Here is a 227695-nt window from a genome sequence, read left to right as displayed (position 1 = left end):
GCCATATTGATGTGCAGGTTGTCAGTCCAACCCGCGCCAAGATCACTCTCGAGCCTCTCGAGCGTGGTTTCGGCCACACCCTGGGCAACGCGCTGCGCCGCATCCTGTTGTCCTCAATGCCCGGCTGTGCAGTAGTCGAGGCCGAGATTGACGGTGTGCTCCATGAGTACAGCGCCATCGAAGGCGTACAGGAAGACGTAATTGAAATCCTGTTGAACCTTAAAGGTCTGGCTATCAAGCTGCACGGTCGTGACGAAGTTACGCTGACCTTGTCGAAGAAGGGTTCGGGGGTGGTTACCGCTGCCGATATTCAGCTGGATCATGATGTCGAGATCGTTAACCCCGATCACGTAATCGCTAACCTGGCGTCTAACGGCGCCCTGAACATGAAGCTCACCGTAGCTCGTGGTCGTGGTTATGAACCGGCAGACTCGCGTCAGAGCGATGAAGACGAAAGCCGCAGCATCGGTCGCTTGCAGCTTGACTCTTCGTTCAGCCCGGTTCGCCGTATCGCATACGTGGTGGAAAACGCCCGTGTCGAGCAGCGTACTAACCTGGACAAGCTGGTTATTGATCTGGAAACCAACGGTACTCTGGATCCTGAAGAGGCTATCCGCCGCGCTGCAACCATTCTGCAACAGCAGTTGGCTGCGTTCGTCGACCTCAAAGGTGACAGTGAGCCAGTGGTTATCGAGCAGGAAGACGAGATCGATCCGATCCTGCTTCGCCCGGTTGACGATCTGGAACTGACTGTACGTTCGGCTAACTGCCTTAAGGCGGAAAACATCTACTACATCGGTGACCTGATTCAGCGTACCGAAGTAGAGCTGTTGAAGACTCCGAACCTTGGCAAGAAATCCTTGACTGAAATCAAGGACGTTCTGGCCTCCCGCGGTCTGTCCCTCGGCATGCGCCTCGACAACTGGCCGCCTGCAAGTCTTAAGAAGGACGACAAGGCGACTGCCTGATCGTCGTAATCACCGAACGTTGTGTTTGGTAAGGAATGAACCATGCGTCATCGTAAAAGTGGTCGTCACCTGAGCCGCACTAGCTCGCACCGCAAGGCCATGTTTCAAAACATGGCAGTGTCGCTGTTCGAGCACGAGCTGATCAAAACTACACTGCCGAAAGCTAAAGAACTGCGTCGCGTTGCTGAGCCGCTGATCACTTTGGCCAAGACAGACAGCCTTGCAAACCGCCGTCTGGTTTTCGACCGTACTCGTTCGAAAGCTATCGTTGGTAAGCTCTTCAACGACCTGGGCAAGCGTTACGCTACCCGTGAGGGTGGCTACCTGCGCATCCTCAAGTGCGGTTTCCGCACTGGCGACAACGCGCCAATGGCGTACGTCGAGTTGGTTGATCGTCCTGCCGGTGGTGAAGCTGTATCCGCTGAGTAAGACGTCAGTCTGAAACGAAAAACCGGGCCTAGTGCCCGGTTTTTTGTGCGCGCTCGAAAGTATCCCTTCGATGCATAATCAGAAACGTAATTAGTAATTTTCTATCGATAACCGCAAGTTAATGAATTTGTAGCTGTAACGTTCGTGATCAATACTCCCTCTCAGCCGATTAGCCGGCAGTTAAAGACTGACAGAGGAAGAGATCGCATGAGCCAAAATAAAACGCTTACCACCGCCAGTGGCGCTCCTGTCGCCGACAACCAGAATTCCCGTTCCGCCGGCCCTCGTGGCCCGCTGCTGCTCGACGACTTCCACCTGATCGAGAAGCTTGCCCACTTCAACCGTGAGAACATCCCTGAGCGTCGTGTACATGCCAAAGGCTCGGGTGCTTACGGCACGTTTACCGTTACTCGCGACATCACCGAATACACCAGTGCCAAACTGTTTGAATCGGTCGGCAAGCAAACCCCGACGTTCCTGCGGTTTTCCACTGTCGGCGGCGAGCGCGGTTCGGCCGACACCGAGCGCGATCCACGCGGCTTTGCCCTGAAGTTCTACACCGAAGAAGGTAACTGGGACATCGTCGGCAACAACACGCCGGTATTTTTCATCCGTGATCCGCTAAAATTCCCGGACTTTATCCATACCCAGAAGCGTCTGCCGCAAAGCAATCTGAAAAGCGCGCAGATGATGTGGGACTTCTGGTCGCACTCGCCTGAGTCCCTGCACCAAGTCACTATTCTGTTCTCTGATCGCGGCATTCCTGACGGCTATCGTCATATGCACGGCTTCGGCAGCCATACCTACAGCCTGATAAACGCCAATGGCGAGCGGCACTGGGTGAAGTGGCACTACAAGACCAAACAAGGGATCAAGAACCTGGCGCCTGCAGATGCCGCGCGATTGGCCGGTACCGATCCGGATTACGCGCAGCGTGACCTGTTCGGGGCGATTGAGCGCGGTGACTTCCCGAAATGGCGTGTGTGCATCCAGATCATGACCGAGGCCCAAGCCGCCGCATATTACGAAAACCCGTTCGACGTGACCAAAACCTGGTCGCAGAAAGAGTTTCCGCTGATCGAGGTGGGTGAACTGGAACTCAACCGCAATCCGCAGAACTACTTCGCTGAAGTCGAGCAAGCGGCGTTCGGTCCGAGCAACATGGTCCCGGGTGTTGGCCTCTCGCCGGATCGCATGCTCCAGGGCCGCGTGTTCGCTTACGCGGACGCTCACCGCTACCGCATTGGCACCAACCATCAACAACTGCCAGTGAACGCACCGCGCAGTCCGGTCAATAGCTATCAGCGCGATGGTTCGATGGCGTTCGGCAGCAATGGCGGTGCGGCACCTAACTATGAGCCGAACAGTTACGTCGAGTCGCCAAAACAAGCGCCTCGCTTTGCTGAGCCACCTTTGGCATTGAGCGGCGCCGCTGATCGTTACGATCATCGCGAAGACACCGACTACTACAGCCACGCCGGGGCGCTGTTTCGACTGATGAGCGACGAGCAGAAAGCACTGTTGGTCAACAACATTGCCGGGGCGATGGGCGGTGTTTCCAGTGATGTGGTCGATCGTCAGTTGCAGCATTTCTTCAAGGCTGACCCAGCGTACGGAGAAGCAATCGCAAAGGCACTCAACGTACAGCTTAACGAAGTCTAAACGAGAAGCAGAACCGCCCTCATTTGGGCGGTTTTTGCGTTATTTAAACCACTTTTCTCAGAATATCTTCGCTTTTATCCCGCAAACGAAGTGACCAAACAGTCGCCTTGGTTCAAACTACAGACTTTCAAGCAGGGAGATGTAGGGCGATGCAAGGCCACCCAGACGTAATCGATTACCTCAACACGTTGCTGACCGGCGAATTGGCCGCGCGTGATCAATATTTCGTTCATTCGCGGATGTATGAGGACTGGGGATTCACCAAGCTCTACGAACGAATCAACCACGAGATGGAAGAAGAAGCAGGGCACGCCGATGCCCTGATGCGTCGTATCCTGATGCTGGAAGGCACGCCGCGCATGCGTCCGGACGATCTCGATGTCGGCACCACGGTGCCTGACATGCTCGCCGCTGACCTGCGCCTGGAATACAAAGTCCGCGCCGCACTCTGCAAGGGTATCCAGCTCTGCGAGCAGCACAAGGACTATGTCAGCCGCGAGATGCTGCGGGTTCAATTGCATGACACCGAAGAAGACCACACCTACTGGCTTGAAAAGCAGATGGGTCTGATCAAGTTGATCGGTCTTGAGAACTACCTGCAATCCCACGCCTGATTGCTCCAGATACAAAAAAGCCCCTGTCACCGATAAAGTGACAGGGGCTTTTTCATGGGGTCGAATCAGTCCCTGTCGCGAGCCAGTAGCGGCTTGAGGTAGAAGCCGGTGTGAGACTGCTTCATCTCGGACACTTCTTCTGGCGTACCGACAGCAATAATCTGCCCGCCCTTGGAACCGCCTTCCGGCCCCAGGTCCACCAGCCAGTCAGCCGTCTTGATCACATCCAGGTTGTGCTCGATCACCACCACGGTGTTGCCGTGATCGCGCAGTCGATGCAGGACGTCGAGCAGTTGCTGAATATCCGCGAAGTGCAGGCCAGTGGTCGGCTCGTCGAGGATGTACAGCGTCTTGCCGGTATCGCGCTTGGACAGTTCGCGGGACAGCTTGACCCGCTGCGCTTCACCGCCGGACAGCGTGGTCGCCGATTGCCCCAGCTTGATGTAGGACAGCCCCACATCCATCAACGTCTGAAGCTTGCGCGCCAGGGCCGGAACCGCATCGAAGAACACCCGCGCTTCCTCGATGGTCATCTCGAGGGTTTCGTGGATGTTCTTGCCCTTGTACTTGATCTCCAGAGTCTCGCGGTTGTAACGCTTGCTCTTGCAGACGTCGCACGGGACATAGATGTCCGGCAGGAAGTGCATTTCCACCTTGATCAGGCCATCGCCCTGGCACGCTTCGCAGCGTCCACCCTTCACGTTGAAGGAGAAGCGTCCCGGGCCATAACCGCGTGAGCGGGACTCCGGTACACCGGCGAACAATTCACGAATCGGCGTGAACAGCCCGGTGTAGGTCGCCGGGTTGGAGCGCGGCGTACGGCCGATCGGGCTCTGGTCGATGTCGACGACCTTATCCAGATGCTCAAGGCCCTTGATGCTGTCGTGAGCGGCCGCCTCAAGCGTCGTGGCACCGTTGAGTGCCGTAGCGCTCAAAGGAAACAGCGTGTTGTTGATCAGCGTCGACTTGCCCGAGCCTGATACACCGGTCACACACGTCAACAGACCAATCGGAATGTCCAGGTCGACATTGCGCAAGTTGTTGCCGCGAGCACCCTTGAGGGACAGCGACAACTTCTTGTTACGCGGTGTGCGCTTGGCTGGAACGGCAATCTTCACCCGGCCCGACAAGTACTTGCCTGTCAACGAATCAGGGTGAGCCATGACCTCGGCCGGCGTACCTTCGGCAACAATATGCCCACCGTGGACACCCGCGCCCGGTCCGATATCCACCACATAATCTGCCAGGCGAATCGCATCTTCGTCGTGCTCGACCACAATTACCGTGTTGCCGATGTCGCGCAGGTGCTTGAGGGTGCCGAGCAACCGATCGTTATCACGTTGATGCAGACCAATCGACGGTTCATCGAGGATGTACAGAACCCCCACCAGGCCGGCGCCAATCTGACTGGCCAAGCGAATCCGCTGAGCTTCACCACCGGACAATGTGTCGGCACTGCGATCCAGCGAAAGATAGTCGAGCCCCACGTTGACCAGGAACTGCAGGCGCTCGCGAATTTCCTTGAGAATCTTGTCGGCAATTTCGCCGCGGCGCCCAGTGAGCTTCAGCACACCGAAATACTCACAAGCATCGCCAATCGGCAGATTGGTTACCGCCGGCAGCGTCTTCTCACCCACCCAAACGTGCCGCGCCTCACGACGCAAGCGCGTGCCACGGCAATCCGGGCAAGGCTGGGTGCTAAGGAACTTGGCCAGCTCTTCACGCACCGAAGCCGACTCGGTTTCGCGGTAGCGGCGTTCCAGGTTCGGTACGATGCCTTCGAACGGGTGCGAGCGTTTGACGATATCGCCACGGTCGTTCAGGTATTTGAAGTCGACGTTCTGCGAGCCGCTACCGTGCAGGATGTATTTCTGCTGTTCGGCCGGCAGGTCGTTGAACGGCACTTCGAGGCTGAACTTGTAGTGCGAAGCCAGCGAGCCAAGCATCTGGAAGTAATAGACGTTGCGCCTGTCCCACCCGCGAATCGCGCCCTCGGCCAACGTCAGCTCGCCGTTCACCAAGCGCTTGATGTCGAAGAACTGCTTCACGCCCAGACCATCGCAGGTCGGGCAGGCACCGGCCGGGTTGTTGAAGGAGAACAGCTTGGGTTCCAGTTCGCTGATGGCGTGGCCGCAAATCGGGCAGGCGAAGCGCGCGGAGAAGATGATTTCTTCGCCCGGTTCGTCGTCCATCGGCGCAACCAGGGCAATGCCGTCGGCCAGTTTCAGCGCGGTCTCGAACGACTCGGCCAGGCGCTGCTGCAGATCGGCACGGACCTTGAAGCGGTCGACTATTACATCAATCGAATGCTTCTTTTGCTTATCCAGCTTCGGCAGCTCATCCAGTTCGCAGATCCTGCCGTTGACCCGGGCCCGTACAAAGCCTTGGGCGCGCAACTCTTCGAAGACCGAAAGGTGTTCGCCTTTGCGCTCGCGGATTACGGGTGCCAGCAGCATAAGCTTGCTGCCCTCCGGTTGCGCGAGGACCAGATCAACCATCTGGCTGACGGTTTGCGCTTCCAGCGGAATGTCGTGATCCGGGCAGCGAGGAATACCCACGCGTGCGTAAAGCAGACGCAGGTAGTCGTAGATTTCGGTGATGGTGCCGACCGTCGAGCGCGGGTTGTGCGAGGTCGACTTCTGTTCGATGGAAATGGCGGGTGACAAACCTTCGATGGTGTCGACGTCAGGTTTTTCCATCATCGACAAAAACTGCCGGGCATAAGCCGACAGTGATTCGACGTAGCGGCGCTGGCCTTCGGCATACAGCGTGTCGAATGCCAGGGACGATTTGCCGGATCCGGACAGGCCGGTGATGACGATCAGTTTGTCCCGTGGCAGGGTCAGGTCGATGTTCTTCAGGTTGTGGGTTCGGGCCCCACGAATCAGGATCTTGTCCAAAGTGGCCTCGCTTGGCGGGCGTCGAAAACGTAGGAGTATACGGCCAAATACTGGATGGATGCACACTATCAAACGAGCGGGATGATGTCTTACATGAAGAGTCTGTCAGCGGAGCGCGTCAAAGCGTCGCGATATACCCCGTCAATCGATGGGACTGGTAGAATCGCCGCCGGTTCACATGAGGTTTTTCCATGCACGATCCCCACAGCGAACGCATGAGTGGCAGTGAGACCCGCGCAGCAAGCGGTCTGGCCCTTGTGTTCGCCTTCCGTATGCTTGGCATGTTCATGGTGTTGCCGGTTCTGGCGACCTATGGGATGGATCTGGCAGGAGCGACCCCGGCCCTCATCGGGCTGGCGATCGGCGCTTACGGCCTGACCCAGGCGATCTTTCAGATTCCATTCGGCTTCATCTCCGACCGCATCGGCCGTCGTCCGGTGATTTACCTGGGGCTGATCATCTTCGCCCTCGGTAGCGTGCTGGCAGCCAATGCCGATTCAATCTGGGGCGTCATCGCTGGACGCATCCTGCAAGGCGCCGGGGCGATTTCAGCAGCGGTCATGGCGTTGCTGTCGGACCTGACCCGCGAGCAGCATCGGACTAAAGCCATGGCCATGATCGGCATGACGATCGGTCTGTCGTTCGCCGTCGCTATGGTTGTGGGACCGTTGTTGACCCGTGCTTTCGGTCTGTCCGGGCTGTTCCTCGCCACGGGCGGCATGGCGCTGTTCGGCATTGTGATCGTGATGTTCATGGTGCCGCGTTCCACCGGCCCGTTGCAGCACCGTGAATCCGGCGTCGCGCGTGCGGTGCTGATCCCGACGCTCAAGCATCCGGACCTGTTGCGCCTGGACCTGGGCATTTTTGTGTTGCACGCGATGTTGATGTCGAGCTTCGTTGCATTGCCCCTGGCCCTGGTCGAAAAAGCTGGGCTGCCTAAAGAGCAGCACTGGTGGGTGTACCTGACCGCGCTGCTGATTTCCTTCTTCGCCATGATCCCGTTCATTATCTACGGCGAGAAGAAACGCAAAATGAAACGAGTTTTATTGGGCGCGGTGCTGACGCTGATGCTCACTGAGCTATTCTTCTGGCAGTTCGGCGATAGCCTGCGGGCTCTGGTGATCGGAACGGTGGTGTTCTTTACCGCGTTCAATCTGCTGGAAGCTTCGTTGCCATCGCTGATCAGCAAGGTTTCACCGGCAGGCGGCAAGGGCACGGCGATGGGGGTTTATTCCACCAGCCAGTTCCTCGGTTCGGCGCTGGGCGGGATCCTCGGCGGCTGGATGTTCCAGCACGGCGGTTTGTCGGTTGTATTCCTCGGATGCGCCGGCCTGGCTGCCCTCTGGCTGGCCTTTGCTGTTACCATGCGCGAACCACCTTACGTGACGAGCCTGCGCTTGCCGTTGTCGCCCGAGGCGATCCGCGAAGCGGGTCTGGTCGAGCGCCTGAAGGCCGTTGTAGGGGTAACAGATGCAGTGATCGTCGAAGATGAAGCGGCGATTTACATAAAATTGGACACCGAACTATTGGATCGCACCACCCTCGAGCGTCTGGTGAACAACCCGCCCGAGGCAGCGTGCGTAGCCTAGGAGAACGTTATGGCCCGTGGGGTTAACAAAGTCATATTGGTCGGCACTTGCGGCCAGGATCCCGAAGTTCGCTACTTGCCTAACGGTAACGCCGTGACCAACCTGAGTCTGGCGACCAGCGAACAGTGGACCGACAAGCAAACCGGTCAGAAAGTCGAAAAGACTGAATGGCACCGTGTGTCGATGTTCGGCAAGGTTGCCGAGATCGCCGGCGAATACCTGCGTAAAGGTTCGCAGGTCTACATCGAAGGCAAGCTGCAGACCCGCGAGTGGGAAAAAGACGGTATCAAGCGTTACACCACCGAAATCGTGGTCGACATGCAAGGCACCATGCAACTGCTCGGCGGCCGTCCACAGCAGGGCGACCAACAAGGCGGGGGCAACAACTATCAGCAGTCCGCTCCGGCCCCACGCCAGCAGGCTCCGCGTCCACAGCAGTCGGCAGCCCAGCAATCGGCTCCGCAACAGTCGCGTCCAGCACCACAGCAGGCTCCGCAACCGGCTCCGGATTTCGACAGCTTCGATGACGATATCCCGTTCTGATCCGCAGCTTTTTCAGACACCGTAAACAAAAAAGCGAAGCCATGTGGCTTCGCTTTTTTGTTGGCGCTGTTTAACGGGATAAAGCGGTCACGTTGGCCCGCGCCGTATGCAGTTTTTTGTAGCTATCGATCAGCCGCAGGTGCCTATCGAGCCCCTCCAGTTTCATGCTCGTAGGCGTCAAGCCAAAGAAGCGCACGCTGCCGTCCACCGATCCAATCGCTGCATCCGTCCGCTCGCTGCCAAACATCCGGCGGAAGTTGGCCTCGTAGTCTTCCAGTTCCAGGTCTTCGTCCAGCTTCATCTCCAGCACCACATTGACGGCCTGGTAGAACAAGCCGCGCTCAACCGTGTTGTCGTTGTACTGCAGGAACATTTCCACTGCCTCTTTCGCCTCTTCATATTGCTGCAAGGCGAGATAAATCAGCAGCTTCAACTCCAGGATTGTCAGCTGACCCCAGGCGGTATTGTCGTCAAATTCGATGCCGATCAAGGACGTGATGTCGGTGTAGTCGTCCAGCTCGCTTTCCACCAGACGTTCAACCAGCGCTTGCAGTTCTTCTTCGTCCAGGCGATGCAGGTTCAGGATATCGGCGCGGAAGAACAGCGCTTTGTTGGTGTTATCCCAAATCAGATCGTCCGCGGGATAGATCTCCGAATAGTCCGGCACCAGGATGCGGCACGCCGTCGCGCCGATATGCTCGTAGACCGCCATGTACACTTGCTTGCCCATGCCTTCGAGAATGCCGAACAAGGTCGCGGCTTCGTCGGTATTCGAGTTTTCACCCTGGCCCGAGAAGTCCCACTCCACGAATTCGTAATCCGACTTGGAGCTGAAGAAGCGCCACGACACCACGCCGCTGGAGTCGATAAAGTGCTCGACGAAGTTATTCGGCTCGGTCACCGCATGACCTTCAAACGTCGGCTGAGGCAAGTCGTTGAGGCCTTCGAAGCTGCGACCCTGGAGCAATTCGGTCAGGCTGCGTTCCAGCGCCACTTCCAGGCTCGGGTGCGCGCCGAACGAGGCGAACACACCGCCGGTACGCGGGTTCATCAACGTGACGCACATCACCGGGAATTCACCGCCCAGGGAGGCATCTTTCACCAGCACGGGGAACCCTTGCTCTTCCAGCGCCTGAATACCGGCCAGTATCCCCGGGTACTTCGCCAGCACGTTGGCCGGCACATCCGGCAGGGCAAATTCACCTTCGATGATTTCGCGTTTTACCGCGCGCTCGAAGATTTCCGACAGGCACTGCACCTGGGCTTCGGCCAGCGTGTTACCGGCACTCATGCCGTTGCTCAGGAACAGGTTTTCAATCAGGTTGGACGGGAAATACACCACCTCGCCGTCCGACTGGCGCACGTACGGCAACGAGCAGATGCCGCGCTCTTCATTGCCCGAGTTGGTATCGATCAGATGGGAGCCGCGCAGCTCGCCGTCGCGGTTGTAAATCTTCAGGCAGTATTCGTCGAGAATTTCGGTCGGCAGTGCATCTTTGCGGCCAGGCTTGAACCAGCGTTCGTCCGGGTAGTGCACAAACGCCGCGTTGGCGATGTCTTCGCCCCAGAACTGGTCGTTGTAGAAGAAGTTGCAGTTGAGTCGCTCGATAAACTCGCCCAACGCCGACGCCAACGCGCCTTCCTTGGTGGCGCCCTTGCCGTTGGTGAAGCACATCGGCGAGTGCGCATCGCGGATATGCAGCGACCAGACATTGGGCACGATGTTGCGCCACGAGGCGATTTCAATCTTCATGCCCAGGTCCGCCAGAATGGCCGACATATTGGCGATGGTTTGCTCCAGCGGTAGATCCTTGCCCGCAATATAAGTGCTTGCCTCTGAACTGGAAGCCGGCATCAGCAATGCCTGGGCGTCGGCGTCGAGGTTTTCCACTTCTTCGATCACAAACTCAGGCCCGGCTTGCACCACTTTTTTCACGGTGCAACGGTCGATGGAACGCAGGATGCCCTGGCGGTCCTTGTCGGAGATGTCCGCCGGCAACTCGACCTGGATCTTGAAAATCTGGTTGTAGCGGTTTTCCGGGTCAACAATATTGTTCTGCGACAGACGGATGTTATCCGTGGGGATGTTGCGCGTGCTGCAGTACAACTTCACAAAATACGCAGCGCACAACGCCGACGAAGCCAGGAAGTAGTCGAACGGGCCCGGTGCCGAGCCATCGCCCTTGTAGCGGATAGGTTGATCGGCCACCACCGTGAAGTCATCGAACTTGGCTTCAAGTCGAAGGTTGTCGAGAAAGTTGACCTTGATTTCCATGGGGGATTACCAGAATAACGGCTAGACGATTTGGCCGCCATTATCCGGCTTTTCAGCGGTAAGTCTTGTGGTTGTCTGGTTCTCGATCAGGTTTACACCTGTTTCGCCCCAATGCCCGATGCACGGCACCGGGCTTTTTTAGTGGGGTGACGGAGGATCAGTCGAGTATCAGATGCGGCAAGAATCGACTCGAATCCTTGGTGATCAAGCTGTTGTCCTCACGCACGCCGATACCGGCCGCCTGATCGCCGATCACCCAGGAACCAATCAGCGTATAGCTGTCGCCAAACTTCGGCAGTGGCGCGAATTCCTGAAGGATAAACGGCGCATCGGTATAGGGGCCGTCCTCTTTCACGATCAGACCTTCGGCGGTTTGCAGCTCGATGTTGGCGCCTTCCCGCGAGAAGAATGGCTTGCGCACCCAGCCCTTGGGCACCGCTTTGTTCGGATCGGTATCCAGGTGGGCCGCGAGCAGGTTTGGATGACCTTTGTTGAACTCCCACAACAGCGGCAGGATGCCTTTGTTGGAGATGATGGATTTCCAGGCTGGCTCGAAAAACTGCGTATCACTCTGGGCAATCGCTGCACCAAAGGGCTCGTGGAAGATGAATTCCCAGGCGTGCAGCTTGAACAGGTGAGGAATCCAGCGATCCTCAAGGTCCACGAAACGCCCGTCACTGGTCAGGCCGATGTCTTCGATATCGATGTGGCGTGATTCGATGCCGACCTTTTCCGCCACCAGCCGCAGGTAATCAGTGGTGCCTTTGTCTTCGACAGAGTCTTTCATCGAGGCGAAGTAGAAGGGCTGCTTGAGCTGCAATTGAGCGAAGGCCTGATGCAGTTTGGTGTCGATGCTGTTGAACTGGTCGGCATGCTTGGGCAGCAAGCCGCGTTCGATGCATTGCTCCAACCAGCCCCACTGAAATGCCGCGGCCTCATACAGGCTGGTCGGCGTGTCGTAGTTGAGTTCCAGCAACTTGGCGGGGCCGGTGCCGTTGTAGGAGAAGTCCATGCGCCCGTACAGGTGCGGGTGACCTTCGAGCCATGAGGTGCGAACCATGTCGAAGAATGGCGCGGGGATGCTCAGGCGCTCCAGCAGCTCCTCGCTCTGAACCACACGGGCCACCAGGTCCATGCACATCTCATGGATCTCGGTGGTCGGATCTTCGAGATCGTTCTCGATTTGCTTGAGCGTGAATTGGTAATACGCGCTCTCGTCCCAGTAGGGTTCGTTGTCGATGGTATGGAACAGAAAGCCGAGACCCTCGGCCGTCTGTTTCCAGTCAGGACGCTCTGCGCATTGGATTTTCTTCATGCCCCGGTCCCCTTAACTGCTCGATCCGCCGCCGCCCCAGCCGCTGCGTGCGCTGGCCTTGCTGCCAAAGCCGCCACGGGAGGTGGACGAGGCAACGGAAACCGGCTTGCTGGTAGAAGAACGGACCGAGTCGGCGTAGTTGCTGCTGCCGTACCTCGCCTGATTGGACTTGTTAAACGTCGAGCCCTTGGAAATCCGCTGGCTGAGTGTCGAGTTCGAATAGCTGCCGCGATCATCGCGATAGCGGTACACCGGCTCGGAGTTGTAGCTGTTGCGGTTGCTGCTCAGCATGTTGCCGATCAGCAGGCCGGTCAAAAGGCTGCTGGTGGAGAAGCCCGAGCCACCACTGTTCGCCGCTTCCGAGGCCGGCAATTGCGCCTTGGCCGCGTCCACTTGGGATTGCGTCACCTGGCCATCGGCGGTCAATTCGAAACCACCGAGCTTGGGGATGAACCTGCCGGCGGAATCCTGCTGGCACCAGTCGGCGACAAAGTCGGCATCGCAATCGGCCTGGCTGTCGTACACCGGCGCAATGCGGCGATGCTCGGCCATGGCGGTCATGTAGGCGTCCGAGCAGACGTCCACCGGGAGTTTTTCATCGGAGCATTGCTGAACGGACTGGAAGTTGTATTTCTTCTGCACCGGGTAAGTTTTTTCTGTCGGCCCGCAGCCTGATATCGCCATGGCGACCGAGGCTGCCAGCGACAGTTGAACGTACTTGCTTCGTTTCATCGGGAGCTCCGTGCGCAATCAGTTCGGGGTAGGGGTCATGCAGGCGGCGTTCAACATGCCAACGCTGATGGCCACGGCCGCGACATAGACACCCGCCGCGATTTCGCCTTTCTTGATCCGTTCAGAAGTGCCTTTCAACACCAGGCTGGTCACCAGGAACGCCAGCAGTTGCACGACTGCCGCGATCAGCGACCAGACGACGAAGTCGAGCAGGCTGATCGAGTAGGCAATCACATTGCTGGCCGGAATCGCGAAACCGATGAGGGCGCCGCCCAGAGCGATTGCGGCGGCGACGTTGCCCGAGCGGATCAGTTCGAATTCCTTGTGCGGGGTGATACGGGTGTAGATGAACTGGAACAGCGCGAACAGCACAGCGGCGCCGAGGATGTACGCGACAAACCCGAACACGGCGGCTTTGTTCAGGGAGATGGAGAGTGCTTCTAGCATGAACTTCTTCCTTTTTCAGAACGTATTCAGGTCGGTTGTGTACAGCGAGATGCCCAGCGATGTGCTCAAGCTGATGGTGCCTTCGGCGTCTTCTTCGACGGAAAACAGCAGGAATTCCCGGCGATCGGTCAGGCCGGTTTCGCGGGCGTACAGCATCGAACGGTGCTCGATGCCGTAGGACTCCTCCGGGTTTTTCAGCTGTTCGCTCAGTGTCACCAATTCTGTCTGGCCATCCTCTGTGCCCCATTCGCGGGTGTATTCGACGCCGTTATGGGTGTAGGTCGGCAGCCCGATCAGGCTTTGCGGACCGGCCAGTCGACGCAGCTCCGCTTCACTGCTGATGGTGATGTAACTGAGGTAGTTGAACAGGATCACCGACTCGACCTGCCCGGCGATGTCGCCGGTGGTGTGCACTTGCAGCCAGTAATCTTCGTCGTTCATGTAATAGCGCGACAGCCAGGTCGATTGCCCGAGATCGACGGTGCCGTTGCTCCAGATCTGCTGGGAGCCCGGGATGGTCACCGTGGTTTTTTCGTCGAGCAACAATTTCAAGGTCGTGTCGAACATCACACCTTTGCCCAATCCCAGGCCCAACGGGCCGGTGGCCTGTGGCGGAGTTTCGTTGGCGGTCCATTTCGACTCTGTCGTCGCGTTCGGGGCCTCAAGCCCCATCAACTGTTTAAACCATCCCATTGGAGATTTCCTTGAGGCGAGTGGAGGCGATGTAGAAGAGTTCGCCGCCCTCAACGCGCGTAGCGCTGGGCGGGTTGATCGACGGTTGTTGGGCACCTTTGGCGCGATAGCCGATGAGCGTGGCGTTGTGGTGTTCTTTCATCCGAGTGTACAGATCGCCGAACGTGGCTTCGAAGGCCTCGGGCAGTTTCATCAGGTATTGGGTGGCGCCTTGGCCCACGCACAGCAGTTCATTGATGACCACTGACGAGCCCGGATCCTGAGAGGCGCGCACCAGCATCTCGATGGCCATGCTTGAGGTGCATTCCAGGCTGGGCGCGTAGGCGCTGGCGAGCGCAGCGACTTCACTGTCATTAAAATGGGCGACCACATGCCCGACAGGTTTCAGTTGATTGACCGCCAGCACGGTGGCCAGGGTCAGGTCGTCTGAATGGGTTCGCACCAGGACGCGTTCGGCACCAGGAACGCCGGCGCGCAGCAACAACGCCACGGAGGACAGGCTTTCACCTTTGATAAAGGTCGCTTTGCCCGGCATCGGGTTTTCTTCAAGGGTGCAATCGCAAATGACGATCAGGTTGTCGTTCGAGGTTTCGTCCTGAAGCAACAATTCAATGACCCGCTCGCTGGACGCGCCTTCCCAGCCGATGAGAACCGTATGGCCGACCTTGCCGGTGAAATCGCCTTTGCCCTTCATGCCTTTTCTCCATGCATCGATGACACTGCTGGTGGTTTTGCCGATGGCTGCCGTCAGCAGCGCAATGCCCCCGAGCATGATCCAGGTGGCCACGAAAATTCGCCCCGCCGGTGTCTGCGGCGCGAGATCGCCATAGCCGACGGTGAGTGTGGTGGTGAGATAGAAGTAAGTAAACGTGGCGGGGGCGGTGAGGTGTTGTTCGCCCAGAAACACCAGGCCCAGATAAGCCGTGATCAGGTGTACGCCCAAGGCAATGACCAGGCCTGCCCAGCCGAAGCGGTGGAAGAGGGACGAGGCGTACATGCGCAATAAAAGGAAAATCGACATTTCGTCCCTGACTCCGTGGGTACTCGTTCCGACGAAGTAATCGCCCCGACTTCTGAACGCTTAAGTGCGGTTACCGGGCGGCATTAAACCTGCTGCGCGACGCGGAGAAAAGTACCTTGGCTGCAATAAATCCGGCGAGCGCACCAAACAGATGACCTTCGAAGGAAACGCCCTGACGAGGAAGAAAGCCAAATATCAGGCCGCCATAGAGCAGGGCCACGACGCCGGCCGTTATCAGGTTGCCCCAGCTCCTTTGAAACCAGGCACGGGACAAGAGGTACGCCCAGAGCCCGAATACCCAGCCGCTGGCGCCGATGTGTACGCCTGCAAAGCCGAACAGCCAGACCAGCGCGCCGCCCAGCAGAATAATGATCGCGCTGACGGCAAGGAAGCGGTTGAGCCCTTCGATAATGACCAGGGTGCCCAGTATCAAAAAGGCCACCAGGTTCGCGCTCAGGTGCGCAAAGGAAGCGTGCAGAAAAGGCGAGGTGATGATGCCGAGCAGACCGTGCACGGTTCTCGGGATCAGGCCGAATGCCATAAGGCTGTAGCCGGTCGCAACGTTGAGCAGTTGCAGCGCGACCATGAAGAGGGCCAGGCCTGCGATTGTCTTGAAACCCTTCAGGGCATCCATCCTTGACCTCGACAGTTGAATGTCCGTCAGTTGAGCACATTCCATGTGGGAGCGGGCTTGCTCGCGAAGGCGGTGTGTCAGGCAACATCGATGTCGACTGATACTCCCTCTTCGCGAGCAAGCCCGCTCCCACAGGTTACGCGTCCGGCGGCTGAGTCGATTACTCAGCCGATTTTTTCTTCAGGCGTTCCAGAATCGCATTGGCGCTGCCTTCGTTCGGCGTGATGCCGGCTTCGCGCAGTTTGCGTTCCAGGTCAGTGCCGGTCGACGCATCGGCCAGTTGGTCCTGCGCTTCCAGTTCAGCCGCGCGTTGCTGCTGCTTGGCCTGCAAGCGGTTCAGCGTGCCGACGGCGGTTTCCAGCTTGCCGTTGGCGCCGCCACTGGCAATCGAAGCGCTGACCTGGGCTTTCTGAACGCTTTCGCGGGCCTTGGCCATGTCCACTTGCTGGCGCAGGCTTTTGATGCGGTTTTCGGCCTTGGTGATGTCCTTGCGCATGTTTTCAGCGTAACCGCCGAATTCGTTGGCCTGCTTTTGCTCGACGTCCAGTTCGTTGGTCAGGGTCGATATGGCTTCGGCCACTTCCAGGGCCAGGTCTTCACGGTTGGCCTGGATCGCAGCCAGGGCCTTGGATTCCAGGTCCTTGATCTTGGCGTTGTACTCGCTGACGCGGTCGGCCGACAGTTTGTGCTTGGCCATGATGGTGACCAGCTCACGCTTGGCGTTGGCCAGGGCGCTGTCAGCATCGCGAATTTCCTGGTCGAGGATACGCAGGGCCTGTTGGTCGACGATCGATTCGCCGACTTCATTGGCACCGCCGCGCAGCGCGGTGAACAATTTGCTCCAGATGGACTGAGTCATTGGATATTCCCTATTCCCGAATAATTAATTGAAGAAACGTTCGAAGGCTTCGCTGGCGCGCTGGACGTTGTCGACGAGGGTTTTGGCCTCGGTCACGATGTTCGTCAGGCTGGAGTCGGAGCTCAGGGCGCCGAACATGTTGTAAACAATCTGCCCGTTCGGCATGGACTCGATACCGATCGAGGACAGCGGGAACATTTCCCGGCTGCGCAGCACGGCGTCATTGAATGCCGGTACGTCGTTGATGGACTCGACGTCGACCAGAACGGTATCGACGATGATCTGTTCACCCACCACCGCGATGTAAATCGGCAAGCCACCGAAATCGTTCATTTCCAGCTTGATGCTGGACTCGGAGCCTTGAACGAGAGAAAGCGTGATGTCGTTCGAAACCACTTCGTCCAGTGCCTGAAGGGCGGTGAAGAGTCGATCGATGTTCCAGTTAGTACCTGCGCTCATGTAATTCTCCGACATGAATGAGCCAGCCAGAATCGGTTGGCGAAGCTGTTTCTCCATCTGCTTGAGCAGGCTTCGGTTTTCGGGAAGCACCCAAGTCTCGTGTTTCACATAACCGGCGGCACCCAGGCCCGCGCGCATCTGCTTCATGTAAAAGCTCGATGGCTTTTTCGCGGACGGTTTCGCGCGCTCTCCCTTGCGGCTTGCTGAATCGGTATCGGGCCCGGTTGGAGGGCTCGATGGAGAGCTGCTTTTCATGGGGCTGACCTCGTTGTGAAAAACTCACGCGTGGGAAACACTACAGGCTATTTTTGCCACTCTCAATAGCTCACGCGTGAGATTTTTTGTATTACTTTTCCCGACCCACGAAAAAGGCCCGCAGCGCGTCAACGCGGCGGGCCTTTTTCGGAATTTGATCAATACGTTAAGACGTTAGTGGCTGGACGCCAGGAATTCGTCAGTGGAGATCACGCTCGCATAGGCAAAACTCAGGGCTGACATGAAGGCAGCGTGAACATGGGCGGCGGGTACCGTGACGCCGTTGAATTCCAGGTCGCGTGAGGCACAGGCATCGTGGACCACGGTGACGGTGTAGCCGAAATCGGCAGCGGCGCGAGTGATGCCATCGACGCACATGTGGCTCATGCTGCCGACAACCACCAGTTCCTTGATGCCTTGCTCGTCGAGGATCGATTTGAGTTCGGTTTCACGGAACGAGTTGACGAAGTGCTTGAGCACCACCGGCTCATCGGCGCGATTCAGGACTTTGGGGTGCAACTTCGCGCCTTCCGAACCCGGGGTGAAGAATGGGGCTTCTTCGGAGGTGAATTCGTGACGGATGTGCACCACAGAATCACCGGCATCACGAAAGGCTTTGAGCAGACGGACGGCGTTGTCGGCTGCAGCGTCGGCGCCGACCAGCGGCCACTTGCCTTGGGGGAAGTAGTCGTTTTGGATATCGACTACGATGAGTGCTTGCTTGGCCATGACTGTTTCCTCGAAATGTGTGCGTTGGGTGTGGAATGAAGTATTGGTTCTGGCCGACCAACCGGGGATTGGCCGCACCGACAATAGAAAGGGGAAAACTGACAATGGACGCAGAAAGGGCAATCGCTGAACTCGGCGTGCTGATTTATCCCGGCGCGCAGATGGCGGCGGTGCACGGATTGACCGACCTGTTCGGCGTGGCCAACCGGATTGCCGCCGAGCATCAGTCGGCGCAGTTGCCGTTGCTGCGGATCAGCCATTGGCAGGTGGATGGCGAGCAGGCGCCCGAACGGGTTTACGACAGTCATCCGGGTCCCGACCGCCCATTGGTGGCGGTGTTGATTCCGCCGTCGATTGCCGGCTTTTCCGAAGGCCAGGCACCGCAGGCGCTGATCCGCTGGATGCGTCAGCAACACGCGCAGGGCGCGACCCTCGGTGGCGTTTGCGTGGGCTCGATTCTGCTGGCGGAAAGTGGCTTGCTCGACGGCCGCAGCGCCACCACCCACTGGACCTCGGCCAAAACCTTCGCCGAGCGTTACCCGGCCATCAAGCTCAAGGCGGATACGCCCATCGTCGACGACGGCGACCTGATCACCACCGCCGGGTTGATGGCCTGGTCCGAGCTGGGTTTGCGCCTGGTAGACCGTCTACTCGGCCCGAGTATCGCCACCGGCACCGCGCGTTTCCTGGTGGTGGAGCACAGCGACAGCGCAAGTGAATGCGGCAGCAATTTTTCACCGATTCTCAGCCACGGCGATGCGTCGATTCTCAAGGTTCAGCATTGGCTGCAAAGCACCGGGGCTACTGATGTGTCGTTGACGGCAATGGCCGAGCGGGCGGGGCTGGAAGAGCGCACGTTCCTGCGCCGATTCCGCGCGGCAACCGGGTTGAAACCGACCGAATACTGCCAGCACCTGCGGGTCGGCAAGGCGCGGGAAATGCTCGAATTCACCAACGGCACCATCGATCACATCGCCTGGACCGTGGGCTATCAAGACCCGGGGGCGTTTCGGGCGACGTTCAAGAAAATTACCGGGCTGGCGCCGAGTGATTATCGCACCCGATTTGGGGTGACGCCGACAGCAGCCCTAACGCGGTAGTCCATATCACCGCACTGTTAAATGTGGGAGCGGGCTTGCTCGCGAAAGCGGTGTGTCAGTCGACATTGATGCAGACTGACTCACCGCTTTCGCGAGCAAGCCCGCTCCCACATTGGCTCTGTGCAAGGCTTGGATCGTGCAAAATGCAGGAGCTGGGCGTGGCTTCGTGCAGAATAAAGCAGGCTTGGTGCCATCACTTTTTTCGCAACTGGCTGATTCGGAAACCGTTTCACTGCGGCGCTCCTTGGCTTGATGTCTGCACCCCTTCAACTACATTCATCAAACGCAGATTGAAGGGGGACGCATGACCCCAACAAATCGCAAGAAGCTGGTGGTCGCCCATTCTGTCCGCTCCGAGGCGCCCCTGCACGAAGTCGAAACCAATCGCGCGCTGGCCCGTTGGCTGGCGCAAATCCTCGGGCTCAAGTTCGGCGGCAGTTACGACCCCGAACTTCACAACGGCCGGGACCTTTATCTGTTGCCGACTCAAACCCTGGTCGGTGTCGCTGCCGCCCGCGCTTTAGGCGTCAAGGGGCCTGACGATTTGTGGGGCGGTTACGTCGATCACGACTTCATCTGCACCAAAGCCATCAGCCACGGGTTGCGTAGCAAAAATGCGCATGCCCCGGAAGGCTGGTCTGCGCTGTTTTCCGAACGGGTATGCAACGTCGTGCTCGATGGTCTCAGCGTGTTCTCGTTCGACGATGCACGGCCGGCGGCGGAGCATTTGCTCTACGCAGGCCCTATTCGCATCAAACCGATTCATGCCTGCGCCGGACGTGGACAGGAAGTTATCAAAAACCTCGACCAGTTCGACGCCGTTCTGGCTCGACCGGATGCCAAGGCACTGTTCACCGAAGGCGTGGTGCTCGAACAAGATCTCGACAAAGTGATCACCCACAGCGTCGGCCAGAGCTTTATCGGCGGTAGGGTGCTGAGTTATTGCGGTGATCAATACTTGACCGAAGACGGTCAGGGCGAGCAGGTTTATGGAGGTTCCAATCTGCTGGTGGTGCAGGGTGATTACGAAGACCTGCTGGAACTGGACCTTCCTGACGATGTGCGACTGGCGATCCGGCAGGCGCAAGTGTTCGACAGCGCAGCGGACGAGGCCTATCCCGGTTTCTACGCCTCGCGTCGCAACTACGACATCGCCCAAGGCCAGGACAGCAATGGCAAACAGCGCAGCGGCGTGCTCGAACAGTCCTGGCGCATGGGCGGGGCCAGCAGTGCTGAAGTGGCCGCGTTGCAGAGTTTCGTCAACGACCCGGGGATGCGCGCGATTCGCGTGTCGTCTGTAGAAACCTACATCGATCAACCGCTGCCGGCGGACGCCATCGAGGTGTACCGCGGGCCGGCGGAAAACAGTGACTTTCTTCTCAAGTACGTAACGGTCAAATCCTATGACGGCTAGAAGCGAAACCATTCAGATCGACATCGACGATGAACAGATGAGCGGCACTTTTCTGAGCCCCAAATCGAAAGTCCCCGGCGTGTTGTTTGTGCACGGTTGGGGCGGCAGCCAAGAGCGGGACCTGGAACGGGCCAAAGGCATCGCCGGCCTGGGCTGCGTGTGCCTGACGTTCGACCTGCGCGGGCACACCGGTGGCACCGGCATCCCGCTCACTCGCGTAACGCGTGAAGACAACCTGCGCGACCTGCTGGCGGCGTACGACCGCTTGCTCGCCCATCCGGCGCTCGATACTTCCGCCATTGCGGTGGTGGGCACCAGTTACGGCGGTTACCTGGCCTCGATCCTGACCTCGTTGCGCCCGGTGCGTTGGCTGGCGCTACGGGTGCCGGCGCTGTATCGCGACGATGAATGGCACACGCCCAAACGTGAACTGGACAAGGCTGATTTGCGCGATTACCGCAACACGCTGGTGCGCGCCGACAGCAATCGCGCGCTGCATGCCTGCTCGCAATTCACCGGGGATGTGCTGCTGGTCGAGTCCGAGACCGACGACTATGTGCCTCACTCGACGATCATGAGCTACCGCGCTGCATGCCAGCAGACGCATTCGCTGACGCACCGGGTCATTGACGGCGCCGATCACGCATTGAGCGAGCCGGTTTCGCAACAGGCATACACCTCGATTCTGGTGGACTGGATTACCGAGATGGTCGTGGGTGAGCGGTTGAGCATTATCCAGTCGAAATGAGTCGTGGTCTTACGGACGCCTTATCGGGCAAGTCGGGTCGCCGCATCGCTCGCTCCTACGGATTTATGGGGGGCGCAATATCGTGGTCGACGCCCAACCTGTAGATACTCTGTTCACGGTCAAGCTTTCGCGAGATGTTTTTCGCTAAAAAGCTTGGCCGTATTAAATTCTTCTCCAGAACGCATGCATGCCCATAACCCGGTCAGGTATTTACGCATCACTGCTCCGATGGCCTGCATTTTCTTCTTGCCGCGGGCTACCAGCGCCTCGTAAAAGGCTTTCACATTCTCATCACAGCGAATTGCCGTCATTGCCGGCATGAACATCGCTGCCCGTAAATACGCGTTGCCGCATTTGGACATTCGCCCTGGCCGGTTCACGCTGGTGCCTGACTGGGTCAGCCTTACATCGAGTCCTGCATAACGGCTTACCTGCGCCGATTTAAGCGTCACAGGAAGTGTCGTCAACTCAGCCAGTGCTGCGATGGCCGAGGCCTCTCCCACGCCGGGTGCAGCCATCATGCAGCGAAACTGCAAACTCAGATCCGGGCATTTGGCGATGGCCTCGCGTGCAGCCTTCTTCAAACGATCAATCCGTGTGTCTAGCGCTGCAATCGCATCTTTTTCATCCTCGATCAGCAGCTCAACGCTCGTTTGCGTCGCTTGTAGTGCGTGCAACTCGTTCTTGGCTCGGGTCCGATGGCCAATCAGCCGGTTGATATGGCGCCCAATCGCACGCAGCATCAGTTGATCTGCGGTAGGTGGCACCCACAGTCTTGGCGCCATGCGTTCGCCATACTCGGCCAGCAACTGAGCATCAATCTGGTCAGTTTTGCTGTTTTGCAGCATCAGCTTGGCAAAGTTATGGAAGCTTTTGGGGTTGATCACCGAGACCGGTAAGCCGGCGGCATGCAACTCTATCGCCAGGTCCAGGTAGTAAATGCCGGTGGCCTCCATGACCACGCTCAGCGGTTTGAGGCCCAACATCTTGGTCACGGCAGCCTTACGCCCCTTGGGGGTGTGCTGAATGTCCCACTGGCCTGATGTTTTACCGTTCTGCCGCCATCCCATAGCAGACGTGCGGGCACCAATGTCTATGCCGACATGAGTATTCATGGTTTTCACTTCCCTGATTTTCGGTAAGATTGCTCCTGGTTCCCCCGACCTCGAACTTCATGCCACTGCAACCTTGTAATGCGAAGTCCGACTTGTCGGCTTCTCGATACTCTTCGTGGTGGGCAATGAGGCGGGGGGGCCTCTCTACAGACAAGGTCAGGAGCAAATCCTGCCTTCAGGAGCGATCGGCCTCCCCCAGAAACGCACTTGCTGTTGTATGAATCCTTAAGCGTAACCTCTCTCGTTGGAATCAGGGTCAACATACAAGGGTCAACATACAAGCGGTTTGAGGCCCAACATCTTGGTCACGGCAGCCTTACGCCCCTTGGGGGTGTGCTGAATGTCCCACTGGCCTGATGTTTTACCGTTCTGCCGCCATCCCATAGCAGACGTGCGGGCACCAATGTCTATGCCGACATGAGTATTCATGGTTTTCACTTCCCTGATTTTCGGTAAGATTGCTCCTGGTTCCCCCGACCTCGAACTTCATGCCACTGCAACCTTGTAATGCGAAGTCCGACTTGTCGGCTTCTCGATACTCTTCGTGGTGGGCAATGAGGCGGGGGGGCCTCTCTACAGACAAGGTCAGGAGCAAATCCTGCCTTCAGGAGCGATCGGCCTCCCCCAGAAACGCACTTGCTGTTGTATGAATCCTTAAGCGTAACCTCTCTCGTTGGAATCAGGGTCAACATACAAGGGTCAACATACAAGGAGCGAGGCTTGCCCGCGAAGGCGTCCTCAAAATCAACCTGCCTCCTTGTGTTTCTTGGAAATCCGCAGCGACTTCGCTTTGGCCTCAACGATCAAATACATCACCAACGTAATCAACAACGGCAAAATAAAATAAATCGCCCGATACGCCAGCAACCCCGCCACCAGACTCCCCCGCGAAGCCTCATGCTGCAACAACGCCACGAACACCGCCTCCAAGACCCCAAGCCCGGCAGGAATATGGGTAATCACCCCGGCAATCGCACTGATCAGCAACACGCCCAACACCAACGGATAATCCAGCTTGTTTGGCAGCAGCGTGAAAATCACCGCCGCCATCAGCGACCAGTTAAGTGCCCCGAGGGCCAGTTGCAGCACCGCCATGCGCAAGGTAGGCAGGTTGATTTCCACCCCGCGTATCGACCACTCCCGACGCTTGGAGAATTGGCACGCCGCCAGATATCCCGCGCTCACCAGCAACAGCAACACGCCCACACCTTGCAATGCACCGCTGCTCAACTTCCAGCCCGGGGGCATTCTGACCAGGCCGCTGCTGAACACCGCGCCCGCAATCACCATGTAGCCGAACCAGTTCGTCGCCAGGCTCAGCCCGAGGATTTTCGCGATGTTGCTTTTGCTCACCCCGAGTCGTGAATAGAGGCGATAACGCATGGCTATGCCGCCGACCCAGGCACTCAGATTCAGGTTGAACGCGTAGCTGATGATCCCCACCGGCAAGATCTGCTTCCAGGTCAGGTCCTGGCGAATGTAGGTGCGACCGATCAGGTCGAAACAGGCGTAAACCAGAAAACTCACCAGCGTCAGGCCCGACGCGATGATCAGCGTACGCACCTTGAAATCGGCCAGGGTGTCGAAGACTTCGTTCCATTCGATGCGCTGGGCGAGCAGGGTGAACAGCACGATCAGCGCCAGGAAAAACAGCATCGTCAGCGGCTTTTTCCAGCGGCTCCAACGGGATTTGCTCGGGCTGTCGGCGTGAGGCGCCGAGTGCGCCTCAACGCGGCTCATGGTGGTCGCTCCCGGCGGAATGAGTGAAGGGTTTCAGGCGCGGTTTATGCGCCGGCAGCCAACCGGCCCATGCCGGGAAGTGACGCAGAAAGTGAAACACCACAAAGCCAACAGTCATGTGCCAGATCCGTCCGCGCGGTGACTTGTCCGCTGACATGGCTTTGCAGTGGTTATTGCTCAGCACCTCAAGCCGTTCGAACAGATCGTGGTTGAAGGCTCGGTCGCGGATCAACACATTGGCTTCCAGGTTCATGGACAGGCTCAACGGGTCGAGATTGCTCGAACCGACGGTGCTCCAGTCCTCATCCACCAGCGCGACTTTGCCGTGCAAAGGGCGTTCGCAATACTCGTAGATCTGCACACCCGACTTGAGCAAATAGTCGTAGGTCATGCGCGCGGCCAGTTTGGCCACCAGCATGTCCGGTTGCCCCTGCAGGATCAGACGCACGTCCACACCACGGCGAGCAGCGTTGCGGATTTCGCGCAGCAAGCGGTAGCCCGGAAAGAAATAGGCATTGGCGATCACGACGCGACGCTGGGCACTGAGCAGCACCTGCTGGTAAACCTCTTCAATATCCGTCCGGTGATCACCGTTGTCGCGGTACACCAGCCTAACCTGGCCGTCGTGGTCGCTGAGCGCCAGCTCCGAACGCCGCTGCCGGCGGCGCTGCCACCAATATTTGGCGCGAGCCGGGCGGCCACTTTGCAGCAGCGCGAAGTGATGGATGTCGGCCACCGCCGGGCCTTGCACTTCAACCGAGTAATCCTGCTTGGCCTCGGGACCGAAGTCGGCCAGATGGTCGGCGGAAAAGTTGATCCCGCCGATGAACGCAATCGTGCCGTCCACCACCACGATCTTGCGGTGCAGGCGGCGGAACCAGTTGGTGCGGATGCCCAGGTGCTTGGGCGCCGGATCGAATATTTGCAGGCGCACGCCGGCCTGGCTGAGCGCCGCAAGATACCCGGTAGTCAACTCGCCACAGCCAAACCCGTCGAGGCTGGCGGTGACCCGTACGCCGCGTTGAGCGGCTTCGATCAGTACTTGCTGCAGCTCATTGCCAACCTTGTCCTCGAACACAATGAAGGTTTCCAGGAGGATTTCAGTCTTGGCCTGGCGCATGGCCTCGAATACCCGCGGGAAATAGGCTTCGCCGTTTTCCAGCATTTCCACCAGGTTGTTGCCCTGCCAGCCGTATTCAACGTCGACCACGCCGGGTTCACGCACCGGCGGGGTGGTGGGTATGTGATCAACGGTTTTTTCCATCGGTGCGCTGCTCATAGTTCGATCTCCACCGACAGCGGTGCGTGGTCGGAAAGGTGTGACCAGGGGCGCGCCGCCAGCACTTTCGGACGGCTGGCCTTGAGGTTGCGCACGTAGATGCGGTCCAGGCGTAACGCCGGTAACCGCGCCGGAAAACTGCGCGCCGGTTTGCCGTGGTGCTCGGCGAACACCTCCCGCAGACCGCAGGGTTTGAGCAACGCATCGGCACGCTGGCGCCAATCGTTGAAGTCGCCGGCGACGATCACCGGCGCATCGGCCGGAAGGTCTTCAAGGCGTCGCGCCAGCAACTTGAGTTGTTCCGTCCGGTGGGTTTCACGCAGCCCCAGATGCACGCAAATCGCATGCACTTCCCGGCCATCGCCAGGCAGGCGCAGCACGCAATGCAGGATGCCGCGGTTCTCATGGCCGCTGATCGAGACGTCGAGGTTGTCATGGCGAATGATCTGGAATTTCGACAGCAGCGCATTCCCGTGATCACCCGCCGGGTACACGGCATTGCGGCCGTAGGCAAATTGCGGCCACAGGGTGTCGGCGAGGAATTCGTACTGCGGCATTGCCGGCCAATTGGTGTAGCGCTGCGGATGATGTTCGTGGGTGCCGTGGACTTCCTGTAAAAACACCACGTCGGCGGATACGCTGCGCACCGCGTCGCGCAATTCCGGAAGGATGAAGCGCCGGTTGAGGGCGGTGAAACCCTTGTGGGTATTGACCGTCAGCACGGTGAAACTGCGCACGGAGGTGATGACGGTTTGCTGTTCATCGGTGATGCCGACCGGCTCGGAAATACTCATGACAGCACTCCTTCGGCAACCGGTTCACCGGGACGGGTGGCGAGGTCTTTGTCGAGATGGAAGTGCTCAAGCAAGCGCCGCGCATCGAAGGGCGCGCGCACTTTGATGTCGTTGTCGAAATAGCAGAACACTTCGCGGGACTTGCGCGTTTTCGGCTTCTGCCGAGGTGCGATCAGTTGCGGATCCGCCGGTTGCTGGCCGTGGTTCCAGGCTTCGATCCGCTCGCCCCAGCGCTCCAGCGCCTCAGGCGTGTAACCGCTGGCATAGAGTTCTTCGGCACCATGCAGGCGCAGGTAAACGAAATCACTGGTGACGTCTTCGCGATACGGCCATTTGCCGGCGGTGTCGGCGATGACCAAGGCAATGTTGTAGCGTTTGAGCAGGCGCACGAACGACGGATCAATAAAGGTCTCGTTTCTGATTTCAACGGCATGTCGCAGCGGCTTTTTCTTGTAAGCCTTCAGGCTGGCGGGGCCGTGCAGGTGCGAATCATGCTGGCGGGCGAGGGCGGCCGCCTGCTGGGTGTCGTGGGGCAGTTGCTCGAGGAAGCTTTCGAACAGCTCGACGTCGAATTTGAAATTGGGCGGAAACTGCCAGAGGATCGGGCCGAGTTTCTCTTTGAGCTCCAGGATCCCGGAGGCAAAGAAATTCGCCAGCGGCTTATGAATGTCCCGCAGACGTCTGATGTGGGTGATGAAGCGTGGGGCTTTGACGCTGAAAACGAAGTCCGCCGGGGTTTCGGCGTACCACTGGGCATAACGTTCAGGCCGTTGCAGGGCGTAAAACGATCCATTGATTTCGATGCTGTTGACCGCCCGTGACGCGAATTGCAATTCGCGCTTCTGGGTCAACCCCTTCGGGTAGAAACCTCCCCGCCAAGGCGTGTAGCGCCAGCCTGAAATACCGATGTGAATCGCCGCCATGTCGCCTCCCGTCTAATGGTCCCCGGTTGCCCTGTCTTTTGATGACCGTGGGGCAAGCGAGAAAGTTTCGACGGGGGTACGGATGGTGTGCGTTCCGGAAACCACACCGACCTACTGTAGGAGCGAGCCTGCTCGCGATAGCGGTCTGTCAGCCACATTGATGCAAGATGTACCGCCGCCATCGCGAGGCGTAGACCAGCAACACCAGGCTGACGGTGCCGGCGCTGAAGCCGGAAATGTCCTGAAGAATCGGCGCCAGGAAGGTGAAGGCGATGAACGAGCCGCCGTAACCGACCGCGGCCATGGCGTACACCAGCAGCAGGCCTGGTTGCGTAGAGGCTGACCAATAGACCGGCGGACGGCAGGCTGACGCCGAGGTCGGCGCCGATGGTGGGTAACAGGCCAACGATGACGAACTCGGTCGTCCCGATGGCGAAGGCGCTGAGGGTCAGCGCGAGCAAGGCAATGGGCATGACTGCAACTGCGGTGGATTTGATTGATGGAGCGCAGTGTCGGGGTTTGGGTTGCGCGGAAAAATAGAGGAGTGGGCATTTGATATTTGCGTGCTGGTCAAAAATCGACAGAGCTCCACAAAACCCTGTGGGAGCGAGCTTGCTCGCGAAAGCGACGGTACATTCAACATTGAAGTGTCTGAACCACCGCTATCGTGAGCAAGCTCGCTCCCACAGGGGGAATGGTCGCGTCTGTTATCTCGCGGGCAAAACCGAACTTGCCCGTCATTTGCCGATCAGTTCCTTACAGACCCTTCCCAAGGAGCTTCCCGTTTTGCTCAAGTTCAGGACCGCGATACTGCTGGGGGCGTTGCTGTTTCTGGGCAGCAACGAGTTGGAAGCCGTCACGCTGCCGGGTGTTCCCGCTGCTGCCGAGGAACCGGCAAAGCCTGAACCGCTGGTCCAGGGCGGTCTGCTCGGGGCCATCAGTTCCAGCATCGACGACGTTCAGGACAAGCTCGACCTCAACGAAGACTTGGTCGACGCCTGGCGCCTGCGGGCCGATCGGGCGGCAGATGAAGTGGATAAGCTGGTCAATCGACCCTCGAGCCGTTCAGGTTGGAGCGTGATCGGCGACTTCCTGATGTTGTCCGGCGTCTGGCTCGGCACCTTCGCCTTGCTCACCGTGCTCGGCGGGATCCTCGCCAAACGCTTGAACCAGGGCCGCTGGCTGCGCACCCGCCAGCGCAGTCAGGATCTGCTCAATTATGTGTTGCCTTACACGCTGCCGGCCTTGATCTGTCTGCCGTTGACCCTCTACGTCAGCCATTTCCTGCCCGCCTCGGTGGGCCGCGCGCTGGCGTTGTGTTTCGCCTACGCCACCAGCAGCGGTATTTTCTCGACCTCGATGCTGCTCTGCGTGATCGTCATGTTCAACACCGGCCACAAGCGCACGGCGGTGCAGATCATTCGCGATTACTGCCCTCGGCCGCTGTTCCTGATCGGCTTTCTCGCCGCGCTCAGCGATGCGTTGACCAGCCCGCAAATCGCCCGGCAACTGGGCGGCAACATCACCAGCAGCGCCGCAGTGCTCACCGGTTTTTTCGTCTCGATCATCTTCGGATTATTGGTGATTCGTTTACGCCGCCCGGTGGCGCATCTGATCCGTAACCGGCCACTGGCCCAACGCCTCAAGCAGCGATCGCTGCAAGAGTCCTTGCGGATTTTTTCCGGGCTCTGGTACTGGCCGATCCTGCTGATGGTGATGGTCTCGGCGATCAACCTGCTTGGCGTAGGCGATGACAATCAGAAGGCCCTGCGCTGCGCGTTGTTCACCACCATCCTGCTGATCGCCACGGTGTTTCTCAGCACGATTTTCCAACACATGTTCAAGTCGCGTCAGGTCACAGCGATCCAGCACAGCAGCGCCTACAAAGAGCGTTTTCTCAGTCTGTTGCATGCGTTGCTGCGGATCGTCATGGCCGTTGCCTTCATCGAAATCCTCGGGCGGATCTGGGGCGTGTCGCTGTTCGAATTCGCCGAGCGCAACTCGGTGGGCCGGGCGATCAGTGAGTCGTTGAGCAGCATGGGCCTGATCTTTCTGGTGACCTGGTTGCTGTGGGTGGTGCTTGATACGGCGATCCAGGAAGCGCTGAAACCGCCGCTCAACAAACGCACGACGCAGCCCAGCACGCGGGTCAAAACTATCCTGCCGCTGCTGCGCAACGCGATCAAAATCATCCTGGTGGTGATCTGCGCGATTACCACCATGGCCAACCTTGGAATCAACGTCGCGCCGTTGCTGGCCGGTGCCGGGGTGGTCGGCCTGGCCATCGGTTTCGGCTCGCAACAACTGGTGCAGGACGTGATCACCGGGTTGTTCATCATCATCGAAGACACCCTTTCAATCGGCGACTGGGTGGTGCTCGACTCCGGCCACGCCGGCACGGTCGAGGGCTTGACCATCCGCACCTTGCGCCTGCGTGACGGCAAGGGCTTTGTGCACTCGGTGCCGTTCGGTCAGATCAAGGCAGTGACCAATCAATCGCGGCAGTTCGCGTATGCGTTTTTCTCGGTGCAGTTCACCTACGACACCGATGTCGACAAGGCGATTGAGTTGATCCGTGAAGCGGGGGATTCGATCCGCGAGGACGCGTTTCTCAAGTACAACCTGCAAGGGCCGCTGGACGTGTTTGGCGTCGACAAAATGGACCTCAACGGCGTGGTGCTGACGGCGCAGTTTCGCACGGTGTCGGGTGGGCAATATGCGGTGAGCAGGGCGTTTAACCAGCGGTTGAAGAAGCTTGTGGATAACAGCCCGTGGGTGCATTTCGCGCAGACTTATCCACAGCAGGTTTTGATGCCGAGGCAGGCGATGGCAGATGATGGGCCGGTGGCCGAAAATTCGCCGGTGATGCTGCCGGATCAGCCTCGCCCCCAATAACACCGTAACCCCTGTAGGAGCGAGGCTTGCCCGCGAAGGGCGCATCGCGGTGTATCAGTAGGATCGTGTCTTCGTTCTTCGCGGGCAAGCCTCGCTCCTACAGGGACTGGTGTCGGTTAGACAATTTTGCTCAGACACCGATTACCTGTGGGAGCGAGCTTGCTCGCGATGAGGCCGCCCCAGACACCATCAATGGCGGATCAGTTTGCGGTGCAGTTCGGCAGTCGATTGCTGATCCAGCTCCACCCAGAGAACCTGCTTGCCGGCAATCTCGGCAGCCGCTGGCAACCCATCCCGATACACCAGGCGATTGCTCACCAAGGCCGGCACCTTCGCACCGGGCAATAACGTCCCGGCAAGGTTCAGCGGATCAACCCCGCACACCGCAATCAGACTCCCGTCATGCGGCCGGCGCCGGACTTCGCGCAACAACGGTATCGCCTCAGGCAATGCAAACTGCTCCCCGGCCAAACCACTGACAAACCGGCCACCGCGAATCTCCCCCCGAGCTTCCAGACGATGGAACGTGCGCAGCAATTCCCGCCAGCTCGGCAACCAATCCGCTTCCCGCTCCAGCAAGCGCCAGAACACCACGCCATAGCGCCTCAACAAGGTCATGGCGATGTGTTCCAGAGTGTCGCTTGGCGTCGGGGCCGGTCGTTTGTTATCCACAACCGGCGCGGCAGGACCCCGTCGCAGCAAGGCCCAGCGCCCGGCATCGTCCATCCCGCCGACAAACGCCCCACGGCCACGTCGGCTGCTGCGATTCTGCCGTTTACTGGCCGGCGTAATCAGCGCTCGCAGGCCCGCGAAACTGTCGGCGTTTACCAGCCCGGCGCCGACCAGTTCCTGCAGGGCAATTTCCAGCTCGGCGCGCAGCAGATGTGCCTCGTGAGTCAGCTCATCGAAAAACAGCGCGCCGTGTTCGCTGAGTGCTTCGTAAACCTTCTGCGTTTTGGGTGACAGCTCGCTGACCGGGGTCTGTTCGGTCAAGCTGCTCCACAACCCGACCTGACTGCGCGGCAGCAACAGAATCGGCGTGCTGCGCAGCGCCGTGCCGGCACTCTTATTGCGCGCCGTCAGACGCGTCCAGACCAGTTTCCCGCTGCGACACGCATCATCCAGCCAACTCGCCGAATAGCCTTTGATGCGCATCGGCAGAATGTCGCTGTCCCAGGCTGAAGCAGCGGCGGGGTAGCCTTCGAACTGGGCGACGATGGCGGGCAGCACCGCATTGCCCTGGCCTTGAGTCGCGGCGGACAGATGCTGCCAGTCGAACAGAAACCGCATGAAATCCTGCAACGCCACCGGCTCGATTTCCCGCCGCAGACGCTTGACCGTGTAGCGGTGAATCCGCGCCAGCAGGTGCCGCTCGCACCATTCATCCTCACTGGCGCCCGGGGTGAATTGGCCGCGCAGTACATAACCTTCGCGCTCCAATTGTGCCAGCGCTTGGGTGACTTCAATGGCCGGCAATCCCAACGGTTCAGCAATTGCTTGCAACGGCAGTGGACCAAACGCGCTGAGCCGCGCGCGAATCACTTCCAGCAGCGCGTCATCCGGCTCCCAGACTTCATCGAACCCCGGCAGCGCCTCCATCGGTGGCTGCAAAGTCGCCTGTGGATAAAACGCGCGCAGGCAGGTCAACCGCTCCAGCGCCAGCCACAGCGATTGCTCGGCATTGATCTGCAAACGGCTGGCGCGGCCACTTTCAGCAAGGGCGTTCAGCCAGTCCAGCCAATGCGCATTGGCCTGCGCCTCGGCATCGGTGATGCACGTCAGGCTCATCAACGCCTCGTGCATTTCATCGACGCCCGTGGGCGTTGGCCAGGCTTCGTCGCGCACTGCTTGAATCGCCTCGGCATCCAGCGCGCCGAGGTCGTCGGTGGATTGCGGATCGCTCCAGCGCCGGTTGAGCACCGCTTGCGTACGACGCTCTTCCAGCGGCGCATCGTCGAGAAAGGTATAGGGGCGGGCGCTGAGGATTTCTGCTGCCAGTGGCGAGGGCGCTGGCAAATCGCGGCTGATCAGTCGGACATCGCCGCTTTCCATGCGCCGCAACAACGCCAGCCAGCCTTCGCAGTCCATGGCCTCGTGCAGGCAATCGTCGAGGGTTTGTTCCACCAGCGGATGCTCGGGCACTTCACGTTCGCCGGCGAGGTTTTCCACGCAGGCGATCTGGTCGGGGAATACGCTGGCGATCAGGTCTTCGCTTTTCATGCGCTGGATCTGCGGCGCGACTTTGCGTCCACCGGTATAACGCGGCAACGCCAGCGCGACTCCGGCATTCCAGCGCCAGCGCACGCCAAACAGCGGAGCATCGAGTATCGCCTGGATCAGCAAGTGTTCGGCGGTGTTGCTGTGCACGTAGCGCCAAACGTCTTCGAGTTCGAAGCTGTGGCTGGTGGACAGCGACAGCACGATTGCGTCTTCGCTGGCGGCGGCCTGCAGTTCGAAGTTGAAGGTGCGGCAGAAACGCTTGCGCAAGGCCAGGCCCCAGGCCCGGTTGATGCGACTGCCGAACGGCGTGTGGATAATCAGTTGCGTGCCGCCGGACTCGTCGAAAAAGCGCTCCATCAGCAGCGTGTCTTGGGACGGCAGGGCGCCAAGCGTCAGGCGCGCCCGGGCCAGGTAATCCACCAGTTGCTCGGCGCTGGCCAGGTTCAGACCGAGGGTGTCGGTCAGCCAGTCGGTGGCCGGCTGCAAGTTGCCCGGTGTGAGGCCGAGCAATTCGTCCAGCTGCGCTTGCAGGCGCGCTACGGCGAATGACAATTCTGCGCTGCGCCCAGGCGCTTCACCGAGCCAGAATGGAATGGTCGGCGGCTGGCCCTGAGCGTCTTCGACCCGGACCTTGCCGGTTTCGACGCGCAGGATTCGATACGACGTATTGCCCAACTGGAAGATATCCCCGGCGATGCTTTCCACCGCAAAGTCTTCGTTGACGCTGCCGATGTTCAGCCCTTGAGGTTCGAGCAGTACGCTGTAATCGGCGTTGTCCGGAATCGTTCCGCCGCTGGTCACAGCCGTCAGTTTGCTGCCCCGGCGACCGCGCAATGTGCGGGTCACGGCATCGCGGTGCAGGTAAGCGCTGCGGAAACCCTGCCGACCGTTGTAGCCCTCGGCGAGCATGTGCAGCAGCGCCTGGTAATGTTTTTCGTCGAGTTCGGCGTAGGGCGAGGCTTTGCGGAACATCTCCAGCAGCGCCTGCTCCTGCCATTCCTGGCAGCTGACTTCGGCGATGATCTGCTGAGCCAGGACATCCAGCGGCGCCTTGGGAATCTGCAAGGTGTCGACTTCGCCACGGCGCACGCAGTCGAGCAGGGCGGTGCATTCGATCAGGTCATCGCGGGTAGTGGCGAATAAACGGCCCTTGGGCGTGCCGCCAACCTGGTGCCCGGAGCGGCCGACTCGCTGCAAAAAGCCGGCAATCGAGCGCGGCGAGGCGATCTGGCACACCAGGTCGACATCGCCAATGTCGATCCCCAGCTCCAGCGAGGCCGTGGCGATCAGCACTTGCAGGTCGCCACGCTTGAGCCGCTGTTCGGCGTCGAGGCGAAACTCCTTGGCCAGGCTGCCGTGGTGCGCGGCGACGGCTTCTTTGCCGAGGCGTTCGCTTAAATGCCGGCTCAAGCGTTCGGCCAGGCGTCGGGTGTTGACGAAAATCAGGGTGGTGCGGTGTTCGCGGGCGAGGGCGGCGAGGCGGTCGTAGACCCGTTCCCAGACATCGTTGGGCATCACTGCCGATAAAGGCACTGGCGGCACTTCGATGTCCAGATCCCGGGGGCGTGCGTGGCCGATGTCGATGATTTCGCAGGGGCGATCGCGACCGACCAGAAAGCGCGAGACCGCTTCGATGGGTTTTTGCGTGGCGGACAGGCCGATGCGCATCAGCGGGACGGCGCACAACGCCTGCAATCGTTCGAGGCTCAGGGCCAGGTGGCTGCCGCGCTTGCTGGCGGCGATGGCGTGGATTTCGTCGACGATCACCGTGCGCGAGGTGCCGAGCATCTGCCGGCCGGAGTCGGAGCCGAGCAGCACGTAAAGGGATTCCGGGGTGGTCACCAGAATGTGCGGCGCATTTCGGCGCATGGCCGAGCGGTCTTTCTGCAGCGTATCGCCGGTGCGCACGGCGGTGTTGATCTGCAATTCGGGCAGGCCCATGACGCGCAATTGCTCGGTAATGCCGGCCAGCGGGGTTTGCAGGTTGATCTGGATGTCGTTGGACAGGGCTTTGAGCGGTGAGACGTAGACCACCAGGGTTTCGTCGGGCAGATGGCCGCCGTTGTCCAGACCCCGGTGGACCAGGTCGTCGATGACCGCGAGGAATGCCGTGAGGGTTTTGCCGGACCCGGTGGGCGCGGCAATCAGGGTCGAGCGATGCTGGCGGATCAACGGCCACGCCCGGGCCTGGGCGGCGGTGACCGTCGGGAACGTATTGCTGAACCAGGCGCTGACGGCGGGGTGGAAGCCTGCCAAGGCCGCGTCCGTGGGGATGGGCAGATTCATGGGGTAATTTATGCGGGCGGGGGGATGAAGATGCAAGTACCGCTCAAGACCTTCGCCGATTTTGAGGGCCTCTTCGCGGGCAAGCCTCGCTCCTACAAGGGAATGCGATCACCTGTAGGAGCGAGGCTTGCCCGCGAAGAGGCCATTAGCCGCACCGCAAAATCCGGCGATCTACACTTTACGGATGACGGTTGCGCACTAAACCCGCAAAATGCAACGATTCCGGCAACTCACAACGACATCGCCCGTGGGCGCTGTCGATAAAGCCATCGTTCCAATCAGACTGGGCCTGCTGACTCTATGCGAATGCGCCTTATGTTACTGGGCGGCGGAAATGCCCTTGGGCAGGCGCTGATTCGCCTCGGTGCGGAGGAAGACATCGGTTTCCTCGCCCCCCGCCCACCGCAAGACGGCTGGGATGCCGCGAGCCTGACGCAACTGCTCGACGACACCCGCCCGGACGCGCTGATTAACCTCGCCTACTACTTCGACTGGTTTCAGGCGGAGACGGTCAGCGAGCAGCGTCTGGCCGGGCAGGAGCGGGCAGTCGAGCGTCTGGCCGAACTGTGCCAGCATCACAACATCGTTCTGCTGCAACCGTCGAGCTATCGGGTGTTCGACGGCTCCCGGGCGACCGCTTACAGCGAAAAAGACGAACCGGTGCCGCTGGGCCTGCGCGGTCAGGCCTTGTGGCGGATCGAACAAAGCGTGCGCGCCACTTGCCCGCAACACGTGCTGCTGCGATTCGGCTGGCTGCTCGATGACAGCCCCGACGGCACCCTCGGGCGTTTCCTCGGTCGTGCCGAACAACCTGAAGAGCTGCTGATGGCCGACGACCGCCGGGGCAACCCGACACCGGTTGACGACGCGGCGCGGGTGATCATTTCGGTGCTCAAGCAACTTGATTGTGCCGCGCCGCTGTGGGGCACCTATCATTACGCCGGGCATGAGGCGACGACGCCGCTGGCGCTGGGTCAGGCAATTCTGACCGAAGCACGCGCCTTGCATCCGCTGGCCATCGAGGCGCCAACCGCCCAGGCTCACGCCGCGCGACCGGACGCCGCCGAAGAGCCGCAACACGCGGTGCTGGCCTGCAAGAAAATTCTGCACACTTTCGGGATCAAGCCCCGCGCATGGCGCGCGGCACTCCCGGGCTTACTGGATAGGTTCTATCGCCATGGCTGACGGCCCTGTTTTAATCACCGGCGGCGCCGGTTTCATCGGCTCGCACCTGACTGATGCCTTGCTCGCCAAGGGGCATTCGGTACGCATTCTCGATGACCTGTCCACCGGCAAACGCAGCAACCTGCCGCTGGACGACCCCAAGGTCGAACTGATTGTGGGCGACGTCGCCGATGCTGCGCTGGTGGCTCGGGCGATGCTCGGTTGCAGCGCCGTGGCGCATCTGGCAGCGGTGGCGTCGGTGCAAGCCTCGGTGGACGATCCGGTGAAGACTCACCGGAGCAATTTCATCGGTTCGCTGAATGTCTGCGAAGCCATGCGCCAAGCCGGCGTCAAACGAGTGCTGTACGCCTCCAGTGCTGCCGTTTATGGCAACAATGGCGAAGGCGAGTCGATCGACGAAGACACACCGAAGGCGCCGTTGACGCCGTATGCGTCGGACAAGTTAGCCAGCGAATATTACTTCGATTTCTACCGTCGCCAGCATGCTTTGGAACCGGTAATTTTCCGCTTCTTCAACATTTTCGGCCCGCGTCAGGATCCGTCCTCGCCGTACTCCGGCGTGATCAGTATTTTCAGCGAGCGCGCGCAGAAAGGCCTGCCGATCACCGTGTTTGGCGATGGCGAGCAAACGCGCGATTTCGTGTACGTCGAGGATCTGGTGGACTTGCTGGTGCAAGCCATCGAGCAACCGCAGGTTGAAGTCGGCGCGGTCAACGTCGGCTGGAACCAGGCAACGTCCCTCAAGCAAATGCTTGAAGCGTTGCAGGCGGTGGTCGGTCAATTGCCACCCGTGAGTTATGGCCCGGCGCGTTCTGGTGACATCCGCCACTCGCGAGCGAACAACCAGCGATTGCTGGAGCGTTTTACTTACCCTGAGCAGACACCGATGAGTGTCGGGCTGGCGCGGTTGTTGGGACGCTGAGGTTTATGCAGTCATGAAAAAGGCGCCTTTTGAGGCGCCTTTTTTGTGGCCGTAATGTTTCTTTGGTCGCCACAAAAGCCATTCAAGTTCTTCTCAGAATTTGTAACCAAGCCCAACCATGTAGATAAACGGATCCACATCCACATTCACTTTAGCCCGAGTACCCGGCGCAACCGCGTTGTTCTCAACAGTCGCGCGGGTATCGATGTCGATGTAGCGCACCTGGGCGTTGATCATCACGTTGTCGTTCAGCATGTAGTCGGCGCCGACCTGGAACGCCATGCCCCAGGAGTTTTTGGCCTTGAAGTTGCTGAAACCGTTGGCCTGCGCTTCGCTGCCGACGTGCTCGTCGTAGATCCAGGTGTAGTTGATGCCGGCGCCGACATACGGCTGGAACGCGGACTTCCCGTCCAGTGGGTAGTACACAACGCTCAAGGTCGGCGGCAGGTGTTTGAGGGTGCCGAGTTTGCCGTTGGCTGCGCCCAGTGCGGTGCCTTTGATTTTCACGTCATGTTCGAAGGGCGAGGCGGCGAGCAGCTCGATCCCCCAGTGGCTGTCGATCATGTAGGCGAAGTTCAGGCCCAGTTGCGTGTCGCTGCTCATGGTGGCCTTGCCACCCAGATCGGCGCCGGCCAACGGGCCTTGATCGACCTTGACGCTGGAGCTGTCGGCTTTCGGGTTGACGGTGATTGCACCGGCACGAACGATGATGTCGCCGGCATCGTGGGCGTAGGCGAGCGGGGCTGCAAACGCGAGGGCGAGCAGCGAAGCGCAGAGCGCGGACTTGTGCATGGGGGCTCCAAAGGACGTTAAAAATGTTCGATGTCCAATGGTACGGAGGCGTCTGATACGGTCTTTTGATGCAGCTCAATGAAACAGTAATGGGCCTGATTTTGTTGGTGACTCTAATGGCCCCTTCGCGGGCAAGCCTCGCTCCTACAGGTATTGCGTATCTCCTGTAGGAGCGAGGCTTGCCCGCGAAGGCGTCCTCACAATCAACACAGAACAGCCGGATTCACTCCGGCAGTTCATACACATAAATCTTGTCCGCCTCCATCTGATACCCCGCATCCGCCAACTCGCTGCTCGACGCTTTCACCTGCAACGCCCCCTCGATCCAGTACGGCTGATACAGCTCATCGAGCTTCACGCCCACTTCGCTTTTCACATGCACGATCTGGTTCGACGGCGGTGGCGGCACATGGATGCAGGCGCCGAAATACGGCACCAGCAAAAACTCCGTGGCGCGGCCTTCCTCACTCACTTCCAGCGGCACGATGTAACCCGGCAAGCGGATGTTCTGCCCGTCGAGGCTTTTCACCACCGGTGCATTGGGCATGTCTTGCTTGGCCGCCGGCGCCGACTCGGCGGCCAACGCGTCGCTCATCTGCGACAGGTCGTGCAGCGGTGTCATGTTTGGCACTTCCGGTGCGGCGTCCGGCGGAATCATTTCCGACCAGGTCAGTTCTTTCGGCTCGGCCGCCCACAGCGGCAGGGCAACCAGCATCAAAAGCGCAAGCAGAGCGCGGGGCATCATTAACGTCCTCATAGTCGGATCGACAGGCCATCGGCCAGGGATTGGCGATACGCGCGCCACGCCGGCACGCTGCCCATCAGCAACGCGGCGATCAGGATGCCACCGAGCAGCGTCCATTCATATTCACTGGGCCAGGCGAGTGGCAAATACAAGCCGTAATTGGCTTGCACATAACCCTGGGCCAAGGCGATACCCACATACAAAAGGCCCAACCCGGCAATCACGCCGGACAGCGCCAAGGCGAACGCCTCCAGCACCAGCAACGTTGCGATGTGCCACGGTCGGGCACCGACCGAGCGCAGAATCGCCATCTCGCGACGTCGCTCGTTGAGGCTGGTGAGGATCGCCGTGAGCATGCCGATCAAACCGGTCAGCACCACAAACAGCGAGACCACGAACAAGGCCTTTTCCGCCGTGTTCATCAAACTCCACAACTCTTGCAGCGCCACGCCGGGCAGGATCGCCAGCATCGGCTCGCCACGGAATTCGTTGATTTCACGCTGCACGGCGAAGGTCGAAATCTTGCTGTTGAGACCGAGCATGAACGCGGTGATCGCTGGCGGCGTCAGGTCCATGTTGCGCGCCTGATCGGCACTGATCCGGCCTTTGCCCTGGGCCGGCACACCGTTGTGCCAGTCGATGTGAATCGCTTCCATACCGCCGAGGCTGATGTGCAACGTGCGGTCCACCGGGGTGCCGGTGCGCTTGAGAATGCCGACCACGGTGAACGGCTTGTCATCATGCTTGACCAGGCTGATCACCGCCACGCCGTGAGCCAGCACCAGTTTGTCTCCGAGTTTGTAGTGCAGCGCCTCCGCTACTTCGGCACCGAGCACCACTTCGAACGGATCGCTGGCGAAGGCGCGGCCGTCGGCGATTTTCAGGTGTTGTTGATGGCCGTACTGGTAATGCTCGAAGTACGCCTCGGTGGTGCCCATCACGCGGTAACCACGATGGGAGTCGCCAAGGGACATCGGGATCGCCCACTTCACTTTCGGGTTGTTGGCGAAATGCTCGAAGCTGTCCCAACGAATGTTGTTGGTGGCGTTGCCGATGCGGAACACCGAGTACAGCAGCAGGTTCACCGAACCGGAACGGGCGCCGACGATCAGGTCGGTGCCGCTGATGGTGCTGGCGAAGCTGGCCTTGGCTTCGGTGCGCACCCGTTCCACGGCCAACAGCAGGCAGACCGACAGGGCAATGGCGAATGCGGTGAGGATCGCGGTGAAGCGGCGATTAGCCAGGCTGGCCATGGCTAGACGAAACAAATACATCTCAGACCTCGAACGGGGTGGCGGCGCGATTAAGTTCGGCCAGCGACAGGTGGCGATCGAACAGCGGCGCGAGGCTTTGGTCGTGGCTGACGAATAACAGGCTCGATCCGGCTTCACGGCATTCGGCAAACAGGAGGCGGATGAAGTTTTCGCGAGCGTCGTAATCCAGCGCCGAGGTCGGTTCGTCTGCGATCACCAGTTCCGGTTGACCGATCAACGCCCGCGCGGCGGCGACCCGTTGCTGTTGGCCGATGGACAGCGAATCGGCGCGGCGGCCGAGGATGCTTTCATCCTTCAGGCCCAGGTGGGCGAGCAGGGTGGCGGCGGCCTGCTCGACACTGCCGTGACGCTGTTTCGCACGCTGGGCGCGAAGTTTGGAGAAGTGGCAGGGCAATTCGACGTTTTCGCGGACCGAGAGAAACGGCAGCAAGTTGAATTGCTGGAAAATGTAGCCGGTGTGATCGACGCGAAAGCGGTCGCGCGCACCGGCGCCGAGTTCGGTGAGTTCCTGGCCCAGCAGGTGAATGCTGCCGCGATCGGGCTTCTGCACCCCGCCGAGCAGGCCGAGCAGGGTGGTCTTGCCACTGCCGCTGGGGCCTTTGAGGAACAGGGTTTCGCCGGGTTCCAGGCGAAACGCCGGGATGTCCAGCAGCGGCGGGTGACCGGGCCAGCTGAAGCCCAGGTCGGACAGTTCGATGAGTGCTTGGGTCATGTGAAACCGGTCAGGTTGATAGGTGAACCCTGTAGGAGCGAGGCTTGCCCGCGAAGGCGATTTACCAGCCGACATCAATGTTGAATGTGATGGCCTCTTCGCGGGCAAGCCTCGCTCCTACAGGGGCGGTGGTGGATTTAGAATTTCAGGGCGGCAGCCTTGGCCGTCACTTCAACCCCTTGCTGCCCGCTCGGGCTGATCAGTTGTACCTGAATCTTCTGGGTGGCCGGGAAGGTGTTGAAGATGTTCGCCAGGTCCAGCGTCTTCAGCGCGCCGGGTGCCGAGCAGCTGAATTGATAATGGGCATGGATTTCGCTGTGGTCGTGATGATGTTCGTCTTTGTCATCATCGGCATCCGGCTTGTCGCCGAACAACGGGCTTTCCAGTTCCTGTGTCGCGACCACGCAACCGGCGGCTTTCAGCAGGTTGAACAGCACCAATGGTTTTTCAAGCTGTGCGCGGACGGCGGCAACCTTGGCTTTGTCGGCGTCGGTGGTGGCGGCGTGTTCGAAGCCCACCAGGTTCATCGCCGGGCTTTCCAGTTCCAGCTCCAGGGTCTGACCGTCCAGCGCTGCGTTCAGGCGACCGACGCCATGTTCGTGGGCGCCGAGGCTGCCGTGCTCATGATCATGTTCATGTTCATGTTCATCAGCGGCGTGGGCGACGGCCAGCGGCAACAGGGCAAACGGCAGAACGAGAAGCAGACGGCGCATGGCGGGTCTCCGGAAATAAAATGAATAATTTGTTATGTGATCTTATAACGAAAGTGTCGAGAGTTTGACCGTCTGCTTGGCGTTGCACAAGTCCCATGGGAGCATGCACGTCAGAAATGTGCAGGAGCAGACTCATGTTGCGAATTCGCGGAAGCATCGGCGACTGGCCGGTGGATTTGACGCTGGAGATGGATGACGGTGATTGGGCGCGGCTTGGTTCGCAGTTACAGGTGGTCAAGCCCGAAGCCAGTGCAGCGCCGGCGAAACCTGTCAATCAGGATGATGCGCTGTGGCAGATCGCCAAGGATTTGCTGCGCAAGGCCGGACAATTGAGCGGCCCGGATTTGCTGGATCAGTTGGAAGGATTGACCGGCAGCGCGGCGTCAGGCAAACGCTTGCTGGTGCGTTTGCGCCATTGCTCTGATGTGAAAGTGACGAGCGGCGGGGATACGCCGCTTTATAGCTGGCAAGAGCCAGGTAGGAGCTGAGCTTGCTCGCGATGGCGATCTCCAGGACGCCATCGCCGGCAAGCCGTGCTCCTACGGGGCGGGTTAATACAACGCAGCAAACAACTTGCGGCGGTACGTGGTCACCAGCGGGTGATCGTTGCCCAGCAGTTCGAACACCTGCAGCAAGGTCTTGTGCGGCAAACCTTCGCTGTAGCTGCGATTGCGCACGAACAGCTTGAGCAACGCATCCAGCGCCGCATCGTACTGCTGACGCGCCAATTGCTGGATCGCCAATTGATAAACCGCCTCATCGTCCTGCGGATTTTTCGCCAGGCGCGCTTTCAGGTCTGCCGCATCCGGCAAATCCTTGGCCTGGCCGAGAAACTGGATCTGCGCCTTGGCGCCGGCCAGGGCGGCCTTGTGTTCATCGCTCTTGACCGCGTCGAGCACGGTTTGCGCTTCGCCCAGCTCGCCACGCTCGGTGAGGCAGCGGGCGTAGAGAATCAATGCGCCGGCGTTGGTGTTGTCTTCGCCCAGCAGCACTTTGAGCGCGGCTTCGGCGTCGGCAAAGCGATTGTCATCAAACAGCGCCTGAGCTTGCTCAAACGGGTCGGCAACGGCCGGCGGCGGCATTTGAACGTGAGGCTCAAGCATCGCGCGCACGGCAGATTCCGGTTGCGCACCGGCAAAACCGTCCACCGGCTGACCGTCCTTGAACAGCACCACGGTCGGCAGGCTGCGAATGCCGAAGCGCGAAACGATGTCGGGCTCGGCGTCGCAGTTGACCTTGGCCAGCAGCAACTCGCCCTGATAGCTCTCGGCGATGGTTTGCAGCATCGGCATCAACGCCTTGCACGGCGCACACCATTCGGCCCAGAAATCCACCAGCACGGGTTTGTGGAATGAGTTCTCGATCACCGACTGCTCGAAATCGGCAGTCGTGGCGTCGAAGATGTACGGCGTTTCCTGACTCATGGGGGATCTCTTGGAAGCGTGAATGGGGCAACTATACGGCTTGGTGGGGGGCGGCCGGAAGCGGGATGGCCTTTGAGATGTGTGTTGCCTGACCGGACGCCTTCGCGGGCAAGCCTCGCTCCTACAGATTTAGTGCCCCTCTCAATAACGACGCGGACTTGTAGGAGCGAGGCTTGCCCGCGAAGCTTTTAGCTACGCCGAGCGTGGTACAGGCTTACATGCCGAAACTCTTCAGGCTCAGCCAGATCCGGCAACGTCATCGCTTCCAGCATCTCGATACGTTGATACAACGGGTGACGAAAATCCCTCACCCGCGAATCCGCCACCAACGCTTCCCGGCCACGACTCAAAAACTCATCAAGCAACGGCAGATTCGCCCGGTCGTAAAGCACGTCGGCCACCAGAATCAGATCAAACCGATCCGCCTCGGCGAAAAAGTCCGTCGAGTAATCAAGCTGTACGTCATTGAGTTCAGCATTCGCCCGACATGCGGCAATCGCCAGCGGGTCCAGGTCACAGGCCACCACTTCCAGCGCCCCGGCCTTAACCGCTGCGATCCCCGCCACCCCCGAACCGGCGCCAAAATCCAGCACGCGTTTGCCTTTGACCCACTCAGGAAATTCAGCGAGGTAGCGGGCGACTGCCAGACCGCTGGCCCAGCAGAAACTCCAGTACGGCGGTTCATGCAGAATCCGGCGGGTTTCCTCCGGGCTGAACGCGCGGTCCATGTTGTCGCCGTCGATCAGCCAGAGTTTCAGCTCGGTATCGGGCAACGCGACAGGCACAAGCTGCGCGTCACCGAGCAGTTCACCCAACGCCTGTTGCAGGTCGAGCGGTGCAATCATGGCGCTTTGACGAATTGCAGCTGACCCAGGGCCTGGGTCGTCGGCTGGGTAATGACCTGCGACGGCAAATGCAAAATCAACTGGCCAGACTGGCTGGCACGGCCCCGCAATTCAACGCGAACACCGGCCGGGAACGACTCCGGGTTAAAGCGCAGGTGAAACGGCAACACTTGATTGGTGCCGATCAGGCTCGAACTGGCGAGCAATTGTTGCGGGCGGTCCTTGTCGTCGATCACCAGCAGCGCCAGTTCGACTTCGGCACCGGCCGGCACGCCTTGCAGGGTGCCGCTCAGTTCACGCTGATAGGCGGGCAGCGGGCCGAGGTTGGCCGATTCCTTGGCTTTTTTCTGCGCCTGTTGTGGCGCGGGGCCCGGCGTCGGCGGTTGGGGCTTGGGCGCATCGCTGCTGCAGGCCACCAGCAGGCTGAAAAGACTGAGCAAGACGAGCGGTCTTAGGGACATTTGCGGCTCCAGCAAGGTGAAATCCATGAATCAGGCATATAGCCCGTCTGTATACCGTAAACCCTATGGCTTGTCTTGCCACGGGGATGCGCTACCATGGCCCTCCCTTTTTTTGTTGCCTGCCACCATGCACTGTCCCTTCTGCGGTGCCAACGACACCAAGGTCATCGACTCGCGTCTGGTCGCCGAGGGCGAACAGGTACGCCGCCGGCGTGAATGCCTGGCCTGCGGCGAGCGTTTCACGACGTTCGAGACTGCCGAACTGGTGTTGCCGCGCCTGATCAAAACCGACGGTAGCCGTCAGCCCTTCGACGAAGAAAAACTGCGCGCGGGCATGCAGCGTGCGCTGGAGAAGCGCCCGGTGAGTGTCGAGCGCCTCGAATCGTCGCTGGTGCACATCAAACACAAACTGCGCGCCACCGGTGAGCGCGAGGTCAAATCCCTCGTGGTTGGTGAACTGGTGATGGCCGAGCTGCAAAAGCTCGACGAAGTCGCCTACATTCGTTTCGCCTCCGTGTATCGGCGCTTCCAGGACCTCAACGAGTTCCGCGAAGAGATCGATCGCCTGGCCCGTGAGCCGGTGAAAGAATGACCACCTCCGCAGAACAAGCTGTCCTCGACGCCCATTACATGGCCCGCGCCCTGGAACTGGCGCGTAAAGGTCATTACACGACGCACCCCAACCCCCGGGTTGGTTGCGTGATCGTGCGTGACGGGCAGATTGTCGGCGAAGGCTGGCACGAGCGCACCGGCGAACCCCACGCTGAAGTCCACGCCCTGCGCGCCGCTGGCGACAAGGCCCGTGGCGCCACGGCTTACGTGACCCTCGAACCTTGCAGCCACCACGGTCGCACGCCGCCCTGCGCCGATGCGCTGGTGAACGCCGGCCTCGCTCGCGTCGTCGCGGCGATGCAGGACCCGAACCCATCGGTGGCCGGTCGCGGCATGCAGCGTTTGGCTCAGGCCGGTATTGCCATCGAAAGCGGCGTGCTGGAAGGCGAGGCGCGCAAGCTCAATCAAGGCTTCCTCAAACGCATGGAACATGGCTTGCCATTCGTGCGGGTCAAGTTGGCCATGAGCCTGGACGGTCGCACGGCGATGGAAAGCGGCGAAAGCCAATGGATCACCGGCCCGGCCGCGCGTTCGGCGGTACAACGCCTGCGCGCGCAGGCCAGCGTAGTGCTGACCGGCGCCGACACGGTGCTGACGGACAACGCCCGACTGACCGTGCGTGCCGATGAACTGGGCCTGGACGCCGAGCAAACGGCCCTGGCCATGAGCCGTCCGCCGCTGCGCGTGCTGATCGACGGCCGTTTGCGAGTACCGCTCGATGCGCCGTTTTTCAAGGCCGGGCCTGCGTTGGTCGCCACGTGCATGGCGGTCGAAGAGCAATACGCCAACGGTCCGGAATGCCTGATCGTGGCCGGTGACGATGGCTTGGTTGACCTGCGCAAACTGCTGGTCGAACTGGCCAATCGTGGGGTCAACGAAGTGTTGGTCGAAGCGGGTCCGCGTCTGGCTGGGGCTTTTGCCCAGCAAGGTCTGGTGGACGAATTCCAGATTTTCATCGCCGGCAAGTTTCTTGGCTCCTCGGCACGCCCGCTGCTGGACTGGCCGCTGGCGCAAATGAAGGACGCGCCCGAGCTCAAAATCACCGAAATTCGCGCGGTTGGCGATGACTGGCGAGTCATCGCCATTCCTGCGTCGGCGGCGAGCGTATAATTCCTGGCCGCAGCCTAGCGACGGCTTTGTTCTCGAGGAGGACTCCATGTTTACCGGCATCATCGAATCCATCGGCAGTATTCGTGCATTGACCCCAAAAGGCGGAGATGTGCGGGTACACGTAGAAACCGGCAAGCTCGATTTGAGCGACGTCAAACTGGGCGACAGCATCGCGGTCAACGGCGTGTGCCTGACTGCGGTTGAATTGCCAGGCAATGGCTTCGCGGCGGACGTCAGTCGCGAAACCCTCGACTGCACCGCGATGAATGACCTGAAAAGCGGCAGCCCGGTGAACCTGGAAAAAGCCCTGACCCCGACCACTCGCCTCGGCGGGCACCTGGTCAGCGGGCACGTTGATGGCGTGGGCGAAGTGGTTGCCCGTACCGAGAATGCTCGCGCTGTGGAATTCCGCATCCGCGCGCCGAAAGAGCTGGCCAAATACATCGCCCATAAAGGCTCGATCACCGTCGACGGCACCAGCCTGACCGTGAACGCGGTCGATGGCGCCGAGTTCCTGCTGACGATCATTCCGCACACCCTGAGCGAAACCATCATGGCGTCGTACCAGCCAGGTCGCCGGGTGAACCTCGAAGTTGACTTGCTGGCCCGTTATCTGGAGCGCCTGTTGCTGGGCGACAAGGCCGCAGAGCCAACGGCCGGCAGCACCATTACCGAAAGCTTTCTGGCCGCCAACGGCTACCTCAAATCCTGACCCAAGGGGGTGCCTTGTGGCGCTCAATAGCATCGAAGAACTGGTTGAAGACATCCGCCAAGGCAAGATGGTCATCCTCATGGATGACGAAGACCGCGAGAACGAAGGCGACCTGATCATGGCCGCCGAGTGCTGCAAGGCTGAACACATCAACTTCATGGCCAAGCACGCCCGTGGCCTGATCTGCATGCCGATGAGTCGCGAGCGCTGCGAACTACTCAAGTTGCCCTTGATGGCGCCGCGCAACGGTTCCGGCTTCGGCACCAAGTTCACCGTGTCCATCGAAGCGGCCGAAGGCGTGACCACCGGCATCTCCGCTGCCGACCGCGCGCGCACCGTGCAAGCGGCGGCCGCGAAAGACGCCAAGGCTGAAGACATCGTCAGCCCCGGCCACATTTTCCCGCTGATGGCTCAGGCCGGCGGCACCCTGGCGCGCGCTGGTCACACCGAAGCGGCGTGCGACCTGGCGCGCATGGCCGGTTTCGAGCCGAGCGGGGTGATCTGCGAAGTGATGAACGACGACGGCACCATGTCCCGTCGCACCGAACTCGAAGCCTTCGCGGCCGAACACAACATCAAGATCGGCACCATCGCCGACCTGATTCACTACCGGATGATCCACGAACGTACCGTTCAGCGGATTGCCGAGCAGCCGCTGGACAGCGAACTGGGCCAGTTCAACCTGGTGACCTATCGTGATTCCGTGGAAGGCGACGTGCACATGGCCCTGACCCTGGGCACCGTGTGCGCCGAAGAACCGACCCTGGTTCGCGTACACAACATGGACCCGCTGCGCGACCTGTTGATGGTCAAACAACCGGGGCGCTGGAGCCTGCGCGCCGCCATGGCCGCGGTGGCCGAGGCCGGCAGCGGCGTGGTGCTGTTGCTCGGTCACCCGCTCGATGGCGACGTGTTGCTGGCGCACATCCGTGAAACCGCGGACCAGACTGTCGTGAAAAAACCGACCACCTACAGCATCGTTGGTGCCGGTTCGCAGATCCTTCGGGACCTGGGCGTACGCAAAATGCGCTTGATGTCTGCGCCAATGAAATTTAATGCGATATCCGGTTTCGATCTGGAAGTTGTAGAATACGTGCCCTCCGAATAATGACCGGTTGTTTCCAGTCCTTGATTCGCGGCGAACACATCACCGAGGGACGCGTAGAAAACGTGTCCCGGCTCTTTAAGAGATCTAACGAATGACCCTGAAGACCATCGAAGGTACCTTCATCGCCCCTAAAGGCCGCTACGCTTTGGTAGTGGGCCGTTTCAACAGCTTCGTCGTTGAAAGTCTGGTCAGCGGTGCAGTTGATGCCCTGGTTCGCCACGGCGTAAGCGAAAGCGACATCACCATCATCCGCGCGCCTGGCGCCTTCGAAATCCCGCTGGTTGCGCAGAAAGTCGCTCAGAAGGGCGAATACGCGGCAATCATCGCCTTGGGCGCGGTCATTCGTGGCGGTACTCCGCACTTCGAATACGTGGCGGGCGAATGCACCAAGGGCCTGGCCCAGGTGTCCATGGAGTTCGGCGTTCCGGTCGCTTTCGGCGTCCTGACCGTTGATTCCATCGAGCAAGCCATCGAACGTTCCGGCACCAAGGCCGGCAACAAAGGTGCTGAAGCTGCCCTGTCCGCTCTGGAAATGGTCAGCCTGCTGGCGCAGTTGGAGGCCAAGTGATTAGCGACGAAAGTGATCGTTTCAACCCGCGCGATCCAAAGCCTGCGGATGCCGGCAAGCCATCGAAAAGCGTCAAGCGTCGCGAAGCCCGTCAGCTCGCGACTCAGGCGCTGTACCAATGGCACATGGCCAAAACTTCGCTGAACGAAATCGAAGCGCAGTTTCGGGTCGATAACGATTTCAGCGATGTCGATGCCGCCTACTTCCACGACATCCTGCACGGCGTGCCGGCGCACAAGACCGAGATCGATTCTGCCCTCGGCCCGTGCCTGGACATCACCATCGACGAGCTCGATCCGGTTGAGCTGGCGGTTTTGCGCCTGTCCACCTGGGAACTGATCAAGCGCGTCGACGTTCCATACCGCGTGGTGATCAACGAAGGTATTGAACTGGCCAAGGTCTACGGTTCCACCGACGGCCACAAGTTCGTCAACGGTGTGCTCGACAAGCTGGCCCCGCGTCTGCGTGAAGCTGAAGTGAAGGCGTTCAAGCGCTGATCGGCGCTTGCAACCGCTATGGGTGAGTTTGAGCTGATCCGCAATTTCTTCGCCGCCGCGCCTTGTGCGCAGGGCGGCGAAGGCGTTGCCCTCGGAATCGGCGATGACTGCGCCTTGCTGGCTGTTCCTCCCGGGGAACAGTTGGCGATTTCCACCGACACGCTGGTTGCCGGCGTGCACTTCGCAGATCCTTGCGACCCGTTTCTGCTCGGTCAGCGTTCGCTGGCTGTAGCCGTCAGCGATCTGGCTGCCATGGGCGCCACCCCCGTTGCCTTTACCCTTGCCCTGACCTTGCCGACGGTGACCGCCGATTGGCTGGACGCCTACGCCCGTGGTTTGAACCTCATGGCACAGGGCTGCGGTGTGGCGCTGGTGGGCGGTGATACCAGCCGTGGGCCGTTGAGCCTGACGATGACCGTGTTCGGTCGTGTGCCGGCAGGTTTGGCGTTGACCCGCAGCGGTGCGCAGCCAGGCGACTTGCTGTGCGTTGGCGGTGAGCTTGGCAACGCGGCGGGGGCATTGCCGTTGGTGCTCGGTCAGCGAACGGCTGAAGCTGCCATCGCCGATCCGCTGCTGGCGCATTACTGGTCGCCGCAGCCGCAGCTTGGGCTGGGAACGGCACTGCGCGGTAAAGCCACCGCGGCGCTGGACATCTCCGACGGCCTACTCGCGGACTGCGGGCATATTGCCCTCGCGTCGAAGGTCGGCATTCAGATTGAACGGGACACGCTGCCATTGTCGAAAGCTTTAGTCGCCTTCCTCGGTCAATCGAGTGCAGAAATAGCGGCCCTGAGCGGCGGTGATGATTACGTACTGGCCTTTACCTTGCCGTCCGTGGAGTTAGCGCAATTGTTGAGCGACGGCTGGCCGATCCATGTGGTCGGGCGCGTTGTGACGGGGCAGGGCGTGGTGCTGCTGGACGCCGTTGGGCAAGACATCACCCCGCAAGCCCGGGGCTATCAACATTTTCGGGAGACACCGTGACAGATCATCCCAAACAGGTCCCGGCGGAATTCGTACCGCCGTCGGTCTGGCGCAATCCGTGGCATTTCCTGGCGTTCGGCTTCGGCTCGGGCACCCTGCCAAAAGCACCGGGCACCTGGGGTTCGTTAGTTGCGCTACCCTTTATCCCGTTGTGGCAGATGTTGCCCGACTGGGGCTACTGGCTGATGCTGGGTATCACCATGCTGTTCGGCTTCTGGCTGTGCGGCAAAGTGGCCGACGATTTGCGAGTGCACGACCACGAAGGCATCGTCTGGGACGAAATGGTCGGGATGTGGATCACCCTGTGGCTGGTGCCGGAAGGTTGGTATTGGTTGCTGGCTGGGTTTTTGATGTTCCGCTTTTTCGACATACTCAAGCCGTGGCCGATCCACTGGATCGACCGGCATGTGCATGGCGGCGTCGGGATCATGCTCGATGACGTTTTGGCCGGGGTGTTTGCGTGGCTGGCGATGCAGGGGCTGGTATGGACTTTCGCCTGAAGGGCGAAACAGGGGGACTAAGGATGGCTCGACGCTGGTTGGCTGTGATGGTTTTCGCCCTGTTTTGTCCGTTCGCCCAGGCGGGTGACGGGACGACGACGCCATCGGTGATTCACCTGGCCAGCGAAGACTGGGAAGACTACACCGCCGCTGACGGCCATGGCCTGGGCTGGGACGTGCTGCGGGAAGTGTTCGAGCCGGCTGGCGTCAAGCTGGACATTCGCACCGAGCCTTACACGCGCTCCGTCGGGCTGGCCCAGCGCCGCGAAGTGGATGCCTGTGTCGGTTCCTACCATGGCGAGAACAGCGATCTGCTTTATCCGCGCTGGAACTTCGACACCGATCACATCTATGCCCTGGGTCTGGCGAGCAATCCGGCGCCGACCCCGGAGACGCTGGGCAACTATCGACTGGCCTGGGTCCGGGGCTACGACTATCAGGATTACCTGCCCAACGTGCGGCGCTATAACGAAGTCATTCGGCGCACCGGCATTTTGTCGATGCTGACCCGCAACCGCGCCGACTATTACATCGACGCGCTGACCGAAGTCGACTATGTCCTCAAGTGGGCCAAGGATCCTTCGCAGTTTCGTCGTACCCATATCGCGGAATTGCCGCTGTACCTGTGCTTTGCCGATACGCCCAAGGCCCGAAAACTGATGGCGCTGTTCGATCAGCGCATGGACGTGTTGGTGAAAAGCGGTCAGCTGAAACCGATCTTCGAGCGCTGGAAACAACCCTATCCGTTCGACGACAGCAGTGAGCCCGCAGGCCAGTGATCCAACTTTTTGATCGTTATGCCCCATAATTCAGCCTAAGCGTCTGTAGGAACGTGCTGTTACAATGCCGCGTCTGCGAATCTCCAGTACTTATTGATCAGGAGCACACCGGTGCCTGTCGTTTTTGTCGCCGCTTCCAAGCTGCCAACGCCTTTTGCGCAATTCACCATGCACGGCTTTCTCGATGAAGAAAACGGGCGCGAGCACGTGGTGCTGAGCCTGGGTGAGTTCGCCGACGGTGCCCCGGTACTCGGCCGGTTGCACTCCGAATGCTTGACTGGCGATGCCTTGTTCAGCCAGCGTTGTGACTGCGGTTCGCAACTTGAGGCCGCCTTGCAGGCCATCGCCCGTGAAGGCCGTGGCGTGTTGCTTTACCTGCGCCAGGAAGGCCGTGGCATTGGCCTGCTGAACAAGATCCGCGCCTATGAGTTGCAGGATGGCGGTGCCGACACCGTTGAAGCCAACGAACGTCTGGGCTTTGCCGCCGACCAGCGTGACTACGCCATGTGCCTGCCGATGCTGGAACACCTGGGCGTGAAATCCCTGCGCCTGATGACCAACAATCCGCGCAAGGTCAAAGCCTTGACCGACATGGGCATCGTGGTTGCCGAGCGCGTGCCGCTGCACACCGGCCATAACCCACACAACAAACTCTACCTGGCCACCAAGGCCAGCAAGCTCGACCACATGATGGGCAACGAGCATCAGGGCGAGGCAGACCGGGCGTGACGCGCGGTCAGGTACGGCGGCGATTGTCTTTCAGCTGGTGGCAATACCTGGCCTTGGCGTTGCTGCCGCTGTTCGTGATCAATGGCGTGTTCGGCCAGGGCGAGGCGATTTTACCGGTGCTGGCGATGCCACTGTTCATTGCCGGTGTCGCCTCGATGTTTGTCAGCCTGAAATTTTTTGGCGGCTACAAACACGCACTGATCGCCACCCAGAAAGCCCTCGATACCCCTGAAGAGCCCGCCGCCTGGATCACCCTGGCTGCCAAACGCCGCACGGCGTTGCTGGTCGCCGGCCTGCCGGCGTGGATCGGTGCGTTGGCGGTGTTCGTCGGCCTCGAAGCGGTGCCTTTGGTGTTGCTGGCGCTGTCGACCACGGTGCTGTTCTACCTCTACCGTATCCCGCGTCAACTCGGCTGATGTTTCGCGTCTGGCTGGCGGTGTTGCTGCTGGCCGTCAGCGGCTCGGCTGTTTCCGTTGAGCGTGTTGTCAGCCTCGCGCCTTCTCTCTCTGAAATCGTTGTCGAGCTGGGTTCCGCGGACCTTTTGGTCGGCGTGCTGGATGCCGGTGAGCGTCCCGCCGAACTCAAAGGTCTTCCATCGGTTGGCCGCTACGGCCAGTTGGACATGGAACGGTTGCTCAGCCTCAAACCCGATCTGTTATTGCTCTGGCCCGGCAGCGTCGGCCCGGCCCAGCGTGAGCAGCTCAATCGACTGAACATCCCCACGTATGTCGCCGAACCTCACAACCTCGAACAACTGACCGCGCAGATCGAAGCGATTGCCACACAGCTTGGTCGGCCTGAGCGTGGCGTTTTATTGGCCGCGCAATTACGCCAACGACTGGATGTGCTGCGCCAGCGTTATCGCCGGGATGAACCGTTGCGGGTGTTTTATCAGGTCTGGGATCGACCGCTGTACACCGTTGGCGGCGGTCAGATCATCAGTGATGCGCTGCAGGTGTGCGGGGCGCGGAATGTGTTTGCCGACCTGACATTGCCAGCGCCGCAGGTCAGCGTCGAGGCGGTGTTGCAGCGTAATCCCGAGGTGATTCTGGCCAGTGATCAGGCGCAGCTTGATGCGTGGAAAGCCTGGCCGCAGGTGGCGGCGGTGGTGCAAGGGCGGTTGTTGTTGGTGACGGATAGGGGGCTGGAGCGGCCGAGCGGGCAGATGATCGAAGCGACGGCCAAGCTTTGCCAGCTTATAACGCCTTCACGCTGATCGTTCCCACGCTCCGCGTGGGAATTCCGCCATTGGACGCTCCGCGTCCGCTTTGGATGTGACGCAGAGCGTCACGGGATGCATTCCCACGCGGAGCGTGGGAACGATCGTGTCTCAGAGTTCCGGCGTCCAGGTCACCCCAAACATCCACGCCCGACCTTCCTCGCGATACCCATACTGACTGCCGTCATGGCTGTACAGCGCCCGGCTGTACCCTTTGTCCAGCAGGTTATCGACCTTCAACTCAAGCTTGATCTCACGATTCAATTCCCAGCTGCTACGCAACCCCAGCAACGCATACCCGCCCAACGGCTGCTGATTGTTCTCATCGTCGTAGCTGCTGCTCACGGCCTGCCAGCTGGCGCCGAGCCCTAGCCGGTCGAACTGCCGATCCAGATCCAGGCTCAAGGTCCGCCGCGCCCGACGCGCCAGGGTGTGGCCGCTGTCGCGATCCCTTGGGTCGATGATTGCCACGCCGAGGTTGCTCTGCCAACCGAACAGTTCCTGTTTCAATGCCGCTTCGAAACCGTTGATCCGCGCCGATGCAACGTTCTGTGGCCGTGAATTGCTGCCAAAAATAATCGCGTCTTCAAGGTCGGTGCGATACAGCGAAGCTTCGAGACGGCTGGTGTCGGTCAATTGACTGCGCCATTGCAGCTCGTAGCTTTTTGAGGTCTCGGGCTTCAGATCAGGGTTGCTGAAATCCGGGTAATACAAGTCATTGAAGGTCGGTGCGCGAAAGCCTTCGCTGTAAGTCAGCAGCACGTCGTTGTCCGGGTTCAGCGGCAGCGTGAAGGTGCCGCTCCAGCTGTTCTGGCCACCGAACTGCTGGTTCTGGTCCCGGCGCAGACCCAGTTCCGTGGAGAAGCTGTCCGCCTGGTAGCGATGCTGGATAAACGCCGCGCGGTTCCAGCGGCTGTCCTCGTCGAACGGCGTGCTGCTGTTGATCCGGTCTTCGTACCAGTCGCCGCCGAGGATCAGGCTGTTGCGCTCATTCAGCGTCAGGTCGTTCTGCCAGTTCACCGAATCGCGGTACGTATTAAACACGCTGCGTTCATCGCTGAGCTTGTCCAGGGTCTTCTCGCGGTTTTCGCTGTGACCGAATTCGACGCGGGTTTTCCAGAGGTCGTTGACCCGGGCATCGACGTAACTGCTGATGCTGCTCACGGCAAAGTCGCTGTAAGGCTGCTGCTGGAGCGATTCGAAAGTAGTGGCGTCGAAGCGCCCGAACGGATTGTCGAACTCGCTTTTGCCGCGGTTATCCAGCACGTTGGCGCCGATTTCGATGTCATCGGTGAGGGCATGGCTCAGGCTCAAACTCACTGACTTGTTACGGTACTCATCGTGATCGCCGTCGCTGGGATAGGACGCGTGGGTGCGATTGATGCCGGCTGTTTCATCGAGGCTGGCGCCGAGGTTGAAGCGGGTTTTCTCATCGCCGCCGGATAATCCGAGGCTGCGCTCCCAGGTCTGGTTGCTACCGAAGCCGACGTGCAGGCGCGGTTGCAGGCCTTGTTCGCCGCCACGCCGGGTGAAAATCTGAATCACCCCGCCAATCGCATCACTGCCGTAAATCACCGAACGGGAGCCGCGCAGCACTTCTACGCGCTCGACCTGTTCGATGTTGATGTGTTGCAGGTTGCTGTCGCCGGAGGTCGAGTTGCCGATGCGTTGACCGTCCACCAGCACCAGGCTTTGCGCCGACTTGGTCCCGCGAATGTAAATCCCCGGCAGGCTGCCGCGCCCACCGGTTTGCCCGACCTGCACGCCCGGCACCCGACTCAGCAAGTCCGTGACGCTGCTCGGTTGCAGGCGATCGATGTCCTCGCGGGTGAACACGGTGTTGGCGGCGCTGCTGTCGTTGCGTGCTTCGACTTGACGGTTGGCGCTGATCAGCACTTCGGGGAGTTTCAGGGCTTGATCGCGCTCGAAGGTGTCCGCCAGGAGTTGGCCGGCCGGCAGCAGGGTCAGCGTCAGGGCGAGGGGGGAGAGTTTCATCGGCAGTCCGTTGGTGCTTAAAGCGAACACAAATTTTGAAAGGTACAGAAAACCAATGTGGGAGCGGGCTTGCTCGCGAATGCGGTGTATCAGTCAACACTTATGCTGATTGATGCACCGCATTCGCGAGCAAGCCCGCTCCCACAAGGGGTTTTGCATTTATTCAGATGTTCAGCAGTTTCAGGCGTTCACGCACCGAAGCTTCGATCCCGGCCTCATCAAGCCCACACTCGGCCAGCATCTGCGCAGGCTTCGCATGCTCGACGTAACTGTCCGGCAAGCCCAGGTGCAGAATCGATTTGAGGATGTTTTCACGCGCAAGGAACTCGCTGACCGCGCCACCGGCGCCGCCCATGATCGCGTTTTCTTCGATGGTCACCAGCAATTCATGGCTGCCCGCCATTTCGCGAACCAGTTCCTCATCCAGCGGTTTGACGAAACGCATGTCGACCACGGTCGCATCCAGTTTCTCGGCAACTTTCAGCGCTTCGGCCAGTTGCACGCCGAACACCAGCAGGGCGACTTTGCTGCCCTGGCGGCGGACCACACCTTTGCCGATTTCGATCGGTTGCAGGTCTTTCTCGATCGTTGCGTTCGGGCCACTGCCACGCGGGTAACGCACCGCGGCCGGGCCGTTGAACAAGTGACCGGTGGTGAGCATTTTGCGCAGTTCGTTTTCGTCGCTCGGGGTCATCACCAGCATGCCGGGGATGCAACGCAGGAACGACAGGTCGAAGCTGCCCGCGTGCGTCGGGCCGTCTTCGCCCACCAGACCGGCGCGGTCGATGGCGAACAGGACGTCGAGGTTTTGCACCGCGACGTCATGAATCAGTTGATCGTAACCGCGTTGCAGGAACGTCGAATAAATCGCCACAACAGGTTTCGCGCCTTCGCAGGCCATGCCGGCGGCGAGGGTCACTGCATGTTGCTCGGCAATCGCCACGTCGAAGTAACGCAGCGGGAATCGCTCGCTGAACGCCACCAGGTCGGAGCCTTCCTTCATCGCCGGGGTGATGCCCACCAAACGCGGATCAGACGCGGCCATGTCGCATAGCCATTCGCCGAACACGCCGGAATACTTCGGCCCGCTTGATTTCTTCGGCGCAGCGGCCGGCGCATCAACGGGTTCAAGCTTGGTGATGGCGTGGTAACCGATCGGGTCGACTTCCGCCGGGGCGAAGCCTTTGCCTTTCTTGGTGACGACGTGCAGGAACTGCGGGCCTTTGAGATCGCGCATGTTGCGCAGGGTGGCGATCAGGGTCGGCAGGTCGTGGCCATCGATCGGGCCGATGTAGTTCCAGCCCAGCTCTTCGAACAGCGTGCCGGGAACCAGCATGCCTTTTGCGTATTCTTCGGTGCGACGGGCGATTTCCCAGGCGCCGGGGAGGCGCGACAGGACCTTTTTGCTGCCTTCGCGCATGCTCGCGTAAGTGCGGCTGGACAGGATCTTCGCCAGGTAATTCGACAGCCCGCCGACGTTGCGCGAGATCGACATGTCGTTGTCGTTAAGGATCACCAGCATATTGGCGTTCACTTCCGGCGCATGGTTCAGCGCCTCGAAGGCCATGCCGGCGGTCAGAGCACCGTCGCCGATCACCGCAATCGCCTTGCGATCACTGTTTTGCAGGCGGGCGGCAATCGCCATGCCCAGCGCTGCGCTGATCGAGGTGCTGGAGTGGCCGACGCCGAAGGTGTCGTACTCGCTCTCGGAACGACGCGGGAAGGCTGCGACGCCGTCCTTCTGGCGCAGGGTGCCCATGCGCTCGCGACGGCCGGTGAGGATTTTGTGCGGATAGGCCTGATGACCCACGTCCCACACCAGCCGGTCGTCCGGGGTGTCGAAGACGTAATGCAACGCGATGGTCAGCTCGATGACGCCCAGGCCGGCACCGAAATGCCCGCCGGTCTGACCGACCGTGTAGAGCAATTCCAGGCGCAACTCATCGGCCAGGGTTTCCAGCTCGGCTTCGCCTAACCGGCGCAGGCCGTCCGGCGTGTTGGCACGGTCGAGCAGGGGCGTGGTCGGGCGCTTGCGGGGAATCTCATGAAACGTCGTGGGCATCAGGCGAATCGTTATAGGTATAAAAGATGCGGCAGTTTACCTGATGCATCGCCCCCTGCCCACGCGTTGCTCTTTTTTGGCGGATACGCTGTCAGCTGCGGCGTTCGACGATATAGCGGGCCAGATCGCGCAACGGCTCGGCGGCCGCGTCAAACGGTCGCAGCGCGTGCAGGGCCTGATCGCGCAGTTCCTGGGCGTAGGCCTTGGCCGCGTCCAGGCCAAGCAGGGCCGGGTAGGTCGGCTTGTCACGAGCGATGTCGGCGCCTTGGCGTTTGCCGAGGGTTTCGGTATCGCTTTCAACGTCGAGAATGTCGTCCTGCACCTGGAATGCCAGGCCGATGGCCTGCGCATACGTCTGCAAAGACTTCAGTTCGTCCTTCTCGGCGCGGCCGCTGGCCAAGGCGCCGAGTTTGACGCTGACTTCGATCAGCGCACCGGTTTTGTGCCGGTGCATGGTTTCGAGGGCTTTTTGATCGAGCTTCAGACCGACCGAACCGAGGTCGATGGCTTGACCGCCGACCATGCCGGCCGGGCCTGCGGCCAATGCGAGAGCTCTGACCATTTGCAAGCGGAGGTGATCGGAGGTGAGAGCAGCGTCAGAGTTGCTCAGTCGGGGGTCGAGCAGGGCGCTGAACGCCAGGCTCTGCAAGCCGTCACCGGCCAGGATCGCGCAGGCTTCATCGAATTTCTTGTGCGTCGTCGGCTGGCCGCGACGCAGATCGTCGTCGTCCATGGCCGGCAAATCGTCGTGCACCAGGGAATAAGCGTGAATCAGCTCTACCGCGCAAGCAGCCCCGTTGGCTTGTTCAGCCTTGCCACCGAGCGCTTCGCACGCCGCGTAGGCCAGCAGCGGACGCACCCGTTTGCCGCCATTCATCACGCTGTAGCGCATGGCTTCGTACAACCGCGCAAGCTCGGGGCTCGGCGCGGTGAACAGGGTTTCCAGCGCCGCGTTGACGCGGGCCTGGCTGGTCGCCGAATACGCTGCAATCATTCTGGCTGATCCGCGTCGAAGGGTTCCTCGGCCAGCTCGCCGTCACGCTCGAGCAGCACCTGAACCTTTTGCTCGGCCTGCGCCAGCGCCGCCTGGCAATCGCGGGTCAGACCGATGCCCTGCTCGAAAGCCGTCAGCGAGTCTTCCAGCGACAATTCGCCGTTCTCCAGTCGCTCCACCAGCGTTTGCAGGTCAGCGAGGGATTGTTCGAAATCCAGTGCAGCTTTTTTGCGGGCCATGGCGGCTATTTCCGGTTGACGTTAAACCGGCGCGACACTAGCAGACATGGGGGTTATGGGCAAATTAGCGGGGTAATCACTGTGGGAGCGAGCTTGCTCGCGATGGCGGTGTGTCAGTCGACATATTGGTAACTGATAGTCCGCTATCGAGCAAGCTCGCTCCCACAGGGATGTGTAGCCGCAGGTCATTATGTTGATTGATCTGGGTAATTGATCTGATACCGAGTATTGCGTCCGCCTCCGGGAAGGCGTTTGAGACAGCCCTTTTCCAGCAGTTCAGCCAGATGACGAGTGGCAGTAGCCTTGGACACCTTCGCTACGGCCTGATACTGCGCCGCACTAATACCATTCTCGAAACCGCGTTCCCCTCCATCCACCAGGCGATTCAGCACTTTGGCCTGCTCGGTCGACAACTCAGACTGCCGATGCGTCTGCCAGAAACGCGCCTTGCCCAGCACTGATTCGATCCGCGCCATGCCTTGTTGCAAGCTGCGCGATAGAGTTTTCAGGAACCATTCCAACCAATCAGTAACATCCGTCGTCGCTTTCTGGCTGGTTTCCAGTACCCGGTAATAGCCGGCGCGATCTTCAAGAATGCTCGCTGACATCGCATAGAAACGGATGGCCTGTGCCTCGCCCTGAGCCAGCGCCAGATCGGTGAGGGTGCGCGTCAGGCGGCCATTGCCATCGTCGAAGGGATGCAAGGTGACGAACCAGAAGTGCGCAATACCGGCCCGCAGCAATGGATCGAGCCCGTCCTGACTTCGGCTGGCTTCAAACCAGGCAAGGAACGTATCGAGTTGTTGCTCAAGGCCTTGGCGGGGCGGTGCTTCGAAGTGAACGGTCGGTCTGTCGAGGCGCCCTGAAACCACCTGCATGGGTTCATCGCCGCGCAATGCACCGACATGCATCAATCGGGCAGCGAGCTCAGTGTCCTGATCCGGAAACAGCCATTCGTTCCATTCCAGCAATCGCTCCAATGTCAGCGGTTTCGCAAAGTGCTGAGTGGCGTCGAGCATCAACTGCGCCAGTCCTTCGCTGCGCTGACTGACGTGATCGCCATCGATCTGTTCCAGACCCAAACGCCGCGCCAGCGAAGAGCGGACCGAACCAACATTCAGCTGTTCACCTTCGATAGCCGAAGACGTCACGATGTTCTGCAACAACGCATCCAGTTCGCTCTGCGCGCTGAGTGAGCTACCCACGGAACTGGCCATGCCCATCAGCCGACCTTGCGCCTGCACGCACTCGCGCAGCAGTGGTGTCAGGCGCTCGGCTTGCCAGTTGAAATTCGGCCAGTCGGGCTGTTGCCAGATCCAGTGAGGTGCCATGAATTCAGGTGCTCCAGGGTCAATGAGCCGAATAATAGACTTATTCGGCTCATTTTGTGAGCCGAATAAACTCGCTATTCGGCTCACGACTCAAATGTGCGTGATTCCTACCGCAAATGTAGATGTATCCGATTGTTTAAAAACCGCCAAATGGCTAACCTTCGCGCCTTCTACGACCCAATAGTCACGGGTCTTTCTGACGAAACGCAGTTTTTGGATCTAACGCGCCGAGGATCGGGCGCAAGGTTTCGTTATGCATGGCAGGAGGCGTCACATGCGTTCATTTCTTCTAGTGCTGATGGCGTGGGTCTGCGCGACCGCTGCCTGGGCCGAGCCGACGGCTGAGCTGTCGGAACCGGTCGGCGGCTGGCGCTATAACGGCCTGCTGGACCGCAGTGAATATCCTCAAGTCGCCTATCCGACACCGCCCATCGACCGGGGTGTGCAGCGCAATCGCACGATGATCGAAGGCCAGCTAGAGGCCATCGGCACGCAACGCGGGCCGCACACGCTGGCCGTCAACGGCAATCCTCTGAACCTGTACACCGACGACCAAGGACGTTTCGCCCGGCCGTATGCATTCGGTGCGGGCTCCAACAGCGTCGAAGTGCGCAGTGCCGAAGGCAAATCCCTCAAGCGTGTTCAATTCTATGAAGCCAACAACCTGCGCACGCCGGCACGGATTCGCGTGGTGCTGGGGTGGGACGATCCGAAAGCCGAACTCGATCTGCACATCGTTACCCCCGACGGCCAGCATGCGTTCTGGGCTCGTCCGGCGATGAGCAATGGCGGCGGCCTGGACCCGGACGGCGTCGATGGCCCCGGCCCGGAAATGTTCACCATGACTGCGCCGATGCATGGCACCTATCTGGTTTACGTGAACTATTGGGGCAACTTCGGCAGCGGCGGCTATAACTTCGATGAGACCAGCAACCAGAACGAGGTCATCACCTCGCAAATCAATCTGGTGCTCAACGAAAACACCGTCGACGAAAAACGCGAGACCTTCATCGTGCCCCTGCGCGCGATCGGTGACCTGCTGCTGGTCAAGACTTTCAACTATTAAACATCCCGCACCACGGATGAATTGGGTTTTGTTAAATGATCGATAACACTGTTTCCCCGGCCGCCGACGCACCGGGTGCCAAACCTTCACGTCGTTGGCCGGCCGTGCTGATTGGGCTGTGCCTGGTGGCTGGTGTCGCGGGCGGGTTGGGGTGGTTCCTGCACAAACCCAAGGCGCCACCCGCAGAGTTGGCCAGCGAAAAACTGGGCATGAGCCGCCCGGACGGTCTGCTCGAAACCCATTCCTTGAGCCAGTTGCCCAAGGATTTGTTGGCCGTGCCGTTCCTCAAGGAAACCCTGACCGAAGATTTCGTCTTCTATTACGAAGCGCATGCCGATCGCCTTGGTTTGATCGGCAGCTTGCGGCGGATCATTTACGAACATGACCTGAAGTTGCAGGACAGCCTGATCGAGCAGCTTTTCGATCAACCGGCGGACGTGGCGCTGTGGCGCGGGGCGGACGGTCGGCTCAAGGATTTCCTGTTGGTGATGAATCGCGGTGGGCTGGCCAAGGTGCTGGAGCCGCTGGCCAAGGTCGCGCTGGATGATACGCAACTGACCAAAGTCGGCGACGTGAAAGTCGGTGCCGACGACGTCGCGCTTTATCAACTGACCTACAACGCCACCAAGGCGCTGTTGTTCGCTTCCCATGGCGACAAACTGGTGGTGCTGTCCAATCCGACCAAACTTTACGATCCGGAAAGCGGCCCGTCGGAAGAACCGGGCAGCGTCTCGACCAAGTCCATCGCCGCCTTGCTCAACGGCGACAAACTGTTCCCCGAAGCCTTCGGCCTGCCGCCGCGTGCACCCGAGGTGAAACAACGCCTCTCGGTCAACGCCAGCGTTCTGGCCATGGGTTACCAGCGTTTCATTCCAAACTTCGCCGGCCTGCGCTTCGACATGGACGACAAGGGCTGGCACAGCTTCCTCGCCATGGACGAACTGGAAAACCAGCCGGACTTCGATTTCAAACCGATCTGGCAAGCCATGCCGATGGGCGCCAGCGCCTGCGTGGCCCTGCCGCTCGCCGCCGAACAACAGAAGCCGCTGCTGGTGAAACTCGGCGCCGAAGAGTCGGTGGCCCAGGCCCTGACCGAACACATGGCCGGTGCCGCCGGCCTGTGCTGGTACGCCGATTCGCGGCTGTACACGCCGCTGCTGGTGGTCAGCCTGAACGATGATGACAGCGCCAAACTCGACCGCGACCTGGGCACTCTGTTCGGCTCGATGGTCGGCGCCTACGAAGGCAACGTTGAAGAGCACGCGTTCCCGGTGGTCGAGAAACAGGAAGGCCAAAGTCATCAGTGGCAGCGCCAGGTCAGCTCCAACTTTGGTCCTTATAAAGCCAAGGATGCCGAGAATCCTGATGCGATCACCGGCAAGGCGTTCATGAAGGTCAGCCTGGCGCGTCACGGTTCGACGCTGCTGTTTTCCCTCGACGACAAACTCGTGGACAAGGCCCTCGGCACCCTCGACAAGCGCTTTCCGCCGATGGCCGACGTGGTGCCGAAAGACCTGCTGATGCCGGTCTACTTCGGCCCGGAATCCATGGCGCAACTGATGCAACAGGAAACCCTCGACAGCCTGCCGCAGGACATGGAACCGGTGTTCTACAACGCCGCGCAAACCTACCTGATCCCGAAACTGCGCAAGCTCGGCGGTTACGGCAAATACGCCCTGACCTTGCCTGAAGGCAGCGAGCCTGACGGCCATTGGCAGTGGCTGCCGCTGGAGTGGAAAGCCCTGTGACCGCACTTATCCGAGGCCTCGGCCTGCTGGTAATGTTGCTGGGCAGTCGCGCATTTGCCAGTGAAGCGGCAGCGCTGGATGCGCAGCAATCCCAGGTGTTCCGCGCCTGGTTCGTGCGCATCGCCCAGGAACAACTCACCCAAGGTCCGAGCCCGCGCTGGTATCAGCAGGACTGCGCCGGGCTGGTGCGTTTCGCTGCCAACGAAGCGCTGAAGGCTCATGACGATAAATGGCTGCGCAGCAACGGCCTGTCCAACCGCTACCTGCCGCCCGAGTTGCAATTGAGCGAAGCCCAGCGCGGCCTCGCCCAGCAATGGCAGCAGGGTGGCGGCAAAGTCGGGCCGTACGTCAACGCGATCAAGCTGATTCAGTTCAACAGCCATCTGGTCGGTCGGGATCTGGCGCAAGCCCGGCCCGGCGACCTGATGTTTTTCGATCAGGGCGACGACCAGCACCTGATGATCTGGATGGGCCGCTACATCGCCTATCACACCGGCACCACCACCCCCACTGACAACGGCATGCGTTCCGCGAGCCTGCAGCAACTCATGACATGGAAGGACACCCGATGGATACCCGACGCAGCCAACCCCAACTTCATCGGCGTCTATCGACTGAACTTTCTCTCCCAATGATCGGTGCCCGCATGTTGCGTTTTCTGCCTCTGCTGTTGGTCTTAGGGCTGCCATTTTCGGCGGTCAACGCCGAAGACACCGTCGAGCCGAGCGGCTACACGCCAGTGGCCGGTGAAAGCTTTTTTCTGCTGGCCGACAGCAGTTTCGCCAGCGATGAACAGGCGATGGTGCGCCTCGAAGCGCCGGGCCGCGACTATCGCCGGTTCCGCATGGAGCCTTACGGTGGCGCGGACATCCGTGTGTACCGCATCGACAAGCCGCTGGATTTCCTCAAGCGCCAGAAGAACCTGCACCGTGTGGTCAGCGACGGCCAGTTCAAGGGCGAAGGTCTGTCGAACACCCTCGCGTACCTGTGGGACAACTGGTACCGCAAATCCCGTCGGGTGATGCAGCGGGCGTTTTCCTACGAGTCGCGTAAACAAGTCACCGAGGAAGTGCCAGAGCTGAAGATGGGCACCGCGATTGCCGCGCCAACGCCTTACGACGCACAGCCGCAATTCGCACTGATTCCTGGCCTGCCAGTGGTCAGCCAGTTCCGTTATCCGCTGTGGCAAGCCAAGCCGATCCAGCCGCCTACCGGTGTGAATCTCGCCGGTTCTTCCAGCGAATTCGTCAGCGTCGCGCCGGGCAACGTGTACATCCCGTTGGGCAACTTGAAACCCGGCCTGTATCTGGTGGAAGCGCTGATCGGCAAGTACCGCGCGACCACCATGGTCTTCGTCTCCAACACCGTGGCCGTGAGCAAGATTGCCGGTGATGAACTGGTGGTCTGGGCTGCGCGCAAACACGAAGGCAGTTCGGTGCCAAAAGTGAATGTGCTGTGGACCGATGGCCTCGGCGTGATGAGTAGCGGCGCCACGGATGCTGATGGTTTGCTGCGCCTGAAACACGTAAGCCCCGAGCGTTCGTTCGTGATCGGCGAGGACGAAGAGGGCGGGGTATTTGTCTCCGAGAACTTCTATTACGACAGCGAAATCTACGACACCAAACTCTATGCCTTCACCGACCGGCCGCTGTATCGGCCGGGGGATTGGGTGTCGCTGAAAATCGTCGGCCGCGAGTTCAAGAACGCGCGCGATTCGGTGTTGCCGACCGCTGCTGATGTCAACGTGACTGTGCTCGACGCCACGGGCACCGCGCTGCAATCGCTGGCGCTGAAACTCGATTCCAAGGCCGGCACCCAAGGCCGGTTCCAGTTGCCGGACAACGCGGTGGCGGGCGGTTATGAACTGCGTTTCAGCTACAAGGATCAGGCCTACAGCAGCGCTTTCCGTGTTGCCGAATACATCAAGCCGCACTTCGAAATCTCGCTGAACCTGGCCAAGCAGGATTACCGCACTGGCGAACCGGTGAAAGGCAGCCTGGTGCTGCTGTACCCGGATGGCAAACCGGTGGCCGATGCCAAGTTGACCCTGAGCCTGCGCGCCCAGCAACTGTCGATGGTCGACAACGAGCTGCAATACCTCGGGCAGTTCCCGGTGGAACTGACCAGCACCGAACTGACCACTGACGCCAAGGGCAACGCGAGCCTCGACCTGCCGGCCGCCGAGAAACCGAGCCGCTACATGCTCACCGTGTTCGCCAGCGATGGCGCGGCGTATCGGGTCAAGACTACCAAGGAAATCCTGATCGACCGCGGTGCCGCGAGTTTCCGTTTGAGCGCGCCGCAGCGGTTCAGTGCGGTGGGCGACAAGGTTGCTTTCAGCTATCTGAATGAGGGTGGCAGCGAGCAGAGCAAAGCGGTGACGCCGAGCAGCTACAGCTGGATACGTCTGGAAGACCAGACCACTGGCGAAGGCAAACTGGCTGCAAGCGATAAAGGCTTCACATTGGCCTTCGACCGTCCGGGTACCTACAACCTGACGCTGAAGGATGAGCATGGCCGCGTGGTCGGTGCGACCGGCCATTCGGTGACCGGTGACGGCGTCAAAGCCGTGCCAGGCACCGTAGAAATCGTCCTCGATAAACCCGAGTACAAGGCGGGCGACGAAGCCCTTGCGCTGATCACTTTCCCTGAGCCAGTCAGCGATGCACTGCTGTCGCTGGAACGCGACAAGGTCGAGGCCACGGCGTTGCTGTCCAAGGGCGGCGACTGGCTGAAGATGGAAAAACTCAGCGACACCCAATACCGCGCGCGCATTTCGGTAAAGGATAATTTCGCGCCGAACCTGACCTTCTCGGTTCTGTACACCAAGGGCGGTCAGTACAGCTTTCAGAACGCGGGTATCAAGGTGATTGCGCCACAGATCGACGTGGCCATCGCCACCGATAAAGAGGCGTATCAGCCGGGCGATACCGTGTCGGTCGACCTGACCACGCAGTTCGCCGGCAAGCCGATCCCGGCGCACCTGACGGTCAGTGTGGTGGATGAAATGGTCTACGCGCTGCAACCGGAAGTCGCACCGACTATCGACCAGTTCTTCTACCACCCGCGCCGCAACAACGTGCGCACCAGCGCCAGTCTGTCGTTCATCAGCTACGACGTTGCGTTGCCGGGCAGCCCTGGCGCACCGGGTAAAGCCAACCGTAGCGAGCGGGGGGTGAAAGTGCTGGAGCGGCCGCGTCGTGAAGACGTCGACACCGCAGCGTGGCAGCCGGAATTGATCACCGACGCCAACGGCAAAACCCGCTTCACCTTCAAAATGCCGGACTCGCTGACCCGCTGGCGCATCACTGCGCGGGCCATTGCTGATGACGGTCAGGTTGGGCAGAAGAAGCAATTCGTGCGCTCGGAAAAACCGCTGTACCTGAAGTGGAGCGGCCCGACCAAATTCCGCAATGGCGACAAACCGGACCTCGGTGTGTTTGCCTTCAGCCAGGCCGAAAAACCGGTCAAGGCTGAGCTGGTGATTCATTACGGCGGCGCCGAACAGCGCGTGCCGGTGACGCTGAATAACGGCATCAATTACATCGCGCTGCCAGCGTTCGCGCTGGCCTCGGGCGAGTGGACCTCCGAGCTGGTGCAGGACGGCAAAACCGCCGATGCCCTGGCCGTGCGCCTGACCGCGACCGGCGAAGGTTGGCAAGTAACGCAAAGCCAAAGCCTGGACGTGGCCAGCGGTGACACGCCGCTGACCTTGCCGGCAGACGCCAGCGATATTCGCCTGCGTCTGGATGACAGTCCGCAAGCGCTGTTCCGTTCGGCACTCGATGATCTGCTGAGCTATCCGTATGGCGGCGTTGAGCAGACAGCCAGCCGCTTGCTGCCACTGAGCATCGCGTATCCGACCTTGTCGTCGAACCCGCAAATCCGCGATCGCTTGCGCCTGATCATGCAAAACAGCCGTCTGCGCCTGGTGCAAATGGCCGGGCCGTCGGCGAGCTTCACTTGGTGGGGCATGGACGGCGAGCCGGATGCGTTCCTCACTGCCTACGCCTATTACGCCGACTGGCACGCCAGCAAAGCGCTGGAACTGAGTCTGCCGCCGGAGCATTGGCAGCGGGTGCTGGAGGTCTATTCGAAACAGGCGAAAAACACACCGTTGTTGCAGCGGGCGTTGATCCTGTCGTTCGCCAAGCAGATGCAATTGCCGGTCAACACGTTGCTCAGTGGGTTGATGGATGACCTGGCGAAAGCGGGCGAGGGGAATGCGGCGAACCTGATGGAGGATGGCGAGGACAGCCTTGTCATGAGCGATCCGGATTCGGCGCTGGGATTGGCGTCCGCTCGTTCGCTGACGGCATCGCTGGCGCGTCAGTCGAAGGTGGCTTTGTCCGACGCATTCAATCGTCAACTGCCGGATGCGCAACAGCGTCTGGCCGTCAGTTCTCAGCCATTTGCCGAAGCCTTGAACCTGTCGCTGCAAGCCTTCGATCAGGCTCCCGCGCAAGCGTTGTTGCAACGTTTGCTGCCACAGCAATCGACTCTGGAACGCGCGTTGGCGCTGACAGGGTTGCAACGCAGCATCGAGCAAGCATCGCCGACGATTGCACTGGCACCGGGTGAAGGTTGGAAGAAAGAACACGGTGCTACCGGCGAGATGTATTGGACGTGGCAGGGTGCCTCGCCTGTGCCGGCCGTGTTGACGCTGACCGGGACACAGGAACGTCCGTTGCGCGCCGCGCTGAGTTTCCAGACTAAGCAGCCGCCGGTTGATCCAATGGCTGTGACCGTCACTCGACGCCTGTCGCGTCTGGTGCCGGGTGACGAAGCGTTCACCTTCAAACTGGAAGCGGTTGGCACCAAGCCGTTGTCCAGCGACAGTCTGTACCTGGACGAAGTGATCATCACCAGCAAAGCCGCGAAACCGCTGCGCTACGGGATGATCGAGGTACCGTTGCCGCCGGGTGCCGATGTCGAACGTACGACCTGGGGCATCAAGCTCATGGGCAACGCGGGCACTGAACCGACCGCGCTGGAGAAAGCGCGTTTCGAGCCGGGACAGATGGCCTATGCGATTCCAGTCGATGCCTTGAGCGGCGAACTGCGTCTGCGCCACCTGGTGCGCTTCTCGCAGAAAGGCCAGTTCAACCTGCCGCCGGTGCGTTTCACTCAGGTCTACGCGCCGCAACATCAAGCTCAGGAACAGAAACCGGCCCTCGGCCAGGTCACGGTCAACTGACATGACCCGACCGCTGGTCTGGTGGCTGCTGTGTTTGATTCCTGCGTTGGCGACAGCGCAGGACGAGCCGCTGCGCCTGGGCTTCAAGGGTGAATTGATTTCGTTGAGCCCGACTCGGGTGATTTCGCGTGAGCCGTTACCTTCGGATTTGCAGACGCCATTGGGCAGTCTGTGGAAGTTGTTCGTTTACGGTTGGCTAGTGGATACCGGCGCCCGTGAACCAGCGTATGAGTGTCGAGGGCAGTCGAAAGAGGAAGTTTATTGCTGCACCGCTGGCGGCAAGATTGAGCGCGATCAGGCGTTGGTGAAGTCGTGCGGCTTGTACTTTGAGCCTGCGCGGTTGGGTATTTCCAATGCTGGATGGCGGCAGTATTGGCAGGCGCGGCAGGCGCCGGAGTGGTTGCTGAACTTGCCTTCGTTGCAGCCTTCTACGCGGGTGTCGGTGGCGGAACTGCTGAAGGTGCTGGCGGTGATGCCGGCGCAGGATCAGGCGCGGCGGGTGTTACTCGATGTGGTGCTCAATGCGGCTGACGGCAATGTCGTCGGCGAACTCGGTGGCCGACTGCGGGTGAAAACCTGGAGCTGGTTGGGCGATCAGGATCCGTCGTCGCGTCAGGGTGGGTTTGCCGGTTGGATGACGGACGGCACGCCGATCTGGGCGGGCGGACGGGGGACCAGTCAGATGGTGCTTCGTCATTATGGCGCTGCGTTGGCTTCGGTGTTGCCCGTGGATTGGCCCTCAGATGCGGGTCGATGTGTCGAGGTCGGTCTGTTTTCGCGTTATCCGATCGGGCAAGTGCTTGCGGGGGATCGGGTTGTTTCTTCCGGGCCTTTGCAGGGCGACTATCGCGTTGATTTCGCCAACGGCAATCAGCTGGATATCCACAGTGAGGGTGAGCTGTTTTTGGTGGGTGAAAAACTGGTCGCCCGCCTGGACCGCGAAGAATACGTCGCCCGCGTCCTGCAACGGGAAGCCAAACCCGAACCGGCCGAAGCCGCCAAAGCCCTGGCCGTCGCCATCCGCACCTACCTGCTGCAAAACGCCACCCGCAACGGCGACTGCCTGAGCATCGACGACAGCAGCAGCCGCCAACGCGTCGCCCCACGCCCGGCCACCCCCGAATCACGCAACATTGCCGCCTGGACCAGCGACCTGGTCCTCGCCGGCAGTACCGTCACCTATCACTCCGACCAACCCGGCCCGGACAAACTGTCCTGGCAGCACGCCGTCGAGCAAGCCAACGCCGGCCAGCGCTACGACGCCATCCTGCTCCACGCCTACCCGCGCGCGAGCCTCAGCCGCTGGGACAACCCCGTCGCCTCCTGCGAAGCACTGCCCGCCGCCCAGGACTGGCTACAAAAGCAACGCCGAGGCTGGCGTCCGCGGTTGGAAAGCGAGGTCGGCTACAACGACGTCAGCACCTTCGCCGTCTGCCGCCTGGCCTTCGGCCGCCCCTATGTCGACCGCGAACGCCAACGCATGTACGTGCGTGGCGTGCTGTCGCTGCAGGATCGCCTCGACCTGACCCACGAATACCTGCACCTGGCCTTCGAAGCACACCCCAACGGCCAGGATGAAACCTACATCGAAGGGCTCGCCCGCCACCTCTTGCTGGAATAGGCCATGAAACTCCGTTATCCACAGGTCTTCCTGTTCCTTTGTACTTTTTGCGTATTGCCGACGGTGTTTGCGGCTGAAAGCGGTGTGAAACTTGATACGCCTGTTGGTGGTTGGCGCACTGGCGCGTCCGAAGGTGAAGGTGAAAGCTTTCGTCAGACCGTTAACTACCCGGCGTCGTCGGTGAATACGCCGGTGGGACAGGCCAACACTGCGCGTATCACGGGGCAGATCAAAGCCATGCCCAAGTCGAGTGAGCCTGGTCGGTTGATCGTTAACGGCGTCAGCATGCCGCTGAAGATTGATCCGGCTGGGCGCTTTGATCGGCCGTTCTCGTTTCCCAATGGCAGCAACAGCGTTGAAGTTCGTAGCCCCGATGGGCAGCAGCGGCATCGGACGCAGTTTCTCAATGCCAGTGGCGGCGCTACGCCTGCCAAGTTGCGAGTGCTGCTGGCCTGGGACAGTGATGGGACGGATCTGGACTTGCACCTCATCACGCCCGACGGTGCGCACATCTGGTATGGCGATCGGGTTGTGCCCAATGGCGCGGCGCTGGATGTGGACGTGACGACCGGCTACGGCCCGGAAATTTTTGCCATGCCGGCGCCGATCAAAGGGCAGTATCTGGTTTACGTGAATTACTTCGGGGGCGGGTATCGGAGTGATGAGGAGGGGCAGGAGGATGCGGTTCAGCCGCTGACGACAGCGCAGGTGACGGTGATTACGGAGGAGGGGACGCCGAATGAGAGGATGGAGACTTTTCTGGTGCCGATGCGGGCGGTAGGGGAGTTGACGTTGGTTAAGGGGTTTAGTTATCCGTGAGTCTCAGAGACAGCGACCGCAGCATTTTCACCCGGTTGCGCTCCTGATCCTCCGCGCCATACAGCTCCCCGTCCGCCCTCACTTGTCAGTCTATTAATGGGGGTTACAGATCTGTTCAGTCATTGCGAGTCGTCCTCCATGAATGCGTCATAACTTGCCAGCTCGCGCTCGATCTGTTCAATGCTGGGCAGGCTGGTTTGCAGTTCTGCCGGCAAGAATTCCACTAATTGGTATTCGGCAACACCGATGGGGCGGGCGTTATCACGCAGGGCGTATTCGGCCACAACCTTATTCTTGCTCTTGCATAGCAGAAGGCCGATGGTCGGGCCGTCCTGCGGGTACTTGAGTTGGGCATCGACTGCGGTGAGATAAAAACTCAGCTGACCCAAATGCTCGGGCTTGAACTTCCCAGACTTCAGTTCGATTACCACATAGCAACGTAGCTTGAGGTGATAAAACAGCAGGTCGATGAAGAACTCGTCACCGCTTACATCCAGCAACACTTGCTTGCCGACGAAGGCAAAGCCTGCACCCAGCTCCAGTAAGAACTCGGTGACATGCTTGACCAGAGCGTTTTCGATCTCGCGTTCCTGGGCATCAATAGTCAGGCCGAGAAAGTCGAAACGGTACGGGTCTTTCAGTGATTCGCGGGCCAGGTCGGACTGGGGCTTGGGCAGGTGATTATCAAAGTTACTGATTGCATTGCCGCTTCGCTCCAGCAGATGGGTCTCAATCTGCATTACCAGAATGTTGCGCGACCAGTTGTGCTCGATGGCTTGGGCGGCATACCAGCAGCGAGTTTCCGGGCTGGGCAATTTGTCCAGCAACGCTAACTGGTGATACCAAGGCAATTGTGCAAGCACCTCTTGCACAAATTTTGCGTCCGGCCACGCTTGGGCAAAGGCGCGCATGTACTTGAGGTTGCGTGGGGAAAACCCTTTCATATCCGGAAAAGCCGCACGCAAATCCTGAGCCAGGCGGTCGATCACCTTGGTTCCCCAACCCTGTTGTGCTTGCTGGGACAAAATTTCCTGACCGATCTGCCAGTAGAGCAGCACCAGTTCGCGGTTCACCGCCAGAGTGGCGCGCTGCTGGGCGTTATGGATGCGGCCTTTGAGGTCGGCCAGCCAATCTCCATAGCCTTCGGGCGGCATGCTCAGGCTAGCGGGGGTGTCGCTCATGCTTTTTTCCCTTTTGGCTTTTTCGGCGCGGCCTTCGCCGCGTTGCCGCCATCTCGGTGTAGAGGTCATAGAAAGACGAGGCCATAAAAAGTGCCGAGCGAATAGGAGCATCTGCACCGAATCAAACGGTGAGCTGCTAAATCCATTACTGATTTGGCAGTGACGGTCGGAGATTAGCCAGCGCATTTATAAGGCGCAAGCAGGTTGGGCTTTCAAGGAAGTTTCCTTCAGGAGAAGGCGAAGCTGCTTACTTTTAGGTCTCTGTCGCCTAATGAAAGAAGAGTGTCAGCACTGCTGACACCAGATCAGAAGCTTTTCGACAGACATTAAAAAGCCGGCTTGTGGCCGGCTTCTCGGGGACTGGCTTGGTTCATTTTTGGTAAACCGCGCCAGCCTTCAAAACGTACACCCGGATCTTGCGTCCGGCTGTGGGACTCGGCGAGAAAATCATCTCCCTTGTCGGTGCGATCAGAGCCGCGGGGCGGGGTGATGCGCAAATGTGGGGCGCAGCATACTGATTTTTTTTGGGGATTCCCAGCGTGGTGTGCGTCTTAGAGCTGTCGGGGGCTCGGGATCAGGTAATCCACCCGGATTTTTTGGGTGAACGAGCCATCGCTTTCGCGGGCAAGCCCGCTCCCACAGGGATTGTGTGATGCCTGTGGGAGTGGGCTTACTCTTGAAAATGCACTCAGGTATTACAGAAACGGCACCGCCGGCCGTCGTTTATTCAGTGTCGACCACCAAAACACCCACCCCATCACCCTGATGTTTTGCTTCTCAATCTGCTCGGCATTGAAGATCTCGTCCGGGTGCTCGGCTTTGTTGTAGCTGCGCAACCGCAGCGCATTGCCAGGCATCCGGTGCAGGTATTTGATTCGCAGCATTCCGTCGTGCTCGATGGCGTAGATTTCGCCGTCAATCACCTTGGTCAGTCCACGGTCGATGGCGAGTGTGGAGCCGTCCTCAATCCTGGCTCCCATGCCGTTGCCGAGCATGTGGACGCAGAACACATCCGCATGGTTGATTTCCAGGGAGTCGAGGTGGCTTTTGGGTAGGCGGATGAATTGGCCGGGGTCTTCGATGACGTGGGTTTTGTAGGACCCCGGGGCGATGGGCATTTCTTTGTAAACGGGCAACTCGACATCGGTAGGTTCGACCACCGTGTAGATGCCGCGGATGGCCTGGGCGTCGAAGGTGTTGCCTGACTCGTCGAGCAGGCGCAGGTGTTTTGAGCTTTGTGGACCTTCGCCGGTCTTGAGCCAGTCGCTGTTTACCGACAGTAGTCTGGAAACCTCTTCCATGCGGTAGGCGGGCACACCGCGGGTGTACCAGTTATGGATATTTTGCGGCTCCGTGTCGAAGAAAGCGGCAAATCCTGTCGTCGTTATTTTCGCTTCTTCGAGGAGCGTCTTAAACCGTGGGCCGCTAGTGTTCTTTTTCATAAACACGAGTCTACGGGCGCTGGGCCGGGCTTTGAATAAACGAACCGTTCAAATTTCGAGGGAAATTTACGACCGGATGTAAGACGTATTTGGAACAAATTAAACAATAAAAAACTGAAGTGGTCGCTTGGTAAACGCGGCGTTTAAAAGCCACTTTATGAACGCCCACAAAAAACCCCGGATCAACCGGGGTTTTCTTCAAGTCGTCACAGGCGCGAGGCCAATGGCGTCTCAGCCTTTATAGGCAGCAACCGACTTCATGATCTCGGTGCGAGCGGCTTCTGCGTCGCCCCAACCTTCGATCTTCACCCATTTGCCTTTTTCGAGGTCTTTGTAGTTCTCGAAGAAGTGCTTGATCTGTTCCAGCAGCAGCGGAGGCAGATCGGTGTATTCCTTCACGTCGACGTACAGCTGGGACAGCTTGTCGTGTGGGACTGCGATGACTTTGGCATCGCCGCCGCCGTCGTCGGTCATGTGCAGGATGCCGACTGGACGAGCGCGGATGACCGAGCCTGGCGCAACCGGGTAAGGGGTCACGACCAGCACGTCGAGGGGGTCACCGTCGTCGGCCAGGGTGTTCGGGATGAAACCGTAGTTGGCCGGGTAGAACATCGGGGTGGCCATGAAACGGTCAACGAACAGGCAATCGCTGTCTTTGTCGATTTCGTATTTGATCGGCGCGTGGTTGGCCGGAATCTCGATCGCGACGTAGATGTCGTTCGGCAGGTCTTTGCCAGCCGGAATCTTGCTGTAGCTCATTGGGCGGTGCCCCCGTTAGTTGACCAAAAACACTTGGCCGGATTGACCAAAAAGTGGCGGCGATTATAGGCATATTCCTGCGCCGACGCCACGTACCAGAGGTCGTAGAGACCCTAGTGCCCAGCCTCACCGATACTGTTGCTTTTTGACGGCGTCCGTTGCGGTCATGCTGCGTTGCCGCTCCTCGCCATAGCCAGCTATGACTCGTCGCGGCGCCTTGCCTGACCACAACGGCCACTCGTCAAAAGAGCAACGTATCGGTGAGGCTGGGCACTAGTCGTGTGCCTGATAGACCGGGTCTTCGGCCAGAAGTTGCCGCAACCGGGCCAGCGGGTCCTGGCGGTAAAACAGCTTCAACTGCTCATAGACCTGAGGATACGCCTCGTGCAGCAAATCCGGGGCACTGAAGAAGTATTCGCTGGTGACCGCGAAGAACTCGGCGGGGTTTTCCGCCGCGTACGGGTCGATGGCCGTTTCGGCGTCCGGATTGCGGTCAAGGTGCCGGTTGAGGTCATCGTAGGCGTGCTGCATGACCTTGGCCCACTCGCTGACCCGCATGTCGGGGTGCAGCGGTGGCAAGCCGTTGGCGTCGCCGTTGAGCATGTCGAGTTTGTGCGCGAGTTCGTGGATGACCAGGTTGTAGCCTTCCCAGCCGCCACTGGCCATCACGCCGGGCCAAGCGAGGATGATCGGGCCTTGCTGCCAGGCTTCGCCGCTGTGTTCGCCATCCCACTCGTGTTCGACGCCGCTGGCATCGCGATGCCGTTGAGGGCTGAGGAAATCGTCGGGGTAGAGGACGATTTCGTGGAAACCCTGGTACCAGTTCAGATCGCCGAGATGCAACAGTGGCAATTGCGCTTGAGCGGCGAGCAGCAACCGTTGCTCCTGGTGGAGTTCGACGCCGGGCAGGGCGGTCAGGTGTTTATCTTCCAGGAACAGCACGCAGGCTTCGCGCAGCCATTGATCTTCGGCGGCGCTGAGGCCATCGAGAAAACTCAAGTGCTGGCGCACCCGTTGCCACAGGTCGTCGGCAACCGGGTGTCTGGTCAGGATGCGCCGGCGACGCCAGGCGCTCAGGGACCACATCGCGAGTCAGCGCGATTGGGCTTTGGACGCGGAGTTGCCGAAGCGGCTGCGGACCACGCCGATGATCATCGGCACCAGCGACAGCAGGATGATGCCCACTACCAGCAGCGAAAGATTGGACTTGATGAACGGTACGTTGCCGAAGAAGTAACCGAGAGTCACCAGGCCGCCGACCCACAAAATGGTGCCGAGGACGCTGAAGGCAAAGAACCGGAGGTAAGGCATTTTGGCGACACCGGCGACGAACGGTGCAAACGTGCGGATGATCGGCAGGAAACGAGCCAGGGTCACGGTCTTGCCGCCGTGCTTGTCATAGAAGTCGTGGGTCTGTTGCAGGTAGTCGCGGCGGAAGATTTTCGAGTTCGGGTTGCTGAACAAGCGTTCGCCCGCGGTTCGGCCGATGACGTAGTTGGTGCTGTCGCCGAGGATCGCCGCCAGCATCAGCAGGCCACCCAGCAACACCGGGTCCATGCCGCCGCCGGCCGCCACGGCGCCCGCGATGAACAGCAGGGAGTCGCCCGGCAGGAACGGCATTACCACCAGACCGGTTTCGCAGAAGATCACCAGAAACAGGATGGCGTAGATCCATGGCCCGTAGTTGTTCACCAGCAAGTCGAGGTAAACATCGAGATGCAGGATAAGGTCGATCGGGTTGAAATCCATGGAGAGCACCTGTGGTGACGGCCAGACTCAGCAGGCCTGTGCGGATGACTTCGCGAAAGCCTACAGATGAGTGTAGTTTTTCTTACAAGCCGAAAAGGCCGGCATTATACGGGCTGAGTGGTGAAGCGCGCGTCGAGATTGTAGCGGGGGATGTCTATGGCGCGATCGGAAGTCTGGTGACAATAAATAACCCTTCTGTGATGAGGGCGCACGATCCCTCATCACAGAAGCTGGCAAGCATCAAAGCTCGTCGCTGATCGGCAACACGTAGTTCTTGAACTCGGTATCTTCCTTGAACCCGATGGACTCATAGGTTTTCTGCGCGATTTCGTTGTCGCTGCTGGTGGATACGCGCATGCGCACGGCATTGGTTTCCTTGGCCATTTTTTTCGCGGTGCGCATAAGGTTGTCTGCGACTAACTGCCGGCGGGCGTCTTCGGCGACATAGATGTCGTTGAGAATCCACACACGTTTGAGCGAAAGGGACGAAAAGCTCGGGTACAACTGACAGAAACCCATCAGTTTGTCGTTGCCATCGGCCAGCGCCAGGTAAATCACCGATTCCTTGCGTCGCAGGCGTTTTTCAAGGAACGCCCGGGAGGAGTCCGGATAGGCCAGTGAGCCATAAAACTCGCGATATTTGACGAACAACGGGGTCAGCAGGTCCAGGTGTTCGAGGGTCGCTTGGATAATCCGCATTGATAAGTCTCGTCTTCAAGTGGCTGTCTTCACGTGCTCTGACGGCGAACGGTTCTTCACTCGGGCAGCCGTGCTTCGATCCTGCCTGAAATCGGAACAGAAACGCAATGCGGAAACGGTTCAGGTATTCGGCGGGCTCAGTAGGAAATTACCTTTCATGTCCGCACCGGCGTCCGACTCCAGCGTATGAACCTGGGCTTCGTCCTTCAGATTGACCCCCGATAACTGCCGACGGCAAGCCTCGCGCATCAGGTACAACAAGCGGTGTGCCGCCATTCCGTAGCTCAGGCCCTCGAGCCGGACATTGGAGATGCAGTTGCGGTAGGCATCTGTCAGCCCGACCTTTGGATTGTAGGTGAAATATAAACCCAGACTGTCCGGCGAACTAAGGCCAGGGCGTTCACCGATCAGGATCACCACCATTTTCGCGCCGAGCAGCTCGCCAATCTCGTCAGCCACGGCGACCCGGCCTTGCTCCACCAACACCACAGGCGACACGGACCAGCCTTCAGCTTCAATCTGCTCTTGCATCCGCGCCAGAAACGGCAAGGTATGGCGATGAACGGCCAGCGCTGACAAGCCATCGGCGACCACGATCACCAAGTCCACCCCGCCAGGTTTGGCCCGCGCGTATTCGCGCAGGGTTCGGGCCGAGTCATCGCTCAACTTTCGCCCCAGATCGGGGCGCTGCAAGTAACTGTCCCGGTTCGGGGCTGCACTGTGCAGCAGCAAACTCTCGCGCCCGGCTTCGGCCAATTGGGAGCTGAGCCCGGCATGGTCGAATGGCAGGTGCACCGCGTCCCGGGCCTGTGCGTGGGCGTACTGGAAATCCAGTTGCGCACTCGTCGGCATGCTGGTGCCGGTGCGGCCCAGTGCAATCCGCGCCGGGGTCAGGCGACGCAGTTCCAGCAACGGATTCTCTGGATCAACAGGTGGTTTATCCATTTCAACACTCATCCCAGTTGCGCCATCGCTTGGCGGAAGGCTGGAGGCAGGCTGTCGCCGAAGTGAATCTTTCCGTCCACCTGAGTAAGGATGCCCATTTTCGCCAGCCATTGTTCGAACTCCGGCGCCGGTTTCAGGCCCAGCGTCTGGCGGGCGTAAAGGGCGTCGTGGAACGAGGTGGTCTGGTAGTTGAGCATGATGTCATCGGAGCCGGGGATGCCCATGATGAAATTGATCCCGGCTACGCCCAGCAGGGTCAGCAGGGTGTCCATGTCGTCCTGGTCGGCTTCGGCGTGGTTGGTGTAACAGATATCGCAACCCATGGGCACGCCCAGGAGCTTGCCGCAGAAGTGGTCTTCGAGGCCGGCGCGGATGATCTGTTTCCCGTTGTAGAGGTATTCCGGGCCGATGAATCCTACGACGGTGTTGACCAGGAACGGTTTGAAATGGCGCGCCACGGCGTAGGCTCGGGTTTCGCAGGTTTGTTGATCGATGCCGTGGTGGGCGTTGGCTGACAGGGCGCTGCCTTGGCCGGTCTCGAAATACATCAGATTCTGGCCCAGGGTGCCGCGATTCAGGCTCAGGCCGGCATCATAACCTTCCTGCAGGACATTCAAGTTGATGCCGAAACTGGCGTTGGCCGCTTCGGTGCCTGCGATCGACTGGAACACCAGGTCCAGCGGAACACCGCGATTGATCGCTTCGATGGACGTGGTGACGTGGGTTAAAACGCAAGCTTGTGTAGGAATTTCGTAGCGCTGGATGATCGCGTCGAGCATTTCCAGCATGGCGCAGATCGACGCGATGCTGTCGGTGGCCGGGTTGATCCCGATCATCGCGTCACCATTGCCGTACAGCAGACCGTCGAGAATGCTCGCCGCAATGCCGGCCGGTTCGTCGGTGGGGTGGTTGGGTTGCAGGCGTGTGGATAACCGCCCGCGCAAACCCATCGTGCCGCGGAATTTCGTGACCACGCGGATTTTTTGCGCCACCAGCACCAGATCCTGCACGCGCATGATCTTCGACACGGCGGCGACCATCTCCGGGGTCAGGCCGGGCGCCAGGGCGCGCAGGCTCTGTTCGTCGGCCGCATCGCTCAGTAGCCAGTCACGGAAACCGCCGACGGTAAGGTGGCTGACAACTGCGAAAGCGTGTTTGTCGTGAGTGTCGATGATCAGTCGGGTGACTTCATCGGCCTCGTAAGGAATGAGTACTTCCAGCAGGAAGTGAGTCAGCGGAATGTCAGCCAGGGCCATTTGCGCAGCCACGCGTTCGCCATCGTTAAGTGCCGCGACGCCAGCCAGGAAATCCCCTGAGCGTGCCGGACTGGCCTTGGCCATCACCTCCTTGAGGCTTTCGAAGCGATAAGTCAGGCCACCGACAGTGTGAGCAAAACTAGCCATACAGATTCTCCGTGACGGCGCAGACAGGGCTGCGCCGTGATTTCTGGCCGTTAGTGCAGGGCTTTTTCAGCGTTCTGAATGGCCGCGAATTCTTCTTCGGGCGTGCCTGCTACCAAGTGATGCCGACTGTAGAAGGCAAAGTAAGCAATTAACACTCCATAGATGATCGCAGCGCCAATCACTACACGCGGGTCCACCAGAAAACCCGCCACCACGGCGATGCAAGCCAGCACCAGCGCGACACCCGAGGTGAAGATACCGCCCGGCGTGCGATATGGCCGGTCCATTTTGGGGCGCCGAATACGCAGTGTGATGTGCGCCGCCATCATCAAGACGTAGGAAATGGTCGCGCCGAACACTGCCACCAGAATCAGCAAGTCACCCTGACCGGTCAGCGACAAGCCGAATCCGATGATGCCGGGAATAATCAGTGCCAATACGGGAGCCTTGCTCTTGTTGGTTTCTGACAGTTTGCGCGGCAGGTAGCCGGCGCGGGACAGCGCAAAGATCTGCCGCGAGTAGGCGTAGATGATCGAGAAGAAACTGGCGATCAGACCCGCGAGGCCCACCAGATTGACGAAGTGGCCCATCCAGGTCGAGCCACCATAGGCTTTGCTCAGCGCTTCGACCAACGGGTTACCCGAGGTCATCAACGCATTGGCGCCCGCACCGCCAGGGCCGATGACCAGAATAAGCAGGGCAAAGGTCACCAGCACCAGCATTGCGCCAATCAACCCGCGTGGCAGGTCGCGTTTCGGGTTTTTGGTTTCCTCTGCCGCCAGTGGCACACCTTCAACGGCCAGGAAGAACCAGATCGCGTAAGGAATGGCCGCCCACACGCCGACGTAGCCGAACGGCAGGAAGCTGCTGGCGCCCTTGGCCTCGGTCACCGGGATGTCGAGCAGATTGGCGACGTTGAAGTGCGGCACCATCGCCACCAAAAATACACCCAGTGCCAGGGCGGCGACGGCGGTGATGACGAACATCAATTTCAGGGCTTCGCCGACCCCGAAAATGTGAATGGCGATAAAGATGATGTAGAACGCCAGGTAAATCATCCAGCCGCCGATGCCGAACAGTGATTCGCAATAGGCGCCGATAAACACCGCGATCGCCGCCGGGGCAATGGCGTATTCGATCAGGATCGCGGTCCCGGTCAGAAACCCGCCCCACGGCCCAAATGCGCTTCGGGCAAAACCGTAGCCGCCACCGGCGGTAGGGATCATGGACGACAGTTCCGCCAAGGAAAAGCACATACACAGGTACATGGTCGCCATCAGCAACGTGGCGATAAACATGCCGCCCCAGCCACCCTGGGCCAGTCCGAAGTTCCATCCTGCGTAATCGCCCGAGATGACGTAGGCCACGCCCAGACCCACCAGCAGGACCCAGCCTGCCGCACCTTTTTTCAGTTCCCGTTGCTGGAAGTAGTCGGAGCCGACTTTTTCAAAGTCGACCGAGGAGGTAGCCGGCTGCACGCTGGCTTGATCGCTAGGCATAGGGTTCACCTGTTCTTATTGTTTTTGACCGGCGTGATTGCCGGGTTGGCGCGAAGGCCCGATGTGCAAGCAAGCTCACTCTCACAAGGAGAGTGGCTTGCCTGCGACAGACGGTTTAGAAGAAGCCCAACGGATTGATGTCGTAGCTCACCAGCAGGTTTTTGGTCTGCTGATAGTGATCGAGCATCATTTTGTGGGTTTCACGACCGACGCCGGATTTTTTGTAACCGCCAAACGCGGCGTGCGCCGGGTACAGGTGGTAGCAGTTGGTCCACACACGACCGGCCTTGATGGCGCGGCCCATGCGATAGGCGCGGTTGATGTCGCGGGTCCAGAGGCCGGCACCGAGACCGAACTCGGTGTCATTGGCGATGGCCAGGGCTTCGGCTTCGTCCTTGAAGGTGGTGATGCTCACCACAGGGCCAAAGATTTCTTCCTGGAACACACGCATTTTGTTGGTGCCCTTGAGCAGGGTCGGCTGGATGTAGTACCCGGTCGCCAGGTTGCCCTCGAGTTTTTCCACCTTGCCGCCGGTCAGCAGCTCGGCGCCTTCGCCCTTGGCGATTTCCAGGTACGAAAGGATTTTGTCGAATTGCTGCTCGGACGCCTGGGCGCCGACCATGGTGTCGGTGTCCAGCGGGTCGCCACGTTTGATCGACAGCACTTTCTTCATGACCACTTTCATGAAGTCGTCGTAGATCGACTCTTGCACCAATGCACGGGATGGGCAGGTGCAGACTTCGCCCTGGTTGAAGAACGCCAGCACCAGGCCTTCGGCGGCTTTTTCGATGAAGGTTTCTTCGGCTTGCATGATGTCGGCGAAGAAGATGTTCGGCGACTTGCCTCCCAGCTCCACGGTGCACGGAATGATGTTTTCGGCGGCGCATTTCATGATGTGCGAGCCGACCGGGGTCGAGCCGGTGAAGGCGATCTTGGCAATGCGTTTGCTGGTGGCCAGCGCTTCGCCGGCTTCTTTGCCGAAGCCTTGCACCACGTTCAGCACGCCCGGCGGCAGCAGGTCGCCGATCAGCTCCATCAGCACGGTAATGCCCAGTGGCGTTTGTTCGGCAGGCTTGAGCACCACGCAGTTACCGGCCGCCAGGGCCGGGGCGAGTTTCCAGGCGGCCATCAGGATCGGGAAGTTCCACGGGATGATCTGCCCGACCACGCCCAATGGTTCATGGATGTGATAGGCCACAGTGTTGCCATCGATCTCGGCGGCGCTGCCTTCCTGGGCGCGGATGCAACCGGCGTAGTAGCGGAAGTGGTCGGCTGCCAGCGGGATGTCGGCGTTGAGGGTTTCACGCACCGCTTTGCCGTTGTCCCAAGACTCGGTGATCGCCAGGACTTCCAGGTTCTGTTCGATGCGGTCGGCGATTTTCAGCAGCACCAGCGAGCGAGCCTGGACGGACGTGGCGCCCCAGGCATCGGCGGCGGCGTGGGCAGCGTCCAGGGCTTTGTCGATGTCTTCGGCCGTGGAGCGCGGGAATTCGGCAATCGGTTGGCCATTCACTGGCGAGGTATTGGTGAAGTACTGACCTTTAACAGGCGCGACGAACTCGCCGCCGATGTAGTTACCGTATTTGCTCTTGAACGAAACGATAGCGCCTTCAGTACCGGGGTGAGCGTAACGCATGGTGATTTCTCCTTGGCTTTTGTGCTTATAAGGGAGAGCGCATGTGCGCTTGCTATAAGCGTAGAGCAAAGGTCGGGCCACTGCCTTGCAGGTCAGGTAAATCAAGGCCTTGCGTGGTTTTTGCCGGACAGGCGGACGCTGCCTGTGACGCTTTCGGTACAGCCTGGATGACACTTTGTACTGCTTATGGCACAACGTGCGACGGGGCGGTCTCGCCAGCATTGCAATGCTCCGATGGCTGGAGGATGCTGGGCGTCACCTCATGCACGGGTCGCCGAGCCCCGGGGAGAACAATAAGAAATGCACGACAACCATTTGAGTCGCCATGCCCAGCAGGTCCTGACCGTCACTCAGGGGAAATCCCACCTGCGCGGTCCCGGCAGCGATCCGTCGATTGCCCGTTCCTGGCTGCGTTGTCTTGAGGATTATCACCTCGACCCGGCCCTGACCATGGCACCCACGGTGCTGGAGCATGGCCGCGTACTGGAAAGCCGCGAGCGCTTGCAGCAAGTGCTGCACATCGCCGGCAGCGAAATGACCAGCCTTCATCAGCAACTCTCCGGTGCCGGCCACGCGGTCTTGCTGACCGACGCCCGCGGCGTGATCCTCAATTGCGTCACCGCGCCGGCCGAACGGAAGATTTTCGAACGCGCCGGCCTCTGGCTCGGCGCTGACTGGAGCGAAGCGTGCGAAGGCACGAATGGCATCGGCACCTGTCTGGTGGAGCGTCAGTCGCTGACTATCCATCAGGACGAGCACTTTCGCGGCCGTCACACCGGGCTGACCTGCTCGGCGAGCCCCGTGTTCGACCCTCACGGCGAACTGCTGGCCGTGCTCGACGTGTCCTCGGCGCGCCACGAGGTCTCTCGTCAAAGTCAGTTCCACACCATGGCCCTGGTCAATCTTTCGGCGAAGATGATCGAGAGCTGTTATTTCCTGCGTTATTTCGACAATCAATGGCTGCTGCGTTTTCACCTTCAGGCCGAATCCGTCGGGTTGTTCAGCGAAGGGTTGCTGGCGTTTGACGGGGAAGGGCGGATCAGTGCGGTCAACCAAAGTGCGTTGAACCTGCTGGGGCATATTCGCGGTGGGTTGCTGGGCAAACCGGTGGAGGCGTTTTTCGACTGCTCGCTGGATGAATTGCTCGGCCGCGCCAGCGTCAATGCCAGCGCCAGTTGGCCGTTGCGCACGCGCGACGGGCGGAGTCTGTTTGCCGTGTTGCGTGGGCAGCCGCGCAGCATTCCTGTGCCGGTGGTGCAAAGCCCGGTGATCGCCGAACCTTCGCGCTTGGCGGGCATTTGTCTGGGCGACACCGGGTTGCAGGAAGACTTCCGCAAATCCTTGCGTGTGTTCGAACGGGACGTACCGCTACTGATCAACGGCGAAACCGGATCCGGCAAAGAAGCGTTTGCCAAAGCCGTCCACCAGGCCAGCCGGCGGGCAGATAAAGCCTTCGTCGCGCTCAACTGCGCCGCCATCCCCGAAAGCCTGATCGAGAGCGAACTGTTTGGCTATCGCGGCGGCAGCTTTACCGGTGCTCGCAAGGAAGGCATGCGCGGCAAGTTGCAACAGGCCGATGGCGGGACCTTGTTCCTCGATGAAATCGGCGACATGCCCCTGGCCTTGCAGACCCGGCTATTAAGGGTGCTGGAAGACCGTCAGGTGGTGCCGATCGGCGGCGAGCCGGAATCGGTCAATGTGCGGATTATCAGCGCCACTCACCGTAATTTGCTGGAGCGGGTGCAGGACGGCAGCTTCCGCGAAGATTTGTATTACCGGCTCAATGGGCTGGAAGTTGCTTTACCGGCATTGCGTGATCGCAGTGATAAGTCCCAGTTGCTCGACTTTTTGTTGGCCGAAGAGGCGGGCGGCGAAACGGTGTTCATCGATGCGCTGGCACGGCAGGCGTTGCTGGGTTTTGCCTGGCCGGGGAACGTGCGGCAATTGCGCAATGTGCTGCGCACGCTGGCGGCGCTGTGTGACGGCGGGCGGATCGGGTTGGAGGATTTGCCGACGATGATTCGTCAGGATCGGCTGCTACCGGTCGCTGCCCCTGAACAGCCATCGGAGCATCCGCTGGAGGATGCCGAGCGGCTGGCGCTGCTTAATGCCCTGGAAGAACAGCGCTGGCACGTGACCCACACCGCCGAGCAATTGGGCGTCAGCCGCAACACCCTTTATAGAAAGTTGCGCAAGCATGGGATTGCTCGTTAAGGAACGTGGAGTTGAGTCAAACCCGATGACCGATATTCAGCGGAAAAACGAATCCGGGAACTCGTCGAACTGTTCATCGAACAGGTCCGCTTCAAGGTCCATGGCGTCCATCTTCTTCTGATATTCCCTTTGCGCCCTGAGCCAGGCTTTCAAGATGTTGGGGTCCTTCAGTTCTTCGCGCAGGCCGTTCAGCTCTTCTGTGTCGTTGATCAGCCTGTTGAGCTGATATTGGTACTTGCTAGCCAGGTTCTTGGGTGTCACTTCATCGAACGGATCGAGCTGGAATTGCTGTTTGAACGCCAACTCCATTTCGAACACTTCGTTTTGCAGCTTTCCGAGTTGCTCGGACAATACCTGGTTGTAATGTTTAAGCCGATCAGCGGGAAGTGCATCAAGGGTGTCTGCGCTGATGTGCTCGATTTCCAATTGCAGTTGCAGCAGATCAAGCAGGTTCCGTTCGCCATAGGCGTGGTTGACTCGTTGCATCAGCACGGTTTTGCGTTCGCGCTCGTCGGGGTCTGTTTCTCGATCGGGGTGCAGGGCACTGGCCAGCTTGCGATAAATTTCGCGCACAGATTGGCTGGCTTGGGCGGCGTCCGCTTCCTGGCGCAGGTGGCTTGCGGTTTTTTTGCCGGTGCTTTGCTGCTGCTGCGCCGTTTGCTCGGCCCACAGGCGCTCGTGCATTTTTTGCGCAATTTCCTCAGCAGATAACGTGTCGATATCGTCGCCCAGATCAACGCCGAAGATCTCTTGCAATCCCTGTTTCAATAACTCGTCGTCTTCACTCGCGTCGGCATCGAAGTCACGACCGCTGTGCTTGTTGTACAGCGCTTTTAAGGTGGCTTTATCTTCATCGGTGTAGTTGCAGCTATCGATCAACGACAAGGTCTGGGCGCAAATCTCCTGAATCAACGTGTGGCGATCGGTTTTCGAGAGTTTTATCCGTTCGCTGAGTTCATCCAGAACATGCACAAGCTCAAGCGAGCGTTGACTAAATGTGTGGAACTGAGGAATGAACTCCTCGCGCCAGCGTTCAATATATAAAGGGGTGGCGGTTTCCCATGCCAGGAGCGTCTGGCGCTGTGTTTCGATTTTTTTGACAAGTCCGTTGAATTTCCGCTGCCCGGCGGACAGTTTTTTCGTGCTTGAGCCAGGCGTGATGCTGATTTGAGACGTCTTGTTATTCATGAGCAGTTTCCGAGCAGTCATCCGGGAGGTGAGGGCGGTATTATCAAGGAAACCCGTGCCGTACTGTGCTGCCGCACAGCGTGGGCCGATTCTGATTGTCGAGTAGCATAATGGGAAGTCATCGTCGGCCAGTCTAAACACAAGGTGCGATTTTCCCCACCCTACGCTAACCTGCGGCCATGTTTACGAGGTCGACTATGCACATTCATATTCTTGGTATCTGCGGCACTTTCATGGGTTCGATGGCGGTTCTGGCCAAAGAGCTGGGCCATCACGTGACGGGCTCCGATGCCAACGTCTATCCGCCTATGAGCACTCAGCTTGAGGCGCAGGGCATTGAGTTGACCCAAGGCTACGATCCCGCCCAACTCGATCCGGCGCCGGATCTGGTGGTGGTCGGCAACGCCATGTCCCGCGGCAACCCGGCCGTCGAATACGTGCTGAACAAAGGCCTGCCGTACGTCTCCGGTCCGCAATGGCTGGCGGATCATGTGCTGCAAGGTCGCTGGGTCCTGGCTGTCGCCGGCACTCATGGCAAAACCACCACCAGCAGCATGCTCGCCTGGGTCCTGGAGCACGCGGGCATGAGCCCGGGTTTCCTGATCGGCGGCGTGCCGCAAAACTTTTCGGTGTCCGCGCGCTTGGGCGATACGCCGTTCTTCGTGATCGAAGCCGACGAGTACGACAGCGCGTTCTTCGACAAGCGCTCCAAGTTCGTTCACTACCGCCCACGCACGGCGATCCTGAACAACCTGGAATACGATCACGCCGACATCTTCCCCGATCTGCCCGCCATCGAGCGGCAGTTCCACCATTTGGTGCGGACCATCCCGAGCGAAGGCCTGGTGATCCACCCGACCACCGAGCCGGCATTGCAGCGCGTTATTGAAATGGGCTGCTGGACCCCGGTGCAAACCACTGGTGCCGGCGGTCAGTGGCAGGTCAAACTGCTCAGCGAAGACGGTTCGAAGTTCGAAGTGATGTTCGAAGGCGTCGCCCAAGGCATCGTCGATTGGGACATGACCGGCCAGCACAACGTGGCTAACGCCCTGGCCACATTGGCAGCGGCTCGCCATGTTGGCGTGGTGCCTGCCATGGGCATCGCCGCGTTGAGCGCGTTTAAAAGCGTGAAACGCCGGATGGAGAAAGTCGCCGAAGTGCGTGGCATCACCATCTACGACGACTTCGCTCACCACCCGACGGCGATTGCGACGACCCTCGACGGCCTGCGCAAACGCATCGGCGATGCGCCGTTGATTGCGATCATCGAGCCGCGTTCCAACTCCATGAAGCTCGGTGCTCACCGCGACGGCTTGCCGGAAAGCGTGGTCGATGCCGATCAGGTTATCTGGTACGCCCCTGCCAACCTCGGCTGGGACCTGGGCGCGACCGCAGCGTTGTGCACCGTGCCGTCGATTGTCAGCGATTCGCTGGAAGGCATCATCGAGCGCGTGAAGAGCCAGGCCCAGCCCGGCACTCACGTGGTGATCATGAGCAACGGCGGCTTCGGCGGCCTGCACGGCAAACTCGCCGAGGCGCTGCAATGAACAACGGCCCGGAACGCATCACCCTCGCGATGACCGGCGCTTCGGGCGCCCAGTACGGTTTACGCCTGCTCGACTGTCTGATACGCGAAGACCGCGAGGTGCATTTTCTGATCTCCAAGGCTGCGCAACTGGTGATGGCCACCGAGACAGACGTCACGCTGCCGGCCAAACCGCAGACGATGCAGGCCTTCCTCACTGAATACACCGGCGCGGCCGCCGGCCAAATCAAGGTGTACGGCAAGGAAGACTGGATGTCGCCGGTAGCCTCGGGCTCCGGTGCGCCTGCGGCGATGGTGGTGGTGCCTTGTTCCACCGGGACCTTGTCGGCGATTGCGACCGGTGCCTGCAACAACCTGATCGAGCGTGCTGCCGATGTGACATTGAAAGAGCGTCGACAGCTGATTCTGGTGCCGCGTGAGGCGCCGTATTCGAGCATTCACCTAGAGCACATGCTCAAGTTGTCGAACATGGGTGTGACGATTTTGCCGGCTTCGCCGGGCTTCTATCATCAGCCGCAGACAATCGATGACTTGATCGACTTTGTGGTGGCACGGATTCTCAACCTGTTGAACATTCCGCAAGACATGCTGCCGCGCTGGGGCGAACATCATTTGAGCAGCGATGAATAAACTGCTGATTATGCTGTTGGCGCTGCAACTGACGGGCTGCGCCACGGCGCGCACGCTGGATGCCGCCAAGCCGGGGGCGCCAGTGGTGTACGCGGGGACGCGCCTGGATTTGTACGCCATGAACGGTGGGTGCTGCGCGATGGACCGGTTTGGCGCCGAAGCGCCGAGCTACCCTGGCGTTGATCTGCCGGCCAGCGCGTTGCTCGACACGCTGTTGTTGCCGTTGTCGCTGCTGACGGTGATCGGAGTGGGTTTTCAAGCGACGGGCGGGTTGTAGCGTTCGGCATTGAATCGGTGTCGCGCCCTTCGCGGTCCGACTTGCCCGCGAAGGCGTCTTCTCAGACGCCACAGGATTACTTGCCTAGTTTGCGCAACTCATCCGACTCAACCACCCGCACCCCATCCTGTTCTTCCAGCGCCAGCCTCCACATCGCGCGGGCCAGTTGGCAGGCTTCGATGCCGTGGTACTTGCCCGGAATCAATCGCGACAACGGACCGGCGACTTTCTCGCCCAGTCGCGGCTTGACGCGATCGCCCAATAACAGCGAAGGTCGGCAAATGGTCAGTTGCGGCCAGTCCTGCGCACGCAATGCGTATTCCATCTCGCCTTTGACACGGTTGTAGAAAACCGAAGATCTTCGATCAGCCCCCAAGGCGCTGATCACGATCAGGTGCCGTGCGCCCATTTCCCGCGCACGCTTGGCGAACGCCACCACCATGTCCAGGTCCACTGCGCGAAACGCCTGCTCCGATCCGGCCTGCTTGATGGTGGTGCCGAGGCAGCAGTAGGCGATGTCGACGCGACCATTCAGTTGCGGTAGAAACACGGACGGATCGCCGACCGGGTTTTCCAGATGCGGATGCTCGGCCAAAGGCCGGCGTGAGGGGGCTAAAACCCTTGAAATCGTTGGCTCATTGAGCAAGCGATCAAGCAGATGTTCACCGGTTAACCCGGTAGCTCCGGCAAGCAATACATGCTGAGGCGTCAAGTACATAGTGTTTCCCCCTTGATACTGTTCAGCTTAGTTGCTCTTTGCATCCTTGCTGCTGATAGAGACACTTTGTAGTGCTTTTCGTGCCTGCTGCTTGCGTAAAAGCTGCCAGTGCGAGAGAACGGTTTTCGGCGCCCAGATCTGCGGTTCAGAGGCTTCGAAGCCGTCGGCCAGTTCGCGCTCCGCCACCGTAGCCTTGGCCAGCTTGAAGGCTTGCTCCAGATCGTCGGTCTGGTTCAGTGCCTGGGCGAACAGCGCATCGCCGAAGTAGGTGAAGTTGGCTTCTTCCGAGCAACCGAAGGACACACGATCGGCACGCGAGGCGGTCATGATCAGCGTGCGTTCATCCTTGAGGGCGGGGATGAAACCGCCGGAATAGCAGGATGAAATCACAACAATCTTGTCCCGATTTTTCAGGGGCGCGAGGACGGCGGCAAGTTCGTCGGCCGGAAGATCGGCCAACTCCATGCGCGGCTGGTCGAGCACCAGTTCATGTTCGCTGCTGCCGTGGCTGGTCAGGTAGATGAAGATCAAGTCTTCCGGGCCACTGCGTTCGGCCAGGGTCACCGCGGCACGGCGCAGGTTTTCCCGGGTGGCCATCGGCCGGTCGACGAGGTGATCGCGATGGTTCACCAGGCGAATCTGGCCAAAGGCGCCGAAGCGGCTGCTGAGCATGTTGCTGACGTAATCGGACTCACGCAGGAATACGCTCTGCTTGCCGTCACCGCCCAGAGTCAAGGTGTACAGCTCCACCACCGGGGTCGAGACCGGCACACTGGACAGGGCGTCATCGAGTAACCGGCCCTGGGCCAGCAACCCGAGTTCGAGGGTGTCGGGCAGCAACTTGCCATCGGCATCGCGAACACGCTGGCCATTAATCCACGTACCGCTTTGCACCGTGCCGTCGGTGAGCACCAGAGTGCCGCGTCCCGAGTAGCTGTCACCGTCGAACTGGCCGATGTAGAAGCTGCCGTCCGGCAGGTTCAATCGACCCTGGCCGGTAAAGCGCCAGTCGCTGAACTGGCCGATGTAATGGCTGCCGTCAGCGCCGATCAACTCGCCCTTGCCGTTCAGCGAGCCTTCCTTGAATTGACCCAGCCAGACATCGCCGTCGGCGTTTTCGTAGCGGCCCTTGCCATGCAACTGATTGTTCTTGAAGCCACCGACATAGATGTCGCCGTCGGCGCTGTTGAAGGTCCCGTTGCCTTCCAGCTGTCCGTCTTTGAAGTGCCCGGTGAACTGATTGCCACTGCCATCGCCGCGCTGGCCTTCGCCATTGGGTTTGCCTTGGGCGAACTGGCCTTGGTAGGAGCTGCCGTCGTCGAGTTCGAGACGACCTAGCCCTGAATATTGATCGGCCTTGAATTCACCGCGATAGGTCATCGCGTTTTCTTTAAGCGTACCTTCACCGTCGCGGCGGCCGAGTTTGAACCCGCCGGTGTAGCTGCTGCCGGGGGTGGTCAGCGTGCCTTGGCCGTCGAACAAGCCTTGATTGAACAGTCCGCGATAGACCTCACCGTTGCTGCCATGCCATTCGCCCTGGCCATGCCATTGGCCCTTGTCGAACTCGCCGGCGTACCAGCTGCCGTTGGGGTAGTCGATGCGGCCCTGGCCTTGCAGCAAGCCGTTGACCAGATCACCGCGATAGCGCCCGCCGTCCGGCAAGCGGGCATCGGGGGGCAGCAGCGATTCGCCATCGCCGCAAGCGGTGAGCAATAGGGTCAAGGCAAGGAGTGCAAGTGAGCGCATAGCGGGATCCGGGCAATTATGCGACGGAGTATGCCGCAGCTATGTGTCGCATTTATAGAGACACGGCAGAGACACGGCGCGAAACAGCGTGAGCTGTTTCGCAATCAGGCATGTGTCAGACGAAACAGAGGGACAGCGGCTCGGCGATATACGCCGGCTTGTCCGACCCTTCGATTTCAAGGGTGGCGGTGGCTTTGAGCAGCCATTGGCCGGGTTTCTTCTCGATGACTTCGTTCATGTCGACCTTGAGCCGAACCCTGGAGTTGACCTTCACTGGCTGGATGAAACGCACGCTGTCCAGACCATAGTTGACCACCATCTTCGCCCCTTGAGGGAGGATCAGGATGTCTTCCATCAGTTTCGGGATCAAGGACAGCGACAGGAATCCGTGTGCAATGGTGCTGCCAAATGGCGTTTGCGCGGCTTTGACCGGATCGACGTGAATAAACTGATAATCGCCTGTGGCTTCTGCGAACAGGTTGATGCGCTCCTGATCGATGGTGAGCCATCCGGAACGTCCGAGTTCCTTGCCGACATAATCTTTGAGCTCTGCAACGGGAACATAGGGCATTGAGACTCTCCTTGGGTTTCATCGGATTTATAGTTTTTCGAGCGGGGGGATTTGACCTCCCTGTGAACCACTTTAGATCAACATGGCAAATTGCTCCGGTCAACTGACCATGCTTTTGGCGAATGCCGATCCATAGCGTTGACGTGCTTATAATGCCCGGCCCCTTTTTGGTGGGGAGCGCGTGCGGGAGATGCTGGATGTTGTTACGTGGCCTGACCTGGCTGGTGCTGTTCCAATTGCTGGGCACAGCCATCAACCATTTGTTTTTACCGGTGCTGCCCGGGCCGATTGTCGGGCTGCTGCTGTTGCTGGTGTACCTGATTTCACGTGGGCAAGTCGGCGAGCCATTGAGCCTGGCGGCCAGCAGTCTGCTACGTTACTTGCCGTTGCTGCTGGTGCCGCCGGCCGTGGGCGTCATGGTTTACGCCAAGGACATTGCCGCGGATTTCTGGGCCATCGTCGGCGCGTTGGTGTTGTCGCTGGTGCTGTCCATGGCATTTGCCGGGGTGCTGATGCAACGCATGGTCAAGCGGCATGCCCATCGCGGAGATCGCCAATGATCCTCGATTGGCACGGCGCGCTGGACTCGGTGATTCATCATCCGTTGTTCGGTATCGGCATTACGCTGGGCGCTTATCAGTTGGTGCTGGCGGCCTTCGAGAAAACCCGCTGGATCTTTCTGCAGCCGGTGCTGGTCTCCATGCTGCTGGTGATCGGCGTGCTGGTGCTTTGCGGGATCAACTTTGCCGAGTACCGCAAGAGCACCGAGATCCTCAGTATCTTGCTCGGGCCTGCGACCGTTGCTCTGGCAGTGCCGCTGTACCTCAATCTGCGACGAATCCGGCAGTTGTTCTGGCCGATATTTACTACGCTGGTGATAGGCGGCGTGGTTGCCACGGGCATGGGTGTGTTGCTGGGCTGGTGGTTTGGCGCTGAGCACATGATTCTGATGACCATGGCGCCGAAGTCGGTGACGTCACCGATTGCCATGTTGGTGGCCGAGCAGATCGGTGGTGTCGCGGCGCTGGCGGCGGTGTTCGTGTTGATCACTGGCGTGATTGGTGCGATCTTCGGGCCGAGTCTGTTGACCCGACTGGGCGTGCACAGCCCTGAAGCCCGCGGTATGGCTTTGGGCATGACCGCCCATGCGGTCGGCACCTCGGTGGCCTTGCAGGAAAGTGAAGAATGCGGCGCCTTCGCGGCGCTGGCGATGAGTCTGATGGGCGTGGCCACGGCGGTGTTCCTGCCGTTGGCGGTGTCGATGGTGGTGTAAGGAAATGTCTATGAGCTTGCCGCTTTTCCCGCTGAACACGGTGCTGTTCCCTGGCTGCATCCTCGACTTGCAGATCTTCGAGGCGCGCTACCTGGACATGATCAGCCGCTGCATGAAACAGGGCGGCGGCTTCGGCGTGGTGTGCATTCTCGACGGCGAAGAAGTGGGCATCGCGCCGGCGGGCTATGCACTGGTGGGCTGCGAAGCGTTGATCACCGATTTCAAGCAGCAGGACAACGGCCTGCTGGGCATTCGCGTGCAGGGCGGCCGGCGTTTTCATGTACTGCGCACCGAGGTGCAGCGCGATCAATTGACCGTCGCTGACGTCGAGTGGCTGGAAGACGAGCCCGAGCAACCGCTGCAGGACGAGGACGCGGACCTGGTCGCACTGCTCAAGGCCTTGGCCGAACACCCGATGGTCGAGGCGTTGAACATGGGCACCGAAGCGACCGGGCAACAATCCTTGGCCAATCAGCTGGCCTACCTGCTGCCGTTTGCTGAGCGGGACAAGATCGACCTGCTGCAACTCGATGATCCCCAGCAGCGACTGGATGCGATTCAGGCGCTGCTGGATGAATTGCAGGGTGAGTTGTTTGCCTAATCAGTAGGCATACCTCAACATCGCATTCGGCAAATGCCGCAACGCAAAGAACCCGAACAACGCCACCAACGCCGGCAATACCAGCCACCAGACTTTTGGCGGCATGCCGTTGAGCGGTGCCTGACGCTGGTTCAACCACAAGCTCGCGGCACACACGCATGCCGCCAGCATCGCGCCGGCCAGTACATCCGTCGGCCAATGTGCGCCCAGGTACACCCGCGACAGGGCAATCGCCAGTGCCGGCAAGCAACCCAGCAGCAACCAGGTCAGGCGCATCCGCGGCGGCTGACCGCGACCGGCCAGTACGGCGAGGGTCAGGAACAACGCGAAGGAGCCCGAGGCGTGGCCGCTGGGCATGCTGTAGCTGGTCAGCGGATCGCTCAGTACTTCCGGGCGCACGCGGGCGAAAAATTGCTTGGTGAACGTGTTGCCCAAAGCAGTGAAGAGCAGGGTGCCACCGGCGAAAATCGCCTGGCGCCACTGCCGGGTGAGCAGCAGCAAGCCGGTGAACAGGGCGCTGAACAACAGCATGTTGCGGAATTCGCCGATCAGCGTGAAGGTGACGGCCACTTCATCGAGCATCGGGCTGCGGTGTTCCTGCACCAGGGTCATCACACCCTGATCGAGCGCAGTCAGGTGTGGGTAGCCGATAAACAGCCCTGCGAGAATCAGCAGGCTCATGCCGGCAATCAGCACCGTCGCTTTACGATGGCGGCGCATGCTGCTGGTGATGCTCAAACCCAACATGATGGCGATGCTGCCGGCGACGATACCCGCCTCAGGCCAGAAACCGTCGGGCAATGGCAGACGAATCGCTGCGCCCGTGGCCCAGCCGGGTAGCAAGTACGCGATGCTCCAGCCCGCGGCGGCCAGCAAGCTGACAGCGGCGAAACGCGGGAACGGCATGTCGAACATCCCGGCGACCATTGGCAGCATCGGGCGCAGCGGGCCGATAAAGCGCCCGACCAACAGACTGGCGATGCCGTAGCGCTGGAAATACGCCTCGGCGCCGGCGATCCATTCCGGATGATGACGCAACCCCGGCAGGCGCCGGATGTTCTGGTGGAAATGTCGGCCAATGAAGTACGAAACGATGTCGCCCAGCACGCCGGCGACGAACCCAAGCAAAAGCGTTTCGCTCAGTGACAGTGCGCCGCTGCCGGCCAGTACCGCCACGGCGAACAGCAACACCGTGCCAGGCACGATCAACCCGGCAATCGCCAGGCATTCCACAAATGCCACTATGAACACCGCCGCGGCCAGCCATTGCGGGTTAGCCGACAACCAACCGGTCACGCTATCGAGCCATGGGCCCATAAAAACAACTCCATCTGATGTTCATTGGTCCCTTGGGACGAACGCAATCTTCAAAACATTACAGAAACCTGTGGGAGCGAGCTTGCTCGCGATGGCGGTGTATCAGGCGACATCTACTTCGACTGTCGGCCGCTATCGCGAGCAAGCTCGCTCCCACAGGGATTTCCTTCTACCTCTAGTCCGGGTACATCTCAGGACAGCAAAAAATAATCGCGACCTTCGACCTGCCCCCGTCGCAGCGGGTTCCGTGTGCAATACGGCGCGTAAGCCGCATCGACGAAGCGGTACATCAAATGCTCGTCGCGTCCGTGGGGAATGCCCAAACGCGTGGTTTGAATGATGTGAGCAGGGGCCGGGCCGCCGTCTTCGACCAGCAAGACCTCATGGTCGAAGCGTTTGGCGTCCCAGACCGGCACCTTCAAACCCAGAGACTTGCAAAGCAAGGTCTGCCCGGCGCAAAGCTTTTGCGAAGGGCGAGGGCGGCCTTTTGCGTCGGGGTTGTTCAGCAGCATCTGCGCCAGGCTCGCCGGCCCGCTCAACTCATCGATCCATGGATAGGCGGATTTGATCAGCACTGCGTTGCCCGGCCCCTGAGCGCTGAAGTTCAGCGAATCACCGCCGCGGGCGTAATACATATAGATGTGCCCGCCATCCAGAAACAAAGCCTTACGCTTTTCTGTGTAACCGAGGGACGCATGGCTGCCTTTTTCTTCGCAGTAATAGGCCTCGGTCTCAATAATCCGGGCGCTGAGCCACAGATCGCCGACCCGATGACGGATGACCTTGCCGAGTAGATCCCGGGCCAGGGTTTGGGCGTCTCGGTCGAAAAACGCGTCCGGGAGCCCTGTGGGCAGGGTCGCAGTAGACGCTCGAACAGTCAGGTTGGACATGATGAACGGTGTTAATCAAGGCTGATTGAGTCGTGATGATAACAATTTGCAGCTTAATCTCGGCTGAACGTCGGCAAAATGCCCTCCATTTCGACCATCCGCCCGTCACCGCTGTTAGTCCCGGGACGCGACAGCTATAATCTGCCGCTTTACTCTTTACCAAGACCTTAGCAAAGACCACCACAGACAATGACTGAGCCCGTTCTTGACTACATGACCCGCCTGGGTTGCGCCGCCCGCGAGGCCTCTCGCGTCATTGGCCGTGCCAGCACTGCGCAGAAAAACCGCGCGTTGCAGGCTGCTGCCAATGCGCTGGACGCTGCACGCGCCGAGCTGACGGCTGCCAATGAACTGGATTTGGCCGCGGGTCGGGCCAATGGTCTTGAGCCGGCATTGCTTGAACGTCTGGCGCTGACCCCGGAACGCATCGACGGCATGATCGTCGGTTTGCGTCAGGTGGCGGCATTGCCGGACCCGGTCGGCGCAGTCCGCGACATGAGCTTCCGGCCGTCGGGTATTCAGGTCGGCAAGATGCGCGTGCCGTTGGGCGTGATCGGGATCATCTATGAATCTCGGCCGAACGTGACCATCGATGCTGCGAGCCTGTGCCTGAAGTCCGGTAACGCGACCATCCTGCGTGGCGGTTCCGAGGCAATTAACTCCAATCGCGCCATTGCTGCCTGCATCCAGCGTGGCCTGGCCGAGGCCGAATTGCCCGCTGCAGTGGTGCAAGTGGTCGAAACCACCGATCGTGCGGCCGTTGGCGCGTTGATCACCATGGCGGAATACGTCGACGTCATCGTGCCTCGTGGCGGCCGTGGCCTGATCGAACGGGTCAGTCGCGATGCCCGTGTGCCGGTGATCAAGCACCTGGACGGCATTTGCCACGTCTACGTCAGCGCCCACGCCGATCTACCGAAAGCACAGCGCATTGCGTTCAATGCCAAGACTTACCGCTATGGCATCTGCGGTGCGATGGAAACGCTGCTGGTTGATCAAACCCTTGCCAAAGATTTCCTGCCGTCGATGGCTGCACAGTTCCGCGAAAAAGGCGTCGAGCTGCGCGGTTGCGAACGCACCCGGGCGATCATCGAGGCGGTGGCGGCCACTGAAGAAGACTGGAACACCGAGTATCTGGCGCCGATTCTTTCGATCCGCGTGGTCGACGGACTGGACCAGGCCATCGAACACATTAATAAGTACGGCTCCCATCACACCGATTCGATCGTCAGCGAAAACCTTGCTGAGACACGGCGTTTTGTGGCGGAAGTTGATTCATCGTCGGTGATGATCAACACGCCGACCTGCTTCGCCGATGGCTTCGAATACGGATTGGGTGCCGAGATTGGCATTTCTACTGATAAGCTGCACGCCCGCGGCCCGGTGGGTCTCGAAGGTCTGACCTGCGAGAAGTACATCGTGGTCGGTGATGGCCAGTTGCGCGGCCAGGCGTCGGTCTGACTTGGGCGACCTCAAAGCGTCAGCCCCGCAAACCGCCAGCGAGCCTGCGCCTCGACGCATTGGCGTGTTGGGCGGGACGTTCGACCCGGTGCACATCGGCCATTTGCGCGGTGCGCTGGAAGTCGCCGAATCGCTGGCGCTTGATGAATTACGCCTGACACCCAGTGCCAGGCCGCCACATCGCGGTACGCCGCAGGTGTCGGCAAAGGACCGTCTGGCGATGGTCGAGTGCGCGGTGGCCGGTGTGGCGCCGCTGGTGGTGGACGCCCGCGAATTGCAGCGGGACAAACCGTCCTACACCATCGACACCCTGGAACTGATGCGCGCCGAACTGGCCGCCTCTGACCAGGTTTTTCTACTTTTGGGCTGGGACGCATTTTGCGGCCTGCCCACTTGGCACCGCTGGGAAGAGTTGCTCCAGCATTGCCACATCCTGGTGCTGCAACGCCCGGATGCCGACAGCGAACCGCCGGATGCCTTGCGCAATCTGTTGGCGGCACGCTCGGTGAGCGACCCGCTGGCCCTCAAAGGGCCGAGCGGACAGATTGCATTCGTCTGGCAGACGCCGCTCGCGGTATCCGCCACCCAGATCCGTCAACTGCTGGCCAGCGGTAAGTCGGTACGTTTCCTGGTGCCCGACGCGGTCCTGGCCTACATCGATGCGCACGGTCTCTACCGTGCGTCGAACTGAAAAAGGGAGCGCTTCAAAACACGTGAACGCGTGTACCGAAGCGCCCGAACATACGAGCAAAACGAGTTTTATATGACGAACAAAGACGTAACTAAAGTAAAGCGCAAAGGCACGTTCAAGAGCGCCCCGCTGCCTGAGCCGGTTCTCACCACCGAGCCCCTGAAGGGTGATGAGCTGGTCAAGGTTGCCGTAGCCGCCCTGGAAGACGTCAAGGGCCAGGATATCCAGGTCATCGACGTTCGTGAAAAGCAGAGCATCACTGACTACATGATCATCGCTACCGGTACTTCGAACCGTCAGATCGGCGCGATGCTGGATAAAGTCCGTGAAGCGGTCAAAGCCCTGGGCGTCAAGCCGTTGGGTGAAGAAGGCAAGGGCGACAGCGATTGGGTGCTGCTGGACATGGATGACGTCATCGTTCACATGATGACTGCCTCGGCTCGTCAGTTTTACGACCTCGAGCGTCTGTGGTCCGGTGCGGAACAGAGCCGTGCTCTGAACGCGGCTCACCACAGCCCGGAAAACACCCATGAGCACTTCATCAAGCTCAACAAAGACCAGCAATAAGGGACCGCTGTGCGACTGCGACTGATCGCCGTCGGTTCACGCATGCCCAAGTGGGTGGAAGAAGGCTGGCATGAATATGCCAAGCGTCTTCCGTCCGAGCTGGCGCTGGAACTGGTGGAAATACCGCTCAACACCCGGGGCAAGAACGCCGACGTGGCGCGCTTCATCCGTCAGGAAGGCGAAGCCATGCTGGCCAAGGTCGGGCCCAATGAGCGTGTTGTGACCCTCGAAGTCCACGGCAAGCCCTGGAGCACCGAGCAGTTGGCGGTCGAGCTCGATCGCTGGCGGCTGGACTCGCGCACGGTGAATTTCATGGTCGGCGGTCCCGAAGGGCTGGCGCCGGAAGTGTGTGCGCGGGCCGATCAGCGCTGGTCGTTGTCGCCGTTGACGTTGCCGCACCCGCTGGTGCGGATTCTGATCGGCGAACAGCTGTATCGTGCCTGGACAGTCTTGTCCGGCCACCCTTACCACAAGTAGTTCTGCCCTCATGCCTCAGCCGATCCGCATCAAGGACCACGAAAAAGACGCCCGTCTGGTGCGTGGCCGCGTCGTGTTCGGGGCAATTGCGGTGGTGTTGCTGATCTGTGTGCTGATCGCGCGGCTGTATTTCCTCCAGGTGATTCAGTACGAGTACCACTCGACCCTGTCGGAAAACAACCGCGTCCATGTGCAGCCGATTCCGCCGACCCGCGGGCTGATTTTCGACCGCAATGGTGTGGTGGTGGCTGACAACCGGCCCAGCTTCAGCCTGAGCATGACCCGCGAACGGTCCGGCGACTGGCAGCAAGTCCTCGACGTGATCGTCGAAGTGCTGGCGCTGACGCCCGAAGATCGGGTGATCTTCGAGAAACGCATGCGTCAGGGGCGTCGGCCGTTCGAGCCAGTGCCGATCCTGTTCGAGCTGACCGAAGAACAGATCGCCCGCATCGCGGTGAATCAGTTCCGTCTGCCGGGGGTGGAAGTGGTCGCGCAGTTGGTGCGTCACTACCCGCAGGGCGCGCACTTTGCGCACTCGGTGGGCTACATGGGGCGGATCAACGAGAAAGAGCTGAAGTCCCTCGATCCAGTCAATTACAGCGGCACCCACCACATCGGCAAAACCGGCATCGAGCGTTTTTACGAGCCCGAGTTGCACGGTCAGGTGGGTTACGAAGAAGTCGAGACCAACGCTCGGGGTCGCGTATTGCGCGTGCTCAAACGGACCGATCCGATTCCCGGCAAGGACATTGTCCTGAGCCTGGACATCAAACTGCAGGAAGCGGCCGAAGCGGCACTCGGTGGTCGTCGTGGTGCGGTGGTGGCGCTGGACCCGAAAACCGGCGAAGTGCTGGCGATGGTCAGTGCGCCGAGTTTCGACCCGAACCTGTTCGTCACCGGCATCGGCTTCAAAGCCTATGCCGAGCTGCGCGATTCCATCGACCGGCCACTGTTCAACCGCGTGCTGCGCGGTCTCTACCCGCCGGGCTCGACCATCAAGCCGGCGGTGGCGATTGCCGGGCTGGACGCTGGTGTCGTGACTGCGTCGAGTCGGGTCTACGATCCCGGCTATTACCAGTTGCCCAATTACGACCACAAATACCGTAACTGGAACCGTACCGGCGACGGTTACGTCGATCTGGACACGGCGATCATGCGTTCCAACGACACCTACTTCTACGACCTGGCCCACAAGCTGGGGATCGATCGGTTGTCGGCATACATGGGCAAGTTCGGCATCGGCAAGAAGGTCTCGCTGGACATGTTCGAAGAGTCACCGGGGCTGATGCCGACACGGGAATGGAAGCGTGCAACCCGACGTCAGGCCTGGTACCCGGGAGAAACACTGATTCTTGGGATCGGCCAGGGCTACATGCAGTCGACGCCGCTGCAACTGGCCCAGGCCACGGCGCTGGTGGCCAACAAAGGCATCTGGAACCGTCCGCACCTGGCCAAGACCGTTGAAGGCGAGCGGCCCAAGGATGAAAACCCGATGCCGGACATCGTCCTGCGCGACCCGTCCGATTGGACCAGGGTCAACCACGGCATGCAGCAGGTGATGCACGGTGCCCGGGGTACGGCGCGCAAAGCGGCGATCGGTGTGCAATACCGCATCGCGGGGAAAAGTGGTACGGCCCAGGTGGTCGCGATCAAGCAGGGCGAGAAATACGACCGCTCCAAGGTTCAGGAGCGCCATCGCGACCACGCCTTGTTCGTCGGCTTCGCGCCGGCCGACAACCCGAAAATCGTGGTGTCGGTGATGGTCGAGAACGGCGAGTCCGGTTCCGGCGTCGCCGCGCCGGTGGTGCGTCAAATCATGGACGCCTGGCTTCTGGACCAGGACGGTCGGTTGAAGGCCGAATACGCCAGCCCTATCAGTGCGGAGGCTACGGCCCGTGAAGAGTAATTTCGATCGGATCCTCTCCAGTGAGGATGTGATGCGTCGCCGTGCGACGCTGTTGCAACGCATGCACATCGACGGCCCGTTGCTGATCCTGCTGCTGACCCTCGCCGCTGGCAGCCTGTTCGTGCTGTATTCGGCCAGTGGCAAGAGCTGGGACCTGCTGGCCAAGCAAGCCACTTCGTTCGGCATCGGCCTGGTGTCGATGATCGTTATCGCCCAGTTCGAGCCGCGTTTCATGGCCCGCTGGGTGCCGGTCGGTTATGTGATCGGCGTGCTGTTGCTGGTGGTGGTGGACGTCATGGGCCACAACGCCATGGGCGCCACGCGCTGGATCAACATTCCGGGCGTGATCCGCTTCCAGCCTTCGGAGTTCATGAAGATCCTGATGCCGGCGACCATCGCCTGGTACTTGTCCAAACGCACCTTGCCGCCGCAGCTCAAGCATGTGGGCGTCAGTCTGTTCCTGATCGGCTTGCCCTTCATTCTGATCGTGCGTCAGCCGGACCTCGGCACCTCGCTGCTGATCCTCGCTGGTGGCGCTTTTGTATTGTTCATGGGTGGTTTGCGCTGGCGCTGGATCATGAGCGTGCTGGCGGCTGCCGTGCCGGTGGCCGTGGCGATGTGGTTCTTCATCATGCACGACTACCAGAAACAGCGAATCCTGACGTTTCTTGATCCTGAGAGCGATCCGCTCGGTACGGGCTGGAACATTATTCAGTCGAAAGCCGCCATCGGTTCCGGCGGCGTGTTCGGCAAGGGCTGGCTGCTCGGCACCCAGTCGCACCTGGACTTCCTGCCGGAAAGCCACACCGATTTCATTATTGCGGTCATGGGCGAGGAATTCGGCCTGGTCGGCATCTGCGCACTGCTGCTGATTTACCTGTTGTTGATCGGTCGCGGGCTGGTGATTACCGCCCAGGCCCAGACATTGTTCGGCAAATTGCTCGCGGGCAGTCTGACCATGACGTTTTTTGTTTACGTTTTCGTCAACATCGGTATGGTCAGTGGCCTGTTGCCGGTCGTGGGGGTGCCGTTGCCGTTCATTAGCTACGGAGGAACTTCGCTGGTAACGCTGCTGTCAGCGTTTGGGGTTTTGATGTCGATCCATACCCATCGTAAGTGGATCGCACAGGTTTGAATAAGGTGAAGATGTCAATGCAAGTAATGCGTGGCTGGGCGACTCGATACGCGCCATGGGTCGGCCTGGTAAGCATCCTAGGCACAGCGCAGGACGCGTTGGCCGGCGATTACGAAGGCTCACCGCAGGTGGCCGAATTCGTCGGTGAAATGACCCGCGACTACGGTTTTGCCGGTGAACAGCTGATGGGCGTGTTCCGCGAGGCCGAGCGCAAACAGTCGATTCTGGACGCGATCTCGAAACCCGCCGAACGGGTCAAGCAGTGGAGCGAATATCGCCCGATGTTCATCACCGACGCGCGCATCGCCCGTGGTGTGGACTTCTGGCGTCAGCACGAAGCAGTTCTGGCCCGTGCCGAGCAGGAATATGGAGTTCCGGCGCAGGTGATCGTCTCGATCATCGGCGTTGAAACCTTTTTCGGCCGCAATACCGGGAATTTCCGGGTGATCGACGCCTTGTCGACCCTGGGTTTCGACTATCCTCCCCGTGCCGAATTCTTCCGCAAGGAATTGCGTGAGTTCCTGTTGCTGGCTCGTGAAGAGCAGGTCGATCCGTTGACCCTCAAAGGCTCTTACGCCGGCGCAATGGGCTTGCCGCAGTTCATGCCGAGCAGTTTTCGCGCCTATGCGGTGGACTTCGACGGTGACGGCCACATTAATATCTGGACCAACCCGATTGATGCCATTGGCAGTGTCGCCAGTTATTTCAAGCGTCATGGCTGGGTCGCCGGCGAACCGGTGGTCAGCCGCGCCGATGTGCGTGGCGCGCAGGTAGACGAAGGTTTGACGACGGGCATCGAGCCGACTAAAACGGTCGGGGAGTTGCGAGCCTTGGGCTGGTCGAGTCATGATGCGCTGCGCGATGACATGCCGGTCACGGCTTTCCGCCTGGAAGGTGACAATGGCCCTGAATACTGGATGGGCCTGAAGAATTTTTACGCAATCACGCGTTATAACCGCAGCGTGATGTACGCCATGGCCGTACATCAACTGTCTGAACAGCTGGTCCAAGCACGGGGCGTCAAGTAATGCGGGCATTGCCTATGAATAAACCCCTGAAGCTGATGGCATTCGCCGCGTTGGCGGTGCTGCTCGCCAGTTGTTCGACCAGCCGTCCGCCGACCCAAAAGTCTTCCCCCGCCGTGCGCGCAACGCCAGGCCTGGACATCAATCGCGCGCACAAAGATGGCGCGCCTTGGTGGGACGTCGATGTATCGCGCATCCCGGATGCCACGCCGACCCTGCACTCCGGTCCTTATAAAGCCAACCCGTACACCGTGCTGGGCAAGACTTACTTCCCGCTGCAAGAATCCAAGACTTATGTCGCTTCGGGCACGGCGTCCTGGTACGGCACCAAATTCCACGGGCAGAACACCGCCAATGGCGAGGTGTATGACCTGTACGGCATGAGTGCCGCCCACAAGACTTTGCCACTGCCAAGTTACGTTCGGGTGACCAACCTGGACAACAACAAGAGCGTGATCCTGCGGGTCAACGATCGCGGGCCGTTCTACTCGGACCGCATCATCGACTTGTCCTATGCCGCCGCGAAAAAACTCGGTTACGCCGAAACCGGTACCGCGCGGGTCAAGGTCGAAGGTATAGATCCGCAGCAGTGGTGGGCACAAAAGGGCCGTCCGGCGCCATTGATGCTCAACGAGCCGCAAGTCGCGCAGAATAGCGCCCCGGTGATTACCGCTTCGGCCGGTACGGTCGAGCAATGGACACCACCGCCGCAGCAACACGCCGCGGCCGTTGTGCCCGTGCCGCTCGATGCAAAAAAAAACGCTTCTGTACCAGCCTCTGGCCAGTATCTGCAGGTGGGCGCGTTCGCCAACCCGGACGCTGCAGAACTCCTGAGATCGAAGCTCAGCGGGATGGTGAGCGCTCCGGTGTTCATCAGCTCGATCGTGCGCAATCAACAGACGCTGCATCGGGTGCGCCTGGGGCCGATCGGTTCGCCGGGTGAAATCCAGCAAGTGCAGAACAGCGTGCGTCTGGCCAATCTCGGTTCGCCGAGCCTGGTCACTGCCGAGTAATACGTAGTACTTGATTGACGGTTCGCTTGCGGTTTTGGGGGGCGAACCGGGTTGTTGGCTCGTTGAAGAACAAAAGCCCGGCAAGGGTTAAAGAGTGAGCAACTGAACACGCGATGACCCGTTAGAAGGTCATCTGATTAGTTTTGCCCTTGGGCAGTTTCCATTAGCGATTTCGAGAGACGGATGAACATCACCACCTTTGCCAAACGCCTGTGCCTGCTAGTCCCGCTGCTCCTCTCGCCTGCCGCTTTCGCGGTCGAGATGATGCCGTCGCCACCGCAACTGGCCGCCAAAGCCTACGTACTCATGGATGCCAGCAGCGGCAACGTGCTGGTAGAGAACAACGGTGACCAGCGTCTGCCTCCGGCCAGCCTGACCAAGCTGATGACCGCGTACATCGCGACCCTGGAAATCCGTCGTGGCCAGATCGGTGAAAACGATCCGGTGACCGTCAGCGAAAACGCCTGGCGGACCGGCGGTTCGCGGATGTTCATCAAGGTCGGCTCGCAGGTGACGGTCAGCGACCTGCTGCACGGCATCATCATTCAGTCGGGTAACGACGCCAGTGTTGCGCTCTCCGAGCACATCGCCGGCAGCGAAGACGCCTTCGCCGACATGATGAACAAAACCGTGGCCGACCTGGGCATGACCAACAGCCACTTCATGAACCCGACCGGTCTGCCGAACCCTGAGCACTACTCGTCGGCTCACGACATGGCCGTGCTGGCTCGCGCAATCATCCACGAAGACCCGGCTCACTATGCGATCTACTCGCAGAAAGAGTTCTTCTGGAACGGCATCAAGCAACCTAACCGCAACCTGCTGCTGTGGCGTGACAAGACCGTCGACGGTCTGAAAACCGGTCACACCGACGAAGCCGGCTACTGCATGGTGTCTTCGGCTGTACGTGATGGCATGCGCCTGATCGCCGTGGTGTTCGGCACCAACAGCGAAGTGGCACGTGCCTCTGAAACCCAGAAGCTGCTGACCTACGGTTTCCGCTTCTTCGAAACCCAGACCTTCTATCAGAAAGGCGCCGAGCTGGCTCAGGCCCCTGTCTGGAAAGGCAGCACCAATCAAGTCAAGGCCGGCCTGGCTGAAGACCTGACCATGACCCTGCCAAAAGGCCAGCTGAAAAAGCTCGCCGCCAGCATGACCATGAACCCGCAACTGGTTGCGCCAATCGCCAAGGGCGACGTGATCGGTAAAGTCGAAGTGAAACTGGACGACAAGGTGGTGCACAGCGCCGACCTGATCGCCCTGGACGCTGTCGAGGAGGGTGGTATCTTCCGCCGCATGTGGGATAGCATCCGTCTATTCTTCTACGGCTTGTTCAACTGAATTAGTGTGGACTTGCATGGCCCCGTTCCAATCCGGATCGGGGCCATGTCCGTTGCCACGGCTTACGAGGCCGTTACGCCATGACAGATACCGAAGTAAAGGCGCCAAAGATCGAATTCCCCTGCGCGGATTACCCCATCAAGGTGATCGGCGATACCGGCGTGGGTTTCAAGGACAAGATCATCGAGATCCTTGAGAAACACGCGACCGTTGACCACAAGACCCTGGCCGAGCGCCAGAGCACCAACGGCAAGTACACGACCATCCAGCTGCACATCATCGCCACCGGTCAAGACCAGCTGTACGACATCAACAGCGATTTGCGGGCTACCGGTTTCGTGCACATGGTGCTGTGATGTCTGGCACGCTGGGCTTTCGCGAGCTCGGCCAGCTTGCTTACGAGCCGGTCTGGCATGCCATGCAACGCTTCACCAACGAACGCGGCAGCGATGCCGCCGACGAGATCTGGCTGGTCGAGCACTCACCGGTGTTCACTCAGGGGCAGGCCGGTAAGGCCGAGCACGTGTTGCTGCCGGGGGATATTCCGGTGGTGAAGGTGGATCGCGGTGGTCAGGTGACCTATCACGGCCCCGGTCAATTGGTGGCCTACCTGTTGCTCGACGTTCGCAAGCTGGGTTTCGGCGTGCGTGACCTGGTCAGCCGCATGGAACAATGCCTGATTGAGTTGCTGGCCAGCTACGGCGTCACTGCCGTGGCCAAGCCTGATGCACCGGGTGTCTACGTCAATGGGGCGAAAATCGCTTCTCTCGGTTTGCGGATCCGCCATGGTTGCTCCTTTCATGGCCTGGCCCTGAACGTGGACATGGACCTGGAACCGTTTCGACGGATTAATCCCTGCGGCTACGCCGGGCTGGCGATGACCCAGTTGCGCGATCACGCAGGATCGATTGAATTTGCCGAGGTAAGTGCCCGGCTGCGCGCGCAGCTCGTCAAACACCTCGACTATGCTGAGCAGACGACCCTAACGGGCGGAATCGACTGATATGACTACTGATGCAGTGCAAACCATGATCCCGACGCTGGATGTTACCGAGCGTCCGGCCCTGCGTGCCAAGGTTGAAGCCGGCGTCAAGCTGCGCGGCGCCGAGAAGGTTGCACGCATCCCGGTAAAGATCATTCCGACGACTGAACTGCCCAAGAAACCTGACTGGATCCGCGTGCGTATCCCGGTTTCGCCGGAAGTCGACCGCATCAAGGCCCTGCTGCGCAAACACAAGCTGCACAGCGTCTGCGAAGAAGCGTCCTGCCCGAACCTCGGCGAATGCTTCTCCGGCGGCACCGCGACCTTCATGATCATGGGCGACATCTGCACCCGTCGCTGCCCGTTCTGCGACGTGGGCCACGGTCGTCCGAAGCCACTGGACGTCAACGAGCCGGAAAGCCTGGCCATCGCCATCGCCGACCTGAAACTCAAGTACGTGGTGATCACCTCGGTAGACCGCGACGACCTGCGTGACGGCGGTGCCCAGCACTTTGCCGACTGCATCCGCGAGATCCGCAAGCTGTCGCCGAACGTACAGCTCGAAACCCTGGTTCCGGACTACCGCGGCCGTATGGATGTAGCGCTGGAAATCACCGCTGCCGAGCCGCCGGATGTGTTCAACCACAACCTGGAAACCGTGCCGCGCCTGTACAAGGCTGCGCGTCCGGGTTCGGATTACCAGTGGTCGCTGACCCTGCTGCAGCGCTTCAAGCAGATGATGCCGCACATTCCGACCAAGTCCGGCCTGATGCTGGGTCTGGGTGAAACCGACGAAGAAGTCATCGAAGTCATGAAGCGCATGCGCGAACACGACATCGACATGCTGACCCTGGGCCAATACCTGCAACCGTCCCGCAGCCACTTGCCGGTGCAGCGTTTTGTGCACCCGGACGTTTTCGCCTGGTTCGCCGAGGAAGGTTACAAGATGGGCTTCAAGAACGTGGCTTCCGGCCCGTTGGTACGTTCCTCGTACCACGCCGACGAGCAGGCGAAGCTGGTTAAAGCTGAATTGATGTCGTCCTTGTAACAAAGCGCCCGCAAGGTTTTCAACCTTGCGGGCGTTTTTGTTGGCCGTGCCTACGACCGCTACAGTCTTTTCCTGCAACCTGCGGGGCGACTGATCCTCTTCTGTTTGTCCCCGTTCCTGACTACTGTGTGCTGAAGCTTTTCGCGCAGGGAGATTCATGGATGACCGTTCGACCGACTCACACTCTGTTTCCTCACTCACCCGTTCCGGCCTTGCCCTCGCAAGGGCTGATCGGCGTCATTGCGCCCGCCGGTCCGGCCGGGCTGGACACCGATAAAGCCGTTGCCTGGATGCGCGCTCGCGGTTATGCGCTGCGGGTATTTCCCGGGGTGTACGAACAGGATGGCTACCTGGCCGGTAGCGACGACGTGCGGCTCAATGACTTGCACGCGGCGTTCGCCGACACGGACGTCGACGCGATCATCTGTCTGCGCGGCGGTTACGGCACGCCGCGTTTGCTCGATCGCATCGATTTCGAATTGCTGCAAAACAACGCCAAGCCGTTCATCGGCTACAGCGACATCACGGCGCTGCACGTGGCGATCAGCCGTTATGCCGGTTTTGTGACCTTTCATGGTCCGCTGCTGAATGCCGATTTGCTGGGCGAGAAGCAAAAACCGACCGAGTCTTCGTTTTTCAACATGCTCAGAGGGCAGGTGAAGGCGGGTAGCGTGATTTCGCACCCGGTGGCGTGGCCGTTGACCACAATCGAGCCTGGCATCGCTCACGGGCGTTTGCTGGGGGGCAATCTGTCGATGATTGCCGCGACCATGGGCACGCCTTACGAGTTGGACGCCGAGGGCGTGATTCTGCTGATCGAGGATATCAACGAGCCGTTGTTTCGCATTGATCGGTTGCTGACCCATCTGCGTCTGGCCGGCACGCTGGGCAAGTTGCGCGGGGTGCTGGTGGGGGATGTGGCGGGGGTTGATGTGTCTGGGCTGGAGCGTTTGCTCAAGCAGACCTTCGAGCCGTTGCGGATACCGGTGCTGGCCGGGTGGCGCAGCGGGCATTGCGATCCGAACCTGACGTTGCCGATGGGCGCGTTGGTTCGATTGGATGCGGGGAAGAAGGAATTGGTGTTGGAGCAGGATGTAGTGATCAAGCGGTAGTTCGATAGCGCCTAGTAGTCAGTCTTCGCGGGCAAGTCGGATCGCCGCACCGCTCGCTCCTACAGAATGGTGTGATCCTGTAGGAGCGAGGCTTGCCCGCGAAGCTTCTAGCGGTTACGCAGGCCTTCGAGAAGCTTGTGCGTCGGATACCCATCCGCCGGCCAGCCAAACGACTGCTGCGCACTGCGGATCGCCTTGCGAGTATTAGCGCCAATGATGCCGTCAGCATTGCCCGCATCGTAATTCTGCGCGCTCAGCAGGCTTTGCAGTTCGATCCGCTCGGTACGGCTCAACGGCAAATCATCTTTTGGCCAGGTACCGCTGATCAGGCCTGCCCCGTTGAAGCGCTCGGACAACAGGCTCACCGCCAAGGCGTAAGACGACGAGTTGTTGTACTTGAGGATCGCGCGGAAGTTGTCGAGTACCAGGAACGCCGGGCCACGATAGCCGGCCGGCAACAGCAGGGCGGCGGACAGGTGTTCGGAGCCCGCCGGAACCTGGGCGCCGTTGGGCAGCGAGACACCTGACTGTTGCCATTCGGCGACGCTTTTGCGAATCGTGCCGTCGGCCAGAGCGTAATTGAAGCTACCCGGTAACTGCACTTCAAAGCCCCATGGCTGGCCTCTCTGCCAGCCGGAGCTTTGCAGGTAATGCGCAGTCGAGGCCAGGGCATCAGCCGGGCTATTCCAGATGTCGCGGCGGCCATCGCCATCGAAGTCCACGGCGTGGGTGTTATAGGTGGTCGGGATGAATTGAGTCTGGCCCATGGCGCCAGCCCAGGAACCGAGCATTTTCTCAGGCTCGATGTCGCCTTGTTGCAGGATTTGCAGGGCGGCGATCAGTTGCGCATGAGCAAAGCCCGGACGCCGGCCTTCGTAGGCCAGGGTCGCCAGGGAGTTGATCACGGACTTGTTGCCCTGGAACTGACCGAAGTTACTCTCCATGCCCCACACCGACACCAATGCCTGGCGATCGACGCCGTAGCGCTGTTCGATGCTTTGCAGAATGTCGGCGTATTCGCTGACCAGCGCCTGACCTTTGCGTACCCGCAGTGGCGACAGGGCACCATCGAGGTATTCCCACACCGGGCGGGAGAATTCGGGCTGGCTTCGATCGGCGCGGATCACGCTGTTGTCCAGGCTGATATTGGCGAAGGCGCGGTCGAACAGATCGGCGCGGATGCCGGCGGCCAGCGCATCTTTACGGAAACCCGCCTGCCATTCGGCGAAGGTCTGGGTAGGCTGGATGTCGAGGTTTTCACCGGTCGGCACCACGGGCGGAATGACCGCAGGGGCTGTCGCGATGGGGAGGCTCTGAAGCGGCTGGGCGTCGGCGGCGGTCGGTTTTTCCGCGCAGGCGACAAGCAAAATGAGGCTGGAGGCAGCGATCAGTTGGCGCAGGGGCCAACGACGGGAAAGACTAAGGGGCATGCACAGGTCCAGGGAATACGAATCAGGTGCAGACCTTAACATGTTGAGCGGGCGCTTGCCTTTCAGGCCGCCAGAAAGTAAGAAGCCTCCCAGCTATTAGACTGGAAGGCTTCGCGGCGGTAGCTGCCTTTGCCCTTGCCGGCTCGTTCCTGACGGCTGCGGAACAGTGGCTGGGCGATGATGGATTTGGCCTTGTTGGGGCCATGCCTGGATGGCTTTTTGCTCATGATCAGATCTCTCGATTGAGTGGTTTTTGCGGGGGAAATAATCTGCTGAAGTTCGAGTTCTGTCTAGTCCCCGCATTGCGTAGGACCTTTCGGACGCCTTCGCGGGCAAGCCTCGCTCCAGGTTGGAGTCGTACACAAATTTGCGGGTCGACTCAGGCCCGTAGGAGCGAGGCTTGCCCGCGAATGGCCGTTATGCAGTCGAAAACCTTATTCGGCGGGTAGCGACAATCTTTGACCGGCCATCAACAAAGACAACCGACTCAAACTCATCCACGGCGACCCGGCGGCCTGGCCCTTGATCTGTGCGTCGATGCGCTGGGCTTCCAGCAATAACTGCGCCCAGCGTTGCGCCGGGTAGCGTTGCAGTGCTTTGCTCATCAGCGGTTTGCGCTTGTCCCAGACCGGCGGTCGGGCCTGGCTGAAGGCTTTGTCCAGTGGCACACCCTGGCTGTACTGCAGCGAAAGGTTGGCCAGCAGACGCAGCTCCCGGGCCAGCGCCCAGAGAATAACGGGGGGTTCAACGCCTTCACCGCGTAGCCCTTCGAGGATACGCAGGGCATGGGCGGCCTCGCCGTTGAGGATCGCATCGGTCAGGCCAAAGACATCGAAGCGCGCGCTGTCGGCCACCGCCGCTTGCACGGTTTCAACGGTGATCTGGCCACCTTCGGCCATCAGCTTGAGTTTTTCGATTTCCTGGGCGGCGGCCAGCAGGTTGCCTTCGACCCGAGCGGCAATCAGCTCCACGGCATCCTGGCTGGCAGAAAGCCCGGCCTGGGACAACCGTTGACGAATCCAGCTCGGCAACTGGTTGGCATCCACCGGCCAGATCTGCACGAACTGCGTCTGCTGTCCTTCGACCAGCGCCTTGCCCCACTTGGTTTTCTGCGCACTGCCATCCAGCTTGGGCAGGCTGATCAGCAGCACCGTGTCTTCGGCCGGGCGCGAGCAGTACTCGATGAACGCGGCGGCACCTTTGTCACCCGGTTTGCCGGACGGCAAGCGCAGTTCCAGCAGGCGCTTTTCGGCGAACAACGACATGCTGGCGCCGGCTTGCAGCAACGTACCCCAGTCGAAACTGGCGTCGGCGGCGAAGACCTGGCGTTCGTCGAAGCCCTGTTGGCGAGCGGCGGCACGAATGGCGTCGGCGGCTTCCTGACACAGCAGTGGGTCATCGCCACTGATGATGTAGACCGGCGCGAGGGCACCTTGCAGGTGTTTACCGAGTTGGGCGGGCGCGAGTTTCATAAGAGAGGGCGAACGGGGCGCCTGGGCGCCCCGTAAGTCTTATTGCTGCGGGATTTCGATGGGCGACTGACGCGGGGTTTCCGCTTCAGCCTTCTGCGCAGCTTCCAGTGCCTGGGCTTCGGCTTTTGCCTTGGCATCGGCGGTCTGTTGCAGCTGCTCCAACTGAGTCGGGCTGAGCTGTGACAGGCGCAGCATCATGCGTTGAACCAACTCGCGACGGGTTTCTACGCGCGCCGTATTGGCTTCCTGGTCGGAACCCACCAGGTTGTTGCCGTCGTGGATGAAGATTTTCTGCACTTCGAGCTTGTCGCTGAGCAGCGGCAGGTTTTGTGCGCCACGGATGTCGTAGCTCAGCACGGTGCTCACCTGATATTCGCCAGTACGGCCAGCACCGGCGTAGCTGAGGATGCGCTGGCTTTCCTGCTCGTCGGTCAGCACCAGTTTGTACGGCGCTCCGGTGTAAACCTTGACGCCGCTGCTTTGCAGTACCTGACGCAATTGCGTCACGGTTTCGCCGTAAGCGTTGCGGGCGCTCAAGTCGAGTTCCTTGATCGCCATTTCATTGGTGCCGGTGCCGCGCAGCTGGAAACCGCAGGCGCTCAACAGGACTGCGAGGCCCATCACCAGCAGATTGCGTTTGATCATCTTGTTGCTCCCCTTGAAACCATGTGGGCCGATCGTGCGGCCCGAAAGGTTTAACTCGGCGCCAGGCTTGCCTGGCGCCTGATCCAATTAGCTGGCGACGATATTGACCAGTTTCCCGGGCACTACAATCACTTTACGAATAGTCAGGCCGTCGACGAAGCGCAGCACGTTCTCGTTGATACGGGCAGCAGCTTCGACTTCTTCGCGAGTCGCGGTGGCCGGCATTTCGATCTGACCGCGCAGCTTGCCGTTGACCTGGATGACCAGCGTCAGGCTGTCCTGCACCAGCGCGGTTTCGTCCACCACCGGCCAGCTGGCGTCGATCACTGGGCCAGCGTGACCCAATTGATTCCACAGCTCGTGGCTGATGTGCGGGGTGATCGGAGCCAGCAGCAACGTCACGGCTTCCAGGCCGTCGTGAACCAGTGCGCGATCCTGTTCGGTGCCTTGCGCGGCTTTTTCCAGCACGTTCATCAGCGTCATCACCTGAGCGATGGCGGTGTTGAATTTGTGGTTCTGGCCGACATCGTGGCTGGCCTGCTTGATAGCCAAGTGGATAGAACGGCGAATGGCTTTCTGTTCGTCGTTCAGGCTAGCGACGTCCAGTTTGCCCGGCAGGCCCTGAGTGACGTGCGCTTGAGCAAGGCGCCAGACGCGCTTGAGGAAGCGGTGCGAACCTTCGACTCCAGAGTCAGACCATTCCGCGCTCATGTCAGGTGGCGAGGCGAACATCATGAACAGGCGGCAGGTGTCTGCGCCGAACTGGTCAATCATCGACTGTGGGTCGACGCCGTTGTTCTTCGACTTGGCCATCTTCTCGGTGCCGCCGATTTCCACCGGCAGGCCGTCTGCGATCAACTTGGCGCTGATAACCTTGGCCTTGCTGTCGCGTTCGAGTTCGACGTCGGCCGGGTTGAACCAGGTGTAAGCACCATTGGCTTCGCGACGATAGTAAGTCTCGGCGATCACCATGCCTTGGGTCAGCAGGTTCTTGAACGGCTCGTTGGAGCTCACCAGGCCTTCGTCACGCATCAGCTTGTGGAAGAAACGCGCGTAGAGCAGGTGAAGAATGGCGTGTTCGATACCGCCGATGTACTGATCCACTGGCAACCAATGGTCAGCCGCGGATTTTTCCACCAGGCCGCCTTCATAGTGCGGCGAGGCGTAACGGGCGTAGTACCACGACGACTCGACGAAGGTGTCCATGGTGTCGGTTTCACGCTTGGCAGGCTGGCCGCATTTCGGGCAAGCGCACTCGTAGAACTCGGGCATGCGCGCCAGGGGCGAACCGGCGCCATCCGGCACCACGTCTTCCGGCAGTACCACAGGTAATTGATCTTCCGGGACCGGCACATCACCGCAGGTGGTGCAGTGAATGATCGGGATCGGGCAGCCCCAGTAGCGCTGACGGCTGATGCCCCAGTCGCGCAGGCGGAACTGGGTACGCGAGGCACCGAGGTTTTTCTTGATCAGCGCAACTTCGATGGCGTCGAAGGCACCTTCGAAGTCCAGACCGTCGAATTCATCGGAGTTGATCAGCGTGCCGTGCTCGCCATAGGCGTCTTGCCACGGGGCCGGGTTGGTCTCGCCGGAGCTGGTGCGCACCACCGATTTGATCGGCAGGTCGTACTTGTGGGCGAACTCGAAATCACGTTCGTCGTGAGCCGGCACAGCCATGACCGCGCCATCGCCGTAGTGCATCAGCACGTAGTTGGCGACCCACACCGGCAGTTTTTCGCCGGTCAGCGGGTGCTCGACGAACAGGCCGGTCGGCAGGCCTTTCTTCTCTTGCGTGGCGACGTCGGCTTCGGCAACGCTGCCGCCCTTGCATTCAGCGATGAACGCTTGCAGCTCAGGGTTGTTCTGCGCGGCCAGGGTGGCCAAATGATGTTCGGCGGCCACGGCAACGTAGGTGGCGCCCATCAGGGTGTCCGGACGGGTGGTGAAAACCTTCAGCGCGCCGGTTTCGCCAATGGAATCGACGTTGTACGGGAACTGCACTTCCATGCCACGGGACTTGCCGATCCAGTTGCGCTGCATGGTCTTGACCTGTTCAGGCCAGCCAGTCAGTTCGTCGAGGCTCTCCAGCAGCTCATCCGCGTAGGCGGTGATCTTGAAGTAGTACATCGGGATTTCGCGCTTTTCGATCAGCGCGCCGGAACGCCAGCCGCGACCGTCGATCACCTGTTCGTTGGCCAGGACGGTCTGGTCGACCGGGTCCCAGTTCACGGTGCCGCTTTTTTTGTAAATCACGCCTTTTTCGAACAGGCGAGTGAACAGCCATTGTTCCCAGCGGTAGTAATCAGGCTTGCAGGTGGTGACTTCGCGGGACCAGTCCACCGCCAGGCCCAGGCTGCGTAGCTGGGTTTTCATGTAGGCGATGTTTTCGTAGGTCCACTTGGCGGGCGCTACGTTGTTCTTCATCGCGGCGTTTTCCGCCGGCATGCCGAAGGCGTCCCAACCCATGGGTTGCAGGACGTTTTTGCCTTGCATGCGCTGGTAGCGGGAGATCACGTCGCCGATGGTGTAGTTGCGCACGTGCCCCATGTGTAGCTTGCCGCTGGGGTAAGGGAACATCGACAGGCAGTAGAAAGTCTCCTTGCCTGGCTGTTCACTGACTTCAAAGGACTTTTGCTCATCCCAGAACGACTGGGCGGCGGCTTCGATTTCACGGGGCTGATATTGTTCGTGCATGGCTACTTTTGAACTGAATAGGGGTGGCCTAATCCTCTTCAATGCAACGCTGGGCGGTGACGACGCCAAATTGGCGTTTCGGTGCCCAGACGAGCTGGAAGTGGAGTTACAGGAAGCGCCGTAGCATACATGACCGCGCTCTACCGAGGGAAACCCTGATTGCACCCCGAGGGCCGTTGGTCGCGGCACTCAGCCGGTTTGTCCATGGAAGCTAAGCTCTAAATGGGGAGCGATTCTTATCTTCAATGAGGTGAGGGATGGTTGAGTCACAGCAAAAAGTCACGAAACCGGTGCTGTACGAAAGACTGATCGATCGTCTGGGGATGGCTCTGGACGCTGCAAAAACCGCTGACCGGCTACGCGATGAGCGTCCCTTGGAGCTGGAACTGCGTGGGTTGAGCCCCGCAGAGTTTGAACTGGTCAAAGCCTATCTGGATCGCAGTGAACGTGAGACGCACGGATGCTTGTCCGCAGCAGTGAAGCAACTCGACGCACCACGTTCGGCCAAGGTCATCTGGCTCAAGGACAAGGCACCTGGCAGGGACTCGGAAAAGGTCCGGTCTCTGCAATTCAAGTAACGGCTGCAAGCCATGACCCATGGTTTATTCAAAGCATAATCCTTCCGCATTTGTTGTCGCATTGCGTCAACCCACTTAGGCTTCGGGCATCTTATGGAGATGCTCGATGCCTTTTCGTTATTTCGTGAAACAACTTCTGTTGCCGCCCGGCATTCTTTTGCTGTTGCTGGTTCTTGCGTGGTGGTTGCGCCGCTCAAGGCCGAGGCTTGCGGGCGTGTGCTTTGCCTTGGGTTTCGGCGGCTTCTTTTTGATGAGTTTGCCGGTAGTCGTGCAGTGGGGCGCCAAGGCCCTGGAAAGTGAGCCGCCACTGGCGCGCGAGGAATGGGCCGGTCTGGGTCAGCGCGCGGATGCGATTGTGCTGCTGGGTTCCGGGCGTGAGCGGGGCGATATTGCCTGGGGGGCTGATCAGCCGACGGGTATTGGTCTGGAGCGTGAACGTTATGCAGCACGCCTGGCCAAGGCTTCCGGGTTGCCCATTCTTACCAGCGGCGGCCTGCATTACGGCACGCCGCCCACTGAAGCGAAGTTGATGGCGGATTCGTTGCTCGATGATTTCGGCGTGACCGTGCGTTGGCAGGAAGGGCGCAGCCGCACGACCTGGGAGAACGCGCAGTTCAGCGCTGAAGTGTTGTTGCCGCAGGGAATCAAGCGGGTAGTGGTGGTCACTCAGGCCTGGCACATGCCGCGATCGGTCTGGAGTTTCCAGCAGGCGGGATTTGAAGTGGTGCCGGCGCCGGTGGGATTTCTAGGCGTAGACAATGCCCGACCGCTGGGCGGCTGGATGCCGGAATTCAAGTCGATCTGGCAGAGCGGGCAGTTGGTGAATGAGGCGGTGGGGCAGATCGGTTACTCGATGTTTTACCGACAGAAGTGATGGATGACCTGTGGCGAGGGGGCTTGTCGGAACGCCGCATCGCCACAAAAGCCCTCCAGTCTCAGAGGGTTTTGGCCATCCGGCTCGCCACCAGCGCCCAGCCAAACAACAACACGCAAACGATGACCAGCGGCCACGAGCGCCATTGCAGGTAAGGCGTCAGGTTGTGCATTGGCACGACTTCGCCGTACAGGATGCCGCGTTCGAACTGCGGAATCTGCACCGTGATCTCACCGAACGGGTTGATCAGGCCGGTCACGCCGTTGTTGGTGGCGCGGATCATCCAGCGGCCCGCCTCAAGCGCGCGCATCTGCGCCATCTGCAAATGTTGCAGCGGGCCGATGGAGGTGCCGAACCAGGTGTCGTTGCTGATGGTCAGCAGCAGATCACTGCGAGCCGCCAGGCTGGCGGCGAATTCCGGGTAGACCACTTCATAACAGATGAACGGCGCAATCTGATAGCCCTTGGCTTGCAGCATGGCCTGGTCAGCCGGGCCGCGGGCAAAGTCGGACATCGGCAGGTCGAAGAACGCGATCAGCCCGCGCAACACATCCTGCAACGGAACGTATTCGCCAAACGGCACCAGCTTCTGCTTGAGATAAGTGCCGTCGCCTTCACCGATGACGGTAATGCCGTTGAAGAAGCGTTTCTCGTGGCGGACTTCCTGGCGGATCGGTACGCCGGTAATCAGCGCAGACTTACGCTCTGCGGCGAAATTTCCCATCATGTTCAGGTAGCCCTCGGCGGACTCCTTGAGCACCGGGACGGCCGTTTCCGGCCAAATCAGCAGATCGACGCGTTTGGAACTGAAGCTCATGTCGCGGTACAGCGCCAGCTGCGCGTTGAGCTGCGCCGGGTCCCACTTCATGCTTTGTTCGATATTGCCCTGAATGGCGGCGACGCTCAGTGCCGGGCCCGCCGGGCTGGTCCAGGCGTGCTCTTTCAATGCCATGCCGGCCACCCAAGGTCCGACCAGCAGCAACACGCCTGCGGCGATGAAACCTTTACGGCCTGTGCGCACCAGACGCATTGCGTTGTAGATCAGCGCAGCCGTCAGGGCCAGGGTGAAGGAAATCAGCCACATCCCGCCGACCGGTGCGAGCCCGGCCAACGGGCCGTCGAGCTGACTGTAACCGGAGTAGAGCCACGGGAAACCGGTGAGAAACCAGCCACGAAAGGCTTCCTGGCCGACCCACAGCGCTGCAAACGCCAAGGCATCCGCCAACGGTGCTTCGTTACGACGCAGCCACCGCGCCCAGATCCAGGCGGGCAGGGCGAAGAACCAGGCAATCGCCGCCGTGAAGATCAGCATCAGGAAACCGGCCAGCAGCACCGAAGCGCCGCCGAAGTTGTGGATGCTGTAGTAGATCCAGCTGGTGCCTGCGGCAAACAGGCCGAAACCGAAACACCAGCCACGGCCCAAGGCCTGGCGGGGGCTCAGTTCGCGCAACCCGGCGTAAAAGAAACCGACCGCCAGCAATGCCAGCGGCCAGATATCGAATGGCGCCAGGGCCAGGGTGGTGAGTGCACCGGCCGCCACGGCCAGCAGGTTACCGGGCCAGCCGGGGCGGGTCAGACGACGCATTTCAATCCTTGGATTTATCGGGCAATGGGTGACAGACGCAGCAAGTGAATACGACGGCTATCGGCATTGAGGATGCGGAAGCGATAGGCGCCGATTTCAGTGATTTCATTGCGTTTTGGCAGGTGCCCGAACGCGCTCATCACCAAGCCGCCAACGGTGTCGAATTCGTCGTTGGAGAATTCGCTGTCGAAGAACTCGTTGAAGTTCTCGATCGGCGTCAGGGCCTTGATCAGGAAGTCGCCGCTTGGAAGAGGCTTGATGTAGCTGTCTTCTTCGACGTCGTGCTCGTCTTCAATGTCGCCGACGATTTGTTCCAGCACGTCTTCGATGGTCACCAGGCCTGCCACGCCGCCGTATTCGTCAATAACAATGGCCATGTGGTTGTGGTTGGCGCGGAATTCACGCAGCAGCACATTCAGGCGCTTGGACTCGGGCACGAAGGTGGCCGGGCGCAGCAGATCCTTGATATTGAAGCTGTCGCCGTTTTCCTTGAGGATCAACGGCAGCAAGTCCTTGGCCAACAACACGCCCATCACGTCATCATGGCTTTCGCCGATCACCGGGTAGCGGGAGTGGGCCGAGTCGACCACGGCCGGCAGGAACTCACGGGGTGTCTGGGTCGCCTTGATGCTGATCATCTGCGAGCGCGGGACCATGATGTCCCGTACTTGCAGGTCTGCAACCTGGATGGCGCCTTCGACGATGGCCAGCGCTTCGCTGTCCAGCAACTTGTTCTGATGTGCATCGCGCAGCAGCTCCAGCAGCTCCTGGCGGTTCTTCGGCTCGTGGGCAAAAGCCTGGGTGAGCTTACCCAGCCAAGACTTTTGCCCGTTGCTCGATCGATCTTCGCTCATAGCGATTACTCTGAATCCTTTGTTGTAACGATAGGGGTTGTGTCTGTTTCGTCGTCCGCATAAGGGTCGGGATAGCCCAACTCGGCAAGCAACGTTCGCTCCAGTGCTTCCATTTCTTCGGCTTCGTCGTCATCTATATGGTCGTAACCCAGCAGATGCAAGCAGCCGTGAATCACCAGATGCGCCCAATGGGCCTTTAGTTCCTTGCCTTGCTCGGCGGCTTCGCGCTCGACCACTGCCACGCAGATCACCAGATCGCCCAGCAGCGGGATGTCGAGAAACTCGTCAGGCACATCGGCAGGAAACGACAGGACGTTGGTGGCGTAATCCTTCTGCCGCCAGGTGTGGTTCAGTTCGCGGGCCTCTTCTTCATCGACCAAGCGGATGGTCATTTCAGAGTCGGCGGTGCGCTGGCGCAGGGCCAGTTCACACCATTGGCGGAATTCGGCTTCGCTGGGGGCAGGCGCTTGGGTAGCCAGTTGCAGATCAAGCTCAAGCATCGCGGCGACTGTCCTTTGGCGTTTCGTCTGCCACGCGATTCTCGAAGCGCTCGTAGGCTTCGACAATGCGTTGCACCAGTGGATGGCGCACAACGTCCTTGGACTCGAAATGGGTGAAGCTGATACCCGGTACGTCCTTGAGCACTTCAATCACATGGTGCAGCCCGGACTTGGTGCCTTTCGGCAGGTCGACCTGGGTGATGTCCCCGGTGATGACGGCCGTGGAGCCGAAGCCGATCCGGGTCAGGAACATCTTCATCTGTTCGACGGTGGTGTTCTGGCTTTCGTCGAGGATGATGAAGCTGTTGTTCAGCGTGCGACCGCGCATGTAGGCCAGTGGCGCCACTTCGATCACCTGACGCTCGATCAGTTTGGCAACGTGTTCGAAGCCGAGCATTTCGTAGAGTGCGTCGTAGAGCGGGCGCAGGTACGGGTCGATCTTCTGCGACAGGTCGCCGGGCAGGAAGCCGAGCTTTTCGCCCGCTTCAACCGCCGGACGCACCAGCAGGATGCGACGAATCTGCTCGCGTTCCAGCGCGTCTACCGCGCAGGCAACGGCCAGATAGGTCTTGCCGGTACCGGCCGGGCCGATGCCAAAATTGATGTCGTTACCGAGTATTTCCTTCACGTAGCGCAGCTGATTCAAGCCGCGAGGACGAATCATGCCTTTTTTGGTGCGCAGGGCGACGGAGGGTTCGGCGGGGGAGACACTGTCCAGCTCTTCGACGGCCGATTCCTGCAGGAACAGGTGAACCATGTCCGGCGACAGCTCGGTACCCTTGGTTTCCCGGTACAGACGGCGCAGGAGGTTTTCCGCGGAGGTGGTGTGTTTGGGGTCGCCGATCAGCTCGAACTGGTTTCCGCGGTTGCGGATCTCGATGGTCAGGCGTTGCTCGATCAGGCGCAGGTGCTCGTCGAACATCCCGCACAGATTGGCGAAGCGACGGGCCTCAAAGGGCTCGAGGATAAAACGATGTGGTTCTATGGGTGCGTTCAAGGTCGTATTTAGCCGCCCTGGGGCAATTAAGATGAAATCAAGGATAACGCCAGTGGGCTGGGTGCGAAAGCTCTTAAATAACCCAAGGCCAAACACGATCCCTGTAGGAGCGAAGCTTGCTCGCGAAGGCGGTATGTCAGACGACTCATGCGGTGAATGTCAGTCCGTCTTCGCGAGCAAGCATCGCTCCTACAGGTTCAGGGCAGTTACTGGACCAGCGAGCCCCGCAGCGAGTGCGGCTGCGCGGCGTCGATGTGCACGTCGGCGAACTGGCCAATCAAGGTCGGAGTGTCGCAGCGGAAGTTGACGATACGATTATTCTCGGTCCGGCCTTGCAGCTCACCAGGGTCTTTTTTCGAGTAATCGGTCACCAGGATCCGCTGGATCGAACCGACCATTTGTCGGCTAATCTCGAAGCCTTGCTGGTTCAGGCGATGTTGCAGCGCGTTCAGGCGTTCTTTTTTCAGTTCTTCGGGCGTGTCGTCGGCCAGGTCCGCAGCCGGGGTGCCCGGGCGTTGGCTATAGACGAACGAGTAGGAGAAGTCGAAACCGACGTCTTCGATCAGCTTCATGGTCTGTTCGAAGTCTTTTTCGGTCTCGCCCGGGAAGCCGACGATGAAGTCCGAGCTGATGCAGATCCCCGGCACGGCGGCGCGCAGTTTGCGCAGTTTGGATTTGTATTCCAGCGCGGTGTGGTTGCGCTTCATCGCCGAGAGGATGCGGTCCGAACCCGATTGCACCGGCAAGTGCAGGTGTTTCACCAGTTCCGGGACATCGGCGTGGGCCTGGATCAGGCTGTCGGAGAATTCCAGCGGGTGCGAGGTGGTGTAGCGAATCCGGTCGATGCCATCGACAGCGGCCACGACGCGGATCAGCTCGGCGAGATCCGCCAGGCGTCCGTCGTGAGTCTTCCCGCGATAACCGTTAACGTTCTGGCCCAGCAGCGTCACCTCCCGCACGCCGTTTTCGGCCAGGTGAATGATCTCGGCAATCACGTCATCAAAGGGCCGGCTGACTTCCTCGCCGCGGGTATAAGGCACCACGCAGAACGTGCAGTACTTGCTGCAGCCTTCCATGACCGACACATACGCGCTCGGGCCGTCGATGCGCGGCTCGGGCAAATGGTCGAATTTTTCGATTTCCGGGAACGAGACGTCGACTTGCGGCAACTTGGTGGCGCGCGCGGCGTCGATCATTTCCGGCAAGCGGTGGAGAGTCTGCGGGCCGAACACGACGTCGACATAAGGAGCGCGGTCGCGGATGGCCGCGCCTTCCTGGCTGGCCACGCAACCGCCGACGGCGATGACCATGTCGGGGTTGGCCAGTTTCAGTTCGCGCCAGCGGCCGAGTTGGGAGTACACCCGGTCCTGGGCGCGTTCACGAATGGAGCAGGTATTGAGCAGGATCACGTCGGCGTCTTCAGCGCGAGCGGTAACTTCCAGGGCCTGATGTTCACCCAGCAGATCGACCATGCGCGAGCTGTCGTACTCGTTCATCTGGCAACCGTGGGTTTCGATGTAAAGCTTCTTGGCCATGGATACAGTCATCACGTGATTCAAAGAACCGCGCATTATAGGGAACATGTCCCCAGGTTCCTACCGCTGTGCGTCTGGCGGCTATGCTATAGTTCGCGCCCTCATTTTTATCCCCGATGTGTTGCCCGCCCACCATGACCAAACGTGAAGCCCCAATCTACAAGGTGATTTTTCTCAACCAGGGCCAGGTGTACGAAATGTATGCCAAGCAGATCTATCAAAGTGATCTGTGGGGCTTCCTGGAAGTGGAAGAGTTCGTCTTTGGCGAGCGCACGCAAGTGGTCGTCGACCCGAGCGAAGAGAAGTTGAAAGCTCAGTTCGAGGGCGTGGTGCGCAGTTTCGTGCCGATGCATTCGATTGTGCGCATCGACGAAGTGGAACGCCTGGGCACGCCGAAAATCAGCGAAGCCCGCGGCGCGGTCGGCAATGTCATGCCGTTTCCGATGCCGATGCCTGAGAAGTGAGACCGATTCGCACCCTTCGCGGGCAAGCCTCGCTCCTACAGGACTGCCGCTGCCCTTGTAGGAGCGAGGCTTGCCCGCGAAGGGGCCAAAAAGATCGGCACAGAAATCAGGGAAGTGGCGAAAACGGTGTACGCCCATCGGCGCTTTGCAATTCCATCAGGTATTTGCGAAAGATTTGCCCGAGCACCTGAGTCGCCACCTCTAGATCTTCGCGAGGCATCTTCTCGGCCACTTCGTCGGCGGTATCCAGCGCATCTTCAGCGCCGTTGACCGCGGCCATTTTCAGCACGATGTACGCCTGAACGTTATTGGCCGGCACGCCTTCGCCGTGGAAGAACATGGTGCCGAGTTTGAATTGCGCCTGGGCGTGGCCTTGCAGCGAGGCCTTTTCGAAATAGCCCAAGGCTTTATTGAGGTCGCGCGGCGTGCTTTTGCCGTCGTAGTAAAACTCACCCAACTCGTATTGCGCTTGCGCATCCCCTTCATCCGACGCTTTCTGGCAGGCGGCGAGCGCTTGCGTCAGGTCTTGCGGCTGAGTATTGAGGGTGCAGCGACCCATCGCTGGGATTAACAACGAGTTGCCGCCTGCTTGTGCGAGCGCGAGCAGGGGCTGAAGGAGCAACAGGCAGCCCAGTGCAAGGGCGCGGCCGGTGCGGTTCATGGGAATCGACTTACCTCTGAAGGGCGCGCGGACCCATCGAGGGGATCCAATAAGCGCGCATTATGAAATAAGCAGGGCCAACCTTACAAAGTCTTTACTCGTTTTTCTGCTGCGCGGGGAATATATCGCCCCATTTGCGGGGGATTATTAGCAGAAGCACAGGAATAAGGGTGTAAATCCAGGTGAAAGCTGACGCTGGCAGTCGCCAACGTCAGCGGCACAACGTTATTTCAATGCAGCGAATGCACGCTCGGCGGCATCCAGCGTCAGTTTCAGCTCGGTGTCGCCATGAGCAATCGAAGTGAAACCGGCTTCGAAAGCGCTCGGCGCCAGGTACACGCCGCCTTCGAGCATCAAGTGGAAGAAACGACCGAACAGTGCGGCGTCGCTGGCCATCACGTCATCAAAGGTGACGATGTCGTCGGCCCCGCTGAAGTACAGACCAAACATACCGCCAGCCTGAGTGGTCACGAACGGAATGCCCGCGGCATCGGCGCGCTGTTGCAGACCATCGAGCAGGCGGCTGGTGTAGTCGCTCAGTTCGTCGTGGAAGCCAGGACGGCTGATCAGACGCAACGTCGTCAGGCCCGCCGCCATTGCCAGCGGGTTACCCGACAGAGTGCCAGCCTGATAGACCGGACCCAGTGGCGCGATGTGCGACATGATTTCGCGCTTGCCGCCGAAGCAACCGACCGGCATGCCACCACCGATGATCTTGCCGAAAGTGCTCAGGTCCGGCGTCACGCCGAAGTGCGCTTGTGCGCCGCCGAGGGCGACACGGAAACCGGTCATCACTTCGTCGAAAATCAGCACCACGCCGTGCTTGTCGCACAGGGTCCGCAGGCCTTCGAGGAAACCTGGCGCCGGCGGCACGCAGTTCATGTTTCCAGCAACCGGCTCGACGATGATGCACGCCACTTCCGGGCCGACTTTGGCGAGCAGGGTTTCCACGGCATCGATGTCGTTGAACGGCAGGGTCAGGGTGTGTTTGGCGAAGGCCGCCGGCACACCGGCCGAGCTCGGCACGCCTTGGGTCAGGGCGCCGGAACCGGCCTTGACCAGCAGGCTGTCGGAGTGACCGTGGTAGCAGCCTTCGAACTTGATGATGCTGTCGCGGCCGGTGAAACCACGGGCCAGGCGGATCGCGCTCATGGTCGCTTCGGTGCCGGAGCTGACCATGCGCACCATTTCCATCGACGGTACGATCGAGCAGACCAGATCGGCCATCTCGGTTTCCATCGCGGTCGGGGCGCCGTAGGACAAACCGTGTTCCAGCTGTTTACGCACCGCGTCCAGCACGTCCGGGTGGCTGTGGCCGAGAATCATCGGGCCCCAGGAACCGACGTAGTCAACGTAACGCTTGTCGTCTTCGTCGGTGACGTAGGCGCCTTCCGCGTGTTTGAAGAACAGCGGTGTGCCGCCCACGCTTTTGAATGCGCGAACAGGCGAGTTCACGCCACCGGGAATGTGTTTCTGGGCATTGGCAAACAGGGTTTCGGAACGAGACATGATCGGGCTCTCAAATCAGATTTTCAGTAATTCATTAAAGGCGCGGGCGCGGCGGGTCACTTCAGCCGTGCTGTCGGCGCCAAACAGACCATGAACCACCGCCAGCAAGTCGACCCCGTGGGCCACCAGCGGCGGGGCGTTGTCCAGGGTGATGCCGCCAATCGCGCAGATTGGCAGGTGCAGTTTGCTGCGGGCCTGGTCGAGCAGTTCAAGACTGCACGTCGGGGCGCCGGGTTTGGTATTGGAATTGAAGAAGCGTCCGAAGGCGACATAACTCGCGCCTTCCTTGGCCGCTTGTTCGGCGAGTTCGAGTTGCGCGTGGCAGGTTGAACCAATGATCGCCTGACGACCGAGCAATGCGCGGGCCGGGGTCAGCGGGCCATCGGTCTGGCCCAGGTGTACGCCAACGTTCAAGCGAGCGGCCAGTTCGGCGTCGTCATTGATGATCAGCTGAGTCTTGTAGCGGTCGCACAGATCGCGCAGGGCTTCGGCTTCTCGCAAACGTCGGGCCTCGTCGCTGCTCTTGTCGCGGTATTGCAGCAGGGTGACGCCGCCCTCCAGCGCCGCCTCCACGTACGAGAGAAATTTACCGGCCAGCAACTGGCTGTCGGTAATGGCGTACAGGCCACGTAGTTTCATCGGACAAGCCTCACCGCAGTGCGAATAGAAAGTTACGAACAGAAATCCAGCGGCAGGCGACGCGGCACGAACTGGCCTTTGCCCAGCTGCTCTGCGTCACGCAGGGTACGCCAAGTGTAGTTAAGCGCGGTCTGCACGGCGCTGGCGAGATGTTCACCCTGAGCCAGGCGACCGGCGAGGGCGCTGGCCAAGGTGCAACCGGAACCGTGATAACTGCCGGGCAGGCGTTGGCAGGTAAAGGTTTCGCGGTGGCCGTCGCGGCTGTACAGGCGATTGTGGATTTCGTGTTCGTCGCCATGGCCGCCCGTGATCAGCAGGTGTTTGACGAACGGCAGGAGCTTTTCGGCGCACTCGTCCGCGGTGCCTTCCGGCAGTTCGGCGAGGATGCGGGCTTCGGGAAGGTTGGGGGTGGCGATGATGGACAGGGGCAGCAGGCGTTCGCGCATGGCGTAGCCGACTTCATCCTTGCCCAGTCGTCCGCCGCCACCGGCGCGCAGCACCGGATCGCAGACCACCGGCAAATGCGGGTGCGCCGACAGCAGTTCGACCACGGTGTCGACCATCTCCAGGGAACCGAGCATGCCCAGTTTCACGGCAGCGACTTCGGAGTCGTTGAGCACGGCGTTGGCCTGGGCCAGCACCCACTCGCGGTCGAGCACGCGAAAGTCAGTGACGTTGACCGTGTCTTGCACGGTCAGGGCGGTGACGGCCGGGGCCGCATGACAACCCTGAGCGAGCAGGGCTTCGATATCTGCCTGCAAGCCGGCGCCACCACTTGGGTCGTGGCCGGAGAGACAGAGGACAACGGGGCGAGAGCTGTAGATATTCATGGTGCGCGAGCTTACCACCAAACATCTTTTTTCGGGTGTCGACCAATAAGCCGTGGAACGAGAAAAGGCGTGCGCCCTCAGGCCATTGTCACGCGCTGACCGGTCAAACAGCTCTATCTCAGCGCATGGAGCTGTAACGCCCGTGCTAGAGCCTTTACGGGAAAAATTTTAATAGTGCTCAATGGCCATCAATGGCTATGCTAGAGTGGATCCAAACCAATAACAGGTAATACCGGTTTTACGTCTACTCAAAAGGAATGAGGGGCTTCCTGAGATAACCGGACAGGTCACGCTGGGGCTTAAATGCGCTATTTGCTAATGTTGCTGTTGTGCTTGCCCCTCATGGCGAGTGCCGTCGAGTTCGATGAGTTCACCCAGAGCCTTCCGTTGGGCCGAGCACTGCAGGTGTACGAAGACGCGGGCGGTCAAGCAACCATCGCCGATGTTCGTGCGCAGGCCGCGGCCGGAAACTTCAAACCCCACGATAAAGCCACCCTCAACGCCGGTTATTCGCGTTCGGTGTTCTGGCTGAAAATCGATCTGCATTACCGTCCGAGCAACCCGGCGGCGCAACGGACCTGGCTGCTGGAACTGGCCTATCCGCCCCTCGATCACCTCGATCTCTACTTGCCCGATGCTGGCGGCGACTTTCGGTTGGCTCGGCAAACTGGCGATGCGTTGCCATTCGCCAGCCGCGAACTGCGCCAGAACAACTACCTGTTCGATCTGAGTTTCATGCCTGACCAGGCGCAAACGGTGTACCTGCGCCTGCAAAGCGACGGGTCAGTCCAGGCGCCAGTCACCTTGTGGTCGAGCACCGCTTACCTCGAAGAACAGCCGGTCCGCCTTTATGTGCTGGGGCTGATCTATGGCGTGTTGTTGGGGATGCTGGTCTACAACCTGTTCATCTACCTCAGCGTGCGCGACACCAGCTATCTCTATTACATTTTCTACATCGCTTCATTCGGCCTGTATCAACTGTCGGTGAACGGCGCCGCCGTGGAATATTTCTGGCCCGACAATCCATGGTGGGCCAACGCCGCGACGCCGTTTTTCATCGGTTGCGCAGGACTGTTCGGCAGCCAGTTCGCCCGCAGCTTCTTGCAGACCGCCAGCCACAGTCGCTGGCTCGACCGTTTACTGCTGGCGTTAATTGCGTTCAGTGCGGTGGTGATCGGCTTGTCATTGATGGCCAGCTACGCCCTGGCCTTGCGTCTGGCGACAGCTTTGGCGCTGGTCTTCACCGTGGTCATTTTCATCGCAGGCCTGTGCGCCTGGTTGCGTGGCTTGCGGGTGGCGCGGTATTTCATCATCGCCTGGTCGGCATTCCTGCTCGGCGGCGTCGTCAACACCATGATGGTGCTGGGTTACCTGCCGAACGTGTTCCTGACGATGTATTCCAGTCAGATCGGATCGGCCATCGAGGTGGCGTTGCTGTCCCTGGCCCTGGCCGACCGCATCAACGCCATGCGCGAGCAGCAGGCGCAGACGCTGTTCGATGCCGGTCAAAAGCTCGAAGTGCTGAACCAGCAATTGGCTCACAGTAACAAGCTCAAGGACGAGTTCCTCGCCACCCTGACCCACGAATTACGCACGCCCATGAACGGTGTGATCGGTTCGCTTGAATTGATGCAGACGGTCGAGATGGGCCCGGAACTGGAGCAATACCAGCAAACCGCAGCCGGTTCCGCGCGGGACATGATGCGCATGGTCAACGGCATCCTGACCCTGACCGAATTGCAGGCCGGCAAGCTTAAAGTCAGTTCGACAACGTTCAGTTTGCGTGGCGTGGTCGAAACGATGCGCGCGCAGTTCGAGGGCAATGCTTCAAGCAAGTCGCTGGACTTCAAAGTCGAAGTGACGCCGGGCCTGCCGGATCGCTTGAACGGCGACAGCACCAAGCTGGCGCAATGCCTGGAATGCCTGCTGGACAACGCCATCAAGTTCACCCGGGTCGGCGGGCTGGCCCTGCGCGTGACGGGCAAACCGGTTGAAAACGGTCGGGTATCGTTGTCGTTTGCGGTGATCGACACCGGTATCGGTTTCACCGATCTGGGGGAGGCGACGATGTATCAGCGCTTCTTCCAGCTCGACGGTTCCATGACCCGCGAATACGGTGGTCTGGGGGTTGGTCTGGCGATTTGCCGGCAACTGGTCGAGTTGCTCGGCGGGCGTCTGACCCATCGATCCGAACCCGGCAGCGGTAGCCGTTTCCAGTTGGACGTCGAGTTTGAACTGCCCGTGGTCGAGCGGCCGGCAGTGCCCTTGATGTCCCGCGAGTTTGCGCGTCTTCGATTGCCCCAGGACTGCACGGTGCTGCTGGTGGATGACAACAGCATCAATCAACTGGTAATGCGTGGCATGTTGCTCAAGCTCGGCTTCCGGGTGCGCGCCACTGACAGCGGTGCTGCCGCGCTCGATCTCTTGCAGCGTGAAACCTTCGATGCGGTCTTGCTCGACAGTCAGATGCCGACGCTGGATGGCACCTCCCTGTGCTGCCAGATCCGCGCCTTGCCGGGTTGTGCCGAGTTGCCGGTGTTCGTGGTTGCCGTGAGCGCCGATCGGGAGCGCTGCCCGACCGGCACCCTGATCGATTACCTGAGCAAACCGGTGAAATTCGAGGATTTGCAAGCGGCGCTCTATCGGCGGGTACTGTGTTCAGGGCAAGGCGAAAGCGCCGACATTTAGGCAGGTATGACACTTTGTTCGGTCAGGAGGCGGTGCTTAACTGAATGCCTTGGCTGATCAAAGGAGCCCCGTCATGAACCTGCATCAGTTCGCCGAAACCCACGAAGTCACCAACCAGCCACCGTCGCTGAACGGCACCAACCTCTACCGCATCGACCTGCCCTTGCAGGAGTGGTCGCGGCGTTTAGGTGCCGGTTGGGCCGAGTCGCGGATCGACGCGTATGGCGCATTGGCCGGCGGGCCACTGATGGAAGCAGGGTTCCTGGCCAATCAGAACAAACCGGTGTTCGTCAGTCATGACCGTTACGGCCATCGCATCGACCTGGTGGAATTTCACCCCGCTTATCACGAGTTGATGCGCACGGCGGTCGAGCACGGTCTGACCTCGTTGCCCTGGGCGCATCCGCAGCTCGGTGCCCATGTGGCTCGCGCGTCCATGACTTACCTGCACAGCCAGGCCGAAGCCGGCAGTGGTTGCCCGCTGACCATGACGTTCGCCAGCGTCCCGGCGATGCGCCTGCAACCGGATCTGGCCGAGCAGTGGCTGCCGAAAATCCTTTCTACTGAATACGACCCGCGCAATGTCGGCATGGCCCACAAGGCCGGTGTCACCATCGGCATGGCAATGACCGAGAAACAGGGCGGCACCGACGTGCGGGCCAACACCACCAAGGCGTATCCGGTTGGCGCCAGTGGCCCGGGCCATGCCTATGAGTTGGTGGGTCACAAGTGGTTCTGTTCCGCGCCGATGTGCGATGCCTTCCTGACGTTGGCGCAGACGGACAAGGGTTTGACCTGTTTCCTGCTGCCACGCCATCGCCCGGACGACACACGCAATCAGTTCTACATCCAGCGCCTGAAGAACAAACTCGGCAATTGCTCCAATGCCTCCAGCGAGGTGGAGTTCCGCGGTGCGCTGGCGTGGATGGTCGGCGAAGAAGGGCGCGGCGTTCCGACCATCATTGAGATGGTCGCCATGACTCGCTTCGATTGCATGGTCGGTTCAAGCGCCTTGATGCGTCAGGCGCTGACCCAGGCCAGTCATCACTGCGCTCACCGCATGGTCGGTGGGAAGTTGCTCAGCGAACAGCCGTTGATGCAGAACGTGCTGGCCGATCTGGCGCTGGAAAGCGAAGCGGCCCTGGCTTTGAGCCTGCGCATGGGCAAGGCGCTGGATCATCTGGATGACAGCCATGAAGCCAAGTTCGCCCGGCTGGTGACGGCGGTGGGCAAGTACTGGATCTGCAAGCGCGCGCCCGCAATGATCAACGAAGCCGCCGAATGCATGGGCGGTGCCGGTTATGTCGAAGAAAGCATCCTGCCGCGCCTGTACCGTGAGGCGCCGGTCAATTCGACGTGGGAAGGTTCCGGCAACGTGCAATGCCTGGACGTGCTGCGAGCGTTGTCGAAGGAGCCGGGTGTGCTCGATGTGTTGTTCAGCGAATTGGGCGATGGTCACGGCGATAAACGTCTGGCCGCGCACATCAGCCAATTGCAGGCCGCTTTCAAGGACACCAGCGACTTCCAATACCGCGCGCGGCAGCTCACCGAAGATATTTCGTTGGGGCTTCAGGCCAGGCTATTGCTGGAGGCCGGTAACTCGGCGGTAAGCGATGCCTTCATCGCCAGCCGCCTGGGTTTCGCCGGTCGGGTCTATGGCGCGTTGCCGCGTGGGCTGGAGGTGGAAGCGATTGTCGCCCGGTCGACCCCGCTTCTGTGAACAACAAAGACCCCCTGTGGGAGCGGGCTTGCTCGCGAATAGGCCGTGTCAGTCGATAGAGATGTCGACTGAAACGCCGCTTTCGCGAGCAAGCCCGCTCCCACTCAGTGCATCGCCATTGGTGTGCAGCCAACACGCGACTGTTCCCGTGAAGCGATGATGCAGGCAAGATGAAGCTCTGCAAGTCAGAACACAGGATGCTGATCGTGACCGAAGCTTTTATTGTCGTTCAAACCGCCGAGCAAGCCGTGGATCGGCTTGCGCTCTTGCACAATCGTGCAACCACCGCGCTGAACCAGGCGCTCAAGCGTTACCTCAAGGATCGTGTCGAACCGGACGCCGAACAGCGTGCGATGTTTCGTTATCCCGAACTGCGTCTGACCTACCTTTGCCAGGGCGAAGTCCCACAGACCACGCGCGCCTATGCCAAGGTTCAATTGCCGGGGACCTACAGCGTCACCGTCACCCATCCAGCGGCGTTCCGTAAGTACCTGCTGGAACAGCTGGTGCCGTTGATGCACGACTTCACCGTGACGGTGGAAGTCGGTATCAGCCAGCAAAACATTCCTTATCCGTACGTGGTTGAGCAGGGCGATGAACTGGCCGGCTCCGGCGTCACCGCAGCGACGCTGGCGCGGGTGTTCCCGAGTACCGACCTGTCGGCCGCGACCGATGGCATCGCCGACGGTTTGTATGATTGGGAAAACACCGATCCGCTGCCGTTGGCCTTGTTCGACGCCGCGCGGGTGGATTTTTCCCTGCGCCGCCTGGTGCATTACACCGGCAGCGACTGGCGCCATGTGCAACCGTGGATTCTGCTGACCAACTACCACCGCTACGTCGACCAGTTCATCGTTCATGGTCTGGAACAGTTGCGCAGCGATCCGCGTTTCGTGCGCATGGTCTTGCCGGGCAACGTGATCATCGAAAAGAGCATGGACCACGGAGAAGCCTCGGCGATTGCCGCGGGCGTGGTTTGGCATCGCTATCAAATGCCGGCCTATCACCTGATCGCCACCGATGGCCATGGCGTGACCCTGGTCAACATTGGCGTCGGCCCGTCCAATGCCAAGAACATCACCGACCACCTGGCAGTGCTGCGTCCGCATTGCTGGCTGATGATCGGCCACTGTGGCGGCTTGCGTCAGTCGCAGACCATCGGCGATTACGTGCTGGCGCACGCTTACATGCGTCGCGACGGGATTCTCGACCGGGTCGTGCCGCCGAATATCCCGATTCCGGCCTTGGCGGAAGTGCAGATGGCGTTGCAACAAGCGGCGGCCAACATCACCGGTGAGAAGGGCGACGAGCTGAAAAAACGCCTGCGCACCGGCACCGTACTGACCTACGACGACCGTAACTGGGAGTTGCGCTGGGCTCAGGAACGTCCACTGATCAACTTGTCCCGCGCCGTGGCGGTGGACATGGAAAGCGGCACCATCGCGGCCCAAGGCTATCGCTTGCGGGTGCCGTACGGCACGTTGCTCTGTGTGTCGGACAAACCGCTGCACAGCGAAATCAAGCTGCCGGGTTCGGCCAACGCTTTCTATGAACGCGCGGTCAGCCAGCACTTGAAGATCGGTATCGAGGCGGTGGATCTGTTGCGCACCGAACTCAACTCGCTGCACTCGCGCAAACTGCGCAGCTTCGACGAGCCGCCGTTCCGCTAACGGTTTGTCGTGGTCATTTGGCGGTCGGGGCACTAGCATTAGCAGCCCTGACCGTTAGATGTTGTTTTCCCCATGTCCCGTCCCCCGCGTCCTCCTTCCCGCCATCCAGGTGCGAAGCCAGCTCCTTTAGCCCCGCGTCGTGTCGCCAAAGCGCCGCCGGCCGAGCCGAAGCTGATTCTGTTCAACAAACCGTTCGATGTGCTGACGCAATTCAGCGACGGCGAAGGGCGGGCGACGCTCAAGGATTTCATCGAGATTCCCGGGATTTACCCGGCAGGACGGCTGGACCGCGACAGCGAAGGTTTGCTGCTACTGACCAACGATGGCCAGCTTCAGGCGCGCATCGCCGACCCGAAACACAAACTGGCGAAGACCTATTGGGTGCAAGTGGAGGGCGAGCCGAGCGCTGAGCAGTTGCAGCGTTTGCGTGAGGGCGTCGAACTCAACGACGGCATGACCTTGCCGGCCGAAGCGCGGCAACTGGATGAGCCCGAGCTGTGGCCACGCAATCCGCCGGTACGCTTTCGCAAAAGCGTGCCGACCAGTTGGCTGGAACTGGTGATTCGCGAGGGGCGCAACCGTCAGGTGCGGCGCATGACGGCGGCGGTCGGCTTGCCGACGTTGCGGCTGGTGCGGGTCAGGATTGGCGACTGGACGATCGAAGGGCTCGATCAGGGCCAGTGGAAGGAAGTGCCGGCGCGCTTATAACGCGCCGGATTCGATCAGGCCGATTACCACGCTTTTGATCACGAACGCGGCCACGCCCAGACCCAGTACGGAGAACAGGATGAACGAGCCAAAGCGTCCGGCCTTGGATTTTTTCGCCAGATCCCAGACGATGAAACCCATGAAAATGATCAGGATGCTGACCAGTCCAGTCATCATCCACTCTTCGAATACGGCAGGATCCATTGAATATCTCCAGCGCGGGCGGGGCTAAAAGGCGCTGGAGTATACGGCATGGGGGAGTGCTGGAGGATTGACCTGCGGCAGTGTGTCGCAGCTATTCATCGCCTGTGCCGGCCCCTTCGCGGGCAAGCCTCGCTCCTACAGGGATCTTTAGTGCGTGTGAGATCTCTGTAGGAGCGAGGCTTGCCCGCGAAGGCGTCCTCAGCTACGCAGATGAGTCAGCGGTAACTCAGTACTGTTCAAAACCTGATTCAACACAAAACTCGAACGAACGCTGGTCACCCCTTCAATCCGGGTCAAATGCCCCAACAGCAGCTTCTGATAGTGATCCATGTCCGGCACGACGACTTTAAGCTGATAGTCCGCATCCATCCCCGTGACCAAACTGCATTCCAGCACCTGCGGCAAGGTGCGAATCGCGGCTTCAAAATTCTCGAAACGCTCGGGCGTATGCCGGTCCATGCCGATCAGCACGTAAGCCGTGAGGCTCAAACCGAGCATCTTGCGGTCCAGCAGCGCCACCTGGCGGGTGATGTAACCGTCGTCTTCCAGTTGCTTGACCCGGCGCGAGCAAGGCGAAGGCGACAGGCCGATGCGTTCGGCCAGCTCCTGGTTGGAGATGCGCGCGTCACGCTGCAATTCCGCCAAAATGCTCAAGTCGTATCGGTCGAGTTTGCTCATCAATCAGGCCTTTGTCATAACTATTGCGGCAGATTATCTATCCATGGTTAAAAATTGCGCAAGTGATGTTTAATTGAGCAATCTTCGCAATCCTCTGTCGGCGTGTCCGGCCTATTCTTATCACCAGAATCACTGCTCGGACAAACAGTCCACAGCCGCTCGCCCAATCAGGCCAGCGGCGGCCGCCACCCCCACAGGGGATGTGCGGGCCCCCGAGCTACACACTGTCCAGAAGACGGCGTGAGGTGAGCCGACGTCATAAGCGTCGAGCACGGACGAAGTTCTCAAAGGGAGGCCGACGGGTCTCCCTTTTCTTTTGGTGCGCCAGGCATGGCGCGTTGCGCGAAGCGCAACCAGGTTGGCTGTGGTGGCCACGCTGGTGACTTGGAGGTGAAAGTCCTCTACACACCCGGCAAGGGGAAGTGTTAGCCAGAGGCAAGGGTGTCGCGGGTGACTGCGAATCTGAAGGAAGCCCGAGGCAAAATGCTGGCCTGACGAACAGGAAGCGGATTAGGCGGTGCAGCGGGGTAAGGTAGCCAAAATTGCCAAAGCCCAATACTTGCACGCAACGCTGTGACGTAGATCCGACAGGCATAAGCAGGAAGGTCGCGCGAATTACCCTGGGAGATCTGTTTAGCCTGCCATGTGCTACCGGCGTCGCGAGATGACGGGATGGGCGACAGAAGTCAGCAGAGGCCGTAGTAGTCGCTCGAAACCGGAACGATGAAGGGCTGAACCTGCCATGAGTGGATAGTCGGGTGTGATCTCTGTTGGAGCGTAAAGCAGAAACTCCGCGTAGCGGGGGTCGAGACCATCGGGAGGTAGGAGCCGGAAGCTCCGAGGGCCGGTCTGGGCGCTTAGATACCGCAGGCGACACATCAACGGAACCAAGCTCGCTGACGTTGTTTGGCAGTAGGCAGGAACCGCCGTATACGGAACCGTACGTACGGTGGTGTGAGAGGACGGCGGATGTAAATCCGCCTCCTACTCGATCCTGGAATTTGTCGGCCGCCCTCAATAAATAAGTTGCGCGACTGATAACCTGTTGCAGAACCGCCCTGTACTTTTCCAGTCTTACGTACAGGCCCTAACCCGCAGTGAGGAAAAGCATGAAGTCGCGCATCTGGCATTTGGCCGGTGTTGGTTTGCTGTGCGTCAGTGTCACTGCGCAATCGCTGGCCGATGATCAGCAAAACCGTGGCCCCGATGACGGGCAGCGTGGATCGGACGGCCATCAGGGCAACAATCAGGGCCATGGCGGCAATAATCAGCCGCGCCCGCAGAACAACGACATCATTCGTGGCGACAACAGCCGCCAGTTCGAGCACAACGGCCAGAATCAGAACAACGGCCAATGGCAGAACCGCCAGCAGCCCGACTACAACAATCCTGTTCGCTCACCGCCGCCACCGCCGCAGCTACCGGCCAATGACCTGCCGATCCAGGGTCGCCCCGACACCGTGCGCCAGACCCAGCAGCCGCAACGTGGCTATTATCAGGACGTTCCGCGGCGCAACGATTACAACCAGCACTGGCAGAACAACGGTCCACGTCCCGATGATCGCCGTTGGGCCGGTCGTCCGGACGGGCACGGTAACGGCTGGGGCCCCGGCCCGCAGTATCGCCCGGGTCATGTGATCGACCTCTTCCCGGACCGCGACTACCGCGTGCCTTATGGCGGTCGGGATTATTTCTATTCCGGCGGCTACTGGTATCGCCCGCAAGGCCCGCGTTATGTAGTGGTTCAACCGCCTCGCGGGATTCGTGTCAGCTACTTGCCCGATTACGCGCGTGAGGTTTGGATCGGCGGGGCGCTGCTGTTCCTGGCGGCCGGCTCGTATTACGCCTATCAGCAAAACACGCAGGATTACGTGGTAGTCGAGCCGCCGGTGCAAGCGCAGCCGCAGCCGGTCAGCAACAGTTATGACGTGGAGGCCTATCCGGCGAACGGTCAGTCGCCGGAACAGATCAAGCAGGACGGTTACGAGTGCTATCAATACGCGGTGCAGCAGAGTGGCTTCAATCCGCGGACGGCCACCTACCAGCCAGCCCCGTCGGTGGTACAAGCCTACCGTCAGGCCCAGGGCAACTGCCTGAGCAGTCGCGGCTATCAGGTGAGTTACTGAGCCCTGCTGGCCTGCACCACTTCCTGCGGGTCGGCGTGCACCAGCACTTCGGCTCGCGGGTAGGCGGCATGAATAGCATCGGCGGCTTGATCGCTGATGCCGTGAGCGACTGACAGGGTCAAGTCCCCCGGCAATTCCAGGTGCAACTGCACGAACCACTGGCTGCCGGAAATCCGTGTACGCAAGTCGTGCGCCCCCAATACTCCCGGTACGCCGCAGGCCAGTTCGAGCATGTGCTGGCTGACGTCCGACGGCAGTTCTTCATCCATCAACACGGTAAAACTTTCCCGGGCGATCTGAATCGCGCTCCAGAGAATGTAGACGGCGATCGCCAATCCAAACCAAGGGTCGACCTGATGCCAGCCAAACCCAGCGAGCACCAGCGCCAGCAGAATGCTGCCGTTGAGCAACATGTCCGAGCGGTAATGCAGAGAGTCGGCGCGCACTGCATTGGAGCCGGTTGCCTTGACGACCCGATGTTGCAACATCAGCAGGGCCAGCGTCAGCACCAGGGAAAACACGATCACGCCGATACTGATCCATGGCGCCCCCACCGGTTCCGGGTGTTTGAGTCGATCGATCGCCTGCCAGCCAATCAGCACCGCACTGCCACCAATGAACAACGCCTGAGCCATGCCCGCCAGCGACTCGGCCTTGCCGTGCCCGTACCGATGATCATCGTCGGCCGGGCGCAAGGCGTAATGCACCGCGAGCAGGTTGAGCAGCGACGTGACGCCGTCGAGGGCTGAGTCGGTCAGCCCGGCGAGCATGCTCACCGAACCGCTCAACCACCAGGCGATGGCTTTGGCGACGATCAGCGTACACGCCACCGCCACCGAGGCACGGGTCGCCAGCCGCAACAGGCGGGCGTGTTCGGAGCTTGCGATCATAGGGACGGCGTTTCCTTTGAGTGATCCTTCACAGGCACGGACTATGCGGCAGGTTGCAGGCCAAGCATGGCCAGTTGCTGGGTGCTGCCCTTGTGCTGAATCAGACGCGGGTCGTCCAGCGGGAAGCTACGTCCCAGTTCGGTTTCGAGAATAGTCTGCAACTTGTGGTTATCGACCTTGCCGTCGGCGCCGATGGCTTCCTTGAGTTTTTCCGGGGCCACTTGGGTGGTCTTGCCGGGCTCGAAGTAAATCGCGCCAGTGGCGAAGTCCACGGCAAACGCGATCAGGCCGGGGATGATGTAGAACAGCAGACCCACGGCATCGAGCGCGGCGATGGCCGGGTCGATCTTGCCGTCGATCTGACCACGACGGTCAGGGTAGAAAATCGATCCGCAAGCGGTCACTTGCGTCAGCAGCGTCGCGACCAATACACCGCCAATCAAGCGAAAGGGAATACGCATATGAAATCTCCTGGGTAATTTCAAAACGAAAGGACGCCTGTATGAATTAGGACCGTCATTAACGCCGAGCAGTTCGCCGTTATACTCGCCGCTCTGTTTTGGAGCCAGCATGATTTCTTTGCCGATTGATGAAGTTTTACCCGCCCTGCGTGAAGCCTTGGCTACACGCCACGAAGCCGTGCTCGAAGCACCGCCCGGTGCCGGTAAAACCACCCGCGTGCCGTTGGCCCTGCTCAACGAGCCTTGGTTGGCCGGGCAGACCATTCTGATGCTCGAACCGCGCCGGCTGGCGGCGCGGGCGGCGGCGGAGCGCTTGGCCAGTGAGCTGGGCGAGAAGGTCGGTGAAACCGTCGGCTATCGCATTCGTCTCGACAGCAAAGTCGGCCCCAACACCCGTATCGAAGTGGTCACCGAAGGCATCCTCACCCGGCGTTTGCAGGATGACCCGGCGCTGGAAGGCGTTGGTCTGCTGATCTTCGACGAATTCCACGATTTGCTGAATGCACCGAAATCATCATTATTTTGTCAAAAACTTTCAAGCAACGCGGTCTCAGCCTGAGGGCTTGATCTCCTCCTCCAGTCCCCCGTCGTATACTGCTCCCCTGATTTAGGAGCATCGATGATTTCTCTACCTATTGACGCCGTATTGCCAGCCTTACAAGCCGCTCTGGCTGGCCGCAACGAAGTCATCCTTGAAGCGCCTCCTGGTGCGGGTAAAACTACTAGGGTTCCTCTCGCACTGTTGAACGAGCCTTGGCTTGGTGACCAGAAGATCCTGATGCTCGAGCCTCGGCGGCTAGCTGCTCGGGCGGCGGCAGAGCGTTTGGCAGGCGAACTCGGTGAGAAGGTGGGAGAGACTGTAGGCTACCGCATTCGACTTGAAAGCAAGGTAGGCCCGCGCACTCAGATCGAGGTAGTCACCGAAGGTATTCTGGCTCGCCGCCTTCAGGATGATCCTGCTTTGGACGGTGTGGGTGTGGTCATCTTCGATGAGTACCACCTGCGAAATCTGGACTCAGATCTTGCACTGGCCCTGTGCGTGAGTGCTCGTGAGCTATTGCGTGATGAGCCGCCACTCAAGCTGCTGCTGATGTCTGCAACACTGGAAGGCGCTCGGCTTTCAAAGCTTCTGAATGACGCGCCAGTGATCACCAGCGAAGGGCGGATGTATCCGGTCTCAACGGTTTGGGGTAGCCCATATCAGTCGGGCGAGCGTATCGATGCGCGAGTCACAGACACCTGCTTGTCCGCCATCAACGAACAGTCAGGAAGCGTTCTGGTTTTCCTTCCTGGGCAGGCAGAGATTCGGCGGGTGGCAGAGACCCTCAAAGAGCAGTTGAGCAACCGTCCAGACGTGATCATATGCCCGCTGTATGGTGACCTTGATCTCAACGCACAGCGTGCTGCGATAGACCCGGCACCCAAAGGCTCCCGTAAGATCGTACTGGCCACGAACATCGCCGAGACCAGCTTGACCATCGAAGGCGTCAGAGTGGTGGTGGACAGTGGCCTCGAGCGAGTGCCGAAGTTCGATCCTCGCAGTGGAATGACTCGACTCGACACGCAGCGTATCTCGAAGGCCAGCGCTACTCAGCGAGCAGGGCGGGCAGGGCGATTGGAGCCAGGTGTCTGCTATCGCCTATGGTCTGAGTCGCAGCACGAGCAAATGGCCGGCTACAGTACCCCTGAAATCCTGCAGGCGGATCTTGCAGCCCTGGCACTCCAGTTGGCCCGGTGGGGAATGAAGCCAGAGGAGATGATCTGGCTCGACCAACCTCCATCCGCTCCCTTCGCCCAAGCCAGAGACCTGCTGAAGCGCTTAGGCGCACTTGATGATGCTGGGCAGCTCACACCACATGGATCGGCCATGAGCGAGCTTCCAGCGCATCCACGGATCGCTCACCTGCTCATCAAAGGCAACGCGATGGGACTGGATGACCTGGCTTGCAACATCGCTGCGTTGCTGGGTGAGAAAGACATCCTGCGCGGAGCAGGTGCCGACCTTCACACTAGGCTGAGTGCATTGTCAGGCGAGCAACATTCACGCCGAGGCGGTGGCTCTTTCCAGCGAGTGAAGCAGTCTGCTCGGCAGTATCGATCCCTACTACGTGGAAGGGCTTCCAGCCCCGTTAGCGAGCCCGATCAACCAAGATGGGCAGGGTGCCTACTGGCATTCGCCTACCCTGACCGAATCGGTCTCCAGAGGCGTGCGGGTGCATCTGAGTACCGTCTCTCCAACGGGCGGGCCGCAGTTTTCTCAGAGCCCGATGCCCTGACCAAGCATGAGTGGCTGGTTGTGGCAGACCTGGGTAGCCGACAAGGTCAGCGTGAGGAGCGGATCTACCTGGCGAGTGACCTCGATCCGGCCCTGTTCGATGAAGAGCTGGCTGACCTCGTGAGGTCTGTCGATGAGGTCGAGTGGGACGAAAGGGAAGGTGTGATCAAGGCTGAACGGCAGCTGAAGGTGGGACAGTTGGTGCTATCCACAGCGCCTCTGCCAAGTCTTGACGAGCAAGCCCGTTCGCTCGCCTTGGTCAACCTGGTGAGACGCAAGGGCATCGAACTCCTGCCTTGGAACCCTGAGTTGCGGCAGTGGCAAGCGCGGGTAGATCTGCTGCGTCAGCTTGATATCCAAAATGGCCAGGCAGAAAGCAAGTGGCCTGATCTCAGCGATACCAACCTGGTGGACACGCTGGAAGAGTGGCTCACGCCGTACCTGGGCAAAGTCACGAGGCTCAGCCACTTCAGCCAGCTGGATCTGTCTTCGATAGTCAGAAATCTCCTGCCTTGGCCGCTTCCAAAGGAGTTAGAGGTTCAAGCACCGCAGACGATTCAGGTGCCGTCAGGGTCGAACATTCGCATCGACTACAGCGAACAGCCACCTATTCTGGCCGTACGTCTGCAGGAGCTGTTTGGGCTGGCAGAAACGCCTCGCATAGCCCACGGCAAGCAACCTCTGGTTCTACATCTTTTATCGCCGGCCCGCAGGCCTGTGCAGGTGACCCAGGATCTAGCCAATTTTTGGCGGAGCACCTATGCGGAAGTGAAGAAGGATCTTAAGGGTAGATACCCGAAGCATTTTTGGCCTGAAGACCCATTGGTGGCTGAGGCTACCGCACGAACCAAGCCTAGAGGCACTTGAGCCTACTTGCCGCACGAGGTTTGGTTTCTGGATTTGAGCGGGTTTATTCGCTTGTCATGATGGAAGGGCTGGGCGACAGATTCTAGGAGTGGTGTTCGCGATGAAAAAGGCGCTGGAGAAATACGCTAAAAGGCTTCAGAAGGACGCGGAGGTAGCTGTCATCAGGTGAATGATGTGGATTGACATGGAAAACCGCATCCGCGAGATGTTCCGAGAGGTCGAAAGCTCACCTCAAGCTAGCTGGTATGGAGGTATGAGAATCCACAATGGGTTACATCCCGAAGCCAACAAGATCCCCGTGAACAAACGACTGAATCATCTCCAGGTCACGTGCATGACTAGGCGACTTTCTGGCCTTCCTGCGGCAGATCGACCGAGCTACGCCCGCAGAACTTGACCTGCATATCATCCTGGACAACAGCTCGACTCACAAAACGCCGGCCATCAAGCAATGGTTGGAGAAGCACCCGCGTTTCAAACTGCACTTCATGCCGACCAGTGCTTCGTGGCTGAACGCAGTGGAAGGCTGGTTCGCGCAGCTGGAAAGGCGGGCACTGTATCGTGGTGTCTTCACCAGCGTGGCCGAACTGAAAGCGGCTATTCGTCAATTTATCGAGGCCCACAATGACTTTCGGCTAAGCCTTTCAAGTGGAAAAAGACGGCTGAATCAATCATCAGTTCTGTAAACAAAGCAAAGCTGGGAGCGATAAAGAATAAGTTATTGAATTAACCGCTCAGGACAGTAGCCACCCAAACAGGTTTGACATGAATATATAACCCCGATCTGCGCTCAGGCCAGCCCCGCCCCGCTAATTTGGACTCTTTTGCCGTGGAATGTTCTGCGTTTTTTGGTCATGAAAAGCTCCGCGATAGATATATTTTCCACCTGTCGGGATGTCCGTTGAAATCAGACCACTACTGTCTTTTGGAGGAGGCGAATTTTTTGTGGTCCCCCGGCGCCAAATGACAGGGGAAGCATAGTCAAGACCGAAAAGTATACTTTGATAAAAAACATGCTAGCCCCAAGTCGATGTGTGTCAGCATAAGATCTAACAATTAACAGAGTGCCCACTAAGCAGGCAGTGATAAGCACCAAGAACTAACCCGATCAAAATCAAGAATTTTCTTGGCCTGTATCAAGAGCCTGCTTATCTTGTTTCTATGCCGCCCCCTTTAATATGTGGCTTGCCAGTGATACGGCAAAAATTAAACAATATCGCTTTAGGTAGGTGTGAATATATGAAACTCGTTAAGTCTGCTATTGCTGTTGGTATCTGCTGTTTTGCTGCTCAGGCCATGGCGGCAGATGGTGAGATTAACTTTACCGGAAGCGTGACTTCCAATACCTGTTCTGTTGTCGTTAGCGACGTGAACGGTGGCGCGGGTGGTAATGTTTCGCTGGGTAACGTGCCGAGCACTGCACTGAAAAAAGCCGGCGATGTGGCGGGTGGTGGCGCATTCCAGTTGACGCTGAGTTCGGCTGATGCAGACTGCGTTCTTGCAGGCAAGTCCGCGACGGTGCGTTTTATCAGTCTGAACGGTGCTTCCGGGAACAACGGTGAATGGATCGGTATTGCCGGTGGAGCCGGTGCCGCCAAGAACGTTGCCGTTCAAATCAAAGACGCTACCGGTGCTGACGTGCAACTTGGCCAAGCCTCCAGTGAATACGCTGATTTGACCAAGCCGCTGCGTTTTACCGCCAACTACATCGCTACCGGTGTAGCAGAGGCAGGTACGGCCAACGCCAAAGCAGCGTTCAGTATCGATTACAAGTAAGTCGAGAATCTGGAGAGTATTCCTCTGGATTTAGATCTGTCGCTACCTATTCTGCTAATGGCTGATAGGTAGTGACGCGTTGTGCGTGAATGTTCAGCTGAACACCATCTCTCTGCGGAGCGCTAAATAAAGCAGGCTTCAACAGTCTGTTTTATTGGCCGGTATGTTGGTTTTTTACGTGAGAGGCTATCCCGCATATTGGGGGAAATATGTTTTTAAAGTTTAAGATCTACACTTTTTATTGTATTTTTGGGTTCGGCGTTTTAGTGGCTGGCGCTTGTTATTCGCCGGTCGCCTTCTCCGGCGTGATGTTAAGTGGTACCCGTATCATTTTGAATGCGGATGAACGTAATGTTTCGACTGTCGTTAGTAATATCACGGATAAAGACTACGCCGTACAAGTGTGGGTCAACGGTCAAGAAGACAACAATAATGCACTGTCGCCATTTATTGCAATGCCGGCGTTATTTCGGGTCAGGGCTGGGGAAGAGCAAGTAGTCCGGATTATCAAAACACCGGGTACACTGCCTCTGGATCGTGAGTCGGTGTTCTATTTCAATGCACAGGAAATCCCGATCGCTAGTAAAAATGACGAAAACGCATTAAAAGTCGCGATTCGCACGCGGGTGAAGTTTTTTTACAGACCGGAAAAGTTAGCCACAAAGCCTGCCGACGCTCCTGGCCAACTGCAGTGGAAGTTAGTCAATACCGCCTCCGGAAGTAGCCTTCGCGTAACCAATCCTAGCCCATATCACATTACGTTTATCGGCATTAAAGCGATGGACGGTAATAACGCTATCGAGTTGAGCGACGTAGCGATGGTGGCGCCCAAGTCGAGCCAGGAGTACCCGCTGGAGCATAAGGTCGGGGCGCAAAAGGTCGATGTCGAATTTTCGGTCATCAATGACTACGGCGGATATAGCGCTCCGAGCAAATCAATAGCGTCATTTTGACCCTTTCACTTTTGATTCTCTGAGCGTTAGCCCATCGGCTGAGTGAGAGTTTAGATACATAGAGGTTTCTGTGCGCATTTGTTTGAGATTAAGGGAAGTCGCAGTCGGTTTGCTACTGATTGCTATTTTTGCACGCGTAAATGCGCAAGAGCTTGAGTTCGACTCTGGCTTTGTCAGGGACTTTGACCATTCAAGTGGAACCTCGAATGTCGATATAGCGGCCATGCTTAAAGAACGCGACATCGGTCCTGGCAGGTATGTGGTGGGCATTACCATTAACCAGGAGTACTTCGGGCAGCGAGAAATATCCTTTACCCGACTACGTCAGGACTTGATGCCATGTCTCTCGCCAACCCTGCTCACTGAGATGGGGGTGAAGACTGCTGTTTTGCTTGATGCCACTCAGCAAAGCGTGACATGCGTTGATCTGCAGTCTCTGGTCAAAGAATCTTCGATCCATTTCAACAGTCAAAAACTTTTGCTAGACATTAGCGTGCCGCAGATTGCTATGGAGCGCGATGCCCGTGGCTACGTCTCGCCCAAAGAATGGGACAGTGGCATCAATGCGAGCTTTTTGAACTATCAACTATCGGGGTCGCAAAGCAAAAACCAACAACAAACTGCGACGGGTTACAATCTATACTTGAACGGCGGGATGAATCTTGGTGATTGGCGCTTACGCTCCAGTTCGTCTTACCGAAAAAGCGGGCAGTGGGAGCATGCCACCACTTATGTGCAACGCGACTTGCCTGGCACCGCCGGTACCTTGTCCCTAGGTGAAAGTGTAACCCCAGGTGATATGTTTCAGAGTATTCCGTTTCGCGGTGTTCAACTATCGACTGACGTCGACATGTTGCCTGATTCCCTGCAGGGCTATGCTCCGATTATTCATGGCATCGCTCAGACGCAGGCCAAGGTCGAGATCCGTCAGCACGGTTACTCGCTATACACCACGTACGTGGCACCGGGCCCTTTCGAAATCAGGGACTTGAACGCCGCAACCGGTAGTGGTGACCTCGAAGTGATCATCACCGAAGCCGACGGCACTGAACGGCGTTTCATACAACCTTATGCGACCCTGGGTAACCTGTTGCGTCAGGGGACCTGGCGCTACAGCGTGACGGCCGGGCAATACAATGAAAACAATGAGAACAGTGACCGCCCAACCTTTACCCAAGCGTCGTTCGCCTACGGTTTGCCGAGCGATTACACGCTTTCGGTCGGTGGGCTGTTCAGTGATGCCTACCGAGCCTGGCAGATGGGTGTGGGTAAAGGCCTCGGCAGCCTGGGGGCGATCTCTCTGGATGCCACCCAAGCCACAACCGATACGGCGCGCGGCACCTTAAGCGGTCAAAGTTACGGTATCCGCTACGGTAAGGCGTTTGATAGCGGCACCAGCATTCGTTTTGCCGGCTATCGCTATTCGACGCAAGGCTACCGCGACTTTGGCGAAGCAGTTTTTCAGAGAAACGCCAATTATGACGCTCTAGATGCCTATCAAGGCATCAGCCGCCGCAGCCGCCTGGAGGCCAACATCTCACAAAGTCTCGACAGTCGAGCTTCGATTTATTTGAACCTGACCCAGCAGGACTATTGGGGCTCGTCCCGCCAAGAGCGTCAGCTGCAGTTTGGCGTAAACACCCAGATATCCAAGGTGAACGTCGGCTTGTATGCCAGTAAAAGCTTGAGTGACAGCGACTACCAAGGGGCGCAGATAGGATTAACATTCACCTTTCCACTGGGCCAGCAAAGCGCGAGCGTGAGCCTTAACCGTAACACCGACGGCTCTAACGATCAGCGTCTGGGCATGAGTGGCATGGCGGGTCAGTACAACGATGTGAACTACAACGTTGACATGCTACGCAGTGAGACTTCTGCCAACACCGGATCCGCCTCCGTTGGCTATCGAGCCCCATGGGCCCAGTTGAGTGGCGGCGCCAGCAATAGCCGCGATTACAAAAGCGCTAACATCGGGATGTCCGGATCGGTGCTGGCCCATGCCGGCGGTATTGAGTTGGGCCAGAGCATGGGTGAAACCATGGCGTTGGTAGAAGTTAAAGACACCCCGAACGTAGGGGTCAACAATGCCCCAGGCTCACTGACCAACAGCAAGGGTTATAGCCTCGTGCCTTACGTACAGCCGTATCGCAAGAACCGCATTAGCCTGGATACCAGCCAACTCGATACCAATACAGATATCGATAATGGCGTGAAGACCGTTATTCCGCGCCGTGGTGCGGTCGTACTTGCCCGATTCGATGCCAGCCACTCCCAAAAGGTGCTGGCCACGGTGCGCTTGAAAAATGGGGTATTTGTACCCTTTGGTGCGGCAGTGCTGGATGAAAAAGGACGGAAGGTCAACGTTATCGGGCTGGGCGGGCAAGTGCTTCTTGCGGTTGCCGATAGTCATAAGTTTCAGGTGGAGTGGGGAGCAAGTCAGGCGCAACACTGCAGTCTGGATATTGATTTTGAGGAAACTGAAGATGATGGTGATTTCAAGGTAGTGAACGCTTACTGTAACTAAGTAGCTCTGGTGTGATGTCGATGTTAGAGGTCCGGCGGCTTTCTTGATGTAATCGAGTCATCAGTCTGAACGTCTTTTGTCCTACGGCATCGGAGCTTATGCTGTTACTACGAGGTGAGTCCTTTGGACAACATTTCAAGTTCGCCAATCAGGGGCAGGTGATAGTTAGTATTAGCGATGCCACACTCGACGGTCATAGTGTAGAGCTTGCGCGGGGCGGATCTATCGAGGCGAGCGCGGACTCTTATGGTTCATCAATAAAGGTGGCGCCGGGTGACTTCATTCTTCCGATCAGTGGTGGGCCGCCCGCCCGAGGTTCTGTCTGGTCTCTGCGTGTGGAGTGCGGATTCCACGGCCATCCGGCCACCTATTCCATGAACATACGGCCACTGATTCCACGGTGATCCGGCCACCCGTTCCACGCTCATCCGGCCACCCTTAAAGCAGGCAGCAACGCAGGATTAATTCACTACCATCGACCTCTTTTATCGAAGCGGAGAGGTCGTCGTGGAGCGGTTATCCATGCGTAAGATTCGAGAAGTACTACGTCTCAAATTCGAGGTCGGCCTATCTGCCCGCCAGGTCGCTGTCAGCTTGCAAGTGGGTCGAGCCAGCGTCGGTGAGTACCTCAATCGCTTTGCTGCCAGCGGCCTGACTTGGCCGTCTGCGCTAACGGACGCCGAGTTGCAACGGCGGCTTTTTCCACCGCCGCCCGCCGTTCCCAGCGATCAGCGTCCGATGCCCGACTGGGCATGGGCTCATGCCGAGTTACGTCGCCCCGGCGTCACCCTGGCCCTGCTTTGGCAAGAGTATCGGCTCAGCCACCCGCAAGGTTTCCAGTACAGCTGGTTCTGCGAGCACTACCGCCTCTGGGCCGCCAAGGTCGACGTGGTCATGCGCCAGGAACACCGTGCCGGCGAGAAGCTGTTCGTTGATTACGCCGGCCAGACCGTGCCAGTCATTGATCAGCGAACCGGCGAGATCCGCCAAACGCAGATCTTCGTCGCCGTCCTCGGCGCATCCAGCTACACCTTCGCCGAGGCCACCTGGTCGCAGAAACTGCCCGACTGGCTGGGCTCGCACGCCCGCTGCTTCGCTTTTCTTGGCGGCACATCGCAGATCTTGGTGCCCGACAATCTGCGCAGCGGCGTCACCAAGGCGCATCGCTACGAGCCGGACATCAACCCCAGTTACCGCGATCTCGCCGAGCATTACGGCGTAGCCGTACTGCCCGCGCGTTCGCGTAAACCCAAGGACAAAGCCAAGGTTGAAGTCGGCGTACAGGTCGTCGAGCGGTGGATCCTGGCGGTGCTGCGCAACCGCCAGTTCTTCTCCTTGGGCGAACTCAACACAGCCATCGCGCTGCTGCTGGATCGCCTCAATCAGAAGCCCTTCAAGAAGCTGCCCGGCTCACGCCGGTCAGCCTTCGAGACCATCGACCAACCTGCGTTGCAACCGCTGCCGGAACACCCTTACGTCTACGCCGAATGGAAAAAGGTACGCGTACACATCGACTACCACGTCGAGGTCGACGGCCATTACTACTCGGTGCCGTACCAGCTGGTGAAGCACCAACTCGAAGTGCGGCTAACCGCTAAGACCGTCGAGTGCTTCCACGCCAACCAGCGGGTGGCCAGCCATCTGCGCTCGCCGCACAAAGGCCGCCACACCACCCAAACCGAGCACATGCCCAAAAATCACCGCGAACATGCCGAATGGACGCCGCAGCGACTGATCCACTGGGCAGAGCAGACAGGCCCGAATACGGCCGGCGTCATCGCCTACATCCTCGAACGCCGGATCCATCCGCAGCACGGCTTCCGCGCCTGCCTGGGGATCCTGCGCCTGAGCAAACAGCACGGCGAAGAGCGGCTGGAAGCCGCTTGCCAGCGAGCGCTGGCACTGGGCGCGTGCAGCTACAAAAGCCTTGAATCGATCCTGCGCCAAAGGCTGGAACGGCTGCCGCTTGCCCAGCAAAACCTGCCGTTACTGCCCGAAGAACACATCAACCTGCGCGGCCCTGGTTACTACCACTGACCTGAAAAAGGAGCACCAAAATGCTGCCCAACCCGACACTCGACAAGCTACAAACCCTGCGCCTGCACGGCATGATCAAGGCGCTTGGCGAACAACACGCAACGCCTGACATCAACGATCTCAGCTTCGACGAACGCCTCGGTCTGATGGTCGACCGCGAGCTGACCGAGCGCGAAGACGCCCGCCTGACTACTCGCCTCAAGGCCGCACGACTGCGCCATAACGCCTGCCTGGAAGACATCGACTACCGCAGCCCGCGCGGCCTGGACAAATCTCTGATCCTGCAACTGGGTAGCGGCCAGTGGCTGCGCGACGGCCTGAACCTGATCATCGGCGGCCCAACTGGCGTAGGCAAAACCTGGCTCGCCTGCGCGCTGGCTCATAAGGCCTGCCGCGACGGTTACAGCGTGCGTTATCTGCGCTTGCCGCGCCTGATGGAAGAACTGGGCCTGGCCCACGGCGACGGCCGCTTCGCGAAACTGATGGCGGGCTATGCCAAGACCGACTTGCTGATCCTGGACGACTGGGGCCTGGCGCCGTTTACCGCTGCGCAACGGCGCGACATGCTTGAACTGCTGGACGACCGTTACGGCAACCGCTCGACGCTGGTGACCAGCCAAATGCCGGTGGACAAATGGCATGCGCTGATCGGCGATCCAACCTTGGGCGATGCGATCCTCGACCGGCTGGTGCACAACGCTTATCGGATCGAACTGAAGGGCGAATCGATGCGCAGACGCGCAACGAAATTGACGGCGACAGAGACTTCAGACTAACAATGCAAACCTGCGTCGCTGCGCTCCGACTGCCCGGCCGGATGACCGTGGAATAGGTGGCCGGATGTTGGTGGACTGAGTGGCCGGATGGCGTGGAATGCGCAGTGTGGAGATTCATCCGCTGATTCCCGTTTCCGAAATGCGCATCCCAGATGCCAAAACACTGGAAGCTCATTTCACCTTCGAGGTTGGAAGTCATTGAGTTCGTCGGTGTTGCACGAAGGATTATTGAGTGGCGGCATCAGTTATGCACGAAGCCCTGCGCGCGATGAGATCAGACCGACGGATATCGGATGGCAGTGCGCGGCTGCCCAGTGACAGGCTGATGACGTTTTCCAAGGTAACGCCGCACCTGGCTGATCATCGAGCACTTCAGGTAATGAGTAGACTGCCTACGAGTTCGTTCCTTTTAACTGCGTTCTACCGCAATAGCCAAAGTGGCACGACGCTAAGTCGTAGGGAGGAACCAGAGTGTCGGGTATTTCAGCAGGGTTAACTTGACTTGTTAAAACTATCTAATATTACAAGCCCGACATGTGCCGGGCTCTTGTAACGATAGTCAACGCGAGGGTCTATGGATAAGTCAACGTCACTCGGTATTTCCCAAAGTTTGCTGGTCGCCCTGTACTATCTATTAGTGTAAACAATTGTTTGTTGTCATCGCTGTTGTTTTTACGGTTGGCGACCAATTGTATCTGCGCACCTGATCGGCTTATTGCTTCAACCTTTTGCTGAGGAGCGATCCATGGAGTGCCCGTTGACCGGGCCGCAACCGCGGCTGGGCAGTGCTCTAGGGAGAGCTGTGCTGTACGGGGTTCTTCGTTGTTCACAATGGATTGTGTACACGGTGTTTCGACAATATTTCCATGGAAATGAATCACCCCTTGAATTGTGGGGGGGGCGGCGATGCTTAAGGAGGAGAAGCCAATCAGCAGGTTTAACGCCACGATTTCTATACGCATGCCAACACTCCAAGCTTTGAGGGGACTATGAAGAAGCATAGCCCCAAGAAAAGTTTGTGTGTATGACGGCTGTCACATTCTTGGATGATGAGGCTGTAGTGCTAAACTAATGCCTAGTACTGCTCTAAGTTGCCCCTCAGCGTGAACGAGCCCCATGAAAGACAGGACACCCCGATAGGTGGGAAATGCGTCTATCGAGGAATTTTCCATGACCGAAAAACGCAGAACATCCCACGGCAAAAGAGACCGAATGGCCAGGGCTAACCTGAACGCAGATCGGGATTATATCTTCACGTCACAGCTGTTTGGATGGCGACGTCACTTATTTATAAGTAAGTGTAAAGTTAGCACTTGCATTCGCGATACCTGGTTCAGGCCCCGTTGCAGAGTCGCTGGTCTGAATGTACCGGGCTTTGAGGATTAGACTCATACTACCATCCTTGACCTTGGTAATGGGGGTTGGAATGCCTAACGGCATTGGTGTAATGCCGTCCTTGTGAAGAACCTGCACCGCAACACCTTTGGCCGTGGAGTCGGAGGTTAAACCTAAAATGCCGTTCGCAGGGTCAATCAAGGTGGAGCCTTTTGCACTTTCCAATAATAGGGTGGCATTGGAGTTTTGATAAAAGTTCCAAGACTGATTCGGGTAAGTACCGGCAGTGCAATCTGTAAGGGGGATTTCGAATTCATTGGTTTCGGTTTTACTGCCCTTACCTTTAAATTGCCGGCGCTCTATGTTGCCCATTGGGACTTTTATAATTCTTGCGCTTGCAGGAAGTGAGCATTCTGAACGCACTACTGAGCCCGTTACGAAAATAGAGGTGACGTTCTCCCCCTTACTCATGTACTTTACTATGGAATATGGGCTTGTTAAGTTAGATGCACCCATAGGGATATCATTGCTGATTTTGACTAGTGTAAACTCTGTCCAAATATGGGTGAAGCTAAACTCCGTGTTGACTTTTAGGATGAAAGGAGGGTAGGGAAATTTACTAGGAGTGGTTTCAACATAAGGTACAGTGCCCTTAAGACCTTGGGATCTGACGATTATTCCAACGCCTGGAATATTTGTTTTAACAATAGTTGCTTTTATGTTGTAATCTCCGCCTTCGATTGACGGCATGGTTATACCACTCACTACGGACCCGTTGAGAAGCACTTCTAAAGTGTCATTCTTTTTACAATAAAAGTCTTGGGAGTGAGAAAAAGCCTGGTGGTAAACTCCAATTACAGAACCAATAGGAGCGTTGCGCGGTACGTAGTTTGCCCCAAAGTCAAATGTCGGCCATGCATTACTACTACTGGTGCATGTTGCAAAAGAGGGATTGCTAAGTAATGTAAGAACACTTACCGTGAGGGCTAGTAGTAGTTTTTTTCTAGAATTTGACATTCTTAATTTAAATCCTGTGTAATTAATCGTGGCGGCTAAATAATAATATAAATATTTGGTAGTGCTTAGGTTTCTCAAGGTTGTCATCAACTTTCGTCTCCTGCTAGATATAGCGCTTTGCAGATTGTCGATTCCTCATAATTATGAATAAAACATCTTTATCCCTAACGGAATACGGTGAGATCAAGGTGTCGAGATTAAAGGCGCTGTAAGACGTAGAGAGCTATCTGATCCCACATTATAACGCGTTGCGCACGCATTCTTGGTGGGATGGGTCTTGACTTGTGGCAAGAGCGATCTTGGTCTGGTAGCTCTTGGGTGAGGCGGAGGACGAATGAGAAAACGCTCTTCCATTATGAGCGTTCAAATACTCGGTGATGTTAATTTGCTCATGCCCTGCGAAGTTTTCTTAGGCAACGCTAAGGGCCAATTTTATCTCTTCCAGCGCAGCGCCAACTTCCAATATCATTTGCTCAATGCGGATCCTGTCGGCGTCTCTTTCTAGTTCTTGCTCAATGGACTCACTGAGTTTTAGCAGTCGGTCTGAATGAATGATTCGGGCAGAGCTTTTTAGTCTATGGACGGTGCTTTTGATGCTGGTTAAATCTACACTCACAATAGCGGCTTCAAGTGCTTGGTAATCGGCTTCATTGCTGGTCACCAGATCACGCATGAGCTCCTGGCGTTTTTGCTCAGGCAAGGCAGAAAGAAAACCTGTCGTCACTTGGTCAAACCCTTGCTCTTGCGCGGGTTCGAGCCGCGTCGGCACATAGTGAGCGAGTGTTGAAATGCTGACGGGTTTCAGCAGGCAGTTGTTCATGCCCGCATCGAGGCAATCACCCACTATGACTTCCAGCATGCTAGCGGTCACGCCGATAATTGTGCAGGGTCTGGCTTGTAATCGCTGTTCCAGCTTGCGTATTTCTTTTGTCAGCGCTATCCCGTCCAATTCAGGCATGTTGTAGTCGGTGATGACGATGTCGATCTCGGCGTCCTCCCATTGGAACAATGCATCCAGACCGTTTTGAGCCAGGATCGGCGTGTGCCCCAACAACTCAATCTGCGCTTTGAGCAATTTGAGGCTGGGGGCATGATCCTCGGCAATAAGGACATTGAGTCGGGTTGAGGTAGTGGGGGATGCAATCATCGCGGTGTTTGAATCGGATGTGTCAGACGTCGCAGAGATGACTGCCGACATACGCAAGGTGACCGATGTACCCTGGCCTTCAGCGCTGGTGATCTTCAGATCACCGCCCATGATTTTGCTCAGGGAGTGACAGATTGAAAGCCCCAGCCCGGCGCCGCTGTTATGGGTGATTTTGGTTCGGGTGAAGGGTGTGAAGAGTGTCGCCTTTTCTGCTTCAGGAATGCCCTGGCCGCTGTCTTGTACGGTGATGCTGAACCCTATGGCAGCGGCTTCGTCGACTTGACCAGTAACAGTGACGCTGACACCACCGGTTTGCGTGAACTTGATGGCGTTGCTTAATAAATTTGAGAGCACTTGCTTGATCTTGAATTTATCGATGGAAACATAAGCGTCGGAATACGAATCGAACGTCGTCTTGATCCAAAGGTCTTTGTGCTTTGCCGCGCCCTCGAAAATCATAACAACGGGCTCGATCACCTGCCGCAGCGTGGTGGTCTCCAACTGCAATCTGGTTTGCCCTGACTCAATGCTGGAAACATCCAGAATGCCGCCCAACAGTTCAAGAAGACTCAGCGCCGACTCATGGGCGGCCTGAATGGCTTCGCGGTTTCGTGTGGTGCTTTTGTCCCTGACCAACGTCAGTTCGAGCATACCGATGATGGCGTTCATCGGCGTTCTGATTTCATGGCTCATGGTCGCCAGGAAAATAGACTTGCTGTTATTGGCGTTGTCCGCGGTTTCCTTGGCTTGGCGAAGTTCTTCGAGAATCTGCAAGCGGTCGCCGATGTCCAGCCATCCACAGACCACGCCGATAATCCGTGCATCGTCGTCTCTCAGCGGCTGGATCCAATGGTAAATTTCGAGATTCTTGGCATCGAGGGATAATGTCTGATCACTTGAAATGGCCACGCCGTTGCGTATGACCTCAGCATAGGATTTTTCCCATTGTGCATAGATCGGTTGGCTGATCAGTTTGTCGAGGGAAAGGTTGCTGGTCTTTGAGTCGGCTGACGGGTTAAAGGTGCGGGCGTAAGAGTTATTAAACAATATCAGGACACCGTCACGATCTCTCACATAAATGGGGTGAGGAATACTGTTGACCATGTTCTGCATCAGGCTCAGTTGCGTCTGCAGATTCTTTCTCACGATGGTTTTCTTGAAGATACGTTTTTTGAGGAAGGCGATCCAGATGCAAGTGGCCAATAGCAGAACGAACAGGGCGCTGAGTACTTGATAGATCAGTAGACTGAGACCTTCCCAGTACAAATTGTCAGTGGCGGCGTTGGCACGCCAGCGCCCTGTTATGACTGCAATCTCGCTCGGCGAAATTTTTAGCAGGGCTTTTTGAATGATAGAGATGAGCTCGCGGTTGTTCGGGTTCGCTGCTATTGCAATGTTAGCTGAGGTACCCATGAACATACTTGAGATTTTTAGTGTGCTCTCATACTTATAAGCCAAGTAATAACGGGCTTGATTGGTCGAGGCGATAGTGAAGTCGGCTTCACCGTCTCTGACCAAATTCAGTGCATCGGCAATGTTGTCAGTACTGAGGATCGTGAGCGAGGGGTAGTGATTTTTTATATAGGTCTCAAGGGCATCCGACTTGGGCAGGGCGATGGTTTTAACGTCGGAGGCCGAGAGAGAGAAATTATCCGGTTCAGCCTTGCGAGTGATGAGGGTATAGGGTGTGCTGGAAATGGGGTTAGTGAAGAGGTATTGGCGCTTACGATCATTGGTCTCGGCTATCAAACTCAGGTCGACGGCATGGGCGTTAAGTTGTTGGATCGCGGAATGCACAGAGTGCGTTCTTACTACACTAAACTTCAGGCCAGACTCAAGTCTGATCAATTCTAGAATATCGGACGTCGAGCCGCTGAACTGGCCGAGGCTGTCGAAAAAAGCATAAGGGGCTAGGTCTTCGCTGATGGCTATTTTGAAGGTTCTGTTGCTATTGAGTAGACTTTTCTCCTGACTGGTCAGCTGTTGCAGGAAGTCACCTGCATTGCATTTTAGGGTCGAGACCCACCAACTGATCGATTCTATTTTTTTGCATTTACTGCGGGTGCTCAGGTGTTCGTTTAGTATGTTTTTCAGCACCGAGTCGGAGGATCTGAGTGCAAATCCGATTTTTTCGTCAGCACTTGCCACCGTGGTGTTGGTGGTGAGCTGGTTGTTGAAGCTTTGGTTGACCAGATAGCTAGTGCTGACAGTATCGCCCAGATAGGCCTGCGAGTTGCCATGTAGAACGGAGGAAATGGCATTGAGCGGTGAGTTATAGATCTCGATAGTGGTACTGCGGAAACCATGAAGGATGTCATCACTTATCAGACCATTTTCGGTCGTGGATATCTTGGAGCGCGGATCACTGAGATCGATATTGAGCAACGAGCCGGTCTTTGAGTAGAGCGCAACTCGGGTAAAGGTATATTCGTCAGTAAGGTCGGCGCCATACTTACGGGCTTCGGCTTCTGTACTGGTATCAATCAGATCAATCTCGCCTTGAGCCAAGGCTTGAAAGGCTTGTGCCCTGCTCGAATATCGTTGGAGTTCAATGTTAACCTTCAAGGCACTTTGCAAGCCCTTGAGGTATTCGGCCGTTATACCCTGAAGTTCACTATTGGAGTCTGTGATGGTGAAGGGAGGATAGTCAGGAGAGGTGACACCCACTTTCAGTGTGCCTTTTACCTTCAGCCAGCGTGTTGTCTGTTCATCCATCGGGGAGGAAAGATCAATGGAGCGGTTCACGTCAGACACCCTAAGGGAGACGCCGCTAAAAGATTCTGCATGGCAGACACCCATCATCATTAATAGGATGGATAACAATAGATGTTCTGCTCGTAGGATCATGAAGAAACACTCAAATCAAATTTAGCTCTTTTGCAACACTGGCCAACTCGATGGTCGTGCGAGCGCCGAGTTTCCTGAGTATGTTGACTTTATGTCCGCTGACAGTCTTGTTGCTCAGGTTCAGTTTGGTTGCAATTTCTAGGTTGGTAAAACCTTTCGCCAGTAACTGGAGAATGATGACTTCTTTGTTAGTTAGACCCCGCAACCCATTGTCTGGGTGTTTCTCCGAGTTTCTGTATAGGGACAGCACCTCTTTCGGAAAATACAAATAACCGTCGGACAGGGCGTTCAGACCTTTCACCAACTCGCTCAAGTCGGCACTTTTGTTTATATAGCCCTGCGCGCCTGCTTGCATACATCTCACCGCGTAAGTGCTGGCAAGGTGAGAGGTGAACACCAGCGTTTTTATCTCGATATCTTCCGTCGCCAATCGCTGCAGCACGGACAGACCGTCCAGACTGTCAATTCCTATATCCAGCAGCATGTACTCGGGACTGAGAGAGCGGATTTTTGTCAAAGCATCGAAGCCATCCGAAGATTCTGCCACCGCTTCGTAACCGTTCTCCTCGAGGACGGCTTTGATAGCGGCACAGATAATCGGGTGGTCATCCACTATGAGCACGCGTTTTTTCATGGATTCCTCTGGAGTGTAGGTGTCAGGAGAGCATTCAGACGACACCGTCAGTGGCCAGTATAGTCAAATGCATTGCGTTGAGAACCTGCCTTTTTTCAAAATGAAATCCTACGCGAGTATGGTGTCACGAGCGTGTAGAGCTCTTTGGGGTAGGGGGAATTCTAAAAGCTCTGCATACAGATATGGAATACTAATTCAGATTTTAACACCAACGATCAACTCAAGAATTATCCCCGGAAAACCAAGAAATATCTTGGTTGAATGTTTGCTAAGGTAACACCCTCTTTTGTGTTCAAGGCGAGGCTCGTATATATGCGCTCTTCAGTCAGTCAAACAATCATGCCTTCAGTGAATACCCGATGGTTGAATGAGCTGGAGGTAGTACGAGCGCTTGATAATAAGCAAATAGTCCCCTATTTCCAGCCCAAGATGTGTCTGGAAACCGATAGAACCTTGGGAGTGGAGGTGCTGGCACGCTGGGCGCACCCAGAAAAGGGGATTTTGTTTCCGGGTTTATTTTTGTCTGTTATTGAGGAAGGCGAACTTTATCCAAGGCTATTTTCATGCCTGCTTGAACAAGGTCTAAAACTGCATAAATGTCTACTCTCCGCCGGGCAGTCCATTGTTTTTTCGTACAACATAGAAGTGACTCAGTTGCTGGATAAGTGCTTTGCTGAACAGTTTATCGGTAAAGTAAAAAAGGCCGGTATTCCTTTGCATTTGATCACCTTGGAAATGACCGAAAATAGTGATCTTGCGCTCGACACGGTATCAATAGAGAACATTGAGTCCTTAACAAGAAACGAAATAAACTTGTCGCTGGATGATTTTGGCACGGGGTTTTCGTCGATCATGCGGTTGTCGGAAATTCCCTTTAACCAGATAAAGTTGGATTCCCGATTTGTCGCCCATTCATTGGGTTTTAAACAAAGCAGGATTATCAAGTGTGTCACCGACCTGGCCAGGTCGCTTGATCTGGAAGTGGTAGCTGAGGGGGTCGAGACCGAGAAACAAAGAGCTCATCTTCAAAAACTGGGTGTCGATTCAGCCCAGGGTTATCTATTTCACAAGCCAATGGATGGTGCTTCTCTGCTGAAAGTTCTCCTTGAGGGTAAACCGCAGCAACCGTTTCTACGGCAAGGTTAATCGTTAGTTTAATTCTCTCAGGAGCCAATATGCGTCATTTGATTTTGAGCGCCATTTTTGTCACCGGTAGTTCGTTCAGTATGGCCTCTCAGGCAATCAGCCAGTACGTTGAGTTGCCTCAAAGCGGTGGGCTTGTGCAGCAGGGCAAGATCGAAGTAGTGGAGTTGTTCTCGTATGGTTGCCGGCATTGTTACGATCTGGAGTCAACCCTCAATCCTTGGATCGAAAAGCTACCGGCGGACGTTAACTTTGTGCGGGTGCCGGCCATGTTCGGCGGCGTCTGGGATGTGCAGGGTCAGGCGTTTTTGACTCTGCAGGCCATGGGGGCTCGCCAGAGTGTACATGCAGCGGTTTTTGAGGCCATTCGCAATCGCATAAAACTGACGACGCCTGATGAAATAGCCGAGTTTCTGGCAGGTGAAGGGATACACAAGGACATATTTCTGAGCACTTACCGCTCGTTTGCCGTTCAGGCCAAAGTGATGGATGCCAAGAAAAGAATCGCGGCTTATCAGGTTTCCGGGGTGCCAGCTTTGGTGATTGACGGCAAATATCGCTTCGACCTGAGCGCGGGTGGTCCACAAGGGATGTTGAAGCTAGCAGAGCATTTAATCGCTCAAGAGCGTGCTGCGAGGCTTGCGAAACTCCCATCTACATAAGGCGCTCGATGTTCTTGAGAGCTGCACTCAATTATTGGAATGCATCGAAAGTCTGACTTCAAGTGGTTGGCGCATATCAGGCTTCTTGGGTACCGATTCAGTAGCGATGCTCACCTAGTTGTAAACTTAATATTTACCCTCTCAGCGTGTTAAAGGTTAGGTCCAATGACAACCACCCGAGATAGTTTTATCCTCCCTCTAGCTGGCAGTCCACGGAATAAAATCACAGTCGATGTGCAAGTAAACAGTCAATGTACGTGCAATAGAGTTACAGCGAAAATACAGAGCAAGGCGACTATGGATGAGGCTCAGAATCAACAACATAAAATTGATCGTTTCTTGATTAGGCAGATTGACTTTCTGAACGGCAAATCGCTGAATTAGAGAGGGCCGTCATCTTATATTTTTCCTATCCTCCAAATGCTGTCGACATTGCGGCTAGCTTCAGCGAGGTGCAAGCTTTCCAATACCATCAGGGTCATGTCATGCAAGCTTAAGAAGTTGTCTCGAATGTTGCCAATCCCTCCAACATCAACCACGCAGCCATCATGGGCGAGCTTCTGCATGATGCGGATCTCGAAACGCTCTTGACACCGGGGAGCGAGTGACGAAATATTGGTGTCGAAGTGTATTGTAAAGCCCCAACGTCTTGTTGCTCCGACCAGTTGAGCGCGCCTTAGTCTTTTTGATGCATCGTTATCCGGCTTTAGGGAAGGTACTGAAGTACCCACCGATTTTTGATGCCCTCACTACTTGAGGCTCAAAAAATCATAAGTCGGCGAAAATCAGGCCTTTCTTGTCCTTAATCCACGGTTCTTTCCTCTAATTGCACTGTTTCAAGGCAATTGGCCCGCATTACAGACGCCCCTCGCCCATACCCATCAACCGTTTTCGCACCAGCCACAAATTCGAAGCTGCTGGGCCGGGCGGCTATCGACCGGATCATCTTGCGTTCCTGATGCTCTGGGCGTTTGTCCACTCCGGTGTAACCCGCATCCCCGCACACGTAAGTTTCCTCGCCGTGCAGTAACTGATCGACCTGTGTCACGTCCGCTACATTCGCCGCGGTGCCCACCAGGCTATGCACCAAGCCGGATTCGGCATCGACGCCGATGTGCGCTTTCATCCCGAAGAAATATTGGTTTCCTTTCTTCGTCTGATGCATTTCAGGGTCGCGTTTACCGTCCTTGTTCTTGGTCGAACTCGGCGCATGAATGATCGTCGCATCGACCACCGTGCCGTGACGCAGCAGCAAACCACGATCACCCACATAACCGTTGATGACCTGCAAAATCCCGCCCGCCAACTCATGTTTCTCCAGTAGGCGCCGGAAGTTGAGGATCGTGGTTTCATCGGGAATCCGATCCAGATGCAGCCCCGAGAACTGGCGCAGGATCGTGGTCTCGTAAAGTGCTTCTTCCATCGCCGGATCGCTGTAACCGAACCAGTTCTGCATCAGATGAACCCGCAACATCGCCATCAGCGGATACGCCGGACGACCACCTTCGCCCTTCGGATAATACGGCTCGATCAAGGCAATCAAACCCTTCCAGGGCACGATCTGATCCATCTCGATCAGGAAGCGCTCGCGGCGGGTCTGCTTACGCTTTCCGGCATACTCGGCATCGGCGAAGGACATCTGTTTTCGGGGCTCAAACGTTCTGTTCATGTGAGGTGCGTATTTCACCAAATCTGGAAGTCTTTTTCAGAGTTTCCCTAAGGCCTGGCCCCGGCCTTGGCGGTGAGTTGCTCCCGACAATAATCAGCAAACAACTGCGCCGGTTTGGTCAACTGCCCGCGCTTGAGCCACGCCGCCACCAGCCCTGAGCCGGTGACGTCTTCGACGATGTCCACGCACACCACTTTCTGGCCGTCATAGGTGCATTCCGAATGCGGCCGGGTGACCAGGATCGAGAATCCGAACCCTTGCCCGACCATCCCCCGCACCATCTCGATCGACGGTGAGCTGAAGGCAATGTTCGGCGTCAGACCCAACTCTTCGAACAAGCTGACGAAGTAGGTCCGGCTCGGTTGCACGTCCAGCAGAATCATCGGCTCCAGGCACAGATCGCGCAGCGACACTTGCTTGAGCTGAGCAAAGCGATGATCCGCCGGCAACAACGCATAAGGGCGCTGCGCCGGCATCAGCGGTTCGGTCTGGATGGTGGCGTCGAGGTCGTGTTCATACAGAATCGCCAAGTCGAAGGTGCCCGACGTCAGGCCTTGCACCAGCTCTTGCTGCTCGCCGTCGCGGATGCGGATTTTCACCCCCGGGTACAACGCCGAGAACCCGGCAATCAACTGCGGCAGGTACAGCGGCGCGACCGTTTCGAAGCAGCCGATATCGATTTGCCCGGCCACCACGTCGTTGTCGGCCAGGGCGTTCTGTTCGAACTCCTTGGCCATGCGCAGCAGTTCCTGGGCCTTGCGATAGAAGCGCGCGCCGCTCGGTGTCAGGGACACGCCTTGGGCGTGATGGCGGATCAGCAGCTGCACGCCGAAGCTGTCTTCCAGGCCTTTGATCGCGGTGGAGATCGCCGGCTGGGCGATGTACAGCTTGCGCGAGGCCTCGGCGACGCTGCCGCATTCGACGGTGGTGATGAAGTACTTCAATTGACGCAGGTTGTAGGCAGCCACGGCAAACCTCGGGGTGGATGATGTCGACATCCAGGTAAACTGCGAGCCGCCCGCCCGCATCCGTTCGTTCGACGGTGTTGTTGTGTTTGAACAATAACCACATCCCGCGCCACCGGGGAGATTGGCTGCCCAGTTTTTTCATGGTCTGCGAAGACATTTTTACTATTTTTACTGGACTCGGGCCTGGGCCACCATCCAAAACACAAGAAAAGCCCATGGAGCATCTGAACGTGTTCGAGCTTGCATATTGGCAAAACAAAGCTGCCGCGCTGCGGTTATCCGACCAGGCCGTCATCGACGGCAAATCTCGCTCGGCGCAGTCGGGCCAGACTTTCACGGCGATCAACCCCGCCACCGGCCAGCGCTTGGCTAACGTAACCGCTTGCGGTGATGAAGACGTGGACGCGGCGGTACGCAATGCGCGGCAAGTGTTCGAGGCCGGCACTTGGTCGGCGCGTTCGCCGAGCGAGCGCAAGCAAGTGCTGCTGCGTCTGGCTGATCTGATCATGACCCATCGCGAAGAACTGGCGCTGCTCGACTCGCTGAACATGGGCAAACCAGTCATGGATGCCTACAACATCGACGTGCCGGGCGCCGCCGGAGTGTTTCGCTGGTACGCCGAAAGCCTCGACAAACTCTACGACCAGATCGCCCCCAGCGCGCAAAACGTGCTGGCGACCATTACCCGCGAAGCACTGGGTGTGGTCGCCGCCGTGGTGCCGTGGAATTTCCCGCTGGACATGGCCGCGTGGAAACTCGCACCCGCGCTGGCGGCCGGCAATTCGGTGATCCTCAAACCCGCCGAGCAATCACCGTTCTCCGCGTTGCGTCTGGCCGAACTGGCGCTGGAGGCCGGTCTGCCGCCAGGCGTGCTGAATGTGCTGCCGGGCCTCGGCGAGCAGACCGGCAAAGCCCTCGGTTTGCACCCGGACGTCGACTGCCTGGTGTTCACCGGCTCCACCGAAGTTGGCAAGTATTTCATGCAGTATTCCGCGCAATCGAACCTGAAACAGGTGTGGCTGGAGTGCGGCGGCAAGAGCGCCAATCTGGTGTTCGCCGATTGCCAGGACCTGGATCTGGCCGCCGAGAAGGCGGCGTTCGGCATCTTCTTCAATCAGGGCGAAGTCTGCTCGGCCAACTCACGGCTGCTGGTGCAGCGTTCGATTCATGACGAATTCGTCGAGCGCCTCAACGTGCAGGCCGAGCGCTGGCAGCCGGGTGATCCGCTGGACCCGTCGAGCAGCGCCGGGGCGATTGTCGACAGCCGCCAGACCGCGCGCATCATGAAGTTCATCCAGCAGGCCGAACGCCTGGGCGCGACCAAAGTATGTGGTGGCCGGCAGTCGATCTTCAACGGTTCCGACAACTTCATTCAGCCGACGATTTTTACCGGCGTGAGCCCGGACATGCCGCTGTTTCGCGATGAAGTGTTCGGCCCGGTGCTGGCGGTCACCGCGTTCGACGACGAGGCCCACGCCTTGCAACTGGCCAACGACAGCGTCTACGGATTGGCGGCCTCGCTGTGGACTGACGACCTCAATCGCGCCCACCGCGTGGCGCGGCAATTGCGAGCAGGCACGGTGTCGGTCAACAGCGTCGATGCACTGGACGTGACCGTGCCTTTCGGCGGCGGCAAACAGTCCGGTTTCGGCCGCGACTTGTCGCTGCACTCATTCGATAAATACACCCAGTTGAAAACCACCTGGTTTCAGCTGCGCTCATAACAGCCGCTAATAACAAAACGGAGAACTGGCGATGACCACACCACGTGAAACCCGCGACTACCAGGCCGCCGACGCTGCGCACCACATCCACGCATTCGTCGATCAAAAAGCGCTCAACGAGGAAGGACCCCGGGTGATGGTCCGTGGTGAGCGCCTGCACCTGTGGGACAACGATGGTCGGCGTTACCTCGACGGCATGTCCGGGCTGTGGTGCACCAACCTCGGTTACGGCCGCAAGGACCTGGCGGCAGCGGCGACTCAACAGCTTGAGCAGTTGCCGTACTACAACATGTTTTTCCACACCACCCACCCACAGGTCATCGAGCTTTCGGAGTTGCTATTCAGCCTGCTGCCGGGGCACTACAGCCACGCGATCTACACCAACTCCGGCTCCGAAGCCAACGAAGTGCTGATCCGTACCGTGCGCCGATACTGGACGATCCTCGGCAAGCCCGAGAAGAAAATCATGATCGGTCGCTGGAACGGGTACCACGGCTCGACCCTGGCGGCGACGGCGCTCGGTGGCATGAAGTTCATGCACGAAATGGGCGGCATGATTCCCGACATCGAACACATCGACGAGCCGTACTTCTTCGCCCACGAGGGCAACCTGACCCCGGCTGAATTCGGTCTGCGGGCGGCGCAGCAACTGGAAGCGAAGATTCTCGAACTGGGCGCGGACAAGGTCGCCGGGTTCATCGCCGAACCGTTCCAGGGCGCGGGCGGAATGATCTTTCCGCCAGAGAGTTACTGGCCGGAGATTCAACGAATCTGCCGTCAGTACGACGTGCTGTTGTGCGCCGATGAAGTGATCGGTGGCTTTGGTCGTACCGGTGAATGGTTCGCCCACGAGCACTTCGGTTTCGAGCCGGACACGTTGTCGATCGCCAAGGGTTTGACCTCCGGTTACATCCCCATGGGCGGATTGATTCTGTCGAAGAAAATGGCTCAGGTGCTGGTGGAGCAGGGCGGGGTGTTTGCCCACGGCTTGACCTACTCCGGGCACCCGGTGGCCGCGGCGGTGGCCATCGCCAACCTCAAGGCCTTGCGTGATGAAGGGGTGGTGACGCGGGTCAAGGATGACATCGGCCCGTACCTGCAACAGTGCTTGCGCGAGGTGTTCGGCAATCACCCGTTGGTGGGCGATATTCAGGGTGTCGGCATGGTCGCGGCGCTGCAATTGGCGGAGGACAAAACCAGTCGCAAGCGCTTCGCCAATGAGAACGACATTGCCTGGCGTTGCCGCACGATCGGCTTCGAAGAAGGGGTGATTATTCGCTCGACGTTGGGGCGGATGATCATGGCACCGGCGTTGATTGCCAGTCGCGAAGAGGTTGATGAGTTGGTCGGCAAAACCCTGAAAGCGGTGGATCGTACGGCGCAGGAATTCGGCCGGCTCTGAACTTGTAGCGCTCTTGCGGGCCTCTTCGCGAGCAAGCCCGCTCCCACAGTGGGATTGTGTCGATCTCGGTAAAGGGGACGACATAGGCCCCCTGTGGGAGCGGGCTTGCTCGCGAATGCGATAGCCGATTCAACACACCTCTCAACTTTTGCACCCACCCCGGGCATCCCCGCCCGCAGCGCCCTTTCGCAGTGCGAGCTACCCAGTTTTTTCATCACTCCCATCGACATATTTCCTAATTTTCCTAATCCCTGCCTTGAGCCAACATCGACCTCGCCAGTCAGCCAAACGCTGACCACCGAAAGGTCCATCAGAGACCTCAGGTTGCTTCTGCTCCAAGGCCACTGGCCGTACTGCCCATGACAAAACTAAATCAACAGCTTTGGGAGTGCTCCATGATCAAGTCCTTGCTTACCCGCTTCGCTCATCCACTGGCGGTCACCGCCATCGCCGCGACGGTCGCCACCAGCGCCCAGGCCGGCACCCTGTCCATCGGCCACACCACGTGGGTCGGATATGGCACGCTCTACCTGGCCCGGGATCTGGGCTACTTCAAGGAAAACGGTCTGACCGTCGAATTGCCTGTCGTCGAAGAGGCTTCGATGTACATGGCTGCGCAAGCCTCGGGAGAGTTATCGGGCTCGGCGTCGACAATCGACGAAGTGCTCAAGTACCGCCCGCAATTCTGTTTCAAGGCGGTGGCCGCACTCGATGACAGCCACGGTGGCGACGGCGTGCTGGTGGGCAAGGAGGTCAAAAGCCTGCAGGAGCTGAAGGGCAAAGCCGTGGCGGTGAACGAAGGTTCGACCTCGCAGTTCTGGCTGTCGTACTTGCTGAAAAAACACGGCATGAAAATGAGCGACATCACCGTGCAGAACATGACCGCCGACGATGCCGCCACCGCGTTCATCGCCGGTCGCGTGCCGGCCGCTGTGACCTGGGAACCGCATCTGTCGATGGTTCGCAACAAGCAGCAAGGCAAAGTGCTGATCGACAGCAGCAGCACACCGGGGGTGATTGTCGACGTGGTTGCGCTCAACTGCACGGTCATCGAGAAGCAGCCGGAAGACGTCAGGGCATTGGTCGCCGGTCTCTACAAAGCGGTGCAGTACACCAAGGACCATCCGGAAGAGGCCTACAAAATCATGGCCAAAGGCGTTGGCGGTTACCTCGCCGATCCGAAGGAACTGGCCGCTGCCGCGCAAGGCGTGCGCTTCTACGATCAGGCCATGAGCGAAAAACTCCTGGGCTCGCCGGGCAAACCGGGCGATAGCGAACGGCTGATCAAACTGGCCAACGAGACCGCCAGTGAATTGCAGGGCAAACCCTACAACGTCAGCAATGACGACTTGATCGACAACCGCTTCGTCAGCCCGCTCTAGGAGGTTTGCATGTTCAAGCGCAATTCATGGCTGAGCCGCTGCATCACGCCCAAGACCGGCCTGCCGGTTTCGGTGATTTGGAGCGCGAGCGGTCTGGCCTGGGTGTTGTTGATCGGCCTGTGGGCCGGATTGTCTTACGGCGGCGTGGTGCCGGGCATGTTCTTGCCGACACCGGGCGCGGTGGTCGAGGCCGCCGTGCGCCTGAGCCGCGACGGCACACTCGGTTTGCACGTGTGGGCCAGCCTCGAAGTGGTGATGGTCGGTTTCATCGTCTCGTCGCTGGTGGCGGTGCCGCTGGGGTTGCTGATGGGCAGCTTTCGCATCGTCCAGGCGTTCCTTGAGCCGATGGTGAATTTCATCCGCTACCTGCCGGTCACTTCGTTCGTGCCATTGTTCATTCTGTGGATCGGCATCGGTCTGGAGCAGCGAGTGTCGGTGATTATCTTCGGCGTGTTTTTTCAGCAATTGGTGATGATTGCGGACGTGTCCAAAGGCATCTCCAAGGACCTGATCAACGCGTCCTACACACTGGGTTCGACCCGCCGCGATGCGGTGCTGCATGTGATCGCCCCGGCGTCGTTACCGGGTGTGCTCGACACGCTGCGCGTGACCATGGGCTGGGCATGGACGTACCTCGTAGTCGCCGAGCTGGTCGCCGCATCCAGCGGCCTGGGTTACTTGAGCCTTAAAGCCATGCGCGGCTTTCAAGTGGATGTGATTTTCCTGGCAATCGCGATCATCGGCCTGCTGGGCCTGGTCACCGATCAACTGTTCCGTTTCCTACGTCTGAGGATCGCCGCATGGGCTCAGTAAGCGCCGTCACCCCGCGTTTCGTCACACCCACGGCCGCCCCGGTGCAGGCCGCGCCACGGCTGCAAGTGGACAAGGTCAGCCTGCGCTATCAGAAACCTGACGGCGGCATGTTCACCGCGCTCGAGCAGGTGTCGTTCGAAGTGCCGGATCAACAATTCGCCGTGCTGGTCGGGCCTTCGGGCTGCGGCAAGTCGAGTCTGCTGTATCTCACGGCCGGCCTGAATGAGCCCACGGAAGGCGAAATCTACGTCGGCGGCCAACAAGTGCAAGGACCGGGCGCGGATCGCGGCATGGTGTTCCAGAGCTATACGCTGTTCCCCTGGCTGACCGTGCGCCAGAACGTTGAGTTCGGCCTCAAGCGGCGTGGCATGGCGGCTCCACAGCGCAAGGAAATCGTCGATTACTACGTCAATGAAGTGGGCCTCACCGGGTTCGCCGACAACTACGCCAAGCAGCTGTCCGGCGGCATGATGCAACGCGTCGCCATTGCTCGGGCGCTGGCCAACGACCCGCAGATCTTGCTGATGGACGAGCCCTTCGGTGCACTCGACAGCCAGACGCGCCTGCAAATGCAGCAGCTGTTGTTGCGGGTCTGGGGCAACAGCAAGAAGACTGTGTTGTTCGTGACCCACGATATCGACGAGGCGATTCTGTTGGGGGATCGGGTTTACGTGATGGGCGCCAGGCCTGGGCGGATCAAGCAGATTCTGGATGTGCCGATCGAACGCCCACGAACCCTGGACATGGTCATGGAGCGCTCGTTCATTGACATGAAGCGCAGGATTTTCGGGTTACTGCATGATGAGTTGGAAGAGGCGCATTGAGATCCCTGTGGGAGCGGACTTGCTCGCGAAAGCGGTGGGTCAGTCGACATCAATGTTGAATGATAAATCGCCTTCGCGAGCAAGCCCGCTCCCACAGGTTGTGCATCATCAGTTGGCGGGCAAAAGGAACCGCGCAATCACCGGCAAATGATCGGAGATCCGCAAGGTATCGTCCTGCCTCACCATGGCCTCGACCCGTTTGATCCGCGGGCTGTAGAAGAGGTAATCAACCGTCCGGTCCGGGCCGTTCAAGCCCGGATCATTCGGGTAGTGGGTCAGCCACCGGGACCGATCGACACCGCTGGCTTCGTTGTGGGTCGGGATCATCGGGTATTTATCCCACAGCACATGCAATGCGCTGTCGACGGAGTAGGGCGTGCGCTGTTCGTCGGGCAGGCGTCGATACTGGCCCAGCGGCAACAGGTTGAAGTCGCCACCGATCAACCACGGGGTGCCACGGCTTTCAAACTTGTCGAGCACCTTGGTCACGGCGGTCACTTGGGCTTGCAGGGTCTCGTCGGGCTGGATGACGCGGTCCAGATGGGTATTGAGCACGGCGATCTGCCCACCGTCACTCAACGGCAGGTAAGTCACCAGCAAAGCGTTTTTCGGTTTGAACTGACGGCTGATGAGGTTGGCCGACGCGACCGGCAATTGCAGGCGTTCGGCGTGTTCGATCTGGAAACGGCTGAGGGTGGCCAGTTGCCGGCCGACGCTGCCGAGGATGTGCGGCAGCGGCACGAAATCGGCTTTCCAGTCGAAGGCGTGAGCGCTGCACGGATAAAGGTCGGCGACCCGTTCCTGGAGCAACTTGAACTGGTTCTGGTAATCGCTGGCCTTGGCGCCGTCATCCAGTTCCTGCAACAACACAATGTCCGGTTGCTCGTCGCGAATCACCCGCGCCACTTCATCGAGGCTGAAGGCCATGTCTTCGGGGGTGGGGCTGTCGTCGTCGCCTTCGGCCTGGTCATTCCAGAACACGTAGCGTTTACCCGCCAGGTACTGAACGTTCCAGGTCATCACTTTCAACGCCTGGCCGGGTACCAGTGTGGGCGCCTGAGTGCTGCAACTGACCGGTAATGCTTCCTCGGCTTCGGGACGCCAGGTCAGGTTGTAGATCAGCAAGGCAATCAGGCCTGCCGCGATCAGCAGGCCCAGCAGGGTGTAGCGCAGTAGACGGGTCATGGCTCGGCTTATAGCGTTACAAAAGATGAGCCTGAGCATAACCGAGCGTCGGGCTTAAGCCCATGGGTCATAGTGGGCCATCAATTTTTTCAGGCACATCGCAGATCAGCATGAACAACCGGAACAACACCACGCTGGTGAACAGTTGCAAAAAGCTGTGCGCGCTGTCGATCAGCAGCGAAATCGCCGGATTCTGCGGCTCCGGGTAAATCGCGAGGGTCGCGCCCTTGAGTACCCATAGCGGCCCCATCACGCACAGGATGCACACCAGGATGCGCAGGAAATGGCCGCGGGTCAGGCGCAGGCTTTCCTTCATCGCCGCCAGCGGGGCCAGGCCGCGCAGCACCAGCAAGTACTCCCCGAATGCCAGGGTCACCATCAGCCAGATGCCCGGCAGGAAGTACAGCGACAACCCGATCAGGATCAGCAAGGTGTTGAGGGCTGTGAGCAGGGCGAAGCGCGGCCACAGGTAGGCCGACCTGGACAACAATTCGCGGTTGCTCGGCGATTCGCCACGGCTGCGGGCATCGAGAAACAGGATCAATGCGGCGGTGTACAGCGGATAAACCAACAAGCCGACCATCACGCTGATACCGGGGAAACTGTCCGGCTCGGTGGAGCGATCGACGACTTGTTGCAGTAGCGCTTCGAAGATCACCAGCGGCAGGCACAGCCGCACAATCTGGCCCAGATTGCGTTTGAAGAAATACAGAGAGTCACGCAGTACATCTAACGAATTCATCAGTCGATATCGCAGGTTGAAAGCAGTGGCCCACTTTAACCGATGAAGCCCTTTGGGGCGCAAACGTAAACGTTCGGTAAAGACCATTGAAACATCCTGCATCAACCTCCATTAGGGAGGTGTACCTCATCCACAGTGGAGGAGGACGACGATATTCCCGGCAATCTACGAGGTCGCCATGAACAGCGAAGAACAAACCCTGATCGATGGACTGTTTTCCCGGCTGCAACAGGCCGAAACGGATTCAGCCCCACGCGACGCCCAGGCTGAGGCGCGGATCAAGGAACACCTGACTCGCCAACCTGCGGCAGGCTATTTCATGGCCCAGGCGATTCTGGTGCAAGAAGCCGCCATCAAAAGCCTCGACGAACAGAACAAGCAACTCGCCCAGCAAGTGCAGCAATTGCAGGCCGAACTGCAATCGGCCAAGACTCAGGCGCCCGCCAGTGGTGGCTTTTTATCGAGCATCTTCGGTGGCGGTTCCCGTGATCCACAACCAGCACCCACGCAAAGCGCGCCGCCCTCCAGTGGCGGATGGCGTGAGCCGGGGCGGCTGTCGTTCAATTCGCAGCCACCACAGCAAAATTTCGGTGCAGCGCCGCCTCAGCAGAACTATGCGCCGCAACAACCTGTTGGCAACGGCTTCCTCGGCGGTGCGCTGAAAACGGCGGCTGGCGTGGCCGGTGGCGTGATGCTGGCGCAAGGCATCAGCAGCCTGTTCCAACACAATCAGCAACCGGAAGTGGCGGAAGTCATCAAAGAAGAGCCAGCTCAGGTCAACGATCAGAGCGACAGCGGCAACGGCTGGGGCGATGACCAGCGCGTGGCGGACAACAACGCCAACGATCAGGGCGGCTTCACCGACGCCGACTATAGCGATGACAGTTCATCGTTCTTTGGCGGCGACGACGACTCCTTCGTCTGATTCACCGATGGCGAGGGACTTGCTCCCTCGCCGCATGGCCGATTATTCGCGGAACAATCCTTCAGGCTGGCATACTGGGCCACTTTTCGGGCCTGGTGCCTGACCCAGCTTGCGCGCGACAGCGCCAAAGAGGATGCACGGTGAAAAAAATCGCGGTGTTCGCCGATGTCCAGAACCTCTATTACACCGTGCGTCAGGCCTATGGTTGTCACTTCAACTACGCCGCGCTGTGGGCTGATATCAGCAAACAGGGCGAGATCGTCGAGGCTTATGCCTACGCGATCGATCGCGGCGACAGCAAGCAGCAGCAATTCCAGCAGATCCTGCGCAACCTCGGCTTCATCGTGAAGCTCAAACCCTACATCCAGCGCAGCGACGGCTCGGCCAAGGGCGACTGGGACGTGGGCATCACCCTCGATATCATGGACGCCGCCGATCATGTCGACGAAGTGGTGCTGGCCTCCGGCGACGGAGACTTCGACATGCTGCTGGAGCGCATCATCACCAAGCACGGCGTGCAAGCCGTGGCCTACGGCGTGCCGGGCCTGACGGCCAACTCGCTGATTCGCGCGGCCAGCCGCTACGTGCCGATCGAAGGCGCGTTGCTGCTCAAGAATTGATTTTTACGGAGTTGAAACAGGTTTGGAACGCATAGCAGTCATCGACTTTGAAACCACCGGGATCTCCCCGAACAGCAGTTGCCGGGCCACAGAAATTGCCGTGGTGATCCTTGAACAGGGGCGCATCGTCGAGCGTTACCAGAGTTTGATGAACGCCGGCGTGCGCGTCCCGGCCTTCATCGAACAACTCACCGGCATCAGCAACGCCATGCTGCGCACCGCGCCATCGGCCGAGCAGGTGATGAACGAAGTCAACGAATTCGTCGGCATCACGCCGCTGCTGGCGCACAACGCCGCGTTCGACCAGAAGTTCTGGGACTTCGAACTTGGCCGCATCAAGCGCACACGCTTGCAGAACTTTGCCTGCTCGCTGCTACTCGCCCGCCGTTTGATGCCCGCCGCGCCGAACCACAAACTCGGCACCCTCACCACGTTCGCCAGCCTGCCCAACACCGGCAAGGCTCACCGGGCCATGGCTGATGCCGAGATGGCGGCCAACCTGACGGCGCATCTGGCGCAGGAGTTGCGGCAGAAGCATGGGTTGCGCGAGTTGTCGCACGATCTGCTGGTCAGCCTGCAGAAAGTGCCGGCGGCGAAGATCAATGAGCATCTCAAGCGTCATCGCGGGTTCTAGGATTTGTGGTGTTCTGGCGGGCCTCTTCGCGGGCAAGCCTCGCTCCTACAGTTTTTGCAGTGTTCATTCGGCCGGCGTAAACCCTGTAGGAGCGAGGCTTGCCCGCGAAGGCGTCATCCGCATCGCTACTTACCATTACCTTCCAATTGCCCCAACGGCACGCGCTTCTCGATGGCGCTCGACAGCACAATCGACGTCTTGCTGAATCCAAACTTGGCAATCCGGTTGATCAACGCTTCGAGCTCCGGCATCGATCCCACCGCAGCCTGCATGATCACGCACGGATCACCCGTCACCCTGTGGCATTCCGTCAGCTGTGGGATTTTGATCAGGTCGTCGTAGGCCTTCTGGTTGCCGTGCTGGTTCAGGCGCAGTTCGATCACGCACTGGATCGGCAACCCAAGCTTGGCCATATCGACTTTCGCCTGGTAACCGGTAATCACCCCGCAGGCTTCGAGTTTGGCCACGCGCTCGGCCACGGCCGGGGCGGACAGGTTGACCTTGCGCGCCAGGTCGGCGTAGGACGCACGACCGTTTTCCAGCAGGGCGCTGAGGAGCATGCGGTCGTATTTATCCATCGTGGTATTCCTGAAAAATGACTGACTTTCGAAAGCATGGTTTATAGCGGCAATCTCCGTGTTTTGAAAAGTGTACCGGCGCTATAAACAGGTTTTGTAACTTATTTTACGCCGCTGGCCTTTCTAGAATAGCTGTTCACATTGTCCCGTCATCGAGTTGCCCATGCCTGGCTTACGTCGTTTTCCCTTACCGTTGATCGCCGCCTTTTTCGCGTTGTACGTGATTTGGGGTTCGACCTACCTGGTGATTCGCATCGGCGTGGAGTACTGGCCGCCGTTGCTGCTCGCCGGTATTCGTTTCGTGATCGCCGGGACCTTGATGTACGCCTTCCTGCGCTGGCGCGGGGCGCCGGCCCCGACCTGGGCGCAGTGGAAGGCCGCCGGGATCATCGGGATCTTGCTGCTGACCTGCGGTAACGGTGCGGTCAGTGTGGCTGAACACTCGGGGGTTGCCTCCGGTGTTGCTGCATTGGCAGTGGCGACGGTGCCGTTGTTTACCTTGCTCTGCGGCTATTTCTGGGGCGCGCGCAATACCCGTCTTGAATGGGCCGGGATTGTGCTCGGGCTGATCGGCATCGCCATGCTCAACCTCGGCTCCAACCTGCAATCGAGCCCGCTGGGCGCCGCATTGCTGATATTCGCGGCGGCTTCCTGGGCCTTCGGTTCGGTCTGGAGCAAACACTTGCCGCTGCCCCAGGGCGCCATGGCCAGTGCCGTGGAAATGCTGGTGGGCGGCGTGGCGTTGTTGATCGGCAGCGCCGTGAGTGGTGAGCATCTGGAAAGCATGCCGCCGATTGAAGGCTGGGCAGCCTTGGCCTACCTGACTGTCTTCGGTTCGATCATCGCCTTCAACGCCTACATGTACCTGTTGAAAAACGTGCGTCCAGCGGCGGCGACCAGTTATGCCTACGTCAACCCGGCGGTCGCGGTGTTGCTGGGGATTGTGTTTGTCGGCGAGACCATCGGGATCGAAGAAGGGTTGGCGATGTTGGTGATCATCAGTGCAGTGGTGTTGATCGGGTTGCCGCAATGGCGACGGGCGCCGGTTCGACCGGCTGCCGTGGTGCAGACAGAATCGAGCGTGAATTAGGGTAAACTGCGCGCCATTGCACACCCGCGCTGAATTTTCCTACGGTAATCCCATGACTTTCGCCTCCCTTGGCCTGATCGAACCCTTGCTGCGCTCTCTCGAGACGCTCGGCTACCAGACTCCTACGCCGGTTCAGGCGCAAGCCATTCCGGCGGTGCTGGCCGGTCGCGACCTGATGGCTGCGGCCCAGACCGGCACCGGCAAGACCGCCGGTTTCGCGCTGCCGCTGCTGCAGTTGCTGACCATGGAAGGGCCGAAAGTTGCCTCCAATTCGGTGCGCGCGCTGATCCTGGTGCCGACCCGCGAACTGGCGGAACAGGTTCACGAAGCCGTGCGTCAGTACGCCGAGAACCTGCCGTTGAGCACTTACGCGGTGTACGGCGGCGTCAGCATCAACCCGCAAATGATGAAGCTGCGCAAAGGTGTCGACGTGTTGGTGGCGACCCCGGGGCGTTTGCTCGACCTGTATCGCCAGAAGGCACTCAAGTTCAATCAGCTGCAAACCCTGATTCTTGACGAAGCCGACCGCATGCTCGATCTGGGTTTTTCCGAGGAGCTGGGGAATATTTACCGCGTGCTGCCGAAGCAACGTCAGACGTTGTTGTTTTCCGCGACCTTCTCCGACGCGATCCGTTTGCTGGCCGGACAAATGCTCAACGATCCGTTGAGCATCGAAGTCAGCCCGCGCAACGTCGCTGCCAACACCGTCAAGCAATGGGTTGTGGTGGTGGACAAGAAGCGCAAGCCGGAGCTGTTCATTCATTTGATGCGCAAGGGCAAGTGGAAGCAGGTGCTGGTGTTCGCCAAGACCCGCAATGGTGTGGACGCGCTGGTGGAAAAACTCCAGGGCCTGGGCATCAACGCCGACGGCATCCACGGCGACAAACCGCAGGCAACCCGCCAGCGTGCGCTGGACCGGTTCAAGGCCAGTGAAGTGCAGATCCTTGTGGCCACTGACGTTGCCGCCCGTGGTCTGGATATCGAAGATTTGCCATTGGTGGTCAACTTCGACCTGCCAATCGTGGCAGAGGACTACATCCACCGGATCGGTCGTACCGGTCGTGCAGGTGCCACCGGGCAGGCTATTTCGCTGGTGTGCGCCGATGAAGTGAATTTGCTGTCGGCCATCGAGACGTTGACGCGTCAGACGTTGCCTCGGCAGATGGAACATGACTTCGAGCCTGAGCACCGGGTACCGGATACCGATGCCAGCGGTCAGGTGGTGAAGAAGCCGAAAAAACCGAAGAAGCCGAAGACCTCCGGTGGCGGTAAGCGCAACTTGGGTAAGTGGGTTGAGAGCGGGGATGCTTCGGTGCCGGAGCCTTCGATCAAGCCTGTGCGCAAGGTCCCGGTGTTTAATACTGGGCCGCGTAAGAAGAAGCCTTGATGACCCAATGATCGTTCCCACGCTCTGCGTGGGAATGCAGCCCGGGACGCTCCGCGTCCCTTCAAAGCCGAACGCGGAGCGTCCGAAGAGGCATTCCCACGCGGAGCGTGGGAACGATCAGTGTCGGTGTTTCAACCACTCCACCATCCCCAACCCCGCCGCTCTACCACTGGCAAAACACGCCGTCAGCAAATACCCCCCCGTCGGCGCTTCCCAATCGAGCATTTCACCCGCGCAGAACACGCCAGGCAGTTGCTTGAGCATCAATCGTTCATCCATCGATTCGAACATCACGCCACCGGCGCTGCTGATGGCTTCATCCAGCGGACGGGTTTTCACCAACGTCAGTGGCAATGCCTTGATCGCTTTGGCCAGCAGCGCCGGATCAGCGAAGCATTCGGCCGGAGTGAGTTCGCGCAGCAACGCCGCTTTCACACCCTCGATCCCGAGCTGGCTGTGCAAATGTTTCGACATGGAACGAGACCCGCGCGGTTTGCTCAGCGCAGCCTGCACTTTATCCACAGGCCTGCCCGGTAACAGGTCGAGGTGAAGGGTCGCCGAGCCGTGCTGATTGATGGCTTCACGGATCGGCGCCGACAAGGCGTAGATCAAACTGCCTTCAATCCCGGTCGCCGTGATCACACATTCGCCGAGCCGTGGGACGTCGTCATTGAGGCCAATGGCGATGTTTTTCAGCGGTGCGCCGGCGAATTTGCTGACCATCAACTCGCTCCAGGCCTGCACCTCGAAGCCGCAGTTACTCGGTTGCAGCGGCGCAAGTCCTACGCCGCGTTGTTCCAGTGCCAGCATCCAGGCGCCATCCGAGCCGAGGCGCGACCAGCTGCCGCCGCCGAGGGCCAGCAGGGTTGCGTCGGGTCGAACGGTTTTTTCACCGTCGGGGCTATCAATGCGCAAACCACCGCTGTCATCCCAACCAAGCCAGCGGTGGCGGGTGTGGATAACGACGCCAGCGTCTCGCAGTCGTTTGAGCCAGGCGCGTAACAGCGGGGCGGCTTTCATGTCTGTAGGAAAAACTCGGCCGGAGCTGCCGACAAAGGTTTCAATGCCCAGGTCATGAATCCATTGGCATAGCGCATCGGCGCCGAAGGAACGTAGCAACGGCGCAATCTGCGGCGCGCGTTCGGCGTAGCGCGAGAGAAATGCCGGGTAGGCTTCGGAATGGGTGATGTTCATGCCACCCACACCGGCCAGCAGGAATTTTCGCCCAACTGAAGGCATGCCGTCGTACAGGTCGACCTTGATCCCGGCCTGGCTCAGCACTTCAGCCGCCATCAAACCGGCGGGGCCGCCGCCGATGATTGCGACGTGAGAAGTGGAGGAAGGCGAGGGCTGGGTCATGGCTAGAGCTGCGGCGTGGCGGAATAAGCCGCGCATTCTACCAGCACGAAGCATTGTGGGAGCGGGCTTGCTCGCGAAAGCGATTTAACATTCAACATTGATGTCGACTGATACACCGCTTTCGCGAGCAAGCCCGCTCCCACATTTGATCAGCGGTGTTTTCAGATGACTGATCAAAAAACAACCACCATTTTGCCGGCTATAGGCAGCATGGCCTGCCGGACCTTTCACTCAGGTTATCCACAGGCAGTTCCACAGACATTGTGGGTAAAGCATCCACAACTCAATGACAACCTGATGACTGCCAGACCCGCTGCGCGCTGTGGTGCAGGATTCCGTGGCGGCGCGCCAAGGCCTTGCGGTCCTTGCTGTAGCCGCCGCCAATCACCCCGACCACCGGAATATCCCGCCCCAGGCAATGACGCATCACGCTTTCATCGCGAGCGGCAACGCCTTCGTCTGTCAGCTTCAGGTAGCCGAGTGCGTCGTCCTTATGCACATCGACCCCGGCGTCGTACAACACCAGATCCGGTTGGTAGAGTGGCAGCAAATAATTCAGCGCATCGTCCACTACCTTCAAATAATCGGCATCGCCCATGCCTTTGGGCAGCGGGATGTCCCAATCACTTTCAGCCTTGCGTGCAGGAAAATTCTTTTCGCAGTGAAGGGAAACGGTTATCGCGTCCGGGGTGTTGTGCAGTATTCGTGCAGTCCCGTCGCCCTGATGCACGTCGCAATCGAAGATCAGCACCCGATTCACACGGCCGCTTTCCAGTAGGAAATGGCTGATCACCGCCAGGTCATTGAAGATGCAGAAACCCGCCGGATAGTCGTAATGCGCGTGATGCGTGCCACCGGCCAGATGACAGGCCAGGCCGTGTTGCAGCGCCTGTTCCGCCGCCAGCAACGAACCGCCGACCGCCCGCACCGTGCGCCGGGCCAGTGCTTCACTCCAGGGCAGGCCTAGGCGCCGCTGGTCTTCGCGGGACAACTCGCCACTCATGTAGCGTTCGATATAGGCAGCGTCATGCGCGAGGGCAAGAATCTCCGGGGGACAGAGTTCAGGGCGCAGCAGGTCGGCGTCCCGGGTCAGGCCGCTGTCCACCAAGTGATCGCGCAGCAGGCGAAACTTGTCCATCGGGAAGCGGTGATCCGCCGGGAACTCGGGGCTGTAGTCTTCGTGGTAGATCAGCGGCAGCGGCATAACGAATTCAGGTAGGAATGAGTGAAGGATCCTACCAGCGTTGTAGACTTGCGGCATGGAAAGGGGAGGGCACGATGGAGCCGATACTGAAACTCGAGAGCGCGCGACTGCTGTTGCGGCAGTGGCGCGATGAGGATTTGCCGGAGTTCGCGGCGATGTGCGCCGATCCACAGGTCATGCGCTATTTTCCGGCACCCTTGAGTCGTCTCGAAAGTGCTTCGCTGATCGGACGGATTCGTGGGCATTTTGCCGAACATGGCTTCGGCCTCTGGGCGCTGGAGCGCAAGGACACCGGGGCATTCATCGGTTTCACCGGCCTCGGCGTGGTCGGTTTCGATGCACCGTTTACCCCGGCTACAGAAATCGGCTGGCGCCTGGCGCGCGAGCATTGGGGGCTGGGTTATGCCAGTGAAGCGGCGTGGACCGCTCTGCGATGCGGGTTTGACCGGATGCCGCTGAAAGAAGTCGTGTCGTTCACCACCGAAACCAACATGCTGTCGCAGAAAGTCATGCAGGCAATCGGCATGCACCATGATTCAGCCGATGATTTTGAACATCCCAGGCTCGCGGCCGATCATCCCCTGCGCCACCATGTGTTGTATCGCATCACCCGTGAACAATGGCTGCAAACCTTGCATGGATAAGCAGGCACGGACGTTTACAATGGCCCCCATGGGCCCTGGCCATAAACTGAATCGACCGTCGCAGCCCAGACTGCGCGGCATGCTTTGTGTGAGGAGAGTCTGAATGAGCCAAGTGTTGGATGATCTGGTCGACCTGCTGACCCTGGAACCGATCGAAGAAAACCTGTTCCGTGGCCGCAGTCAGGACCTGGGTTTTCGTCAGTTGTTCGGCGGTCAGGTGATCGGTCAGTCCTTGTCGGCGGCCAGTCAGACGGTCGAAGAAGCGCGCCATGTGCATTCGATGCACGGCTATTTCCTGCGCCCGGGCGATTCCGCGTTGCCCGTGGTGTATCAGGTTGACCGGGTGCGTGATGGCGGCAGTTTCAGCACGCGTCGGGTGACGGCGATCCAGAAGGGCAACCCGATCTTCACTTGCAGTGCGTCGTTTCAGTACGACGAAAAAGGCTTCGAGCACCAGGCCGAGATGCCGACCGTGGTCGGCCCGGAAAACCTGCCTTCGGAACTTGAGCTCACCCAACAGCGTGCGCACCTGATTCCCGAGCACATGCGCGAAAAATTTCTGTGCCCCAAACCGATCGAATTCCGACCGATCACCGAGAAAGATCCCTACAACCCGCAACCGTCCGATCCGGTCAAGTACGTCTGGTTTCGTGCCGACGGTGCCTTGGCCGATTCTCCGGCGTTGCACAAATACCTGCTGGCCTATGCGTCGGACTTCGGTCTGCTGACCACCTCGATGCAGCCCCACGGCAAATCGGTCTGGCAGAAAGACATGCAGGTCGCCAGCCTCGATCACGCGCTGTGGTTCCATGCGGATCTTCGCGCCGATGACTGGTTGCTGTACGCGATGGACAGCCCGTGGGCCGGCAATTCTCGCGGGTTCACCCGTGGCAGCGTGTTCAATCGTGGCGGGCAATTGGTGGCTTCGGTCACTCAGGAAGGCTTGATCCGCCATCGCAAGGATTGGGCATGAGCCTGGCCGAGGTGCGGCATTGGGTGTTCGACATGGACGGCACCCTGACGGTGGCCGTGCATGACTTCGCGGCGATTCGCGTGGCGTTGGCGATTCCGGCGGAAGACGACATATTGACCCACCTCGCAGCGCTGCCGGCCGATGAAGCCGCAGCCAAACATGCGTGGCTGTTGGAGCACGAACGGGACCTGGCGTTGGGTTCGAAAGCGGCGCCGGGCGCAGTGGAGCTGGTGCGGGAGTTGGCCGGGCGCGGTTATCACCTGGGCATTCTCACGCGCAATGCCCGGGAGCTGGCGCACGTGACACTGGAGGCGATCGGCCTGGCTGACTGCTTTGCCGTGGAGGATGTGCTGGGCCGTGATGAAGCGCCGCCTAAACCGCATCCCGGTGGTTTGCTGAAGTTGGCCGAGGCCTGGAACGTGCCGGCGAGCGAGATGGTGATGGTCGGTGATTACCGCTTTGATCTGGATTGCGGTCGAGCGGCGGGAGCGCGGACGGTGTTGGTGAATTTGCCGGATAACCCTTGGCCGGAGCTGACGGATTGGCATGCGGCGGATTGTGGGGTGTTGCGGGAGATGTTGTCTGCTTGAGGGCCCTTTCGCGGGCAAGCCTCGCTCCTACAAAGTGACGCGCTGCCCTTGTAGGAGCGAGCGGTGCGGCGATCCGACTTGCCCGCGAAGGCGTCAGATCAGGCAATACAGAACTCACTGACCAAACAACACCTTCTGCCCCTCCGGCGACGTCAACATTCCATCCCCGTTATGCCCAACCCCCGGCACTTCAACCAGCCGCTGATTGACCCCTTTCGGATTCCGACGCAGCAGGTAACTGAAAAAATTCTGCCCGCGAACCAAACGATAAGCACCCTGGGCTTTGGCCTCGCAACCTTTGTCGAGCGCCGGATGTTGCGGGTCGGTATCTTGCTGCCCGTGCAGATAAGTCACGTCCCGTTTGACGTAATTGCCTTCAATTTGCGGTGCCGTTTGCCCACTGGCATAAACGGGTAAATCCGTCAGCCCGTACTTCCAGCGATTGAACCCGGGACACGCCGCATGGTTGAACGCCACCGGCCGCTGCTCATTGAAGTACGCGTAGGACGAAGGGTTGGCGACGACGTAGCGAAGCTTCACGCCGGCGGCCGTCAGGGCCGGTTGCTCACGCGCCAGCAGCGCATAGCGCTGAACCACCTGAGCACCACCGGAGTGCCCGGCGATGATGATTTGCTTCACATCCGGAAATTGCCGGCGGTCACTGACTCTCTCGATGATTTGATCGAGGGCTGCATAGGAACTCAGCGCAAAAGGAGCGGTGGATAAACCTCCTGCCATCCAGTCATTGCCCTGCCAGCGCAACACTGTGTCCGCCACCGGATGAAGCGCGATGTCGGTTTCGTTGAGGAATTGCGGGGCGATCACCAGGGTGCTTGCACTTTGCCCGGCCAGTTCCGCCGCGCGCTCGGCGCTCTGGCGATAGGTTTCAGCATTGCGTAAACGACCATGGATGATGATCAGCACGCGTTCGATTTTCGCTGGCGCCGGGCCAAGGCTCACCGCCATCTCGCCTTCTTTCAACAACAATCGCCCGGGGCTGAGCTCCTTGACGCCATGCTCCGCGGCCTGGGTGCTTGCGCACGTGAACAACACAATCAACAGCCAATTTTTCATTTACAGAGTTTTCGCCGCAAAGGTATCGCACTGGCCCACCTGGCCTTGCGCAAATCCGGTTTTAAACCAGCGCACCCTTTGCGCCGATGTGCCATGGGTAAACGAGTCCGGTACCACGCGGCCCTGACCTTTTTGTTGCAAACGGTCGTCGCCGATAGCGTTGGCCGCATTCAAGGCTTCTTCGATGTCACCCGGTTCCAGCCAGTTCAGACGCTGCTGCGCATTGTTGGCCCAGACACCGGCCAGGCAATCGGCCTGCAACTCCTGGCGCACCAACAGTCCGCCATCGCCTTCCATCTGCCGGCCTTGCTGGCGGGCTGCCTGAATTTTTGCGGAAACGCCGAGCAACGTCTGAACGTGATGTCCGACTTCGTGCGCGATGACGTAGGCCTGAGCGAAGTCACCTGCAGCGGAAAAGCGTTGCGACATTTCCTGGAAAAAAGCCGTGTCCAGGTAGACCTTCTGGTCGGCGGGGCAATAGAACGGCCCGGTCGCCGATGTCGCCATGCCGCACGCCGAGTTCACCCGGTTGCTGAACAGCACCAGCGTCGGGTTCTTATACTGTCGACCCGCCTGCTGGAAAATCTGGCCCCACGTATCCTCGGTATCGCCGAGGATCGAGCGCACGAATTCGGCGCCTTCATCATTGGCCGGCGGGGCCTTGCGGCTCTGGTTGGTGGCCGGAGCCGATTGCTCGGTCATTTGCCCGGTCAGTTGTCCGAGGATTTGCATCGGGTCCTGGCCGGTGATCCAGCCGATCCCGACAATCAGGATGATCGCGGTCAGGCTCAGGCCTTTGCCGCCACCAAAGCGCATCCCGCCGCCACCGCCGCCATCACCACGGGCGTCGACCACGTTGTCGCTGCGTCGGCCTTTTTTCCATAGCATGTGGGAATCCTCTGATTGTCCGTGGTGATGAGTGTTGCTGGTGTGTGGGGGCGGCGCCAGTCCGGCTGTCCGGCTTTTCGCACTGGTCGGTAGACTTGCAGACTGTAGGAACATGGATAACCCATCGAATTCCGTAAGCGGGTGGGTTTTTATCGAGTAGGCCAATTGAGCATCGGGTTCCAGATTTCGCATTACTCGGTTCATCTTCTAGAATCAGGCAAATTGTATGTGGAACCTCCCATGGCCGGCAGTCAGATCGAACGAGTCTTCAGCGTGCTGGAAAGCCTCACCAGTGACCCTCGCGGTCTGCCGATGCAGAGGCTCGCGGAGCAACTGGACATCCCTAAAAGCGCAACCCACCGTCTGCTCGCGGAGCTGATTCGGCTGGGTTACGTGCGGCAGAATCCGGAGAACTTGCGGTATCACTTGTCCACAAAATTGGTGGCGATGGGTTTTCGTTACCTGTCGGGCAGCGGCGCCGATATTGTTCAACCCGTGCTGGATCGGCTGGCTCAGGAAACCGGGGAACTGGTGCGTCTCGGGGTGATTGAAGGCGAGCGGCAGGTCTGGATTGCCAAGTCCCAGGGAGCTCGTTCCGGCCTGCGTTACGACCCGGAAATGGGCCGCGATGCGCCGTTGTTCTATACCGCGTCGGGCCATGCATGGCTGGCGTGCATGAGCGATGCCGAGGCGTTGTCGCTGGTGGAGCGCCAGGGCGGCGAGCGACCTAAGGACCTTGGGCCGAATGCACCGCGTTCCAACATTGAATTGCTGGAGCGCCTGCGTCTGGCGCGGGAGCAGGGCTATGCCTGGGTCGAGGAGAGCTCGGCGGTGGGCACCTCGGCGATCGCGGCGGTGGTGCGGCACCCGAGCGAGGGGCGGGTGATTGGTGTGCTGAGCATCGCCGGGCCGAGTGCGCGGATGCCGGGCGCGCGGTTGCATGAGTTGGCGCCGCTGTTGTCGAAGTATGCCGAAGAATTGTCGGCGGCGAGTCTGGCGTCGGAGTTGCTCAGTTAACCATGGTCTGCCGCCAACCTAATGTGGGAGCGGGCTTGCTCGCGAAAGCGGTGGGTCAGTGAGTTTTGTGTTGTCTGGCACACCGCTTTCGCAAGCAAGCCCGCTCCCACATTTGATTTTTGTGGATCGCAAAACTGTGCGTTATTCGAACACTTTCGTCCTATGCTTGTATTTGAATCTGGAACCAGGTTCTAAATTATTGGAATTCGCCGCCAGCGACACGTTTCACTTCGCAAGGGATACCCATGACAGCAAGCACTCCGCTCTCCGGCGTAAACCAACCCTTCAAAGGGATTTTGCTGATCGTCGTCGCCACTTTCCTGTTTTCCAGTCATGACGCCTTTTCCAAATACCTGTCGGGGTTCTATCCGGTCGTGATGGTGGTCTGGGCCCGCTATGTGGTTCACACCTTGTTGATGGCCGGTATTTTTCTGCCGCAATCCGGGTTGCGCGTCCTACGGACCAAACGGCCGATGCTGCAGTTGGTGAGGGCGTTGTGTCTGTTGGGCACCAGTTTGTTTTTTACCACCGGCCTGCAATACATCCCGTTGGCCGAAGCGACGGCGGTCAACTTTCTTGCTCCGGTTCTGGTGACCGCGCTGTCGGTGCCGTTGCTGGGTGAGCGCGTGACCCGTGGTCAATGGATTGCAGTGATTTGCGGATTTATCGGCGTGTTGATCATCGTTCATCCCGGTGGCGATCTGTTCACGCCAGCGGTGCTGCTGCCGCTCTGCTCGGCGCTGTTTTTCTGCTTCTATCAGTTACTCACTCGCAAGCTCAGCAACATCGACAGCCCGACCACCAGCAACTTCTTCGCTGGCCTGTGCAACACCTTGGTGATGAGCGCACTGGTGCCGTTCTTCTGGCAAGTACCGAGCGTTGGGCATGGATTCATGATGGTGGCGCTGGGCGCGTGCGGAATGACGGCGCACCTGTTTCTGACCCAGGCATTCCGCTACGCCGCCCCTGCGCTGTTGGCGCCGTTCGGCTATTGCCAGATTGTTTTCGCCGGTTTGCTGGGCTGGCTGCTGTTTTCCCACTCACCGACCTTGACCACGGTGGTCGGGATCGCGGTGATTTGCTGCAGCGGATTGGCGGCGGCGTGGCGGCAGAGTCGTCGGTAAAAGGCCTGCGGCCAACGAGCTGTGGGAGCGGGCTTGCTCGCGAATGCGATGTATCAGTCAACATCAGTGTTGAATGACAGTCCGCATTCGCGAGCAAGTCGAATCGTCGCACCGCCGCTCCCACAAGGGGTATTGCGTCAGAGCTTTACTCGGTGACGGTAGGAATCTTGCGCGGCGCCATGAAGTACATCCAGGTCAGGGCGATGAAGTACATCGCCGGAATCAGGGTGAAGAGTACGGTGTAGTTGTTGTTGGTGACCGTCAGGATGTGGCCGACCAACTGGGTCATGAACATCCCGCCGATGGCCGCGCACATGCCGCCGAAGCCGAACACCGTACTCATCATGTGTTTAGGCGTGTAGTCCATCACCAGGCTCCAGATGTTCGCGGTCCAGGCCTGGTGCGCACCGATGGCCAGGGAGATGGCGAACACCGCGACCCACAGGCTGCTGGAACCCGCCGCCATGATCACGCCGACGATGCAGCAGGCGAACAGGAACATGGACATCAGTCGTGCCTTGATCGGGTTCATGCCGCGGCCGATCAGGAATGAAGAGAGGATCCCGCCGCCGACGCTGCCGAAGTCGGCAGTCAGGTAGATGATGATCAGCGGGATACCCATCTGGGTCACGTTGATCCCCAGGTTGTATTGCTGATTGAGAAACGGCGGCAGCCAGTACAGGTAGAACCAGAACACCGGTGCGGTCATGGAATAGGCGAGGGCGAAGGCCCAGGTGCCACGCATGCGCAGGATTTTCGAGAACGGGACGCGAGTCTGTTCCGGTTCGACTTCCTTCTGGATGTAGTCCAGTTCCGATTGTTTGACGCTCGGATGCTCTTCCGGGTTGTAGTACTTCAAACCCCAGAACAGCAACCAGATCCCGCCCAGTGACGCCATGCACAGGAACGCGGCCTGCCAGCCCCACACGTGCAGGATCAGCGGCAGCAGCATTGGCGTGAACATCGCGCCGACGTTGGTGCCAGCGTTGAAGATGCCAGTGGCCACGGCGCGTTCGCCGGCCGGGAACCACAACCGAGTGGTTTTCACGCAGGCCGGGTAGTTGGCGGCCTCGGTCAGGCCGAGGATGAATCGGCAGACCATGAAGCCGACCGCCGAAGTGGCCAGGCCGTGGGCGCCGGTCGCCAGGCTCCAGAGCAACACCGCGCAGAAGAACACGCGCTTCACGCCGACCCGATCGATCAGCCGGCCTTGCAGCACGAATCCGATGGCGTAGCCGACCTGAAACCAGAAGTTGATGTTGGCGTAGTCCATCGCCGTCCAGCTCATTTCCTTGGCGAGGATGGGCTGCATGACGCCCAGTGCGGCGCGGTCGATGTAGTTGAGCGTGGTGGCGAAAAACACCAGCGCCAACATGCCCCAGCGGGTTTTGCCGACCGCCATGGCGCCGCGAATCTTGTCGCCGATGCCCCCGGAGGCAGGAGTCATGGAGGAACGCTCCACGGGAGAGCTTTGAGAAGGAGTCATGTAGGCCACCGATTATTTTTATGTGGTGTTCTGGGTCTTTGGTCACCGAGACCGATGTCTGCGACCGGACTCAATGTGTCGTCGATGGTGGGCAGTGGACGAAAAATCGTCAATTCGCCAAGGGGCATTGTGTTCGATAATCGCACGCAAAACTAACTGGGTAGTACACTTTGAATTGCTGTGTGAGTTCGTCAGGCCAATAATTTCCCCCTCGATAAACGCAATCCCTGTAGGAGCCAGGCTTGCCGGCGATGGCGTCCTCAAGATCGCCTTCGCGAGCAAGCTTCGCTCCTACAAAAAGGGTGCGATGCCTCTAACAAGATTGTCCCCACCACCGGGAGTCGAAACATGCAGCGTTCCATTGCCACCGTTTCCTTGAGCGGTACCCTACCGGAAAAACTCGAAGCCATTGCCGCCGCCGGTTTCGACGGGGTGGAGATTTTCGAAAACGACCTTCTCTACTACGACGGCAGCCCGCGGGAAATCAAACAGATGTGCGCCGATCTCGGGATAGCGATCACACTGTTTCAACCGTTCCGCGACTTCGAAGGCTGCCGTCGCGATCGACTGCCGCGCAATCTGGAGCGGGCCGAGCGCAAGTTCGACCTGATGCAGGAACTGGGCACCGACCTGGTGCTGGTGTGCAGCAACGCCTCGGCTGACTCCATCGGTGATGAACAGATTTTAGTCGACGACTTGCGCCTGCTGGCCGAACACGCCGGCGCGCGCGGGTTGCGAATCGGCTACGAAGCATTGGCCTGGGGCCGGCATGTGAACACTTGGCAACAGGTGTGGAACATCGTTCGTCAGGCCGATCACCCAAGCCTCGGTGTGTTGCTGGACAGTTTTCACACGCTGTCGCTCAAGGGTGATCCGAGTGCGATCGCCCATATTCCCGGTGACAAGATCTTCTTCGTACAAATGGCTGACGCGCCGATTCTGGCGATGGACGTGCTGGAGTGGAGTCGGCATTTCCGCTGCTTCCCGGGCCAGGGCGAATTCGACTTGCCGGGCTTCCTGGCACCGATCATCAAGAGTGGTTACACCGGGCCGCTGTCGCTGGAAATCTTCAACGACGGTTTCCGCGCCGCACCGCCTCGGGCCAACGCCGCCGACGGTTTTCGTTCGTTGCTGTATCTCGAGGAAAAAACCCGCCAGCGTCTGGCGCAGGAAGCGACACCGGCAGCCAGCCTCGACATTCTGTTCGAGACGCCCAAGGCCAGCGAATACAACGGCATCGAGTTCCTCGAATTCGCAGTGGACGAAAGCCTTGGCGCCAAACTCTCCCATTGGCTGGAGCGACTGGGTTTCGTCAAGGCCGGGCAACATCGCTCCAAGAGCGTGAGCCTGCTGCGCCAGGGCGATATCAACCTGATCCTCAATTCCGAGCCTTACTCGTTTGCCCACAGTTTTTTCGAAGCTCACGGTCCTTCACTGTGCGCCACTGCCGTGCGGGTCAAGGACAGCGCCAGTGCGCTGGCCCGGGCCGTGGCCTATAAAGGTCAGCCGTATCGCGGGCTGGTGGGCCCCAACGAGCTGGAACTCGCTGCGGTACGCGCGCCGGATGGCAGCCTGATTTATCTGGTGGACCAGGACGCCGATGTCTATGGCACCGACTTCAATCTGCAACCCGCCGCCGTGGCCAGCGGCGGCCTCAAGCGCATCGACCATATGGCCATGGCGCTGCCGGCCGACAGCCTCGACAGTTGGGTGCTCTTCTATAAAAGCCTGCTGGATTTCGAAGCCGACGATGAAGTGGTGCTGCCTGACCCGTACGGTCTGGTAAAGAGTCGGGCGCTGCGCAGCCGGGACAGTTCGATCCGCTTGCCGCTGAACATTTCCGAGAACCGCAACACCGCAATCTCACATGCACTGTCGAGTTATCGCGGCTCTGGCGTGCATCACATCGCCTTCGATTGCGACGACATCTTTGCCGAAGTCAGCCGGGCCAAGGAGGCGGGCGTGCCGCTGCTGGATATCCCGCTCAATTACTACGATGACCTCGCCGCGCGGTTCGATTTCGACGACGAGTTCCTCAGCGAACTGGCCTATTACAACGTGCTCCACGACCGCGATGCTCAGGGTGGCGAGCTGTTCCATGTCTACACCGAGCCGTTCGAAGGGCGGTTCTTCTTTGAAATTATCCAGCGCAAGAACGGTTACGCGGGTTACGGCGCAGCCAACGTCGCGGTGCGACTGGCGGCCATGGCAAAATCCCGCAGTGGTGCCGTACGTCAGACAAAGTTGTAGGGAAATCGTAAACACGGGGTACAAACCGCTGCCGCGCGGCTTCCTTCACTGTGCGGCGCGGCCCATAATCGCCAGCCTGTGCAGTGATGGCCGTGAGCCCGCAATGACGATAACTTCAGAACTCTCCGCAGCGCCCGCCGAACCGATTGCCGGGCCGCGCAAGAGTCGCAAGAACAACCCGGAAAAGACCCGCGAGAACATCCTTCAAGAGGCGATTGTCGAGTTCGTCCAGCAGGGGCTTTCCGGTGCTCGCGTCGATGCGATCGCCGAGCGCATCCACACCTCCAAACGCATGATCTATTACTACTTCGGCAGTAAGGAACAGCTCTACGTCGAGGTGCTGGAGAAACTCTACGGCGATATCCGCAACACGGAAAACCACCTGCACCTGGCCGAACTGACACCGGTGGAGGCGATTCGGCGGCTGGTGGAGTTCACTTTCGATCACCACGATCGCAACGTCGATTTCGTGCGCATCGTCAGCATCGAGAATATTCACAACGCTGAATACGTGAAGCGCTCCGATGCGATCAAGGCGATGAACAACACCATCCTCGACTCACTGGGCGTGATTTTGCGTCGCGGCGCTGAAGAAGGTGTGTTCCGTTCAGAGCTTGAACCGCTGGATGTTCATTTGCTGATCAGCTCGTTTTGCTTTTATCGAGTGTCGAACCGCCATACCTTCGGTGAGATCTTTCAGATCGACTTGCCGGACGAAAGCATCAAGCAGCGTCATCGGGAGATGATCTGCGAGTCGGTTTTGCGATACCTGCAGGCCTGACCTGTGGCGAGGGAGCTCGCTCCGTTGGGCTGCGAAGCAGCCCTCGTACTTTCTACCTTAGCCATTCATGCTCTGAAAATGCGCCAACATCCGCTGCACATCCGGCACCACGCCGCTGAACAATTCAAACGCCTTCACCGCCTGAAACACCGCCATGTTGCCGCCATCCAGCGTCCGGCAACCCAGCGCGCGGGCGTTGCGTAGCAGTTCGGTTTCCAGCGGAAAATAAACAATCTCCGCCACCCACAATTCAGCCCGAAGCAAATCCACCGGCACCGGCATGCCCGGGAGTTTTTTCATGCCCATGGGCGTGGTGTTCACTAATCCATCCGCCTGACCCAACGTGCTCGGCAAATCATGCGCGGCGACGGCCCGGCCAGCGCCGAAGTGTTGATTGAGATTGTCCGCCAGCGCCTGCGCGCGGCTGATCTCCACGTCGAAAATACTCAACAGTTGTACGCCTTCGCTCAACAGCGCGTGGGCCACTGCCGCACCCGCGCCGCCAGCGCCCATCTGGACTACACGCTCACGGGTAACATCCTTCAATCCCCGACGAAAACTTTCGGCAAAACCCAGGCAGTCGGTGTTGTGGCCGATGCGTTTACCGTCCTTCAGCACCACCGTGTTCACCGCCCCGATGCCGCGAGCTTCCGCCGACAATTCGTCAAGCAGCGGGATGATCGCCTGCTTGCACGGGAAGGTGATATTCAGGCCGGTGAAGTTCATGCGCTCGGCGGCCATCAACAGATCGGGCAGGGCGCTGCTGTCGAGCTTCAACTGATCGAGGTCGATCAAGCGATAGAGATAGCGCAAGCCCTGGGCATCACCTTCATGCTCGTGCAGCACCGGGGTGCGGGAAGCCTGGATGCCGGCGCCGATCAGCCCGGCCAGTACCACGTTGTTCTGAGTCACGGCGTTCACCCCTTTAAACGTTGGCTGAAATAATCCAGCGCCAGGCGATAACCATGGCTGCCGAAACCCGCCATCACAGCGGTGGCAATGGCTGAAACGAAGGAGTGATGTCGGAAGGGCTCGCGGGCGTGAACGTTGGACAGGTGGACTTCGATCACCGGCAATTCGCTGGCGATCAAGGCATCACGGATCGCGACTGAAGTGTGTGTCCAGGCCGCCGGGTTGATGACGATCCCGGCGCAACGGCCACGGGCCGCGTGAATCCAGTCGAGCAATTCGCCTTCGTGGTTGGTCTGGCGAAATTCCACCGCCAGGCCGAATTCTTCGGCGGCGCGTGCGCACAGCGCCGAGATGTCTGCCAGGGTTTCGCGACCGTAAGTCGCCGGTTCGCGAGTGCCGAGCAGGTTCAGATTCGGGCCGTTGAGCACCAGAACGATAGGGGACATCGAAGTCTCTCCACATATTATTTTTGGAATGGGCTGTGGTGTTCAGCCTGTGGAGATAAATTGTACCAGCTGGTTAGTTCGGTCAATTGAAGAGCGCTTTCATTGAGGTTATGTGTGCGGTGATCGGACAGTCGAGATGCTCAGCGTGGCAGATGTTCGACCAGAAAATCGATAAATGCCCGCAGTCTCAGCGGCATATGACGGCTCTGTGGATAGAGCAGGGTGAACGGTCGGGAGCGCCCGCCATAACGTTTGAGCACTTCCACCAACGAGCCATCGGCCAGTTCGTTTTCGACAATAAACCGGTAAGTCTGAAACAATCCCGCCCCGTGTTTGGCCAAGGTCACGCCGCCGAGCACATCGTCGGAGCAACTGAGGCTGCCCTCGGCAAGAATCTCCCGCGGTGCGCCGTTGTCGTTAAAAAGCCAGGCAATGCGTCGACCGCTGCTGGGCAGTTCGTACTGAATGCATTCGTGCTGCGCAAGGTCGTCCAGGTTTTGCGGGACACCCGCACGCTTCAAGTAATCGGGACTGGCAATCGTCACCAGCGCGGCGTCCTCAAGGTGCCGGGCGATAAGGCCGGAATCCGGAATCGCCCGCACGCGGATCGCCATGTCATAACCTTCACCCACGAAATCAATGTTGCGATTGCTGATGTGTGACTCGACTTTCACGTCGGGAAAGCGCGCCCGAAACGCGGGCAACAACGGCAAGATCCGGTGGTGCGCATACGTCGTGGGAATACTGATGCGCAGCGTGCCGGACGGTTGCTGTTGCTGGCCCATGACCTCGCGCTGAGCCTCGACCAGTTGCGCCAGTGCCTGACGACATTCCTCGTAATAGCGGCGGCCACTGTCGGTCAGCTTGACGCTGCGGGTAGTACGCGCAAACAAACGCACGCCCAGACGTTCTTCCATGCGCGACACCGAACGACTCACCGCTGCCGGTGTTACGCCGGCCACCAATGCGGCCGCGGTAAAGCTGCCGGCCTCGGCCGCCAGGCAAAACAGTTCGATGCTGCCCAACTGAAGATCGTCGAATACTCGCTGCATGATTGATGACACCGGGGATCAAATGAGGGACTGCGCCACTGTAGATGAAATCGCCGAAGCAGTGCTTTACTTGACTGGCATCTAACTTGAACTCGGACAGGAGCAGCATCATGCCTTTCGTCAGCGTACGAATCACCCGTGACGGCGTCACCCGAGAGCAGAAAGCCCAGGTCATCGCCGAAATCACCGACACCTTGAAGCGCGTTCTCGGCAAGCCACCGGAACTGACCCATATCGTTATCGAAGAAGTCGATACCGATAACTGGGGTTATGCGGGTATCACCACCACCGAGTATCGAAAAAACCAGCCGGGATGATTGTGTGCCAAGCCAGGAAAGCCGTCCTCGTGACGGTTTTTTTGTTGGCGCGGGGAAAGGATTGCTTACTATTTTGCGCAGTTATCCACCGGCTCAAGGCGAGGCTTGGCGCTAGTCTCAGAGGCGTGAAGACGAATTTGGTACAGAGCCAATTGTCGGATTTTCCAGGGAGTGTCGGGCCTTTTGGCTCATTAACCTAACGGATGGGTTAGTATGCGATTATTCAGCTACAAAGGGTTTTCAATGGTGATCATGTTGCGCGATGAGCACTGCCCGCCGCACGCGCATGTGGACGCCGGAAGCTGGAGTGCACGCTTCAAATTCTGCTTTTGGCACAACAGTGTCGAGCTGTGGGATGTGGTGCCTCATTCAAATCGGCCACCTGTGGCAGTGCTGGAAGGATTGCGTCACGCACTCGGACAACCCGCCCACTTGCGTCGCGCCCGGGCCATCTGGTGGGACAAGCTGCAGACGGTCTGTCTCGATCATCAGAAATGGGACTGGCAGACCAGCGAAGTCGTGGTGGTAAAAAGGATTGCGAGTACGACCTGGATGATTGGCTCGGCTTGCTATGAACCCGAGATGAACAAGACCCTGCTGGCGCTGATCGGCGTTCCGGAGGGTGTGGAGATCCAACTATGAAAACGATACAGGCAGGAATGCTGGCTGATCGGCCCGTCACCGAGGCAGTGCTCGATGAAGCCATCCAACGCGGGCAAGTGCGTCAAAAAAATGGATTGCAGGTCACTTCGGTGAGGTTTGTGGAACCTTGTCTTGCGGTCAGTTTCATGGATGGCAGTGGCGTGCTGCTGCCCGTGCAGAACTATTCGGAATTTGATGATTTCGACGTCGAGGATTTTGCGGACTTGAAAGTCGGCTTTTCCGGCACCGCCCTGTGCCATGAAGGCAAGGATCTGCACGTGTCCATCGCCGGGATGATTTCGGCGAGCAAGCCTTTGATGGACATGGCTGCCTCGGTCATTGCCTCGCGCAATGGTCGCCAAAGCAGCGCCGCCAAGGCCGAGGCTGCGCGGGCTAATGGCCGTAAAGGCGGGCGTCCGCGAAAGGCAGATATCACCGATTGAACACCCACAAAAAAGCCGTCGTTTGACGGCTTTTTTATAGCTGCAACTGCCATTCAACGACGCGTCAACAACACCCCGGATTCCATGTGATGTGTCCACGGAAACTGGTCGAACATCGCGCACTGAGTGATGCGATGGGTGTCGTGCAACTGGGCGATGTTGGCCGCCAGGGTTTGCGGGTTGCAGGAAATGTAGAGGATGTTGTCGAAGCGCCGGGTCAGCTCGCAGGTGTCCGGGTCCATGCCGGCGCGAGGCGGGTCGACGAAGACGCTACCGAACTCGTAACTCTTCAGGTCGATGCCGTGCAGGCGCCGGAACGGGCGGACTTCGTTCAAGGCTTCGGTCAGCTCTTCGGCGGACAAACGCACCAGGGTGACGTTATCCACAGCGTTTTCGCTGAGGTTGCTCAGTGCGGCATTAACCGAAGTCTTGCTGATTTCGGTGGCCAGCACTTTGCGCACGCGGGTCGCCAGAGGCAGGGTGAAGTTGCCGTTGCCGCAATACAGCTCCAGCAAATCGTCCGGGCGATCGCCGAGGGCGTCGTAAGCCCAGTTGAGCATTTTCTGGTTCACGGTACCGTTAGGCTGGGTGAAGGCGCCTTCGGGCTGGCGGTAGCTGAACGTGCGGCCACCGACTTCCAGTTTTTCGACCACGTAATCATGGCCAATCACTTCGCGTTTGCCTTTCGAGCGACCGATAACGCTGACGTTCAGGTCGGTGGCCAGTTTCGATGCCGCCGTGTGCCAGTGTTCGTCCAGCGGGCGGTGATAGCAGAGGGTGATCATCGCGTCGCCGGCCAGGGTGGTCAGGAACTCCACCTGAAACAGCTTGTGGCTCAGCGCCGCGCTAGCCTTCCATGCCGCCTTGAGCTGTGGCATCAATTCATTGATGCGCAGGCTGGCAATCGGGAACTCTTCGATCAGGATCGGCGTGCGTTTGTCTTCCTGGGAAAACATCGCGTAATGACGATCGCCGCCTTCGCGCCACAGGCGGAATTCGGCACGCAGGCGGAAATTTTTCAGCGGCGAGTCAAACACCGCAGGTTCTGGCGCATCGAACGGGGCCAACAGGTCGCGCAGGCGCGTGACCTTTTCTTCGAGCTGAGCGGCGTAGGCCTGGGAATCAAAAGTCATGCGTTGAACCAACCCAACTTGATCACAAACAAAATCGACAGAATCACCAGCGCCGGGTTCAGCTCACGGCCACGGCCGGACAGCAGTTTAATCGCGGTCCAAGAGATGAAACCGAAGGCGATGCCGTTGGCGATGGAATACGTGAATGGCATGGCCAGCGCGGTGATCACGACTGGTGCGGCAACGGTGATGTCATCCCAGTCTATTTCGGCCAGTCCGGATGTCATCAACACCGCGACGAACAGCAGCGCCGGTGCAGTGGCGAACGCCGGGACGCTGGCGGCCAATGGCGAGAAGAACAGCGCCAGCAGGAACAGAATCGCCACCACGATGGCAGTCAGGCCGGTGCGGCCCCCGGCACTCACGCCGGCGGCGGATTCGATGTAGCTGGTGGTGGTCGAGGTGCCGAGCAGCGAACCGGCCATGGCCGCGGTGCTGTCGGCGATCAGGGCGCGGCCCATTTTTGGCATGTGGCCGTCCTTGCCCATCAGGCCGGCGCGTTTGGCGACGCCGATCAGGGTGCCGGAGTTATCAAACAGGTCGACGAACAGGAAGGCGAAAATCACGCTGACCAGACCGATATCCAGCGCACCTTTGATGTCCAGTTGCAGGAAGGTCGGCGCCAGGGACGGTGGCATCGACATCACGCCGCCGAACGGGGTGAAGCCCAATGCGATGGACGCGATGGTCACAACCAGAATGCCGATCAGCACCGCGCCGCGTATGGCGAGCGCTTCGAGGGCGACGATCAGGGCGAAGCCAAGGGTCGCGAGGATCGGAGCAGGTTGCTTCAAGTCACCGAGGCCCACCATGGTGGCCGGGTTGCTGACCACGATGCCGGCGTTATGCAGGGCGATCAGCGCCAGGAACAGACCGATACCGGCCGCAATCGCCGAGCGCAGCGGCAGCGGGATGCTATTGATGATCCATTCGCGGATGCGGAAGATCGACAGCAGGAAGAACAGCACCGCGGAGATAAACACCGCCCCCAGCGCTACTTGCCAGGTGTGGCCCATGTGCAGGACCACGGTGTAGGTGAAGAAGGCGTTCAGGCCCATGCCCGGCGCGAGCGCGATCGGGTAGTTGGCGATCAGGCCCATCACCGCGGAACCGATTGCCGCCGCCAGACAGGTCGCGACAAACACCGCGCCCTTGTCCATGCCGGTCTCGCCGAGAATGCTCGGGTTGACGAACAGAATGTAGGCCATGGCCAAGAAGGTCGTGACGCCCGCCAGAATCTCGGTCCGCACGTTGGTGTTGTGTGCCTTGAGTTGAAACAGCCTTTCCAGCATGTCTGCTCCCCGTGGCGCGCCCGGCGCCGTGAATGTATCGACCTCAACAGCAAAGCACAGACCGTTGAAGGCGCCTGGTAATTTTCTGTGGGTCGGAAAAAGCCGCGCATCATACCAGCAGCGTGGGGTTGTGGCTGCTTATGGCTGTGATCGTCGTCGATGTTTTGCCGTAAAGCGAAGTGAGCCATACTGCGCGCTGGTTTTGGGGGGCGTTATGGATTGCATTAAAAAGTGTGGGGTTGCGGTTATTGGCGTCGCGATGGCGTTGTTGCTGGGGGCGCAAACTGCCTCGGCGGCGATGGCGCCGCGATTGAGCCAGTTGAAAGTGGTCAAGGTCGAATCGCCGGGCTGTAGTTATGAAAACATTGCCGAAGGGCAGACCGAGACGAGTTGCAACCACAGCGGTCCGAGCATCAAGGTCTATGTACTGGAAGTCGGCTACGGTAGTCCCAGTCCGCATGTCGCGCTGGATGGTTTTGAAGTGAACGGCACCCGGACGCCGGTGTGTGCCTTTCAAACCGGCAACCTGACCGAGTGCACGCCTGGAGAAAAAACCGTCGGCTATCTGTATATCTTCAATCTTGCGGGCAAGCAGGACGGGATCTTCACGTTCAGCAACACCTCGATCAATGCACCGGGCGATAAGATGTCGACCCAGCTTTACATCAAGTAACGCCTGCGCTCGAACAAGGGGCAGGAAAGCTGACTACGCTTTAAAGATCATCCTGTGGACCGTGCCCATGACCTTTAGAGCTTTGATTACCCTCGCCGAGGGCATCGATGACCTGCAAACCGTGACCCTGATCGATGTGCTGCGCCGCGCCAAGGTTGAAGTGGTGGTGGCGAGCATCGAAGGGCGGCGCATGCTCACGTGTGCCCGCGGTACCCGCCTGACCGCCGATGCGATGCTGGTGGATTTGCTGGCCCAGCCGTTCGACCTTATCGCGCTGCCCGGCGGAGAGGTAGGCTCGCAACACCTCGCCGCCCATCAACCCCTACAACAGTTGATCAAGGACCAGGCCGCCGCCGGGCGTCTGTTCGCCGGCATCGGTGAATCCCCGGCACTGGCGTTGCAAACCTTTGGCGTATTACGTCAGCGGCGCATGACCTGCCTGCCATCGGCCAGCCATCAATTGTCGGGCTGCAACTTTGTTGACCAGCCGGTGGTGGTGGATGGCAACTGCATCACCGCGCAGGGATCGGGTGCGGCCCTGCAGTTTGCCCTGACGCTGGTGGAGCAACTCTGCGGTAAAGCCACGCGGACGGCTGTGGCGGGGGAGTTGGTGATTTGAAAAGTGTCAGGCGTGAATGGCAATGGGTTCGATAAACGGTTGCTCACGATGTTCCGCTTGCCAGAGGTCGTAGTCGGCCTGAACCCCTAACCACATCCGCGCCTTGCCAATTCCGGCTCGTTCGAGACGCACCGCCAGATCCGGACTAATCGGCGCGTGGCCATGCAATACGCGCGAAAGATGCGGGCGAGCGAACCCCAAGTGGCGGGCCAGCTCAGTGACACTGATGCCTAGCTCGGGTAATACATCCGTCAAAAGCGTTTCACCGGGGTGCGGCGGGTTGTGCATGGGCATGTCCTGCCTCCTGTCAGTGGTAATCCAGATAATCGACCAGTTCGATATCCGAGCCGATAAAACCAAAAAGTAACTCGCCAGTTCCCCCGAAACGCTCAATGACCAGTATTCGGCCACTCACCCCGGAGTGGGTGCAATCGCCATCCCGGCAGGTCGAGGTCGCCAGGCAACGCTGCACGGTCCATGAACTGAAGCATCCGAGACAGACGCTTTGCATGGTCTGCGCGAATCCCGCGAGTCGAACCTGTTTCATAGAAGCCACGAAGGCCTTTGTGTTGAAAGGATTTGATCATGGAGAAAGTGTAAGGCGATACATTACACTTAATGCACTATTTATGTAGTGCACCTGATCGGCAAAACTGTGATCGAAAACTGCTTCAGGCCTTCACTTCTTCCACCGGCACATGCATGCGGTCTCGGTTGGCCAGGGTCGGGAACAGTTTGATCCACGCCCCAGTCACCACCAGCGTGCCAATCCCACCCATGACCACCGCCGGCACGGTGCCGAACCAATGGGCGGTGAGGCCGGATTCAAACTCGCCCAACTGGTTCGAAGCGCCAATGAACAAACCGTTCACGGCGCTGACGCGGCCGCGCATTTCGTCCGGGGTTTCCAGTTGCACGAAGGAGGCGCGGATCACCATGCTGATCATGTCCGCTGCACCCAACACCACCAGCACGGCCAGTGAAAACCAGAACGAAGTCGAGAGGCCGAATGAGATGGTCGCGACGCCGAACACACCGACGGCCGTGAACATCACTCGCCCTACCTTGCGCTCCACGGCAAATCGCGCGAGGTACAGCGACATCAGCAACGCACCAACTGCCGGGGCTGAACGCAACAGGCCCAGGCCCCATGGGCCGGTCAACAGGATGTCCTTGGCGAACACCGGCAGCAACGCCGTCGCACCGCCGAGCAATACCGCAAACAGATCCAGGGAAATCGCCCCGAGAATGTCCGGGCGACTGCGAATGAAGCGGATACCTGCGAGCAACGAATCCAGGGTCGCCTTGCCCTTGTTCAGCGGCGTTTGCCGGGCCGGTAGGTTGAGCATCAGCAAGCAGGCAATGATGTAGAGAATCACCGTCGGGCCATACACCCAGACACTGCCGAAGGCATAGAGCAAACCACCAACGGCAGGGGCGACGATGGTGGCTGATTGTTGAGCCGACTGCGCGGCGGCGACGGCGCGGGGGAACAGCGCGCTGGGCACGATGCTCGGCAGCAAGGCCTGGGTGGTCGGCATCTCGAACGAGCGCGCGGCGCCGAGCAGGAACGCGAGGATGAAGATCATCTCCCGGGTGACATGATCGGTCGCGCTGCCGATGGCCAGGGACAGGGCGATCAACGCTTGCAGGGACTGGCAGATCGCCGCGACCTTGCGCCGGTCATAGCGGTCCGCGACGTGCCCGGTGTGCAGCATGAACAGCACCCGCGGGGCAAACTCCACCAGACCTACCAAACCCAGGTCGAGCACATTGCCGGTCAGTTGATACAGATTCCAGCCGATGGCCACGGTGAGCATCTGAAAACCGCTGGCGGTGAACACCCGAGCCAACCAGAACGCAATAAAAGGACGGTGATGACGTAACAGCAAGGGCGCTTGGCTGGGCATCTGAGGGCAGGTCTTGAGCGAGGGGAGGGTCGAGATTATCACCAACCTGTAACCAGAAGTTGCAGGTCGGGAAGATTTAGTTAGCTAGACACCGATCTCCAGAAATACAGAAATCCCCTGTGGGAGCGGGCTTGCTCGCGAAGACGTCGGCACATCCACCATAAAGGTGACAGACAGATCGCTTTCGCGAGCAAGCCCGCTCCCACAGGTAATGTGTTTCAGTTCATGAGCAAAGCTATGAGGCAACCTGTCACGCGTCAAAAGACCACACCGTCCATCGTTAAAAATGGGACTACTCTTTTAACCATTGCTTGATCCAGATCAAGACCCTTGTGGAAATGATCCGGCGGCCAGATGGCCAGACTCCCTACGTTGTGATGCTAGTAAAAAAAGAACGAATTCAAATTCGCCACACTCCATATCCGTGGGGGCAGTGGGTGTAGGCCGCAAGCCTTCAGCCGGTATTACCTGACAGAGGAAGACTTATGTTCGGTTTGGAGGCGCTTGATCTCGCCCGAATTCAGTTCGCATTCACCATCTCGTTCCACATCCTGTTCCCGGCCATCACCATTGGCCTGGCGAGTTACCTGGCGGTGCTCGAAGGCCTGTGGCTGAAGACGAACAACGACACTTACCGCGATCTGTACCATTTCTGGTCGAAGATCTTTGCCGTCAACTTCGGCATGGGCGTGGTTTCCGGGTTGGTCATGGCCTATCAGTTCGGCACCAACTGGAGCCGTTTCTCGGACTTCGCCGGGTCCGTGACCGGGCCCTTGCTGACGTACGAAGTCCTGACAGCGTTCTTCCTTGAGGCCGGTTTCCTCGGTGTCATGCTGTTCGGCTGGAACAAGGTCGGGCGCAACCTGCACTTCTTCGCCACGGTCATGGTCGCCATCGGCACGCTGATCTCGACCTTCTGGATTCTCGCCTCCAACAGCTGGATGCAAACCCCACAGGGGTTCGAAATCATCAATGGCCAGGTCATTCCAACCGACTGGTTTGCAGTGATTTTCAACCCGTCATTCCCCTACCGCCTGATGCACATGGCAACGGCCGCGTTCGTCGCGACCGCCTTCTTCGTCGGCTCGTCGGCGGCCTGGCACTTGCTGCGCGGCAAGGACAACCCGGCGATCCGCACCATGCTCTCGATGGCCATGTGGATGGCCTTGATCGTGGCGCCGATTCAGGCCGTCATCGGTGACTTTCACGGTCTCAACACGCTCAAGCATCAGCCGGCGAAAATCGCCGCGATCGAAGGTCATTGGGAAAATCACGGCGATGAGCCGACCCCGCTGATCCTGTTCGGCTGGCCGGACATGAAAGAAGAACGGACCAAATTCGCGGTGGAAATTCCGTACTTGGGCAGCCTGATCCTGACGCATTCCCTGGACAAGCAAGTGCCGGCGCTCAAGGACTTTCCACCTGAAGACCGGCCGAATTCGACCATCGTTTTCTGGTCGTTCCGGATCATGGTGGGGCTGGGCATGCTGATGATCTTCACCGGCCTGTGGAGCCTGTGGCTGCGCAAAAGCGACAAGCTGTACACCTCGCGACCGTTCCTCTACCTGGCATTGTGGATGGGCCCGTCCGGCCTGATCGCGATCCTCGCCGGTTGGTTTACCACTGAAATCGGCCGTCAGCCGTGGGTGATCTATGGCCTGATGCGCACGGCGGACGCGTCCTCCAATCACAGCTTCATGCAGATGAGCATCACGCTGATCCTGTTCGTTGTGGTGTATTTCGCGCTGTTCGGTGCCGGTCTGGGCTACATGATGCGCCTGGTGCGCAAAGGGCCGAAGATCGACGAAGGCAAGGAAACCAACGACGGTGGCCCTGGCCAGAAACGCACCCCGGCCCGTCCGCTTTCCGCTGCCGACGACGATGGCGCAGACGTTGACCACAGCCCCAGCCTGACCAAGGAGATTTAAGTCATGGGTATTGATCTTCCGCTGATCTGGGCCGTGATCATCATCTTCGGCATCATGATGTACGTGGTCATGGACGGCTTCGACCTGGGGATCGGGATTCTCTTTCCGTTCATCCCGGGCAAGACCGACCGTGACGTGATGATGAACACTGTCGCCCCGGTCTGGGACGGCAACGAAACCTGGCTGGTACTGGGCGGCGCGGCGTTGTTCGGTGCGTTTCCGCTGGCCTATTCGGTGGTGCTCTCGGCGCTGTACCTGCCGCTGATTTTCATGCTGATCGGGCTGATTTTCCGTGGCGTGGCGTTCGAGTTCCGCTTCAAGGCCAAGGACGACAAGCGCCATCTGTGGGACAAGGCGTTCATCGGTGGATCGATTGCCGCCACCTTCTTCCAGGGTGTGGCGCTGGGGGCCTTCATCGATGGCATGCCGGTGGTCAATCGCCAGTTTGCAGGCGGCTCACTGGACTGGCTGACACCGTTCACCCTGTTCTGCGGCTTGGCGTTGGTGGTGGCTTATGCGCTGCTGGGCTGCACCTGGCTGATCATGAAGACCGAAGGCAAGTTGCAGGAGCAGATGCATAATCTGGCGCGGCCGTTGGCATTCGTGGTGTTGGCGGTGATCGGTATCGTCAGTATCTGGACCCCTCTGGCCCATGCCGAGATCGCGGCTCGCTGGTTTACCCTGCCGAACCTGTTCTGGTTCCTGCCGGTGCCGATTCTGGTACTGGTGACCATGTACGGTCTGATCCGCGCCGTGGCTCGCAATGCGAACTACACGCCATTCCTGCTGACACTGGTGCTGATCTTCCTGGGCTACAGCGGCCTGGGCATCAGCCTGTGGCCCAACATCGTGCCGCCCTCGATCTCGATCTGGGACGCCGCTGCACCACCGCAAAGCCAGGGTTTCATGCTGGTCGGTACGCTGTTCATCATCCCGTTCATCCTGGGTTACACCTTCTGGAGCTACTACGTGTTCCGCGGCAAGGTGACTCACGAAGATGGTTATCACTAGAACGCACGACCATGGCGCAGGGTCGATTCCTGCGCCGTTTCAAAGGAGGTCACGATGATGGCTGGCAAACATTCCCTGGAGGAAATCAAGGCAGCAGAGAAAAAACCGCTTTGGCAGCGGCTCGGTTGGCTGGCCTTGATCTGGGTCGGTAGCGTGGGGGCCCTGTTTATCGTGGCCAGCCTGATGCGCATGTTCATGAACGCCGCAGGTCTGTCCACGCACTGAAACACACGACATTCCCATCCCGTTGCCTTGCGGCACGGATTCAAACCCTCCTGCCACGGAGGGTTTTTTTTATGTGCGATTATTTGCGGGCTTTAAGAATGACGAATTTCGGCGTGGCCGCCACTTGCTCAACGCCACGGAACAGCCGCGCGAGCTTGCTGTGGTAACCCAGGTGGCGGTTGCCGACGATGTACAGCGCACCTCCGGTCACCAAGGCTTCGCGCGCCTGCTGGAACATCCGCCAGGCGAGAAAGTCGCCGACGACCTGTTGCTGGTGAAACGGTGGATTGCACAGCACCAGGTCCAGCGATTGTGCCTCTTGTCCGGCCAGGCCATCGCCAGTGCGCACGATCACGTCACGATCACCCAACGCAGCGCGCCAGTTTTCAGCCGCTGATTGCACTGCCATGAACGACTCGTCCACCAGCGTGTAATGGGCATCAGGGTTTTGCAGAGCGCTGGCAATTGCCAATACGCCGTTTCCGCAACCGAGGTCGGCGACGCGCGCTGTGCCGAGGTTCTGCGGCAAGTGTGGGAGAAAGGCTCGTGTGCCGATGTCCAGCCCCTCGCGGCAGAACACATTGGCGTGGTTCAGCAGTTCGATCGCCGGGGTGTCGAGTTGATAGCGTGAAGGGTAGGGGGACACGGCTGGGGTCTTGGCTTCAGGTGTTGCAATCAGCAGCCGGGCTTTTTTCACCGCCAACGAGGCTTGCACCGGGCCGATGTAACGTTCCAGCAGATCACCCGCGGCGCGAGGCAGGTGCTTGACCATCGCTGCTGCAATCACCTGAGCGCCTGGAGCCAGTTGGCTTTGCAGGCGAATCAGTTGCTCTTCCAGCAAGGCCAGGGTTTTCGGCACCCGGATCAACACACGGTCAAACGGGCCGGTGAACACTTCGTTCGCCGGAACAACCGGCACCGCATCAAATGCCTGGCCGTTGCGGATCAGATTCTTTTCCAGGCCCTGAAAGGCCAGGAAAGAGTCGCCGCTGCTGGTCACCAGGACTTTTCCCGCCAGGCTCGCTGCCAATGCGCCGAAGCTATCGTTGAGCACCAGTACTCGGGTGTCCGCGGCCGGTTGCTGCTCGGCCAGATGATTGAGCAGGTATTCGTCTGCAGCATCGAAAGCTTGCAGCGGTTCGTTCTGCTGTTCTGGCTGACGGATCAGATCGAGTTGGGCGAAGGGTGTTTCGAGCAGGGGCATGAGGCGGGGGCTCTGGGTAGTCAACGGGTGTGTGTCCCGCTGCCTGAAGCGTGAAGCGGGCGGGGCCGTCCGAGTGGACTGCGACGTAATGTTTCACTCGTCATCACTCTGGAGGAACCGCAAATGGTACGTTTTTTTCTTTTGGAATACTCGCGGGTTTTTCGACCTCGGGTATTTGCGCGCACTGCTCAGATCATGCAGGCCCTTGCCGCTGCGATGACGGCGGCGATCTTGTTGTTGACGCCCAGTTTTTTGATGGCGCTGCAGATATGAAAATTTGTGGTGCGTTCAGTAATGTTGAGGATCATGCCTACTTCACATGCGGTTTTGCCATCGGCCGACAGCCTGAGAATCTCGATTTCGCGTGCTGATAAATGAGGTTTGCAGGGATCATTCACGCGTAAAGGCAGTTTTTTTGCGACGAGCCCATGCAGCTGGTGGCTGATGAAGATCGTGTAACCCAGTTTTTCATACAACTCATAGGGGGTGATGGGATCGTTGCTTCTGGCCAGACTGAGCATGCTGCAGAGCCCGCGGTCGCCATGAAGCGATTGCGACCAGCCATACTGCAACCCGAGTTGTTTCTGTGCTTGCCACAGCGTTGGGGTCTTTGAGTAGGCTTCTTCTCCCCACAAAATGGGCAGTGTTGAGTGATTGCAATGAGCTAGTATTGGGTCTATATCGACGTAGTGGTCCTTTTCATATTTCAAGTTCCAGTCGCGTGGGTAGTTATTAAGATTCACTCTCTCGAAGTGCGGGCCACGTGCATGCGAAGTTATTGAAAAAGCGCAAAAATTAAAGCCAAGGTCTTGGACCAGATCAAGTGACATCCGGTATGCAGACTCAATATCCCTCGCGTTAGATATCTGTCTTAATTGTGACTCCATCCACATTTCCATCGATGCAACTCCATGCAGGTATCTTGGGGTGCTGATTGGATCCGAAATCCACCACGCCACGAGTGTAGGATTATTCCTACGCCTGTGTTGCAATTTTTTCGCTCTTGAAAAGACTTAAAAATACATAACTGGTTCTTAGCCCGGAGCGACTAGTTGCATGTGCCACACCATTCAATTATTTGCACTCGTTTTGTACCTTCTGGTTAATGTTAGGCGACGCCAGATTCAAAACGCAGTAATGACGGCAAAAAGGTATGTTGTCCAAAGCCACTACAAATCATCGGTGTTTACATCCTTCACTTTGCGGGACACTGGGGCATCCGTTGAATGGAGTACCCCATGACCGCCAGTGCAGAAAAATTCACTCGCCAGACCCTGACCGACGTTCAGCCGATGACCCCCAACCTGTTCACGTTGCGGGTCACCAGAGACCCCGGCTTTCGTTTTCGCGCGGGGCAATTCGCCCGGCTTGGCGTGACCCGGTCCGACGGCAGCACGGTGTGGCGCGCCTATTCAATGGTCTCCTCGCCCTATGACGAGTTTCTCGAGTTCTTTTCCATCGTCGTGCCTGGCGGGGAGTTCACCAGTGAGCTGAGCCGGCTGGAGGTCGGCGATACGCTGCTGATTGACCGTCAGGCCTTTGGTTACCTGACCCTGGATCGTTTTGTCGATGGTCGAGATCTCTGGTTGTTATCCACAGGCACGGGCGTGGCACCGTTCCTGTCCATCCTGCAGGACTTCGAGGTATGGGAGAAATTCGAGCGGATCATACTGGTCTACAGCGTACGCGAGGCCCGTGAGCTGGCTTATCTGGAGCTGATCGCGGGGTTGGCACAGCGCGACTATCTGGCCGATTACGCGCACAAATTGCAGTTCATCGCTACCGTTACGCGCGAGCAGCACCCCGGTGCCCTGAACGGGCGAATCACTACGCTGATAGAAAATGGTGAATTGGAGCGGGTGGCAGGGGTGGCGCTGAGGGCCGAACACTCGCGGGTCATGCTCTGCGGCAACCCACAGATGATTGATGACACGCGCAAATTGCTCAAACAACGCGACATGCACTTGAGCCTCAGTCGACGACCCGGCCAGGTGGCGGTGGAAAACTTCTGGTAAAAAAAACGGCGCCCCGAAGGCGCCGTTTCTGCATGCAATCAGCCTTCAAGGCCGATTGTTCTGTGCTTTGAGCAGGTCACGGATCTCGCTCAACAGCTCTTCTTCCTTGGTTGGAACCGGCGGCAGGGTTGGCGCAACGGCCTCTTCGCGTTTCAGACGGTTGATGGCTTTGACGGCCATGAAGATCGCGAAGGCGACGATGATGAAGTCGATCAGGCTCTGGATGAACTTACCGTAGGCCAGCAGCACCGCCGGGACATCCCCGTTGGCTGCCTTGAGCGTAACGGCCAGGTCACTGAAGTCCACCCCACCGATCAACAGGCCGATTGGCGGCATCACCACGTCGCCGACAAACGATGAAACGATCTTGCCGAACGCAGCGCCGATGATGATACCGACGGCCATGTCGACCACATTACCTTTGACCGCGAAGGCCTTGAACTCACTTATCACGCCCATAGGTTATTTCCTTGTTACAGATGAGGTTGGTGAGCGCAGTGTAATTCAGCAAAACTCATTTTGCTCGAAACAACCGTTTGCGGGGGGGGGGGGGGGCGCTACCATCGACCCGATCGCTGGGGAAAAGTTTATAAAATGCCATCATCGGTGTGCAGGCACCGGTACAGATCTCGAATTTTTTATCTGAGCGGTGCGCGGTGCTGTTCCTTCTTTGATTTATTGGTAAGCGACCTTTGCTGTGTAGGGGGTAGACAAGATGAAGTCGTGAATGATTGCTTGAAAGTTGGGCGATGTGAAAACTCAATCTGAAGGAATGGAGAGCTGTCAAAGTAAGCGCTTTGAGTGAATAGGATTTTTACATGAGTATTGCTGTTGGTGCATTGAAATTATGGGTGAGTTGTACATTGGGTATTAAAATATAAAAGGCTTGTACAGATTTGATATTTAATGATTGGCTAAAGATCGATATCTATCTAGGTGAAGTTGTACATTTTCCCATAAGTTATTATTCGTTAATCAATGCAGGGACGACCTGGTTACTACCGAAGGTCCGCTGGTAACTTCACTGCGCTGAGGCAACCCAGCTGAGCTATCATCGCGGTTTTTGCCGGGAGTTCAGATGGCCAAGGCCAAGCGCATGTACGGCTGCACCGAGTGCGGCTCAACCTTCCCCAAGTGGGCCGGCCAGTGCGGCGAGTGCGGCGCCTGGAACACGCTGACCGAAACCATGGTCGAGAGTGGCGGTGCCGCAGCACCCAGCGGTCGCACCGGTTGGACTGGCCAGCAGGCACAGATCAGGACCCTGGCCGAAGTCAGCGTCGAAGAGATTCCGCGCTTCTCCACCGCGTCCAGCGAACTCGATCGGGTGTTGGGTGGCGGCCTGGTGGATGGTTCGGTGGTGCTGATCGGCGGTGATCCGGGCATCGGCAAGTCGACCATTCTCCTGCAAACCTTGTGCAACCTCGCCAAAGTCATGCCGGCGCTGTACGTGACCGGCGAAGAATCCCAGCAGCAAGTGGCCATGCGCGCCCGCCGTCTCGGCTTGCCTCAGGATCAGCTGCGGGTGATGACTGAAACCTGCATCGAAACCATCATTGCCACCGCCCGGGTCGAAAAGCCCAAGGTCATGGTGATCGACTCCATTCAGACGATCTTCACCGAACAACTGCAGTCGGCACCGGGCGGCGTGTCGCAGGTTCGGGAAAGTGCGGCGTTGCTGGTGCGTTATGCCAAACAGAGCGGCACCGCGATTTTCCTGGTCGGCCACGTAACGAAAGAAGGCGCATTGGCCGGCCCGCGAGTGCTGGAACACATGGTCGATACGGTGCTGTATTTCGAAGGTGAATCCGATGGGCGCCTGCGTCTGCTACGCGCGGTGAAAAACCGTTTCGGCGCCGTCAATGAATTGGGCGTTTTCGGCATGACCGACAAGGGCCTGAAAGAAGTCTCCAACCCGTCGGCGATTTTTCTGACCCGGGCGCAGGAGGAAGTGCCGGGCAGCGTGGTCATGGCGACGTGGGAAGGGACGCGACCGATGCTGGTGGAGGTCCAGGCGCTGGTGGATGACAGCCACTTGGCGAACCCGCGTCGGGTCACGCTGGGTCTGGATCAGAATCGCTTGGCGATGTTGCTGGCGGTGCTGCATCGTCACGGCGGCATTCCGACTCACGATCAGGACGTCTTCCTCAACGTGGTCGGCGGGGTGAAGGTTCTGGAAACGGCCTCCGACCTGGCGTTGATGGCAGCGGTCATGTCCAGTTTGCGCAACCGGCCGTTGCCGCATGATTTGCTGGTGTTCGGTGAAGTCGGGCTGTCGGGCGAAGTGCGCCCGGTGCCGAGTGGCCAGGAACGCTTGAAGGAAGCGGCAAAACATGGCTTCAAACGCGCCATCGTGCCCAAGGGCAATGCGCCTAAAGAAGCGCCGCCGGGGTTGCAGATTATTGCTGTCACCCGGCTGGAGCAGGCCCTCGACGCATTGTTCGAATAACCTGCCATATAGAACAAAAAACCCTGTGGGAGCGGGCTTGCTCGCGAAGGCGGACTGACATTCATTAATGATGTGGTCTGACACACCGCCTTCGCGAGCACCGCCGCTCCCACGCTGGATTAGCGTTGGGTCTTTAGATTTCGATCAAAGCGCCCAATTCGCGCTCCAGCTCCTCGGGATCGCCCAGGTTGAATTCGATCAACCGCCTCAGGCGCTCGATAGATTCCAGGCTGATGTGTTTGCAGACAAAACCGAGCTGGCCATGATCATCGTGGGTCAACATCACATCCATCTTGATCTCGACCTCTTCGTTGAGATGAATATCGACCAGGAAATGCCAATCTGGATTGCCCAGCCACGGCTCGGGCTTTTCGATCAGCAGCCCCTTGAGTGACAGGTCGATCAGCTTCACCGGCCAGATGAATTCCCCCTGGCTTAGCTCGGTTCGGGCATCGAACGCAATACGTTTGAAGCGGCGGCGATCGGCAGGGTGTTCGCTCATGGCGCAATCCTCTAGATGTTCGCTGACTATAGACCCGCATTGTCAAAGGCTGCCAGCAAAGTGAAGGCTCAACCAATGTCGGGGTATGGCCTTTGCGGCCGTTAGCGCTAAACTCCGAACGGCTGTCTTTCTTGTCCACCCTGGCTGGAATCATAAAATGAAAAACAATAATAGCCTGCTACGCCACTTACCCTGGCTGCTGCTGGCAGTCGTAGGGGCGTGCGCCCTTGGTGTAGTGGCATTGCGCCGAGGTGAGGCGATCAACGCCTTGTGGATTGTGGTCGCTGCCGTGGCCATTTATCTGGTTGCCTATCGTTACTACAGTCTGTTCATCGCTAACAATGTGATGCAACTCGACCCGCGACGGGCCACCCCCGCCGTGCTCAACAATGATGGTCTGGACTACGTCCCCACCAATAAACACATTCTCTTCGGTCACCACTTCGCCGCCATCGCTGGCGCGGGGCCGCTGGTCGGTCCGGTCCTGGCGGCGCAGATGGGCTATTTGCCCGGCACGCTGTGGCTGATTGCCGGCGTGGTGCTGGCCGGTGCCGTTCAGGACTTCATGGTCCTTTTCATGTCCACCCGCCGCAACGGCCGTTCCCTCGGCGACATGGTTCGTGAAGAAATGGGCCGCATCCCCGGCACCATCGCGCTGTTTGGCTGCTTCCTGATCATGGTCATCATCCTCGCGGTGCTGGCGCTGATCGTCGTGAAAGCCCTGGCTGAAAGTCCTTGGGGGATTTTCACGGTCATGGCGACCATCCCGATCGCGATGTTCATGGGCATCTACATGCGCTACATCCGTCCGGGCCGCATCGGTGAAATCTCGGTGATTGGCGTATTGCTGTTGCTGGGTTCGATCTGGCTGGGCGGGCAAGTGGCTGCCGATCCGGTGTGGGCCAAAGCGTTCACCTTCACCGGCGTACAAATAACCTGGATGCTGATCGGTTACGGTTTTGTTGCCGCTGTGTTGCCGATCTGGCTGATTCTGGCACCGCGTGATTACCTGTCCACGTTTCTCAAAATCGGTACCATCGTGGCGTTGGCGATCGGCATCCTGATCACCATGCCTGACTTGAAAATGCCGGCGCTGACCCAGTTCATCGACGGCACCGGGCCGGTGTGGAAGGGCGGTCTGTTCCCGTTCCTGTTCATCACCATTGCCTGTGGCGCGGTCTCGGGTTTTCACTCGCTGATTGCTTCGGGCACCACACCGAAAATGTTGGATAACGAAGTCAACGCCCGTTACATCGGTTACGGCGGCATGCTGATGGAATCCTTCGTCGCCATCATGGCCATGGTTGCCGCGTCGGTAATCGAGCCAGGCGTGTATTTCGCCATGAACAGTCCGGCGGCCATCGTCGGCAGTGACGTGGTTTCGGTCGCGCAGATGGTCAGCAGTTGGGGCTTTGCAATTACGCCGGAAGCGCTGCAGGCGGTGGCCAAGGACATCGGTGAAACCACCATCCTGGCCCGTGCCGGCGGTGCGCCGACCCTGGCGGTCGGTATTGCGCAGATCCTGCACAGTGTCCTGCCGGGTGAAAACACCATGGCGTTCTGGTACCACTTCGCGATCCTGTTCGAAGCGTTGTTCATCCTCACAGCGGTGGACGCCGGGACCCGTGCCGGCCGTTTCATGCTCCAGGACTTGCTCGGTTCCTTCGTGCCGGCGCTGAAACGCACCGAATCCTGGACCGCCAACCTGATCGCGACTGCTGGTTGCGTGGCGATGTGGGGTTGGTTGCTGTACCAGGGCGTGATTGATCCGCTGGGTGGCATCAACACCTTGTGGCCGCTGTTCGGTATCTCCAACCAGATGCTCGCCGGTATCGCACTGATGTTGGCAACCGTTGTGCTGATCAAAATGAAACGCCAACGCTACGTCTGGGTGACCATGCTGCCAGCGGTGTGGTTGCTGATCTGCACCACCACCGCAGGCTTCATCAAGCTGTTCGACGCCAACCCGGCGATCGGCTTCCTGTCGCTGGCGAAAAAATACAGCGATGCGCTGGCCAACGGTCAGATCCTCGCCCCGGCCAAGGACATCACCCAGATGCAGCACGTGATTTTCAACGCCTACACCAATGCAACGCTGACGGCGCTGTTCCTGTTCGTGGTATTCAGTATCCTGTTCTATGCGCTGAAGGTCGGTATCGCCGCCTGGGGCAGCAAAGAACGTACGGATAAAGAAGCGCCATTCCAGGCTCTGCCGGACGCTTGATCGAGGATTGCAGCATGTTCAATGACCTGAGTCGCCTCGGTAAATACCTCGGTCAGGCCGCGCGCCTGATGGTCGGGATGCCCGACTACGACAATTACGTCGAGCATATGCAAACCAAACACCCGGACAAACCGGTGATGAGCTACGAAATGTTCTTCCGGGAACGCCAGGAAGCTCGTTACGGTGGCAAGGGTGGGCCGAAGTGCTGTTGATCTTCTAACGGATCGCAGTGTTTGAACACAACGCGTCACGCCAGTCGTGGCGCGTTTTCATTTTTACGATCAGCTACGTTCGGGAGCTTTATGACCGAGTTGCAACCCATTCCCGTCACGATCCTCAGTGGCTTCCTTGGCGCGGGAAAAACCACGCTGCTGCGCCACCTGCTCAAAGCCGAACACGGCCTGAAAATCGCCGTGATCGAGAACGAATTCAGCGACGCCGGAATCGATACCCAACTGCTGGGCGACGAACCGGTGCAAGTGATGACGCTGTCCAACGGTTGCGTCTGCTGCACCATCCATACTGACCTGACCAAGGCTCTGTACTTGCTGCTCGAGCGCCTGGACAGCGGCGAAATCGCCTTCGACCGTCTGGTGATCGAATGCACCGGCCTGGCCGACCCGGCACCGGTGGCGCAAACGTTCTTCATCGATGAAGAGCTGCGCGAGCGTTACATCCTCGACGGCATCATCACCCTCGTCGACGCGGCGCACGCTGACACTCACCTGACCCAAACCATCGCCCAGGCGCAGATCGGTTTTGCCGACCGCTTGCTGGTGAGCAAGCGCGATCTGGTGGACGACTCGACTTTTACCGCGTTGAGCGAGCGCCTGACCCGCATCAACCGTCGCGCACCGATTCGCGTGGTCGAGCACGGCAAGATCGATCTGGCCGAATTGCTCGACGTGCGCGGTTTCAATCTCAATGCCGACCTTGGTGGCGGCGTCAGCCTGCGCCCGGTGAGCAAAGCGCCGTCCATCGACCGTATTTTCAGCCTGGTGCTGCGCACCGACAAGCCGCTGGATATCGACAAACTCAGCGAGTTCATGAACGAACTGCTGGAAGACCATGGCAAGCAATTGCTGCGCTATAAGGGTGTGTTGAGCATTCTGGGTGAGCCGCGGCGGATGGTGTTTCAGGGCGTGTTGAAGTTATACGGATTCGATTGGGACACCGAATGGGCGGACGATGAACCGCGCGAAAGCGTGATCGTGTTCATCGCCGATGATTTGCCGGAAGAGAAAATCCGTGAGGGGTTTGCGCGGGTAGCGGCTGGCTAAAACACCGCTGGCGTCAGGGATGACGCCAACGCGGGCAAGCCCGCTCCCACAGGGTCCGTGGTGGACACAGGAGCCGGTAACTCCAAAGATCACTGTGTGAAAATCGATAAATTGGCATGACCGACCTGGCGATCGTACCCATCAGGAATTCAATGCCACACCTTTTTTTAGAATACTCAAAGCAAAAGTTACCTTTGATTGTTCTTCGGTTTCGGCGAGGTATATATAGCGCGAACCTCTTATTCTGGATCCTCCGACATATTTTTTTTCCCCTGACTTGATTGAGATGGGTAGATGGGGCGCGGAAATGTCGTCAAGCGTAATGACGTTGTTGCGATGGTCGGTGAGCGTAAAAGTTGTCGGGTCGGTTGTGTCGGGCTTTTTCGCGTCAAGAAGATCCAATGCGCCTGTGCATATTATCTTGTTGTGATAGTTGCCTTTATTTTTGATGGAAATAATAAAGCCGTCATCCGTATGCCCAAAATGCAGCGTTAAGGATGCGATGGTTTTGCCTTGGCCTTTCGGGCGCATGCCGAGCAGGCTAGAGTGATCGCTGGGCTGGGGTGCCCCGGTGAAAAATCCTCCGCTGAACAGAGTCAATGTGACCATGATGGGTTCGCCGTACAGCACTTCAAGAACGTTTACATCGTGATCAATCATTCTGAGTTTGGCGGTAAACGATTTTTCAATGTTGATGTTCATAAACAATCCCTTGTTTTTTTTGTGGCTAATTAAATATCGCGGGATTGAGGTTAGGTGTTTTTTTAGTTGCCTTGTAGTGCTGCATTTGTTGCAAGGTTTTAAAGAAGAAAGTGTGATTGGAGTAGAGGGGAAGTTTTAGCTGTTATTGTGTTGTGGCGAAAATCAGCGCAAAAAAATGCCCACATCGTTTGATGTAGGCATTTTTTATCGATCAACAGATTACAGTCTTTAGCGGGGCTGATTAAGCGCCGTACACTGGCATTTTCTTGCAGATGGCCTTGACCTTCTCACGAACGGCGTCGATCACCGCTTCGTTGTTCAGGTCCGCCAGGATGTCGCAGATCCAGCCGGCCAGTTCTTTGCACTCTGCTTCCTTGAAGCCGCGAGTGGTCACAGCCGGAGTACCGAAGCGCAGGCCGGAGGTGACGAACGGGGAGCGTGGATCGTTTGGCACGGAGTTCTTGTTCACGGTGATGAACGCTTTGCCCAGAGCGGCGTCGGCGTCTTTACCGGAGATCTCCTGCTTGATCAGCGACAGCAGGAACAGGTGGTTTTCAGTACCGCCGGAAACCACATCGAAACCGCGCTCGATGAACACGCCGGCCATGGCCTTGGCGTTCTTCACCACTTGTTGCTGGTAAGTCTTGAACTCAGGCTGCAGCGCTTCTTTGAAGCAGATCGCTTTGGCGGCGATCACATGCTCCAGCGGGCCACCCTGGGCGCCCGGGAATACGGCGGAGTTCAGCTTCTTCTCGATGTCGGCGTTGGCGCGAGCCAGGATCAGGCCGCCACGTGGACCGCGCAGGGTCTTGTGCGTGGTGGTGGTCACGACGTCAGCGAATGGAACCGGGTTCGGGTAGACGCCAGCGGCGACCAGACCGGCCACGTGCGCCATGTCGACGAACAGGTAGGCGCCAACCTTGTCGGCGATTTCGCGGAAACGCGGGAAGTCGAGGATCTGCGAGTAGGCGGAGAAACCGGCCACGATCATTTTCGGCTTGTGTTCAACCGCCAGGCGCTCGACTTCGTCGTAGTCGATCAGGCCATTGGCGTCGATGCCGTACTGAACGGCGTTGTACAGCTTGCCGGAGGAGGAAACGCTGGCGCCGTGGGTCAAGTGACCGCCGTGGGCCAGGCTCATGCCCAGGAGGGTGTCGCCCGCTTGCAGCAGGGCCAGGTAAACGGCGCTGTTGGCTTGGGAACCGGCGTGCGGCTGAACGTTGGCGTAATCGGCGCCGAACAGTTCTTTGGCGCGGTCGATGGCAAGCTGCTCAACGATGTCGACGAACTCGCAACCACCGTAGTAGCGCTTGCCCGGGTAGCCTTCGGCGTACTTGTTGGTCAGTACCGAGCCTTGAGCTTCCATCACCGCTGGGCTGGTGTAGTTTTCCGAAGCGATCAGCTCGATGTGTTCTTCCTGGCGCTGAGCTTCTTGCTCCATGGCGGCAAAAAGATCGGCGTCGTACTTGGCAATAGTCAAATCACGGCTGAACATGGCGGTCCTCAAGGATCGGGGCAGAAAAGGGGGGCATTCTAACCCAATGGGTTTTAGATGGCATATGAAAGGACATCATGTCGCAGACAAGTGGGCTTCATGACGGGATCAGCGGTGATCATGCTGACCTCTTCGCGGGCAAGCCTCGCTCCTACAGGATCTCCAGCGTTCACAATTTTGGCGTGCACCTGAAATCCTGTAGGAGCGAGGCTTGCCCGCGAAGGCGTCAGGACAGGCGCCACACAATCTCAGTCGAACATGAACAGCGGATCATTGCTGAACTGCGCCTCAAACCGGCTCGCCGGCATCGGCCGTCCGAACAGATACCCCTGAACCTCATCGCACCCATGCTCACGCAGGAAGTCGAGCTGCTCGTGGGTTTCCACGCCCTCTGCAATCACTGCCAGGTTCAGGCTATGGGCCATGGCGATGATCGCCCGGGCAATCTGCGCATCCTGTTCACCCGACGGCAGACCATCAACGAAGGTGCGGTCGATTTTCAGCACGTCGATCGGGAATTGCTTGAGGTAGTTGAGCGATGAATAACCGGTGCCGAAGTCATCGACTGCAATGCTCAGGCCGAGGTTTTTCAGCCCGGCGAGGATCTGCATCGCTTCGCTGACTTCACGCATCAGGATACTTTCGGTCAGCTCCAGTTCCAGGCACGCCGGCGGCAGGCCGGTTTCCTTGAGGATGTTAGCGATCCGTGTGCCGAGCTGGCCGTCGGAGAATTGCCGGGCCGAGATGTTCACCGACACCTTCGGTACGCGCACCTTGGTCTGATGCCAGGTCTTGAGCTGACGGCAGGCTTCGCTGATCACCCAGTCGCCGACATCCACCACCAGCCCGAGCTCTTCGAGCACCGGAATGAAATCCCCGGGCGGCACCAGGCCGCGACGTGGATGACGCCAGCGCAGCAGCGCTTCGGCGCCGGTCAGGCGTTTGCCGTCGCCGCTGAACTGCGGCTGGTAGTACAGAACGAATTCGTTTTGTTCCAGGGCATGCCGCAAGTCGCTTTCCAGTTCCAGGCGCTCCAGGGCGCTGGCGTTCATGTCCGCCTGATAGAACTGGAAGTTATTCTTGCCGCGCTCCTTGGCGTGGTACATCGCGGTGTCGGCGTTCTTCATCAGCTGACTGAGCTCGTTGCCATCCTGCGGGCTCAGGGCGATGCCGATACTGGCGGTGACGAAGAATTCGCGGCCTTCCAGCACGAAGGGTTTCACCAGGCTGGCGAGGATCTGTTCCGCCACATGAATCGCCCGGTTCAAGGCTACTTCACGGTTGACCCTCGGTTGCAGCAGCAAGGTGAACTCATCGCCGCCCATGCGCGCCACGGTGTCGTCATCGTCGACGCAACCGAGCAGGCGCGTGGCCATTTCCTTGAGCATGCGGTCGCCGGCGGCGTGGCCAAGGGAGTCGTTGATCGGTTTGAAACGGTCGAGGTCGAGGAACATCAGTACCACCCAGGACTTCTGCCGATCGGCCGATTGCAGCGCGGTGTGCAAACGGTCCTGGAACAACGTGCGGTTGGGCAGGTGGGTCAGGGCGTCGTAGTAGGCGAGGCGGTGAATCCGCTGCTCACTGGCCTTGCGCTCGCTGATGTCGCTGAAGAAGCACACGTAACTGGCCAGATCACCTTCATCGTCGAGCACCGCCGTGATGCCGACCCAGGCCGGGTAATGCTCGCCGTTGCGCCGCTTGAGCCAGACTTCGCCTTCCCAGGTGCTGTTCTGATGCAGTTGCTTGAGCACATAACGCAGGTGGGCTTCCTGCTGCTCGTCGACGGTCAGCATGTTCGGCAACTGGTCCAGCACCTGCTCCACGGCATAACCGCTGACGCGACTGAACGCTTCGTTAGCCTGGACGATGTAGCCGGCCGGGTCGGTGATCAGGATCGCCGACGTGGAGTGTTCGAATACCGTGGCCGCCATGCGCAGGTCTTTCTCTGCCCGGCGTTGCTGGCTGATGTCGCGACCGACGCCCAGCACGCCTTCGAAGGCACCGTGCTCGTCCCAGACCAACACCAGCCGCAGCTCGATCGGGATCTTGCGCCCGTCGGCCCGCAGGCAATCGAACAGGAACAGTTGGGTCTGCACCTGACTGCGCAACAACGCCAGTTGCTCGGGTTTATCCAGCGCTTTGCTGACCCGGTCCATCAGGTTGTAAATGCCGGTCAGTTGCTGCGGGTTGGCGATGGTCGATTGCCAGCCGTTCTGGAAGATCCACTCGGCGTCGTAGCCCAGCACGGCTTGCACCGACGGGCTGACATAGTTGAGCGACATTTTGCTGTCGGTGGAGAAAATCACGTCGCTGATGCTTTCGGCGAGCATCCGGTAACGCTGCTCGCTGTCACGCAGGGATTCGCTGGCTTCGATCTGATCGGTGATGTCCTTGGCCACGCCGATGATCCGCGTGACTTGATCGTGTTTGTCCCGCGCCAACGCCTGTTCGCGAATGTCGAAACGCCGCCACTTGCCGTCGCGATGACGGAAACGCAGCTGGCATTGCAATAATTGGGTGTAACCCGCGTGGCGCTGGGTCTGGCGCGAGCGGTGGTAGTAATCGGCGTCTTCGGGGTGCAGGAGGATTTCCCAGAAGTACTCGCCCATCTGGTGCAGCTCGGTGCGGTTGTAACCGAGGGTCTGGCCCAGGTGGTGGTTGCTGAAGATCATCCGCTGGCTGATCACGTCCTGCACGTACAGGTGATCCGGCACGGTGCGCACCACATCGGACCAGAAGCTTTCACGTTCGAGCAACGACAGCTCGATGAGTTTGCGGCTGGTGATGTCGGTGATGCTCAGGATCACCGCTTTACAATCGTTTTGGTCTTCCGGCAGGCGCAGCACCAGCCACAGGTGCTGGTCGCGGCCAGTGGCATCCTGGAGTTGGATTTCCAGCTCAAGCTGTTTCTGCTGGTTGAGCACGGTTTCGAGCACTTGGTGGCCAATGGCAGTGCCGTCCAGCGGGGAGCCATCAATCAACAGTTTCCAGGCCTGAGCGCAGGAGTTGACGTTCAGCAGTTGCAGGGCGACCTGGTTGACCTCGGTGATGCGCAGTTCCGACAGCAGCTGGCGGCGCTGCTCCGGTATTTCGAGCCAGGCCTTGAGTTGCTCGCTGTTGTGCAGGTGGGCCCTGTCGAAGAAAGTCTTGAGCCCGGAGACGTCAAGGACGCAAAGGGCAACGCCGGTGCCTTCGAAAATATCGTGATAACGTCGCCGGCCTTCATGCAGCTGACGTTGACGGCGGCGGATATTCAGCAGCGCGATGAACGGCAGCAGGGAGAAGGCCAGGCCCAACAGGCATTTGCCGATGAACGCCGGCAACAGTTGTTCGAGCACTTGCTGGCGATCGAACAGCCCGCGCAGCTGCCAATCGCTGCTGCTCAAGGGCACCGTCAGCACGCTGTTGGCCAGATCATCCGGGGACAACGCGCTCGGTTTGACCGACGGCGACGCTTCATCGCGGCTGATGATCTGGTGATTGACCCGGTTTTCCACCAGCCACAGCGGACGGATGCCGGCTTCGTTTTGTTTGCTCAGTGACGAGAAAAAGGTCGGCGTCAGGCGCAAGGCCCAGTAACCACGGCTGCTGCCGCTGGCCTGATGCAACAGCAAGTGCACCACTGAGCCGTCATCGGCATTGCTGAAATAGTGGGCCTGGGCGCGGCTGCGCCGGACCAGATCGCTGAGGTAGTCGGCGTCCTGGCTTTCGGCGGCGCTGTCGCTGAGGACTTTGCCGGAAGGACTGAGCAACGCCAGGCTGCGCAGTTCGGGCAGCGACTGTTGCAGCTTGCGCAGCAAAGCCTGCTGTTCGTCGGCAGTTTGCGGTTGTTCGACGATTGGTAGCAGGTTGAGGGCGATCTGGGCGTTGAGCGCCATGTTCAGGCTGACTTGCGCGGCCAAGTCGGCGGTGTAGTCGATGGTGTATTGGCGCTGGTGTGTCTGTGTTTCGCGAAGTTGATCCAGCAGCTGCCAGAACAGCAGCGCGAGCAGTAACAGCACGAGTGTCGCCAACGCACCCTTCAAGGATCCGCGCAGGGGCGAGCCGGTCGCAGGACTGGGTGCGCTCACGGACGATGGCGGAGGGACATTAGACAAACTGTAATCCTGCGGTTTGGCTGGACTGGCGCGACGTGCACTATAAGCCGGACGCCCGGAGGGCGGCTAGCATGCCTTGAGTTGTGGCGAAGTGCCAGCCCCTCGCGGCTGGACTGCCATCTGTCATTAAGGTAGCTTTGCCGGTTACGCGGGAGCGTTCCAGCTCCTAGACTCAGACTTTTTCAGCGCGCACGTATTGATAACCATCAAGCGGACGACGCGCACAGTCTGGCCGGGCTTCGCCTGCGCTCCAATCATTCATCTGTCACTGACCCAAGGTTCTCCATGGCTCAATACGTATTCACCATGCATCGGCTGGGCAAAGTTGTTCCTCCGAAGCGGGAAATCCTGAAAAACATTTCTCTGTCGTTCTTCCCCGGCGCCAAGATCGGCGTACTCGGCCTCAACGGTTCGGGTAAGTCCACGCTGCTGAAAATCATGGCGGGCGTCGACACCGAGTTCGAGGGCGAAGCCCGTCCGATGCCGGAGCTGAACATCGGTTACCTGCCACAGGAACCGATCCTGGACCCGACCAAGACCGTACGTGAAGTGGTCGAGGAAGCGGTCAGCGTGATCAAGAACGCCCAGGCGCGCCTGGACGAGGTCTACGCGGCTTACGCTGACGAGGATGCCGACTTCGACAAACTGGCCGCTGAACAAGCCAAACTCGAAGCCATCCTGCAGGCCAGCGACGGTCACAACCTGGATCGCCAACTGGAAGTCGCCGCCGATGCGCTGCGTCTGCCAGCGTGGGATGCCAAGGTCGAATTCCTGTCCGGTGGTGAAAAGCGTCGTGTGGCCCTGTGCCGTCTACTGCTGTCCGCCCCTGACATGCTGCTGCTCGACGAACCGACCAACCACCTGGACGCCGATTCCGTCGCCTGGCTGGAGCACTTCCTGCACGATTTCCCGGGTACTGTGGTAGCGATCACGCACGACCGGTACTTCCTGGACAACGTTGCCGGTTGGATTCTCGAGCTCGACCGCGGCGCCGGTATCCCGTACGAGGGCAACTATTCGGGCTGGCTTGAAGCCAAGTCCGATCGTCTGGCGGCTGAATCCAAGTCGCAGTCGGCTCACGAAAAAGCCATGAAGGAAGAACTGGAGTGGGTGCGCAAAGGCGCCAAGGCCCGCCAGTCCAAATCCAAGGCGCGTCTGCAACGCTTCGAAGAAATGCAATCGCAGGAATTCCAGAAGCGCAGCGAAACCAACGAGATCTACATCCCGGCCGGTCCGCGCCTGGGTGACAAGGTCATCGAGTTCAAGAACGTCTCCAAAGGCTATGGCGATCGCGTGTTGATCGACAACCTGTCGTTCTCCATGCCTAAAGGCGCCATCGTTGGCGTGATCGGCGGTAACGGTGCCGGTAAATCGACCCTGTTCCGCATGCTGATGGGCAAGGAAACACCGGATTCGGGCAGCATCGAAGTCGGCGAAACCGTGCAACTGGCGTGCGTCGATCAGAGCCGCGAAGACCTGGATGGCAGCAAGACTGTGTTCCAGCAAATCTCCGACGGTTCCGACCAGATCCGCATCGGCAACTACGAGATTCCGTCGCGTACCTACGTCGGTCGCTTCAACTTCAAGGGTGGCGATCAGCAGAAGTTCGTCAAGGACCTGTCCGGTGGTGAGCGCGGTCGCTTGCACCTGGCCCTGACCCTGAAAGAGGGCGGCAACGTCCTGCTGCTCGACGAACCGTCCAACGACCTCGACGTTGAAACCCTGCGTTCCCTGGAAGAAGCCCTGCTGGACTTCCCTGGCGCCGCCATTGTGATCTCTCACGATCGGTGGTTCCTTGACCGCGTCGCGACTCATATCCTGGCGTACGAAGACGACTCGCAAGCGGTGTTCTTCGAAGGCAACTACACCGAGTACGAAGCCGATCGCAAGAAACGCCTCGGCGAAGCGGCTTCCCAGCCGCATCGCGTACGGCACAAGAAACTGGCCTGATATCGGGTTGGTTGCATGAAAAAACGGAGCATTCGGGCTCCGTTTTTTTATGGGTGTTATTCAGATAAACCGCGGCGTAGCTTTCGCGGGCAAGCCTCGCTCCTACAGGGGAATGCATTCCAAATTGTAGGAGCGAGGCTTGCCCGCGAAGGCGTCCTCCTGATCACCCGATCTCTATGCTCAGAACCTCAATCACCAAATCCCCCACCGGCCGCTTCCACACAACTTCATCACCGACCTGCGCGCCAAGCAACGCCCGCCCCAGCGGCGAACCCCAATTGATCAGCCCGCTCGCGGCATCCGCCTGATCCTCGCCCACCAACTGCACGCGTTGTTCATTGCCCTGTTCATCGGCAAAGGTCACCCAGGCGCCCATCTGCACTTTATTAGTCGAGGAAGCCGGTACGACTAGCTGAGCACTTTGAAGGCGTTGATTGAAATACCGCCAGTCACGCTCAAGGTCGGCCTGGCGCTGTTTGTCCGCCAGTTCACCCTTCGCACTCTGTTCATTGAGCAGGTTTTGTACCTCGGCGACTTTCGCCTGAAGCTGCGCAAGCCCGGCGGGCGTGACGTAATTGGGCTGCGCGCTGACCTGCCGTTCGACTGGCTGATCGGCTTGCGCGGCGGCATTATCTTCATTGACGAAAGCGCGACTCATGGTTTTCTCCCGTTATAGGGTTTGGGCCATGGTTGCAGGCTTTTAGTTTCGGCGGATGTCTGTCAGCGACTCATGGCGAGCGATAGGCTCGGGCGGCGTCCTGGTCCTTCTGTTGCTGCCAGGCTTTATCCCGGTCGTCCCAATGGTGGCTGCGATAGTCCTGGCGATCCTCGCTTTCACGCATGGCCTGGCACTGGCGAAAACCGTCGCTCCAACCTTCGGCGTATTGCTGGTCCTTGAGATAACGCGGGACGTTCTTGCGAAACTCCCCGCTGATTGCCCCGGCGGCTTGCCGGCCACTGCTGCAACCGTCATCGAAACCATCGGCGAACGCCGGTGGATAACCTTTGGCGATCAACTCTTCGTGGGTCGTCTGGCAACCTGCGATCAACATCAACAACCCCAACACACCTGCGCAACGCCACATCTTGGACTCCCGGGCCGTTAAACGGCCTATAGAGAAAGTCTAGGACCGGATTCGTGAGGGGGATGTGCAAGGGCTGTGAAAAATCTATTGAACGCCACATACCCATGTGGGAGCGGGCTTGCTCGCGAATGCGGTGGGTCAGTCAATGATGATGTCGACTGCCCTGCCGCATTCGCGACCAAGCCCGCTCCCACAGGGGATTGGCGTCAGTAGTGATACCACTTCACCTCAAGCATCACTTCGTTCTCGGGCGAGGCGAGGTGGCTGAATTCGCGCTGGGCGCTCAGGCGCAGACCCAGGTTGCGCGACACTTCCCACTGCTGGTTCAGGCTCACACTGCGGCGCACTTCGCCGTTGGTGAAGAAATCGCCCTTGGTTTCCAGGCTGAAATTGCCCAGCGGGTTTTGCCACAGCAGGCCACTGTTGAAGCCTGCCGCTGGTGCAATAAAGCCCGCAAAGTCGTTGTTGTGCTCGACACGCACGGTGCCCAGGGCAAAGCCGAGCATGTCTTCGCCCAGTTGCCAGGTGCCGCCGCCGCCACCGTTGACGTGGCTGACCAACGTTTCGTCGTCATGCTTGCCCGGCACGCGTTCCAGACCGCCCGTGACCTGCCACGACAACGGCTGCAACAGGTCATTGCGCGGCGTCAGGGAGCGAATGGTCGCCAGGTCCAGTTGCTGGAACTGCCAGTGATTGCCTTCGTACTGGCGCAGTTTTATCTGCAGAATTTCGATCTGCGCGCCGAGCGGGAAGCTCTCGGCGTTATCGTTGAGATCGTGATAAGCCATGCGCAGGCCGTATTCACCGAACGCCTTGTCGCCCCGGGTGCCGATACCGGCCTGCCAGGTGCGGGATTCGTGTCCGTCCTCGGGTAGGCCGGGTTGCGCAATGTCCAGCTCAGGCGGTGGGTTCTGGTTGATCGCCCGCAGCAGTTCGAAACTGCGTTGCGCCTGCTCTGGATCGCGTTCCTGACCGTTGGCGCGGTAACGCTCCAGTCGATAGGCCGCATCGATGATCAGCGCCTGGCGCTCGCGGGGCTGGGCCTTGAACGCTGGCGTTTGCAATTGCTTCTGGTCGGCGCTGACTTTCAGCACCCAGTCCTGCTCGTCGCCGGTTAAAGGCTCGGCGCGGCTCAGCAGTTCACGCTCACGAGATGGACGATACTGAATGGATTCCACCAACCCGGCTTCTTTCACCGCTTTGACGGTGTCGGTCGGAATCGCGGTCAGCGGGAACTGTTCGGTCAGGCGTAAGCCTGGCCGCGCCACTTGCAGCAGCTCAAGCAGGCGATAGGAGCAGTTTTCGTCGAAAAAGAAATAGTCGAACTGGATCTGCTTCAACTCCCAGACGTGCTCGACCATGCGCTCGGTTTCTGCCTGCGTCAGGTTCAGCCGGTATTCCCACAGGTCCCGGTTCTCGAGGCTGCGGTATTCCGAGAGTTTTTCCTGATATGGCACCAGCGCAAACAGACCCGGATAGCCGCCCATCAAGCCTTTCCAGGCGTAGAGGATGCTGTTGTCCGAGCCTTCGATGTACGCGCCGAAGTTGATCGCATAACTGAGCAGGGCGGTTTGATCGCTCTGCACATTGGCCTGGTCGATGCGCAGCAAGGTATGGCCGAACATCGATGACGGACTGTTCAGATAAGCCGCCGGGAAAATCATCACCGCGCTATGGGGCGAGACATCCTTGAACCATTGCTTGAACTCCGTGCAATCGAGCTCCGGCAAATCTGTCAGGTTGAGTTGCGCTTTCAGCCAGCGGGTACGGGCCGGATAGACGCATTGCGCATGTTTTTCGCCAGCACTGGTCGGGGCATACAGCGCCTGAACGGTGGCCGCCAGTTCGCGGTCGGGGTGTTCGTTTCCATCGGGTGCGAGAAAGAACTTCCTGTCGCTGACATAGCTGCGCCATCCGCCCAGCTTGGCGGTTTCATAGTGGCCCAGGGAAATCCAGAAGGGGTCGTTGGCCAGTTGCTGCAAGCGTTGATTGTCTATGTGAGGCGCGGCGGACAGCGGGGCGCAGACACAGAGCGCCAGCCAGGCAAGGCGTTTGAACATAGTGGGCAACTTAAGTCGAAAGAAACAAAGACCCAAAGAGGGGGTAGGGCCAAAAAAACAAAACCCGCTCCCCCAAAAGGAGCGGGCGGGTCGAGCTTAAGCTTGAGTAGCGTACTTGGCCAGACGCGGATCGCTCTTCAGAACGGCCAGGGTGTTGGTATGCACATCGTCAGCGGTCACGTCAGCCTTGCTGAAGATCTGCTGGAAGTGCTCGTGAATCACGGCAGCGAAGTGCGCACGGTCTTCCGGCGCCACGCCCAGTACCACAGCGTAGGTCGTCAGCGCTTCGCCGTTACCTTTGGCCATGTCTTCGGACAGCTCGTTCATCATGCCATTCATGGCAATCCAGGATTTGCCGCCATAGGTCAGCGACGCGTTAGTCGAGCAACCGTTGGTACCGGAGGTCATACCGAACGTTGCGTTGCCGGAAGTGCCGTTGGTGGTGGATGCCAGGAAGTGAGCCGGAGTGCCACGCTGACCTTCGAACAGCATGTTGCCCCAACCGCAATCCGGGCCGCCTGGCGCCTGAGCCATGGCATTGAGGGATACAGCGGTGAAGAGAGTACCGAGAAGAATCCGTTTCATAGCTTTGTTCTCTTTATGTGCATACCAATGGACAAGGGTCTGGCCCGATCTGGCGCCAGTGGGCCGGTTATTGTTCCAGCCGCGCAGTTTGGAGTTTAGGCACGTTCCTGAGGTTCCGTTATTTTTTGCATAACATTCGTTGAAAGCATTGATTTAGCCCCGGCCCGCTTGGCGATACCGCTTTGTCTATGCTTTGGCTAGAGGCGCGCCTTGCAAGTGAGGTATGGGCAGCGCCAGAATGCCGCTATCTGCCCCGCCTGATGTAAGGAAGCCCGATGCCTGATCCTGTTGCTGCCAGCTTGCGTCTAGCGCCTGAAGCGCTGACCCGTCCGTTTTCCGCTGAACAGTTCAGCTTCTCTACCACCAATGATCTGGAGCCCTTCCGCGGTGTGCTTGGCCAGGAGCGTGCTGTCGAAGCCTTGCAGTTTGGCGTGGCCATGCCACGCCCCGGTTACAACGTATTCGTCATGGGCGAGCCCGGCACCGGCCGGTTTTCGTTCGTCAAACGCTACCTGAAGGCCGAAGCCAAACGCCTGCAAACCCCGGCGGACTGGGTCTACGTCAATAATTACGATGAGCCTCGCGAGCCTCGCGCGCTGGAACTGCCATCGGGCACGGCCGGTGCCTTCATCGGTGACATCAACGGTTTGATCGACAACCTGTTGGCGACCTTTCCGGCGGTGTTTGAGCACCCGTCCTACCAGCAGAAGAAAAGCGCCATCGACCGCGCCTTCAACCAGCGCTACGACAAGGCATTGGACGTGATCGAGCGCCTGGCGCTGGAGAAAGAAGTCGCGCTGTATCGCGACGCCAGCAACATCGCGTTCACGCCGATGAGCGAAGGCAAGGCCCTGGACGAAGCGGAATTCGCCCAGCTGCCGGAAGCCGATCGTGAACGTTTCCACGACGATATTTCCGGTCTGGAGGAGCGACTGAACGAAGAGCTCGCCAGCCTGCCGCAATGGAAGCGCGAGTCGAGCAATCAACTGCGCCACCTCAACGAAGAAACCATCACCCTGGCCTTGCAGCCGTTGCTGTCTCCGTTGTCGGAGAAATACGCAGAGAACGCGGCCGTTTGCGGTTACCTGCAAGCCATACAGGTCTACCTGCTCAAGACCGTGGTCGAGCAACTGGTGGATGACAGCAAGACCGACGCCATCGCCCGCAAGCTGCTGGAAGAACAATACGCCCCTAGTCTGGTGGTGGGGCATTCGTCCAGCGGCGGTGCGCCGGTGGTCTTCGAGCCGCACCCTACTTACGAAAACCTGTTTGGCCGCATTGAATACAGCACCGACCAGGGCGCGCTCTACACCACCTATCGTCAGCTGCGTCCGGGTGCATTGCACCGCGCCAACGGCGGTTTCCTGATCCTTGAAGCGGAAAAAATGCTCAGCGAGCCGTTCGTGTGGGATGCGCTCAAGCGCGCCCTGCAATCGCGCAAACTGAAAATGGAGTCGCCGCTGGGTGAGCTGGGCCGTCTGGCCACGGTGACCCTGACGCCGCAACACATTCCGTTGCAGGTCAAAGTCGTCATCATCGGTGCGCGTCAGCTGTATTACACGCTGCAAGACCTCGATCCGGACTTCCAGGAGATGTTCCGCGTCCTGGTGGACTTCGACGAAGACATCCCGATGGTCGACGAGAGCCTGGAGCAGTTCGCCCAGTTGCTCAAAACCCGCACCTCGGAAGAAGGCATGGCACCGCTGACCGCCGACGCGGTGGCCCGTTTGGCAACTTACAGCGCGCGTCTGGCTGAACACCAAGGGCGTTTGTCGGCACGCATCGGTGACCTGTTCCAACTGGTCAGCGAGGCGGATTTCATTCGTCACCTGGCGGGTGACGAGATGACCGATGCCGGGCACATCGAACGTGCGCTCAAGGCCAAGGCCACCCGCACCGGGCGCGTCTCGGCGCGGATTCTCGATGACATGCTGGCCGGGATCATCCTGATCGACACGGACGGCGCCGCCGTCGGCAAGTGCAACGGGCTGACCGTGCTGGAAGTCGGCGACTCGGCGTTCGGTGTGCCGGCGCGGATTTCCGCCACGGTCTACCCGGGCGGCAGCGGCATCGTCGACATCGAGCGCGAGGTCAACCTCGGCCAGCCGATTCACTCCAAAGGCGTGATGATCCTCACCGGGTATCTGGGCAGCCGTTACGCCCAGGAATTCCCGCTGGCGATTTCCGCGAGTATCGCCCTGGAGCAATCCTACGGTTACGTCGATGGTGACAGTGCGTCGCTGGGCGAGGCGTGTACGCTGATCTCGGCCCTGTCGAAAACACCGCTCAAGCAATGCTTTGCAATCACCGGCTCGATTAACCAGTTCGGTGAAGTGCAGGCGGTGGGTGGGGTCAACGAGAAGATCGAAGGTTTCTTCCGTCTCTGCGAGGCCCGCGGGCTGACCGGTGAACAGGGGGCGATCATTCCGCAGGCCAACGTGGCCACGTTGATGCTCGACGAGAAGGTGTTGTCGGCGGTGCGTGCGGGGCAGTTCCATGTCTACGCCGTACGGCAGGCCGATGAGGCGCTGAGCCTGTTGGTCGGCGAACCGGCCGGTGCGCCGGATGCCGATGGCCAGTTCCCTGAAGGCAGCGTCAACGCGCGGGTGGTGGAACGCTTGCGTGTGATCGCGGAAATGATCAGCGAAGAAGACCTCAAGGAAGCCGAGAAAGAAGCGGCGTTGGAAGCCCTGGTCGAAGCCAAACCGGCCTGACATAGAGCCCCTGTAGGAGCGAGGCTTGCCCGCGAAGACGTAGTGTCAGTCGACGTTATCATCGCCTGACACGCCGCCTTCGCGAGCGAGCTTCGCTCCTACAGTTTTTGGGGGGCTGTCGAAACCGACATCCAGCCGCCATTAGTGCCATCAGTCTGACGTCAATGTTCGCACAATGACCATTCGGCGCCTTCTGGTCTTACTTGACGTGCTAGTCAAACTTTTCTTCTATTCTCAGCTCAAGGATATCGACAGTAATCACTGGATCGAGACAGCCTTCCCGTGGGGGCTGAATACCGGATCTACCGAGGGTCGCCGCCATGTCGCGCAACCTCTGCCTCACCCGTCAATGTTTGGGCCTTGTGACCCGTATCGAGTGTGCCATCCGCCCATTGGCGGGGGATACGGGCATGTGGACCTTGCTCTTTGCCGCCGGAATGGCCGGCGAACAACCTTCCGCCATCAAGGCGCAGGGCCCGTTTCATGGCCCTTTCGTGGCGGAATCAATCCTCGACACGATTGTTGAAAGCCTGACCCTGCATGGCTACGAGCTGGCCGATGACCCGCAAATCTGGTGCCTGCACCTGCAAGCCCAACTTCGGGAAATCAACGGCGGCCGTTGCCGCAACCTCGGTGGCTGAGTTTCGGCCGGAGCACTGAACCGGCTATTGATCAAGGTGGGTCAGGTCCGCCTTGGCTAGCTTGACCTCGAATCCATATTGGACCGTGGTGAGGTCTGTTCGCTGATAACTTTCCAGACGTGTTGGCTGGCCATAGAAGTAATGCACGGCAAATAACGCCGGGCCTTCTGCGCTTGCGTCGTGACTGACCGAAAGAATTTCTTTCAGATAGTTTCCAGAGTCGTCCTTGGCGAAAAATCGCCAGTCCTGGGCAGGAAACAGCTTCAAATCGACCACCAACGCATTGCCTTTGAACTCCAGGCCTTTTGGTAATGAGTGGGCGTCGAGCGATTGTTTGGCGACCGTCGCCAGGAACAGCGGCATGGAGCCCACTGCATAGGCCGGCGTTTCCGGAAACAAGTTCAAGTCATAGGTGATGGCGCCACGTAGCGGGTCGAGCTCGTAAGCCTCTGGTGGCAGCTCGATCGGCTCGTCGCGCCTGCCGCTGCCATCCTCTGTGAAGAAAGTGACCGGGCTATCGCCGGGGCTGAACGATGTGCCGAGCAGTTCATCATTGAAGCTTCTGGGGTGATCGAACTCGATGCGCGCGGCGCTGGGGTCATCCACCGACTGACTGACGATGATGCCCTTCTTCAGTTGTTCCTCACTCAATGTCGCGCCCTTGAGCCAGCTCGGGGCCTGATCGTCATACACCACCACGGGCAAGGTCAGTGGCTGGATGGTTTTTTCCGTGGTGTGTGAGTCGAAGCGGCGCACTGGCAGGTTCAGGTCCTTGCGGGTCACCGTGGCGGCCGAGAAGTCCAGCACGCTGACCTCAACGGTTTCGACCGGTCCGTTGAAATACACTTTGCTGTAATGATTCTTCTGCTCCTCCTCGAAGGACCGCTGTTCTTCTTCGATCTGTTGTCCGAACGTCTCGCTCCAGACCTTCTGTTGCTGCAATTTCGCCAGTTGTTTTTGATAGAAGGCAATTTGCGCGGCGGTTTCATTGATCGAGCCCGAGCGCGAGAGGAATTGCCCGGTGGCGTCCTTGGCCTGGACGATCAGCGGGTTCAACGGTGTTTCGCTGACTTCCGGGGCCAACGGCGCGCTGTTGTTGAATTCGATTTCGGCGTAGTTGTTGCCCAGTTTCAGCAGGGTGACGCTGAGATTGTCGTTGGTGCGGGTCTGGCCAACGTCTTTTTTCGTCAGGTCGAAGGTATAACGCTTGCGCGGGGCAATGACCTCGACCTTGCCTTGCAGGCTTACCGGTTGGGGCTGGCTTTTGTTGTCCACTTCCAGGCCGTCGATGAACGGATAGGTCACCGTCAGATCATCCGGGTTGGTCAGGTTGGAACTCGACGGGCTCAGCTGAATCCCGGGATCGGTTTCCGACCATTCCGGCTGGAACGTGATGACGCGCTTGTTGCTCAGGGTCACCGATTGCCATTCCAGGCCATGGGGAAAGAGAAACGCGGCCGGAATGTTGAAGTTGAAGGGGAACACCGGTTGCAGATCGGTCAGGTAGTCGGAGCTGGAGTCTTTGTGCAGCACGAACAAACCATTGATGTAGGTATCCACCAGGGCCTGTGGCGTGGGGTAGTGCTTGAGCACGGCAAGAACGTCTTCGCCGTGTACGGTTTCCACGGGTTTACTGTCGAGCTTGAGTTGCGCGCGCTCAAGCAACAACAGCGAACCGCCGAGTTCGGCGACGGCATCCTTGAGTTTCGGATCTTGAATCGCATCCAGAGATTTCTCGAACTGCGCGGTCTTTTCTTCAAGGCTGGTCTGGCGCTTCTCATCGCTGGGTGAGCAGCCGCTCAGCAGCAGAGCCAGGCAAATGCCGGCACTCGTTATTGGCAATCGCACATCCATTTCCCGTCTTCCTTCCCGATGTCGCTGAGCTGTCAATAGTCTGGACACTAGCAGAAAAACTTTGTGACACACGCGCAGGTGGCGGATTTCCCGACGGTTTCTGGCTGTAACGGGGGGCTGTTATACTCGCCGCCATTTCCAGCCCACGTGTGAGATTCAATGGAACGCTTTATCGAAAATGCAATGTACGCATCCCGCTGGCTGCTGGCGCCGATCTACTTCGGTCTGTCCCTCGGGCTACTGGCGCTGGCGCTGAAATTCTTCCAGGAAGTGTTCCACGTCATTCCCAACGTATTCTCGATGGCCGAGTCGGACCTGATCCTGGTGCTGTTGTCGCTGATCGACATGGCGCTGGTGGGTGGTTTGCTGGTGATGGTGATGATTTCCGGTTACGAGAACTTCGTTTCCCAACTGGACATCGACGACGGCAAGGAAAAGCTCAACTGGCTGGGGACTATGGATTCGTCTTCGCTGAAGATGAAAGTGGCGGCCTCCATCGTGGCGATTTCGTCCATCCACCTGCTGCGGGTTTTCATGGACGCCAAGAACGTCGATCCCGAGCATTTGAAGTGGTACGTGATTATTCACATGACGTTCGTGGTGTCGGCGTTTGCCATGGGTTACCTGGACAAACTCACCAAGCACTGATTGCACTGCGCCCGGTAGGAGCGTGCGGTGCGGCGATCCGACTTGCCCGCGAAGGGGCCGTGTCAGTCGACATAGATGTTGCCTGATACACCGCCTTCGCGGGCAAGCCTCGCTCCTACACGGTAAAGGCAAACAGACGGGCGGTGTCGTTTGTGGCTTGTACTTTGATGCATCAAGGCATATGCCTGTAAGTACCTTGGCTCGACACCGTATGAGGTGCCTTTCATGAACTTCGTTGAGTTGCGTGCTTATGCCATCGCCGGGAAAATCGATGAGCTGAACCTGATCTCCATGGAAGGCGGGATCTACCTGCTGGAGGCGCGCATGCATGGTGCGGCGTATCCCTTGAGTGATGCCCACGACAAGATGGTTCACCTGCGATCGGTCGAGCATGCGCGTCAAATGCTTCATGCCTTTCCCTCCTTGCCATTCAATCTTGTACACACCTTGGTTCATGATGAAATGTGCGGGCTCGGTGCCAACGTCGAGGAAAGTCTGAAGGTGCCGATTGCCTTCCGTTCTGCCTGGCACCACTGACACCTCTCATCAGCGCAACGACATCTGTGCTAGTCTGCTGGCCCTTTTGGTTCCGGGCGCTCCGGGACGCGCTGTGCACGCACGGCAAGTTCCAGGGCCGTCCGCACAGCGGAGCAGTGTCATGTCCGAAGTAAATCTGTCCACCGACGAAACCCGCGTCAGCTACGGTATTGGCCGTCAGCTGGGCGACCAACTGCGCGACAACCCGCCACCGGGCGTTAACCTGGACGCGATCCTGGCGGGTCTGACCGACGCATTCGCCGGCAAGGAAAGCCGTGTGGGTCAGGAAGAAATGTCCGCAAGCTTCAAGGTGATCCGCGAAATCATGCAAGCTGAAGCAGCAGCCAAAGCTGAAGCAGCTGCTGGCGAAGGCCTGGCATTCCTGGCTGAAAACGCCAAGCGTGACGGCATCACCACCTTGGCTTCCGGCCTGCAATTCGAAGTGCTGACCTCCGGTGAAGGCGCCAAGCCAACCCGTGAAGATCAAGTGCGTACTCACTACCACGGCACCCTGATCGACGGCACTGTATTCGATAGCTCCTACGATCGTGGTCAGCCTGCAGAATTCCCGGTCGGCGGCGTGATCGCTGGCTGGACCGAAGCCCTGCAACTGATGAACGCCGGTAGCAAATGGCGTCTGTACGTGCCGAGCGAACTGGCTTACGGCGCTCAAGGCGTTGGCAGCATTCCACCGCACAGCGTACTGGTATTCGACGTCGAGCTGCTCGACGTTCTGTAAGACCTTGATCTTGTAGGAGCGAACGGTGCGGCGATCCGACTTGCTCGCGAAGGCGGTGTGTCAGTCAACGATGATGTTGAATGTTATGGCCTCTTCGCGGGCAAGCCTCGCTCCTACAGGGTTTTGCGTCATCTTCATATTTCGATCTTGTGGTTCAGATCGCTTGTCGGGCGCAACGCCCGGGCATAGCAAAACAGAAACAGATTGCGCACCAGTTCCTTGAGCACTACCGGCTCGCTGGAACTCAAGCCGTTGACGTCCAGATCACCCTGATCCTGCAGCTCGTTCAAGGCTTCTTCTTCAAGCACCGCACAGACTTCCCCGGTTTCCCGATGCAGGATTCTGAGGTACGGGTGTGGGCGGTCCAGCCAGGCATCGATCAAATAAGTCATGGGTCTCATCTCCATTGATGGGTTTCAATGAGAATAATTCTTATTCATCAAATAGCAAGGGCCTATTGGCAGTTTGTGATTTTTTCGGGGTAAAGATTGCGTAAGGTCAAAACGGCTGGCGTTTGGCTACTGCGAGGGATGGCTGGGCGACGCGGGGGAGGGTGAAGCACCATCCCACGCGCGGCGCGGGATGGAAGACAACCGATTCAGACTTTTCTGACGAACTCGGATTTGAGCTTCATGGGGCCGATGCCGTCGATCTTGCAGTCGATGTCGTGATCGCCATCGCACAGGCGGATGTTCTTGACCTTGGTACCGACCTTGACCACCAGCGATGTGCCTTTGACCTTCAGGTCCTTGATCACGGTAATGGTGTCGCCGTCCTGCAGGACGTTGCCGACCGAATCCTTTTTCACGGTGTCATCGGAAGCCGCTTCGGCTTCGCCACTGGCGGACCACTCGTGGGCGCACTCAGGGCAGATCAGCTGCGCGCCGTCTTCATAGGTGTATTCGGAATTGCATTTTGGGCAGGGTGGCAACGTGCTCACTAAAGCTCCTTGGTTTGAGGATGATTTTGTAGGAGCGAGGCTTGCCCGCGAATGCGGTGTGTCAGTCCACATCGATATCGCCTGACACGCCGCTTTCGCGAGCAAGCTTCGCTCCTACAGGGCCGCGGGTTAATGCGTGCGGGCGACCGCGAATTCACTCAATTCAACCAATGCATCGCGATACTCACTGGCTGGCAGCGCATCGAGGCATTTGATCGCGCGGGCCACGTAATCACGGGCCAGTTGCGCGGTGTAATCCAGCGAACCGGACGCTTCCACTGCTTCGCGGATGCTTTCCAGGTCTTCGATCCCGCCTTTCTGGATCGCCTTGCGCACCAGTGCAGCCTGCTCCGGTGTACCTTCGCGCATGGTGTAGATCAGGGGCAGGGTCGGCTTGCCTTCGGCCAGGTCGTCACCGACGTTCTTGCCCAGGGTTTCCGCGTCGCCACGGTAGTCCAGCAGGTCGTCGACCAGTTGGAAGGCTACACCGAGGTGATCGCCAAACGTACGCAGGGCTTCGGCCTGTTGCGGCGTCGCTTCGCACAGGGCCGCCGCACTGTGGGTCGAGGCTTCGAAGAGCATCGCGGTTTTACCGCGGATGACTTCCATGTAGGTTTCTTCGGTGGTGCTGGCGTCACGAACCTTCGACAGCTGCAACACTTCGCCTTCGGCGATGATGCGCGTGGCTTGCGAAAGAATTTTCATCACTGGCATGGAGCCCAGTTCGACCATCATCTCGAAGGAGCGTGAATACAGGAAGTCGCCCACCAGCACGCTCGGAGCGTTGCCCCACATGGCGTTGGCAGTCGAGCGGCCACGGCGCATGCCGGACATGTCGACCACGTCGTCGTGCAGCAGGGTGGCGGTGTGCAGGAACTCGATGGTTGCGGCCAGCAGACGCAGGTCATCGCCTTCGCGACCCAGGGCCTTGCCACACAGCAACACTAGTAGAGGACGCAGGCGTTTACCGCCAGCCGAGGTAATGTAATCGCC

202 protein-coding genes and 6 pseudogenes (2 of these 208 only partly in view) are annotated in these 227695 nt (G+C 59.1%); 105 read left to right on the top strand and 103 right to left on the bottom strand.

All coding sequences use genetic code 11. The features are described from left to right. From ACYZTM_RS11990 to bfr, 4 genes are all read left to right on the top strand, one after another. A protein-coding gene (locus tag ACYZTM_RS11990; RefSeq protein ID WP_003176403.1) for a DNA-directed RNA polymerase subunit alpha crosses the window boundary here: on the top strand, positions 1 to 968 show its 3' portion. Its footprint begins 34 nt before the window's first position; only the last 968 of its 1002 coding nucleotides appear in the window; the start codon falls outside the window, past its left edge; it ends in the stop codon at positions 966 to 968. Between the two features lie 42 nt (positions 969 to 1010). Continuing rightward, positions 1011 to 1397 (top strand): 50S ribosomal protein L17, encoded by a 387-nt coding sequence (gene rplQ / locus ACYZTM_RS11985; protein WP_131062043.1) that lies wholly within the window; start codon positions 1011 to 1013, stop codon positions 1395 to 1397. A 207-nt stretch (positions 1398 to 1604) separates the two neighbouring features. After that, on the top strand, positions 1605 to 3059 hold the full coding sequence (locus ACYZTM_RS11980) for a catalase (RefSeq protein ID WP_461988823.1): 1455 nt from the start codon (positions 1605 to 1607) through the stop codon (positions 3057 to 3059). Positions 3060 to 3208: 149 nt separating this feature from the next. Continuing rightward, complete coding sequence (bfr, locus tag ACYZTM_RS11975; RefSeq protein WP_131062041.1) at positions 3209 to 3673, top strand: bacterioferritin; 465 nt, start codon at positions 3209 to 3211, stop codon at positions 3671 to 3673. Positions 3674 to 3738: 65 nt separating this feature from the next. Here the strand turns inward: bfr and uvrA are convergent, their stop codons facing one another. Beyond that, positions 3739 to 6573, bottom strand: a complete 2835-nt coding sequence (gene uvrA / locus ACYZTM_RS11970) for an excinuclease ABC subunit UvrA (RefSeq protein ID WP_131062040.1) — start codon at positions 6571 to 6573, stop codon at positions 3739 to 3741. A 191-nt stretch (positions 6574 to 6764) separates the two neighbouring features. Between uvrA and ACYZTM_RS11965 the strand changes: the two genes are divergently transcribed. Beyond that, a complete protein-coding gene (locus tag ACYZTM_RS11965) occupies positions 6765 to 8162 on the top strand; it encodes an MFS transporter (RefSeq protein ID WP_461988821.1) in 1398 nt (465 codons plus the stop codon). A 9-nt stretch (positions 8163 to 8171) separates the two neighbouring features. Beyond that, on the top strand, positions 8172 to 8705 hold the full coding sequence (locus ACYZTM_RS11960) for a single-stranded DNA-binding protein (protein ID WP_461988819.1): 534 nt from the start codon (positions 8172 to 8174) through the stop codon (positions 8703 to 8705). Between the two features lie 70 nt (positions 8706 to 8775). Here ACYZTM_RS11960 and ACYZTM_RS11955 read toward each other — a convergent pair whose 3' ends face one another. The 10 genes from ACYZTM_RS11955 to ACYZTM_RS11910 form a co-directional block, all read right to left on the bottom strand. Next, the gene (locus ACYZTM_RS11955) at positions 8776 to 10980 is read right to left on the bottom strand and encodes an OsmC domain/YcaO domain-containing protein (RefSeq protein ID WP_461988817.1); all 2205 of its coding nucleotides are present in this window, start codon (positions 10978 to 10980) and stop codon (positions 8776 to 8778) included. A 157-nt stretch (positions 10981 to 11137) separates the two neighbouring features. After that, a complete protein-coding gene (locus ACYZTM_RS11950) occupies positions 11138 to 12295 on the bottom strand; it encodes a glutathionylspermidine synthase family protein (protein ID WP_461988815.1) in 1158 nt (385 codons plus the stop codon). Between the two features lie 12 nt (positions 12296 to 12307). Next, positions 12308 to 13027 (bottom strand): DUF1190 domain-containing protein, encoded by a 720-nt coding sequence (locus tag ACYZTM_RS11945; RefSeq protein WP_461988813.1) that lies wholly within the window; start codon positions 13025 to 13027, stop codon positions 12308 to 12310. A gap of 18 nt (positions 13028 to 13045) precedes the next feature. Next, positions 13046 to 13474, bottom strand: a complete 429-nt coding sequence (locus ACYZTM_RS11940) for a DUF350 domain-containing protein (protein WP_131062034.1) — start codon at positions 13472 to 13474, stop codon at positions 13046 to 13048. Between the two features lie 15 nt (positions 13475 to 13489). Next, on the bottom strand, positions 13490 to 14167 hold the full coding sequence (locus ACYZTM_RS11935; RefSeq protein ID WP_461988811.1) for a DUF2491 family protein: 678 nt from the start codon (positions 14165 to 14167) through the stop codon (positions 13490 to 13492). Then, positions 14154 to 15188, bottom strand: a complete 1035-nt coding sequence (locus tag ACYZTM_RS11930; protein ID WP_461988809.1) for an ion channel — start codon at positions 15186 to 15188, stop codon at positions 14154 to 14156. The genes ACYZTM_RS11935 and ACYZTM_RS11930 overlap by 14 nt, the downstream gene beginning before the upstream one ends. A 70-nt stretch (positions 15189 to 15258) precedes the next feature. Next, on the bottom strand, positions 15259 to 15822 hold the full coding sequence (locus ACYZTM_RS11925; protein WP_131062031.1) for a rhomboid family intramembrane serine protease: 564 nt from the start codon (positions 15820 to 15822) through the stop codon (positions 15259 to 15261). A gap of 160 nt (positions 15823 to 15982) precedes the next feature. Continuing rightward, a complete protein-coding gene (locus ACYZTM_RS11920) occupies positions 15983 to 16681 on the bottom strand; it encodes a PspA/IM30 family protein (protein WP_131062029.1) in 699 nt (232 codons plus the stop codon). 24 nt (positions 16682 to 16705) lie between these two features. Continuing rightward, positions 16706 to 17287 (bottom strand): YjfI family protein, encoded by a 582-nt coding sequence (locus ACYZTM_RS11915; RefSeq protein ID WP_131062028.1) that lies wholly within the window; start codon positions 17285 to 17287, stop codon positions 16706 to 16708. Between the two features lie 282 nt (positions 17288 to 17569). Beyond that, entirely contained in the window at positions 17570 to 18124 is a 555-nt protein-coding gene (locus ACYZTM_RS11910) for a cysteine hydrolase family protein (RefSeq protein WP_461988806.1), read from the bottom strand. Positions 18125 to 18228: 104 nt separating this feature from the next. Between ACYZTM_RS11910 and ACYZTM_RS11905 the strand changes: the two genes are divergently transcribed. From ACYZTM_RS11905 to ACYZTM_RS11895, 3 genes are all read left to right on the top strand, one after another. Then, positions 18229 to 19224, top strand: coding sequence for a GlxA family transcriptional regulator (locus tag ACYZTM_RS11905; protein ID WP_461988804.1), 996 nt, complete (start codon positions 18229 to 18231; stop codon positions 19222 to 19224). 304 nt (positions 19225 to 19528) lie between these two features. Next, positions 19529 to 20638, top strand: a complete 1110-nt coding sequence (locus tag ACYZTM_RS11900; protein WP_461988802.1) for a DUF3182 family protein — start codon at positions 19529 to 19531, stop codon at positions 20636 to 20638. Then, positions 20628 to 21386, top strand: coding sequence for an alpha/beta hydrolase family protein (locus tag ACYZTM_RS11895; RefSeq protein WP_131062024.1), 759 nt, complete (start codon positions 20628 to 20630; stop codon positions 21384 to 21386). The genes ACYZTM_RS11900 and ACYZTM_RS11895 overlap by 11 nt, the downstream gene beginning before the upstream one ends. Positions 21387 to 21505: 119 nt before the next feature. Here the strand turns inward: ACYZTM_RS11895 and ACYZTM_RS11890 are convergent, their stop codons facing one another. From ACYZTM_RS11890 to ACYZTM_RS11865, 6 genes and pseudogenes are all read right to left on the bottom strand, one after another. Continuing rightward, the gene (locus ACYZTM_RS11890) at positions 21506 to 22501 is read right to left on the bottom strand and encodes an IS110 family RNA-guided transposase (protein ID WP_131063537.1); all 996 of its coding nucleotides are present in this window, start codon (positions 22499 to 22501) and stop codon (positions 21506 to 21508) included. A gap of 744 nt (positions 22502 to 23245) precedes the next feature. Continuing rightward, the gene (locus ACYZTM_RS11885; protein ID WP_131062023.1) at positions 23246 to 24241 is read right to left on the bottom strand and encodes a lysylphosphatidylglycerol synthase domain-containing protein; all 996 of its coding nucleotides are present in this window, start codon (positions 24239 to 24241) and stop codon (positions 23246 to 23248) included. Continuing rightward, positions 24228 to 25520 carry a cardiolipin synthase ClsB gene (gene clsB / locus ACYZTM_RS11880; protein ID WP_131062022.1) on the bottom strand — a complete coding sequence of 431 codons (1293 nt, stop codon included), beginning with the start codon at positions 25518 to 25520 and terminating at the stop codon, positions 24228 to 24230. The genes ACYZTM_RS11885 and clsB overlap by 14 nt, the downstream gene beginning before the upstream one ends. Next, positions 25517 to 26314, bottom strand: a complete 798-nt coding sequence (locus ACYZTM_RS11875) for an endonuclease/exonuclease/phosphatase family protein (protein WP_131062021.1) — start codon at positions 26312 to 26314, stop codon at positions 25517 to 25519. Before ACYZTM_RS11875 ends, clsB begins: the two co-directional genes overlap by 4 nt. After that, entirely contained in the window at positions 26311 to 27237 is a 927-nt protein-coding gene (locus tag ACYZTM_RS11870; RefSeq protein ID WP_461988798.1) for a DUF72 domain-containing protein, read from the bottom strand. Before ACYZTM_RS11870 ends, ACYZTM_RS11875 begins: the two co-directional genes overlap by 4 nt. A gap of 190 nt (positions 27238 to 27427) precedes the next feature. Next, positions 27428 to 27710 (bottom strand): annotated as a pseudogene (locus ACYZTM_RS11865) (hypothetical protein); the annotation flags it as partial. Positions 27711 to 28023: 313 nt separating this feature from the next. Between ACYZTM_RS11865 and ACYZTM_RS11860 the strand changes: the two are divergent. Then, positions 28024 to 30132: a mechanosensitive ion channel family protein gene (locus tag ACYZTM_RS11860; protein ID WP_461988796.1), complete on the top strand. Its 2109-nt coding sequence runs from the start codon at positions 28024 to 28026 to the stop codon at positions 30130 to 30132. Between the two features lie 189 nt (positions 30133 to 30321). Here ACYZTM_RS11860 and ACYZTM_RS11855 read toward each other — a convergent pair whose 3' ends face one another. Further along, the gene (locus ACYZTM_RS11855) at positions 30322 to 34638 is read right to left on the bottom strand and encodes an Lhr family helicase (protein ID WP_461988794.1); all 4317 of its coding nucleotides are present in this window, start codon (positions 34636 to 34638) and stop codon (positions 30322 to 30324) included. A gap of 300 nt (positions 34639 to 34938) precedes the next feature. Here ACYZTM_RS11855 and ACYZTM_RS11850 point away from each other — a divergent pair, with 300 nt between their 5' ends. Next, positions 34939 to 35823 (top strand): sugar nucleotide-binding protein, encoded by an 885-nt coding sequence (locus tag ACYZTM_RS11850; protein WP_461988791.1) that lies wholly within the window; start codon positions 34939 to 34941, stop codon positions 35821 to 35823. Beyond that, positions 35816 to 36745, top strand: coding sequence for an NAD-dependent epimerase/dehydratase family protein (locus ACYZTM_RS11845; RefSeq protein WP_131062016.1), 930 nt, complete (start codon positions 35816 to 35818; stop codon positions 36743 to 36745). The genes ACYZTM_RS11850 and ACYZTM_RS11845 overlap by 8 nt, the downstream gene beginning before the upstream one ends. Before the next feature lie 93 nt (positions 36746 to 36838). Here ACYZTM_RS11845 and ACYZTM_RS11840 read toward each other — a convergent pair whose 3' ends face one another. The 5 genes from ACYZTM_RS11840 to ACYZTM_RS11820 form a co-directional block, all read right to left on the bottom strand. Beyond that, entirely contained in the window at positions 36839 to 37537 is a 699-nt protein-coding gene (locus tag ACYZTM_RS11840) for an OmpW/AlkL family protein (RefSeq protein ID WP_461988789.1), read from the bottom strand. A 223-nt stretch (positions 37538 to 37760) separates the two neighbouring features. Further along, entirely contained in the window at positions 37761 to 38279 is a 519-nt protein-coding gene (locus tag ACYZTM_RS11835; protein WP_461988787.1) for a DUF3299 domain-containing protein, read from the bottom strand. A gap of 11 nt (positions 38280 to 38290) precedes the next feature. Beyond that, complete coding sequence (locus ACYZTM_RS11830; protein WP_461988786.1) at positions 38291 to 39556, bottom strand: ABC transporter permease; 1266 nt, start codon at positions 39554 to 39556, stop codon at positions 38291 to 38293. Between the two features lies 1 nt (position 39557). Next, positions 39558 to 40268 carry an ABC transporter ATP-binding protein gene (locus tag ACYZTM_RS11825; RefSeq protein ID WP_461988784.1) on the bottom strand — a complete coding sequence of 237 codons (711 nt, stop codon included), beginning with the start codon at positions 40266 to 40268 and terminating at the stop codon, positions 39558 to 39560. 137 nt (positions 40269 to 40405) lie between these two features. Continuing rightward, positions 40406 to 40981, bottom strand: a complete 576-nt coding sequence (locus ACYZTM_RS11820; protein WP_461988782.1) for a DUF2796 domain-containing protein — start codon at positions 40979 to 40981, stop codon at positions 40406 to 40408. A gap of 134 nt (positions 40982 to 41115) precedes the next feature. Between ACYZTM_RS11820 and ACYZTM_RS11815 the strand changes: the two genes are divergently transcribed. After that, the gene (locus ACYZTM_RS11815; protein WP_131062010.1) at positions 41116 to 41469 is read left to right on the top strand and encodes a hypothetical protein; all 354 of its coding nucleotides are present in this window, start codon (positions 41116 to 41118) and stop codon (positions 41467 to 41469) included. A 63-nt stretch (positions 41470 to 41532) separates the two neighbouring features. Here ACYZTM_RS11815 and trxA read toward each other — a convergent pair whose 3' ends face one another. From trxA to ACYZTM_RS11800, 3 genes are all read right to left on the bottom strand, one after another. Further along, positions 41533 to 42405 carry a thioredoxin gene (trxA, locus tag ACYZTM_RS11810; RefSeq protein ID WP_461988779.1) on the bottom strand — a complete coding sequence of 291 codons (873 nt, stop codon included), beginning with the start codon at positions 42403 to 42405 and terminating at the stop codon, positions 41533 to 41535. 188 nt (positions 42406 to 42593) lie between these two features. Next, entirely contained in the window at positions 42594 to 43250 is a 657-nt protein-coding gene (locus ACYZTM_RS11805) for a class I SAM-dependent methyltransferase (protein ID WP_131062008.1), read from the bottom strand. Next, positions 43247 to 43711: a YbaY family lipoprotein gene (locus ACYZTM_RS11800; RefSeq protein WP_131062007.1), complete on the bottom strand. Its 465-nt coding sequence runs from the start codon at positions 43709 to 43711 to the stop codon at positions 43247 to 43249. The genes ACYZTM_RS11805 and ACYZTM_RS11800 overlap by 4 nt, the downstream gene beginning before the upstream one ends. 127 nt (positions 43712 to 43838) lie before the next feature. Between ACYZTM_RS11800 and nrdR the strand changes: the two genes are divergently transcribed. The 12 genes from nrdR (at position 43839) to ACYZTM_RS11740 (ending at position 52526) form a co-directional block, all read left to right on the top strand. Then, on the top strand, positions 43839 to 44303 hold the full coding sequence (nrdR, locus tag ACYZTM_RS11795) for a transcriptional regulator NrdR (RefSeq protein ID WP_003228656.1): 465 nt from the start codon (positions 43839 to 43841) through the stop codon (positions 44301 to 44303). After that, the gene (gene ribD / locus ACYZTM_RS11790; RefSeq protein WP_131062005.1) at positions 44300 to 45433 is read left to right on the top strand and encodes a bifunctional diaminohydroxyphosphoribosylaminopyrimidine deaminase/5-amino-6-(5-phosphoribosylamino)uracil reductase RibD; all 1134 of its coding nucleotides are present in this window, start codon (positions 44300 to 44302) and stop codon (positions 45431 to 45433) included. The genes nrdR and ribD overlap by 4 nt, the downstream gene beginning before the upstream one ends. Positions 45434 to 45479: 46 nt before the next feature. Beyond that, on the top strand, positions 45480 to 46145 hold the full coding sequence (locus tag ACYZTM_RS11785; protein WP_008059524.1) for a riboflavin synthase: 666 nt from the start codon (positions 45480 to 45482) through the stop codon (positions 46143 to 46145). 16 nt (positions 46146 to 46161) lie between these two features. After that, entirely contained in the window at positions 46162 to 47253 is a 1092-nt protein-coding gene (ribBA, locus tag ACYZTM_RS11780) for a bifunctional 3,4-dihydroxy-2-butanone-4-phosphate synthase/GTP cyclohydrolase II (RefSeq protein WP_461977106.1), read from the top strand. Between the two features lie 91 nt (positions 47254 to 47344). Then, positions 47345 to 47821 carry a 6,7-dimethyl-8-ribityllumazine synthase gene (gene ribH / locus ACYZTM_RS11775; protein ID WP_003185938.1) on the top strand — a complete coding sequence of 159 codons (477 nt, stop codon included), beginning with the start codon at positions 47345 to 47347 and terminating at the stop codon, positions 47819 to 47821. Beyond that, a complete protein-coding gene (gene nusB, locus ACYZTM_RS11770; protein WP_461988776.1) occupies positions 47818 to 48318 on the top strand; it encodes a transcription antitermination factor NusB in 501 nt (166 codons plus the stop codon). The genes ribH and nusB overlap by 4 nt, the downstream gene beginning before the upstream one ends. Positions 48319 to 48336: 18 nt before the next feature. Further along, positions 48337 to 49302, top strand: a complete 966-nt coding sequence (thiL, locus tag ACYZTM_RS11765) for a thiamine-phosphate kinase (RefSeq protein ID WP_461988774.1) — start codon at positions 48337 to 48339, stop codon at positions 49300 to 49302. Then, on the top strand, positions 49299 to 49802 hold the full coding sequence (locus ACYZTM_RS11760; protein WP_461988773.1) for a phosphatidylglycerophosphatase A family protein: 504 nt from the start codon (positions 49299 to 49301) through the stop codon (positions 49800 to 49802). Before thiL ends, ACYZTM_RS11760 begins: the two co-directional genes overlap by 4 nt. Positions 49803 to 49825: 23 nt before the next feature. Beyond that, positions 49826 to 50581, top strand: coding sequence for a substrate-binding periplasmic protein (locus ACYZTM_RS11755; protein WP_461988771.1), 756 nt, complete (start codon positions 49826 to 49828; stop codon positions 50579 to 50581). 111 nt (positions 50582 to 50692) lie between these two features. Continuing rightward, the gene (gene ribA / locus ACYZTM_RS11750; protein ID WP_027924335.1) at positions 50693 to 51310 is read left to right on the top strand and encodes a GTP cyclohydrolase II; all 618 of its coding nucleotides are present in this window, start codon (positions 50693 to 50695) and stop codon (positions 51308 to 51310) included. Beyond that, positions 51307 to 51726, top strand: coding sequence for an MFS transporter (locus tag ACYZTM_RS11745; RefSeq protein WP_461977098.1), 420 nt, complete (start codon positions 51307 to 51309; stop codon positions 51724 to 51726). Before ribA ends, ACYZTM_RS11745 begins: the two co-directional genes overlap by 4 nt. Beyond that, positions 51726 to 52526 (top strand): cobalamin-binding protein, encoded by an 801-nt coding sequence (locus ACYZTM_RS11740; RefSeq protein WP_461988769.1) that lies wholly within the window; start codon positions 51726 to 51728, stop codon positions 52524 to 52526. The genes ACYZTM_RS11745 and ACYZTM_RS11740 overlap by 1 nt, the downstream gene beginning before the upstream one ends. Positions 52527 to 52640: 114 nt before the next feature. Here ACYZTM_RS11740 and ACYZTM_RS11735 read toward each other — a convergent pair whose 3' ends face one another. The 5 genes from ACYZTM_RS11735 to ACYZTM_RS11715 form a co-directional block, all read right to left on the bottom strand. Beyond that, positions 52641 to 54524, bottom strand: coding sequence for a TonB-dependent receptor domain-containing protein (locus ACYZTM_RS11735; protein WP_461988767.1), 1884 nt, complete (start codon positions 54522 to 54524; stop codon positions 52641 to 52643). A 163-nt stretch (positions 54525 to 54687) separates the two neighbouring features. Continuing rightward, on the bottom strand, positions 54688 to 56586 hold the full coding sequence (dxs, locus tag ACYZTM_RS11730) for a 1-deoxy-D-xylulose-5-phosphate synthase (protein WP_131063005.1): 1899 nt from the start codon (positions 56584 to 56586) through the stop codon (positions 54688 to 54690). Between the two features lie 91 nt (positions 56587 to 56677). Beyond that, on the bottom strand, positions 56678 to 57580 hold the full coding sequence (gene ispA, locus ACYZTM_RS11725; RefSeq protein WP_461988764.1) for a (2E,6E)-farnesyl diphosphate synthase: 903 nt from the start codon (positions 57578 to 57580) through the stop codon (positions 56678 to 56680). Further along, positions 57577 to 57819, bottom strand: a complete 243-nt coding sequence (locus tag ACYZTM_RS11720) for an exodeoxyribonuclease VII small subunit (protein WP_007894317.1) — start codon at positions 57817 to 57819, stop codon at positions 57577 to 57579. The genes ispA and ACYZTM_RS11720 overlap by 4 nt, the downstream gene beginning before the upstream one ends. A 188-nt stretch (positions 57820 to 58007) precedes the next feature. Beyond that, on the bottom strand, positions 58008 to 59150 hold the full coding sequence (locus ACYZTM_RS11715) for a Fic family protein (protein WP_461988762.1): 1143 nt from the start codon (positions 59148 to 59150) through the stop codon (positions 58008 to 58010). A gap of 274 nt (positions 59151 to 59424) precedes the next feature. Here ACYZTM_RS11715 and ACYZTM_RS11710 point away from each other — a divergent pair, with 274 nt between their 5' ends. The 6 genes from ACYZTM_RS11710 to ACYZTM_RS11685 are packed head-to-tail and all read left to right on the top strand — an operon-like array spanning position 59425 to position 69601. Then, a complete protein-coding gene (locus ACYZTM_RS11710) occupies positions 59425 to 60216 on the top strand; it encodes a YfaP family protein (RefSeq protein WP_461988760.1) in 792 nt (263 codons plus the stop codon). A gap of 35 nt (positions 60217 to 60251) precedes the next feature. Beyond that, positions 60252 to 61964 (top strand): DUF2138 domain-containing protein, encoded by a 1713-nt coding sequence (locus ACYZTM_RS11705; protein ID WP_461988758.1) that lies wholly within the window; start codon positions 60252 to 60254, stop codon positions 61962 to 61964. Positions 61965 to 61996: 32 nt separating this feature from the next. Then, positions 61997 to 62599, top strand: coding sequence for a DUF1175 domain-containing protein (locus ACYZTM_RS11700; protein ID WP_461989132.1), 603 nt, complete (start codon positions 61997 to 61999; stop codon positions 62597 to 62599). Next, positions 62596 to 67161 carry an alpha-2-macroglobulin family protein gene (locus ACYZTM_RS11695; RefSeq protein WP_461989131.1) on the top strand — a complete coding sequence of 1522 codons (4566 nt, stop codon included), beginning with the start codon at positions 62596 to 62598 and terminating at the stop codon, positions 67159 to 67161. Before ACYZTM_RS11700 ends, ACYZTM_RS11695 begins: the two co-directional genes overlap by 4 nt. A 1-nt stretch (position 67162) precedes the next feature. Next, the gene (locus ACYZTM_RS11690; protein ID WP_461988756.1) at positions 67163 to 68782 is read left to right on the top strand and encodes a DUF2300 domain-containing protein; all 1620 of its coding nucleotides are present in this window, start codon (positions 67163 to 67165) and stop codon (positions 68780 to 68782) included. A gap of 3 nt (positions 68783 to 68785) precedes the next feature. Then, positions 68786 to 69601 (top strand): YfaP family protein, encoded by an 816-nt coding sequence (locus tag ACYZTM_RS11685; RefSeq protein WP_461988754.1) that lies wholly within the window; start codon positions 68786 to 68788, stop codon positions 69599 to 69601. 119 nt (positions 69602 to 69720) lie between these two features. Here ACYZTM_RS11685 and ACYZTM_RS11680 read toward each other — a convergent pair whose 3' ends face one another. The 10 genes from ACYZTM_RS11680 to exaC all read right to left on the bottom strand — a co-directional run bounded on the left by ACYZTM_RS11680 (position 69721) and on the right by exaC (position 80914). Continuing rightward, positions 69721 to 70782, bottom strand: a complete 1062-nt coding sequence (locus tag ACYZTM_RS11680) for a PDDEXK nuclease domain-containing protein (protein ID WP_461989130.1) — start codon at positions 70780 to 70782, stop codon at positions 69721 to 69723. 695 nt (positions 70783 to 71477) lie between these two features. Beyond that, the gene (locus ACYZTM_RS11675; RefSeq protein WP_131063015.1) at positions 71478 to 72224 is read right to left on the bottom strand and encodes a S24 family peptidase; all 747 of its coding nucleotides are present in this window, start codon (positions 72222 to 72224) and stop codon (positions 71478 to 71480) included. 231 nt (positions 72225 to 72455) lie between these two features. After that, positions 72456 to 72983, bottom strand: coding sequence for an inorganic diphosphatase (gene ppa, locus ACYZTM_RS11670; RefSeq protein WP_028620880.1), 528 nt, complete (start codon positions 72981 to 72983; stop codon positions 72456 to 72458). Positions 72984 to 73256: 273 nt separating this feature from the next. Next, on the bottom strand, positions 73257 to 74069 hold the full coding sequence (locus ACYZTM_RS11665) for a M90 family metallopeptidase (RefSeq protein ID WP_461988752.1): 813 nt from the start codon (positions 74067 to 74069) through the stop codon (positions 73257 to 73259). Positions 74070 to 74075: 6 nt separating this feature from the next. Further along, positions 74076 to 74732, bottom strand: a complete 657-nt coding sequence (locus ACYZTM_RS11660; RefSeq protein WP_461988750.1) for a DedA family protein — start codon at positions 74730 to 74732, stop codon at positions 74076 to 74078. Positions 74733 to 74972: 240 nt separating this feature from the next. Beyond that, complete coding sequence (locus ACYZTM_RS11655) at positions 74973 to 75431, bottom strand: GNAT family N-acetyltransferase (RefSeq protein WP_131063018.1); 459 nt, start codon at positions 75429 to 75431, stop codon at positions 74973 to 74975. Positions 75432 to 75551: 120 nt separating this feature from the next. Then, the gene (eutC, locus tag ACYZTM_RS11650) at positions 75552 to 76376 is read right to left on the bottom strand and encodes an ethanolamine ammonia-lyase subunit EutC (protein WP_165557512.1); all 825 of its coding nucleotides are present in this window, start codon (positions 76374 to 76376) and stop codon (positions 75552 to 75554) included. An 8-nt stretch (positions 76377 to 76384) separates the two neighbouring features. Continuing rightward, positions 76385 to 77779 (bottom strand): ethanolamine ammonia-lyase subunit EutB, encoded by a 1395-nt coding sequence (locus ACYZTM_RS11645; RefSeq protein ID WP_461988748.1) that lies wholly within the window; start codon positions 77777 to 77779, stop codon positions 76385 to 76387. A 50-nt stretch (positions 77780 to 77829) separates the two neighbouring features. Next, entirely contained in the window at positions 77830 to 79278 is a 1449-nt protein-coding gene (gene eat, locus ACYZTM_RS11640; RefSeq protein WP_461988746.1) for an ethanolamine permease, read from the bottom strand. Between the two features lie 115 nt (positions 79279 to 79393). Next, on the bottom strand, positions 79394 to 80914 hold the full coding sequence (gene exaC / locus ACYZTM_RS11635; RefSeq protein WP_131063022.1) for an acetaldehyde dehydrogenase ExaC: 1521 nt from the start codon (positions 80912 to 80914) through the stop codon (positions 79394 to 79396). A 300-nt stretch (positions 80915 to 81214) separates the two neighbouring features. Here exaC and ACYZTM_RS11630 point away from each other — a divergent pair, with 300 nt between their 5' ends. After that, the gene (locus ACYZTM_RS11630) at positions 81215 to 83128 is read left to right on the top strand and encodes a sigma-54-dependent Fis family transcriptional regulator (protein ID WP_461988744.1); all 1914 of its coding nucleotides are present in this window, start codon (positions 81215 to 81217) and stop codon (positions 83126 to 83128) included. 36 nt (positions 83129 to 83164) lie between these two features. Here the strand turns inward: ACYZTM_RS11630 and ACYZTM_RS11625 are convergent, their stop codons facing one another. Continuing rightward, the gene (locus ACYZTM_RS11625) at positions 83165 to 84316 is read right to left on the bottom strand and encodes a molecular chaperone DnaJ (RefSeq protein ID WP_461988742.1); all 1152 of its coding nucleotides are present in this window, start codon (positions 84314 to 84316) and stop codon (positions 83165 to 83167) included. Between the two features lie 197 nt (positions 84317 to 84513). On the opposite strand from ACYZTM_RS11625, the gene mpl reads away from it, so the two are divergent. The 3 genes from mpl to ACYZTM_RS11610 are packed head-to-tail and all read left to right on the top strand — an operon-like array spanning position 84514 to position 86769. After that, positions 84514 to 85863, top strand: coding sequence for a UDP-N-acetylmuramate:L-alanyl-gamma-D-glutamyl-meso-diaminopimelate ligase (mpl, locus tag ACYZTM_RS11620; protein WP_461988741.1), 1350 nt, complete (start codon positions 84514 to 84516; stop codon positions 85861 to 85863). Next, positions 85860 to 86492, top strand: coding sequence for a flavin prenyltransferase UbiX (ubiX, locus tag ACYZTM_RS11615; protein WP_010467349.1), 633 nt, complete (start codon positions 85860 to 85862; stop codon positions 86490 to 86492). Before mpl ends, ubiX begins: the two co-directional genes overlap by 4 nt. Beyond that, positions 86485 to 86769, top strand: coding sequence for a YceK/YidQ family lipoprotein (locus ACYZTM_RS11610; protein ID WP_131063026.1), 285 nt, complete (start codon positions 86485 to 86487; stop codon positions 86767 to 86769). Before ubiX ends, ACYZTM_RS11610 begins: the two co-directional genes overlap by 8 nt. Positions 86770 to 86845: 76 nt before the next feature. Here ACYZTM_RS11610 and ACYZTM_RS11605 read toward each other — a convergent pair whose 3' ends face one another. From ACYZTM_RS11605 to ACYZTM_RS11595, 3 genes are all read right to left on the bottom strand, one after another. Beyond that, positions 86846 to 87487 (bottom strand): oxidoreductase, encoded by a 642-nt coding sequence (locus ACYZTM_RS11605; RefSeq protein ID WP_461977057.1) that lies wholly within the window; start codon positions 87485 to 87487, stop codon positions 86846 to 86848. Positions 87488 to 87514: 27 nt separating this feature from the next. Further along, entirely contained in the window at positions 87515 to 89233 is a 1719-nt protein-coding gene (locus ACYZTM_RS11600; protein ID WP_461988738.1) for a C13 family peptidase, read from the bottom strand. Positions 89234 to 89348: 115 nt separating this feature from the next. Further along, entirely contained in the window at positions 89349 to 89804 is a 456-nt protein-coding gene (locus tag ACYZTM_RS11595; protein ID WP_131063029.1) for a MaoC family dehydratase, read from the bottom strand. 197 nt (positions 89805 to 90001) lie between these two features. On the opposite strand from ACYZTM_RS11595, the gene ACYZTM_RS11590 reads away from it, so the two are divergent. The 3 genes from ACYZTM_RS11590 to ACYZTM_RS11580 are packed head-to-tail and all read left to right on the top strand — an operon-like array spanning position 90002 to position 91678. Continuing rightward, positions 90002 to 90364, top strand: a complete 363-nt coding sequence (locus ACYZTM_RS11590; protein ID WP_461988735.1) for a CidA/LrgA family protein — start codon at positions 90002 to 90004, stop codon at positions 90362 to 90364. Then, positions 90361 to 91077: an LrgB family protein gene (locus ACYZTM_RS11585; RefSeq protein ID WP_131063031.1), complete on the top strand. Its 717-nt coding sequence runs from the start codon at positions 90361 to 90363 to the stop codon at positions 91075 to 91077. The genes ACYZTM_RS11590 and ACYZTM_RS11585 overlap by 4 nt, the downstream gene beginning before the upstream one ends. A gap of 10 nt (positions 91078 to 91087) precedes the next feature. After that, a complete protein-coding gene (locus ACYZTM_RS11580; protein ID WP_461988732.1) occupies positions 91088 to 91678 on the top strand; it encodes an LON peptidase substrate-binding domain-containing protein in 591 nt (196 codons plus the stop codon). On the opposite strand, the gene ACYZTM_RS11575 is transcribed toward ACYZTM_RS11580, so the two are convergent. Continuing rightward, a complete protein-coding gene (locus ACYZTM_RS11575) occupies positions 91679 to 92995 on the bottom strand; it encodes a bifunctional DedA family/phosphatase PAP2 family protein (RefSeq protein ID WP_461988730.1) in 1317 nt (438 codons plus the stop codon). Positions 92996 to 93186: 191 nt separating this feature from the next. Then, entirely contained in the window at positions 93187 to 93885 is a 699-nt protein-coding gene (locus tag ACYZTM_RS11570) for a DNA-3-methyladenine glycosylase (protein WP_461988728.1), read from the bottom strand. 189 nt (positions 93886 to 94074) lie between these two features. Between ACYZTM_RS11570 and ACYZTM_RS11565 the strand changes: the two genes are divergently transcribed. The 13 genes from ACYZTM_RS11565 (at position 94075) to ACYZTM_RS11505 (ending at position 106643) form a co-directional block, all read left to right on the top strand. Further along, the gene (locus ACYZTM_RS11565) at positions 94075 to 95346 is read left to right on the top strand and encodes a glutamate-5-semialdehyde dehydrogenase (RefSeq protein WP_461988726.1); all 1272 of its coding nucleotides are present in this window, start codon (positions 94075 to 94077) and stop codon (positions 95344 to 95346) included. A gap of 1 nt (position 95347) precedes the next feature. Continuing rightward, a complete protein-coding gene (gene nadD, locus ACYZTM_RS11560) occupies positions 95348 to 96037 on the top strand; it encodes a nicotinate-nucleotide adenylyltransferase (protein WP_165557516.1) in 690 nt (229 codons plus the stop codon). A gap of 72 nt (positions 96038 to 96109) precedes the next feature. Then, positions 96110 to 96604, top strand: a complete 495-nt coding sequence (gene rsfS / locus ACYZTM_RS11555; RefSeq protein ID WP_131063098.1) for a ribosome silencing factor — start codon at positions 96110 to 96112, stop codon at positions 96602 to 96604. Between the two features lie 9 nt (positions 96605 to 96613). Beyond that, positions 96614 to 97081: a 23S rRNA (pseudouridine(1915)-N(3))-methyltransferase RlmH gene (gene rlmH / locus ACYZTM_RS11550; protein ID WP_007937439.1), complete on the top strand. Its 468-nt coding sequence runs from the start codon at positions 96614 to 96616 to the stop codon at positions 97079 to 97081. A 10-nt stretch (positions 97082 to 97091) separates the two neighbouring features. Then, the gene (gene mrdA, locus ACYZTM_RS11545) at positions 97092 to 98987 is read left to right on the top strand and encodes a penicillin-binding protein 2 (RefSeq protein ID WP_461988724.1); all 1896 of its coding nucleotides are present in this window, start codon (positions 97092 to 97094) and stop codon (positions 98985 to 98987) included. 31 nt (positions 98988 to 99018) lie between these two features. Next, entirely contained in the window at positions 99019 to 100122 is a 1104-nt protein-coding gene (gene rodA, locus ACYZTM_RS11540; RefSeq protein ID WP_162556277.1) for a rod shape-determining protein RodA, read from the top strand. A gap of 17 nt (positions 100123 to 100139) precedes the next feature. After that, positions 100140 to 101150, top strand: coding sequence for a lytic murein transglycosylase B (mltB, locus tag ACYZTM_RS11535; RefSeq protein WP_131063096.1), 1011 nt, complete (start codon positions 100140 to 100142; stop codon positions 101148 to 101150). Continuing rightward, positions 101150 to 102160, top strand: coding sequence for a septal ring lytic transglycosylase RlpA family protein (locus tag ACYZTM_RS11530; RefSeq protein WP_461988722.1), 1011 nt, complete (start codon positions 101150 to 101152; stop codon positions 102158 to 102160). Before mltB ends, ACYZTM_RS11530 begins: the two co-directional genes overlap by 1 nt. 183 nt (positions 102161 to 102343) lie before the next feature. Next, the gene (locus ACYZTM_RS11525; protein WP_131063094.1) at positions 102344 to 103501 is read left to right on the top strand and encodes a D-alanyl-D-alanine carboxypeptidase family protein; all 1158 of its coding nucleotides are present in this window, start codon (positions 102344 to 102346) and stop codon (positions 103499 to 103501) included. 80 nt (positions 103502 to 103581) lie between these two features. After that, complete coding sequence (locus tag ACYZTM_RS11520; protein WP_133100063.1) at positions 103582 to 103857, top strand: DUF493 domain-containing protein; 276 nt, start codon at positions 103582 to 103584, stop codon at positions 103855 to 103857. Next, complete coding sequence (gene lipB, locus ACYZTM_RS11515) at positions 103857 to 104504, top strand: lipoyl(octanoyl) transferase LipB (RefSeq protein ID WP_461988719.1); 648 nt, start codon at positions 103857 to 103859, stop codon at positions 104502 to 104504. The genes ACYZTM_RS11520 and lipB overlap by 1 nt, the downstream gene beginning before the upstream one ends. A 25-nt stretch (positions 104505 to 104529) precedes the next feature. Next, entirely contained in the window at positions 104530 to 105531 is a 1002-nt protein-coding gene (gene lipA, locus ACYZTM_RS11510; protein WP_461989129.1) for a lipoyl synthase, read from the top strand. A 161-nt stretch (positions 105532 to 105692) separates the two neighbouring features. After that, a complete protein-coding gene (locus ACYZTM_RS11505) occupies positions 105693 to 106643 on the top strand; it encodes a S66 peptidase family protein (RefSeq protein WP_461988717.1) in 951 nt (316 codons plus the stop codon). 107 nt (positions 106644 to 106750) lie between these two features. Here the strand turns inward: ACYZTM_RS11505 and ACYZTM_RS11500 are convergent, their stop codons facing one another. The 5 genes from ACYZTM_RS11500 to leuS form a co-directional block, all read right to left on the bottom strand. Then, a complete protein-coding gene (locus ACYZTM_RS11500; protein ID WP_131063089.1) occupies positions 106751 to 108073 on the bottom strand; it encodes a lytic murein transglycosylase in 1323 nt (440 codons plus the stop codon). 62 nt (positions 108074 to 108135) lie between these two features. After that, positions 108136 to 108300: an alternative ribosome rescue factor ArfA gene (gene arfA, locus ACYZTM_RS11495; RefSeq protein WP_065908951.1), complete on the bottom strand. Its 165-nt coding sequence runs from the start codon at positions 108298 to 108300 to the stop codon at positions 108136 to 108138. Positions 108301 to 108507: 207 nt separating this feature from the next. After that, positions 108508 to 109545: a DNA polymerase III subunit delta gene (gene holA, locus ACYZTM_RS11490; RefSeq protein WP_131063088.1), complete on the bottom strand. Its 1038-nt coding sequence runs from the start codon at positions 109543 to 109545 to the stop codon at positions 108508 to 108510. A gap of 39 nt (positions 109546 to 109584) precedes the next feature. After that, on the bottom strand, positions 109585 to 110190 hold the full coding sequence (locus ACYZTM_RS11485) for an LPS-assembly lipoprotein LptE (protein ID WP_131063087.1): 606 nt from the start codon (positions 110188 to 110190) through the stop codon (positions 109585 to 109587). 87 nt (positions 110191 to 110277) lie between these two features. Further along, positions 110278 to 112884, bottom strand: coding sequence for a leucine--tRNA ligase (gene leuS / locus ACYZTM_RS11480; RefSeq protein WP_131063086.1), 2607 nt, complete (start codon positions 112882 to 112884; stop codon positions 110278 to 110280). A 257-nt stretch (positions 112885 to 113141) separates the two neighbouring features. On the opposite strand from leuS, the gene ACYZTM_RS11475 reads away from it, so the two are divergent. Both ACYZTM_RS11475 and ACYZTM_RS11470 read left to right on the top strand, forming a co-directional pair. Then, the gene (locus ACYZTM_RS11475) at positions 113142 to 113462 is read left to right on the top strand and encodes a hypothetical protein (protein WP_131063085.1); all 321 of its coding nucleotides are present in this window, start codon (positions 113142 to 113144) and stop codon (positions 113460 to 113462) included. Positions 113463 to 113568: 106 nt separating this feature from the next. Continuing rightward, a complete protein-coding gene (locus tag ACYZTM_RS11470) occupies positions 113569 to 114336 on the top strand; it encodes a YdcF family protein (protein ID WP_131063084.1) in 768 nt (255 codons plus the stop codon). A gap of 61 nt (positions 114337 to 114397) precedes the next feature. Here the strand turns inward: ACYZTM_RS11470 and lnt are convergent, their stop codons facing one another. The 5 genes from lnt to miaB form a co-directional block, all read right to left on the bottom strand. Then, on the bottom strand, positions 114398 to 115921 hold the full coding sequence (gene lnt, locus ACYZTM_RS11465) for an apolipoprotein N-acyltransferase (RefSeq protein WP_461988712.1): 1524 nt from the start codon (positions 115919 to 115921) through the stop codon (positions 114398 to 114400). 14 nt (positions 115922 to 115935) lie between these two features. Further along, positions 115936 to 116775 carry an HlyC/CorC family transporter gene (locus ACYZTM_RS11460; RefSeq protein ID WP_131063082.1) on the bottom strand — a complete coding sequence of 280 codons (840 nt, stop codon included), beginning with the start codon at positions 116773 to 116775 and terminating at the stop codon, positions 115936 to 115938. 5 nt (positions 116776 to 116780) lie between these two features. Next, positions 116781 to 117275 (bottom strand): rRNA maturation RNase YbeY, encoded by a 495-nt coding sequence (ybeY, locus tag ACYZTM_RS11455; RefSeq protein WP_461988709.1) that lies wholly within the window; start codon positions 117273 to 117275, stop codon positions 116781 to 116783. Next, a complete protein-coding gene (locus ACYZTM_RS11450; protein ID WP_461988707.1) occupies positions 117268 to 118272 on the bottom strand; it encodes a PhoH family protein in 1005 nt (334 codons plus the stop codon). Before ACYZTM_RS11450 ends, ybeY begins: the two co-directional genes overlap by 8 nt. 206 nt (positions 118273 to 118478) lie before the next feature. Continuing rightward, positions 118479 to 119807: a tRNA (N6-isopentenyl adenosine(37)-C2)-methylthiotransferase MiaB gene (miaB, locus tag ACYZTM_RS11445; RefSeq protein WP_165557515.1), complete on the bottom strand. Its 1329-nt coding sequence runs from the start codon at positions 119805 to 119807 to the stop codon at positions 118479 to 118481. A gap of 134 nt (positions 119808 to 119941) precedes the next feature. Between miaB and ACYZTM_RS11440 the strand changes: the two genes are divergently transcribed. Beyond that, positions 119942 to 120271, top strand: a complete 330-nt coding sequence (locus ACYZTM_RS11440) for a DUF1820 family protein (protein ID WP_007894425.1) — start codon at positions 119942 to 119944, stop codon at positions 120269 to 120271. A gap of 106 nt (positions 120272 to 120377) precedes the next feature. On the opposite strand, the gene ACYZTM_RS11435 is transcribed toward ACYZTM_RS11440, so the two are convergent. The 4 genes from ACYZTM_RS11435 to ACYZTM_RS11420 form a co-directional block, all read right to left on the bottom strand. Continuing rightward, a complete protein-coding gene (locus ACYZTM_RS11435; protein ID WP_131063078.1) occupies positions 120378 to 120932 on the bottom strand; it encodes a tetratricopeptide repeat protein in 555 nt (184 codons plus the stop codon). A 225-nt stretch (positions 120933 to 121157) separates the two neighbouring features. Then, positions 121158 to 122441 (bottom strand): glutamate-1-semialdehyde 2,1-aminomutase, encoded by a 1284-nt coding sequence (hemL, locus tag ACYZTM_RS11430; RefSeq protein WP_131063076.1) that lies wholly within the window; start codon positions 122439 to 122441, stop codon positions 121158 to 121160. Between the two features lie 15 nt (positions 122442 to 122456). After that, entirely contained in the window at positions 122457 to 123080 is a 624-nt protein-coding gene (gene thiE / locus ACYZTM_RS11425) for a thiamine phosphate synthase (RefSeq protein ID WP_131063075.1), read from the bottom strand. A 32-nt stretch (positions 123081 to 123112) separates the two neighbouring features. After that, positions 123113 to 123910, bottom strand: a complete 798-nt coding sequence (locus ACYZTM_RS11420) for a hydroxymethylpyrimidine/phosphomethylpyrimidine kinase (RefSeq protein WP_219096044.1) — start codon at positions 123908 to 123910, stop codon at positions 123113 to 123115. Between the two features lie 303 nt (positions 123911 to 124213). Here ACYZTM_RS11420 and ACYZTM_RS11415 point away from each other — a divergent pair, with 303 nt between their 5' ends. The 4 genes from ACYZTM_RS11415 to ACYZTM_RS11400 all read left to right on the top strand — a co-directional run bounded on the left by ACYZTM_RS11415 (position 124214) and on the right by ACYZTM_RS11400 (position 130696). Beyond that, positions 124214 to 126598, top strand: coding sequence for a hybrid sensor histidine kinase/response regulator (locus tag ACYZTM_RS11415; RefSeq protein ID WP_461988703.1), 2385 nt, complete (start codon positions 124214 to 124216; stop codon positions 126596 to 126598). A gap of 73 nt (positions 126599 to 126671) precedes the next feature. Further along, a complete protein-coding gene (locus ACYZTM_RS11410) occupies positions 126672 to 128318 on the top strand; it encodes an acyl-CoA dehydrogenase family protein (protein ID WP_461988701.1) in 1647 nt (548 codons plus the stop codon). Positions 128319 to 128488: 170 nt separating this feature from the next. After that, positions 128489 to 129988 (top strand): AMP nucleosidase, encoded by a 1500-nt coding sequence (amn, locus tag ACYZTM_RS11405; protein WP_178083855.1) that lies wholly within the window; start codon positions 128489 to 128491, stop codon positions 129986 to 129988. Positions 129989 to 130060: 72 nt separating this feature from the next. Beyond that, positions 130061 to 130696: a pseudouridine synthase gene (locus ACYZTM_RS11400; RefSeq protein WP_131063071.1), complete on the top strand. Its 636-nt coding sequence runs from the start codon at positions 130061 to 130063 to the stop codon at positions 130694 to 130696. Here ACYZTM_RS11400 and ACYZTM_RS11395 read toward each other — a convergent pair. After that, positions 130691 to 130900, bottom strand: a complete 210-nt coding sequence (locus ACYZTM_RS11395) for a DUF2788 domain-containing protein (RefSeq protein WP_131063070.1) — start codon at positions 130898 to 130900, stop codon at positions 130691 to 130693. The genes ACYZTM_RS11400 and ACYZTM_RS11395 overlap by 6 nt on opposite strands. 198 nt (positions 130901 to 131098) lie before the next feature. Further along, on the bottom strand, positions 131099 to 131578 hold the full coding sequence (locus ACYZTM_RS11390; protein WP_007894448.1) for an Lrp/AsnC family transcriptional regulator: 480 nt from the start codon (positions 131576 to 131578) through the stop codon (positions 131099 to 131101). Positions 131579 to 132687: 1109 nt separating this feature from the next. On the opposite strand from ACYZTM_RS11390, the gene ACYZTM_RS11385 reads away from it, so the two are divergent. Beyond that, on the top strand, positions 132688 to 133704 hold the full coding sequence (locus tag ACYZTM_RS11385) for a DUF6515 family protein (protein ID WP_131061802.1): 1017 nt from the start codon (positions 132688 to 132690) through the stop codon (positions 133702 to 133704). On the opposite strand, the gene ACYZTM_RS11380 is transcribed toward ACYZTM_RS11385, so the two are convergent. Then, on the bottom strand, positions 133698 to 134594 hold the full coding sequence (locus ACYZTM_RS11380; RefSeq protein ID WP_131061803.1) for a cation diffusion facilitator family transporter: 897 nt from the start codon (positions 134592 to 134594) through the stop codon (positions 133698 to 133700). The genes ACYZTM_RS11385 and ACYZTM_RS11380 overlap by 7 nt on opposite strands. Positions 134595 to 134635: 41 nt before the next feature. After that, positions 134636 to 135055 carry a polyribonucleotide nucleotidyltransferase gene (locus ACYZTM_RS11375; protein WP_131061804.1) on the bottom strand — a complete coding sequence of 140 codons (420 nt, stop codon included), beginning with the start codon at positions 135053 to 135055 and terminating at the stop codon, positions 134636 to 134638. Positions 135056 to 135164: 109 nt separating this feature from the next. Between ACYZTM_RS11375 and ACYZTM_RS11370 the strand changes: the two are divergent. The 8 genes and pseudogenes from ACYZTM_RS11370 to istB all read left to right on the top strand — a co-directional run. Then, positions 135165 to 135548 (top strand): annotated as a pseudogene (locus ACYZTM_RS11370) (DEAD/DEAH box helicase); the annotation flags it as partial. Positions 135549 to 135674: 126 nt separating this feature from the next. Then, complete coding sequence (hrpB, locus tag ACYZTM_RS11365) at positions 135675 to 138197, top strand: ATP-dependent helicase HrpB (protein ID WP_461988697.1); 2523 nt, start codon at positions 135675 to 135677, stop codon at positions 138195 to 138197. A gap of 344 nt (positions 138198 to 138541) precedes the next feature. Continuing rightward, positions 138542 to 138927: pseudogene (locus tag ACYZTM_RS11360) on the top strand (IS630 family transposase); the annotation flags it as partial. Between the two features lie 509 nt (positions 138928 to 139436). Beyond that, the gene (locus ACYZTM_RS11355) at positions 139437 to 139973 is read left to right on the top strand and encodes a fimbrial protein (protein ID WP_461988695.1); all 537 of its coding nucleotides are present in this window, start codon (positions 139437 to 139439) and stop codon (positions 139971 to 139973) included. Between the two features lie 209 nt (positions 139974 to 140182). Next, positions 140183 to 140926: a fimbrial biogenesis chaperone gene (locus tag ACYZTM_RS11350; RefSeq protein WP_461988693.1), complete on the top strand. Its 744-nt coding sequence runs from the start codon at positions 140183 to 140185 to the stop codon at positions 140924 to 140926. Positions 140927 to 141035: 109 nt separating this feature from the next. Further along, complete coding sequence (locus ACYZTM_RS11345) at positions 141036 to 143450, top strand: fimbria/pilus outer membrane usher protein (protein ID WP_461988692.1); 2415 nt, start codon at positions 141036 to 141038, stop codon at positions 143448 to 143450. Positions 143451 to 143972: 522 nt separating this feature from the next. After that, positions 143973 to 145487, top strand: a complete 1515-nt coding sequence (istA, locus tag ACYZTM_RS11340) for an IS21 family transposase (RefSeq protein ID WP_461986317.1) — start codon at positions 143973 to 143975, stop codon at positions 145485 to 145487. Positions 145488 to 145507: 20 nt separating this feature from the next. After that, on the top strand, positions 145508 to 146263 hold the full coding sequence (gene istB / locus ACYZTM_RS11335; RefSeq protein WP_025163932.1) for an IS21-like element ISPsy14 family helper ATPase IstB: 756 nt from the start codon (positions 145508 to 145510) through the stop codon (positions 146261 to 146263). Between the two features lie 572 nt (positions 146264 to 146835). Here the strand turns inward: istB and ACYZTM_RS11330 are convergent. From ACYZTM_RS11330 to ACYZTM_RS11315, 4 genes are all read right to left on the bottom strand, one after another. Beyond that, positions 146836 to 147225 (bottom strand): type 1 fimbrial protein, encoded by a 390-nt coding sequence (locus ACYZTM_RS11330; RefSeq protein ID WP_131061810.1) that lies wholly within the window; start codon positions 147223 to 147225, stop codon positions 146836 to 146838. 322 nt (positions 147226 to 147547) lie between these two features. Then, positions 147548 to 148702 (bottom strand): fimbrial protein, encoded by a 1155-nt coding sequence (locus ACYZTM_RS11325; protein WP_461988689.1) that lies wholly within the window; start codon positions 148700 to 148702, stop codon positions 147548 to 147550. A gap of 322 nt (positions 148703 to 149024) precedes the next feature. Further along, complete coding sequence (locus ACYZTM_RS11320) at positions 149025 to 152507, bottom strand: transporter substrate-binding domain-containing protein (RefSeq protein ID WP_461988687.1); 3483 nt, start codon at positions 152505 to 152507, stop codon at positions 149025 to 149027. A 112-nt stretch (positions 152508 to 152619) separates the two neighbouring features. After that, positions 152620 to 153243 carry a response regulator transcription factor gene (locus tag ACYZTM_RS11315; protein WP_131061813.1) on the bottom strand — a complete coding sequence of 208 codons (624 nt, stop codon included), beginning with the start codon at positions 153241 to 153243 and terminating at the stop codon, positions 152620 to 152622. 312 nt (positions 153244 to 153555) lie between these two features. Here ACYZTM_RS11315 and ACYZTM_RS11310 point away from each other — a divergent pair, with 312 nt between their 5' ends. Beyond that, on the top strand, positions 153556 to 154389 hold the full coding sequence (locus tag ACYZTM_RS11310; protein ID WP_461988684.1) for an EAL domain-containing protein: 834 nt from the start codon (positions 153556 to 153558) through the stop codon (positions 154387 to 154389). Between the two features lie 29 nt (positions 154390 to 154418). Further along, positions 154419 to 155048: a thiol:disulfide interchange protein DsbA/DsbL gene (locus tag ACYZTM_RS11305; protein WP_461988682.1), complete on the top strand. Its 630-nt coding sequence runs from the start codon at positions 154419 to 154421 to the stop codon at positions 155046 to 155048. A 398-nt stretch (positions 155049 to 155446) separates the two neighbouring features. Here ACYZTM_RS11305 and ACYZTM_RS11300 read toward each other — a convergent pair whose 3' ends face one another. The 3 genes and pseudogenes from ACYZTM_RS11300 to ACYZTM_RS11290 form a co-directional block, all read right to left on the bottom strand. Beyond that, a complete protein-coding gene (locus tag ACYZTM_RS11300) occupies positions 155447 to 155614 on the bottom strand; it encodes a hypothetical protein (protein WP_461988681.1) in 168 nt (55 codons plus the stop codon). Positions 155615 to 155955: 341 nt separating this feature from the next. Then, positions 155956 to 156687, bottom strand: a pseudogene (locus ACYZTM_RS11295) (IS5 family transposase); the annotation flags it as partial. 77 nt (positions 156688 to 156764) lie between these two features. Further along, positions 156765 to 157685, bottom strand: coding sequence for a LysR substrate-binding domain-containing protein (locus ACYZTM_RS11290; RefSeq protein ID WP_131061816.1), 921 nt, complete (start codon positions 157683 to 157685; stop codon positions 156765 to 156767). Positions 157686 to 157915: 230 nt separating this feature from the next. Between ACYZTM_RS11290 and ACYZTM_RS11285 the strand changes: the two genes are divergently transcribed. The 5 genes from ACYZTM_RS11285 to ACYZTM_RS11265 all read left to right on the top strand — a co-directional run bounded on the left by ACYZTM_RS11285 (position 157916) and on the right by ACYZTM_RS11265 (position 163830). Then, complete coding sequence (locus ACYZTM_RS11285) at positions 157916 to 159409, top strand: aldehyde dehydrogenase (RefSeq protein ID WP_461989128.1); 1494 nt, start codon at positions 157916 to 157918, stop codon at positions 159407 to 159409. Positions 159410 to 159440: 31 nt separating this feature from the next. Further along, positions 159441 to 160811 (top strand): aspartate aminotransferase family protein, encoded by a 1371-nt coding sequence (locus tag ACYZTM_RS11280; RefSeq protein ID WP_461988678.1) that lies wholly within the window; start codon positions 159441 to 159443, stop codon positions 160809 to 160811. Between the two features lie 395 nt (positions 160812 to 161206). Beyond that, on the top strand, positions 161207 to 162193 hold the full coding sequence (locus ACYZTM_RS11275) for an ABC transporter substrate-binding protein (RefSeq protein WP_461988676.1): 987 nt from the start codon (positions 161207 to 161209) through the stop codon (positions 162191 to 162193). 9 nt (positions 162194 to 162202) lie between these two features. Beyond that, a complete protein-coding gene (locus ACYZTM_RS11270; RefSeq protein WP_461988674.1) occupies positions 162203 to 163006 on the top strand; it encodes an ABC transporter permease in 804 nt (267 codons plus the stop codon). Next, on the top strand, positions 162994 to 163830 hold the full coding sequence (locus ACYZTM_RS11265) for an ABC transporter ATP-binding protein (protein WP_461988672.1): 837 nt from the start codon (positions 162994 to 162996) through the stop codon (positions 163828 to 163830). The genes ACYZTM_RS11270 and ACYZTM_RS11265 overlap by 13 nt, the downstream gene beginning before the upstream one ends. A 108-nt stretch (positions 163831 to 163938) precedes the next feature. On the opposite strand, the gene ACYZTM_RS11260 is transcribed toward ACYZTM_RS11265, so the two are convergent. Together ACYZTM_RS11260 and ACYZTM_RS11255 are read right to left on the bottom strand one after the other, a co-directional pair. Further along, complete coding sequence (locus ACYZTM_RS11260) at positions 163939 to 165015, bottom strand: endonuclease/exonuclease/phosphatase family protein (RefSeq protein ID WP_131061821.1); 1077 nt, start codon at positions 165013 to 165015, stop codon at positions 163939 to 163941. A 67-nt stretch (positions 165016 to 165082) separates the two neighbouring features. Beyond that, positions 165083 to 165757: a YciC family protein gene (locus tag ACYZTM_RS11255; RefSeq protein ID WP_131061822.1), complete on the bottom strand. Its 675-nt coding sequence runs from the start codon at positions 165755 to 165757 to the stop codon at positions 165083 to 165085. A gap of 178 nt (positions 165758 to 165935) precedes the next feature. On the opposite strand from ACYZTM_RS11255, the gene ACYZTM_RS11250 reads away from it, so the two are divergent. From ACYZTM_RS11250 to ACYZTM_RS11240, 3 genes are all read left to right on the top strand, one after another. Next, positions 165936 to 166682 carry a DUF2076 domain-containing protein gene (locus ACYZTM_RS11250; RefSeq protein ID WP_131061823.1) on the top strand — a complete coding sequence of 249 codons (747 nt, stop codon included), beginning with the start codon at positions 165936 to 165938 and terminating at the stop codon, positions 166680 to 166682. A 140-nt stretch (positions 166683 to 166822) separates the two neighbouring features. Next, on the top strand, positions 166823 to 167302 hold the full coding sequence (locus tag ACYZTM_RS11245; protein ID WP_010467410.1) for a LabA-like NYN domain-containing protein: 480 nt from the start codon (positions 166823 to 166825) through the stop codon (positions 167300 to 167302). Positions 167303 to 167324: 22 nt separating this feature from the next. After that, positions 167325 to 167936 carry a 3'-5' exonuclease gene (locus tag ACYZTM_RS11240; RefSeq protein WP_461988669.1) on the top strand — a complete coding sequence of 204 codons (612 nt, stop codon included), beginning with the start codon at positions 167325 to 167327 and terminating at the stop codon, positions 167934 to 167936. A 125-nt stretch (positions 167937 to 168061) separates the two neighbouring features. Here ACYZTM_RS11240 and ACYZTM_RS11235 read toward each other — a convergent pair whose 3' ends face one another. Then, on the bottom strand, positions 168062 to 168514 hold the full coding sequence (locus tag ACYZTM_RS11235; protein WP_461988667.1) for an Lrp/AsnC family transcriptional regulator: 453 nt from the start codon (positions 168512 to 168514) through the stop codon (positions 168062 to 168064). 163 nt (positions 168515 to 168677) lie between these two features. On the opposite strand from ACYZTM_RS11235, the gene yedA reads away from it, so the two are divergent. Both yedA and ACYZTM_RS11225 read left to right on the top strand, forming a co-directional pair. After that, positions 168678 to 169604, top strand: coding sequence for a drug/metabolite exporter YedA (yedA, locus tag ACYZTM_RS11230; protein ID WP_461988665.1), 927 nt, complete (start codon positions 168678 to 168680; stop codon positions 169602 to 169604). A 52-nt stretch (positions 169605 to 169656) separates the two neighbouring features. Beyond that, entirely contained in the window at positions 169657 to 170991 is a 1335-nt protein-coding gene (locus ACYZTM_RS11225; protein ID WP_461988663.1) for a DEAD/DEAH box helicase, read from the top strand. 117 nt (positions 170992 to 171108) lie between these two features. Here the strand turns inward: ACYZTM_RS11225 and ACYZTM_RS11220 are convergent, their stop codons facing one another. Together ACYZTM_RS11220 and ACYZTM_RS11215 are read right to left on the bottom strand one after the other, a co-directional pair. Continuing rightward, on the bottom strand, positions 171109 to 172350 hold the full coding sequence (locus ACYZTM_RS11220) for a TIGR03862 family flavoprotein (protein WP_461988662.1): 1242 nt from the start codon (positions 172348 to 172350) through the stop codon (positions 171109 to 171111). Between the two features lie 283 nt (positions 172351 to 172633). Next, on the bottom strand, positions 172634 to 173554 hold the full coding sequence (locus ACYZTM_RS11215; protein WP_131061828.1) for a histone deacetylase family protein: 921 nt from the start codon (positions 173552 to 173554) through the stop codon (positions 172634 to 172636). 74 nt (positions 173555 to 173628) lie between these two features. Here ACYZTM_RS11215 and ACYZTM_RS11210 point away from each other — a divergent pair, with 74 nt between their 5' ends. The 3 genes from ACYZTM_RS11210 to ACYZTM_RS11200 all read left to right on the top strand — a co-directional run bounded on the left by ACYZTM_RS11210 (position 173629) and on the right by ACYZTM_RS11200 (position 175761). Beyond that, positions 173629 to 174198, top strand: coding sequence for a GNAT family N-acetyltransferase (locus ACYZTM_RS11210; protein ID WP_131061829.1), 570 nt, complete (start codon positions 173629 to 173631; stop codon positions 174196 to 174198). A gap of 103 nt (positions 174199 to 174301) precedes the next feature. Further along, positions 174302 to 175171, top strand: a complete 870-nt coding sequence (gene tesB / locus ACYZTM_RS11205) for an acyl-CoA thioesterase II (RefSeq protein ID WP_131061830.1) — start codon at positions 174302 to 174304, stop codon at positions 175169 to 175171. Next, positions 175168 to 175761 (top strand): HAD family hydrolase, encoded by a 594-nt coding sequence (locus ACYZTM_RS11200; protein WP_131061831.1) that lies wholly within the window; start codon positions 175168 to 175170, stop codon positions 175759 to 175761. The genes tesB and ACYZTM_RS11200 overlap by 4 nt, the downstream gene beginning before the upstream one ends. A 114-nt stretch (positions 175762 to 175875) precedes the next feature. Here the strand turns inward: ACYZTM_RS11200 and ACYZTM_RS11195 are convergent, their stop codons facing one another. Both ACYZTM_RS11195 and ypfJ read right to left on the bottom strand, forming a co-directional pair. Next, on the bottom strand, positions 175876 to 176835 hold the full coding sequence (locus ACYZTM_RS11195; protein WP_131061832.1) for an alpha/beta fold hydrolase: 960 nt from the start codon (positions 176833 to 176835) through the stop codon (positions 175876 to 175878). After that, complete coding sequence (gene ypfJ / locus ACYZTM_RS11190) at positions 176836 to 177723, bottom strand: KPN_02809 family neutral zinc metallopeptidase (protein WP_131061833.1); 888 nt, start codon at positions 177721 to 177723, stop codon at positions 176836 to 176838. A 240-nt stretch (positions 177724 to 177963) separates the two neighbouring features. Here ypfJ and ACYZTM_RS11185 point away from each other — a divergent pair, with 240 nt between their 5' ends. Both ACYZTM_RS11185 and ACYZTM_RS11180 read left to right on the top strand, forming a co-directional pair. Next, positions 177964 to 178740 (top strand): IclR family transcriptional regulator, encoded by a 777-nt coding sequence (locus tag ACYZTM_RS11185; RefSeq protein WP_461988657.1) that lies wholly within the window; start codon positions 177964 to 177966, stop codon positions 178738 to 178740. A gap of 245 nt (positions 178741 to 178985) precedes the next feature. After that, complete coding sequence (locus ACYZTM_RS11180; RefSeq protein WP_461988655.1) at positions 178986 to 179864, top strand: DMT family transporter; 879 nt, start codon at positions 178986 to 178988, stop codon at positions 179862 to 179864. A gap of 145 nt (positions 179865 to 180009) precedes the next feature. Here ACYZTM_RS11180 and ACYZTM_RS11175 read toward each other — a convergent pair whose 3' ends face one another. Then, positions 180010 to 181311, bottom strand: coding sequence for an MFS transporter (locus tag ACYZTM_RS11175; protein ID WP_461988653.1), 1302 nt, complete (start codon positions 181309 to 181311; stop codon positions 180010 to 180012). Between the two features lie 387 nt (positions 181312 to 181698). On the opposite strand from ACYZTM_RS11175, the gene quiC reads away from it, so the two are divergent. After that, positions 181699 to 183600 (top strand): 3-dehydroshikimate dehydratase QuiC, encoded by a 1902-nt coding sequence (gene quiC, locus ACYZTM_RS11170; protein ID WP_461988651.1) that lies wholly within the window; start codon positions 181699 to 181701, stop codon positions 183598 to 183600. 103 nt (positions 183601 to 183703) lie between these two features. After that, on the top strand, positions 183704 to 184381 hold the full coding sequence (locus ACYZTM_RS11165) for a TetR/AcrR family transcriptional regulator (RefSeq protein ID WP_461988649.1): 678 nt from the start codon (positions 183704 to 183706) through the stop codon (positions 184379 to 184381). 57 nt (positions 184382 to 184438) lie between these two features. Here the strand turns inward: ACYZTM_RS11165 and ACYZTM_RS11160 are convergent, their stop codons facing one another. The 3 genes from ACYZTM_RS11160 to ACYZTM_RS11150 form a co-directional block, all read right to left on the bottom strand. Further along, positions 184439 to 185293: a shikimate dehydrogenase gene (locus ACYZTM_RS11160; RefSeq protein ID WP_461988647.1), complete on the bottom strand. Its 855-nt coding sequence runs from the start codon at positions 185291 to 185293 to the stop codon at positions 184439 to 184441. Between the two features lie 5 nt (positions 185294 to 185298). Beyond that, positions 185299 to 185739 carry a type II 3-dehydroquinate dehydratase gene (aroQ, locus tag ACYZTM_RS11155; protein ID WP_131061838.1) on the bottom strand — a complete coding sequence of 147 codons (441 nt, stop codon included), beginning with the start codon at positions 185737 to 185739 and terminating at the stop codon, positions 185299 to 185301. Positions 185740 to 185879: 140 nt separating this feature from the next. Beyond that, entirely contained in the window at positions 185880 to 186791 is a 912-nt protein-coding gene (locus tag ACYZTM_RS11150; RefSeq protein ID WP_461988644.1) for a LysR family transcriptional regulator, read from the bottom strand. A gap of 110 nt (positions 186792 to 186901) precedes the next feature. Between ACYZTM_RS11150 and ACYZTM_RS11145 the strand changes: the two genes are divergently transcribed. From ACYZTM_RS11145 to ACYZTM_RS11135, 3 genes are all read left to right on the top strand, one after another. Further along, positions 186902 to 187108 carry a tautomerase family protein gene (locus tag ACYZTM_RS11145; protein WP_059402046.1) on the top strand — a complete coding sequence of 69 codons (207 nt, stop codon included), beginning with the start codon at positions 186902 to 186904 and terminating at the stop codon, positions 187106 to 187108. Between the two features lie 213 nt (positions 187109 to 187321). Beyond that, complete coding sequence (locus tag ACYZTM_RS11140; protein ID WP_461988642.1) at positions 187322 to 187750, top strand: DUF4160 domain-containing protein; 429 nt, start codon at positions 187322 to 187324, stop codon at positions 187748 to 187750. Beyond that, positions 187747 to 188193: a DUF2442 domain-containing protein gene (locus ACYZTM_RS11135; RefSeq protein ID WP_461988640.1), complete on the top strand. Its 447-nt coding sequence runs from the start codon at positions 187747 to 187749 to the stop codon at positions 188191 to 188193. Before ACYZTM_RS11140 ends, ACYZTM_RS11135 begins: the two co-directional genes overlap by 4 nt. Positions 188194 to 188246: 53 nt before the next feature. Here the strand turns inward: ACYZTM_RS11135 and trmA are convergent, their stop codons facing one another. Together trmA and ACYZTM_RS11125 are read right to left on the bottom strand one after the other, a co-directional pair. Beyond that, positions 188247 to 189326 carry a tRNA (uridine(54)-C5)-methyltransferase TrmA gene (trmA, locus tag ACYZTM_RS11130; RefSeq protein WP_461988638.1) on the bottom strand — a complete coding sequence of 360 codons (1080 nt, stop codon included), beginning with the start codon at positions 189324 to 189326 and terminating at the stop codon, positions 188247 to 188249. Continuing rightward, on the bottom strand, positions 189323 to 190618 hold the full coding sequence (locus ACYZTM_RS11125) for an NCS2 family permease (RefSeq protein ID WP_131061844.1): 1296 nt from the start codon (positions 190616 to 190618) through the stop codon (positions 189323 to 189325). Before ACYZTM_RS11125 ends, trmA begins: the two co-directional genes overlap by 4 nt. 214 nt (positions 190619 to 190832) lie before the next feature. On the opposite strand from ACYZTM_RS11125, the gene ACYZTM_RS11120 reads away from it, so the two are divergent. Beyond that, the gene (locus ACYZTM_RS11120) at positions 190833 to 191291 is read left to right on the top strand and encodes a DUF4879 domain-containing protein (RefSeq protein WP_178083847.1); all 459 of its coding nucleotides are present in this window, start codon (positions 190833 to 190835) and stop codon (positions 191289 to 191291) included. 67 nt (positions 191292 to 191358) lie between these two features. After that, positions 191359 to 191910, top strand: a complete 552-nt coding sequence (locus ACYZTM_RS11115) for a DJ-1 family glyoxalase III (RefSeq protein ID WP_131061845.1) — start codon at positions 191359 to 191361, stop codon at positions 191908 to 191910. Between the two features lie 6 nt (positions 191911 to 191916). On the opposite strand, the gene ACYZTM_RS11110 is transcribed toward ACYZTM_RS11115, so the two are convergent. The 3 genes and pseudogenes from ACYZTM_RS11110 to ACYZTM_RS11100 all read right to left on the bottom strand — a co-directional run bounded on the left by ACYZTM_RS11110 (position 191917) and on the right by ACYZTM_RS11100 (position 193820). Next, a complete protein-coding gene (locus ACYZTM_RS11110; protein ID WP_131061846.1) occupies positions 191917 to 192204 on the bottom strand; it encodes a HigA family addiction module antitoxin in 288 nt (95 codons plus the stop codon). Positions 192205 to 192217: 13 nt separating this feature from the next. Further along, positions 192218 to 192497: pseudogene (locus ACYZTM_RS11105) on the bottom strand (type II toxin-antitoxin system RelE/ParE family toxin). 84 nt (positions 192498 to 192581) lie between these two features. Continuing rightward, entirely contained in the window at positions 192582 to 193820 is a 1239-nt protein-coding gene (locus ACYZTM_RS11100) for an MFS transporter (protein WP_461988634.1), read from the bottom strand. Positions 193821 to 194305: 485 nt separating this feature from the next. Here ACYZTM_RS11100 and ACYZTM_RS11095 point away from each other — a divergent pair, with 485 nt between their 5' ends. Genes ACYZTM_RS11095 through ACYZTM_RS11085 form a run of 3 tightly spaced genes read left to right on the top strand, consistent with a single transcriptional unit; the run spans position 194306 to position 196984 of the window. After that, positions 194306 to 195748 carry a cytochrome ubiquinol oxidase subunit I gene (locus ACYZTM_RS11095; protein WP_461988632.1) on the top strand — a complete coding sequence of 481 codons (1443 nt, stop codon included), beginning with the start codon at positions 194306 to 194308 and terminating at the stop codon, positions 195746 to 195748. 3 nt (positions 195749 to 195751) lie between these two features. Further along, positions 195752 to 196759, top strand: coding sequence for a cytochrome d ubiquinol oxidase subunit II (cydB, locus tag ACYZTM_RS11090; protein WP_131061849.1), 1008 nt, complete (start codon positions 195752 to 195754; stop codon positions 196757 to 196759). A 57-nt stretch (positions 196760 to 196816) separates the two neighbouring features. After that, positions 196817 to 196984, top strand: a complete 168-nt coding sequence (locus ACYZTM_RS11085; RefSeq protein ID WP_010467474.1) for a DUF2474 domain-containing protein — start codon at positions 196817 to 196819, stop codon at positions 196982 to 196984. A 79-nt stretch (positions 196985 to 197063) separates the two neighbouring features. Here ACYZTM_RS11085 and ACYZTM_RS11080 read toward each other — a convergent pair whose 3' ends face one another. Continuing rightward, complete coding sequence (locus tag ACYZTM_RS11080) at positions 197064 to 198188, bottom strand: methyltransferase (RefSeq protein ID WP_131061850.1); 1125 nt, start codon at positions 198186 to 198188, stop codon at positions 197064 to 197066. A gap of 188 nt (positions 198189 to 198376) precedes the next feature. Continuing rightward, entirely contained in the window at positions 198377 to 199087 is a 711-nt protein-coding gene (locus tag ACYZTM_RS11075; protein ID WP_131061851.1) for an autoinducer binding domain-containing protein, read from the bottom strand. Between the two features lie 339 nt (positions 199088 to 199426). On the opposite strand from ACYZTM_RS11075, the gene ACYZTM_RS11070 reads away from it, so the two are divergent. Next, positions 199427 to 200203, top strand: a complete 777-nt coding sequence (locus ACYZTM_RS11070) for a ferredoxin--NADP reductase (protein WP_131061852.1) — start codon at positions 199427 to 199429, stop codon at positions 200201 to 200203. A gap of 45 nt (positions 200204 to 200248) precedes the next feature. Here ACYZTM_RS11070 and mscL read toward each other — a convergent pair whose 3' ends face one another. Beyond that, complete coding sequence (gene mscL, locus ACYZTM_RS11065; RefSeq protein ID WP_131061853.1) at positions 200249 to 200662, bottom strand: large-conductance mechanosensitive channel protein MscL; 414 nt, start codon at positions 200660 to 200662, stop codon at positions 200249 to 200251. 619 nt (positions 200663 to 201281) lie between these two features. Between mscL and radA the strand changes: the two genes are divergently transcribed. Next, entirely contained in the window at positions 201282 to 202649 is a 1368-nt protein-coding gene (radA, locus tag ACYZTM_RS11060; protein WP_131061854.1) for a DNA repair protein RadA, read from the top strand. Positions 202650 to 202782: 133 nt separating this feature from the next. On the opposite strand, the gene ACYZTM_RS11055 is transcribed toward radA, so the two are convergent. After that, complete coding sequence (locus ACYZTM_RS11055; protein WP_131061855.1) at positions 202783 to 203151, bottom strand: PilZ domain-containing protein; 369 nt, start codon at positions 203149 to 203151, stop codon at positions 202783 to 202785. 157 nt (positions 203152 to 203308) lie between these two features. On the opposite strand from ACYZTM_RS11055, the gene ACYZTM_RS11050 reads away from it, so the two are divergent. The 3 genes from ACYZTM_RS11050 to yjiA all read left to right on the top strand — a co-directional run bounded on the left by ACYZTM_RS11050 (position 203309) and on the right by yjiA (position 206655). Next, positions 203309 to 205375 (top strand): carbon starvation CstA family protein, encoded by a 2067-nt coding sequence (locus ACYZTM_RS11050; RefSeq protein WP_461988627.1) that lies wholly within the window; start codon positions 203309 to 203311, stop codon positions 205373 to 205375. Positions 205376 to 205389: 14 nt separating this feature from the next. Further along, positions 205390 to 205587: a YbdD/YjiX family protein gene (locus ACYZTM_RS11045; RefSeq protein ID WP_007895266.1), complete on the top strand. Its 198-nt coding sequence runs from the start codon at positions 205390 to 205392 to the stop codon at positions 205585 to 205587. A 90-nt stretch (positions 205588 to 205677) separates the two neighbouring features. After that, on the top strand, positions 205678 to 206655 hold the full coding sequence (gene yjiA, locus ACYZTM_RS11040) for a GTPase (RefSeq protein ID WP_461988625.1): 978 nt from the start codon (positions 205678 to 205680) through the stop codon (positions 206653 to 206655). Between the two features lie 141 nt (positions 206656 to 206796). On the opposite strand, the gene ACYZTM_RS11035 is transcribed toward yjiA, so the two are convergent. From ACYZTM_RS11035 to ACYZTM_RS11025, 3 genes are all read right to left on the bottom strand, one after another. Beyond that, positions 206797 to 207357, bottom strand: a complete 561-nt coding sequence (locus ACYZTM_RS11035) for a hypothetical protein (protein WP_461988623.1) — start codon at positions 207355 to 207357, stop codon at positions 206797 to 206799. Between the two features lie 241 nt (positions 207358 to 207598). Continuing rightward, the gene (gene glyA, locus ACYZTM_RS11030) at positions 207599 to 208852 is read right to left on the bottom strand and encodes a serine hydroxymethyltransferase (protein WP_461988621.1); all 1254 of its coding nucleotides are present in this window, start codon (positions 208850 to 208852) and stop codon (positions 207599 to 207601) included. Positions 208853 to 209100: 248 nt separating this feature from the next. Beyond that, on the bottom strand, positions 209101 to 212949 hold the full coding sequence (locus ACYZTM_RS11025) for a sensor domain-containing protein (protein WP_461988619.1): 3849 nt from the start codon (positions 212947 to 212949) through the stop codon (positions 209101 to 209103). 285 nt (positions 212950 to 213234) lie between these two features. Between ACYZTM_RS11025 and ettA the strand changes: the two genes are divergently transcribed. Further along, a complete protein-coding gene (gene ettA, locus ACYZTM_RS11020) occupies positions 213235 to 214899 on the top strand; it encodes an energy-dependent translational throttle protein EttA (RefSeq protein ID WP_461988617.1) in 1665 nt (554 codons plus the stop codon). Between the two features lie 163 nt (positions 214900 to 215062). On the opposite strand, the gene ACYZTM_RS11015 is transcribed toward ettA, so the two are convergent. The 4 genes from ACYZTM_RS11015 to ACYZTM_RS11000 form a co-directional block, all read right to left on the bottom strand. Next, a complete protein-coding gene (locus ACYZTM_RS11015) occupies positions 215063 to 215557 on the bottom strand; it encodes a GreA/GreB family elongation factor (protein ID WP_461988615.1) in 495 nt (164 codons plus the stop codon). Positions 215558 to 215627: 70 nt separating this feature from the next. Continuing rightward, on the bottom strand, positions 215628 to 215984 hold the full coding sequence (locus tag ACYZTM_RS11010; protein ID WP_131061866.1) for a hypothetical protein: 357 nt from the start codon (positions 215982 to 215984) through the stop codon (positions 215628 to 215630). Positions 215985 to 216190: 206 nt separating this feature from the next. Then, entirely contained in the window at positions 216191 to 218044 is a 1854-nt protein-coding gene (locus ACYZTM_RS11005; RefSeq protein ID WP_461988612.1) for an Lnb N-terminal periplasmic domain-containing protein, read from the bottom strand. A gap of 96 nt (positions 218045 to 218140) precedes the next feature. Then, complete coding sequence (locus ACYZTM_RS11000; RefSeq protein WP_461988610.1) at positions 218141 to 218629, bottom strand: DUF3015 domain-containing protein; 489 nt, start codon at positions 218627 to 218629, stop codon at positions 218141 to 218143. A 275-nt stretch (positions 218630 to 218904) separates the two neighbouring features. Between ACYZTM_RS11000 and ACYZTM_RS10995 the strand changes: the two genes are divergently transcribed. Then, positions 218905 to 221343 (top strand): Lon protease family protein, encoded by a 2439-nt coding sequence (locus ACYZTM_RS10995; RefSeq protein WP_461988608.1) that lies wholly within the window; start codon positions 218905 to 218907, stop codon positions 221341 to 221343. A gap of 320 nt (positions 221344 to 221663) precedes the next feature. Beyond that, positions 221664 to 222003 (top strand): annotated as a pseudogene (locus ACYZTM_RS10990) (PA4575 family protein). A 5-nt stretch (positions 222004 to 222008) separates the two neighbouring features. Here the strand turns inward: ACYZTM_RS10990 and ACYZTM_RS10985 are convergent. Continuing rightward, positions 222009 to 223838, bottom strand: coding sequence for a hypothetical protein (locus tag ACYZTM_RS10985; protein ID WP_461988606.1), 1830 nt, complete (start codon positions 223836 to 223838; stop codon positions 222009 to 222011). 159 nt (positions 223839 to 223997) lie between these two features. Here ACYZTM_RS10985 and ACYZTM_RS10980 point away from each other — a divergent pair, with 159 nt between their 5' ends. From ACYZTM_RS10980 to ACYZTM_RS10970, 3 genes are all read left to right on the top strand, one after another. After that, positions 223998 to 224486: a TIGR00645 family protein gene (locus ACYZTM_RS10980; RefSeq protein ID WP_131061871.1), complete on the top strand. Its 489-nt coding sequence runs from the start codon at positions 223998 to 224000 to the stop codon at positions 224484 to 224486. Between the two features lie 225 nt (positions 224487 to 224711). Next, a complete protein-coding gene (locus ACYZTM_RS10975) occupies positions 224712 to 225023 on the top strand; it encodes a DUF6482 family protein (RefSeq protein ID WP_461988604.1) in 312 nt (103 codons plus the stop codon). A gap of 121 nt (positions 225024 to 225144) precedes the next feature. Next, on the top strand, positions 225145 to 225762 hold the full coding sequence (locus ACYZTM_RS10970; protein ID WP_131061733.1) for an FKBP-type peptidyl-prolyl cis-trans isomerase: 618 nt from the start codon (positions 225145 to 225147) through the stop codon (positions 225760 to 225762). Positions 225763 to 225896: 134 nt separating this feature from the next. Here the strand turns inward: ACYZTM_RS10970 and ACYZTM_RS10965 are convergent, their stop codons facing one another. The 3 genes from ACYZTM_RS10965 to ACYZTM_RS10955 form a co-directional block, all read right to left on the bottom strand. Then, positions 225897 to 226154: a PA4570 family protein gene (locus ACYZTM_RS10965; RefSeq protein ID WP_128874481.1), complete on the bottom strand. Its 258-nt coding sequence runs from the start codon at positions 226152 to 226154 to the stop codon at positions 225897 to 225899. Between the two features lie 206 nt (positions 226155 to 226360). Continuing rightward, positions 226361 to 226702, bottom strand: a complete 342-nt coding sequence (locus ACYZTM_RS10960) for a zinc ribbon domain-containing protein YjdM (RefSeq protein WP_010467527.1) — start codon at positions 226700 to 226702, stop codon at positions 226361 to 226363. A gap of 129 nt (positions 226703 to 226831) precedes the next feature. Then, positions 226832 to 227695, bottom strand: partial view of a polyprenyl synthetase family protein gene (locus tag ACYZTM_RS10955; RefSeq protein ID WP_131061734.1) — the 3' portion only. It continues 105 nt past the right edge of the window; the window shows 864 of its 969 coding nt (coding positions 106–969); the start codon falls outside the window, past its right edge; its stop codon occupies positions 226832 to 226834.

Source organism: Pseudomonas sp. MDT2-39-1 (genome assembly GCF_054898085.1).
Note: the sequence above shows the minus strand (reverse complement) of the source record. Positions and strands in the feature narration are given on the sequence as shown.

Coding starts and splice junctions, on each gene's coding strand:
- ACYZTM_RS11610 (WP_131063026.1), top strand. CDS start 86,485: ATGAATAAACTGCTGATTATGCTGTTGGCGCTGCAACTGACGGGCTGC.
- ACYZTM_RS11505 (WP_461988717.1), top strand. CDS start 105,693: ATGACCGTTCGACCGACTCACACTCTGTTTCCTCACTCACCCGTTCCG.
- mscL (WP_131061853.1), bottom strand. CDS start 200,662: ATGGGCGTGATAAGTGAGTTCAAGGCCTTCGCGGTCAAAGGTAATGTG.
- ACYZTM_RS11565 (WP_461988726.1), top strand. CDS start 94,075: ATGACTGAGCCCGTTCTTGACTACATGACCCGCCTGGGTTGCGCCGCC.
- quiC (WP_461988651.1), top strand. CDS start 181,699: ATGCAGCGTTCCATTGCCACCGTTTCCTTGAGCGGTACCCTACCGGAA.
- thiE (WP_131063075.1), bottom strand. CDS start 123,080: ATGAAACTACGTGGCCTGTACGCCATTACCGACAGCCAGTTGCTGGCC.
- ppa (WP_028620880.1), bottom strand. CDS start 72,983: ATGAGCTACAGCAAGATTCCGGCTGGCAAAGACCTGCCGAACGACATC.
- ACYZTM_RS11250 (WP_131061823.1), top strand. CDS start 165,936: ATGAACAGCGAAGAACAAACCCTGATCGATGGACTGTTTTCCCGGCTG.
- ACYZTM_RS11685 (WP_461988754.1), top strand. CDS start 68,786: ATGAAACTCCGTTATCCACAGGTCTTCCTGTTCCTTTGTACTTTTTGC.
- ACYZTM_RS11375 (WP_131061804.1), bottom strand. CDS start 135,055: ATGCGTATTCCCTTTCGCTTGATTGGCGGTGTATTGGTCGCGACGCTG.
- ACYZTM_RS11850 (WP_461988791.1), top strand. CDS start 34,939: ATGCGAATGCGCCTTATGTTACTGGGCGGCGGAAATGCCCTTGGGCAG.
- ACYZTM_RS11840 (WP_461988789.1), bottom strand. CDS start 37,537: ATGCACAAGTCCGCGCTCTGCGCTTCGCTGCTCGCCCTCGCGTTTGCA.
- ACYZTM_RS11080 (WP_131061850.1), bottom strand. CDS start 198,188: ATGCCCCTGCTCGAAACACCCTTCGCCCAACTCGATCTGATCCGTCAG.
- ACYZTM_RS11095 (WP_461988632.1), top strand. CDS start 194,306: ATGTTCGGTTTGGAGGCGCTTGATCTCGCCCGAATTCAGTTCGCATTC.
- ACYZTM_RS11305 (WP_461988682.1), top strand. CDS start 154,419: ATGCGTCATTTGATTTTGAGCGCCATTTTTGTCACCGGTAGTTCGTTC.
- ACYZTM_RS11275 (WP_461988676.1), top strand. CDS start 161,207: ATGATCAAGTCCTTGCTTACCCGCTTCGCTCATCCACTGGCGGTCACC.
- eutC (WP_165557512.1), bottom strand. CDS start 76,376: ATGGATAAACCACCTGTTGATCCAGAGAATCCGTTGCTGGAACTGCGT.
- ACYZTM_RS11400 (WP_131063071.1), top strand. CDS start 130,061: ATGTCCCGTCCCCCGCGTCCTCCTTCCCGCCATCCAGGTGCGAAGCCA.
- mltB (WP_131063096.1), top strand. CDS start 100,140: ATGCAAGTAATGCGTGGCTGGGCGACTCGATACGCGCCATGGGTCGGC.
- ACYZTM_RS11700 (WP_461989132.1), top strand. CDS start 61,997: ATGTTGCTGGGCAGTCGCGCATTTGCCAGTGAAGCGGCAGCGCTGGAT.
- ACYZTM_RS11625 (WP_461988742.1), bottom strand. CDS start 84,316: ATGAATAACAAGACGTCTCAAATCAGCATCACGCCTGGCTCAAGCACG.
- ACYZTM_RS11720 (WP_007894317.1), bottom strand. CDS start 57,819: ATGGCCCGCAAAAAAGCTGCACTGGATTTCGAACAATCCCTCGCTGAC.
- aroQ (WP_131061838.1), bottom strand. CDS start 185,739: ATGTCCCCTATCGTTCTGGTGCTCAACGGCCCGAATCTGAACCTGCTC.
- ACYZTM_RS11070 (WP_131061852.1), top strand. CDS start 199,427: ATGACCGCCAGTGCAGAAAAATTCACTCGCCAGACCCTGACCGACGTT.
- ACYZTM_RS11000 (WP_461988610.1), bottom strand. CDS start 218,629: ATGAAACGGATTCTTCTCGGTACTCTCTTCACCGCTGTATCCCTCAAT.
- thiL (WP_461988774.1), top strand. CDS start 48,337: ATGGGTGAGTTTGAGCTGATCCGCAATTTCTTCGCCGCCGCGCCTTGT.
- ACYZTM_RS11140 (WP_461988642.1), top strand. CDS start 187,322: ATGCGATTATTCAGCTACAAAGGGTTTTCAATGGTGATCATGTTGCGC.
- ribD (WP_131062005.1), top strand. CDS start 44,300: ATGACCACCTCCGCAGAACAAGCTGTCCTCGACGCCCATTACATGGCC.
- ACYZTM_RS11885 (WP_131062023.1), bottom strand. CDS start 24,241: ATGAGCCGCGTTGAGGCGCACTCGGCGCCTCACGCCGACAGCCCGAGC.
- ACYZTM_RS11935 (WP_461988811.1), bottom strand. CDS start 14,167: ATGGGATGGTTTAAACAGTTGATGGGGCTTGAGGCCCCGAACGCGACG.
- ACYZTM_RS11380 (WP_131061803.1), bottom strand. CDS start 134,594: ATGATCGCAAGCTCCGAACACGCCCGCCTGTTGCGGCTGGCGACCCGT.
- trxA (WP_461988779.1), bottom strand. CDS start 42,405: ATGAGTCAGGAAACGCCGTACATCTTCGACGCCACGACTGCCGATTTC.
- ACYZTM_RS11125 (WP_131061844.1), bottom strand. CDS start 190,618: ATGCTGGAAAGGCTGTTTCAACTCAAGGCACACAACACCAACGTGCGG.
- hemL (WP_131063076.1), bottom strand. CDS start 122,441: ATGTCTCGTTCCGAAACCCTGTTTGCCAATGCCCAGAAACACATTCCC.
- ACYZTM_RS11595 (WP_131063029.1), bottom strand. CDS start 89,804: ATGCCCTATGTTCCCGTTGCAGAGCTCAAAGATTATGTCGGCAAGGAA.
- ACYZTM_RS11350 (WP_461988693.1), top strand. CDS start 140,183: ATGTTTTTAAAGTTTAAGATCTACACTTTTTATTGTATTTTTGGGTTC.
- holA (WP_131063088.1), bottom strand. CDS start 109,545: ATGAAACTCGCGCCCGCCCAACTCGGTAAACACCTGCAAGGTGCCCTC.
- ACYZTM_RS11100 (WP_461988634.1), bottom strand. CDS start 193,820: ATGCCCAGCCAAGCGCCCTTGCTGTTACGTCATCACCGTCCTTTTATT.
- ACYZTM_RS11870 (WP_461988798.1), bottom strand. CDS start 27,237: ATGGCGGCGATTCACATCGGTATTTCAGGCTGGCGCTACACGCCTTGG.
- ACYZTM_RS11225 (WP_461988663.1), top strand. CDS start 169,657: ATGACTTTCGCCTCCCTTGGCCTGATCGAACCCTTGCTGCGCTCTCTC.
- ACYZTM_RS11905 (WP_461988804.1), top strand. CDS start 18,229: ATGGACGCAGAAAGGGCAATCGCTGAACTCGGCGTGCTGATTTATCCC.
- ACYZTM_RS11920 (WP_131062029.1), bottom strand. CDS start 16,681: ATGACTCAGTCCATCTGGAGCAAATTGTTCACCGCGCTGCGCGGCGGT.
- ACYZTM_RS11475 (WP_131063085.1), top strand. CDS start 113,142: ATGGTTGAGTCACAGCAAAAAGTCACGAAACCGGTGCTGTACGAAAGA.
- ACYZTM_RS11395 (WP_131063070.1), bottom strand. CDS start 130,900: ATGGATCCTGCCGTATTCGAAGAGTGGATGATGACTGGACTGGTCAGC.
- ACYZTM_RS11085 (WP_010467474.1), top strand. CDS start 196,817: ATGGCTGGCAAACATTCCCTGGAGGAAATCAAGGCAGCAGAGAAAAAA.
- rsfS (WP_131063098.1), top strand. CDS start 96,110: ATGACGAACAAAGACGTAACTAAAGTAAAGCGCAAAGGCACGTTCAAG.
- cydB (WP_131061849.1), top strand. CDS start 195,752: ATGGGTATTGATCTTCCGCTGATCTGGGCCGTGATCATCATCTTCGGC.
- ACYZTM_RS10995 (WP_461988608.1), top strand. CDS start 218,905: ATGCCTGATCCTGTTGCTGCCAGCTTGCGTCTAGCGCCTGAAGCGCTG.
- ACYZTM_RS11605 (WP_461977057.1), bottom strand. CDS start 87,487: ATGTACTTGACGCCTCAGCATGTATTGCTTGCCGGAGCTACCGGGTTA.
- ACYZTM_RS11830 (WP_461988786.1), bottom strand. CDS start 39,556: ATGTATTTGTTTCGTCTAGCCATGGCCAGCCTGGCTAATCGCCGCTTC.
- ACYZTM_RS11270 (WP_461988674.1), top strand. CDS start 162,203: ATGTTCAAGCGCAATTCATGGCTGAGCCGCTGCATCACGCCCAAGACC.
- ettA (WP_461988617.1), top strand. CDS start 213,235: ATGGCTCAATACGTATTCACCATGCATCGGCTGGGCAAAGTTGTTCCT.
- ACYZTM_RS11390 (WP_007894448.1), bottom strand. CDS start 131,578: ATGAGCAAACTCGACCGATACGACTTGAGCATTTTGGCGGAATTGCAG.
- ACYZTM_RS11600 (WP_461988738.1), bottom strand. CDS start 89,233: ATGCGCTCACTTGCACTCCTTGCCTTGACCCTATTGCTCACCGCTTGC.
- ACYZTM_RS11220 (WP_461988662.1), bottom strand. CDS start 172,350: ATGACCCAGCCCTCGCCTTCCTCCACTTCTCACGTCGCAATCATCGGC.
- ACYZTM_RS11315 (WP_131061813.1), bottom strand. CDS start 153,243: ATGAAAAAACGCGTGCTCATAGTGGATGACCACCCGATTATCTGTGCC.
- ACYZTM_RS11915 (WP_131062028.1), bottom strand. CDS start 17,287: ATGAAGCAGATGCGCGCGGGCCTGGGTGCCGCCGGTTATGTGAAACAC.
- ACYZTM_RS11255 (WP_131061822.1), bottom strand. CDS start 165,757: ATGAATTCGTTAGATGTACTGCGTGACTCTCTGTATTTCTTCAAACGC.
- ACYZTM_RS11820 (WP_461988782.1), bottom strand. CDS start 40,981: ATGCGCCGTCTGCTTCTCGTTCTGCCGTTTGCCCTGTTGCCGCTGGCC.
- ACYZTM_RS11930 (WP_461988809.1), bottom strand. CDS start 15,188: ATGTCGATTTTCCTTTTATTGCGCATGTACGCCTCGTCCCTCTTCCAC.
- ACYZTM_RS11310 (WP_461988684.1), top strand. CDS start 153,556: ATGCGCTCTTCAGTCAGTCAAACAATCATGCCTTCAGTGAATACCCGA.
- ACYZTM_RS10985 (WP_461988606.1), bottom strand. CDS start 223,838: ATGGATGTGCGATTGCCAATAACGAGTGCCGGCATTTGCCTGGCTCTG.
- ACYZTM_RS10965 (WP_128874481.1), bottom strand. CDS start 226,154: ATGACTTATTTGATCGATGCCTGGCTGGACCGCCCACACCCGTACCTC.
- lnt (WP_461988712.1), bottom strand. CDS start 115,921: ATGCGTCGTCTGACCCGCCCCGGCTGGCCCGGTAACCTGCTGGCCGTG.
- ACYZTM_RS11945 (WP_461988813.1), bottom strand. CDS start 13,027: ATGAAACGAAGCAAGTACGTTCAACTGTCGCTGGCAGCCTCGGTCGCC.
- ACYZTM_RS11115 (WP_131061845.1), top strand. CDS start 191,359: ATGACCTTTAGAGCTTTGATTACCCTCGCCGAGGGCATCGATGACCTG.
- ACYZTM_RS11705 (WP_461988758.1), top strand. CDS start 60,252: ATGATCGATAACACTGTTTCCCCGGCCGCCGACGCACCGGGTGCCAAA.
- ACYZTM_RS11435 (WP_131063078.1), bottom strand. CDS start 120,932: ATGAACCGCACCGGCCGCGCCCTTGCACTGGGCTGCCTGTTGCTCCTT.
- ACYZTM_RS11845 (WP_131062016.1), top strand. CDS start 35,816: ATGGCTGACGGCCCTGTTTTAATCACCGGCGGCGCCGGTTTCATCGGC.
- ACYZTM_RS11165 (WP_461988649.1), top strand. CDS start 183,704: ATGACGATAACTTCAGAACTCTCCGCAGCGCCCGCCGAACCGATTGCC.
- ACYZTM_RS11855 (WP_461988794.1), bottom strand. CDS start 34,638: ATGAATCTGCCCATCCCCACGGACGCGGCCTTGGCAGGCTTCCACCCC.
- ACYZTM_RS11980 (WP_461988823.1), top strand. CDS start 1,605: ATGAGCCAAAATAAAACGCTTACCACCGCCAGTGGCGCTCCTGTCGCC.
- rodA (WP_162556277.1), top strand. CDS start 99,019: ATGCGTCGCCGTGCGACGCTGTTGCAACGCATGCACATCGACGGCCCG.
- ACYZTM_RS11580 (WP_461988732.1), top strand. CDS start 91,088: ATGAGCTTGCCGCTTTTCCCGCTGAACACGGTGCTGTTCCCTGGCTGC.
- ACYZTM_RS11740 (WP_461988769.1), top strand. CDS start 51,726: ATGTTTCGCGTCTGGCTGGCGGTGTTGCTGCTGGCCGTCAGCGGCTCG.
- ACYZTM_RS11410 (WP_461988701.1), top strand. CDS start 126,672: ATGAACCTGCATCAGTTCGCCGAAACCCACGAAGTCACCAACCAGCCA.
- ACYZTM_RS11755 (WP_461988771.1), top strand. CDS start 49,826: ATGGCTCGACGCTGGTTGGCTGTGATGGTTTTCGCCCTGTTTTGTCCG.
- ACYZTM_RS11630 (WP_461988744.1), top strand. CDS start 81,215: ATGCACGACAACCATTTGAGTCGCCATGCCCAGCAGGTCCTGACCGTC.
- ACYZTM_RS11645 (WP_461988748.1), bottom strand. CDS start 77,779: ATGGCTAGTTTTGCTCACACTGTCGGTGGCCTGACTTATCGCTTCGAA.
- ACYZTM_RS11960 (WP_461988819.1), top strand. CDS start 8,172: ATGGCCCGTGGGGTTAACAAAGTCATATTGGTCGGCACTTGCGGCCAG.
- ACYZTM_RS11940 (WP_131062034.1), bottom strand. CDS start 13,474: ATGCTAGAAGCACTCTCCATCTCCCTGAACAAAGCCGCCGTGTTCGGG.
- ACYZTM_RS11265 (WP_461988672.1), top strand. CDS start 162,994: ATGGGCTCAGTAAGCGCCGTCACCCCGCGTTTCGTCACACCCACGGCC.
- ACYZTM_RS11135 (WP_461988640.1), top strand. CDS start 187,747: ATGAAAACGATACAGGCAGGAATGCTGGCTGATCGGCCCGTCACCGAG.
- clsB (WP_131062022.1), bottom strand. CDS start 25,520: ATGAGCAGCGCACCGATGGAAAAAACCGTTGATCACATACCCACCACC.
- ACYZTM_RS11665 (WP_461988752.1), bottom strand. CDS start 74,069: ATGTGGTCCCTGAGCGCCTGGCGTCGCCGGCGCATCCTGACCAGACAC.
- ispA (WP_461988764.1), bottom strand. CDS start 57,580: ATGATTGCAGCGTATTCGGCGACCAGCCAGGCCCGCGTCAACGCGGCG.
- ACYZTM_RS11035 (WP_461988623.1), bottom strand. CDS start 207,357: ATGAACATCAACATTGAAAAATCGTTTACCGCCAAACTCAGAATGATT.
- ACYZTM_RS11150 (WP_461988644.1), bottom strand. CDS start 186,791: ATGCAGCGAGTATTCGACGATCTTCAGTTGGGCAGCATCGAACTGTTT.
- ACYZTM_RS11785 (WP_008059524.1), top strand. CDS start 45,480: ATGTTTACCGGCATCATCGAATCCATCGGCAGTATTCGTGCATTGACC.
- trmA (WP_461988638.1), bottom strand. CDS start 189,326: ATGACTTTTGATTCCCAGGCCTACGCCGCTCAGCTCGAAGAAAAGGTC.
- ACYZTM_RS11385 (WP_131061802.1), top strand. CDS start 132,688: ATGAAGTCGCGCATCTGGCATTTGGCCGGTGTTGGTTTGCTGTGCGTC.
- mpl (WP_461988741.1), top strand. CDS start 84,514: ATGCACATTCATATTCTTGGTATCTGCGGCACTTTCATGGGTTCGATG.
- ACYZTM_RS11500 (WP_131063089.1), bottom strand. CDS start 108,073: ATGCCCCTTAGTCTTTCCCGTCGTTGGCCCCTGCGCCAACTGATCGCT.
- ACYZTM_RS11955 (WP_461988817.1), bottom strand. CDS start 10,980: ATGGAAATCAAGGTCAACTTTCTCGACAACCTTCGACTTGAAGCCAAG.
- ACYZTM_RS11925 (WP_131062031.1), bottom strand. CDS start 15,822: ATGGATGCCCTGAAGGGTTTCAAGACAATCGCAGGCCTGGCCCTCTTC.
- ACYZTM_RS11440 (WP_007894425.1), top strand. CDS start 119,942: ATGACCAAACGTGAAGCCCCAATCTACAAGGTGATTTTTCTCAACCAG.
- glyA (WP_461988621.1), bottom strand. CDS start 208,852: ATGTTCAGCCGTGATTTGACTATTGCCAAGTACGACGCCGATCTTTTT.
- ACYZTM_RS11325 (WP_461988689.1), bottom strand. CDS start 148,702: ATGACAACCTTGAGAAACCTAAGCACTACCAAATATTTATATTATTAT.
- ACYZTM_RS11210 (WP_131061829.1), top strand. CDS start 173,629: ATGGAGCCGATACTGAAACTCGAGAGCGCGCGACTGCTGTTGCGGCAG.
- rplQ (WP_131062043.1), top strand. CDS start 1,011: ATGCGTCATCGTAAAAGTGGTCGTCACCTGAGCCGCACTAGCTCGCAC.
- ACYZTM_RS11835 (WP_461988787.1), bottom strand. CDS start 38,279: ATGCCCCGCGCTCTGCTTGCGCTTTTGATGCTGGTTGCCCTGCCGCTG.
- ACYZTM_RS11415 (WP_461988703.1), top strand. CDS start 124,214: ATGCGCTATTTGCTAATGTTGCTGTTGTGCTTGCCCCTCATGGCGAGT.
- ACYZTM_RS11010 (WP_131061866.1), bottom strand. CDS start 215,984: ATGTGGCGTTGCGCAGGTGTGTTGGGGTTGTTGATGTTGATCGCAGGT.
- ACYZTM_RS11145 (WP_059402046.1), top strand. CDS start 186,902: ATGCCTTTCGTCAGCGTACGAATCACCCGTGACGGCGTCACCCGAGAG.
- ACYZTM_RS11005 (WP_461988612.1), bottom strand. CDS start 218,044: ATGTTCAAACGCCTTGCCTGGCTGGCGCTCTGTGTCTGCGCCCCGCTG.
- lipB (WP_461988719.1), top strand. CDS start 103,857: ATGTCTGGCACGCTGGGCTTTCGCGAGCTCGGCCAGCTTGCTTACGAG.
- lipA (WP_461989129.1), top strand. CDS start 104,530: ATGATCCCGACGCTGGATGTTACCGAGCGTCCGGCCCTGCGTGCCAAG.
- ACYZTM_RS11875 (WP_131062021.1), bottom strand. CDS start 26,314: ATGAGTATTTCCGAGCCGGTCGGCATCACCGATGAACAGCAAACCGTC.
- ACYZTM_RS11470 (WP_131063084.1), top strand. CDS start 113,569: ATGCCTTTTCGTTATTTCGTGAAACAACTTCTGTTGCCGCCCGGCATT.
- ACYZTM_RS11520 (WP_133100063.1), top strand. CDS start 103,582: ATGACAGATACCGAAGTAAAGGCGCCAAAGATCGAATTCCCCTGCGCG.
- ACYZTM_RS11045 (WP_007895266.1), top strand. CDS start 205,390: ATGTTCAATGACCTGAGTCGCCTCGGTAAATACCTCGGTCAGGCCGCG.
- ACYZTM_RS11710 (WP_461988760.1), top strand. CDS start 59,425: ATGCGTTCATTTCTTCTAGTGCTGATGGCGTGGGTCTGCGCGACCGCT.
- ACYZTM_RS11570 (WP_461988728.1), bottom strand. CDS start 93,885: ATGTCCAACCTGACTGTTCGAGCGTCTACTGCGACCCTGCCCACAGGG.
- ACYZTM_RS11525 (WP_131063094.1), top strand. CDS start 102,344: ATGAACATCACCACCTTTGCCAAACGCCTGTGCCTGCTAGTCCCGCTG.
- ACYZTM_RS11800 (WP_131062007.1), bottom strand. CDS start 43,711: ATGTCCCTAAGACCGCTCGTCTTGCTCAGTCTTTTCAGCCTGCTGGTG.
- radA (WP_131061854.1), top strand. CDS start 201,282: ATGGCCAAGGCCAAGCGCATGTACGGCTGCACCGAGTGCGGCTCAACC.
- ypfJ (WP_131061833.1), bottom strand. CDS start 177,723: ATGCTATGGAAAAAAGGCCGACGCAGCGACAACGTGGTCGACGCCCGT.
- ACYZTM_RS10970 (WP_131061733.1), top strand. CDS start 225,145: ATGTCCGAAGTAAATCTGTCCACCGACGAAACCCGCGTCAGCTACGGT.
- ACYZTM_RS11050 (WP_461988627.1), top strand. CDS start 203,309: ATGAAAAACAATAATAGCCTGCTACGCCACTTACCCTGGCTGCTGCTG.
- ACYZTM_RS11280 (WP_461988678.1), top strand. CDS start 159,441: ATGACCACACCACGTGAAACCCGCGACTACCAGGCCGCCGACGCTGCG.
- amn (WP_178083855.1), top strand. CDS start 128,489: ATGAAGCTCTGCAAGTCAGAACACAGGATGCTGATCGTGACCGAAGCT.
- ACYZTM_RS11420 (WP_219096044.1), bottom strand. CDS start 123,910: ATGAATATCTACAGCTCTCGCCCCGTTGTCCTCTGTCTCTCCGGCCAC.
- istA (WP_461986317.1), top strand. CDS start 143,973: ATGCGTAAGATTCGAGAAGTACTACGTCTCAAATTCGAGGTCGGCCTA.
- mrdA (WP_461988724.1), top strand. CDS start 97,092: ATGCCTCAGCCGATCCGCATCAAGGACCACGAAAAAGACGCCCGTCTG.
- ACYZTM_RS11355 (WP_461988695.1), top strand. CDS start 139,437: ATGAAACTCGTTAAGTCTGCTATTGCTGTTGGTATCTGCTGTTTTGCT.
- ACYZTM_RS11675 (WP_131063015.1), bottom strand. CDS start 72,224: ATGAAAAAGAACACTAGCGGCCCACGGTTTAAGACGCTCCTCGAAGAA.
- yjiA (WP_461988625.1), top strand. CDS start 205,678: ATGACCGAGTTGCAACCCATTCCCGTCACGATCCTCAGTGGCTTCCTT.
- leuS (WP_131063086.1), bottom strand. CDS start 112,884: ATGCACGAACAATATCAGCCCCGTGAAATCGAAGCCGCCGCCCAGTCG.
- miaB (WP_165557515.1), bottom strand. CDS start 119,807: ATGGCCAAGAAGCTTTACATCGAAACCCACGGTTGCCAGATGAACGAG.
- ACYZTM_RS11805 (WP_131062008.1), bottom strand. CDS start 43,250: ATGATTGCACCGCTCGACCTGCAACAGGCGTTGGGTGAACTGCTCGGT.
- ubiX (WP_010467349.1), top strand. CDS start 85,860: ATGAACAACGGCCCGGAACGCATCACCCTCGCGATGACCGGCGCTTCG.
- ACYZTM_RS11300 (WP_461988681.1), bottom strand. CDS start 155,614: ATGCAGAAGCTCGCCCATGATGGCTGCGTGGTTGATGTTGGAGGGATT.
- ACYZTM_RS11185 (WP_461988657.1), top strand. CDS start 177,964: ATGGCCGGCAGTCAGATCGAACGAGTCTTCAGCGTGCTGGAAAGCCTC.
- ACYZTM_RS11120 (WP_178083847.1), top strand. CDS start 190,833: ATGGATTGCATTAAAAAGTGTGGGGTTGCGGTTATTGGCGTCGCGATG.
- ACYZTM_RS11900 (WP_461988802.1), top strand. CDS start 19,529: ATGACCCCAACAAATCGCAAGAAGCTGGTGGTCGCCCATTCTGTCCGC.
- ACYZTM_RS11235 (WP_461988667.1), bottom strand. CDS start 168,514: ATGGATAAATACGACCGCATGCTCCTCAGCGCCCTGCTGGAAAACGGT.
- nrdR (WP_003228656.1), top strand. CDS start 43,839: ATGCACTGTCCCTTCTGCGGTGCCAACGACACCAAGGTCATCGACTCG.
- ACYZTM_RS11215 (WP_131061828.1), bottom strand. CDS start 173,554: ATGCCGCTGCCGCTGATCTACCACGAAGACTACAGCCCCGAGTTCCCG.
- yedA (WP_461988665.1), top strand. CDS start 168,678: ATGCCTGGCTTACGTCGTTTTCCCTTACCGTTGATCGCCGCCTTTTTC.
- ybeY (WP_461988709.1), bottom strand. CDS start 117,275: ATGCTTGAGCTTGATCTGCAACTGGCTACCCAAGCGCCTGCCCCCAGC.
- ACYZTM_RS10975 (WP_461988604.1), top strand. CDS start 224,712: ATGAACTTCGTTGAGTTGCGTGCTTATGCCATCGCCGGGAAAATCGAT.
- ACYZTM_RS11895 (WP_131062024.1), top strand. CDS start 20,628: ATGACGGCTAGAAGCGAAACCATTCAGATCGACATCGACGATGAACAG.
- ACYZTM_RS10980 (WP_131061871.1), top strand. CDS start 223,998: ATGGAACGCTTTATCGAAAATGCAATGTACGCATCCCGCTGGCTGCTG.
- ACYZTM_RS11910 (WP_461988806.1), bottom strand. CDS start 18,124: ATGGCCAAGCAAGCACTCATCGTAGTCGATATCCAAAACGACTACTTC.
- ACYZTM_RS11575 (WP_461988730.1), bottom strand. CDS start 92,995: ATGGGCCCATGGCTCGATAGCGTGACCGGTTGGTTGTCGGCTAACCCG.
- ACYZTM_RS11585 (WP_131063031.1), top strand. CDS start 90,361: ATGATCCTCGATTGGCACGGCGCGCTGGACTCGGTGATTCATCATCCG.
- dxs (WP_131063005.1), bottom strand. CDS start 56,586: ATGCCCACGACGTTTCATGAGATTCCCCGCAAGCGCCCGACCACGCCC.
- ACYZTM_RS11890 (WP_131063537.1), bottom strand. CDS start 22,501: ATGAATACTCATGTCGGCATAGACATTGGTGCCCGCACGTCTGCTATG.
- ACYZTM_RS11075 (WP_131061851.1), bottom strand. CDS start 199,087: ATGGAAATGTGGATGGAGTCACAATTAAGACAGATATCTAACGCGAGG.
- ACYZTM_RS11175 (WP_461988653.1), bottom strand. CDS start 181,311: ATGACTCCTGCCTCCGGGGGCATCGGCGACAAGATTCGCGGCGCCATG.
- ACYZTM_RS11660 (WP_461988750.1), bottom strand. CDS start 74,732: ATGGATTTCAACCCGATCGACCTTATCCTGCATCTCGATGTTTACCTC.
- ACYZTM_RS11195 (WP_131061832.1), bottom strand. CDS start 176,835: ATGAAAAATTGGCTGTTGATTGTGTTGTTCACGTGCGCAAGCACCCAG.
- bfr (WP_131062041.1), top strand. CDS start 3,209: ATGCAAGGCCACCCAGACGTAATCGATTACCTCAACACGTTGCTGACC.
- ACYZTM_RS11180 (WP_461988655.1), top strand. CDS start 178,986: ATGACAGCAAGCACTCCGCTCTCCGGCGTAAACCAACCCTTCAAAGGG.
- ACYZTM_RS11330 (WP_131061810.1), bottom strand. CDS start 147,225: ATGCGTATAGAAATCGTGGCGTTAAACCTGCTGATTGGCTTCTCCTCC.
- ACYZTM_RS11485 (WP_131063087.1), bottom strand. CDS start 110,190: ATGATCAAACGCAATCTGCTGGTGATGGGCCTCGCAGTCCTGTTGAGC.
- ACYZTM_RS11715 (WP_461988762.1), bottom strand. CDS start 59,150: ATGGCACCTCACTGGATCTGGCAACAGCCCGACTGGCCGAATTTCAAC.
- ACYZTM_RS11825 (WP_461988784.1), bottom strand. CDS start 40,268: ATGACCCAAGCACTCATCGAACTGTCCGACCTGGGCTTCAGCTGGCCC.
- ACYZTM_RS11260 (WP_131061821.1), bottom strand. CDS start 165,015: ATGACCCGTCTACTGCGCTACACCCTGCTGGGCCTGCTGATCGCGGCA.
- ACYZTM_RS11110 (WP_131061846.1), bottom strand. CDS start 192,204: ATGCCCATGCACAACCCGCCGCACCCCGGTGAAACGCTTTTGACGGAT.
- ACYZTM_RS11735 (WP_461988767.1), bottom strand. CDS start 54,524: ATGAAACTCTCCCCCCTCGCCCTGACGCTGACCCTGCTGCCGGCCGGC.
- ACYZTM_RS11460 (WP_131063082.1), bottom strand. CDS start 116,775: ATGAGCGAAGATCGATCGAGCAACGGGCAAAAGTCTTGGCTGGGTAAG.
- istB (WP_025163932.1), top strand. CDS start 145,508: ATGCTGCCCAACCCGACACTCGACAAGCTACAAACCCTGCGCCTGCAC.
- ACYZTM_RS11530 (WP_461988722.1), top strand. CDS start 101,150: ATGCGGGCATTGCCTATGAATAAACCCCTGAAGCTGATGGCATTCGCC.
- ACYZTM_RS11695 (WP_461989131.1), top strand. CDS start 62,596: ATGATCGGTGCCCGCATGTTGCGTTTTCTGCCTCTGCTGTTGGTCTTA.
- ribH (WP_003185938.1), top strand. CDS start 47,345: ATGACCCTGAAGACCATCGAAGGTACCTTCATCGCCCCTAAAGGCCGC.
- ACYZTM_RS11055 (WP_131061855.1), bottom strand. CDS start 203,151: ATGAGCGAACACCCTGCCGATCGCCGCCGCTTCAAACGTATTGCGTTC.
- ACYZTM_RS11965 (WP_461988821.1), top strand. CDS start 6,765: ATGCACGATCCCCACAGCGAACGCATGAGTGGCAGTGAGACCCGCGCA.
- exaC (WP_131063022.1), bottom strand. CDS start 80,914: ATGCGTTACGCTCACCCCGGTACTGAAGGCGCTATCGTTTCGTTCAAG.
- ACYZTM_RS11655 (WP_131063018.1), bottom strand. CDS start 75,431: ATGCGGATTATCCAAGCGACCCTCGAACACCTGGACCTGCTGACCCCG.
- ACYZTM_RS11690 (WP_461988756.1), top strand. CDS start 67,163: ATGACCCGACCGCTGGTCTGGTGGCTGCTGTGTTTGATTCCTGCGTTG.
- ACYZTM_RS11815 (WP_131062010.1), top strand. CDS start 41,116: ATGTTGCGAATTCGCGGAAGCATCGGCGACTGGCCGGTGGATTTGACG.
- ACYZTM_RS11680 (WP_461989130.1), bottom strand. CDS start 70,782: ATGAGCGACACCCCCGCTAGCCTGAGCATGCCGCCCGAAGGCTATGGA.
- arfA (WP_065908951.1), bottom strand. CDS start 108,300: ATGAGCAAAAAGCCATCCAGGCATGGCCCCAACAAGGCCAAATCCATC.
- ACYZTM_RS11200 (WP_131061831.1), top strand. CDS start 175,168: ATGAGCCTGGCCGAGGTGCGGCATTGGGTGTTCGACATGGACGGCACC.
- hrpB (WP_461988697.1), top strand. CDS start 135,675: ATGATTTCTCTACCTATTGACGCCGTATTGCCAGCCTTACAAGCCGCT.
- ACYZTM_RS11950 (WP_461988815.1), bottom strand. CDS start 12,295: ATGAAGAAAATCCAATGCGCAGAGCGTCCTGACTGGAAACAGACGGCC.
- ACYZTM_RS11015 (WP_461988615.1), bottom strand. CDS start 215,557: ATGAGTCGCGCTTTCGTCAATGAAGATAATGCCGCCGCGCAAGCCGAT.
- ACYZTM_RS11590 (WP_461988735.1), top strand. CDS start 90,002: ATGTTGTTACGTGGCCTGACCTGGCTGGTGCTGTTCCAATTGCTGGGC.
- tesB (WP_131061830.1), top strand. CDS start 174,302: ATGAGCCAAGTGTTGGATGATCTGGTCGACCTGCTGACCCTGGAACCG.
- eat (WP_461988746.1), bottom strand. CDS start 79,278: ATGCCTAGCGATCAAGCCAGCGTGCAGCCGGCTACCTCCTCGGTCGAC.